Below are 214,153 nucleotides of genomic sequence, written 5' to 3'. Positions count from 1 at the left end.
TGAGCCGTTACCTCACCAACTAGCTAATGCGCCGCGGGCCCATCTGTAAGTGATAGCCGAAACCATCTTTCAGCATAGCCTCATGAGAGGCTGTGCATTATCCGGTATTAGCTCCGGTTTCCCGAAGTTATCCCAGTCTTACAGGCAGGTTGCCCACGTGTTACTCACCCGTCCGCCGCTGACTTCAGGGAGCAAGCTCCCATCCGTCCGCTCGACTTGCATGTATTAGGCACGCCGCCAGCGTTCGTCCTGAGCCAGGATCAAACTCTCCATATAAGAGTAAGATTTAGCTCTGATAAAAAATTAAGATTAACGTTGACGTTTTTGTTCGTTCAGTTTTCAAAGAACAATCTTTCAATAGCGCTCTTTTAGAGCAACTATATCATAATACCACCCAATCAATCTCTTGTCAACATAATTTCGTAGAAACGATTTATGATGAATTCATAGATTAATAAGCAGAAATTATGCCAGCAGTTAATGTCGATTGCTGTTCATTTATAATAACAGCACTTGAGAAGATGGTCAACAGGAAATCAGGTGGGAATTATTGGTTTTGCCAAAACAAGACAGGTGCCCTCTCTTGCTTGAGACGGTACCTGTCTATTGGCAGATCAGCAGTCCATATCCGGTATTTTTTATTTTTTCAGCGATGCGATTATAGCCGCTGTCATTGGGATGCACTCTGTCCATCGCCACTAGATCATTCTCATTCCCTTTAAATGCCTGATATATATTTACCGTTCGAAAGTGATGGCGGTCGCACAGCTGCTGCATCTGCTTATTGAACTTTCTGATCCATCGGTCCGCTGTTTCTTCTTTGGGAACGGGACTGTAAAGGTTTAGAAGATAAACCATATAAGGCCCGGCAGAGTCTGATTTTATTTCAGTAATATGATCAACGATGCCGCTTAGCTTTTCTGCAGATATATTCAGGCGCGAAGAAATATCCTTTTCATTTTTCGTCAGCTGATATGACCTTAACCCCTGAATAAGATCGTTGCCTCCTGCTGTGATCGTAATAAGTTCTGATTCAGCTAAAGCACTGGATACTAAAGGAGACCTGACAGCTTCCAGGATTTCACCCGAAAGCGCTCCGGGCCTGGCAAAAATTTTGTGGACGACTCTGCGGCCAAGCGATTCCTCGGCGAGTCTTGCAAATCGCGGCACAAACCCAGGAGAAAAGAACGAAGCACCCACACCGGCAGTAATCGAATCGCCAACTGCTGTATAGTTCAGCGGACTTTTTTTGACATCCAATCTAATCCCCCTCGTGATTACGAATTTAATTATTCATATTCATTCAGGGGCATTTCTGTTGATTGTACGATAAAAATTATTCACAGCAAAAGCGGTCTTCGGCAGGAATGTCAATGATAAACTGTGTTCCCTGCCCATCACTCTTTACATTCATCATGCCGCCGTGATTCTCAATAACCTTTTTGGAAACTGAGAGCCCAAGCCCTGTTCCTTCATCCTTCGTAGTAAAGAATGGGTCAAAGATATGGGGCAGAATAGAAGAAGGAATTCCTCTTCCATTATCCCGGAATTCAATTCTGAGAAAGGAGTCAACTCTTTTGGCAGCAATGATTATTTTAAGCGGTTCGCTTCCTTTAGCCTGGAACGCATTTCTGAAAAGGTTAATGAACACCTGCAGCAATTCGTCACGATCACCTCTAAAGAACGTATTATCTGTAATTTCTGTAAGTTGATATTCAATTTCGGCATTATACAGCAGCGCTTCACTATTTAGGAATTTTCCGGTATAGCCCAGGATAAACTCCTTTGCATTCAGCAGTTCGCTGGTCGTTTCCCCCGGTTTAGCAATCCGGAGAAAATCTGTGATGATTTTATTGGCCCTGTCAATTTCCGGGATCAGCAAGGAAGAAAAAAGCTCAGACACCTCTTGATCCGTTTTGCTTTGAAGAAGCTGGAGGTAGCCCCTTACCGTGGTAAGCGGGTTTCTGATTTCATGGGCTATGCCTGCTGCAATCCTCCCGGCCAGAGCCTGCTTTTCTGCTTCCTTTACTCCATTGAGGAACTGAAAAGCTCCCAAAACCCTTTTCACGTTTCCGTTTTCGTCTAGTATGATCCTTGTGTTATTGATTCCGTAATTTTTGTCAAGCACTTCCCTATTAACGATCGGCTTCTTCGTCCTGAGGGATTCTAGCAGATTAATCTGGTCATCAGGTATCCTCAGCAGCTCCCTGATATGGCGGCCCACTATGACCCTTCTGTCAGCATGAAGGTCCCTTGCAGCCTGGAGATTGCACAAAGTTATAAGTCCATTCCCATCTATAAAAACAATATGATGAGGAACCAGATCAAGTATAGGATTCAGGAAGCTCTCCAGTTGTTCAAAAGATACGCCATCATCCCCTTTATCCAAGCCGGGCCAGTAAGCCTGATTTTCTTCTGCCCTGTTTTTCAGCTGCAATATTTCTTTCCTTAATTCAGCATTTTCCTGTTTAAGCCGTTGAACTTCATCCATTAAAACTTACTCCTTAAAGAGTGCATTATTTCTTTTATTATAATGCAATTCGCCTGAAAGGACATTATACAGATTCACCTTTAATATCAGGAAAGAAATATACGGCCAGCTTGCCGATCAGAAAGCAGAATAATGTAATAAGCGCAGCTGAATATACTGAACTCCACAAATGGGAAATAGTCAGAACACCCGCCTGGATTAAAAGTTTTTCAAAAAGCCAGGCTCCCGCAAATAATCCTGCAAATACCGTCTTCCTGAATTCATAGATGACTATGACAGCTAAAATCAGGCTGTATATCAGCCAAATAAGCGTGCTGAAAGCCAGCTGATCACGGTCATGCGACTCAAAAAAACCGGCGTTGTAGGTATGAATCCGAAAGAAGATCACCGTATAAAAAACAGCTGCCTGAATGATTGTGGTAATTGCCATATATATCGTCACAAACCTTACAAAAGGCGAAGGTTTCCTTAATGAATCCCTCCATATGTCTGTAACAAACATAGCAGCAAAAAGTATTGCGCTCGTGTACCACGACCTCCACCAATGCTGTTCATATACGCCCTCTTTCAAGAAAAAGCTCTCTACCAAAAAAATACCCGCTATCACTGCAAGCCTCCACAGATAGCCGATCCGGTAAATGGAGACCGCTGTAAGTACTGCGGGAATGAAAAGTGCCTGTGAAATGCTTGCCCCAAATACCTCATCAAACCATTTTTCTTCAAATACAGTCGGTCTGTATGTGTATGCTTTTCCCAGAATAAATACTATGTATTCCAATATAAAAGACAACCCCATTACAAAGAAATAGAGCGGCAATGATACCCTGATTTCTTTCCTGAAGGAAATAATTATCAATATGATGCTGAAAAATACTAATGCTATAAAAAGGTGCATGCCGTTCACAGTTTCTTCACTTCCATCATAACTAAAGGTTTTTCCTTTAGTATGCCCGCAGCCTCCTGTTTCATTCTCCCGCTTTCAAGTACAGACAAATGAAACATAACTGCTCACAAAAAACGCCAATATCAACTTTTTACACTTACAAAGCCAAAAACATAAAAAAAACCAAATGGCGAGGCCATTTGGTTTCCTTATTTTGAGTAGATGCTATTATTAACAACAACTTGAAGCAGCTTAGTCGATTCCTTCATCTCACTGTTGCAAAGCGGGCAAGCCGGCTGATCACTGCTTTTAAAATTATCACGCAGCCATCCATTACAGCTGTCAGAAATACATTCCCAGACTTTCACTTCTTCCGTTTTTACTTCTTCGGTATTTTTTCTCCCGAATCCCATTGCCATAAAAGGCACCTCCTCAAAGAGCCGAAGCCCCCGAAAAATAAAAATCCACCCGTTATAAAATAAATGGACTGGATCCTTTATAACAAGTGAATCTGAAATTAGATGTTATTCCCTTAAATAAATACTTTATAAGTATACAGCATTTCCCTGTTTTTGTCAATGTATCAAATCAAAGTTTGTCAGCATAAATCTGTACCCCTTGAAGGATGGAATTCCTGGATTTGAAGAAGGATAAGAACAAAAGATTACGCATGCTTTCATAAAAGTGTATAATACGAGTGTCGATAAACTGAAACTATCCAGAGAGGATGATATAGATGGAAATTACAGGTCATTTGATTGAAGAAATCATTGATCCTACAGGGATACTGGAAGGACAGAGGTATGAGTTCCTGTTAGACATAGAAGTTCCGGAGGATGACGAACTTTACTCCGAGGATGGGCTGAGTCTGCGTGTACTTTTTTACAAAGATGAGAAAGGCTCAAAGATCCTCAATTATCACTTCTTTTTTTCAGACGAAAAGGCTCTCGATTTTGCACTGGATGAAGAAGAGGAAAAAATGGTGGAAAGCTACTGCCGGATGAATCTTCCTGCATAACAGCTGTCCTGGCAGGAATCATTAAAGAAAAAAAGAGCAGCGCGCTGCTCTTTTTTCTATTCCTCGATTTTTTGGCCTTCTTCAATGATATGATACATAAGATGTGCAAGATGATGGATAGGCCCGTACACTTCCTCTTCGTCTTCCCCTTCTTCCCCTGCTTCTTCACTGAATTCAAGATCGTTCAACTGAAGTGCGGCGAATTGGTAGAAATCCTTCAATTCAAATGAATAACAGGCACTTGGCTCTTCATTCTCTTCTTCATAATGCAGAACTAAATACGACTCGGTCCCATCATTGCTGATGGCATCAAAGTAAATAAAGAAGCCGACGTTAGTATCAAGCTCAAAAAGATGCCTGGTCCCGCCTTCAGTGGCAATATTGAAATCCTCTTCATTGAGCTTACTAACCTTCATTGCTTCTACTTGATCTTCTTTGTGAAATTCTACTGTAAAACTTTTCACTATCCAACACCTCCTGAATCATTACTCTACTTATAATAACCATTCCAGCTTAACTACACAATTAAATGCCGCTTATTGCATAATTCTGATGGTTTGCAATTTTGTATTCCCCTTCTCCATTCATCAAGCTAATATAGATATATACGAGATTGGGGAGGAACAGCGATGCTTACAGTAAGACAGCTGAAAGAAATCAAGGAGCTTCAGGATATTTGTGAAAATCATGAAGATTTCAGGTTAAAACTGAATTGGGATATGCTGAAATCCAGAAATAATGAAACAAAAACAGACTTCTTCACTTATCAGGACGGAAGATTAACTGGATTTTTGGCTTTGTATCCTTTTGGAGCTAAAGTGGAGGTATGCGGGATGGTTCATCCTGAGTATAGGAAGAAGGGACTCTTTACAGCCCTCTTAAAACAGGCTGAAAAACAATTGGCAAGCGCTTCGGAAGTCCTTTTAAATGCGCCAGCTGAATCCTATGCTGCCAAACAGCTTTTCCAATCGCTTCCTTGCAGATACTCTTTCACTGAGCACCAGATGAAGTACTTTCATTCAGATACTCTTTCTGAAAAAGAAGGGGTAGAAATAAGATCAGCCTCTGCCGGAGATGCCGGTCTTTGCATCCAGCTGGATATTGTTTGTTTCAGCCTTTCCGAAGAAGATGCCACTCTGTTTTACGGGCAAACGGCAGCCGAACAGGCACAGACTTTATTCATAATTGAATACAGGGGAGTCCCCGCGGGCAAGGTGAGGATACAGACAGACGGCAATGAGAGCTGGATTTATGGATTTGCCATCCTTCCTGAGTTTCAGAGGCGGGGGATTGGAAGAAGTGTTCTAAGCAGGATCATCAGGCAGGAAAGGAATCGAGGGAGGGATATTTTCCTGGAAGTGGCTGCAGAAAACAATAATGCCCTAAATCTTTATACGTCTTGCGGATTCGTCCCGCTTGAATCCCAGGATTATTATCAGCTGAAACTCAATTAGCAGGACGCACAGATGCGCCTGCTTTTCCCTCTTAAGATTCTTTATCAAAATAAACAATCTCTGCTGAGAGCTCTTCTTCCACCCTTATTACCGCAAAAGAAAAACGCGGCTGCCTCCTTTTATCAACAGGGGAACCCGGGTTTATAATGAGCGTCCCGTTTTCCTTTTTCAGGACGGGTATATGGGAATGGCCGTAGATCAGACAGTCCACCTTGTCGTCTGCAAAAGAAGCCAGCGCCCTTTTTTCCGTTGTCTTCCCTTTTCCATGCCCGTGCACGATACCTAATTTAAACCCATTTAAATTCAGGATGAGCTTATCCTTCAGCATTTCCTTAAGCTCGCCGCTATCCGTATTGCCAAATACCCCTTCGAGCCTCCCAAAGGATGAGAGTTCTTTATAAACAGACAAGTCCTGCCAGTCACCGGCATGAACGATGATATCAGAAATTTCCAGATATTCAACGAGAAGCTCGGGCAGATTCCTTCCTTTTTTTGGCATATGGGTATCTGAAATGGCAGTAATAAGCAAACCTCATTCCTCCTTTATAAAGCAAAGAAGAGCCCCGCTAGGAGACTCTTCATCATATGAAGTGAATATTATAGTTTCGTCACATTAACAGCCTGCGGTCCACGCTGGCCTTCTTCAATGTCAAATTCAACTTCTTGACCTTCATCAAGGCTTTTGAAGCCTTCAGACTGAATTGCAGAGAAATGGACGAATACGTCTTCTCCACCTTCAACTTCGATGAATCCGAAACCTTTTTCTGCATTGAACCATTTTACTTTACCTGTAGCCATTTACATTTCCTCCTAAATTTCAACAAAATCTTTGGGGCGATGCCCCGCTGTATTAATATGGGTAAGTTTTACAGATTTTATAATCATTTTTTTAAATTTTTTCAGGAAAGATATTCATCCTCTTATAAAACCCATAAACTTCCTTAATTATTTATTACCCCTTTGAATTAGGAGTAAAACCTGATTTTCCGCTTCTGCCTCTTCTGCGGTCTCGTCCGCCTCCACCGCTCCTGCTTCTGTCGGTGCGGCGGCTTCTGTCGCGGTCAAACTTCGGCTTCGGCTTTCTTGAGCGGATCGGCTCCACAGCAGTAAGCTTAACAGGTGTTATATCCGGCTCTTTTGTCAGCAGCTTGAGTGCAGCAGCAAGCAGGGTGACTGAATCTGTTTCCTCAAGAAGGTTTTCTGCCGATCTTTTATATTCGTTGAATTCTTCGTTTTCGATGACCTTCATCATTTTATTGATGGTTGCCTGCTGGCTGCCTGCGATAACATCCCTGAAGGTAGGAATCGGCATCTTCGCCATTTTTGTTTTTGTTACCCGCTCAATGAGCTTTAGATGATCGATTTCACGAGGGGAAACAAATGTTACAGCAAGCCCCTTCTTCCCGGCGCGGCCAGTCCGCCCGATGCGGTGTACATAGCTTTCAGGATCCTGCGGGATATCAAAGTTGTAAACATGGGAAACTCCGCTGATATCAAGTCCCCTTGCAGCTACATCTGTCGCTACCATAATATCGATTGTCTGTTCTTTAAAGCGGCGGATAACCTGATCACGCTTATTCTGCGGAACATCGCCATGGATGCCTTCAGCAGAATAGCCGCGTTTAATAAGCCCTTCCACCACTTCGTCCACACGCTTTTTGGTGCGGCCGAACACGATAGCAAGTTCCGGGGACTGGATGTCGAGCAGGCTGCAGAGCACATCAAACTTCTGCTTTTCATGCACTTCCATATAATGCTGTTCAATATTTTTCACAGTAAGTTCTTTAGCTTTAATCTGAACCATTTCCGGCTCTGTCATGAATCTCTCAGCCAAAGATTGAATGCGCCTTGGCATTGTTGCTGAAAACAGCAGGGTCTGGCGCTGTTCAGGAACTTCGCTGAGGATGCGCTCAATATCTTCGATAAAGCCCATATTCAGCATTTCATCAGCTTCGTCAAGCACGGCCAATTTAATCTTATTCAGGCGGATTGTCTTTCTTTCGATATGATCAATCAGCCTTCCCGGAGTAGCTGCAATGATATGCGGTCCACGATCCTTCTTCAAGGCGCGGATCTGTCTGGAAATGTCCTGTCCACCGTAGATCGGCAGAGTCCTGACGCCTTTCACCTGTCCAATCCGGTTCAGTTCTTCAGCCACCTGCACGGCAAGCTCGCGGGTGGGCGCCAGCACAAGGCCTTGAATCCCTTCATTTATGTCTATCTTTTCAAGAAGCGGAATGCCAAAAGCTGTGGTTTTCCCTGTCCCGGTCTGCGCCTGGCCAATCATATCCTTTCCGCTCAGTCCGATCGGGATCGCCTGCGCCTGGATAGGGGTCGGCTCTTCAAAGCCCATATTGGAAACTGCTTTTTCAAGCTCTTTGCTTAAATTAAAATCCGAAAAAGTTGTCAAAGTTTAAATCCTCCTTAATTTCTAACCAATTGTTTCTTATCAAAATGTATATAGGGTACAGCAGGTATATTTCTAGGCTAACCACTTTCTATCTCTTTTTTACATTTCCGATTCAAATAAGTTTAAACCCCGCCCAAGTGATTATATTTACAGCACAATCAAAGTCCGCCTCACGGGCGGTTCTCTAGGGGAATGGTGGAAGGATACGAAATGGAGTAAATGAAGGAAAGAAAAGCGTTATTCAGGAGCCTGCTTCTTCTTTTCATAAGTTGCCGTCCGATTCAATACACAAAAAGGCGATGCATGCTTTGCCATGCATCACCTCATCATTCATGCTATTAGCCTTTAACTACGTTAGAAGCTTGTGGTCCACGGTTGCCTTCAACGATTTCAAAAGTTACTGCTTCGCCTTCTTCTAAAGACTTGAAGCCTTCAGATTGGATAGCTGAAAAGTGAACGAAAACGTCCTGGCCTTCAGATGTTTCGATAAATCCAAAGCCTTTTTCTGCATTAAACCATTTTACTTTACCTGTGTTCATGTATAAAAACCTCCAAAAAGTGTTTCACTATAAGTTTGCGGTATAATATAAAAACAAAAAAACCGCAGCCTGCACGTGTTGAAGAAGATAAAATCGACTACAACCTGCGCAGCTACGACTACTTATCCAAATATAAAACGAATCTTAAAGTGTTAAGTTAATATTACTTCATTAAAAAGAACAAGTCAACCTTTTCTTCTTCAGGCGTTATTCCCAAGCGTCTTTTCTGCTGCTTCAACCGTATGCTTCAGCAGCATTGAAATCGTGACCGGGCCTACTCCCCCTGGTACAGGTGTTATGGCTGATGCCTTTTCGAGGCAGTTGTCATATTCTGCATCTCCGACATTCCCCTTATTATACCCTGCATCCAGAATAACAGCCCCAGGCTTGATCCATTCTCCTTTTATAAATTCCGGCTTTCCGACTGCTGCAATGACCAGGTCAGCCTGGCCTACATACCGGGAGAGATTTTCGGTATAGGAATGGCATGTTGTTACTGTCGCATTCCTGTTTAAAAGCAAAGCGGAAACAGGTTTTCCGAGTATCGGACTTCTCCCTACCACTACAGCATGCTTTCCTTCTACAGGAAGATGATAATAATCGATGATTGCCATAATTGCAGCAGGAGTGCATGATGGATATGTACCAAATCCCAGGGCAGTCTGCCCGTAGCCGTGGCTTGTCACGCCGTCAACATCCTTATCTATGCTGATGGTTTCAAATGCCTTCCGCTCATCTATATGTCCTGGAACAGGATGCTGAAGCAGGATGCCATGAACTTCTTTATTTTCGTTCAGTTCCTCAATCGTTTTTACCAGTTCTTCTGTTGTGGTTTCTTTCGGCATATGAATTCGTTCAGACCGGATGCCAAGCCGGGCACAGGCATTTCCTTTCATTCGGACATAGGTCTCGGAAGATGGGTCATCTCCGACCAGGATGGTGGCAAGGCAGGGAGTGATCCCTTTTTGCGTAAGGTTTTCCACCCTTGGCATCAGTCCTTCTTTAATATCAGCTGCCACCCGCTTACCATCAAGAATCAATTTTTCATTCATAGCAAACAACCTCCAGGTATAAGATTCAGGCCGCTTTACCAAAAAGGTTAAAGCAGACTGCTGGCTGCCCAGACGACCGGCTATATATGCACGCAGCTCCACTGTGGTTTCTTCCACTATCGTCGTCAGTCACTGCGCCTTTATAAATGTTATTCCTAGTCAATCATATCACAAAACACAGATGTTATGAATAGATTCATATGCAAATGTTCGTATTTATAGTAATATAGGCAGTATGAATATAGAATATACTGTTAGGCACAGAATTGAAAAAGGACAGCATGCAAGCAAGCTGTCCTTTTTGTCATATTTGAGGCTATATATAAAGTATATTAAATTTAATTTCAACCTAAAACAATGAAAGCCCTGCCTCTCTTCCATCCTTGCGGCTCCGAGACCGCGCCAGCGGGAATCAGGTAAACAATCGGGATAAGATAGCAGCTCTTTAAGATTCAGTCATTTAAAGACCGCATTATTGAATTGAAGCAATCCATGCGAAGAAATGTTTCGGGTTTATAGAAGATGTGCATTAAGAAGAAATCATACCATTCAGGGGGCATTCTGCTGTACAGCAGCCGCACCTGATCATCAAGCTGTCCACAAATTAATTCTTAAAGGTATAAACCTATTGTTGCTTAGCAGTAAAAATCTAAAGAGCATGATCTGCAAAATGGCGTTCCGCTCCATTCTGCCCGCAGATATCCTCAAATACGTGCTTTACTAGTATATCATAAAAGTAAAAGCTGTCAACTAATTGGAAATCAGCAGCCGAATTCCTCTCCGTCACCTGACTGGTCATGTTAAACGGCTGTGAAGTTCAACATAAACGTTTCAAGAAGCTTAGCTGTATCAATCTCCATTGCAATATAGTCCAAAGTATCCTCAGGCTGATCCTCAGGCTTAGGCCTGAAATCGGCATTCGTTTTACCTTGCGCTCCGCCAAACTGCTCAACCCTGACTCTCCGTTTAATGAATTTCGCTAAGTCCGGATTTGTCAGTATAATCAGCGGGACAGCATCATGAATGGGTGCGCCTCCTATGCCGGGCACGTTTTCTTTATAAGCCTGAAAATAGTACTCAAAGGCCGGCTTTATAAGATCTTTATAAGCCGACTCAGTATTGGCGGAAATGTAATCAATCATTTCAGGCGTTACAACAGCTTTGTTGGTGACATTGAGCGGAAAAAGGTAAACATTCCTCCCTTTTTCAAGAACGATGTCAGCAGCAAGGGGGTCAGAATAAAAATTAGCCTCCGCTTCAGCTGACACATTGCCGGGAACCAGAAAAGCACCGCCCATCATATAGATTGCATTAACATCTTTATAGGCATCCTCTCCATAAATAATAAGCGGGAGAGCTAAGTCTGTCTGCCTGCCTAAACCGACAAGGACAATATCATTTTTGTACTGATCTATAATGTCAATGATCTTATTAATATCATAAACCTTCAGCCCGGTAAAATCTTCAGGAGGCTGAATGGGTCCGAGTCCCTCTTCTCCATGTATCTCCGGATAAAATGTGGCAGGCTTGCCTGAGAGAGGCCCAGAAACACCGGCAATGATCGGAATATCCTCACGGCCGCCCAGTTTAAGGAGATAGGCTGTATTTCTGAGGGATTCTTCCTTGGTGATATTTCCATACCCGCTTACTACCCCGACTATATTCAATTCCGGATTTTGAACAGCGTACATCAAAGCAAGTGAGTCATCGATTCCAGAATCTACAAACAGAAGTATATTGATCATCATGATTCCCTCCCTTTCCCTATTGCTCATACTTTATGCAGGGAAAACTCTCTTTAAACATCATGAAGTTGAAGGCAAGCAAAAAAGCCCATATAAAAGCTTTATTGCTCTTTTTATTGGCCCCCATTCCATTGTCCCAAACCGCATTTACATTATTGCAGCAGAACCTTTTTACAGATTCCTCCGATATTCGTACAACCTGAAAATAATGATACAGGCTGCCAGCCAGGCTCCGCCGGCCAGGAAGCCGCCTATTACATCACTAGGATAATGCACCCCAAGATAAATTCTGCTTAAGCCGATCAATAGGATTATCATGACATTTGCGAGGACAGCCAAGACCTTTAAGCTCATTTTAGAAAACAAATGGACCAGTATATAGGCGGAAGCACCGTAAAATATAAAAGAACCCATGGAATGGCCGCTCGGGAAGCTGAATCCTGATTCAGTCAGAAGCGGGAGAATATCAGGGCGTTCTCTTTTAAAAATCCACTTAAGAAGCCAATTGAACAGCGCACCGCCGCCTGAACCTGCCAGCAGAAATACACCTAATGCCCGCTTTTTATAAATCATGAGAATAACTCCGCCTGCTGCGGCCAGAAATACAAGCCACTTAACAGAGCCCAGGAATGTAACCGAAAACATCAATGCAGTCAGCTGGTCATTGATAAAAGATTGTACAAAATTAATGATTGTATGATCAAAAGCCTCCAGTTCGTTTTCTTTCAGCTCATCTGCGATTTCGGCAAAAAGAAATGTAAAAACCCCAAGAAGAGCTGCAGCAGAAAGAATATACAAAAGTTTGATTCCTGTCAGTTTTTTCATATATGACTTCCTTCTCTTGTTTTTGTCCAATACCTTCTATATTGCCTATTCAGACAGCTTGTGAACATAAATCCAGCAAATCAATAAGAAAAACCGCACGGAGGCGGTTTTTCTTATGCTTCTTTCTTTTCCTTCGGCCGTGCAGCAGCCCTTTTCTTGCGCGCGGCCGGCTTTTTTGGCTTTTCGGGCTTCGTATTGTCGATTGAAGCCTGCAATGCGGCCATCAGATCTGTTACATTTGATTTTGTTTCTTTTTCTGCAGGAGTGACAACTTCTTTGCCTGTCCGCTTTGCTTCGATCAGATCCAGAAGGGCAGACCTGTATTCATCTGTATACTTATCAGGCTCAAATGCCGTTGTCAGCTGGTCGATGAGCATGATGGCAGTTTCCAGTTCTTTATTTGTCACTTTATCCTCAGAAGGAACATTCGGGACATCGCCGGCTTTCCTCACTTCATCTGGAAAGTGTATCGTTTCCATAATCAGAGTATTTTCAAATACCCTGACAACGGCCAGCTGCTCTTTTGACCGGATGATGATTTTGGCGAGCCCAACTTTTTCCGAATCTTCCAGTGCTTTTCTTAAGAGTGAATAAGCCTTTCCTCCCCCATCCCCTGGAGACATATAATAGCTGCGGTCATAATAGATGGGATCGATTTCAGCCATTTTAACAAAATCGATGATTTCAACTGCTTTATCTTCGTTAGCCTGCTTCAATTTCTTTAAATCCTCGTCTTCTAGTACAACAAATTTTCCCTTTGTATATTCATAAGCCTTCACAATATCTTCTGGCTTGACTTCTGTTTCACAGACCGGGCAGATTTTTTCATATTTAATTGGAGAATGACACTCCTTGTGTAGAGTCCTCAGCTTAATGTCCTTGTCCTCAATTGCTGCATGAAGCTTAATCGGTATATTTACAAGCCCGAAGCTGATGCTGCCTTTCCAGATTGTATGCATCCTGATTCTCCATTCTATAGTCTTTACCTTTAATGTGCGATGATTCATCCTGTGAAATGCAAGATAACTTCTGCCATTGGAGTAGGATTCCCCCCAGAATGGAATAATGGAGGATGAGCCGTTTAAATGGCCGTGAATTTCGAATCCTGCCGAGGAAAGGAGTGTCACAATGAAACCGATGCTTCCGAGCCTTACCTTTGATGCGCCGGATGCCAAAGGATGGTTTTATGAAGTAAAATACGATGGATTCCGGGCCATCCTTGAGTGGAATGAAAAGGGGCTTTCTCTGACAAGCAGAAATGGCAAACCGCTGCTTGAACTTTTTCCCGAAATCAGATCGTTCCTTGAAGATAACCTTCAGCTGTTTCATCCTTTCCTGCCTCTTCAATTGGATGGAGAGCTTGTTTATTTAGAAAATAAACATAAAGCCCATTTTGGTTCTATCCAAGTAAGGGGGAGAATGCGTTCAGAAATGAGGATTCTGGAAAAAGCCAGGCAATCCCCATGCCGCTTATTGATTTTTGATGCATTAAAGCTTAAAGGGAAGAGCTTATCAGCACTGGGCTACAGGGAGAGAAAGGCAGCATTGGAGAATTTCTTCACTTCAGCAAAGCTCCCGCTTGAACCTGACGAAAAAAGCACAAAGCTTCTCCAAATGATACCTGGAAATGATGATTTCAAAAATCTGTGGGAACAAGTAATCCTTCATGATGGCGAAGGAATTGTGGCGAAACAGGAGAAAAGCAAATGGGAGGAAGGCAAACGCTCAACTCTGTGGCAAAAGTATAAAAACTGGAAATATGTTTCGTGTTTTATCACAGCCTATGAAAAATCCAATGGTTATTTCTATGCAGGCGTGTATGATGGCGGAAGGATCCACCCGATCGGCCAATTTATATTCGGGCTAAAGCCTGATGAAAAAAAGGCCCTTATGGACACAATCAAAAACAACAAAAGGGAAGAAGATGACAGATTTGTTTATGTAAATCCAGGCATTTGTACAGAACTAAAGTACCTGGAGATATATGACGGACAGATGCGCGAGCCCCATTTCCACCAATTCCGCTTTGACCTGAAGCCTGAACAGTGCACCTACAGCCAGTTTGCCGAACAGCAGAAGAATCTGCCTGATGATGTAGACATCACACATCCTGACAAGCCCATCTGGGAAACACCCGCCCTTAAGAAGATAGACTTCATCCATTATCTGCGGGAAATTTCCCCATATATGCTTCCATTTTTAAAAGATCGACTTCTTACCGTCATCAGGTATCCGCACGGTATTTTCGGGGAACCATTTTACCAAAAAAACGCACCGGACTATACACCTGAGTTTGTTGAAACAAAAATGTCAGATGGAATTAATTATATTGTCTGCAATAACCTTAAGACATTTCTCTGGCTCGGCAATCAGCTTGCCTTTGAATTTCATATACCATTTCAGACCATCAAAAGCAAAGGACCGTCCGAAATCGTCTTCGATCTGGATCCGCCGTCCCGGGACGCGTTCACCCTTGCGATTAAGGCCGCCATTATGATAAAAGAAGTGCTCGATCATCTTAACCTCACATCATTTGTAAAAACATCCGGGAATAAAGGGATTCAGGTTTATATCCCGCTTCCTGACAATGCCTACACATATGATGATACACGCCTGTTCACTTCTTTCATTGCTGACTATCTGATATCCAAAGAACCGGACCTTTTCACAACTGAAAGAATGAAGAAAAACCGGGGCGGCAGACTTTATGTTGATTATATTCAGCATGCAGAGGGAAAGACGATCGTGGCACCATATTCAGCCAGAGGCAACCAGTATGCCGGTATCGCGGCACCGCTGTTTTGGGAAGAAGTCAATGACCGGCTCAGGATGGAAGAGTTCCGGGTAGATAATGTGGTAAAACGGGTCAACAAACTGGGAGACCCGCTGCAAGGCTATTTTGCCGCAAAAGATCTGCAGGCTTTTTCACCGGTGCTTGAATTTTTGAATGCAGAAAAAAAGACCTGAAGGCCTGCAGTATATTTCTTCAAAAAAAGAATGCTGCGGCCGCAGCATTCTTTTCTCTTATCATAGATATTCTTTTATTATTTCACTGGCATGTTCCTGCAGCTTCCTATACTGTTCTTCTTCTGACTCAAAATATTCCTTTTCACCCAATGTAAAAGCCTTAGGCTGAGCAGAATCCATATAGGCATTTACACGGTACATATACGTGGCGTTCCCGATCAGGTCGATTGTATAACCGCCATTTGATTCATGTGCGATACACTGGACCTTCCCGCCATTATTATACACATCCACCGGCCTTTCAAGCTTATTCATCCCTTGAAGGCAGGATACCAGGGTCGAAGCTGACATTGCAGTTCCGCAGGCATTCGTGAAGCCCACTCCGCGCTCAAAAGTCCTCACGTAAATGCTTTCCTCTTTAAGAGGCTTGATGAAGCTTACATTTACTCCATCAGGGAACAGCTCATTCGGGCCATTGACATGTTCACTGATATTTTTCTGAAGATCTGATTGGATATCATCTTTACTGCAAACCGCAATCAGATGCGGATTAGGCACAGCCAAAGCTGTGAAATGAAGTGAATCTGACAGCGAGTTTATTTTTTCATTCTTCAATGTCTCCTGATTCAGGATTAGCGGCAAATCACGAATCTGGAAGGAGACTGGTGATATTTCAACAAGATAGGTTGGAATCTCCGGGAAGATATCCGGCCGTTTTTCCACCTTCAAATCCGCTTTCATTGTTTCAATGATGGCTTCCTTTAAACCAAATAATTCACATACATAGCGGGCGACACAGCGCAGACCATTGCCGCACATTGAAGCTTCTGAGCCGTCGGCATTGAAAACCCTCATCCGGGCATCGGCTTTATCACTCTTCATTGTAAAAAGAATCCCGTCTGCCCCCAGTTCAGAATCCCGTCGGCAAAGAGCAATGGCAAGCTCCCGCCGCTGCTCTTCCGTAAACCCATAATCCTTAGATATTTCATCTATCAGCAAAAAGTCGTTGCCCGACCCATGGCATTTTAGAATTTCTATTTCCATTTCAAAACCCCCGCTTTCCCTTTAACCTGCTAAATCATCATAATAATAGATTGCCATAAATTCCTCTGAAGTTCAATAATCCTCTTATGGACATTATGAGTTAGAATACAATATGGCGGGTATTAACCCTATGTGAAGGCCGGAGGTGAGTCAAAGCGATGCAGGATTATAAGTTCAAATTTTTCATCAGCAGGGTTGAAGAGCTCGAATCAGCAAATGGGATAACAGAAAAAACAGCTTTTGTTGATACGAGGATCCTTTACGGTGAACAGGAAATATACAAAGGCTCTATCCGGGTACGCTTCAATGATCATGGTACATTTCCCAACCCTGCGGACATCATGGCTGCTGTATCCCAGAAATCTTTAAGGCAGCTTTTGGCCGCAGAAGCAAAGAGATATGTTAAACCGCAAAGACGGTGGCTCTAACGAAGAAAGCGCCGCAAACCGGCGCTTTTGAAGTATGCTGCAATTATATGTAAAGAGATTCCTCTGAAAGCAGACTATTGGTCCATGCTATAGAATCGGCATATATCCGAAAAAGAGCATTCTCTTCTATATCAAGGCACCTGCTTTTTTCACTGATCAGCTCCCAGTCAGCCTTCTCAACAGCAACCGCAAGATCCAGCACATCTTTCAGAGGGTTTTCGATGCCCCTCAGCGCATCCCCTATTTCATCCTGCAGCGGCAGATCAGTCAATATATCCTCCATTGATGCCCCCAGGATGCTGTCCATCATTGAAAACATTCCTGTCAAAAAATACTGCGCATTCAAAGCCCCCTTTTTCCTTAGAACGGCAACAGATTCAGCCATCTTCGCCCTTATTAGGCAAATCCTGATTGTTTCCTTCTGGACTGCCTTCTTTTCCAAGGTAGACTCCCTGACAGCAAGCACATATATCCACTTTTGGATTTCATTCAGCCCCAGCAGAACCGTTGCCTGCCTGATACTGTTTATCTTGTGCTTTGGCCTGAAAGCCGGTGAGTTGATCAGCCTAAGCAGCTTATAAGAAAGCGATAAATCTCTTTCAATCAGATTTGATATCAAATCTATGCTTGGATCAGCAGTTGAGAGATTATGAATCATTTCATAATAAGAATGAAAATAGGTCGGAACATCATAAGTTGATACAATTTCAGGCTTTTCAAAGAAGTAGCCTTGAAAATAATCATAGCCCCTTCTTCTCGCATCCTCAAACTCAGCTCTTGTTTCGACTTTTTCCGCAACCATTTTAAGCTTGAGCTTTTTGGCTTCCCGCTCAATCCTCTCCCTCATGCCGGCTGAAGAAGCGAGAAAATCCACTTTAATAATATCTGCATACTCTAGCAGCTGCTTTGAAAAAGGATTGTTTTCCTTGAAGGCGTAATCATCAAGCGCAATCTGATACCCCAGGCTTTTCAGTTCCCGGCAGATATCAATCAGATGGCTGCTGGGCTCTACCGTTTCCAGTATTTCCACAACAATTTCCCTTGGCCTGAAATAGGTCGGGAGCCGGAGTTTGAGCAGATTTTCTGTAAAATTAATAAAACAGGGTTTGCCTTCGGACAGCCTGTCGATTCCTATATTCAAGAAACTATTTATAATGACGTCGGCGGTCGCCTGGTCGCCGTTAATAAGGGGGAATTCGTTCACCTGGCTGCTTCTGTACAGCAATTCATAAGCGAATACTTCTTCCTTAGTGTTAAAAATCGGCTGCCTCGCAACAAAGACTTCCATTCTATAACCTCCGCTGTTATTCCAAATGTTAGGTTGTCTTTATTTTAAAACAATTTTTGCCAGTATGTCTGTCGAAGTTTGTAGAATGGTATATTTATTCGTTAAAAAAGACACCCTATTAGATGCCAAATATTAAAACTAGAAAATGTTTTACCTTTTAATCGGGCTGTTGTTTTCCGTTCCAGGCACTTCGCTTTCCGCGGGGCGGCGCTGAGCCTCCTCACGCTTCGCGCAGCGGGGTCTCAGCTCTGCCGCTAAAATCCCGCAGGAGTCTACGTGCCTTCCACTGCAAACAACAGGGTTTTCAAAGTTTTATTTAAACCTGTAACAAGATGGCAGGCAAAACAAAAATCTTTAAGCAGTGAGATTATGATCTTCTTTTAAATCGCCAGATTGTCATTCTTACTCTAAATATCTCAATATAGGCAAAAAAAAGGGTACGGAATGTGTTAATTCCGTACCCTTTTTTTTACATAGTGAACGCCAATGATAATGGCGCTTTTTTTAGAAATCAGCTGATGGCATGAAAAACGAAGTTTGCCAGGAATAGTCCTGCGATTACATACAGTGCGACGGAGACTTCCTTCGCCCTTCCGATCGCGATCTTGAGGATCGGATACAGGATGAACCCGACGGCTATTCCGTCTGCGATGCTGTAGGTAAAAGGAATCATCGCTATGATGAAGAACGCAGGAAAGCTTTCACTCATATCCTTCATATCAAGATTGCGGATATTTTGGAGCATCAATCCGCCGATGATGATGAGGATAGGGGCAATCGCACTGTTAGGAATCAGCTTGATTACCGGAATGAAGAAAGCTGAAAGCATGAACAGAAGCCCTGTAGCCACTGTCGTAAGCCCAGTCCTGCCTCCTGCAGCCATGCTGGCTGCACTTTCGACGGTCGAAACCGTCGGACTTGTTCCGAAAAGGCCGGAAAGCAGTGCAGATACGGAATTTGCCTGAAAAGCCCGCTTGAAACGTTCCGGCTTGCCGATGAACGAAACATGGCCGTGAACCAGGCCGATATTTTCAAACACCAGGACCATGGTCAGCGAGAATACTGCCACCCAGAACGTTATGGAAAAGAAGCTTTCAAAGGACATTGCCCCGAAAACATCCAGATAATCGCCAAAAGAAAAAGAAGATTCTTTTGCCTGCGATACATCAATATTTCCGAACAGCAAGGCAATGAGCGTCCCCGCAGCAACAGTGATCAGAAAATTTCCCGGGACATTCCGCATAAACAGAACTATTGCCAGCAGGAATGTAATGATCGTCGCCAGCACCTGCGGATCTCCCAGATTGCCTAAAGCAATGAGCGAGTTGGTGCCTTTTTCCACAATGCCGCCCTTTTCAAGCCCAATCAGCATCAGGAATAACCCAAGGCCTACAGTGATAGCTTCCTTAAGCGACTGCGGAATGGCTGCACTCAGGCTTCCTGCAAAACGCGAAAAAGCAACGAATGCAAATACCAGTCCGGAAACAAATACAACCGCCAGCGCTTCCTGCCATGAAAGCCCCATAGACTGCACGAGTGTGTAAGAAAACAGGGCATTGATTCCCATTCCAGGCACAAGAAGGATCGGTACATTCGCCCAGAATCCCATCAGGAAGCAGCCGACAACTGACGTGATGATGGTTGCCATGATGGCAGCTTCCAAAGGTATTCCGGCTTCCGAAAGGATGAGCGAATTGACGGCTATGATATACACAATGGTAAAAAAGCCGATAGCACCCGCCATCACTTCCTTCTTGAAGCTTGTTTCATTGGCATCAAGCTGGAATAATTGATTTAGCATTTTCATTAGTATTACCTATTCTGTTGTATAGCCCTCTCCCTACCCGCTCTCCCTGATAAACAGGTGAGCCACAAGGATATATTTTAGCAGACATTGAGTTCTCTGCCAATAGGAGACTCCTTAATTGGCCATTTCCCTGTAGAGATTCCCCATTTCTATCGCTCCTGCGGCAGCCTCCCAGCCTTTGTTTCCAGCTTTCGTTCCGGCACGTTCAATCGCCTGTTCAATCGTATCGACAGTCAGGACACCGAAGATGACAGGGATTCCGCTTGACATGCTGATTGAAGCCACTCCTTTTGATACTTCGCTGCTTACATAGTCGAAATGCGGTGTAGCTCCCCTGATGACAGTCCCTAGCGTTATGACGCTGTCATACTTTCCGGAATCGGCCATTTTCTTAGCCGCAAGAGGGATTTCAAAGGCTCCCGGCACCCACACGACCGTTACATCTTCCTCTGCAACACCGTGCCTTTTCAAGCTATCCTCTGCTCCAGACAGAAGCTTCCCGGTTATAAATTCATTGAACCTTGAAACAACAATAGCTATTTTAAGCCCAGTACCTACCAGATTTCCTTCAATCACTTTTTTCATCGTATTTTCCTCCATTAAAAAGTCAGCATATGACCTAATTTTGTTTTTTTGGTTTTCATATAGTTTTCATTATCTTTTTTAGACGGAAGCTGAAGCTGTACCCTTTCTGATACTTCCAGCCCATACCCTTCAAGGCCGGCGATTTTTCTGGGGTTATTCGTCAGGAGGCGCATCTTCCTTACGCCCAGGTCCCGGAGTATCTGTGCACCTATCCCGTAATCACGGAGATCATCCTTGAATCCGAGCATGTGGTTGGCCTCCACTGTGTCATAGCCTTCCTCCTGCAGCTTGTAAGCCTTCATTTTATTGATAAGGCCAATGCCCCTTCCCTCCTGGCGCATATACAGGAGAATACCTGACCCGGCTTCTTCTATTTGCTTGAGGGCTGCTTCAAGCTGAGGGCCGCAGTCACAGCGGTTCGAACCAAACACATCTCCGGTCAGGCATTCTGAATGCACCCTCAGAAGCACAGGCTCCTCTTCTGAAATTTCTCCCTTTACAAGGGCAATATGCTCTTTGCCATCCAGTTTATTTGTATAGCCAACCGCTTTGAATTGTCCATACTCAGTAGGAAGCGTTATCTCCGCCTCTCTTTTAACGAGAGAATCATGTTCAAGACGGTACTCTATCAGGTCTTTGATAGTAATCATCTTTAGATTGAATTTCTCGGCCATTTCTTTCAGGTCATCCACTAATGCCATGGAGCCATCGTCCTTCATGATTTCACAGATGACTCCTGCTGGCTTTGCCCCGGCCAGACGAGCCAGGTCAACTGCCGCCTCTGTATGGCCTGCCCTCCTTAGGACACCGCCTTCTTTGGAAATCAAAGGAAATACATGTCCAGGACGGGCAAAATCTTCAGGAACCGAGCTTTCATCGAGAAGTTTTTCGATGGTCTGTGCCCTTTCAAATGCGCTGATGCCTGTCTTCGTCTCCTTATAATCAACACTGACTGTGAAAGCTGTACCATGGCTGTCTGTATTAACATCAACCATGGGATGGAGGCCGAGCCTGACTGCAAGCTCCTCTGTTACTGGCATGCAAATCAGACCCCTCCCCTCCTTTGCCATGAAGTTAATGGTTTCCGGCCCGGCAAACTCAGCAAGAGCAACCAGATCGCCTTCGTTTTCCCGGTCTTCATCATCACTTACAATCACAGGCCGGCCTTTCTTTAGTTCTGCAATAGCGTCTTCGATTGTATTGAACATGGTTACAGCTCTCCTTTGGTTAAGGTCAGACTTTTCCCCATTCATTCCTGGGTGAAAGACATGCCTTCTTTTATTGCTTAAGCTAGTTATCACGCTGTCACAAAAAGCCGTTTTCCCTCAGAAGCGCCTCTGAAACAGTTTTCTTTTCCGGCTTGGCGGCAGCCTTATTCATAAAGCTGTAAATATATTTCCCAAGCATATCAAACTCAAGATTCACAGTTTCCCCTGCTTCCTTCCCTCCCAGGATCGTATGACCTGCGGTATGGGGAATAAGCGAGACTGTCAGGGAAGAAGCTCCCGCTTCAAAAATGGTCAGCGAAACACCATCTACAGCTATGGAACCTTTGTCCACTGGCAAATGGGACCATTCCTCCGGCACTTCGATTTCATAATAGATGGCATTTTCTTCATGCCTTTTTCTAATGATCCTGCCTCTGGCATCTATATGCCCTGATACCAAATGCCCCCCAAATCGGCCGCCAGCTTTCATGGCTCTTTCAAGATTTACAGGGCTATTGCGCTTCAATTCGGCAAGGCTGGTAGAATGGTATGTTTCAGGCATAACATCAGCGCTGAATTTTCTCTCGGTAAAATCAGTGATTGTCAGGCAAACGCCATTTACGGCAATGCTGTCGCCAATCCCCGCATCTTCAAGTATCCTGCCGGCGGATATGCTGAGCTTTAAAGTTTTACCCTGGTGGACAATCTGTTCAACCCTGCCGACTTCCTCAATTAATCCTGTGAACATGATGGCCCTCCTCCGGCTGCGGCACCGCAATAATTTTCAGGTCCGGACCGATGCGTTCGGCCGATTTAAATGCCAAAGGAGTGGATTGATCCATTGAAGAGATCCCTTCTCCCCCGATGAATGGGACAGCTTTTCTTCCCCCTATGATTTTGGGGGCTGCATACAGAATGATCTGCTGAAATAACCCTTCCTTAATGAAAGAAGCATGGATTTCAGAACCGCCTTCAACAAAGACAGAAAGAATCTGCCTTTTTCCTAATTCCTCAAGCACCTTGCCTGCTGGCACCTCTTCCTCAGGAAAATGTACAAGCTCCGTGCCCAGAGCTTTGATTTGCTCCGCCTTGCTGTTGTCATAATTGCTGCCGGTAAAAATGATGACCGGCGCTTTTTGATCATGCAGGATAGCTGCATCATCGGGGATCCTTAATGTGGAATCCAGTATTACTCTAATAGGGTTTTTTCCGCCTCGGGGCAGTCTGGCGGTAAGCTGGGGGTTGTCATGGATGACTGTGTTTACGCCCGTCAATATTGCGTCATGTTCATGTCTTAACCGGTGTACATCTTCCCTGGATTCTGGAGAGGTAATCCATTGGCTGTCACCAGTGTTCGCTGCTGTTTTGCCGTCGAATGATGCGGCGGCCTTTATCGTTACATATGGCCTGCTGGTCCTCATGAAATGAAAGAATGCGCTATTTATTTCTTCCGCTTCTTCCCGCCTGATTCCAACTTCCACTTCTATCCCTGCTGCTTCAAGCTTGGCAATCCCGCGGCCGGCGACAATCGGGTTGGGATCTATTGAGGCAATGACCACCCTCTTGATCCCCGATTCGATGATCAGGTCTGCACAGGGAGGAGTCTTTCCATGATGGCTGCATGGTTCGAGTGTTACGTAGATCTCTGCTCCCCTGGCAAGTCCATCCGCCATCCGGATGGCATGGACTTCAGCATGCTGGGTACCAGCCTTTAAATGAGCCCCCATCCCTGCAATCTGCCCATCTTTTACCACAACGGCGCCGACACATGGATTGGGACTGGTCTGCCCGATTGTTTTCCTGGCCAGGGACAGGGCCAGATCCATATAATCTTCATCTGTCATATGTACACCCTCTTTTCCTATCGTTCAATTTTTTCTCTCCAGAAAAAACAGCAGGCCCCGTACAGAATTAGTACGGGGCCAAATTAGACATGACGAAATAAGCGTTCAAAACACAATGTTAAAAACGCGGTTCATACATCCATTCCTTCTCCCATCCAGACTATAACTGTCGGCTTTGGAATTTCACCAAATCCACCGTCTTCACTAAGCGTAAAGCCGGGTCACGGACTAAGAGGCATGCCTCATCACCGCCGGTTGGGACTTTCACCCGCCCCCGAAGGAATATTATATTTATAATATTAAAGGCATCTTATCATGAATTATCTCTTACGACAATTCAGAGAACTTATGAGCCGCTAAAATTAATTAAAATAGTGCTTTTGCACCTGAAACCTTTGGATGGGGACAAACGTATTATGACTATTACAATCAGAAAGGAATATTACAACAATGCAGGAGACCAAACAAGAGCTGCAGTCTGAGTTGCAGAAATGCCAGGAATGGGAAGCTGATCAAAGCGGCCTATGGTTTTGGGAAAAAATCGGCAGGCTCCCATTTAAGGTGCTGGACAAGCTGACCCCGGCAATCATTCAAAAAAAGATGGGTGTTATGCTTGATGAGCTCGGCAGCTATATACAGACGGGCGGCAGCTATTTAAGCACCTCTAATTCCATTAAATCTTATTATCCGGGGCGGAATGTAAATACTCTTGAAGATACTGCTGTACTTTCAATCAAGGAGATGGACGGAGCAGCAGAAAAGCTGACAGGCTCCAGGAAGAAGCTTGCAGCCATTCAGGGGGCAGGGACAGGGTTTGGAGGATTGTTTACTTTAAGCCTTGATATTCCAGTTCTTCTCGGGATGCAGCTGAAGACCCTTCAGGATATTGCCATCTGCTATGGCTATGATCCGAAAAGCAAGAAAGAACGACTGTTCATCGTCAAGGCGCTGCAGTTTGTATCTGCTGACATCGTTGGCAAGCAGGCGATTCTCAGGCAGCTTTCCGATATCGATTCGCCGGAAGAGGATGTACAGCGGGAAATCGCATCAGAGATCCAGGGATGGCGTGAAGTTGTCTTTGCTTATCGTGATCAGTTTGGCTGGAAGAAGCTTTTTCAGATGGTGCCGATTGCAGGGCTTGTCTTCGGTGCATTCATCAACCGCTCAGCAGTCGGGGATATCGGGGAAGCCGGCATGATGCTTTACAGAAAGAGGAAGATCAAGGAACGCCTGCAGGCAGCATCATCTGATATTTTGCCGACAGATACAGAAGAAAGGCTTCCATGAACATCATGGAAGCCTTTTGCTTTCTTTCTCTATAAAATCCTTATCCACGGCGCCCATAACCCTGCTTCTGATAATTCCGTCAGAATCTATAAAAAAACTGGTCGGATAAGCCATAATCTCATACTCCCCCATGACCTGTCCCTTCACATCAAGCGGAATGGGAAAGGTAAGACCGTGGTCCTTTACAAAGTCCATTTCATCGCCTTTGTTCTTTTCAATAAATGTCATGTTGACAGCCAAGATTTCAAAATCCCCGATTGCTTTTTCTTCGTAAAGCTCCTGCATATCAGGCATTTCGGCCTTGCAGGGCGGGCACCAGCTTGCCCAAAAATTAAGAAAAACCCTCTTGCCTTTATAATCACTGAGGCTCACTGTTTTTCCCTCTATATCAGTCAGAGTAAAGTCCGGTGCTTTATTGCCCGGTTCAATCCCCACCGCTATTTCCTCCGGATTCTCCAGCCTTTCATATTTTTCAGCCGGCAGCACCTTGTTTACGACCCCTTTATCTTTTAAGACCGTCTTATCAATAACGAATAAAGCCAGCAAAATGATCCCTGCAACAAGAAGAAACTTTTTCATTCTACACCTCGGGCTATTATTAGCATTCTTATATGTCCTTAGCAGGCCTAAGCTGCATAGGCTTGAATATTCGTGCTAGAACACCATTTTAATATGCTATGTGATCTAAGTAAACAGGCGGCAATAAAAAAACCGGCACGCCGGCCGGATTGTGTTTGTCTATTTCGTGTCCCTTCAAGCAGCAAGCTTTCTGCATTCTTCTGCACAAATATAGCATTTTTCTGCAGAGTTCATGCAATGAGCTTGTTCAAACTGCTTGCATTGTTCTGCACATTGATCAACTATCCTTGAACAGAGCAGAGTATATTTTTTTATAAAATCGCTATCTGACTCAAGCGCCTTGATTGTCAGCGCGCAAATATCGGCACTGTCTCTGTACAGCCTGATTGCCTCAGACTTTTTCCCGGCATCTGCTTCTTTCAGGGTTTTCTTAAAGGAAACCTCGCATGCTTCCAGGCAATCCAGACACGCTTTGATGCAATTTTCATAGCTGTTATCCATCACTTTATCCTCCGCTCTTTTGCATTATACGATCTTAGTGATAGATTCCCATATATAAGCACTTCAAAACCTGACTGCTTGCGATCATCATCCGTCAGCAAACAGCTTAGCGATTGCTGCCAATGCCAAAATCCTCTCTTTCGGTCCGGCATTGTCATTAAATGCCATAACCTCCATATTAGGATTTTGAAATTTCTCAGCCCAGCTTACAGGCATCAGACCCTTTTTGTAGCTCATCAATTCTTTCCCGCCATCCCATCCAATCCTGCAATCCAGGAAAAACTTTTCCCTTCGAACGGAAAGCGTCTTCTGGCGGAATCGTATGACAGCCGATCCTCCTGGTTTATGAATAAATTGCATCGTCCCAATATAGCGGCGGTCAGCCCTGAAAATATCCACTTTATTCTTCCTCGACAGAAAAAGGATCATCAGGTTGCCTGATCGATTGTATAATCCGTATTCCCGCTGAAATGACCTGGAAAGAAAAGAGGGGCAAAGTTTCCCTAGTAAGGTCACGTACGAATCTCTCAGTTCTCCAGCGAGCTGGCCGTCAGGGGTAAATAAGAGCATTCTTAAAGAAGCAGAAGGAAGATGGGAAACCAGCAGATGATTTTCTTCCAATAGCTTCCCGTGATATTGGCAGCTGTCCAGCCTGTCCACCGCTCTTGACCTTGCCTGATGGAGCACACTCATCTGATAGCAGCCAAAGCTGTACAAAAGAAAAGGCACAGCTGCCAGCACCAGCTCCCTGCCCGGCAGCATAACCAGGCAGGCCGGAAGGATGAAAAATAGAGGCACTAGTGCTGCCAGGCTGCTGTTAAGAGATAGATCTGCTAATCGGCTGTAATGCTTTTGGATATTCATCAGCAAGTCTCCCGTGAAGAATTTGGTTGCGGTTCTGCTTTAAATTTTTGTTTCTCTTTAATTCTATTAATGGCGGGGGGAAATCATGCCAGGGAATGGGTAGGTATATAAAGGCATGTGGGGTCTGCGAGCCATGGAGAGCACTAGGACAACTATTTTGAGAAACAATAAAAATAGTAGTTCCTGCAAATCCTTCTGGAACCACTTTCTTGCCAAATATCAATTATAGTGGTCCCAGCAAACCTCTCTGGAACCACTATCTTGCCGAATATCAGTTATAGTGGTCCCAGCAAACCTCTCTGGCACCACTATTTCGCGAAAAATCTTTAATAACGGTTCCAACGAAACACCCTGCACCTCTATTTTAAAGAAAGATAGTTTAATAATATATTTTGCTTCTCCGGTTCCAATGCTGCAGGACGCTTACCCTCTCAAGACAAAAATCCCTGCCCAAAGCGGGCAGGGATCTGCTATAAACTGGTCTACAACTGGTATAGGTGCCTGTCACCAACATAAATGTCACCCAATAAAAGACTGAATCCGCCCAAATTGCTTCTTGGCATCGCTGTAGCCCTGGTTGTAGAGGTGTTCGAGCTTGGCTGGGTTTCTTTCCATCCTTCCCACTTCGAGCGGCTCTGATGGCTGGATGACAAGGGTGGTGCCCTTCTGTTCTTCCTCTGCCAGGTAGCCGAGTGTCTGGTTGTACTGCCGGTAGCGGTTTTCCATGGCCTTTTGGAGGCCTGTATAGGCTGGATATTTTCTTCTGACAAGGAAATGGAACTTTGAAGGTTTTTTCTGATAGCCTTTATTTCTTGTGAGTATGACTATATTTTTTTGGAATCCGTCCTGCTGGGCTTTTTTCAGCGGAATCGGGTCGCTGATTCCCCCATCCAGCAGCTTTCTGCTGTTGTAGTCTATCTCCGGAGCAATGAAAGGCAGTGAACTCGAAGCTTTCAGCACCTGCAGCACATCCTGCCCGTAGCCTTCCCTGTTAAAATAAACAGGTTCTCCTGTATGGCAGTCGGTTGTGCCAATGACGAACTCCGACTGGCTGTTATGGAACTTATCATAATCATAGGGGACAAGCTTGTTCGGGACCTCATCAAAAATGAAATCCATTCCAAAGAATTGCCGGTTCCTGAAATAATTGCGCCATGATATATAGCGGGGATCACTGACAAGATCCACATTGACGGTTTTATTCCGTCCTTTCTGCCCTGAGATATAGGAAGCAGCATTGCAGGCTCCCGCTGAAACTCCTATTATGTAGGGAAAATACAGATCCTGCTCCATAAAGTATTCCAGCACGCCTGCCGTATAGACGCCCCTCATCCCGCCGCCTTCGAGCACCAGGCCGGTTTCATTGAGCATGACAAAGACTCCTCTCTTTTTTTTGCCTATTATTGCTTGATAATGGATATATTCTAACAAAAAAAATCCGCATTTGTCACAGGCTCCGCCTGACTGCGGCACAAAAAAAGCTGCTGATCCCATTAAAAGGAATCAGCAGCTATGCTGTCTTATTTTATCAGACGAAAAACCAGCGGTATTCTGTATTCATTGCCTTCATAGGCTTTTACTGCCGCCACAATGGTAAAGACCAGGGCCAGAGCGCCGACGATCCAGATGGTGATGAAGCCGATAAGGACAATCATCAGGACGGTACTGATGATGCTGTACACACCATAAGAAATAAGAAAGTTAAAATACTCTTTTCCATGATAATTCACAAGCTCCGAGTCATCCTTCTTCAAAAGCCAGATGATCAGCGGCCCGAGAAAGGTCGTAAACAGGCTGGATATATAAATCAGGGATGCCATCAGCCTTTCATCACTGCTGGAGTTTTTTTGGTATTCCACTCATAATTCCTCCAATATTAAAAATGATTTCTTATAACTATTACTACGCCCCACATCTAAAAAGGTTTCATTCTTCCGCTTAAATTATTCTTTAACCGCATCTTTTTCTTTCCCTGTTCTTGTTTGGGACAACTTGAATACTAATTAGTGAGGGCATATATCGGCAAATACAACAATAAAGGAGCCTTCCTCAATACTCCAAAAAGATGTAAAGGGTGATCAGATGCTTTCTAAGATAGAAGCGCTAATTCTCGGCATGATCCAGGGCCTGACTGAATTTCTCCCGATTTCGAGTACCGGGCATTTATATCTCGGAAGGCACCTGTTCGGGCTTGATGAGGCTGGCCTGTTCCTTGATACCATGCTGCATGTCGGAACCTTGCTGGCAGTCCTTGTCGTTTACAAAGATGAGCTCCTCCAAATCGCCAGGAAACCTTTCGGGCGGCTTTCCCTGCTCCTTGCAGCCGGAACAGTTCCTGCCGTGATTGCAGGTCTCCTTCTCGGGGATCTTCTCGATTCATTGTCAAAGTCCGGCGTAACCATCGGGTGGGAATTTTTGCTTACCGGCTTTATCCTCTGGACTGCCGATGGAATAAAAAAAGGCAGGAAAAAGATGGACGATATCAGTATGGGGGATGCCATTTTCATTGGCACCTTCCAGGCAGCAGCCATCTTCCCCGCCCTCTCCCGCTCCGGATTGACGATTGCCGCAGGCCTCATCAGGAAACTGGATAGAGAAACGGCTGCCTATTTTTCTTTTCTTCTTTCCATTCCAGCGATAGCCGGAGGGATTGTGATGCAGGCAGGAGAAATGTATGCCGGCCATACCGAGGCCATCCCTTTTGGGAGCCTATTGATCGCCACACTCTCCTCAGCGCTGTTCGGCTATGCGGCTGTAGTCTGGATGATTTCATTTTTAAAAAGAAAATCCCTGAAGATTTTTGCTGTTTATGTATGGATTTTGGGCTTTGCTGTCCTCGCCCTTCAAATGACAGGTTTTTTTTAAGGGAGTGATGTATCAGTGAAGGAAGTGATCATTCAGTTATTTGAGTTCCTTTCAAGCCTCGGTTATCTGGGCATAGCCCTTGGATTGATGGCAGAAGTGATCCCCAGTGAAATTGTCCTGAGCTATGGAGGATACCTGGTTGCAAGCGGAGAGATCCATTTTGCAGGAGCTTTGCTCGCCGGGGTTGCCGGCGGCACCGCTGCCCAGCTTTTTCTTTATTGGCTCGGTTATTTTGGGGGCAGGCCCGTCCTTGAGAGATACGGCAAATTTCTGCTGATTAAAGGCAGTCATCTGGATGCTGCCGAGGACTGGTTTAACCGCTATGGAACCGGCGTCATCTTCACTGCCAGGTTCATACCTGTCGTACGGCATGCCATTTCCATACCGGCAGGAATAGCAAAGATGCCTCTCAGAACCTTTTTTCTGTATACTGTGGCGGCCATTATCCCCTGGACAGTGCTTTTTCTCCTGCTGGGAATGGAGCTTGGCGACCATTGGAATGAAGTAAAGGATTATGCAAAACCATATCTGGCACCGATCATCGTCACCGCTGCTGTCCTTCTTGCCGGATATATTGCTGTCAAGCAACGCAAAAAAGATTGATGCGTAAAAAAGGAGGCGTGATCATGCCAAGGATGCTGTTGAAAAATGCGCTTGTCTACCCGATTGTTTCAGCACCCTTCAGGGGTGACGTCCTTGTTTCAGATGGCAAGATAGAGAGGGCAAGCCCTTCAATTAAGGTGGATTCCGCCGTCAGGATCATTGACTGCGGCGGAAGGCATCTGCTCCCAGGCTTTATCGATGTGCATACACATATGGGACTTTATGATGAAGGGAACGGATGGGCCGGGAATGATGCCAATGAAACCATAGAGCCGCTCAGCCCGCATATCAGGGCCATGGATGGCGTATACCCGCTCGACCCTGCATTTTCTGATGCTGTGCGGCATGGTATCACGGCGGTCCATATCATGCCTGGCAGCGCCAATATCATCGGCGGAACCACTTCTGTCATCAAAACCGCCGGCAAAAATATTGAAAAGATGACGATCCAGAAAACGGCAGGCCTCAAAATCGCATTCGGGGAAAACCCCAAGCGGATTCACAGCCACGGCAATAAAGAGTCGATTACCAGGATGGGCATCATGGGAATGCTCCGGGAGGCTTTTTATGCCGCAAAAAACTCGGCATCACCGGAAGATCTCCGCACCGCACCGCTGCTGCTCGCCCTTAATCGTTCCATTCCTGTACGGATCCACGCACACAGGGCGGATGATATCATTTCTGCGGTAAGATTGGCAGATGAATTCAATCTGGATTTGAGGATTGAGCATTGCACAGAGGGTCACCTGGTAGCCGACGAGCTGTCTGGAAGGAGTTTAAAGGTGTCTGTGGGCCCGACATTGACCCGAAGATCGAAGGTAGAATTGAAAAATAAAACATGGAGGACATACAGCGAACTGACGAAAATGGGAATTGAAGTCTCGATAACGACAGACCATCCTTATACACCGATACAATATTTGAATGTCTGTGCTGCCATAGCCATGAGGGAAGGTCTTGCTGAACAGAAAGCACTCGAGGGAATCACGCTCATTCCGGCCAGGAACTTGAGAGCAGAAGACAGGCTCGGCTCAATTGAGCCTGGCAAGGATGCAGATTTGGCCCTTTGGAGCCTCCACCCTTTCCATTTTTTGTCCAAGCCGTCCTGGACGATGATTGACGGGGAATTCGTCTATTCTGAGTGATGGAATTTGTCAAAATCCGCTGCCGAATTTTGCTGTAAATTTTTCAAGAAATATTAACAATTTACCTATTTCTTTTTTTATTTTTTTTTAGTATGATACCTTAAGTGGCAAAGATTCTGCTGAATTTCTGCCTTTGAATAAACACATAATGGAATGCAATAGATATAGGGAAGGCAAATGGTGCGCCACCATCCAATCCAAGGATGGTTCTAGTGGGTTCGATTCCCACCCCGAAATTTTTTAGCAACATTACAAAAAATTTCGAGGGTGGGACCAGAGCTCTATTTGGCATGGAGCAGGACTACCTCGGGCTGGAGGGAACATACATGCTCAAGAAACGCGATCTTCAGGATTGCCATGCTTTGTACGAATTGATGACGCACCCGGAAGTCTTCCCTTTTGTGCGCCAAAAAGCCTATTCCTATGATGAATTTTTATTTATGACCAAGCAGACGATTGAAGCAGAGGAACGCGGTGAGCTTATTTCCCGCACTATCCTCGATGAATGGGGTGCTCCGATCGGGACCATCAATCTGTTCGATATTCAGGATCAGGCCGGGTTCCTCGGCACCTGGCTCGGCAAGCCCTATCATGGGAAAGGCTATAATAAGACAGCCAAGGATGCTTTTTTTGATGAGCTTTTTTATGAAGCCGGAATCGAAACGATCTTTATGAGGATCAGAAATGTCAATATCCGTTCTCAAAAAGCTGCTGAAAAGCTTCCGTATATTATCCAGGCCAATGAAACAAGGAAACATATATTTGAACAGCTGAACAAGCAGGAGCTTATCTACAATCTTTATGAAATCCCAAAGGACTTATATACACTTCATGTAATGCGGAGCGGAGTCCAGCCGGTTCAGGATGTCACCCAGCTAATGGAGGCTTAAGGGTGCACATACACGAGATTTAACCAAAAGCCAGTCATTCCCGACTGGCTTTTTTTCATATATAAAAACTCACCTTGCCTCCAGAAAAACTGCCCTCATAAATGCCTGTTCCAGCCTCTCCACAGGACAAACTGAGGCTAAGCCCTCCCTATCCCTCATCTTCATCAGAATTTTTGGAGGATATTCGAAACGGTTATCAGCATATCGGATGGCTGTTTCGGCTTGAATATGAATCGTTTGCTCTTGGCAGATTCTGTACTTCTGCCATCTCGCAGCCTGTTCAAGGAGTGAATGAAACCGGTTCAGCTCATAATCAGGTTTTTCAGGGTCGGATGCCGAGAAAGCCATGCAGATTCTTTTCCTTTTCATAACAGCCCTTTGCAGCTGCTGGCTTATAGCTTCAAAATCCCTGCCGGTAAAGCTCTTTAATGATTTAGGGAACATTATTAAGCTGATCTCATCCAATTCCCCTACCTGCAAGCCTGATGGAGGTGATCGAATCAGCTTAAGTTTATTGGGGGGGACTTCACTCAGGCCACTCCAGACTTCTTCGTCAATGCCGGTGTATGTAAAGCTGCCGATTTCCTTCTCGCATGCGGCGGCATAGAAGGCATCATATTCAATTGCACTTCCGCACTTAAAAGAGAACAGTTTCCATGGAGGCAAAATCCATTTGCTATCGAGAATCAGTCTGGACATCAAATAATATTCATGGAGCAGGACAGGATAGTGCCCGAGCAGATATATCTGCTGCCAGACTGTGTTCCCCCCGCTTACGGATTTCAGCGGGCAGTCAAAGCTGCTTTCCCCGATTTCCATCCAAATGGTGGCCAGCTTGTTTGCAATAAGAGATCTCACTATCCTCTGCCCCCTTTCTCCCTCATCATATGCTTCGCCGCTTTCCAACATGCCATTATGAAAAACGCATGCTCAGGTGCCGGGCATAGACTGCCGCACCGTTTGGCAAAACAAAGAGACTGCTTTCTATGCAGCCTCCCCATATGTTTATTTTCCCGGATTTTTCTTTAATTCTTCGATGTATAGCTTTCTGACAATATAGGTTTTGTATAATTCTATTTTCCTGCGGTCTATCGGATGTTTATTGATCCCCATTTCCTTCAGCTTCTGAATATACCAGCCTTTCGACCCCTGATATGCCACCCTTCATTCTCCTCTCCAAATCGCTTGTCCGTATACTATATGCTGAAAGAAGCAGCTGAAGACCTTCACGGCAAAAATTCAGCGGCTCAGCCAGCATCCTTATTCTTTAGAGCTTAAATCTGCGGGTTGAAAATGCATTTGCAAACCGAAAGCCAGGAACAGCCATGCTATATTCCAGACTCTGAAAAAAACGGTCTGTCCATTCCTGTACTTTCGCCTTTGATCTCCGCATAGGTATATATGGCAGACAGGCTTTTTCAAAATTGAGTGAAGAGACCCTCTTTTTTCCCCTTTTCAGGAGAGGTTTATTCAGCTAACAGGGCAGGAAAGGATAAAAAAACCAGGAAGTCTTATCCTCATTTGAGGGGCCAGCAAGCCTTAAAATAAGCGGAGAATTTCCGTTTTAACTGCTGAATCTGGCATGAGGGCATTAAATAAGCGGAAAATTTCCGGTTAAGTGCAGCAAAGTTGCCCATTTTTCTGTTTTTTAATCGATCGCCGGAATTTCTCCGACTATTGCAGCTGTTTTTAGAGTTTCTTTGAAATCAGGGGGAATTTCTCCGCTTATTTTTCAGCCTGTCCCCGATTCCCTCATTCAGGTCCTGTAAGGTCCGCTCTTTATGGCTGGTCGCGATTGTTCCTAAATAGATTTTCTTGAATGATCCAGAAATAGCGGTTTTTATACCTCACGTATAAAATTGACGTTGTATGACTTTAAATTCTGGCAAGCACCAGCAGCATTTCCCTTCCTGTAAATGTAATTTTTCCCCTCTTATAAGAATGGCAATAAAGCAACAATCAATGCGTAAAGAGCCTTATTAAAAGTTACGTCTTTCAACCTATTAAATTTTTCCGCAGTTAGTGGTAAAGTGTTCTAATGTTTATCACTGCTTAGTTTTACATCAAGGAGGAAAATGATGACTTACCTGTTAACCGATGATTTTTGGGCAAAGTTTGCCCTTTCTGCCGGAATCCTGATTTTATTTTTGCTGCTCCGAAAAGTGTTTACAAGATATATCTTCAAGCTGATTATTGATTATACTGATAAAAAAGGCATCACCACAGCCTCTTCCATCCTAAATTCGTTCCAAAAGCCTGTCAGATGGCTGTTTGTCGTTATCGGGCTTCAGCTGGCTTTGCAGTTTTTCCCATATGACCTGATCAGCGATACAGCAGAAAAAAAGCTGTTCCGGTCAGTTTTCGTTGTGCTTGCGGCCTGGGGCCTTTTCAATTTAAGCAGCATGACTACGGTGCTCTTCCCTAAACTGATGAGCAAACTCGACATTAATGTCGATAAGCTGGTCGTCCCTTTTGTTTCTAAGATGGCTAAGACTCTTGTCATTGTTCTTGGCGGAAGTATGATTGCTGAAGAATGGGGTTTCAATATCAACGGCTTCATTGCCGGGTTGGGTCTTGGAGGCCTGGCTTTTGCCCTGGCTGCGAAAGAAACTGTTTCCAACCTTTTTGGAGGGATAGTAATCGTAACCGAGAAGCCATTCACAATAGGCGATTGGATTAAGACTCCCAGCGTCGAGGGAACAGTAGAGGACATTACCTTTAGAAGCACGAAGATACGTACTTTTGCCCAGGCTCTTGTGACGGTTCCCAATTCGACCCTTGCCAACGAGCCGATCATTAACTGGTCTAAAATGGGAAAAAGGCAGATTGCCTTTCATCTGGGAGTTACGTATTCCACTTCAAGAGAAAAGCTCCAGGCAATCGCAAGGCGGATTGAGCTGATGCTCATTGAGCATGAGGAAATCCATAACGATACAATCATAGTTCGCTTTGACCGCTTCAATGATTCCAGCCTTGATCTTTACCTGTACTTTTTCACGAATGTGACGTCTTTTGCAGATTATCTTTCCATCAAAGAAGACATTAATTTCAGGATCTTGCTAATCCTGGAAGAGGAAGGAGTCAGCATGGCTTTCCCTACACGGACTCTGGTGGTCCAATCAGAGGGGGTACAGTCCGGAAGCGGAATTATTCAGGAAGAGAAGGCATTGCTGCGTTCATCATAAATTCTTTCATTATGCGGGAAGAATATGCGTGCATCAATAAAGCCGCACCAATCTGGTGCGGCCTTTGTCATGTATGAAGGACCTTAAGGGTTATTTATATAGCCCCTAGAGAACCTGAAAGATCAGGATGCCTCAGTCTGCACCATCTTTCTGGCCAGCTCAATAAAAGCGTCTGCCACCTGTGGATCCCACTGTGTGCCTTTTCCACTTTCAAGTATATGCAATGCTTTTTCCGGCGGCATCCCTTTGCGGTAAGGTCTGTCAGAAGTCATGGCATCATAAGAATCTGCTACGGCGATGATCCGGCCAAAATAAGGTATCTCTTCCCCCTGAAGTCCATCAGGATAGCCTTTTCCATCGATTCTTTCATGATGGGAACGGATCCCGGGGAGCAATGAAGCCACCTCGCCTGCCGGCTGTACCTGCTTTAAAATCGTTTCACCTATAACCGGATGGGCCTTTATGTACTCGAATTCTTCGTCAGTCAGCTTGCCTTCTTTTTGCAGAACACCATCCGGGACACCGATTTTTCCAATATCATGGAGAAGAGCAGTCTGATAAAGCTGCTTCAGTTCCTCATCATGAAGACCAAGTCTCTTCCCTATGTCGCGGGAGAATGATGCCACCCTCATTGAGTGGCCGGAAGTATATGGATCCCTCGCATCAAGTGCTGCAGACAGGACAGTCATGAAGCTTTCAAGCAGCTGCCGGTTCGTCTCTTCCCTTTGCTTCAGGGCCGCTATCATAATATTGAAACCTGTGAATACCTCAGAGAATTCGTCTGTATACACATTATCCTTCAAGTAGGCAAAGTTCTGATTTTCCGCCTCGGACATCAGCGTTTGAAGGCGTGAAATCGGCTCTTCAATATCCTCCGCCATATACTTCGCGGTCAGCATGGCATAGCAAACTGTAATGAAGATCACAACAGCCGCCCACTGCCAAAAAACGGCCGTTTCCATACCCATTCCTTCCAGCTTGATTTGGGCAGCTACCATGAAAATCAGGACAGGAAGGACACCGATCACAAGGACTGTTAAACGGAATTTCTTTTTGATAGGAATGGTGGACGGAGTTTCTTGAACAAGCCACCCGCTTTTATTGGCCGCCTTGAAATGGGCCAGCACCGGCTTGATCGCCCTAAGCGTCAAGTAGAATTCTATTAGGGCGTGCATGCTGGCAACAAGAAAAGCGGCAATGGCGGCATAAAGCACCATATAATAGGAGAGCTTGAGCTCTCCGGCTGAGATCAGATAAAGTGAAGCAGATGCTGCCGGTATCGTCAGTCCAAGCAGATGCGGCAGCATAATCCGCTTGACCGTTAGGACTGGAAACTGCTTCAGCCTCAGGATAGCTTTTCTGACAGACTCCGCATCCATTCCATCTGAAAGAAACACAGCTCGAATGGGCCTGATATGCTGCCTGAAGAAAAAGCCCTCCGTAAAAAACATGATGACCATTGACCCTGCCAGAATCAGCCATATTAGGGCTTTGTCATATCCCCTGGCATCAATGGTTGTAAAGATAAAGGTTGCACCGATTGCCAGCACTGCAATCAAAGAGCCGAATATGAAATTGATTAGAAGTTTTTTAAGAAACCTGTTATATATGTCCATATGCCACAGCACCTGCATCAAATTTATAGTTATTTCCTACTATTTTATCATCCTTCCACCTTCAAAACTATATGTACTCGTTTCTGCAGCAGGTTTTCTCAAACTTTCTCTTTTATTGGCACAAATATTGCAGCAAAAAGCACATTGCCTTCAGCAATGTGCCCTTCTTAGCCATCAAGCCTGTATGCTTTTCCCAGTATATCCTTTCCGCCTGTGACAGGAATAATGCTCCCATTTATAAAGGCGGAATTATCATCACTTAAAAACGAAATGACCCGTGCAATATCCTCTCCGGTTGCATCTCTTTCATTTTCGGGCAAATCTCCGATCAATTCTCTTGCCTGAATGATTTCCTTCTCTTTCCATTCACCTACGATATCACCTGGGCAGACCATATTGGCTGTAATCCCGTTCTCAGACTCTTCCAGGGCAAGAGTCCTTGTGAGGGATGCCGCCGCTGTTTTTGCTGCAGCAAAAGCTGATCTGTAAATCCACCCTGGCGCCGTTTCGACTCTATCAAATCCAATGGTAATGACTCTTCCCCAGCCTTTTTCTCTCATCGCCGGCAGAAGGAGCTTTGTCAGCCAAAAGACTGCGTTTACATTTCCATTCATCAGATAGCTCCAATCTTCAAGGGAATAATCAGCCATTCTTTTTCGTTCATGTATGTATGGCCCGGCATTATGGACAAGGATATCGATTGAGCCGAAATAATCCAGTGCCTTCTCAGCAATGCGCAGGCAGTCTTCTGCAGAAGCGATATCACCCTGGACAACAATATTTTGCGTCCCATATTTTTCAGTCAATTCTTCTGCGAGCAGCTCAGCTTTTTCCCGGCTGCTGCGGTAATTGATTGCAAGCGAAACCCCATTAGCTGCCAGTTCAATGGCTGTCCTTTTTCCGATGCCGGCCGCTCCGCCGGTTATTAAAGCCGTCTTTACATTCACCAAGATACATACCCCGCAATATTTTTTTCTGCTCTCTTAATCACTATACTATGAAGAACCCTTGAGATATGCAAATAAAAAGAGGCTGGCAGAAAATATATGCAATTGGACTGGCAGCTGGTTTGCTGTATGCGTGAAAATTAACGATTAGGCTGCTGCCTGCATATAATACATCAGCATATACCGAACATGGGGCATATACGCCTCACTAGGAAAGGATGTATCATATGTTTCCCTGGAACCTTTTCCCGTTTAACAAAGACATGAAAAAAACGATGCAGCAGCTCAAGCCTGACGAGATTGACAAATATGTTCAGAATATGATGGGCCAGCTTTTTCCCCAATCGACTCAGGGAATGGGAGGGCCACAGAATATGATGCAGGGATTCAGCCCATTTCAGCAGGGGAACCCTGATCCCTCTCCTCCCGGCTCTTCCAAACTCGATACCTCTGTCTACGAAACACATGATTATGTTTTTGTCAGGATCGGAATAAAAGATGAATCCTGGCTCAAACAGCTGAAGCTTTATCATACTTCAAACCAGATCATCCTGGAGCATATTCCTGAGTTTGAAAATAAGCATACGATTACCCTTCCTGCCATTGTAAAAAGGAAAGGCTCTTCTGCGAGCTTCAAAGACAGCATGCTGGAAGTCAGGATACCCAAGAATATTGATATGCAGTTTTCTGAGATTGAAGTAACTGAAATCCTTTAACCTTTTCCTTTTAGCTCTGAGCTCCCATTCATTAAAGGAGGTTACAAGCTATGTCTTTGGAACAATTCAGGCATCTTCTGGAATGGAGCACCCAGGTCCAGAATGATCCGCTGTTGGGCAGTCTGAGCAAAAAGAATCCGGAGGGGCAGATTATGCCATCCAATCCCGGCTCAGCATTTTTCGGCCAGCAGGGATCCGTGCCCCGATGTGATGTCTACAAATCCGGAAACACCATCATTGTTGAAGCAGAACTTCCAGGCATTGAAAGGGAGAATTTCAAGGTTCAACTGGCTAAGGGGGAAATCATGATTCAAGGTAAATATATGACTCTTCTCCCCAACCGGGAATATTTGATAAAAGAGCGCCCCAGCCTGAAGTTTGAGAAGAAATTATCCATTCCATATCAGGTCATACGGCAAGAGATCAAAACCTCTTTTGAAGAAGGTCTTCTTGTCATTATCATACCCTTACATGAAGATGAGGAAGCTGTAGATATTCCTTTCCAGATGGATACTTGAACTTCCGGCATGCTTAAAGAAGTTTGTCGTAGCAAAAGAACGGATGCTCCCTGTCCATATAGATTTCACCGGCTTTTTTGTATCCGTTTTTCTCAAACAGTCTTTGGGCCTTCTTGTTAAGTGAATATGTATCAGTTCTCATATATGGCACATTCTGCTGAACAGCATGCTGTTCAGCAAATGAAATGAGACGGCTGGCAATCCCGGCTCCCCTGATTTCAGGATCTACAACGAGGCGGTGGAACACATAGCATTCACCATCGGCCTTTTGCCAGGAAACCTGGCGGTATTGCTCTGCCTGGACCTGATCGCATGTTATAGCACCGGCGGGTTCTCCATCCATCACTGCTGTAAACATTGTTCCGTTCTTGATATCATTAAGGAAATCAGTTTCTGCAGGATATTCATCTGTCCATTGATCATTATTTTCCTGCCTCATAATTTCTACTGTTTTCTTTACGATTCCCATTATTTTGCTTATATCTTTTGGTTCTGCTTTTCTGATATCCATAGAAATCCCCTATCTATATTAACTCTAGGTTGTATTGTATCCTTTTTCGGAAAAATCATGAAGGAAAAGCACCCGCATTTACTGTTAAACCTTTCGGGCCGCAGCATGAGTGAGATTAAGACGTATAAGACAGTCATTCCCTAGGAAAGTCTAAAACTGTTCAAAAAAAAGAGACAGCAGGTGCTGTCTCCTTTTTTTGAATGCTATATTATTTTCCAATGAACATTTGAGTCCAATAGTTGCCTTCTGCCACATGGCCTACACCGATGTGTGTGAAGTTGGCGTTCATGATGTTCTTGCGGTGGCCTTCACTGTTCATCCATGCTTTTACTACTTCTTCAGGTGAACGCTGGCCCATTGCAATGTTCTCACCGGCTGTTCTGTAAGAGATGCCGAATTTCTTCATCATATCAAACGGAGAACCGTAAGTTGGGCTGTTATGGTCAAAGTAGCCTTTTGTTTTCATGTCATTAGACTTTTCGCGTGCAACCTTGCTGAGCTCTGTATCAAGCTTAAGGGCAGGCACACCATTTTTTGCGCGTTCCTGGTTAGTCAGTTCGACTACCTTTTGCTCAAACGCACTTACTTGTGATGCTGATGGTGCAGCTTTAGGCTGTTTTTCTGCTTGTGCAGGCTGTTTAGCTGGTGCAGGTGCAGGTGCTTCCTGCTTAGGCTGTTCTGCTTTTGCCGGTGCAGGAGTTTCCTGTTTTGGCTGTTCTGTTTTGGCTGGTGCAGGTGCTTCCTGTTTCGGCTGTTCTGCTTTGGCCGGCTGCTTGTTTACCTGTACGCTTTCCCAGTTAATATTGTATTGTTTCATATATTTTTGAAGCAGGCTGTTAATCTGCTCGTTATTCAGGTTTCCAGAGTAATTTACTTTCACTTGCTGTGGAGTCGGGCAATTAGATGCTGCATCTGCTTTATTCAATCCTGGTGATACAAGCAATGCTGCTGCCGCTGCTACTGAAAAGATCACTTTTTTATTCATGTATGAAATCCTCCCTGATAATCGTAGTTTGTTTTTTGTTGCTCTCTTGCTTGCAGTAATATCATAGCATACGATTTTTGTAATATTAGAGGGAGGATTTTACATATTAGCAGTTTGTAAGTGCATCCATAGGCTGCGCATACTGACTTTGGGACTAATTAAGCAGGAAAAGCCTGTTATATCAAGATATCTTAGGGTTAATGGCTGGAATATTATTGTATGGATAATAATTGGTAAAGTGGAAGTGAACATATCTTTTTTCCAAACATATGATAAAGAAGTCTTATTGACACATTTTCAGGGGTCATCCTTTGTTTACTTTTATTACACTGGAATGACAAATGTGAAAAGAAATTCGTATGATTTAAATTGAAAAAACCCGGAAATATCCCGGGTTTCCAATTTAATCCTTTAGCATTGGCAATTTTATGGTTACCGTTGTCCCTTCTCCTGGACTGCTCGCTATTGATATGGATCCATGATGCAGCTGGATGAGCTTTTCTGCAATGGCAAGGCCGAGTCCAGTGCCGCCATCATCCCGGGTTCGGGCTTTATTGACCCGGTAGAACCTCTGCTTGATACTTTCAAGATCTTCCGGCGGGATTCCGCTTCCTGTATCAATTATTGTAAGAATGCAGTCCCTATTGGAAGCTTTCAGGGTAATTTCAATGTAGCCTTTACCTGTATATCGGATGCTATTGTCCATGATATTCTGCACGATCTGCCCGATTCTTCCTTCATCACCCATTATAATGATGTCCGGATCAAGCATTGTCCGCAGCTCTACTTTCTTTTCCCTCAAAGCTGGGGTATACCGCACCAGGCTATCTTCAATGACCTGAGCAAGGGGAAGAGGCATTCTGAACAGCTGGTACTCATCGGTGTCCAGCCTCGATAAATCAAGCAGGTCTCCGACAAGCCTTTCCATCCGGACCGATTCTCTATTGATAAGATGAAGATACTTATCATCTTTATCCGCAATCCCTTTTAATATTGCATCACTATAGCCCTTAATATAGCTGATAGGTGTCCTGAGCTCATGAGAAATATCAGCCAGAAACTCCTTCTTTCTTTCATCTTCCTTCTGGATGGAGGATGACATCTGATTGAATGCCCTGGCAAGGCGCCCTATTTCGTCTTCGGATTGAATCTGGACCCTGCTTGAATAATCTCCTGAAGACACTCTTTCCGCTGCCTTTTTTATATCTGCAAGCGGGTGTGTCAGCTTACTGATTATTTTTGTCCCGAAGATGAAGGCAGCTCCAAGAAACAGCAAAGCAGCCGCTACCCACCAGTAGGCAAAATCCTTTGTGACTTCTGAGATATTTTCCACCGGGATATATAAGTATAAAATACCTTCAAGTCTGTTTTCGTCAAGCAAGGGAATAATAACTCCCATGATTCTTCTGCCGAACCGCTCCTCATACCCGGTTTTAAGGATATGGTCTCCTTTAAGAAGCCGTTCTCTTTCTTCAGGGCCGATCAGCGTGTCATAATCAATATCAAATGGGAGGCAGGCGCTCAGCTCCCTCGGATTGCTGACAGCAAACACTTCCGCATCAGATACCTGGTTATACCATTCCACTTTTTCTTTATATTGTTCGGTAATCGGGCCTGAACTGTACTGCGAGGCCAGGCGCCCGCCCTCTTGCAGCAGCTCTTCCTCAATATGTGAGACATAAAGGTTTTCATAAAACAAATAGGACAAAAAATATGAGTAAACGATGGTGATGACAATGGCGGCCATGATCGCCAGCCAGATTTTCCTTGCCAGGCTGCCTGAGAAGTATTTCATTCGAGGGGCACCTCAAACTTATAGCCGATTCCCCAGACCGTCTTTATATAATCTCCTGCACCAAGCTTCATTCTTAGTGTTTTAATGTGGGTATCCACCGTCCTTAAGCTCCCCAGATAATCCATTCCCCATATCTGCTCTAAAAGCTGTTCCCTGCTCAGCGCATGGGACTGGTGGCCGATAAAGAACATCAGCAGTTCATATTCTTTGAGTGTGAGCATGATATAGCTGCCTTCCACCTTCACGCTCCGCGCCTTTTTGTCTATCGTTATTTTTCCGGCGGAGGTTATATTTGAATCTGCGCCGCTGATGCTGCCGCTCCTCCTCAGGACTGCATGTATGCGGGCAGTCAGTTCCCCAGGGCTGAAAGGCTTGACGATATAATCATCTCCCCCGATCTGCAGTCCTTTGACCTTATCCCACTCTTCCCCTTTTGCAGATAAAAAAATGACAGGTACTTCATATTGGGCACGCACCCTCTCACACACTGAGAATCCATCTTCACCTGGCATCATGATATCCAAAAGAATGAGGTCAGGAAGATTTTTTTGTATTTCTTCCAGCGTTTCTTTTCCTCCTGCAGCATAACGGCAGCTGAAGCCGGCATTTTCCAAATACATCCCGATCAGGTGACGCATATCTTCTTCATCATCCACAATCAATATTTCTAAATCATTCATTTCCAACATCCCCCCGGAGTATGATCTGGAATGGCCCTTCTCCTGTTTTGATCGTCTTTATGACCTGAAGCGGCCCCGGATCAATCAGATGGACATCATTGCTGTCATAGCCCGCAATAATCAGATACTCTCCGAAAGGAAGCATTTCAAAAGGATTGGCTCCGACCTGGATGCTGCCTGCCTCCTTACCGCCGCCGTCCACCTTATAAAGTGTACTGGAGCCGTGGCTGAGAGCAAAAATAGATCCTTTCAGCTCTGCAAAGCCTACCGGCATCGTTGGGGCAGGAATCGTTTTTGCCAGCCTGCCTGTTTCCAGACTGTAAACATGGATGTCTTTCTCAGCTTCTGCCCCTTCTCCATGGCCGCCTATCCAAAGTTCTCCCTCTTCTTCCCTGATCAGGGCTCCTGCTGCAGAAGGATGGATTTTGAAAGATGATATCTTTCTGCCTTGATTTATATCTATGACAGTCATGATTTCCTGCTTGAAGCTTGAGACAAATAGTTTCCCTTTTTCCTTTTCTTCGAGGATGGTCAAGGGATCGGCTTCTGTCTTAACAGCTCCTGTTTCCTTGCCATTCAAATCATAGAACCTGACTTGATCTTTTTCCTGGTCTGCAAAAGCAATTTCCTGCCTGCCTGCAAGGAGCCTGCCATTGACTATCCCGGTACCTGCCGGCCATTCACCGATCTTTTCCCCTTTTTCTAATGAATATAAATCAACGGTGTCCAGCTGTTTGCCGTACAATAACAAGGAATCTCCATCAGGGAGGATTAAGCCGCCCGTATAAGGCTTCTGTAAATCCCATGTCGCCGCTTCATCCAATATATCCAAATCAATGAAGGTCAAAGACATATCTTTGATGTTGACGGTTGCCGCCACCATTTTGTCCTTTGCAATTGGCGGATATTGTTCAGAGCTGCAGGCTGCCAGCATCAGCAGCATGCACGCATATCCCAGCGTAAGTGCAATTGCCCTCATGATTGTTCCCCTTTTCTGCTATGTATAAGAAGATTATATCCTTGTACTGTGAAATATTTGTGAAAAGTTATTGATCATATTTTTAGATCATTCTCGACAGCAGGGCATATGCCGCTAAAAAACTTAAGATCTGATCTGTTCATACACCTGACAATGAATGTCTATCAGAAAAAGTTTATCTTCATTGGGCATATCAGAGTCAGTTAGCCTCTTAACTGCCAGGTAGAACTTTTCCGCCACCCGCTTTCTGGCACGCGGATGGGCATTTTCATCTTTCAGCTCTCTCCGGATTGCTTCCTTTAAGATATCCTCCGCTGAGCCGGTACCTTCAAGCCTGCGGTTGTTCCAAAGCTGCCTGTACTGGCCAAGCAAATAAGCATAATCATTATTCATCTTCTATCTCTCCTTGCCTTTGTCTTACCATCGTTTCTAGTATACCCCTACTATATATGCATAAAGAAGACTGCAATGGCAAAAAATACGTTCACCGGCAAATCTGCAGGAAGAATGAAAGGAGGATGTTCATGGGGACACCTTACCGCTGCCCGAACTGCAAAACCAATAGAAGCAGATTCAATATCATCAGGCAGGTAGCACAGCCAGTAAAGCTTGATCCCGGCTCGGGCATTGTCTTGGAAGAATACGCTGAAGAACAGCTGAGCCCTTTCCATATGGCTTATAAAGGGCCTGAAGTCAGGGTGCAGTGCGCAGCCTGCGGGCTGGTAGAGGATGAGAAGACATTTGCGAAGTTTGGAGAGATGAAATAAGAATGGGGGATGCCATAGCATCCCTTTTTGCTTTTATTGCTGCGGAAAGAGAAAACCGCTTATCTTTCGAATAGGCGGTTTTCTTCCAGGAATTTTTGCGCGTTTACTTTCCAGCCGTCGAAAGCTGACATTTTTATCATTTCGATTTTTCCTTTGTAATGCCTTTTTCCTTCATTTTTTATATACCAGACAACTTCAACGGAAACATCCACAAGCTGGTTCTGCTTTTCTTCCATGCTGAAGCCGCCGGAAGCACTTTCCAGCTGAACATTTTCAATAGCCGGGAGGATTTTTTTCCATGGCAGCTTTTGCAGAGAAAGCATGCCCGCAATATCTTCGTCCTGCTGCTTCAGACCTGCAATGAATGCTGAAGCTGCTTCTTCCGGTCCTGCATTTCCGGTGTATGCCTCCAGTTCGCCTGCAGACTTCAAAATCATCAATTTATGAGATAAGTCCATCTCATCTCTTCGATGAGTTGTGCTTCCGTTAAAATGAATGCAGAAGTGGCCGGGAAAATTATTGGCAAGTGCCCCGGCTCCATGGGGCATCCCATGCATTGAAGCCGCTATTCTCAATTTTCCGGATTTTACAATGATGGCTCTCCGCCTCCAGCTCCACTTTCCATCATAAATTTCCTTCATCACGGCTGTATCCTTCGCCGTCAAGGGCTGGACATCTGCGTGGCGGCTTCCTGCCCTTCGCTGCACTTTAAAATTCTTTCCCGTTTCAACATCCTCAACAGTAAATGTGCTGAATCTTGGAAGCAGCTCATTGACTTCTGACCAATCCAGTGGAGCTGGCCTGCCGGATGCATCAGCATAAAAAATGGATCCCTGAAGAAGAAAACTGGCGAGAATAAGGACTGCCGGCTGTTTTAAGAACTTCATCATCATCACTCGATTTCTCTCTTTGTAGGATGGGTCATGCGGCCCTCAATGAAAAGTGTCCCACACAAGCCTTCTTTTATGCGCGGCGCCGCATCCTGACAGTTTAAAATGAAACAAAAAAAGAGCCTGGCGGGCGCGCGCAGGGCTCATATAAATCATTACATAAGTTTTTGAAACAGCTTTACCAGCTGATCCAGCTCTTCTTCAGTAAAAGAGCGGAACTTTGCCTGCAAATAGGCAGATTTTTTTTCCTCCAGTTTTTCAACAAGTTCCTTGCCGGTTCCTGTAAGCACCAATTCCACCACTCTCCGGTCGTTTTCGGAACGGCTTCTGGTCATATAGCCTTTCCTGACAAGAGAATCAGTTACGCTCGTAATGTGGCTTGCCGATACATTCAGCTCTTTAGAAATGGCAGAAGCCATCTTAGGTCCGTCTGCTATTAGTTTCAGCACAGTGAATTCATTGCTGGTGACTTCATCGCCCATCAGCTTATTCACTTCCTGCCTTAAAGTCCGAAAAACAGTCCGGAATGCTCTTTCCAGTTCTGCTGCTTGTTTCAAAGAAAATCGTCCTTTCCCTATATGGGCTAAATGATCTTTCAGTGATATTATATCATTTACTCCATATCCTTTAATTTCCGGCTGATCTGCTCCCAGTCTATATTTTCGCCGATAAATACCATGTTTAGGGGCATATTCATATATTCCTTCATATATAAAGGCATTCCATAAGAAAATTGGAACAGGAAAGGATAGCCCTCAGCCGAAAACTTAATATATCCCTTTATTCTAAAGACCGAATCAGGCAGCTCTCTCAAAAAAGAATCGAATGCTTCCTGGCTGACCGGGCCCTTGAAGGTGTGAACATAGGATCCAAGGTTCAGATCCTTGAGGGAGGCTTTTTCAGCCCCGGTCTTCCGATTCGTCTTAAGCCCCCGTACCGCTTCGGCGGAGACCTTGGAATAGGTGGTGAGAATAGGCACCGCATGCTGGTTGAAAGACTGGATATCCATGACTGCAGAGGCTTGTTCTGAACTGCTCATTTCATCTGATTTATTCACCAGGATCAGGTCGGCATGCCGCACCTGCTCTATGAGCAGCTGCTGAACTTGCGGGCTCAGCGACTTCCGGGCAAGCCATCTCATCCCGTCAATCGCAGTCATGATGCCTTTAACCTGCAGTTTATCTGCGAACAGCGGCGACAGCACAGCATCAAGCACTTCCACAGGATGGGCAGCGCCGGTCGTTTCAATATAAATCACTTCAGGTTTCTCATCCAAAAGCAGCGACTGCAGCTGGGATTCCAGTTTATCCTGGATGCTGCAGCAGATGCATCCGCCAAGCAGTTCTTTCAACGGGACCTCCCCGTCAACAGCTTCCGAATCAATGGATACCTTTCCAAGCTCATTCATCATAACAGCTGTCTTCCGGCCATCCTTTTTTTCCTGCAGCAGCAGCCTCTTCAATAAAGTGGTCTTTCCGCTGCCAAGGAATCCCGATAATATATATACTTCTGTTTTATTTACCATTTCAGCATGTTCACTTCCTGACAAAATTGGTTAACGCTCCAATCATATGTTACCTAAACTTTGCCCTGTTTGAAAGCAAAAAAGCTGTTAAGGCTTATTTTAGCTTGCAGATTACCCAGGATATGTATAAAGGGCATGGCTCGTCTATTATCTTGCCCTTTATTGTTTTTCTCCAATAAACTGCTGGATTGCCTGTTTATTTTCTTCAAAATCCATTTCAAGCACTGCTCCTGCTTCATCGACAAGTTTATTTTCAAAGCTGTCACTGACTGGAATCCTCAATGTCTGAACATTCTCAGCGGAATTGAGCAGATAGGATACGGCCAAGGGGACTGCCTCATCGGCATCCATATCCGTTTCTATATACTGGGCTGCCTCAAGAACGACCGCCGGGAAATCAAGGACTCCCTCTATACTGCTGAATCTTTCAGTTAGCTTATTTTTAAGGGCAGCTAAGACCTCCTGCTGCCGCTCAACCCGGCCGAAATCACTTTCTCCGTCATGTCTGAAGCGGACATATGACAAAATTTCTTCTCCATGAAGGGTTTGCTTCCCCGGCTGCATATCCAGCTTCATATCCTCTGCCATTTCCTTTGAAACCTCAAGCTCCAGCCCTTCAGGAGCAATCAGATCTGCTGCAGCAATGAAGCCCTTGAAATCTATGATGGCAGTATAGTCGATTTCCAGCCCGAAATTCGCCTCAACTGTCTCTTTAAGCAATTCTTTCCCGCCTTCATAATAGGCATGATTAAGTTTGGTGCGCCTTCCGGTGCCCGGTATTTCCACATAGCTGTCCCTCATTAAAGAAATCAGCTTGATCTCCTTCTCTTTAGGCATATATCTTGCCGCTATGATTGCATCAGACCTTGAGTGTGCTTCTCCCCTGCTGTCTATTCCTATCAGGAGGAATGTAGTGTCTGTTGCACCTTGTCCGTATACTGTATCTTCTTTTCCGCTTGTCCCCGGTATGCCGGGGGCTGCCTTGTCGGCTCCATTGTCAAAGGGCAAGGAGCATGCAGTCAATTGGATGGTGACGCATATGATAAGCAATAGTTTTTTCATCACTGGCCTGCCTCCATTATTCGTTTACTTTCATTCTCGGGCATCGGAGGGCAGCCCTATACCTCCTGGTTAATATTTGTAAAATTCCGGCTCGTCTAAGGCAGCATGAAAAGGACCGGCCAGCAGGCCGGTCCTTTCCATTTAATATTTTACTGCAGTTCTTTCTTAAGCACTTCTACTGCTTTTTGAATCTGCGTATCGTTTTTAAGAAGCTTTTCTCTTAAGAGATCCATCATCTTTACGGTGGTATCTCCTGTAATTACACCCGTCTGCTCAAGTTTATGGGCTTTTTGAAGCTGGATGACTGCCTGCTTTGTTTTTTCATCAAAGAATCCGTCTGTCCTGCCCGGTTCAAAGCCAAGTGCCTTGAGCATTTCCTGTGCAGCCTTCACTTCAGCGGAAGAAGAAGACACCTTCAGTTCGCTTTCAGGATTGATAAACGGAAGCGATGCATAAGAAGGAAGCTCTGCTTTATAATCAGGCTCGATTCCTTTTTCGTGGATCCAGTTCGCTTCCGGCGTCAGCCATTTCTCCGTTGTGAATTTCATATTGGATCCATCCGTGAAATCTTCTGCACGCTGTACTGTGCCTTTTCCGAATGACTTCTCACCAACAAGAGGGACACCTGCAGACTCGTGCACAGCCGCTGCCAGTATTTCCGAAGCACTCGCACTGCCTTTGTCGATTACCACCACAAGCGGGATGTCAGGGCTGCCTTCAGAATTGGATTTTACCACTTCCCGATTGCCTTCCCTGTCTTCGATCTGGAATAATATTTCTCCTTCCGGCACAAACAGGCTGGAAATACTGATCGCCTGGTTCAGCAATCCGCCCGGATTCTGCCTTAAATCAAGGACAAGGCCTTTCATTCCCTGCTTCTGAAGATCGTTCAACACATCAATGAGTTCTTTGGATGTGTTCTCAGAGAAAGTGGTGATCTGGACTTTTGCAATACCGTCCTCCATCATTTCGCCATAAACGGTCTCAAGCGGGATTGTATCCCTGGTGATGCTTATTTTCGTAGCTTCATCAGCACCTGCGCGCTGGATTTCAAGCTCCACTTTGGTACCTTTCTTGCCGCGTATCAGTGTTACTGCTTCTGTTGAGCTCTTGCCCTGGAGGCTTTTCCCATCTACAGAAAGGACTTTGTCATTGGGCTTCAAGCCAGCCTTTTCTGCCGGGGAGCCTTTGAGCGGGGAAACAATGATGATCTGCCCGTTTTGCTCCTGAATCTCTGCACCTATGCCTTCAAATGAAGAAGAGATGCTCTGGTGGAAGCTTGCTGCTTCTTCTTCATTCATATAGTCTGAATAGGGATCTTCCAGGGACTCAACCATCCCGTTGATAGCCCCGTTTATGAGCGTATTCTGCTCCACATCTTTGTAGTAGCTGCCTTTCAATGTATCATAAGCAGAATACAGCTTATCAAATTCGTTTCGTTCATTGCCGATGCTGACAGCTTTTTCATCTCCGAATGCCAGCGCGAAGGTTGTAATCCCCGCTGCCAGGAACACTATGAAAAACAGCAGCATGACAAAGTGAAACTTCTTCATCCGGATGTATCCGGAATCAGGCTGCTTGTCTGAATTTTCCTGGTCTAAATGATTATTATCCAAGCTGTTCACCACTTTCGTCTCCATAAGGAAGTCCTTAGACCCTTAAAAATTAGAATAACATTTTATAAAGTAAATTAACAAAGAAATATGTACAAAAACGGAAAAATTTATGAATAAAAGATGGCTTTTTTGAACAGGCCAATTAAAAGGGGATGGCCTGCTTCCATGCCATCCCCAAAAACCAATCAGGCAATTCCATACCCTTCATTTTCAATTGCTTCCTTGATTAAAGATTCCGATGTCTGCTCAGGATTATAGTCGACCTCTACTGTTTTTCCCTGAAGTGCTATTGACACCCCGGCAACTCCGTCAAGTGAAAGGAGGGCGTTCTTTATGGATTCTTCACAATGATCGCATGTCATTTCAGGTACAGTCATCGTTGTTCTATTCATTATTTTCTTCCTCCCTCTGTCAGTACTGCAGTCATTCTATTCCCCAATCAGGGCAAGTAAAAACAGGGAGTGATGATCATATTTTCTTTACAATGCTGAAATACTCTTCGAGAGTGAGGTTTTTCTCATAAATCTCCTCCGCTGCCGGACCGACATAGCGGAAATGCCAAGGCTCGTACTGATAGCCTGTTATACTTTCCTTTCCTTTCGGATAACGCAGGATAAATCCGAATTTATGGGCGTTTTCAGCAAGCCACTTTCCTTCTGCAGTGTTGCCGAACGCTTCAGAGAGCTCCAATTTTGCGCTTCTGCTGGATATATCCATCGCCAGGCCGGATTGGTGTTCGCTGCTGCCGGGCATGGCTACAGCCTGGACAGCCTTTTCTTCCCCGGCCCGCTGGATTTCAGCATCCAATATCACTGCCTGCCTTTCATATGAACGGTAGCCGGAAACGGCAAACAATTCAATCCCGGATTGCTTTGCTGCAGCAAACATCTTTTCCATATGAGCTGCAGCATCCTTGCGGATATAGCTCTTTTCAATATCCTGTTCCCCGAAAGAAAATGGAACTTTTGGACGGACAAGATCTTCCGGAATATAGCTGCCGGGCAGCATAAACTCTTTATTTACAAGCGCCATGATATTGGCAGGATTTTGAATCACTTTTTTACCTTCTGTTTCGGTTATCTGATTGAAAAAGGCTGCTTCCAGAACAGGGCCGTCCGGGACAGACTTTTCTTCCTCCTCAGCTGCAGCCTGTCCATCATCCGTTGACGGTGCTGCCTCACTGGTTTCTTTGTTTTTATCAGAAGGGCTGTCCGCAGCCTGCCCGCCTTCAGGCCAAAAGGGAATCTTGCTGACAAAAGGCTCCATTCTGCTGCATCCCCCGAGGATAAAAACAGCTGCTGCGATGATCACTATTTTCTTCATTTCTTTCACCTGTCCTATTGTTGTACCAATGTTAGTATTTCACAATATGTTTATCTTAACACTTTTTGCACTGCATCCGAAAGCATAGATAGTATTGATATCAGCAAAAAAAGAAGATGCCCGGCATGGGGCATCGTATTTAACCATTATTTAATCGCAGCTTCCAGTGCAACCTCGATCATTTCGTTGAAAGTTGTCTGTCTTTCCTGTGAAGTAGTTTCTTCACCAGTAAGGATATGATCACTGACTGTAAGGACTGACAATGCCTTTCTGTCAAATTTTGCTGCAAGGGTATAGAGGGCAGCTGTCTCCATCTCTATTGCAAGAATTTGGTATTTCGCCCATTTTTCCAGCTCTGAATTGTCGTTATAGAACATATCTGCTGTGAAAACATTGCCAACCTTAAGGTTCAGGCCTTTTTTTTCACCTGCATCATAGGCTCTTTTTAAAAGGTCAAAATCAGCGGTTGGAGCATAATCCACGCCTCCAAAGGTAAGGCGGTTCATCTGTGAATCAGTTGAAGCGCTCATAGCCAGGATAACATCCCTTACTTTTACATCCTTCTGGATGGCGCCGCATGTACCTACCCTGATCAGGTTTTGGACATTATAGCTGTTCATCAGTTCATTAATATAAATGGATATGGAAGGAACCCCCATTCCGGTTCCCTGGACAGAAATCCTTTTTCCTTTATAAGTTCCGGTATATCCAAACATGTTCCGGACTTCATTGTAGCATTCAGCATCTTCAAGGAATGTTTCCGCTATATATTTTGCACGCAAAGGGTCTCCTGGCAGCAGAACCGTCTCTGCAATCTGATTTTCTTCTGCACCGATATGTACACTCATGTTTTGTACCTCCAATGTTTTTCTGAAGCATGGTTTGCAACTGCTTTCACATCACACTATACCATATTTCCGCTGATGCTGGAAAACCAAGTGATGCCAGCATGTTTTTTTCTGCCCCGGGCAACCTAATATTAGTCTTTCCTAAGGAGGGATAAACATGCCGCAAGAACCGATGAGCAAAAAGCTGAGACAGGCTGTCCAGCACGCGAATGAAACCAATCCATCTTCACGTTCGAATACTGAACCGCATACCTCCAAAACAGTCCGGAGGAAGCATAAACAATAGTTCATGTGATATCAGAGGAGGAGAAGCGCCAGTGGGAAAAAAACACCGCAGCCGCATCAATTCACCAAAGAAAAACAATCATATCCCGCCTGAAGCTATCGTGGCTGAACATGAGGCCCATGGCAAAGAGAATTCTGCCGAAAGACGAAAAAAATAAAAAGCAAAAGCAGCAGGGGACTTTCTCCTGCTGCTCATCCTTTTTTCTATCTGATATGCACCCGGTTCACCTGCGCCCAGCCGCCGGGTTTGAGCTGGTAGTAGAACTGACCCCTTCTGCCCTCATCAATAAAGACAATATCCCCTGTTGACAGAAATCGTCCGCTGAAGTCAGCCGGCATGCGATCGGGAACATTGAAACTCCTGAAAGCGTGATCAAGACACTCCTCATGTGACGCACCCTTTATAGGCAGCCTGTACACCTGCTTATACCCTTTCTTTTGCCGGAACTCCGGTGTCTGGAAAATCGTCACATCATAATCCTTCTGCTTTAACATCGGCAACGTTAATTCCTTCAGCATGAAGCAAGCCTCCTTTATTAATTCCCTATGCCAGACCCATCCTTTTCGTCAGCAGCTCTATATTTTCTACTTCTGTTATTACATTTTCGTCCTGTCGATTCCTTCAAAGAACATTTTCTTTTTTTATCGTTTTTCAGAAAATTCTGTCGCAAACCATTTCCGTACAAGCTTGCTTCCGCATATTATATATAAACCAGCCTGCCGAAGGGGGAAATGATATGAGGGGCCATATTGCAATGAAAACTGCCCTTCCAGGAAGAATCTGCTTCTGCTTCTCCCGATTCTGGAACTTTTTATTCATTATTTTCTTTCATCTGCCGGCATCAAGTGCCTTTGAACGGCTTTACCGCAAAGAGTTATGCTTCTATCCTTTTCGTAAAAAAAACACACTTGCAGGATCCCTGCTTCTCGGCATCCTTGTATCCTTCCTGAGCTTTGCATTCCAGCCGCTTGCCCCTTTTCAGTCCATTGCCCACCGGGGCGCTGTCCAAATTGCTCCTGAAAATACGATGGCAGCCTTTGAAAAAGCCTATGAACTAGGTTTTGATTTTATTGAGCTGGATGTATGGCTTAGCAGCGACCATCAGCCAGTGGTCATCCATGATGGAGATGTCGGCAGGACAACAGGAGGAGAAGGACTCGTAACACAGCTGTCTGCCAGCCAGCTGAAGGAGCTTGACGCAGGTTCCTGGTTCAGCGATCAGTATAAAGGTGAAAAAATCCCTCTGCTGAAAGAAGTGGTAAAGCGTTTCGGAGGGAAGATCGGTCTTCTTATCGAAATGAAGGGGGCAGGAAGTGAAGCAAACCTGGCAAAAGAGGTTGCTGTCTTGCTGAACCAAACACTTGAGGAAGGCGTCGATCCTGATCTCTTAATGGTGCAGTCTTTCAATATTGCTGATATCCGGACATTCAGCACCCTTTCCCCGAAAGTTAAGGCAGGAATACTGGTCAGCAAGCCGCTCGATATGTTCCAGCTTGCTTCATACAGAAGTTTTGCCGATTTCTTGTCTGTTCATCATGCATTCTTATCTAAGTCCTTTGTCACACAGGCAAAATCATTTGGGTACAAAGTCAATTCGTGGACGGTCACTCAGGAGCAGCAATTTGCAGCCATGCAGCGCCTGAAGGTCAACGGCATCATTTCTGACCTTTATCCAGACAGTTCCTTACAATACGCCAGCACTTTTGAACGGCTCTTTTCTTTTGTAGACCCATGAGCAGAATTGAAGGTTTTCCTGCATAAAAAAGACGATGGTTTTCCATCGTCAAATACTGCAGGAATATTGTTTAAGTTGCCATCTTTTTTTGATGTTAATAGGGCTGTTGATTTCCGTTCCAGGCACTTCGCTTTCCGCGGGGCGGCGCTGAGCCTCTCTTCGCTTCGCTCATGCGGGTTCTCAGCCCTGCGGCTGCTTCCCGCGGGAAGTTGAATCCTCTTCTCCGAATTGAACATCGAATGAAGAAAATGCACATGCATTTTATGAAGAGTCTGCGTGCCGTGCACTCCAATCAACTGGTTTTTAAACTTTGGTTGTACAAAAGGACTATTTTCGTTTCTAATACCTTTTCAATCTTTTTTTAACGGTATGACGTCAAAAATTCTGGTGACTCATTGTTTCCTTCAATACGGGATAACAGCTCTGATCCCTCTCAGCTCTTCTTCAGCAATACCGTACAATGGTACTTTCCAATTGCTGTCTGATGCCAGCGAGATCATAATCTGAAACTCTCAGCCTCACATTGGTTTCATCCATTTCCAGTGCTTCTGAAAGGAAACCTCCGAGCCCCCTTGCTTTCCTGTCAACCTGCAGCATCAGCTCCATCTGGCCGCCGCCGGCAGGACGGAATACCAGTTCAAGCTCATCAAGCTTGCCCCTGAAGGGCCCTGAAACCGGAACGAACTCAAATTCCTGTATGAATGGAAGCCTGCCGCGCAGCCTGCGTGGCGCTTCTTCACATTCTGCTTCCCGGAGCCTGAAGCCAAGATCGGAAACTGCCTGGAACACACCGTCCATGAGCCTGTTCGGCTTAATGGATATATAATCTTTGTCGCCGGGATCTACCGCATTTTTAATGTCCAGGCCAGTTGAAATCCATACCTTCGTTCTTCCCAATGTCAGAGGTGAATCCTCAGGGATTTGAATAGAGAAAGGAATTTCCCGCGTTTCATTCGGCTGGATCACCAGTGTCTCAGCAATCCTGTATTTATCGATCACACCTGCAGCTGTATATTTCTTATCATCTGCCTCTCTAATATAAGTTGTATTCAGAGCCAGGTAAATCTGGTCGATTTTCTGCTCTGTCTTCCCTCCCCTGATTTCAATAACACCCTTGGCCATTTCACCCGGATAAAAGGAGTCCCGCTCCAATTTCGTATCAACAGAAGCAGAACCTACACCTACACTTGCCAGCACTTTGTTAAAGAATGACATCTTATTTCCCCCTATTTCAATTAGACTGCTGAAGCTGCATACATGAAGCCGAAAGTACTTTAATACATTTAATATAACGATATGCGTTCATTTCAGCCTGATGATTTTTTAATACGTATGGCTGATCATAAAGTTTCATATCCGGGGAGGCAAAATGAAAATATTTGCTGAATTTTATCCTGCATGGCTGAGAAATATGTTGAATCGCCGCAGCGGGCCTGCCATTCCTGAGAAAACTTTGCTTAGCGGACGGGAGATGGCCAGCATTGAACAGGCACTAATCCGCCAGGCCAAAACAGATACGCCGATTTATATTTTGACAGAAAAAGAAAAGAAGGTTGCAGCGGCTATTTCTAGAGAAACGGAAAAATATAACCGCAATAATATTACGAGAACACAAGCCTATCTTTTGTTTTACAGGCGAAACCCCGATCTCCACTGGGCATTCCTTGCCCATATGGTATCAAGGAACGGCGGCTTTTATATGACAGACATAAAGAGCTCTTATCTGGACAGTTTTCTCACGGAAGAAGACCGGGAGCGTTACTTTCTTTTTCTTGAGCGCTGCAATGCTTATATTTTCCAGGATGCGTACCCGCAGCTGCTGCTTTTAGAATACAGCAGGAGAATGGGAATCCCTCTGTTTCACCTGCTCCCCAAATTTCATGTATCAGGCTGGATGAAGCCTTTTTGGGATCATTTTTATGAGCATGGCTCTTCTGCTGTGATTACAGCAGCGATGATCGTGAACGAACAAAAAATGCTGGAAGACAGGGTCATCAGGACTTCAGGTTCCAGCATACTGGATGATCTGCCTTTCCTTCTTCAGGAAAAACTCGGTTTCACAACAGTTGTATTCCCGCTGAAGAAGGCAAATACCTCTGCATTGCTCGGGGTCTCTGTAGTGGATTTCAGATCTGCTGATGCCCGCATAACCACAGGCAAATCTCTATACCAGATCCTTTTCCATAAAAAACACCACAGAAAGATAAAAGAATTCGCCCTGGGAACTCCCCATACTGCTTCACGGTCCGACTATTGGAGCAGCAGATATTCTGCCAGTAAAGAATCCGGAATGCTATACAGTCCTGCCCTGGATCAGGCATGGAAGGACAAGAAGCATTATTTCACCAGGAAAACAGACTGGTTTATAAAAGAGCAGGAAAGCTGCCTCTATCATTTGGATGCCTTGCCGGAAACCAAGGACTATGATTTAACGCGGAAGCTTCTAAAGCAGCATGCCTTACTTTCAGCTGCAGACTTGATTGCCCATCAAGTAATCCCTTAACACCTCTGGATATCGCTGCATAATAAAGAAAACTGGCGCTCTATCCGGCGCCAGCTTCCACTCTTATCGTCATCTATTATTCTTCAATTTCCTCATCAATGATGCACTTATCCAGCAAATACTCGAAGGTTATATCCGCCAGATCCTCAAGCTCCATCTCCTCAGGAACGTATCCCCTTTTAACAAGCTCATGAAAGAAAAACTCTGCTATTTCCTCCGTATCTATAAAAACTTCGATTTCTCTCACAGCAACGCCCCCTTTTTCAGAATGTATGATGCTTTTCCTACTTTCATGCACAATATGAGAAAAACTTTTATTCTATCACCTGTGAGCATATCTCCCAGGGACAAGCCATACAATGTTATATCAGAAAGTCGGGAGGCGGATGGCATGAATAGGCTCAGAACGTTTGTTGATGATGTAAAAGAAGATGTTAACCAGGAAAACAGCATGATTGTAAATCTCTTTGAAAAAATACTCTCATCTATGTTCCTGATCCTTCTGGCAGGAGGGCTTCCCTATCTTGCTTATTTATACCTCGCTTCCGGCTTGTAGTGCTAGGCATGCTTTTTTCCGTCAGCACCGGTCAGATGCTTAAGCTTCCGCAAGATCACCTGCATGATATGCCTGTATTCATCGTCGCCGAACAGCTGGAAGAGGATCCGGTAATCATTGTATATATCAAGCAGGCCATCAATCATTTGCTTTTTCTCTTTGCGGCTTTCCAGGAACTCTTTTTCCATCTGTTTCACAGAACCCTGCTGCTTCTTCAGATTAACAGGCTTCTGCTGCTTGTTGATTAGATAAAGGAGCCCAAGCTTCTGGATGAAAGTGTCGGCGCTTTCTGCATCCGCAAGCAGGGTCAGCTCTTCTTCCCCGGCCTCCAGCCATTCGCCGTCATTGATCCTGGAAAGCTCATAAATGACATCCTCCCAGGCATCCTCCTTATAGCGCCAGATTTCAGTCCGGAACCCCACCACCTTAAACAGGTCTGAACCATAGCCTTTCACCTGCACCAGATCGCCGAACAAAAATTTATATTCAATATCTATATGCTCTTTCTCCATTATATTTCCTTCATACTCAGAAAGCATCTGAAGGCTGGATTCCATAAACAGGCCCTCGCTTTTATTCACTTCATATACATGCATTCCGTCCAGCCATTTAACATCTGTTATTTTGCCGACTGTTCCATACATCGTGATCACGACTGTATCACCGATATTAAATCTTGGCTTTTTCTTCTTTTCCATATCCTCCATCCTCTCAATGATCGTCGTGAGTATTAATTACGATATCATATGCAGGAAGAAGATATTCGGTCCCAAAATTGCCCATATGCCGCCAAGTTCAAAAATAAGAAAAGGAGCCGCTTATCAAGCAGCCCCTTGCAGTAAGAATAAACTTATCTCTTTGTTTCGGACACCAGATAAAGCTCCCAGGCTTCATCAAAGATGGCCATGCTGTCCAGATAGTGGCCATTCATTTCCAGATAGCTGCTGAGTTCATCATAATCAAATGATGTCTTTGGGAAGCTATGGTCTTCAAACGCGGAATTGGCAAAAGAGCTGATGCTGTCCTTTGGCTCAGGATGACGGTATTTCATCAGGAAATGATAAAAGGATTTCGACATGGTACTCCCTTTCTTCTCTGGTATAATAAGCGCCGGCTGAACAGCCGCACGCAATTTCAACATTTATACCGTCTACTATAAAGGATGCCTGCCGGTTCGTCCACAAAGACAGACTTGCTTACAGGATAGATGTTGCCCAAGTGCCAAAAAGGCCGGGCCCCCGTAAGACAATCTCGCTATTCACTCCCATCTGCCCGCCTTTGCCATTTCAACCAGTGCAAAAATGATATTGAACATCAGGACAGCCACTGCTGCAGGTACGGCATGAAGCCAGCTTTTCCCGTACTTCACTTTTATGACTGCTGTGAAATAACCGCAAATGAAAAGGACAGACATGGAAGACACAAGCATAATCAGCAAAGCATAACGCATAAAAATCCCCCCGCTGAAAGTTTTTTCCATCTTTATTATAGGACCCTGAGGGGGAAACGACTGCCTTATTCATGTATGAATGGTGAATCTTTTCTATCTGTTAAGCAATGGAATAAACTCCTTCAGCTTCAGTAAGTAAGATTCTGCAAGTGAAGCCGGTCGTGGACGATGTGCAGGTGGATAGCTGTCTGCAGTCTTCGACGAAAGCTTAAACTGGACAGCTTCTTCACATAACAGCTGCTGGCTGTTTATACGGTTTTCGCCGCTTTTCCGGTCCACATAGCGATAACGGCCATCATGGTCCTGTTCCCTTGCTTTGCAATTATCTTTCAGCATAACCTCAAGTACACTATAAATCCTTGCTTTAAGCCGCTCCTCCAGAATGGGAAAAAGAATCTCAACACGGTTTTCCATATTACGGGTCATCCAGTCTGCCGAAGAAAGGTAAACCCTTTTAGCTTGCTGATGATTGAAATAAAAGATTCTGGTGTGTTCAAGGAATGTACCCACAATGCTAAGGACCTTGATGTTTTCACTGACACCCGCAATGCCGGGCCTTAAGCAGCAGACCCCCCTGATGATAAGATCTATCTTAACCCCGGCTATCGAGGCTTCATACAATTTTTTAATGATTTTCTTGTCAGTCAGAGAATTCATTTTTGCTATGATTCTTCCATTCTGATAGTTCCTGTGAAATTCTATCTCCTGATCAATGAGCCTGATGAAAGTATCTCTGATGCCGAAAGGTGAAACAGATAACTGTTGATAGGATGGCCTCTCCATATAGCCGCTCAGATAATTGAAAAAGTTAATAGCATCTTCTCCAAGCTGATGATTGCAAGTAAGCAGCCCCATGTCTGTATAAATCCTTGCGGTCGCATCATTATAGTTTCCTGTCCCCAAATGGACATATCTCTGGATATTTCCTTTTTCCCTTCGGATTACCAATGTAATTTTGCTGTGCGTTTTCAGAAGTGTCATGCCATAAATGACATGACAGCCTGCCTGTTCCAGCTCCTTTGCCCACTGGACATTATTTTCTTCGTCAAAGCGGGCCTTCAGCTCCACAAGCACCGTCACCTGCTTCCCATTTTCGGCCGCACGCTTCAGGCTTTCAATGATCGGTGAATCTCCGCTGACACGATAAAGAGTCTGCTTAATTGCCAGTACATCTTTATCATCTGCGGCTTCCCTCATGAAATCTACCACAGGTTCAAAAGATTCATAAGGATGATGCAGCAGAGCATCCCTTTTCCGGATTTTCTCAAATATTCCACCCTCACCCTCTAAATCCTGCGGAGGCTGGGGAATAAAGGACTGCGCCGCCAAATGCTCATGGCTTGCCTGGATTTTTTTACAAAATGAAAAAAGAAAAGTCAGATCCAGGGGGGCTTCGACAGGATAGATATCCTTCCCGTGTATTTCCAGCTCTTTCCTTAGGAATTCAATGACCTGACTGCTGTTTTCAGCCTGCTGATATTCCAGCCGGACCGCTGCACCTCTTTTCCGTTTCTTAAGCTCTTCTTCAATTTCCTGCAGCAGGTCTTCCGCTTCGTCTTCATGAATGGCGAGATCGGCATTGCGGGTAATTCTGAATGGAGTGGCAGAGCGCACTTTATATCCCGTAAACAGTTTGTGGATGCAATAAATAATAACCTCTTCCAAGAGCACAAACTTCCTGGCCTGCCCTTTCTGAGGCAGCTCCACCAGGCGGTCGATTACAGACGGTACCTGTACGATGACCAGATTTCCATCCAGGCTCAGATGCTTCTTTTTATCCGGCGATTTTTCTTCTATGATCACAGCTAAATTCAATGATTTGTTTAACAGCATCGGGAAAGGGCGGTAAGCATCTATCGCCATGGGAGTCAGAACAGGATAAACATATGCCTCAAAGAAGTTTTCAAGAAAAGCCAAGTCCTTTGATGGGACATCTTTAATTCTGGATATTTCTATCTGTTCTTTTGTTAAAAGGGGAGTAAGCTCATTACAATATATTTCATCTTGCTTTTTAACAAGGGTATGTGTTTTTTCAGAAATGGCGCTCAGCTGTTCTTTTGGGGTCAGCCCAGCTTTGTTTTCGGGTTTATTGAAACCGGCTTTTACCTGATCCAGCAGACCAGCTACCCTGACCATGAAAAACTCATCCAGATTTGAGCTGAATATAGAAAGGAATTTATATCGTTCCAATAACGCATTTTGATTATCTTCTGCTTCTTCCAGCACTCTATTATTAAAATCCAGCCAGCTCAGCTCGCGATTATTGTAATAGGAAGGATTATCCAAATTAGAAATATCAGGTTTCTCATGGTTTATGCACATGGTTCTACATCCCCTTCTGCAATCTTCGACAAGGATAAAATTAGCAAATAAGGATGTAAATAACTAGAGTGATAGTGTTAAGTTTTGTAAATTATACATTCATGCTTTCACATTTAATGTCTCAAGATAGGCTGCGTCTTAAATATCCTGGTTTTAAAGACTACACTCTGCCTTTTGCTGTTTAAGCTACTGCAGTACTGTATATTTACAATAGCTTTACATTCGACTTAAGTGTTTTCATATAAAATTGAATGTATAAAAGTCATCAAAGGAGTGTCCTTTTTTTGAACAACCAGACAATAGCCCTGATCGATTTAGGGTCCAATTCCATTCAAATGGCCATTTACAATGTCAATGAGGATCTTCGGATATTTCATGAAGTAGAGCGGGTCAAGGTCGCAGCAAGGCTTATCAATCATTTAAATGAGCAGGGCTTTTTGACAGAGGAAGGCATCCAGCTTATCATCACCATCTTTAAGGAATTCCAGAAGAGAGCTGAAAAATACGGGACAGGCCGCATCACCGGCTATGCTACTGCTGTTATCCGCAATTCACTTAATCAAGAAGAGATTCTGGCTGAAATCGCTGCCCGGACGGACATTGCCATTTCTGTGATAAGCGGATATGAAGAAGCCCGCTACGGCTATCTAGGTGTGGTTAATTCAATGAATGCGGTTGAGGGGATCACTCTTGATATCGGCGGCGGAAGCACGGAAATTACCCTTTTCAGAAACAGGGAAATGGTTCATTATCACAGTTTTCAGTTTGGTGCTGTCAATCTTCATGAAGCCTATACTAAGGGAAAAAGAGTGACTGAGAATCAATTAACTCAATTGCGCCGCTATATTTTGGACAGCATCCAGACCCTTCCCTGGCTGAAAAACGCCGGCCTCCCCATTATCGGAATCGGCGGAAGCGCAAAAAACCTGTCCAGAATACATAACGCGAAATTTGGAGGTGCTGAATTGAAGCTCCATGAAATCAGCAGCATCTTCTCTGAGCTTTCCTCCTTGAATGTAGATGAGCGTTCAAAAGTAAAGGGGTTGTCCAAAAAAAGAAGAGATATCATTCTCCCAGCCATTGGGATTGTAAGCCAGATGATGGAAACTGTCCGGTCTCCCCATTTCGTTTATTGCGATAAAACGGTCAGGGACGGGATCATGTACAAAATGCTTGAAGAAAAGCAATAAACAGCTGCAGGCATTTCAATAACAGCAAAGGCCACCGTTTCGCTGCTTTAACAAAAGCAATTCTAAAGTCCAAAAGGCCCGGTCATCCCGGGCCTTTTCCTCTCTTCTTAATCAAATTTGAAATAATTTCTTTTAAGAAACCTCGGTTTAGCCATCAATTCTTCAAAAGTAAGCGATTTTTCAAGCTTTTTAGTATCTATTAAAAAGAGCTGGTCCTCGATCTCCTCTATGATCTTTTCTTCGTGATATACCATTCCGCACCCACTGCAGACAATGCAGGGTGTTTCTCTTATCTCAATCCCTTTTGTTCCATCAGGCAGTTCCCAAAAGACCGAAGCTGTCTGCCTTGCCGTTTCATCAGATGAGCACCAATCACAATTCATGATGGTTCCTCTCCCTTCTCCTGCTGTCCCCACTTCTTCATCTGCGCTTCAAATTTCTTATCTTTTAATTCATCGCGCTTTTCCCGTTTATCCTTGAGGGAATGGTGCCCCGGATCCTGCTGGTACTCTTCCCTGCGGTCCAGCCTCCTCAGGCCTTCAGGAACAAGATTGAACTGTGAATCATTCATGAGTGCCGATATTCCTGTATGGCTATTCTTCTGGTCCATATCAGGATAAATTCTTTTAAAATAGTCCTCTGCTCTGCCCGGGACATAATTCTCGGGCTCAGGATAAGTGGTTATGACTCCCTCAAAATTGCGGAGCACTGTCTTTTCAGCGCTTTGGGATATCAAATAATTCGGCTGCAGTGCAATCTTCCCGCCGCCCCCAGGTGCATCGACCACAAAAGTAGGTACAGCATAGCCAGATGTATGCCCCCTCAGTCCTTCTATAATCTCCAGTCCTTTTGAAACAGGCGCCCTGAAATGGCCGATGCCTTCTGATAAATCGCACTGATAGATATAGTAAGGACGCACCCTGATCTTAACAAGGTCGTGCATCAGTTTTTTCATGATAGGGACACTGTCATTGATGCCCGCCAGAATGACTGCCTGGTTGCCGACAGGCACTCCCGCATCGGCGAGCATTTCGCAGGCCTTTTTAGCTTCTTCGGTAATTTCAATGCTCGTATTGAAGTGAGTGTTCAGCCAGATCGGATGGTATTTCTTTAAGATATTGCACAGATTCTCTGTTATTCTTTGGGGAAAAACGACCGGAGCCCTGGTACCGATCCTGATGATTTCCACATGATCGATTTCCCTCAGGTTTTTCAATATATATTCCAGGATTTTATCATTGATTAACAGTCCATCTCCTCCTGAGATGAGCACATCTCGGACTTCAGGTGTGTTCCTGATATAAGCTATCGCATCGTCCAGCTGCTTTTTAGGAACACCCATGCCGATCTGGCCGGAAAACCTTCGCCTTGTACAATAGCGGCAGTACATGGAGCATTGATTGGTGACAAGGAACAGCACCCGGTCAGGATAGCGGTGCGTCAATCCGGGCACAGGTGAATCTTCGTCTTCATGGAGGGGGTCTTCCAGGTCATATTTTGTTTTATGGATTTCCTGAGAAATCGGGACAGACTGCATCCTGACAGGACAGCGGGGATCATCCGGATTCATCAGGGATGCATAATATGGTGTAATATTCAATGGGATTGTTTTAGTGGAAATCTTTACGCCCTCTTCTTCCTCGGGCGTCAGATTGATGACTTTTTTCAAATCCTCCAGGTTTCTTATCGTGTTGGTGAGCTGCCAAAGCCAGTCATTCCATTGCTCTTCTGTTACATCCTTCCAAAGCTCTATATCCTTCCAATGGCGTTCTGCTTTATATAAGTCCAGCTTCATTTTCAATTCCTCCCAGCTAATGGTAAAGTTTGCAGCTTCCTTATACTGTATTACATGCAATTTCCATGCCAATTGTTAATCCTTATGCACAGCAGCACGAGCGGGAGAACAATAAAAAGAAATGCCGGTTATTCGGCATTTCCCAGTTGATGCTTATGAAGCTTATATTGAAGCGTCTGCCTCGGGATATTCAGGAGCCTGGCAGCCTGCAGGATATTCCCTCCTGTCCCGGCTATTGCAGCCTCAATGATCTCTTTTTCTGCTGCCTGCACACGCTCTTTTAAGGATAACGCCACTGTCCTGCTTCCGCTTTTGCTCCTCATCTGTTTCAGCATGGCCGGCAGATCCTCTTCAGTAAGCTCGCTTCCCTCAGAAACATTGACCATATACTCAATCGTATGCTTTAATTCTCTTACATTTCCCGGCCAGTGGTAGCTGCTGAAGAACTTTGCTGCTGTACTGCCGATCACTTTTACATTTTTCCCGAGCTTACGGTTAAAGGAATCAAGGAAATGGGACGCCAAAAGCCCGATATCTTCAGGCCTCTTTCGCAGAGGGATCAGTTCGAATGTAAACACATTGAGCCTGTAGTAAAGGTCATGCCGGAGGATCCCCTGCTCCATAGCCTCATGCGGGTGTATATTCATGGCCGCGATGATCCGGACATCAGTGGCTATGTTTCTGGATCCGCCGACACGCCGGACAGCACCGTCCTCAAGCACCCTCAAAAGCTTTGCCTGCAGCAGCGCCGGCATTGTATGGAGTTCATCGAGGAACAGCGTCCCCCCATCTGCCAGTTCAAACAGCCCGGGTCTTTCTACGGCTCCCGTATAACTCCCTTTCGCTGTACCGAAAAGGATTCCTTCAAGGAGCGTCTCAGGGATAGCAGCACAATTCTGTGCTATGAATGGTTTCTCCCTTCTGGCTGATGCATGGTGGATTCCCTGGACAAACAGCTCCTTGCCGCATCCGCTTTCCCCAAATACGAGGATGGGAGAAGAAGAGGCAGCAAGCTTTAAGGCTTCCATTTTCAGCTCTTTGAAGAGCCCATTTCCAGTCAGCAGATCATCCAGGGTATATACTGTGCTTCCTGCCGGCCGCAGGTTTTTTTCACTTGGCACGCTTGCTTTCTGAAGATCCAGGAGCCTTTCGGACAATATCTTCAGCCGGGAATAATCTTTAGCAATTTCTACAGCCCCTACTAGCTCTCCTTCCACAAAAATGGGAAGCGTGGTGTTCAGTGTTTCAATCCTCTTGCCATGGAGGTTGATATAGCTTTGGGACTGATCGTATATCGGCTGTTTTGTTTTCATTACCTGGAGCAGGGTGCTTGACTTCAAGCTCAGAGATGGAAAGCTTTCAAGCAGCGGCTTTCCAAGCACCTCATCCATACCCATGCCATCATGCAAAGCAGCAACTTCATTATAAAAAATAGTAATCCCGTTTATATCCACAGCATGAATGCCTTCGTCAATCCCCTTCAAAATCGCTGTAAGCACTTGTTCTTTCATACGTCCAACCCCCTTATTCATCTATATGAAAAGGTGCCGGAAAATTGTCAGTCTAGTGCCGGATTTTTGGCATCATGGCAAGATTTTTCACCCAGATATTCATATCCTCAAGCTTATCAAAGATAAAGCAATTATTGGCCAGCCTGCCCCTGTAGCTGTACCCAAGCTGATGAAGAGCTGCATTCATTCCATATGAAAGGCTTCTGGCGATGGAATAAGCGCAAAAGATGCCCTGGCAGGCCAGCTCTTCCTCAAGTTTGCCAATCAGTATTTTCATCAATCCATGCTTTCGGAAGTCAGGCAATGTGGCACAGTCTGTCAATTCTGCATTTCGGTAGAAAGAATTGATTTCTGCTGAGGCAGCGCTCACGATTTTCCCCTCGTGTTTCACTCCCATGAACATTGTGCCGTTTTCCATCGACTTTTCGATATACCGGGGGTCATCCATGGGAACGGGGTAAATTTGAAATACCGCCTTATACAGCTCAGCCAGTTCACGGGCATCTGCCGGCTTGAAGCGTACAAGCCGGCATGGAGGCTGAAGACTGGAATCATTCCCGGTTCTTTCGAGGCTGCGCACTTTCTCTGCGACCTCATCCTCATCAGCCCAGTGCGGATTGTTTCTCCTGCTGCTCTTATAATACTTGGACATGAAAAAAGCGTCAGAGCCTAAAAAATAGCCGTCGATCTTGCCTTCGGCCTGGAAGCCGTTCTCCAGATAAAAATCTGTCTCCTCTGCCCTGGCTTTAATTATCATTTTTTCTGCCTGGATCTCCTCTCTTAAACCGTATGCGAACGAAAGCGCACTTTTACGGTTTCCAAGGCAGTCATCCACTCTGATTCTCTTATTATACGGGTCAATGAAAACCTCGAGAGAAAAGTTGTCCTGCCTGATAATTCTTACTGATGACTGCTCCATAATCCTCCTCCTTTACAGAAAGGGGACCCTCTGACCGAGCGCCCCTTTTCTTAACAGCCGTACATGTTTGACGGTTATTCATATTTAATGCTGACAAGCTTAAGCTCTGTCATTTCTTCGACTGCATATTTAATTCCTTCCCGGCCGGTCCCGCTCAGTTTGACGCCGCCGTATGGCATATGATCCACACGGAAGGTTGGAAAATCATTGATCATCACGCCGCCGACTTCAAGCTCGCGTGCGGCCTTCAGCGCTGCATTGATATCCTTTGTGAAAATGCCTGCCTGGAGCCCATACTGGGAATCATTCACATAACCGATCGCTTCATCTATACCTGAGAAGCGGTTAATATGGACAACAGGGGCAAATGCCTCTTCACAGGAGATTTTCTGTTCTTTATCAACGTCCAGCAGAACTGTCGGCTGGAAAACAGAACCTTCCCCGCTTCCGCCGAGAGCTAGCTTTGCTCCCCCGTCCACAGCGGTTTTCACCCACGATTCTGCCCGTTCTGCATCATCGAGGGAGATCATGGCAGATACATCGGTCGTCTCATCAAGCGGGTCCCCTGCCTGGAGTCTGCCTGCTTCATGGACAAACCTTTCAGTAAATTCTTCAAAAATGGCCTCATGGACATAGATCCGCTGCACAGAAATGCAGACCTGGCCCTGAAAGGCATACGCTCCTGATACAATTCGCGGGACTGCCTTATCAAGGTCGGTATCTTTATCCACAATGACGGCTGAATTTGAACCCAGCTCGAGGGTCACCTTTTTCAGCCCGGCGTTTTCCCTGATATAAGTGCCTACTTCAGGGCTTCCCGTAAAAGTGATCATCTTGATCCTCTTGTCTGAGAGGAAGCTGTCGCCGATCGTTTTTCCGCTGCCGGAAATTACATTCAGTCCACCTGCAGGCAGCCCTGCACGATGGAAAATATCAGCAATCTTATAGGCGCTTAAAGGCGTCTGGCTCGCCGGCTTCAGGACAACTGTGTTGCCAGCCGCAATCGCCGGTCCGACTTTATGGGCAACGAGATTCATCGGGAAATTGAAGGGTGTAATCGCACCAATGACCCCCAGCGGCTCTTTTACCGTGTAGGCGAGCCTCCCCTCACCTCCAGGCGCCGCATCCATCGGGATGGTTTCACCGTACAGCCTTCTGGCTTCCTGTGCTGCAAATGCATATGTTGTGATAGTCCTTTCCACCTCTGTCCGTGCTGCTTTTATCGGCTTCGCGGCTTCACGCGAAATAATCCTTGCACACTCTTCTTTTTCATCCTTGAGTATTTGGACTGCATTCTCAAGAATTTCAGCCCTTTTATGCGCAGGCATTGCAGCCATCAATTTTGATGCTTTCTCTGCAGAAGCAATGGCTGCCTCTATTTCTTCGCTTCCAGCCGCCGCCACATCTGCCAGCTTCTCCTGATTATAAGGGCTTCTAAGCTCCCTGTATTCATTTCCGGGTTCAAAACTGCCATTGATCCATAAATCCTGCTTCATATCATTACCTCCTAAAGACAATGTAGCTTAAGTATAAATTCTTGAGCTGAAAAATCCCATCAATCGGCTTCCTCCGTAGACAAATGTCAGCTGCACCACTCCAAGATGCACTCGGCAATGATCTCCGCAGCATTGAACATATCATCCAGGGAGATGGATTCATCCGCATCATGGGCTGCCTCTGTAGTTCCCGGACCGAATACGATAACAGGCGTCCCGCCGGCCCCGGAAAGGATCCCGCCGTCTGTACCCCATGGAGATGCTTCTATTTTGGGCTTCTCCCCTGCCACTTTTTCAAAACTGGCTGACAGCACGTTCATCAGGGGATGGCCAATGTCCAGATTCCCAGGCTGCCATCTCCCACCAAACCACTCGACCTTGCAGGGATTTTCAATGAACCAGCCATCTTTTTCAGATAAGGAGTTTAATACCGTTTCCAGCTCTTTTTCTGCCATCTTCATATCTTCTTCAGGAGCAACCCCTATCCTTCCCTCAATGACGGCGGTATCCGGTACAGAGGATGGCCACTCCCCGCTCGTGATTTTTCCGATATTGATCGGAATCGGGATAGGTATTCCCTTGTATAAAGGATCTGCAACCCGCTCATTTCTCGTTTTCTCGAGTTCCTGGAGAGAAGCTATCACTGCTATGGCCTTTTCAATCGCACTGATACCCTCATAGCGGGTGCCGCCATGTGCAGCACGGCCCTTGACTGTAATCCTGAACCACATAGAGCCCTGCTGCTTTGGAAAAAGCTTCATATTTGTCGGTTCAGGGATGATCGCTCCATCTGCTTTATAACCCCTGATCACAGCGGCAAGCGTCCCGGCCCCTCCGCTTTCTTCTTCTATAACACTCTGAAAAATGACATCTCCCTTCAATTCCTTCCCCGCCGCTATCAAGTACTCAAGCGCCAGCAGCAGGGATACTGTTCCGCCCTTCATGTCGGTCGCCCCCCTGCCATAAAGCCTCCCATCCTTTATTTGTCCGCTGTAGGGGTCATATTTCCAATCATCCCTGCTGCCCTCAGGAACCACATCGATATGGCCATTCAAAATGATGCTCCTGCCTCCACCGGTCCCCTTCCAGACTCCCACTACATTCGGGTTGCCGCTGAAGTCCTTTCTGTCAGAACAGAATAGGGGATGTGCGGGCAGCTCATCTTTGCCGATTTCCCATATATCCAGCTCGAGCCCCATTTCCCGGCACTTCTCAATGATCACAGCCTGGGCACCGGCCTCATTTCCCCTAGTACTTGGTTCCTGGACAAGCCTTTGAAGAAGCCTGATTCCTTTGGACCTGTTTTTGCTCAGCCACTCTTTTACGCTTCCATCACTCTCACTCAATAAAACCGCCTCCCCCGCCTGCTAAACTATTATTCTCAAATCCTCTGCCACCTGCAGCCTGCAGCCTGTCTTGCTCTTCACTTCCTCTATTGAATAGGGAGCAAACAGCTCCTTCAGGACCATTCCTGTTCCCTTAATTTCAAACACGGCCATTTCAGTTATGACGAGCGATGCACAGGAAGGCGATGTCAGCGGGAGTGTACAATGCTCAAGGATTTTCGGCATGCCATTTTTATCCGTCTGATTCATGACAACAATGACTCTCTTCGCTTTCTGTGCAAGCTCCATCGCCCCTCCCATCCCAGGTACTTTCCTGCCGGGAACGATCCAGTTGGCCAGATCTCCCTTCCCGCTGACCTGCAGTGAGCCGAGAATAGTCAAATCAACCCTCCCGCGCCTGATCATCCCAAAAGCTATGGTACTGTCGCAATATGAAGCCCCCTTAACGCTGGTCACCGGAAAGCCGCCCGCATTGCAGAGATGGGGATCTTCCTGACCCTTAACAGGGCTTGGGCCCATCCCTGTTATGCCGTTTTCTGCATGAAACATAACACTTATGGATTCCGGCAGAAAATCAGGCACAAGGGAAGGAATACCGATTCCTAAATTGACAATCATTCCGTCTCTGATTTCTTCCGCTGCCCTCCTGGCCATTTTTTTGCGTTTATCTATTCCCATGCCCATTTCCAGTTCACTCCCTTTGAAGGAACAATATAATCCACAAATACTCCTGGCGTCATGACCTCATCCGGATCAATAGCGCCTAAAGGGACGATTTCCTCCACCTCGGCAATCGTCTTATTCCCTGCCATGGCTGCCAGGGGGTTTGTATTCCGTGCACTTTTGTCATATATAAGATTGCCGAACGGATCCGCCTTTTTTGCATACACAATTGAGACGTCAGCTGTGATTGCCGTTTCAATTAGATATTCTGTCCCGCTGATAGTATGAGTTGCCTTCCCTGCTGAAACCATCTCATTTGATATGCCGATATCTGTCAATATTCCGGCAATGCCGGCACCTCCAGCCCTGATCCTTTCAGCAAGCGTTCCCTGGGGTGAGAACTCCACTTCGAGCTTGCCTTCATTCATCAGGCGGCCAGCCTCCGGGTTGGAGCCTATATGCGAGGCAATCAATTTTTTGACCCTCCCCAATGTAACAAGCCTTCCTGCGCCTATGTGGGGAAATCCGGCATCATTGCAGATAAGGGTGATATTTTTTGTCCCTTTTTCTATCAATTCCTCTATGAGGGTCGGCGGCGTGCCAATTCCTCCGAATCCTCCTGCGATTATGGACATGCCATCATGAAAATCATTCATTGCCTTTGCTGCAGTCACAATTTTATTAAAGGAGCTGTTCATGAGCCCCCTCCCTTCAGACTTTCCTGTTCAATGATTCTGTGGAATTCAGACAAAGCCCTGTCTAGGAGTGCTGCCAATTCGTCCAGCTCCTCCATGGTGATGTTCAAAGGAGGTGCAATGATGACCGCATCCCCATGTATGCCATCTATCCCTGAACCGGCGGGGTACAGCAGGATGCCCTGCTCCTGGGCAGCACTGACCAGCTTTTGTCCTGCCATCAGGGACCGGCTGAATGGATCCTTTGACACTCTGTCCTTAACCAGTTCTACACCAAGAAGCAGTCCCTTCCCCCTGATGTCGCCAATGAAGCTGTACTTCTTCTCCAGTCTTCGGAGATGGTCACTCAGGTACTTACCCTTCCTGACCACCTCTGGGATGATTTGCTCTTTTTCCAGATATTCAAGCACTGCCAGAGAAACAGCGCAAGATTGCGGATTGGCGCTCAATGTATGTCCGCTCATGATTGACTTTGTTCCTGCCATAATAGGCTCCATTATTTTGTCGGAGACTACAGCAGCTGCTATCGGTGCATAGCCTGCTCCCATGCCTTTGCCAAAAGCCGCTATATCAGGCTGGATCCCCCAGCTCTCACAGGCGAGCATCGTACCGGTCCGTCCAAATCCTGTCATCACTTCATCGGCTATGAATAAAACATCATGTTTCTCGCAGATTTCTTTTATGACTTTATAGTAGCCGTCTGGAGGGGAAATTGCTCCTCCCGCTGCCCCGATGACCGGCTCTGCAATGAAAGCTGCAATCCGATCGGCTCCAATGCGTTTAATCGCCGTTTCGAGTTCTGCTGCGCACAGATGTCCGCATTGAGGCGCCTCCAGTCCATATGGACAGCGGTAGCAGTATGGCGGATGAACGGAAGGAAAATCCTCCAGGAGAGGGACAAATCTTGCCCTCCTCCCCGGATGGCCTGACATGGAAAGCGCTCCTAATGTGATGCCGTGATAGCTGACCCATCGGGATAAAATTTTTGTCTTTGTTCTTATCCCTTTTTCCTGCCAGTATTGGATGGCTATTTTCATCGCAGTTTCTGTGGCTTCTGAGCCGCTGTTCACAAAAAATGACCAATTCAGATCACCCGGCAAAGTTTCTGCTATTTTCCCGGCAAGGTTCTCAGCTGCTTCGCTGGTGAATTGGGATCTGTATACAAATGAAACCTTTTTAGCCTGTTCCATCATTGCCTGGATCACTTCTTCGTTTCCGTGACCGATGTTCGCTGTCACGGCTCCTGAACAGGCATCCAGATATTTCTTGCCTTCATTGTCATATAAGTAGATGCCTCTGCCCCGTTCAATCGTTGGATAATCGGCATCCAGCATAGGTTTTATCAAAAACGACGGCTGATTCAATGTCGCTTCCCCCATTCACTCACTGGTCTCGCGTGTGCTGCCCCGCTCGCTTCATTATATGAATGTCCACCGGGAATCTTTCTGAATAAATTCCCCGATCACCACTCTCATGCATCATTCCGGGCACCGGATGCCTGGCCAGTGCATATTGTTAACTGAACAGGAGGAGATGTAAAAATGCAGTATCATAGAAACATTCCTGCAGATGTAAATATGATGGGCACTCAGCAAATGCAGTCGCCCGCCCCCGTTTTTCATTTTGACCCTTATGTTTATCAGACGCTTCAAAGTGTATTGGGCAGGAATCTCGTTGTCGAAACGGTGAAAGATACATTGCGGGGAAGACTGATGGATGTAAAGCCGGATCATATAGCTGTTAAGTCTGGAGATGAAATCTTCTTTATCAGAATTGCACAGATTGTGACAATCATGCCCGATTGAGATGTAAACAGGAAGCCATGTTAAGTGCATGGCTTCTTTATTTATTTTTAATTTCAGGATGGACATGTCATTTAAATTCTCCATCGGGGGTAAGAATAGAAAAAGATTACAGTGTTCAGATACAAAGGAGGAATTGAAATGGGCCTGGAAAAAGTCATGATTGCAGCCAGTTTATTTCTATTCTTGATTGCGGGATGCGGAACACCTTCCTATTACACATATGAGGGGAAAAGCAAGAACTGGGACGGCGAGATGGAAATAAAGGCAGATGAAACAATCAGCGAGGCCACAATCACTCTTAAACTGATGTATGACGGTAAAGAAATCCAGGAAGAAAAAGAGCTTGTCTTTTGGGTTTCACTTCCCGGCCATTCTAAAGCAGCCTATCAAACCGATTTTTCAAGCAAAGAAGAATCATCTGTAGAACATGTTTTTGAACACGTCAAATTCCCTGCTGACATTGAAGAGAATTTTACCGTTCTGATCAATCTGGATGGCAAACAAGAAAGACTTCAGCTCACTATGAAATAACAGAAAAAAACCTGCTGCAGATTTTTTTCTGAATTTCGCTAATTTTTGCAGAGTCCCCCTCTAAAACCTGCTATAATTTTCTATATTGGCAGTCTTTTGATCTATGAGCCTGAAAAGGTCTTTTTACCTAGAGGGGAGCGTTCATCATGAAAAAAGTGATTTCATATTTTAAAACGATCAGAGGGAAGGTCAATCTATCCTTTGGAATATTGCTGGTCGTCATTGCTGCGCTATCTGCAGGGTCTATTTTGAGCATTCACAATCTGAAAAAAGAAACGAATTATATCATCGGGCATGATATGGAATTCCACAAACAGCTCCAGCAAATGTCAAAAGCCTACTCAGATATTGAAACAGGGGAACGCGGTTTTGTTATCACAGGCTCGGAGTCGTTTCTTGCTTCATATGGAAATGGCAAAAATATGGTTGATAACAATCTGAAGACGCTCAAGGAATTGAGTGCCGGCAGCAAAGCAAGAATGAAAAAGATCACTGAAATTGAAAATACATACAAAGAATGGCTCGTCTGGATTGATACTGTGATTGAAACACGCAGGGATTTTTCAAAAGAAGAGGCTTCCCAGCTTGTTGAATCAGCAAAGGGCAAAGAAACAATGGATAAGCTGAAGAGCCAGATTCAGTCTTTTGAGGAAGATGAGCTGAAGGCTTCTGAAGAAAGGATTGCTCATCTGAACAGCCAGGTGTCAGCTGCACAGACTGGCACCATGGTACTTGCCGTTGCGGCACTTCTGCTTTCGGCACTGTTTGGATTTACTTTATCCAGAAATATTAAACGGAGCTCAAGTGCAATCAGCTTATCCATGATTGAGATCGCCCAGGCTGGCGGAGATCTGACGAAAAGGATCGAGGTAAAGTCCAAAGATGAGCTGGCAAAGCTGGCTTCTGATGCCAATATGCTGATAGAAGGAATTGCGGGGCTGGTAAGGGAAGTATCCTCCCTGGCCGACAATGTTTCATCCAGCAGCCAGGAGCTGTATGCTTCCAGCGAGGAAACATCCAAAACAATTTCACAGATCGCTGCCAGTGCAGGCCAGATAGCCAGCGGTTCAGAAGAAACCAATAGTAAAATGTATGCTTCCCTTATTGCAATGGAAAAGCTCAATCAGGCATCAGCATCCCTCCAGGAGAGTGCGGATTCGGTCAGCTCAGCTTCTCAATCCATGCAGATGGCTGCAGACGAGGGGCAGCAGAATGTCCAGCTCGCTTCTGACAAAATCAGATTGATTGAAAAGAGGATGCAGCAGAATACAGTGCTGATCGAAGCACTTGGAAGAAAATCGGCTGATATCAATTCCATTATCAGCACAATTTCAGATATCGCCGATCAGACAGGCCTCCTTTCACTTAATGCAGCCATTGAAGCTGCCCGGGCCGGAGAATCAGGCAAAGGATTTGCTGTGGTAGCCGATGAAGTCAGGAAGCTGGCCGAGCAGTCCCAGCAGGCGGGCAAGCAAGTGACGCTTATCGTCGGCTCCATCCAGGAGGAAATCGCAAAGATCATTGCCGGAAATCAGCAAGGTGCAGAGGAAGTAAAACAGGGCGTCATCATTTCCGAGTCAACGAATACTTCGCTTAAGAAAATCAGGGTCAAGGCTGAGGAAACAGCCGGACATATTGAAAAGATGGCTTCTGAGATAACTGCTTCCCGAAGCCTGGCAGAAGAAGTCACAGCCGCATTTGATTCAGTTTCAGCGATTGCCAGGGAAACAGCAGCCAGCACTGACTCTTCCGCTGCTGCAGCTGAGGAAGGTTCTGCTGCAATGTCCCAGATAGCCGGCTCCTCGGAACAGCTGTCAAGGCAGGCAGAGCAGCTGAGGGCTTTGGTCTCAAAATTCAAAATCTGAATATGCGAAAAGAAAAGGATTGCCTCAGAGGCAATCCTTTCCTTTTTACCATTTACCGTAGCAGCTTGCGCCGATGATAATCAACAGAATGAACAGAACAACTATTAACGCAAACCCTGCATAGCCGCCTTGCGCGCCTGCAACCGGATATGCCGGATATCCATATCCTCCGCTATAGCATGGATCGCACCCGTAGCCTGAGTACCCATAATTCATTTCGAATCACTCCTCGTTTTCTCTGTTTCTCTTTCCATACACCATATGTATTAGGTACTTGACCCGTATGTGCATTCGCCCATATTATTCATAAAACTAACTCTCCATGCCCAAACCTGCTTAAAAACTCTTTTAAGATAACATTCATTGAGTTATTATAAAAAGAAAAGTGGAGGCGACTGTTCAGGTGCGAAAAGCATAAGACGCAAAAGAATAAAAGGCGTTCTTTGCCTTTAATTCTTTTGTGGCTTATGACTCGAGCACCTAGGAGCCGGAACTGGACAAAAAGAAAAGTGGAGGGCGCTTGCTCACGTATAAGCATAGGACACACGGGGCCAGCCGGAGCAGGATAGTATGAAAAAGTAAAATCGACCATCAGGGGGAACTTGAGACACCGATGAAGAAGAAAAGAAGATTAATGGCTGTTATCTCACTGATTTTGGCGGCAGTCTCTCTTTGGAGTCTGCAGATTTTCTCAAGGGCGGACGAAGCAGAGGCGACAGTCTATGAAAAATTGGCACAAAATGAAGATATCCGTTATATGATCATCGGAGACAGCATCGGCAGGGGCTCAGGAGCCGAAAAGAAGGAGCTTACCTGGTTTGCCCAGCTTGAGGAGCTGCTAAAGGCAAAGTTCCACAATGATTATAAAAGAGTTTCAGTCGTCCAAAGCGGTGCAACTGCTTTTGAAGGTATATACAAGCTGCAGCATACAGAACATCAGGGAAGCATCGACCTGATTTTTCTTGTATTCGGGGAAAATGACCGCAAGTATATGACAGAACAGGATTTTTCCTATTTTTATGAAATGCTTCTCAGAAAAGCGAAAACGAAATATCCCGCAAGCGAAATAATTACCATTACGGAAAGCCCGCTGGACAACGAACTTTTTACGAATGAAATCGAGAGAATATCGGACCATTATCACGCAAAAAATGTGAATATGAGAGATGTATTTAAAAAGTCAGGTCTCGCAGATGAACAATTGACCAAAGATCTGATCCATCCAAATGGAATAGGCTATAAATTTTATGCTGAAGAGCTTTTTACTGTCATCAGCTCACTTACAGAAGCCAACCCTGCTATTGCTTCACTGGTATCACCCATCCACGATGCTGCCGATTTTTCCATGGACAGAAAAAGCTATGCCCGAAAGATGGAAGGGGATTTCCGGTATCAAAACGGATTTCTGAAAAGCTCAGCGAAGGGCAGTTTCCTGGAATATGAATTTAAAGGCACCTTTGTGGGTGTAAATGTATTGAGGAGTAACGAAGGCGGCATGCTGGATGTCTTTATAGACGGCCAGTATTATACCACCCTTTCCACCTGGTGGCCATTTGAGAGAAAAAGGGCGCTATATGCAGCAAGCGGGCTGCCTGACGGACCGCATACCATTAGATTTGTCGTGAAGGGCGAACAGAGCCTCCAGAGTCTATTGACCTACTCGTCTGTCAGCATATCCTCGATAATCGTGCCGGAAAAACAATAAAGAGCACTGGGCTGCCATGCGGCAGTTTTTTTTGCGGAGGAAACAATTGTAAAGGAGAAAATAAAATGAAAAGCCTTCTGAAAAATTTTATTAATGGTATTCTGACAATTGTACCAATCATTCTGGTGATATTCGTCATATACAAATTATTCATGTTCCTGGATAATCTTCTGGGCAGCACCCTGAAGCCCTATTTGAAGGAAGATTATATTCCCGGTGTGGGACTGCTGGCTACAGCTGCAGCCATTACGATATTGGGCTGGCTGTCAACCAAATTCATTACCGGCAGCGTGATCAGGTTCATTGACAGGATACTGGATCGGATTCCGCTGGTTAAGACCATCTACTCTGTCATTAAAGATACAATCAATTCTTTTCTAGGTGAAAAGCGTGCCTTTTCCAAAGTGGCTATTGTCACCATACCAGGCACCGGCATGAAAAGCATCGGTTTCATAACAGCAGAAAATCTGGAACATTTCTATGAGCCTTTGAAAAATGATATTGCTGTCTATATCCCGCAGACATTTCAAGTGGCAGGCTTCACATTCCTGATTCCAAAGGACAAGGTAGAGATCATTGATGTAAAGCCGGAGGATGCGATGAAATTCATCTTATCCGGAGGCATGGCCACCCATAAGGGAAATGCTTCTGAATAGAAAAAAGCCGTCTTCCAACGGCTTCTTTTTCATTATTTAATAACAGTGATAACAGGAGTCTCCCCGCGATTTACGGCTCCTAAAGGTTTCTTTTCAATGGAAGAAAGAGCATCTCCATTGGTAATGATTACAGGAGTGACCGTGCTTTTAGCCTTTTCTTTAACCAGATCAATATCAAAGCTTACTAGCTTGTCCCCGGTTTTCACTTTTGAGCCTTCGGAAATGTGGGTTTCAAAGCCTTCCCCTTTCATTGATACCGTTTCAAGACCGATATGGATCAGAATTTCCGCTCCATTTTCAGCTCTTAAACCGATCGCATGCTTTGTCGGGAACACTTGTACAACCTCCCCATCCACAGGTGAAACGACAATGCCTTCAGAAGGTTCAATTGCCAGTCCGTCTCCCATCATTTTTTCTGAGAATACAGGATCCGGCACTTCGGCCAAATCAACCGCCTTCCCTGTCAATGGCGCCTTCAGCACTACCTCGGTAATTTCTTCTTTTTTGCCAAATAATTTCTTGAACATTCAAACACCGCCAATTATTTTTTCTCGTCCTCGCCAAAAAGCTTTTCATACTCTTTATATCCTTCTTCTGCGAGCTTTTCCTTCGGGATGAACCGCATCGCAGCAGAATTGATGCAATAGCGGAGCCCATTTGGCCCGGGGCCGTCATCAAATACATGGCCAAGATGGGAATCAGCTTCCTTGCTCCGCACTTCCGTCCGGACCATGAAATGGCTCATATCCGCTTTTTCAATGATTTCTTCATCCTGAATCGGTTTGGTGAAGCTCGGCCAGCCGCACCCTGCATCATATTTATCTCTTGAGCTGAACAGCGGCTTGCCGGAAACGATGTCCACATAGATACCGTCATTAAATTCGTTCCAGTATTCATTCCGGAACGGCGGTTCTGTGCCATTGTTCTGCGTCACTTCATACTGCATCGGAGTCAGATTCTTTTCAAGGTTTTGTTTATTCTTCATTTTATGTCCCTCCAGTTGTTGCGGATGAACGCATCTCGTCCCGAGCCGACGCGATATGATTCGTATCTGTCCGGGTTCTTCTTATAATAGTCCTGATGATAGTCCTCAGCAGGGTAGAATTCCTTGCCAGGCAGTATCTTTGTCGCAATCGGCTTATTGAACCGGCCGCTCTCCTGAAGCTGCTTCTTTGAATCCTCTGCAAGCTCCTTCTGTTCATCATTATAATAGAAGATGGCAGTCTGGTAGGACTGGCCTCTGTCAAAGAACTGGCCGCCAGGGTCGGTTGGATCAATCTGCTGCCAGTAGACATCAAGCAGTCTGCTGTAAGAGTAGACCTCAGGATCGTAAGTGATTTCAACAGCTTCATAGTGCCCTGTCGTTTCGGAGCAAACTTCCCTGTAGGTTGGGTTTTCCACCGTACCTCCTGTATATCCGGAAACTACTTTTTCAATTCCGGGCTCCTGGTCAAATGGTTTGACCATGCACCAGAAACAGCCTCCGGCAAAAACAGCCTTTTCGAATTTCTTCTCATTCACTTGAAGACACCTCTTTCCAGCGTTACATTCACCTTACTCTTATTCCCTTTAAAACAGGGTTTTAAAGCTATCCTCCCTAGATTATCCGATTATGCCGGGTGAGTGCAAGCGCTTTGCACTGATCTGGCGACAGGCAGCTGTTTTGCTCTAATTTAAACATTAAGCCGCAATTGGAAAAAGCCACCTGAACTCAGGAGGCTTTCAATATCGGGTATATGCAGCTGACCGGAATAGCATCGGCCATTCTAAGTTAATGCCTGGTTCTATGCTTTACTTGCTTATGGATGCTCTTCCATTTTTTCTTTTCATCCGACTGGGCTTTTTTATCCATCCTTCTGTCGAGGTATGCCAGCTCACGCTGAAGCTTTTTATAGCTGGCAAGCCTGCTTTCTTCCATTGCTCCATCCTGTATGCTGCCCAGGACAGCGCAGCCTGGCTCATCCTCATGTGAACAGTCCCTGAACCGGCAGGAATCCGCGAGTGCTTCAATATCAGTAAAACTTTCGGACAGCCCATTTTCACTATTCCAGAGCTGAAGCTCCCTCATGCCCGGTGTATCGATAAGTACACCTCCGTCAGGAAGAAGGAACAGCTCCCTATGTGTTGTCGTATGTTTTCCTTTATCATCATCCATGCGTATCTCCTGCACCTTTTGCACTTCTTTTCCCATGAGATAGTTGGTAAGTGTTGATTTGCCTACACCAGAAGAGCCAAGCAGGGCAACTGTTGATCCATGGCCGATATAGGGACGGAGCTCTGCAATCCCCGATTCAGACATAACACTGACCGGAATCACAGGCACTCCCATGCTGACTGATTCAACGAGCGACTTTTTCTCCTCCGCATCTTGACACAGATCTGCTTTGGTTAGGATGATGACGGGATTTGCACCTGACTCCCATGCCAGAAGCAAATAACGTTCGATCCTCCGGAGGTTCAGGTCGTCATTCAGCGAATTGACAAGAAAGATGGTTGAAACATTGGCTGCCACAATTTGCTCTTCAGTTGTATTTCCAGCCATTTTACGGGAAAACTTGCCTATCCGCGGCAATAGGGCCTGTATGGTCCCTTTTTGCTCTCCTATTCTTGGCTTCACAGCCACCCAATCACCGACTGCGGGGTAATCTTCCCTGCTGCCTGCAGCAAAGGCATATTTGCCTGAAACCTCGCAAAGCAGCTCTCCTTCTTCAGTCCATACACGATACATCCTTTTATGCTCAAGAGCCACCCTGCCGGGAATAAGCCCTTCCGTTGCGAGATTATGAAACTCTGTTTCAAAATGTGCATCAAAGCCGATTTGTTTTAAGTTTGTATTCATTATTTCCTCCATGCTGACCGTTTTATTTGTTTTTTGACATAATAAAAAACCATTGGCACACAGCCCATGGTTTTAGTCAGCATAAAAAAAGAATAGAACTATTCTCAGGTTTATACAGCTACTCTCCGGGCCGTGCTCATTGAAAATACAATCTCATTTCTTGCAAATAATAATTTTCCCATAGCACTTCACCCGCTTTCGCTTGTATTTGTTACCATTATATTCTTTTTATCATCGGCTGTAAACACCTTTCTGAAAATTCCGCTAGGCACACACCTATCCTTGGAGGCATATCATACTCTGAGAATATTTGAGGATAGGAGCGGAAAGGTATGTCTTTTAACAGAGATCATCATGATGATTTTGCCAAGGCAAGTAAATACGATCTTCTTGCCAAGTATTATAAGTACAGTGATCCTGCTTTGCATGTTGCCTATTATTATCAGCATCTGAAATATATTAGAAGGGCCGTACAAAGCATGCGAATGGAAGCCTCCCAGCCTTATGGAAGCATGCGGCAGCCAGCTATGGTCCGGGTTGTGCATGCTTCCCCTGATGCACCCAACGTCGATATTTATGTAAATGGCAACAGGATATTGAAGGATTTCCCTTACAAAGATGTCAGCGGCTATTTATCCCTTCCGGCCGGAAAATACCAGATAGATATCTATCCTGCCGGTGATATGGTTTCAACCGTTCTCAGTAAAAAAGTCACTGTGGAAGGCGGAAAATCCTACACGCTGGCAGCAGCAGGACCGGCTGCCAAATTGAAGCTGCTGGCATTCGAAGATCAGCCTTCTGTACCGGCCGGCGAAACAAAAGCCAGATTCATTCACCTTTCACCGGACGCACCGGCTGTCGATATTGCCGTCAAAAAAGGAGATGTCATTTTCCCGAACATCTCTTTCAGGCAGGCGACTCAATATTTAGGGCTGACTCCGATGACAGTCGATCTCGAAGTCAGGGTTGCAGGTTCCAGCAATACAGTCCTTTCCCTTCCCGGTGTCAAGCTGCAGCCGAATAAAGTGTATACCATCCTCGCAGTGGGTACAGCAGCCGGGGAACCGCCGCTTGAAGCCCTTATTATTGAGGGATGACCAAAACCCATGTCCTGCCATTATTGAAACCCTGCCGGCCATTGCCAGCACGGTTATATTGCCTTGCAGCTATCAATCTCTTATTGGAACGAAAAAACTGGCTGAAAAATCAGCCAGTTTTTTTATTTAGTAGGAACATATAAGGTAACGCGGATATCATCCTTTTTTAAGTCAAACTCATCCACCTTAACTTTCAGATCACTCTTCAGTTTCATATCCTGAAGGGAGACATATATCTGCTCTTTATCTGGCTGGATGACAACTCCTTCTGGCAGCTGATATCTGTCGCGGACAAATTTCAGCACATAAGATACCGGAAGGTTCAGCTGGCCGACAGCAATGGATTTCTGGCTAAGGACAACATCGCCGTTGTCCAGTGCTTCAGGCTCGAAAGTCAGTTTCATTTCCAGGTTTTGACTGAAAACCGGGAGATTCCCATAAAGCTCAACCTCATCATCAAGAATCACTTCATAGTCAATGGGGCCGTCCAGCCCCTCCTTGGCAATATAGTGGGCAATGATTCTGTTGAGGTCTCTTTTATTAGTCTGAAGGTGAAATGGAACATACCCGTCTTCATCCACCTCTGTGGTATTAATCGCTTCATCTTTTGCCGGTAGATTAATCATAACGAAAAACAGGGCTATGAAGGCAATCACAATCCCCAATAAGAGGAAAAACAGGACCTTCCATTTGTTTTTTTTGTTCAAGTCAATTCTCCTCATTCCTAACTGTATATTTCTGCTGCTCAGCAATCACCTCGAGCGCCTCCCGGCCAATCTGCCTGTAGACTCTGTCAGCAATAAGCTCATACCCTTTGTCGTTCGGATGGAAATAATCTGTGTACAGCAAATCCTCTGCCTTATTTTCAAATATATCCTTTATATCAACAAAATAAGTATAATCATAGCGGGAAAGAATCTCCCTGCTGGCTTCATTCCAGTTGTCCATAATATCAGATATTTCCGTTATATCCGAAAACCATTTATAAAATGGATTGTATAGTCCAATCAGTGCAATCTGGGTTTCGGAATTCTCACTCCGTACTGTATCGATGATTTCCTTAAGATTTTTTTCATACTGGGCTTTCTGGCCCGTAAAATCGCTGACATTCAAATTGGAGAAATTCTGCCTTACAACTTTCATGACATCATTTCCGCCGATCGTGATAATGACCAGGTCTGCTTCCGAAATGGCAGATCGGACTTCCGATGATTTGAGCTTTTTCAGCAATTGGTCTGTCCGGTTTCCTTTAACTCCAAAATTAAGGAATTCAGTCTGCGAGACTCCTTTTTCCTGTTCCAGCTGTTCTTCGAGGTAAGGCAGATAGCCTCCCCTTCCAGTGCTGTCGCCAACACCCTCTGTCAGCGAATCCCCAACTGAGACCACATGAATATCACGGGGAATAAAGTCATTGGGCACCATTTCCTTTTCAACAATGCTAATATCCTTCATTCCCAGATTTTTAGGGGATGAGTTTCCTGCCCCGCTGCAGGAGGAAAGAAGGAGAGCGGCCAAAACAAGTAAGGTGAATGTCTTTTTCATCTAATCACCTGCCTTTTCTAGTATAATTATTATAACACGTTTGCTTTCAATCGAAACCAATCAGGGCTGGAAGCTTCACCGGGACAGAAAAAGAGGCAGCAGGGGCCGCCTCTTCGCTTATTGAATCGATTTAATATCCTTAATGATTTCCTCATAAGGTATATCCTTCAGCCCTGTATAAGATTTAAGGACTTTGCCTTCCTGGTTTATCAGATAAAATTCGGTCCCATGGATGACCTGGTCATCCGATTCCGGTTTCACGACAAGCGTCTTAAAGCTTTCCTTCGCAAAATCCTCGATTTCCTGCTGTCCATAGCCCGTCAGAAAGCTCCAATTGTCATAGTCTGCTTCAAAATTGTCCCCATATGCCTTCAAGGTTTCCGGCGTATCAACGGCAGGATCGACACTGAAGGAAACAAACTGAAGATTTTCAATGCCCTCTTCCTTTGCCTTATCCTGAAGCTTCGACATATTGAAGGTCATTGGAAGGCAGACATCCTCACAGCTTGTAAAAATAAAATCTGCAATCCATACCTTTCCCTTCAAGTCAGCAAGTCCTGTCTGTTCCCCAGCCTGGTTGGTGTATGTAAAGTCTTGAACCGTCCAATTATAAGGATTTTCGATACCCTTCTGGCCACAGGCTGAAAGAATGATCAGCAGCATCAGACCGAGGGTGAATATCGACACCCGCTTTTTTTTCATATATGATCACCTGCTCTTCATCAGATAGCCATAATTCTAGCAGACGAATTAGAAAGAAGAAAGAAAAAGATTTGACAAATCAGTGAACTCATTTTGCAGCTCCTGCTCAATCGATAACGCCGGTCCTGATGATTGTGTTCTCCACATTGACTTCAAATTCTGCCTTTTTGTATAGGTTCCGCCATTCACCTTTTGTCATACGCTTTTCACGTTGAAGATGGGCACTGTAAATATTTCCGAAGCCGATGGGATCGGACTCCATGTTTTGGAGCCTTTTCAGCATCGATTCCATCTCCTGCTTGATTTTAACTGCTGTTTCCTTTTCCAGCGCCTTGATTACCTGGGGATTGCCCAGATCCATATCGCTTGACACCTCAAGTATCCGGGAATCCAGCTTTACATCAATGGCAAATGTAACATCTTCCATGTCCTTCAGACGTATTTTCTTTGACGATCTGATATCATCGATCGTAATGAACAGCGGGTCGTCTTTTTGTTCTTCCGTTTCGCTGCTTAAAGGAATAATATACTCCTTTAGTTTCTCCTTCGGAATCTCAAGCTCAAGATTCCCTGACTCATAGTTGTCTTCTAATGTCTTCAGGTAGAATAACTTTTCAATATCAATCTCTCCTGCCATCCGATCATCTTTAAAGGCAGCCATCCCTGAAATGATCACTTTATCTTCCTCCAGCTTCAAGATAGGGAGGACAGGGTCCTTTCCCGGGTCAAAAAAGCTGTGATTAAATTCATGGAGCGTTGGCGAGATGATTAACTCGTCTTTTATGTTCTGTTTGATTAAATTATACAGATAGGTGCCAAGATTGGTCTTCTCTTTTTCCCCTGCCTTTTTCAGCAGGTTTTTTGCTGTCCCTTTGCTGACCGTCAAGTAAACCAGGTTTCCGATTGTGGCATCGCGATTCAATGTGTCCACGAGCTGGATGAGCCCTTTTCCCGCTGTTTCCTCACTGTACACCGCAACCCTCAGCTGTCCTGATACAAGATTGTGTGAGGTTTTAATATTTTGCTTCTGCCGAATGCCCTTGCTTGTGTTGCCGGAAGCTGAATTGATCTGCGTGACATTTTCCTCCTTGGACTCAAAGGTATGCAGCACCACGGTCCCTTCAATAATATCCCCCTTATCGTCATAGCCAACTGCTGTGATGAGCCCAAGTCTTTCAAGCTGCTTTGTCTTCACGCACCCGGCAATTGGCAGGAGGAGGGCAGCTGCTATCAGGAGACTACGCACCATTTTCATTTTGCTTCCTCCTCCCTGTCAGTTTCTTTTTGAGCAGAACAAGCATCGAGAGCAATGCGGGATAGCAGATCCCTATATAAAATCCAGCCATGCCTATATAATCGGATACAATATTCATCTGGTATCTCGCCTTAACAAGGAAACTGCAGCTCCACACCAGGATTGCGATCAGGACAATAAAGGTTTTTTGTTTCATACCGGGAAATACCCTTTTCATCCCTCTTGAAGCTGCCCAGAGATATAAACAGATATTGGGAAGTATGATCAGCATCCAAAAGGAAACAGCGATGAATTCAAAACGTTCAAGATTGGGGAGACGGACGATTTTGAACATGGAGAGCACCGGCCAAATTGTCTTTTCAAGCCCTTTTTCCCCAAAGAAGCCAATGGAAATGACTGTAACAAGGACAAATAGCAGTGTTGTATACAAGCCGCCAAGCTGTGTATACAAATGGGCCTTTTTTTTATTCTTAATAAAAGGATACAGAAAAAGGATCATCTCAAATCCTACAATGGAAAGAGATGTTTTGTAGACCCCTTTTAAAATCTCTGCATAGCCCTTATTCAGGATGGGCAATAAGTGGGTATAATCGAAATCTCTCGCTGGTATGATGATAATCAGTACAATCCAGAACGTGAGCAGGAATGACATGAAGGAAAAGCCGACAGCAATGCGGACCCCGCCCATCACTGCATACATGGACAAAAGCAAAAGAATCATCGCCAGGAACCAGGTGGACAGATCAGGAAAAACCCATGCCTGGACTATTTCAACATAATTCATGACGATAACATAGATGCCCGAAATAAGATAAAAGGTATAGAGGATATTAACAAGCCTTCCTAAAAAGATGCCAAATACATCGTAATGTATCCCGAACAGATCTGCGCTTTCATACTGCTTCAGCATCATGACAGAAAGAAAGATGACCGCTGAGACAAGCAGGCCGGCTATTATGATGGATATCCAGCCATCATGACCGGCAGCAAGATAGACAATCCTTGGAAGCCCTGCAATCCCTACCCCTGTTTGGATGGTATGGATAAGGAAAAACATAAAAAAAGCGTCAAATAGGAGATTTTCTTTTGGGTTTATATTGACCTCGGGCTTCACCTTCACACCTCCCTACTCATCCACATCTTTTGTTTTCGATGCTTTGCGCGACGGATATCTTGATTGATCTTCAGTCATATTCATCTCTGGCCTTTTTGACAAATACTGAAGCGGGAAGCGAACCATGCTGTAGCGGACATCTTTCCATCTCAGCGGGTAAATGGGCGCCAGATACGGCCTGCCGATAGCCGATAATTTCAAGAGATGAATCAGCAGGAAGCAGAAAGAAATCATAATCCCGATTCCGCCCCATAAGCCGGCCATGATGATAATGGGGAAGCGGATGATCCTGATGGCTGTTCCCATTGAATAACTTGGGACTGTAAAGGATCCAAGGGCACTTAGGGCAATGATGATAATCAATATATTGCTTGTAAAACCCGCTTCAACCGCAGCCTGCCCGATGACAATACCTCCTACGATACCCATAGTCTGGCCGACCTTCGTCGGCAGCCTAGCACCGGCTTCCCTTAAGAGCTCAATGATAAACTCAAGAAGCAGGGCCTCAAATACAGGAGGAAATGGTACGTTTGACCTTGACTGTCCCAAAGAAACAAGCAATGGCGAAGGAATGACCTCATAATGGTAAGTCAATACAGCCACATAAGCCGGTGTCAAAAGGACTGAAAGAAAGATGGACAAAAAGCGCAGCAGGCGCAGGAACGTCCCCATATTCCAGCGCATATAAAGATCCTCGGTCGTTTCAAAAAAGCTGAAAAAAGTGGTCGGCCCATATAAGGCGCTCGGGCTCCGGTCAAGAAGGACTCCCACCTGTCCCTTGATGAGCGAAATGCAGAATCTGTCAGGCAGTTCCGTTGTCAGAATCTGGGGGAAGACCGACCAGCTGTTATCCTCAATATACTGGGCAAGAACAGTAGTATCCGGAACATAGTCGGACTCCAAGTCACTGATACGCTGCCGGAAGGTCCGTACATTGTCTTCGTCTGCTATATCCTTGATATAGAAGAGCTTTGCTTTGAGCTTGCTCCTCCCGCCCACATTTAAATCCTCAATGCATAGATTTGCACCATTCAGATTCCGCCTGATGATATTGACATTCGATTCAAGTGATTCCGTAAAAGAGATCTTCGGGCCATAGACAAGAGATTCTGTCTCGGCCTTCTCAATTGATCTTTCTGCCGTCTTGCCGGTGCCAGCAAGGCTTCCAAATGGCTGGCCTTCTATATAGATATAGGTATTGCCGTTCAATAAAGCCGCTGAGATTTCTTTCAGTAGGTTTGCGGAGCTCAGCTCCCCTATCGGGAGAAGGTTGGATATATCCTCAGGGTCTAAAGGACCTTTTGCTTTTTGAAGCGGCAAAAGGATCCTTTCATCTAAAATTAATGGATCTGTCAGCGATTTTATAAATATCACTGCTATTTTCTGCTCTTCCTTCCGCAGCATGCGGACATGCAAATCAGGGCTTTCATTCAGTTCCCGGCTGAGTTCATTTTGCAGCTCATCGATTGTCAATGAATGAGAGCGGATCTGTTTCTGATCTTTTATAATGTTTTTTCCTCGTCTGCTTCTGAACATAATGAACACCTTTTTTATTTTTTTATAGCATTTCCCAATAAAGGTAAAATATCAGCATGACATTGAAAGCTGTTCCAGCCAAACAGGAAAAGGGCCTGAAATAGAAAAAAAGCCGGCCCTATAGAATAGAGGCTGGCTTTGTAAACTGCTATATTTCTATGATTGCGGCTGATCGCTATAGTGATTTTTCATCGTCGTGTAGAAGCTGGTGATGAATCTTGCATAATCAAAGGAAATGGCAACTTTGTGCACAGGGTATTCTGCTTTTTCTATATATTTGCGGAAATCTCCAATGCTCTGCCCCTGGCCTTCACCTTGATCAACCTGGATGATGACAGGCAAATCCTTATACTCTATCACAGCGCCGTCAGTCAGTGCCCAAAGCGTAAAAACATCATGAAGCGGGCTTCCGCTTAATTCAGGGTCTCTTTTTTTATAAAATTCATAATAATAGTCAACCATCGGCTTTACAAGCAATCCCGGCTTGCTGTTTATCTCCTGGTAGTATTCATCCAGCCGGTCTATAAGCATAGGAGTCACGATAGCTGACATGGTCACATCAAGCGGAAATATATGAATCTGCTTAGGGGCCTGCCTGATAACAATATTGGCTGCATAAGGATCACCGTAGAAATTGGCTTCTGCCACCGGGCTGACATTACCGGGAACATTAAAGGCCCCGCCCATAATATAGAAGTCCTTCACCCTGGACATGTAAGAGGGATATAAAATAAATGCGGTAGCAAGGGAAGAAAGCCTTCCCACATTCACTATGATAATGTCGTCCTCGTACTTGGCTATTATTTCTTTAATGCCATCAAAGTTCTCAAAAAATTCCCCTTTCACTTCATATTCAGGCAGCGTAATCGGGCCGAGGCCTTCCAGTCCATGGACATCAGGATAATAGACAGGGTTCTCTCCTGTCAGCGGCAGCTCTGCACCGCTGAACACAGGAATATCAGCAATGCCGGTGACCTCACGCAGATAAGCTGCATTTCTCAGCGCATCAAGTCTGGAGATATTGCCATAGTCTGCAACAATTCCAACGATATTGACTTCCTCAGAAAACAGTGCATAAATAGCTGCCACAAAATCATCTATTCCAAAGTCACTGAAAAACAGGACATTTTTATTTTTGGCCATTGCATCTCCCCCCTATCTAAGATATTGCAGCCACCTGTCTATAATGGCATTTTTTTGAAGGGTTTATTAAAAGAGTATGCTGAAGTGCTGTCCAAAATAGAAAAAAAGCTGGAGATATCCAGCTTTTCTTCAGTCATAATAATACATAAAGCCAATTGCACCCGGACCTGTATGCGTGCTGATAATTGGGGTCGTTTCCTCTATTTCGACATTTTCATAGCCTGTCAATTCAACGAGCCCCTCTTTGACCTTCATTGCAAGGTCAAGGCCTTCTGCATGGCAGATGCCTACCCCTTTTATTGTCCTGCCTTTAACATCTTCAGCAAATTGCTTTACAAGATATTTAGCTACCTGTGTATAGCTTCTTACCTTCGTTACAGGTGTATAAACTCCACCTTCCAGCGATGCGATCGGTTTGATATTCAGCAGGGAGCCAATGAGCGCTTTACCTTTGCCTATTCTCCCGCCCTTAACAAGATTTTCAAGAGTATCCACGACAACATATAAATGAGTTTTCTCTCTTATCTTTGCAATCTTGCCTATTATTTCTTCCAGACCAAGCCCTTCGCCGGCCATCTTTGCAGCCTCTGTTACCTGAAAAGAAAGTGCTTTTGAAATGAATCGGGAATCAATTACTGTTACCTTTGCGGAAGACATCTTTGCAGCACTTTCTGCTGATTGAACAGTGCCGCTCATCCCGCCTGTCATATGTATCGACAATACTTCATAGCCTTCTGCCCCAAAACGGTCATAAAGCTCAACGAACTTTCCCGGAGGCGGCTGCGAACTTTTTGGCAGTTCTGCACAAGTTTTCATTTTTTTCATAAATTCAGAAGGGGTTATATCAATCCTGTCCAGATAGGTTTCGCCATCTATAGTAATCGACAGGGGCACCACTTCAATGCCAAGCTCGGCTGCAAGTGCTGCCGGCAGGTCTGCTGTTGAATCTGTCACTATCTTTACCTTTGCCAAAATATCACTTCCCAACAATGCACTTATGAATGTTATTATACATGGATTTGGACAGCAAATAAAATAGAAAGCGGTTAAAATGCCAGCTGAAGTTTCTTTGATGCAGTGATTCGGGCAAAATAAAAACGCCGGAAAAACCGGCGCAAGGAATTAAGCATTATTTTTTAATTCAACTACATTAAACAGGTGTTCATAATCCTTCCATTTCAGGACTCTTTTCAAATACTCCCTGAATGAGTACACACTTCTCCTGCTGGTGTCTTTGTGAACGGCCGAGATGAATGTTTTTAAACGGAATTGGATCATAAAGAAATTTGGGCTATCTTCCTCCAATACTGGAATTTCAATGACCTTAACCTTCTGTCCAACAGCATTTTTGAACTCTAGGCTTTTGAATAGCAAAATATCAATCCTCTTTTTCACCCGTTTGTTATATTATACCTCATCATGGTCCCGAAGTGTGTCTAAATATGCGCTGTTCCTGATATTTTTCAAAAAGGGCAGCAGGTTCCTCATCATATATGGCTTGCTATCCAATATAAGTGGAGAAGGCATACAGCGGTATATAAAAAAGAAGAGAGCAGCAGCAGGTTTTTCAGTAATTTCGTTTCAGGCAAATATTTCATATAAGCAAAGCAGCCCAGCAGCGCGCTGAATGATATTTTGACCAGGAGGAAGAGAAGCGGCCCTTTTTCATACAATCCCCCCATCACCGGATTTGCTTCCTCTATCAGCCCTGCATTCAGCCCCAGGCAGGTGGCCAGTGCATCCAGCGCGTTCAATATCCCTAAATAGATGTATATACCCCTCATGGACTCACCGCTTCCTATCCTTCTTGATTTATTATCATAATCTCCCATTCTCCAAAAGAAGAAACTTCCAAACTTTTCCGATAACAAAATTGTACTTTATAAAGAACGTTTCTGCAAATTTAAAAACCCCGCAGTGCACGGGGTCTGCATTTAAATCAGCAGGTGGAAAAGATTGCTGTCTTTATTGATTTCTGTAAATGCGAAGGCTTTTTTGTTCATCCTTTTTATCAGGCCGGCATAGTCTTCTTTATCCTTTAGTTCAATGCCGACCAGTGCCGGCCCGTTTTCTTTATTGTTTTTCTTTGTGTACTCAAATCTTGTAATATCATCGGAAGGCCCGAGGACCTCATCGAGGAATTCCCGCAGTGCACCAGCCCGCTGGGGGAAATTTACGATAAAATAGCACAGAAGCCCTTCATATAGAAGGGATCTTTCCTTGATCTCCTGCATCCGCCCGATATCATTATTTCCGCCGCTTACAACACATACAACTGTCTTGCCGGCTATCTCCTCACGATACAGATCAAGGGCGGCAATCGGCATGGCGCCTGCAGGCTCTGCTACGATTGCATGCTCATTATACAGCTCCAAAATCGAGGTGCAGACCTTACCTTCAGGGACCAATACAATATCTTCCACCAGCTCGCTGCAAATATCAAAGGTTTTTTCCCCGACACTTTTAACTGCTGCACCGTCAATAAATTTATCGATATCAGCAAGCGGGGTCACAGAGCCGTAAAGGCAGGACTCCTTCATGGAAGCTGCTCCGGCAGGCTCAACCCCGATCATCTTTGTCAGGGGCGAGACGCTGTTGAAATATGTACTGAGGCCGGCCATCAATCCGCCGCCGCCTATGCTGGCAAAAACAAAATCGATCGGCTCTTCACAGTCATTCAGTATCTCAACAGCAGCAGTGCCTTGTCCGGCAATGATCTTCTCATCATCAAAGGGATGGACGAAAGCCATCTGCTCATCCTCTGCGCATTTTACGGCCTCTTTATAAGAGTCATCAAAAGTATCCCCTGTCAAAATGATATCCACATGGCCCCTTCCAAACAATTCAACCTGGCTCACCTTTTGCCGGGGAGTTGTAGCCGGCATAAAAATTTTCCCTTTGATCCCAAGCTGCCTGCAGGAAAAAGCGACACCCTGGGCGTGATTGCCCGCACTCGCACAAACAACCCCTTTAGCAAGCTTCTCTTCTCCCAGTGATTTCATGCTGTAGTAGGCACCCCGCAGTTTGAAGCTTCTTACATGCTGGAGATCTTCCCTTTTTAAATACACATTGCAATTATATTTTTCTGACAGCCGGTCATTTTTCTGCAGCGGCGTATGGGCAACGATATCCTTAAGCTGCTGGTATGCAATCAGTATATCCTCCAGCTGCACCCATTTTTTCTTCATTAATTTCTGTTCCATATCCTACCCTCATTTCTGCCGTTATAATTTGTACATTATACCACGGCAGAATCATTAATCAACAGAATAGTCAAAAAATTTACCTTTTTTATATTTCAAAAAAAAGAGTCGGCGTCCTTATTATGCATATACTATTGAAAAGATTGCCGAGCTGGTCATTATTTCTTGATTAAGGGAATATAGAATTAAAAAGCCAAAGGAGGGCGGACACAATGGAATTTTCGCTCTGCAGCTTTGACAGCAGGCTGCCTGTGGAAGTAACGGCCGATGAAGATAATGGCCGCTATATGATCAGGAAGGCCGATACAAGCGGTGAAGTTTTCAATAATAGAGCAGACTTGCTTCAATGGGTGAAAAACAATTTCCGCGAAGAGGATTTCTGTGATCCAAGCCAATTCCGCAGCATGCTGGAACAGCTGGAAGAAATCTAAAGAAAAGAACAGCCTTATGGCTGTTCTTTTCTTGTGTAAACCAAAAATTCGTAGTCGTAGGGATTCTTTTCATCGCTCTTCCCATTTTCCCGGCTCTCCAATTGCCATTCCTTCCAATCAACTTCCGGAAAGAAAGTATCAGCTTCAAACTTTTGATGGATCATTGTCAGATAAAGCCTGTCGGCAGATGGAAGGGCCATTTTGAAAATTTCTGCCCCTCCAATGATGAAAATTTCCTGATCGTTTTTTTGGCTGCATTCTGCAAGAAAATCATCAAAAGAATAGAAAACGGTGCAGCCCTCGCAGGTGAACCCACGATCCCGCGTCAGCACGATGTTTTCCCGGCCAGGCAAAGGGCGGCCTATCGAATCCCAGGTTTTCCTTCCCATGGCAATCGAGTGGCCCATCGTAACACGTTTGAAGTATTTCAGGTCCTCCGGCAGGCGCCAGGGCAGATCATTATTTTTCCCGATGGCCGAATTTTCGTCCATGGCCCATAGCAGTGAAATCAAACACTGACAACTCCTTTAATATGAGGATGTGATTCATAGCCTTCCAGGATAAAATCTTCATATTTAAAGCTGAAGATATCCTCAACCTTGCGGGCGAACTTCAGCTGGGGCAGCTTGAACGGCTCTCTTGAAAGCTGCAGATTCACCTGTTCCAGATGATTACGGTAAATATGGACATCCCCGAACGAATGGATGAATTCACCCGGCTCCAGATCACACACATGGGCGACCATATGTGTCAGGAGGGCATAAGATGCTATATTAAACGGCACCCCCAGGAACACATCAGCAGACCGCTGATAAAGCTGGCAGGACAGCTTGCCGTCCGCTACATAGAACTGGAAAAGGCAATGACAGGGAGGCAGCGCCATATTGCCAATTTCAGACACATTCCACGCATTGACAATCAGCCTTCTAGAATCAGGATTACTCTTGATTGAGCTGATCAGCTCACTGATCTGGTCAACCGTTTTACCATCCGCACCGGTCCATGATCTCCATTGATGGCCATATACAGGTCCGAGATTCCCTTCCTCATCGGCCCACTCATTCCAGATCCTGACCCCGTTTTCCTGAAGATATTTCACATTGGTGTCTCCATTCAGAAACCAAAGAAGCTCATGGATGATAGACCTGAGATGCAGCTTCTTTGTGGTGACCAATGGGAAGCCTTCCTTCAGATCGAATCGCATCTGATACCCGAAAGTGCTGATTGTGCCGGTTCCCGTCCTGTCTTCTTTGATTGTACCCTTTTCCAGGACATGCCTGCAAAGCTGTAAATACTGCTCCATTCCATTGACCTCCTCATATGAATCTATTAATTAAGTGTACTGAAAAATTGCCAGGTGAGCGGAGCTTTTTCTTTTAAGCGCAGGCGCTCTTCTCCTCCCATATAATACATGGCGAACGTTTCAGCAAAATATTCTTCAGGGAATGTAAGGAAGTAAGGCTGGCCTGGAAACAGCTTTGCCTTCTCCTCTTTCCATATACCCTGGAACTTTCTATTAAAGCGGATCTCGCTCAAGACAAAGCGGTCAACCGAATGTGCCAGCTCATGAAGCTCCAGGTTGACCGATCCATGCCCCATGCCTTTGCCGCTATAGCCAATCTTTACAAGCACAGTCCGTCCCCCGCCTATTCCGGGTACATCATCCCAGGTCGTTTCTTTATTCTGATAACCCCTGGGTGTCAAGCCTGCCAGATGGCTTGCTGTGGGATTATCTGTGAGCTGCCCTGTAAAAAGCTTAAGCGAGATGCCTTCCTGCCTGATTTTAGACAGCAATGATAAGGGGAGATGATCCAGTCTTTCTATCATCCTTGCAGCCTCCTTCTGATCGAACTCCTCTAAAGGAAGAATAATAATCCTGCCCAGATCTTGTCCCGAATGCAGTGACAGGGACTTGACAAGCTCTGAGTTGCCAGGGAAATCTTTCAGTTTTATACCTCCCATTGCCGCCTGGGAATTGCCCATAAGCGCCAGGGAAGCTACTACAATAAGCAGAAAAAAAAGCCTGATTCTCATGCTATCACCTTCTGTCCATTCTCAGACGCTTCCAGCCCCGTTTGCTGCCTGCTATCTATGTATATATGAAAATATTATAGCATATCATATCGGGTAAAAAGGCCGCGATTCATGGGCAATTTCAGGAAGTTTTAAAGTTGTGCGGCAGGAAGGGTATTTTCAGGGCTTTCAGCTTAGCTGAATGAATGCGCCATTAATTTTTTCTCAACTTCATCTGAGACTTTTTAAAAAAGGGGCCTGGAAGACCCCGTCTTACCTCTTACTTACCTCCTGGTCTGTCTTCATCCCTAAACCTGTCGAGCAGTTCCTGCAGGTGTAATACTCCCAGGTTTCCTGCCCCTTTTTTCCTCAAGGCAGCTCCTCCCTGCTCTATTTCCTTCTCACCGATGATGATCATATAAGGAACCTTCTGAAGCTCGGCTTCCCTGATTTTGAGGCCGAGCTTCTCTGCCCTGCTGTCAATGTCAATCCGGCAGCCAGCCTCCTCAAGTCGGGCTTTGACTTCAAGTGCATAGCCGATATGTGCTTCAGAAACCGGAAGCACCATGGCCTGGACCGGTGAAAGCCAGAAAGGAAAATCCCCTGCATAATGCTCGATTAAAATGGCCAGGAACCTTTCAATCGAACCGTAGATGGCACGGTGGATCATGATTGGCCTGTGAGCCAGATTGTCTTCGCCGATATACTGGCAGCCGAATTGCTCCGGCATTTGAAAATCAAGCTGGACAGTGCCGCATTGCCAGCTTCTTCCCAGTGAATCAGTAATATGGAAGTCAATTTTCGGCCCATAAAATGCTCCGTCCCCGGAATTGATTTCAAAAGGAATGCCCCTTTCCTGCAGGACCGATTCCAAAGAGGCTTCTGCCAGGTTCCAAGTTTCTTCCGAACCCATGAATTCTTCCGGCCTAGTAGACAGCTCGACCTTATATTCAAAGCCGAACAGCGAATAAAATTCGTGTACCAGCTCCAGCACCTTTGCGGCTTCTTCTTTTATTTGATCTTCCCTTACAAACAGGTGTGCATCATCCTGTGTAAAGGAACGCACCCGCAAAAGCCCGTTTAAGGATCCCGAGAGCTCATGGCGGTGAACAAGACCAAGTTCTGCATAGCGGAGCGGCAGTTCACGGTAGCTCCTTCTCTTGCTGCTGTAAATCAATACAGCACCTGGACAGCTCATTGGCTTAATCGCATAATCATATTCATCAACTTTTGAAAAATACATATTCTCATGATAGTGGTCCCAGTGCCCTGACTGCTCCCATAATGCCTGCTTCATCATGATTGGTGTCTTGACCTCATGATAGCCAGCTTTATGGTGCTTTTGTTTCCAAAGGTCTTCCAGTATATTTCTTACCTGCATTCCCTTTGGAAGATAAAACGGCATCCCTGGTGCTTCTTCCCTGAACATGAATAATTCTAGCTCAGCCCCCAGCTTTCTGTGATTTCTCTTTTCTGCTTCTGCTTTAATTGACATTTTAATTCCTCCCAAAAATTTTTTGAATAAAAAAAGCCGCAATTCTCCCTGTACCAAGGGACAATTGCGGCTGTGGTTCCACCCTAATTCCGCCTCCTGCATAACATTCGGCGCTCAAACAAGATAACGGTTTCCCGATCATGGTTAGCTGACACACAGCTTTTCCCCATGATTGCTCCAAGGCGGTAAATTCATCTCTTTCTCCTAAGGGCTTTCAGCCGGCGGCCCTTTTCTCTGTCAGAAGCAGCGGAAATGATTCATGTCCTTTTCTTCGCAATATTATATTTGTTTATAACACAAAAAGCCGCAATCCTCCCTGTACAAGGGACAATTGCGGCTGTGGTTCCACCCTAATTCCGCCTCATGCATCGCATGCGGCGCTCAAAAAGATAACGGTCTCCCGACCATGGTTAGCTGACATCCAGCCTTTCCCCATGATAGCTCCGAGGCGGTAAATTCATTTCTTTCTCCTAAGGGCTTTCAGCCGGCGGCCCTTTTCTCTGTCAGAAGCAGCGGAAATGATTCATGTCCTTTTCCCAGCTTAATGGATTCATAAAAATGATTAAATGAATTATATTCCAGTACCTTTTATATTGTCAATGCAATTCTTTCATTTCTAGAGAAAAGAGCTTTCTGCTCACTAATGCCGTTACGCCGCCTAAAGCGTCACGCCGGCTGATGATAAGCAGCGCCCTTTTCTTCATAAGAAAATCATAAAGCATGAAACCAGTTTCATAACAAGCGTTATTTCTCAATTTTTCCAAAAGTAAAAGCCCGGCAGTATGCCGGGCTTTCGGGTATATAGAATTAAACGGCAAGGCCGAAATTTTTGCACAGTGCAGCCAGCCCGCCCGAAAATCCGCTTCCGACAGCATTGAATTTCCATTCGCCTCCATGCCTGTACAGCTCACAGATGACAACGGCCGTTTCAACGGAGAAATCCTCTCCCAGATCAAAACGGAGCACTTCCTGGTTTGTGTCTTCATTCACTACACGGGCAAAAGAATTGGATACCTGGCCAAAATTCTGGCTGCGGCTCTCCGCATCATGGATTGTGACAGTGATGGCAATGCGGTGGACATGGGCCGGGACCTTGCTGAAGTCGATTTTGATCTGCTCATCATCGCCCTCGCCTTCCCCTGTCCGGTTGTCCCCTGTATGCTCCACAGAGCCGCTTGGATGGACAAGATTGTTATAAAAAATAAAATCATGGTCCTGGACGACTTTCCCGTTTTCATCTGCCAGGAATGCAGACGCATCAAGGTCAAAGTCGCCGCCCCCGGAATAGCGGTTTGTGTCCCAGCCAAGCCCGATGATTACTTTTGTCAAACCCGGATTGCTTTTAGTCAAATCAATGCGCTGTCCCTTAGAAAGGTTGATGCTCATATTTTCTTCACCTCTGTTAAAAGTTTTCTATTATAACAAACCATCCAGCTTATTAAGTATAAGAACGAACCACATCAGACAGCCCTGGTGCATTGGTGCCTGTTCCGACTGCGGCAAATTTCCAATCAGTTCCATGCCTGTATAATTCTCCGACTACCAGGCTTGTCTTGCCGCTGTAATCGTCAGTAAGGTTATAATGGATGAGCTCTTCCCTGCCCATTGGATTCACAATGCGGATATACGCATTGCGGATCATGCCGAAATGCTGCTTGCGTTTAACCGCATCATAGATATTCACTACAAAAACAAGCTTCTGCACGTGGGAAGGGACACGGCTAAGATCCACATTGATCTGCTCATCATCTCCATCTCCTTCTCCAGTCAGATTATCGCCGGTATGCTGTACGCTGCCATCTGAACTCTTCAGGTTACCGAAATAGATGACATCGCTGTTATTCCTTAATTTATCATTCTCCCCAAGCATGATGACTGAAGCATCACAGTCGACATTGGCGCCTCCGCCGCCGCCGAAAAGAGAGCCGAGAAGTCCGCCTCCCCCTTTGCTTTCAACAGGATCCCACCCGAGGCCGACCATAATTTTCGATAATCCCGGATTTCCTTTTGTCAGATCTACTCTTTGTCCTTTTTGCAAATTAATCGCCATTCATTTCACCTCATAAATTTACTTTTCTGTATTATTTATATTTAACAGCCCTGTGTCAGGCTGAAAAAAGCGCCATCAGCCTTGATTTTTCATATTTTTGAAGTTTTCCTGGAGCTGTTCGAGCCTCTTGGTCCCTTCTTCCCTCAGTCGCCTGTTTTCATCTTCAATCGATTTCGTTTCCTGCATCCCCTTCATGATGATGTTCCACGATTCTTCAATCGTTTCAATCTTGATGCTCGGACCTCCGGCAAGCCTGGCTATTTCTGCACTTTGATTTGAAATATTCTGGGCATTGCGGACGAGCATCTCATTGGTTCTGCGGTCAAGTTCGCTCATGGAATCGGCAACCAGCTTCTGGCGCTTTGCCGCAACCGCCTGGATCAGACCATTTTTAAATATCGGTATGGTTGTAACGAACGCTGAATTGATTTTCCCGATCAGCTTGGTGTTCCCTCTTTGGAGAAGGCGGATCTGGGGAGCTGTCTGCAGGGCCACCATCTTTGCCATTTCCAGGTCATAGACACGCTGCTCTAGCAGATCGATGCTATTGCGGAGCGTATCTGCCTGCATGGAGGCAATCTGGTCCCCGGATGCTGCTTTTGACTCCAGCTGCGGAAGCTGTGTGCTTTTAAGCTCCTCTGCCTTCATCTCGCCTGCAACTGCATATTTTTCAAGTGTGAGATAGTATTGATAGTTTTGATCATACATCTGCTCAAGCATATTGGTGGAGTCCACCATTTCACTCTGATACTTGGAGATCTCGACATACACCTTGTCAATCTCTTTGCCCATTGTCTGATATTTCCCAAAGAGCTTTTCAATCATTTTTTCCCCGCGCTTGAACAGCTTTCCGAACAATCCGCCTGAAGTCTGTTCAAAATCCTTCTTGTCGAACCTGTCCATTATCTTCCCCAGCTGCTTCAGGAGGACACCGGAGTCTTCCACCTTGGTAGCCCTCATATTGCCGAGAATCTGGTCAGAGAAACGGGAGATCTGCTGCGCTGGTTCTTTCCCGAATTCCAGTATTTGAATCTGATCGCGTTCATCGATCGATCTGGCGAGGTTCTGCACTTCCGCTTCCTGCCTCAGCGCCAGTTTTATTTCCGGCACCTTCGTTTCTGTAAGCATATCAGCGGGATCCTGGGTAACCAGTCCTGCACTAGCTTGTTGCGGATCATTCATGGTTCAGTCTCCTTTCAAATTTTTCAGCAGCCCTTGCAGAAACACTTTCTTGATCAGTGAAGGCTCTTTATAGTCCTGGTCAAAGACCACTTCTTCCAGCCAGTGCGAATCAAAGACATCTTCATTGACATAGTTTTCAAGGTCATTGTGTCCCGGAGGATTATACACGATGATATCAACTCCAAATTGGTTCAGGAGGAGCAGGAGGGCTACATCGCTCCTTGTCATCGTACCATTCATTTCATTGTTATAGAGGATCAGCTTGGGCACATCCTGAGAGTAGTCAAACTTCTGCAGAAGCTTCAGGATGCTGGCCGGCATCTGCATTGCCTGTGTAAATAAATAGATGCTGATTTCTTCCTGACTCTCATTATGGCTCGGCTTTAACTCCGGCTTTGCGCAAAGATTTCTGATTGCATGGGAAATCCCTTTCTGGAGGCCCCCAGGAAGATGGCCGTATTTCCAGTAGTGCGAGCCCATGACAATGTCAGGATCCAGCTTCCCGTCTTTTCCAAGCGCATTTCTGTAATGAAAGCGGAAGTCGCTTGTCAGGGGGTTTGAAAAAGGGAACTGCCTGATCAGAAAGCTGCAGTCATTCTCGGCAAGAGCATGCAAGCGGTCCCAATATTCCTTCCGGCTTTTGCTCACTCCGTTGATTTTCGAAAAGATGGAAGGGATCTTCACTTCTCCGCCGCTGACTTCAAAATTCGGCCTGATCATCGCCTTTTCTTTGGCAAGGATGAACAGTTCATCATAAGTTGTTTTGAGCGTTACAGCAGAAGGTTTGTAATCCCTCAGCTGCCATGGCTTATAAAGGCCAGAGCCTTCGTGGTTAAGAATGGTTTCGATTTCTCTTGAGGCTTTATAAGCCACCGTTGACTTCCTTCTCCTTTTCTCCACGGGAAAAGGTTCAGCTGCCTTCTGTTCAGGATACTGCTGAACAAATGTTTCTTCTTTCCCCGGATCTGCGAGCGCAAGGACATCCTGGCCGTCCGGGCTGAAAGCCGCGAGATCGCAGCCGAGAAAAAAGATGAATGACAGGAAATATTGCTGGCTCTTACTTGCTTCTCCATACCAAAGAAATTTCGGCATGCTTTCTTCCGGATTGCTGCTGCTTAGAGGCTGGGAGAGATGGTTAAAAGACCATTTCACAATATCTACAAGCACCCTTCGGAAATCAGGGCTTTCAAGGCCTTCTTTTTCCCCCCCGGCAAACGTCTCAATGACTTTAGTGAATGCCTCCCTTACCTTTCTGTGGACAAGGGGATTATCAGGCTTCAGGAGCAGCTGCTCACCATCAAGGAAGGCGATGAAGCGGTTGATTGAAAGCTTCTGCTCCCTGTTGATGTTCAATACCTTTTGAATGGCCTGAAAATGCTGGTTGTCGATCGTTTTATCAAGAGTATCGCTGCTTAAAAGGATAAGTCCATTATCTGGTGAGTGTATATAATCATAAAGCTGATTATAGTATTCATCTTCATCCGCAGGAATGCCCAGAAACCTTGCAGCAACCTGGCTGATCTGGATAATGCCGTCGCCTGCCTGGTACTGCGGGCGGTCTGAGCTGCGCTTTTTAATGGCAGACAGCCAATTGTCCGCAGACACAGGCAGCAGATTGACCTTTAATCTATTATAAGTTGGATACATGATTATCCCTTCCCTCTAGGAGCGAAAGATTTAGCCCTAATGGCTTATGTAAATTTCTTTCATCATATCATATCAGGTGCATGTTTTAACAACGATAGCCTTCAGCACTGGCTTTTAGCTCTATTAGAATATACGGATCAGGCTGAAAAAAGTTTCAATATTAATATGATTAAAACAAGTTATATTCACTCTTCCCCTGCACAATCACCAACGGGCTTATCCCTGCATATAGTTGAGTACAAATAATTAAAGAAGGTGATCCCTTGCGCTTCCTGATTAAAAGGCCCTCCTATGAAAGCTGCAGGAATGAACTGGAAGCTGTCCGCCAGATCATGACTTCCGGCGCTTACCAATTCATTGACCTCCTGCTCTGGTCAGCCGTGCTCGCCATCATGACATACCCGCTTCATCACTCACCGTCTTATGCGCTTGCGGTTTTTCTTGCTTTTTATGCATTTGGGAGCCTGCTCCTGTTATTGCTTCATTTCTTTATAAAAGGGCAGTCCGGCCGGAGGCAGGATTACCGCTGAAGGCAGCTTCCCGGCCAAGAAGCAGCCTGAATGCCTTCAGGAGGATTTCTTCTCCGGCAAGTATTCCCCTGTTCTCCGAAAAATTGCAGGTGAATCCATGAGGCATCTCCATAGAAAGCTCTCCATGATCCGGGACAAAAGCATGATGGCATACCTTCAGGAAATCATAATCGAGAAGGGAATCTCCCGCACCGGCAAGAATATCTGCTCCCTCTCTTTTGCTGATGAATTTAACCGCCTCTCCCTTGCAGACAGGAATAGGAATAAAGTAAAGCTTCCTGCCTTGCAGGGATATACGCCACCCGAGACGGCGGACATCCTCTTCGAGTTTTTTCTTTTCCTGAAGGCTGATGCGCTCCTGGAGGATATAGTAAAAGAAAGAATCCCCTGCTTTTTTCAAAGTTCCGGGAAATCTGCATCCTTCAGCAAACTCAGCCATTTCCTCCTGAAGCGCGCACTCTTCCTTAAGGCGCTTATATACCAGCTCAGTCCACTCAGCCAGAAGTTTCCCCTTATAATGGATTTGGGCTCCATTTGAAGTGACCTCATAAGAGACAGGGATATCTTTTCCAAATATCCCTACTCTTTTATACTGTTCATATGTCCTGGTTGTAACAGGCACAACAAGTGCTTCTTCTGCAAGTTCCCTTAACAGGTTAAGCGACCTTGAAGTCATGAATGCCGCAGGCTGCCCTTCCTTCATCTCGGCAGCTGACAGTTGGAGATCCTCCTCTAAGCCAAGCTCTTCAAGCGCTCTGTTTGAATAAATCATTGTTCTGTCAAGATCTGTTGCAAACATATTCATGACTTGCCGCCAACCTTTTTGATCAGTCCGCAGCATGTATAGCTCATGTCAGGGTACCGGACGATCTCCACCCCGCGTTCTTCTGCCAAGAGTTTAATATGCCTGACATAAGGGCTTTCCGGGTCCCTCATCAGAATTTTCCAGGGGACTCTCCTTAACAGTACACGTGTTGTTTCACCAACGCCGGGCTTAACAAAATTCGTGCTTTCAATAGCATATTCTTCTTTGATTGCCATTACTTCCTCCATCCCCCTGAAATCAGGTTCGGATTCAGCTTCAGCAGAATAGCCATCACAGATTTTTTTCGCCTCTTCCATAACGGAATCAAATTGTTCCTCTATTATGCTGATATATTCATTGGAAACATCCGCCTCTGCAAGGCTGCGGTAATATTTGGCACCGTGGAAATCTTCAGGCCCGATTAAGTCATTGAGCACTGTCCTGCTGACAAGTCCGGAAACAGTTGAATTCAGGCAGGCGCTTGGAATCAGGAAGTCCTCCCTTGTCCCATACAGGCTGGTGCAATAGCCTGGATCTGCGAGGACGGCAAGGGTGTCATCAAGATTCCAGCCATATTTTTCATTCATGCTGCTGCATGCTTTCGTCAATTCAATTGAGATAGCTCCTTTGCCTGTCCACCCATCGACAAACTGGATCTTGCAGCCAGGATGCTTTTCTATTATGTATTTCAGGGCATTCTCATCAATGCCCCTGTCACGGATGATGGAAATGCTGTAATGGGGAAGGGTTGTCCCGTATATCTGCTTTATATACCGCTTCATCAGGATCCCGACCGGGGTGCCGGCCCTTGCAAGTGAAACAAGGACAATCTTGTCCCCTCTTCTGCTGAGCAGCTTTTCCGATGTCACCGCAGTGCAAAGCGCCACCTTCTCCTTATAGTCTTCAAGTGTTTTCCAGAACAGCTCTAAATAGTGGGCTGGAGGGATGTATTCAATCGGAAGCGTTTCACTGTAATGCTGGCCTGACTGAATCTTTTTTTCCCTGTTTTCAGTTGCCCCTTCCAGTTCATATGCACTGAGGTCCTTCAGCAGAAAGATGACATCTTCCGTGCTGTAGGAGCCAAAAGTTTCTGCTGCTGTTTCAGCCATTGTTGTTCCCTCCATTAAAATAAACGATTTTTATATCCTTGATCCCTGTTTTCTTCAATTCTTCCAGCAATGGGACAAGCGCTTCCCGATTCGGTTCCCGTTCAAAGAGGATAAAGAGGTCATCATAAACTCCGGGAGTGATATTATAGACAAATTGCCTGATATCAGCATCCTCAGGATTGGGAAATGACAATCCTTCCCTTGCCCCGTACCCTTCCCGGTCCAGAACATGGACAGGGCTTCGTGTGGTGGACTGAAAAAAGACCCCTTCCCCCATTTGCGATGCCACTTTCATAGGGATATACATGAACTCTCCTGTTCCCAGGACAAGTGTATGATCTCCTTTTCTGCTCTTAGCCAGGAGTGCGGCTGCAGCCTCCAGGTCCCTTTCAGGCTCTTCTGCTCCCTTTTGGAGCCCGAATCTGCCTGTTCCTTTGAGATAGGGGATATTGCAGATCCCGCCTCCAAGCGTGATTGAAGGACTCCCGGCTTTTTCAAAAGAAAGCCCCGATTCACTAAGATTGATGAAGCTTATGCTGGAGCCGCCTGCATCCCGTTTTCTGTCTTCTATATTCGTTTGGATGACAGGTTCTCCTGCAGCCTGCATTTCCCCTTTTAAGAGGCTTACACTGTTGATCGTGATTCCGAGTTCTTTTTCAAGCATCTGGAATGCTGCCTGATTTTCCTGTGAACGCCAATCCAATATGGAAGCGACAGTATATTCACTGCGGGGGAATTCTGCCTGGATGGATCTGATGATATTGACTGCCGTTTTGCCTGTGGTCATTTCATCATCAACCAGGATGACTTCACGCTGATTGTCAAGAAGCTCCCTGTCCGCGTAGCAGCGATGGGAGGTTGCATGAGAATGCTCTTCCTCGAAGTCTATTATGGAAACCGCTTCAGGAAGTGTTTCTCTTGTAGTATGAAAATACCCTGCTGCCTTGAAAGCATTATAAAAGCTGTGGCCAAGCGCGGTTGCAGTCTCTGCAAAGCCGATGATCACCGGATTGTACTTTTTATCAACAAAGGGAATGGACGGCCTGCTTACTCCCGGATCCAGCAAAAAGGCCTGCAGAAGCTCTTCGGTTTCCGGCAGCGGCAAGCCTTCCTTTAATTCTGCATAACGTGCGGCCAGCAGCTCTCCCGTGATCAGCCCTTTTTCCGGATGGATGGGGAGATGCTTCCCCAGCAATTTGCTCACAAAAAGGAATGACCTTTTCTTGTTGATGCGGGCTGCCATTGTAAAAAAATGATCAACAGGTATGTTATATGGATTTTCAGTTATGTCAAGTTCAACGTTCAGCCCCTCAATAACTGGAAGCAAATACTTCTTTTTCGAGCAGGTCAATGTATGAGTATTCTTCATGAAGCACCCCGTATATTTCAGATTTTAAAAGAATTTTCTGCGCCCAATATAAATGCGGCTTGATTTCATTCATTTTGTTAGAGTAGGCGCTTTTCATGACGCCAATGCTGCCTTCTGCACTGGCAGCAATATTCCTGGCATCCTCGTACTCTTCAAGGGTAACGGCATTCAAAGCCTGCACCGGCCTTATATGGGTAGGGTGGATGATCGTCTTTCCTGTCAGGCCATTGGCAATATCCATCATAATTTCACGGATCAGGCCATCCATATGCTTATCGATCAGTCCGGTCCTCATCCTGATGCCTGCTTCCCCGTACTTCTCCAGGAAGGGCGTCTGCCTCAGCTGGGGCTTTAGCATTCTATCTTTTGAGGAGAAATATTCCCAGACCGGCCCTGATACTGTGAACTGGCTGCCGGCACGCACAAAAACATTTATAATATCAGCAATGCAGTCCCGTATGACCGCAATATCATATACCGTGTTATCCGAATTTCTCCTGATGCCGTATAGACCGGAAAAATCGGTCGCCCCTATCCTGACATTAAGAATAATATCCCTATATTGTTCAAGAAGCGCTTTTATGTCCAGAAGCTCTCCGACTCTTGTTTCTTTCTGGATGATTTTCTTTGTTTCCAGAATCGGCATTGCATATAGAACGTGGCCTTCTCTATTCCTGCGGCTGATTTCTGCCAGTGATTCTGCTCCTTCGACAGGGTCAAATTTAGGAATGACGACTCCTGTCAGCATGCTTATTTCCTGTCCCATCCTGGAAAACAGCCGCTCCAGCTGTCCATGGCTGCGGATCCTTATAAAAATAAGCGGCAGATCATCCTCCTGGAAATATCCCTTCCCCAGCTCTTGATGAAGGAGCTTAAGTTCAGCCAGCAGGCTTTCTTCAGCCTGCTCCACTTCTGAATCGCCAATGGCATCCTCCAGGCAGATCACCATGGAAGTAAGGCCAGAATGCTTCTTTGAGAGCAGATCCTGATGAATATTAGGCCTTGTTGCAGGCATATAGAGCGTTGCGCCTAAGCAATAGGACAACAGCTCTTTCGGGGAACGTTTAGAGAAGGACCCCGGCTTTTTATAAAAGAGCCTGTCAATTTCCCTGTCTTCCAAATCAGCAAATAATTTCATTTTAATTCTCCTATTCATGCATAGTAAAAGAGGGGAATGCTTGTCTTAAAGGATTATTCAAGCATCCCCCTAAGCATATTTGTCCAATCTAAGAAGCTTTCAAACTGCCAAAAAAGGATAAAAAGAAAAGGAGCGGACAATTGTCAGTTCCCTTTCCTTGTTTCTATACGTCTGTCAGTTGCTTTTCTGGCCCTGCTCAGCCTTCTTTTTATTCATAAAGTGGACGATGAAAGTCGCTCCGAAGACTACTATCAGCAGAAGGAAGAAATAGATATGATCAATGTGGATATGGAATACTCCAAGGAGCATCTTCACAGCAATGAGCAAAATCAGCACATATGCGCTTGTTTCCAGCTCAGGCACTTTATCGATCAGCTTAAGGAATACTCCTGCTACACCACGCATCATCAGGACCCCAAGCATTCCGCCGAGAAGAAGTACCCAGATTTGATCACTGACTCCAAATGCCGCCAGGACGCTGTCAACTGAGAAAGCTATATCCATAAGTTCTACCGCTGCTACTGTTCCCCAGAAGGTACCAAACAGGCGGATCAGCAAACCGCTTTGATTGAGGCCTTCAAGCTCCTCATCATCGCCGACGCCTTTCTTCTTATCAATGAAATATTTAATAGCAAGCCATGCCAGGTAGCCGGCTCCCAAAATCTTTACCCACCACAGCTTAATCAGGAATACCCCAATTCCGATTGCAATGAAACGGAAGAGGTATGCCCCAAGCAATCCGTAGAATAGAGCCTTTTTCCGCTGCTCCGGCGGAAGGTGTTTTACCATAACAGCCAGTACAAGTGCATTGTCGGCTGAAAGCAGTCCTTCCAGGATTACGAGTGTTCCGATAAGTCCCCAGCTAACAGGGTCGCTTAGAACTTCCGCCCACATCTGCCAGTCAAAGAATGCGGCATATGTATCTATAAAACCTTGAAAAATTGTCATCTCTTGAAGTTCCTCCATTACCTTATATAAGTGCTAACGAAAGACCCGGCAGAGCCGAGTCTCAAAGATCAATAATAAAAAAGGGATTATCCAATCTGCAGGCCAAAGTCAGTTGCAAGTGCACCAAGGCCGCCCTGATAGCCGGACCCGATCGCGCTGAATTTCCACTCTCCGCCGTGCCTGTACAGTTCGCCTACAACAAGTGCTGTCTCGATGGAGAAGTCTTCTCCAAGGTCATAGCGGATCAGCTCTTCATTTGTTTCGCCGTTAAGGATGCGGACATAAGAATTGGAAACCTGCCCGAAGTTCTGGCTGCGCGCCTCGCCATCATGGATTGTGATAGTGAATGTAATGCGCTGGACATTTGCCGGTACAGCACCGAGCTCAACCTTTACCTGCTCATCATCGCCTTCTCCTTCGCCTGTCCGGTTATCTCCGGTATGTACGACAGAGCCGTTTCCGCCTGTTGTGTTATTATAGAAAACGAAATCCGCCTCAGAAGTAACCTTGCCGTTTTCCCCAAGAAGGAAAACCGAGGAATCAAGGTCAAAGTCTGCTCCTCCGTCATACTTATTTACATCCCAGCCTACCCCTACGATTACATTTGTGAGGCCCGGATTGGATTTTGTCAAATCTACCTTCTGTCCTTTTGATAAACTAACTGCCATTTTTTCTACCTCCAATTATTGTGATAGTATGCTTACGTTTCAATCTTTAAAAAGTTTCAAAACTACAAGCATATTTTTTCATATTTTTGCTTACATTTCAAATCTCAGCTCAGCCATTTTGGCGGAGTATTTTTATTCCAGTAGATGGAACCCAGCTCATGATGCTTTTGGAAGGCATCCTCAGAGGTATGGTAGTGGAAGTTGAACCAGTATCCCTCCTGGGGCGGATGGTCCCTCCTGACATGAAAACGAAGGACATCTTCATTGGATTGCCGGTTGACAATATGGAAGATTTTTTCCGAGTTGCCCCCGCCTGGCCATTCGGTAATTTCCAGATTGCCCAGGTCGCTCCCTGGTATCCTTGCAGCTGTTTCCTCCACTGCTTTTTCAATATTCGGCAGGATGACTTCACGGAACTCATCTTCTATGACGGGTTTGATCTTTCCCCCGAACTTAATATAAGACTGGTTCTCCGCCTCCTGGACAGCAGTCTGAATGAACCTTTGCCTGATCGATTCCTCATCCTCCTCAGGTGCAGCAAGGTCCAGTCCTTCTGCCTGTGCCTCCAGGACGTCGCGCTTAGGGGACCTGTCCTGGTTTGCATTATCATACAAAAATGCCTGTGATGGCGTAACCAGCCCAAAGGTAAGGATGGTTACCATCACCACAAACGATTTGCGCAGCCACTTAGGCATTTTTATCCCTCCTCATAAAAGGCTATTTTCATGCGGTAGATTTCTTTTTTAATATGCCGGAAGAGCTTATTTTCCGAGCGGCCTGCCGGAGCCTGCCTTCAGGCTGAACGAGTGCAATCCGTACGAATCCCTCGCCGGCCGCACCGAACGCGCTTCCCGGTGTAACAGCCACTCCAGCTTCCTCCAGCATGCGGATGCTGAACTCCCTGGAGCTGGTGCCGTTTGGAATTTCTGCCCATAGGAACATCGAACCTTTCGGGCTGTCGACATCCCAGCCTGCCTCCCGAAGGCTTTCTACTAGGGCATCCCTGCGTTTCCTGTAGACCTCTCTTGATTCGGCCAGGAAATCCGACTGATCCTCAAGAGCCCTGGCAGCCGCGGTCTGGATGGGATGGAATACACCATAGTCCAGATGGGATTTCAGGTCTGAGATCATGCGGATTATGTCTTCATTCCCAGCTGCATAGGCAATCCGGCAGCCTGCCATGTTGAAGCTCTTAGAAAGGGAATTCATTTCTATCCCTGTTTCAAATGCGCCTTCGACAGCTAAAAAGCTTACCGGTTTTTCTTCGAAATAGAGCTCAGAGTATGCAAAATCATGCAATATCACAATCTCGTATTTTTTGGCAAACTCTATTGCCTCCCTGAAAAATGCTTCAGTCGCAAGGCCTGGCACAGGATTGCCGGGAAAGTTCAAGATCATCATCCTCGCCTTTGTCCTTATTTCTTCCGGTATTTCTGAGAAATCCGGGAGAAATTGCTTTTCTTTCATGAGAGGCATTGAATATATCTTTGCCCCTGCCAGGGCGGCACCCGCTGCATATGCGGTATATCCTGGATCGGGCATCAGTATATAATCGCCCGGGCTGCACAAAGCAAGCGGCAGATGGACGAGACCATCCTGGGAGCCCATAAGGAGGGAGCATTGTTCCTTGGGATCTATGTATACACCGTGATTATTCTGGTAATAAGAGCTGACTGCATTGCAGAAGCTTTCTGTCCCCGCAAGGGAGTAGCCGTACTGGGTGCTGTCCAGCGCTCCCTCAGCGATCGCCTCCCTGATAAATAACGGAGGGGGCAGGTCAGGGCTGCCGATGCTCAGATCGATCACATCTTCACCTGCTGAGATCTTCGCTTTCTTCATACGGGACAGTTCTGCAAATACACTTTCCCCAAATGCTTCCATTCTCTCTGCCATGGATATCTTCATACTAGTACCCTCCAGCATTCTTAAAAGCCTGATGCTTACTTAGAAAATATTATACTCTTTTTTTAGGAAAAAAGAAAAATTGGGGAGAAAAATTTTTGAAAAAAAAGAAAGTTTCCTAGAAAAATGAGATTAAAGGGAGAAAATATTGGGGATAATATAAGACTAATGGTAAATGAATACATAGTCCGAGGAGGATAATAATGGAGTGGGAAATTGTTTTTGTTGCTGTAAGCCTGCTGATGCTGGGATATTTTGTATTCCTGTCGATTACGGATTAAAATGCAAGCAAAATAAAAACCAAGGCGCAGGGGAATCCCTGCGCCTTGGTTTTTATTTTGCTTGCTTATTTTTTTCTTTCCAGAACTCCAAAGTGAAAGCGGGAAGATTTCCGCCGGTAAACCTCAAAGCCGAAGGTGCTGAATCTTTCGCTCCGGAAATGGTCTTTCAGGACGACCCTCTTCCGCGAAACCCTTTTGGCTTCTTCTATCAGCTCCCCGGACAGCCCATACACAGCAAACTTAGCCAGTTCCTTGATTCCGTCGGAGTCCAACAGTTTTTCCTCGAACATGGGGTCAAAGTATACAATATCTGCGGACTGGTCCTGCCTGCCCTTCAAGTAGTCAAGGGAGAGAGCACTGATGACCTCGACCCTCTCCATCGCCTCATCCATTTGCGGAACTCCGGATTTCCAGGTTTTAAGCCCCTTCTCTGCGAGATAAGCAAGGAAGGGATTACCTTCCACACCGGTCACTTTACCGGAAGGACCGGCTGCATAGCTTGCGATGATGCTGTCTGAAGCAAGGCCGAGCGTGCAGTCCGCCACTGTGTCCCCGGGCTCGATTTTCGCTGCTTCCAAAAAAGGGTCAGACTCGCCTCTCATCAGCCTTTTTATCCTGAATGCTGCGGAATTCGGATGAAAGAAGTACGGTGAGCTTTTTCCATATGAAAATAATTCGAGCCTGTTTTTGCCATATACGATGCAATCATCCTTCCACTGCTCCTGCAGTGAAGAGACAGAATGGCTCTTTCGGGGATGAAAGGCGACGCCAAGTTCAGCTGCCGCTTCTTTTGCCGCCTGGATCATGCCAGGGCTTGTCCTGCCCGCTGTAGTTACAAACATCTTTTCTACCTTCCTGACTGAATAGTAATAATCTCTTTTTGTCACCAAGATATTTCTCTTTTGAGAAAAGGCAAAAAATGCGAAAGGATGCCTTTTACGGCATCCTTTCTGTGTTGTTCAGCAGTTTTCCTCAAATGCAGCCAGAAGATTTTCCATGATGGTCTCCATCGGGAAGCCTTCAATATCATGGCGCGGGATAAAGTGTACAACTTCCTTTCCCTTCATTAAAGCCATGCTTGGTGAAGAAGGCTCAATCCCATCGAAATATTCACGCATCTTTGCTGTCGCTTCTTTATCCTGCCCGGCAAATACAGTGACAAGGTGATCAGGCTTCTTTTCAGCATGCATAACAGCCTGGGTCGCAGCAGGGCGCGCCAGTCCGGCCGCACATCCGCAGACAGAGTTAACAACCACGAGCGTTGTCCCTTCTGTACTTTCCATAAACTGTTCAACCTCATCTTCTGTTGTTAGCTCATTGAAGCCTGCGCGTGTAAGCTCTGCACGCATCGGCTTTACCATCTGCCTCATATATTCTTCATATGCCATAGACATGTTTGATTGCCTCCTTTAAACGTTTGCAATGATAGCATACTATAACATCAGCTCTGATTGCAATTGGAGGGCACTCTACACTTTAAGCGGCCTGGCAGCAGGCTCTTCCTCAAAATGGTCAGTGACAGCCCCCCTTGAAGCGGAGGAAACGAGCCTTGTATACTTAGCCAGGGCTCCGCGGGTTAAAAGCGGCGGCGGATCCCAGGATTTCTTCCTCTCTTCCAGTTCAGCAGGAGAGACATCCACTTCAAGTGTCTGTTCGGTGCTGTCAATAGTAATCCTGTCACCTGTCTGTATTAGGGCAATCGGTCCGCCGACCTGTGCTTCCGGAGCGATATGTCCTACCACAAGGCCATGGGTACCTCCCGAGAAACGCCCGTCTGTCAGCAGGGCCACACTTTCGCCAAGACCTTTTCCTACGAGGATGCCCGAAATAGAAAGCATTTCCGGCATGCCAGGCCCGCCTTTTGGCCCTTCGTACCTGATGACCAGTACATCACCAGCCTGAATGTCACCCTTCAGGACAGCATCTGTAGCAGACTCCTCATCATCAAACACCTTGGCAGGCCCGGTGTGCCTGGTGACCTTCAGGCCGGATACCTTCGCTACGGCGCCTTCCGGGGCAAGATTGCCTTTCAGGACTACAAGCGGCCCGTTTTCCCGAAGAGGGGCATTAAGCGGGTAGATGACCTTTTGGCCAGCTTTCAGATCTTCTGCTTCTTCCAGATTTTCAGCGAGCGTCTTGCCCGTCACAGTCAGACAATCGCCGTGAAGCAGCCCTTCCCTCAGCAGCATTTTCATAACTGCACTGACTCCTCCTGCTTCATGGAGATTCTGCATGACATATTTTCCGCTCGGCTTTAAATCGGCTATATGGGGGACCGTTTTCTGAAGGCGGTTGAAGTCCTCAAGTGACAGATCCACTTCAGCAGAATGGGCGATGGCCATCAAATGGAGGATGGCATTTGTCGAACCGCCCAAAGCCATCACGACAGTAATTGCATTCTCAAACGCTTCCTTCGTAAGAATATCCCTTGGCCTGATATCCTGCTCCAAAAGGCGGTAGACTGCCTTTCCTGCTTCATGGCAATCCTGCCGCTTTTCATCTGTTTCTGCCGGATTGGAGGAACTGCCCGGAAGGCTCATTCCCAGCGCCTCGATAGCGCTCGCCATCGTATTGGCTGTGTACATTCCGCCGCAGGAGCCGGCCCCCGGACATGCATGGCATTCGATCTCATTGAGTCCAGCTTTATCAATGGCCCCGCCATTGAACTGTCCTACCCCTTCAAATACTGACACAATATCGATATCCTGTCCCTGCAGCTTGCCAGGCTTGATTGTGCCCCCATACACAAAAACAGCAGGCAGGTTCATCCTTGCGATGGCCATCAGGCAGCCGGGCATATTTTTATCGCAGCCTCCAATGGCAACAAAGCCGTCCAGGCTTTCACCCCCAACGACCGTTTCAATGGAATCAGCAATCAGGTCGCGGCTCGGAAGGGAATACCTCATCCCCTCTGTTCCCATGGAGATTCCGTCAGAAACAGTAATCGTATTGAATACAAGCGGAGCTCCCCCGGCTTCCCTGGCACCGTCCTTCGCCTTGAATGCAAGTTCATTGATATGTATATTGCACGGAGTCACTTCGCTCCATGTGCTTGCAATGCCGATCATCGGCTTTTTGAAATCTTCATCCGTGAACCCTACTGCCCGCAGCATCGCCCGGTTTGGTGCGCGCCTTTCATCCTCGCTGATTACATGGCTTTTTATTCTAAGATCTCTTCCCAATTATGAGCCCTCCTGAAAGATTTTCTTTTCAATATAGAGGACTTTTTCAGCAATTGCAATAATTTTCACAAAATTTAATGATTTTTTATTGCTAAAAAGCAGATTAGCACTAAAGCAACACAGTACAACTCAGGAAATAAGGAAGAAGGATCCTGAACGTTTTGTCCAGGACCCTTCATCTTATCTATTAAAGTATGTTTAAAGATCAGCTGTTTTGGTTCCTGGCTTCGGTCATTTGCTTCCACACAGAACCCTTGGCCTCTTCACCCTGTTCAATCCGCTCAATGGCCATCTTGATCTGCATGCTGACTTCAAATTCAGGATCTTCTTCAGCATCCTTTAATGCCGGGAGCGACTTTTCAGTACCTTCTTCATACAGGAACATGGCTGCACGCCAGCGGACAAGCTTGCTCGGATCCTGGAGGGCATCCATCATTGCTTCCTCTGCTTCAGGAAAACCAAGATCTGATAAGCAGTCACCCGCCGTTCTCCTTACAGTTACACTTTTATCCTTCAAAGCTTTATATAGATATGGAAGAACACTTTTGTCTTCGATCATCCCGAGATAAACGGCTGCCAGCCTGCGGATTGAAGCCTTTTCGTCTTCAAGCGCCCTTTCGAGGACAGGATAATCCTCCACCCCCGGATCTTCCATCTGTTCCATCAGCTGATAGCGTATCCGCCAATCACTGCTGTCAAGATCCTCAGGCGACAGCTTCCTTTTTGTCCTAGCAGGCCTGCTGTCTGCAGCTGCGCCATGCTTGCCTTGCTCGATAAGGCTCTTCAGCCTGCTTTCAGGGTAGGCTGCCAGCAATTCTTCAAGAATATCCTGCCCGACCTGGTCCATATCCCCGTACCTGACACCAAATTCCTTCCACTTTCTGCTCATAACAACATTATCATCAGGCTGCTGAACTTCACGCACTGCCTGCACGTAAGCTTCCGGCAGTCCAAAGCGCTTCTCTTCAGTTCCATCAGTCAGTTTGATCTGCATCGGGATATCTTTGTACATCTGCACCTGGACTTTTACCTCGCCATAATGCTCATTCAAGGCTGCCTCGCCGCCTGATTCTTCTGCTTCCTCTCCGAATGCCTTACGGACTTGAGGGAGAAGCTCTTTCCAGTCAAATTTTGCATTTCGTTCAACCGCGAGGAAATCTGCTACATGATATACCCCTTTGATTCCTTCTATCTGAAGGATATCCAAAACAACCTTTGGCGCTCCATCTGTCTTGTCCTTTTTATAATTATTGCTTTTGCCCATAGGCAATTCTTCGTCAAGGATGATTTTCATCGTATTCGGGCTTGGTGTAGGCTCAATTGATTTTATTTTCAATGATGGTTCCTCCTCATGATTCGATAGAATTTGTTTCATCTTAACATATGGGACCAGCCCATTGCCGGCCCTCTGCTTGCTCTCAGCCCTCTGCGAGCTCGGCCAGATAGCTCCATCTTTCAATAAGCTCTTCAAGCTGCTCATTTAAACTTGCTTCTTCCTCGAGAAGTTCATTTGCCTTCATAAAATCGCTGCCCGTTTCTGCCATCTCACCGGCAATTTCCTCAAGGCGCTTTTCTGCCGCGGCAATCTTTCCGTCGATGCTGTCCCACTCTCTTTGCTCATTGTAGGACATGCGCTTTTTCTTCGGCTTTGCCTCCTGCTTTGGTTTAGGTTCCTGCTTCACGCTCTTTGGCTTTGCCTGCTGCGGCTGGCTCTCAATATACTCTGTATAGTTTCCATAGTAAGAGCCGACTCTGCCTCCTCCTTCAAGGATGAGCAGCTGCTCTGCCACTTTATCAAGAAAATAGCGGTCATGAGAAACAGTTATGACCACCCCTGCAAAATCGTCGAGATAGTCTTCAAGCACGGTCAGTGTCTGTGTATCCAGATCATTTGTCGGCTCATCCAGCAAAAGGACATTCGGCTCCGACAAAAGGATTTTCAAAAGATAAAGCCTTCTCTTTTCCCCGCCGGAAAGCTTCCTGATCGGTGTTCCATGGGTGCTTGACGGGAAAAGGAACCGCTCTAGCATCTGCGCTGCCGAAATCGTTTTGCCATCAGAGGTATGCACGACCTCGGCTGTCTCCTTCAAATACTCGATCATTCTCTTATTTTCGTCCATGTCCTCGCTTTCCTGCGTATAATAGGCAACTTTTACTGTCTGGCCGATGATCCGATCCCCTGAATCCAGGGGGATTTTGCCGGCTAGTATATTTAGGAGCGTGGACTTTCCTGTCCCGTTTCTGCCGATAATCCCGATTCTGTCGCCCGGCTTGACCAGTAAGCTGAAATCATCAAGCACAACCGTGCCGCCAAGCGCTTTGAAAGCATCCTTCAGCTCAAAGACCTGCTTTCCGAGCCTGCTTCCGGATAAAGCCATATCGAGCTTTTCTGATGCTTTGACAGCAGACAGGGTGTCCTCCAGCTGATCAAAGCGCTGAATCCTTGCTTTTTGCTTGGTGGTCCTGGCTTTTGCACCTCTTCTGATCCATTCAAGTTCCCTGCGGAATAGATTTTTCTGCTTTTCTATCGTAGCAGCCTCGTTTTCCTCCCTGACGGCCTTCGCTTCAAGGAAAGCGGCATAATTGCCCTTATAGCTGTAAAGACTTCCTCCATCCAGTTCAAACATTCTGTTTGTGACCCGGTCGAGAAAATAACGGTCATGCGTGACCAGCAGGAGCGCGCCATTGAATCGGCTAAGATATTCTTCCAGCCACTTGACGGTTTCATAATCAAGATGGTTGGTCGGCTCATCAAGAATTAGAAGATCCGGAGACTGGATCAGCACCTGTGCAAGGGCAACCCTCTTCTTCTGCCCTCCGGAAAGCTCCCCGATTTTCCTGCTGTATTCCTCGATGCCGAGCCTGCTTAAGATTGCCTTCGCGCTGGCATCCGCTTCCCAGCCATCCAGCTCATCCATCCTTTTCTGAAGAGCAAAAAGCTTATCCTGGAGACCGGTATCCTCAGGCGAAGCTCCGAGTCCCGCCATAACCTGTTCATATTCCCTCAAAAGGCGGAATATCGGCGCATCCCCTTCAAATACCTGCTCAAGCACTGTCAGTCGGGGATCCAGCTCAGGCTTCTGTTCTGAGTAAGACACTTTATAATCTTTCGGGCATACAATCTCCCCTGAATCCGGTACATCCACTCCAGCCACGATCTTCAGCAAAGAAGACTTTCCAGTTCCGTTGACGCCGATCAGTCCTACTCTTTCTTTTTCAGCTATCGTGAAAGAAACATCCCGGAAGAGCTGCTTTTCCCCATAAGATTTTGATAAGTTTTCAATTGAAATCATCTTCATGACTGACCATTCCATTCCCTGTAAAATTCATTTAAGTATAATTGCATAAATTCATGGCGCTGTTTTGCCATCTCTTTAGCTGTATCCGTATTCAGAAGATCGCGGAGCTTCAGCAGTTTTTCATAAAAATGATGGATGGAGGAGGTTTGCCCATTCCTATATTCCTCCTGTGTCATTTCTTCCCTGGCTGAAAGTGCCGGGTCATAAAGGGCATGGCCTTTCATCCCGCCATAGGCAAATGCCCGGGCAATCCCGATTGCACCAATGGCATCCAGCCTGTCTGCATCCTGGACAATCCTTGCCTCATGAGATTCTGCCTTTATGCCGGAGCCCCCTTTGAAGGAAACAGAGGCGATAACCTCTTCCAGCTGCCTTTGCAGTCCAGTTTCAATCCCTGCCTCCCTAAAAAAGCTGCGGAGCCTGTCCCATCCTTTTTCCTCATCGGCATTCAGCTTAGCATCGGGTATATCATGTAAAAGGGCTGCCATTTCAATAATGAAAGCATCTCCCCGTTTCTCCTGCCTCTGTATATATAACGCATTTTTCCTGACTCTATCTATGTGATGCCAGTCATGCCCTGAAGCATCCCGGCCAAGCTCAGCGCGGACATACCGCTCTGCCTGCGAGATTATTTTTTCCATTAACACGCACCTCTTTCCTGCTGATGCTTATTTTATCATGAAAAGGAGGAGGATGTTTCTTCTCAGCTATATCTGCCTTTTATGTGAGCAAAACATCAAAAGAAAAAACCTTGCTGCTGTGCAAGGCTTTCCGCTTACTGATTTATTTCAGCCCGTTGAACCAGCTGAATCCAATGGTATTTTCCCCGGCATGAACCCCGATGGTGGCTCCAAGAGGGAAGGCGCTGAACTCGATTTCCTGAAAGCTGGCCCTTAGATCTGCCATCCACTCTTTTGCCTCTCTGTCATATAGGCCATAAAGAATGAAAACCTCCCGGAAACCATGCTGTTCATACGCTTCCTTGAGCAAGGCCTTCATCCGTTCCCTGGCCTTCCTGATGCTCCTTGCCTTTTCTTTTATGCTTAGTGCCCCGCCGCTAATGGCAATGATCGGCTTAATGCTCAATAGGCTGCCAAAATAGAATTGCAGCCCGGACATCCTTCCGCTGCGATGAAGCTGTTCGAGGCTCCCGACAAGGACTAACGTCTCCGATGTGGATCCGATTTCCTCGATCCTGCGGGCTGCTTCGCTGCTCTCGATCCCTGATTCTGTCAGAAGCATCCCTTCCTTTATCAGCCTCGTCAAAGGATAAGATAAGATACCCGAATCGACTGTATAGACAGGTATGTTCACCAGCTGTGCTGCCTGCTGGCTGGATGAAACAGTCCCGCTGAGCTTCGCAGATACAAGGACAGCCACAATGGAATCATAGCTTTCTTCAAGCTCTTCAAAAAGAGCCTGAAAAGAGCCCACAGAAGGCTGTGAAGTCTTTGGAGGCGAAGAAAGTGTCTTCAGCCGCCTGAACAGGTCTTCAGCGCTTATGGTCCTCCCCTCTATATACTCCTGGCCATCCATGATGATTGTCATCGGTACAACATAGACATCCGGGTGCGCCGCTAATTCCTCATCCAGGCATGCTGTGCTGTCGGTAACCCATGCCACTTTTCCCATCAGGTTTCCTCCTTACGGTAATTATGTATTTCTATATTTTTTTATAAACGGCTATCCCAGGAAAAAGGATAGCCGCACACTGTTATTCTTCCGGCAGAAAAGCCGCGATCCTCGGAAATAGTTTCAAGGCATTGTAGTAAAATACCTTTTCATGATGCTCTTCAGGGATAAGATCCTTGATAAACTCAATATATGGAGCTATAGGGATCAAGGGCCAGTCGGTCCCAAAGATCAATTTATCATATGAATCTGCAAACTCAATCGCGTGGCGAAGGTGGTCAAGGAACCGCCCTCCGCTCCTTTTCTTCAGTTCTTCTTCCGTACCCACTATCAGCCCTGAGAGATCAGCGTATACGTTCGGATTCTTATAGATGATTTCAGCCCCCGTCAGGGTCCAGGGGTCGCCGAAATGAGCCATCATGAAATTGACATTCCGGTGCCTGACAGCCACTTCATCGATGGCAAGAGGATGGGAGTACTTCAGCAGCCCTCTTTCTGAATAAGTGTCGCCAGTATGAAAGACAACCGGCACACTGTATTTCTCAGCAAGTTTATAGACTGGTTCATATACTTCGTCATAAGCGTAAAAAGGATAATAGCCCAGGTAGATTTTAAATCCGACAGTCCCGGGGCGCTGAATCACGTCTTCCAGCCTTACAAGCGCCTCAGAATCCATATTGAATGGATTTATGCCGGCGCAGGCCACTATTATATCCGGCTGGGATTCAGCCAGGTCCAGCATCATCGGCGTCCTTGCATCATGGTCCGGAAAACCCATCCCGTTTGTTTCCTCAAGGCCCATGCCGATTCCGAGCAGGACACCTGCATCCCGGTACTCAGCAGAAATCCCTTTATAGGAATAATCAACAAACGAAAGGTCTCTTGCTGTTTCATGAAAAGATTTAATTTGTGAAAAATGCATATGTGCGTCTATTATTTTCATTCTGTCTCATCATTGATGAAACTGATTTTCTGCAGCCTATCCAGCAGCTTCCCGGATAAATCCCTTCTGTCAAACAGCATGAATACCGGTTTCGTCTGGCTATCCCGCCCTCCGGAGCTGAATGGCTGCCTTGATATAAGCTGGCATGCCTCTTTGTTCATATATGCCTCATTATGGTCAGCCATGCTGTTTGCTACCATATAAAGCTTTTCGTCTGCATGTGTGCTGCAGACGGATGAGCCATTCCCCAAAAAGAGAACATTCTCGCCCTTTCCTGCTGTATAAAAGCCATTCTCATCTGCTCCGTCCGGCCTGATCGAAAGGTCTTCAAGCTTTCCGCCCATCAGGAAAGCATCCGTGACAGTGTACTCACCGGCAAGGAGCTTGCCGCCCGCTTCCTCTATTCTGAGAAATGACCCGATCAATGGTACACCTGGGAGCATGAGATAATATTGTGCAAATGTAAGTCCCTGCCATACAGGATGCTCTCCAAGCCTTGTTGTAACCTTGAGTCCCTGCCACAATTCCCCTGAATTATCCCGGACCGCAGCTGCCCCCGCCTCTGTCTGGCCTTTGAGGATAGAGAAAACATTCAGTTTTGAAGGAATTGTCTTCATTCCACCGCCCCAGGGATTCCACCAGCCTTTTGCCTGCAGTGAAGGGAAAGAGTGGTCCAGCCATTTTCTTCCGTTAACAGAGATGGAGAACAGTCCAGGATAGAAGCCTGGAGCCGATTTGATTTCCACTGGCCCGTTTACTGCTTTTGCCACTTTTAATCCGGCTTTCTCTTCCCATGATATTTGCACTTCTCCTCCAGGCATCAGAACGATGCTATCGATTTTTTCGCAGCTGCTGCCTTCCTCAAGAACTGCAGACACAATGCTGATTCCTGCTTTTTCCCCCAATGCAACGCTGGTTTTATAATCTTTTCCTCCCTCAAGCCTAATCTCTTCAGCTGCCTTGACCCTGCCGTCAGCCGAAATGGAGAGCTTCCCTTCAATTGGCTGTAGCCTGTGATTGATTAAAGTCAGGTCTGCCGCATATTTTTCATCAAGGCCGCATACTGAAGTGATGATCATCTCCTTCTCAGGGGCTGTACTTTTTTTATCAGCTAAAGGGGAGCTGGTTGCAAATGCTGCGAATTCTTCCCAGGACTGGAAGGCCCCAATTGATAGATAAACAGGTTCGAGGACCGCCTTTTCTTTCGCCTGGATCTCACCGGTCTGGAATTCAATTGAAAGCTGCCAATTATCCGGCACCGCCTTGGCGCTTTCCGGCCAGGCAAGCCCTACCGGTTCCCCTCCTTGTCCTGCGAAATACCAATTCCCTGACAGAGAGCTGAAGTTGACATCTCCATACAGAAGCTCCTTCATATCTGAAAACGCAACTGCTTCCCCGTCCAGCGGAAACACCATCTCCCTGCCTTCATGGTACATCGACTGAGAGATATACAGCTGTTCAACAGGCTCTTCCCTGCCATTTTCACATTCCATCCACCTCTTTACAAGTCCTTCAGCATATAGGGATGTAAAGATGCTAAGCTTGATTCCAGGCAAATTCTCCGAAAGAAATGCAAGCTTATGGGTTACAGCTGCCCCATCTTTATACCACTCTGCAGATACAGGCTTCTTTTTGGTGAATTCTGAGGTATATGGCTTCCCCAGTTTCGGCTGGAAGAACGCAAATGGCTGATCCATTTTCTCGCTTCGGCCGGCTTTCACAGTATAGTCACGCTTTCTGATATTCACCTGGCTGTTGCCATTGAAGATATGCCAGTATTCCTCTGTCTCGCCGCCAAATTGGCTGCCAAAACCCTTCAGTGCAATGCCGGCTTTCTTTTCAAACTGGAACTGGCCGCCTTTAGAACCAGTTAGAGCCACCTGCAGCAGGTGCTCAGAAAAACCATGCTTCTTTACCTCAGCTGGAAGGAAGATGCTTTTCCGCTCTTTCGGTTTCAAATCAAGAATAATTTCTTTATATTCAGGAATGAGATTCTCTGTTTCCGGAATCCGGATTTCCACGTTTACATCTTCCGGCAGATTATTTTTAACCTCGAAAGCAACCTCTGCCTGTTTTCCCTGGTAGCTTAAATGTCCAAGAAGCGAGGCAGTAACATCGGCCGGCTTTTTAGGATGGAGGCCCAGCTTCAGTGAACAGCTCCTTCCATTTATAGACAATTCCACTTCTGCAGATGGGTGTGTCTTCCAGGAGTCAGGCGCTTCCCCTTCTCTGATGTCCAGCACTCCTGCGATGACCTCTTCGCCAGAGACCACTAGGGACGCTGTTAAGCTGCATTTCACGCGCCCGCTGTCCTTCCCGGCTGCTTCAACCGCAAGCGGATTTCCGGATTTATTGACAATCCTTAAGGAAATGGACTCTTTCCGCCCCTCAATCAGCTGGTGCCTGTTTAAAACAAGTTCAGCCAGGAATTCATCTGTCTCAATCAGGCGCATGCCCCTTCCTGAACGTTCAAATTGGACTCTTGCATGAGTTCCTTCATCTTCCCACTCATAGTCATAATAAGTGAAGCCATTTTCGTTTTTTCCATCAGGCTTCACTTCAATTTTCCTCGAGCTTGAACTGTACCAGTCCAGCTTTTCAAAAACAGGCTTAAAAAGCGGCGTATTCAGAACAGCGGGAATAAAGTTCATCAAGTGAGTGGAGTCGTCTCTGTCTTCCCAAAAGAATCCGCATTTTTTATACAATGGCACAGCCTTCGTATTGCCTGGCCAAGTATACAGGTCCAGACGCGGCCACCCGAGCTCCACAGTCTTTCCAAGTGCCTCAAGAACAAGGAGCTTGCCGATTTTTCTGCCATGATAATCAGGCCGCACATTCAGGAGAGGAATATAAAGCGCACCTTCATCTTCCTTATATTCTGAAAGTCCGCAATAGCCTACGACCTCTTCCCCATCCAGGGCGATATACAGTTCGATATTATCCGAGTTTTCCTCTTTCGTCTTCACTTGCTCCCCTGTCATCACCCGGTTGTCGCCGCCCCAGCTATCGCGGCTCATATTCCACATTTTTGCAACTGCATCCGCCAATCCAGGCTGGTAGGGGACCACCTGTATCTTATTCATCACTTTTTCCATGTCTCTTCCTCCTCGATTCTTAACTACGTGCCTTCCATCTTATCGGTGCATTGAATTTGTATTTTTCCTGCTTTGTCCATCTTTATTTCCTCCTTCGATCAGGGCAGTTATTTGCCTTGTTCCCCCTTGGTGGAACATTTTGGCACGCCCATTCTTATCGTATTAGGTTAAAGAATCAAAGTAAAGACAATTCTAAATTTTTAAAACAGAAAAAATGGCAGGCAAAAAGGCCCTGCCAAAGCAGAGCCTTTTGTACATCCCGTTTAGGACCGGATGCATTATCTTGCCAATTCTTCTTTAATATCGCCGAGGATTTCTTTGGGATTTGTATTGGGAGAATACCGCTTGACGACTTCTCCTTTTTTGTTCACAAGGAATTTGGTGAAATTCCATTTGACAGCCTTCATGCCAAGCATGCCAGGCGCTTCTTCTGTTAAATATTGAAAAATAGGGTCGGCATTTTTCCCGTTCACATCCACCTTCGCGAACATCGGGAAGGACACCCCATAGTTCAGCTGGCAGAACTGCTGGATTTCTTCGTTGCTGCCCGGATCCTGATTCATGAATTGATTGCAGGGGAATCCGAGAATTTCAAGACCTTCCCTGTGGAGCTGTTCATAGATTTCCTGCAGCTCCTTGAACTGTGGTGTAAAGCCGCATTTGCTGGCTGTATTGACAATGAGGAGCACATCCCCCTCAAACTCCCTCAGCGGGACATCCGAGCCATCTGCTTTCATTGCATTAAATTGATATATAGACATCATCGCACCTCCTGCTATTATCGTAATCACGATCAGTCTATAATGCCAGTTTAAACTCTTGGTTAAAAAAGCACATCCTCAAGCTTCCTCAGGCATTCGGCCATATGATCGGACAGAAGGGCAAGATCATCAATCTGGTCTTCATAAATGAGTCTGCCAAAAGTGATTTCCGTTATATTCTGCACAGTGTCCGGCTTGCGTAATGGATCATAGGAAACTGTTTGGGTGATGCTTCTATTTTCTCCCCAAATGGCCTTCATGAGCCTGTCGATCCCGGCTGTCTGTTCCGGCTCATTCTTTTGGCTGAAGGAAAATCGGATGCTGATCATGCAGCCTGAGAGCTTTTCAGACAGGAGGGCGGGATGCAGCTCAGCCGCCAGATTTTCGAGCGCCGCTTGCATGATGAAGGTGCATGAAGCTTTGACAGATTCCCTGTCCTGAAAAGTGATTTCAAATGTCCTCGAAAGCTTGGCGGTATTAATCAGCTCGTTGCGGTCAATTATGCTGATTTGACCGGCAAGGTCCTTATCATACAGAAGGCCTTCCATGACGATCTTCATATTTTCATACGCAGTAGGGTCAAACAAGCTGAACACCCCTTTTAAAATAGACCAACAGCATTTCCGTTCTCATCCACATCCATTTTCAAAGCAGCAGGCGATTTCGGAAGCCCCGGCATTGTCATGACATCTCCTGTAAGGGCTACGATGAAACCTGCCCCGATGGAAGGCTTCAGCTCGCGGACTGTCACAGTGAATCCTTCAGGCCTGCCCAGCTTTGCAGGGTCATCTGACAGCGAATACTGGGTTTTGGCCATGCACACCGGAAGGCTTCCCCAGCCAAAGGTCTCAAAATCAGCAAGCTGCTTTTTAGCTTTGCCCGCAAATTCTACATCGGCTCCCCCGTATACTTTCTGGACGATAGTCCTGATTTTCTCTTCAAGCGGATCTGACAGGCTGTATAACGGAGCAAAACTGCTTTCCTTTTTATCAATAAGCTTCAGGACAGTTTCTGCCAATGCAAGTCCGCCTTCCCCGCCTTTTTCCCATACTTCTGTAAGGGCAGCAGGGAAGCCTTCTTTCTCGCAGAGTCCAAGCAGTGTGCTCACTTCCAGATCTGTATCAGTTATAAATTTATTTATGGCAACAGTGAACGGAAGGCCAAAGCTCTTAATCGTTTCAGCGTGCTTCTTCAGATTGGCGAATCCTTCTGCCAATGCAGCGGCATTTTCCTCTGCAAGGTCTGTTTTCTTTACTCCGCCATGCATCTTAAGCGCCCTGATTGTGGCCACGATCACCACTGCTTCAGGCTGGATGTCAGCATTTCTTGTTTTAATATGAAGGAATTTCTCTGCTCCAAGATCTGCACCGAACCCGGCCTCTGTAACCACATAATCGGCCAGCTTTGAGGCAGCTGTTGTCGCGGCAGCGCTGTTGCAGCCATGGGCGATATTGGCAAATGGCCCTCCATGCACCAAAGCTGGTGTATGTTCAATCGTCTGGACCAGATTCGGCTTAATAGCATCCTTTAAAAGCAGGGCAAGCGCGCCTTCTGCACCTAAATCTCCGGCTGTTACAGGTTCCTTTTGATCATTATAGGCGATGACCATCCTGGAAAGCCTCAGCTTCAAATCTGCCAGATCGGATGCCAGACATAAAACGGCCATGATTTCCGAGGCCACCGTAATATCAAACCCATCTTCCCTTGGCACTCCCTGCATCGGGCCGCCAAGACCGACGATCACCTTTCTCAAGGCCCGGTCATTCAGATCGACTGCCCGCTTCCAGACAATCCTCCGCTGGTCGATACCCAGTTCATTTCCCTGCTGCAGATGGTTATCAATCAAGGCAGAGAGCGCATTATTTGCTGAAGTAATAGCATGCAGGTCCCCCGTGAAATGAAGATTGATATCCTCCATAGGCAGTACCTGTGCATATCCGCCGCCGGTGGCGCCCCCTTTGATTCCCATCGTTGGGCCAAGTGAAGGTTCACGCATCGCTATCACGGTTTTCTTCCCGAGTCTTGTCAGGGCATCACCAAGACCGACAGTCACTGTAGACTTCCCTTCCCCTGCAGGAGTTGGATTGATGGCTGTAACCAGAATGACTTTTCCAGACTCTTTTGTCTGCAGCTTTTTCATGGCCTCATATGAGAGCTTGGCCTTGTGCTTGCCGTAAAGCTCTAAATCATCTTCTTCCAGCCCGATTCCGGCTGCAATTTCTTTGATCGGTTTCAGTTCTGATTCCTGTGCGATTTCGATATCTGACTTTACCTTTGGTTTCACGTTCATTCTTGTCCCCCCGAAATATGCAAAGTTTCCTTCTATATTGTACCACCGCGTCCAATAATAAGTGATAGAATTTTAAATAATGAATCTTTTGCCCGGCATTGCCTGATCATGCCGTTTGCTTTTATAATTAGATAATTGAATATTCCCACAAGGAGGAAGGCCCGTGCCCATTTGTATTCCGCCTCTGCTGCCTGCCCGTGAGATCCTGGAGAAAGAAAATATCTTTGTCATGGATGACAGCCGGGCAAGGCAGCAGGACATCCGTCCGCTTAATATCATCATCCTGAATCTCATGCCTGAAAAAGAAAAAACAGAAGCACAGCTTTTGAGGCTTCTTGGCAACACACCGCTCCAGGTAAATATTTCGTTCCTTAAAACAGCGACACATGAATCAAAAAATACAAGTGAACTGCATCTTGAGCAGTTTTATACCACTTTTCAAGAGATCAGGCATCATAAATTCGATGGGATGATCATAACCGGGGCTCCGATTGAAATGCTGGATTTCGAGGAAGTCGATTATTGGGAAGAACTGACTGGGATCATGGATTGGGCGAAAGAGAATGTGACCTCCAGCATGCATATTTGCTGGGGCGCACAGGCTGCGCTTTATCATTATTATGGGATCGGCAAGGAGATCCTTTCGCGGAAATGCTCCGGGGTATACGCCCATACCGTTTGCGATCCTTCCATAAAGCTGCTGAGAGGATTTGATGACCATTTCCTTGCTCCTCATTCAAGGAACACAGACGTTTCGATTGCAAAAATAAACGAGCATCCTTCCCTGAAGCTTCTGTCTGTATCAGAAGAGGCCGGCGCATTCATCATCAGTTCAAAGGACGGCAGAAGAATTATGGTCACCGGCCATCTGGAATATGAGGCACTCACACTGGCTGATGAGTATGAAAGGGACAAAGCAAGGGGGCTTGTGCCAGACCTGCCATTGCACTATTTCCCTGAAGACAACCCTATGCTGCCTCCAAAGAACAGATGGAGGTCTCACGCGCATCTGCTTTTTTCAAACTGGCTGAACTATTATGTATACCAGGAAACTCCATATGAATGGTAACGCCCTGTCTTCTGAAAGAATGGCAAAATGGCTGCACTCTTAGAGGCAGCCATTTCATTTCATCCATTCAATCAGCTTTGCTGGCTATAGTAGACTTCCTCAAACGGCTGCACTACAACAAACCCGTTGCCCGAGAATTTCATTTGGATTGATTCCCCGCTTCCTCTTCCAAGGAAGGTCTTAAAGGATATATCAGTCACAAACTCCGGCTGAAGGCTGCCTGACCAGGCTACTGTAGCATTTGGATCTGTGTACACTGGATTATCCGGTGTGACCAGCAGTGTCAGCGGCTCATAATGGGAAGTGATGGCGACCATGCCGCGCCCTTCAAGGCGGACATTGAAGAGCCCGCCTGCCATCATGCCGGCGATCCTTTTCATCAGCTTGATATCCCAGCTGATGCCGGGTTCGAATGCCAGCAAGTCATTTCCGTTCACAAAAATCGCTTCACCGCCAAGGTTAAGGATTGATATCTTTTTCCCCTGGTCTGCCAGATAGAGTTTGCCATTCCCTGTCGCTTTCATCAGAGACGTCCCTTCCCCTGTCAGCGCCTTTTTGAACATTTTCCCGAGACCGTGCTCCAGGATCCCTTCTCTTTCAAACTTTATGTTTCCCCTGTAGGAAACCATGGCACCAGTTTTTGCCCAGATCTGATTTGTCAGGTTGATCTCAAGCATCCTTGGTGTTTCAAGCTCAAACAGGCCTTCTCCTTTATCCTGCTGTTTTGTCTGGCTGACGAATTCTTCGATTGAATATCTGCTCATCCCTACTACTCTCCTCTTATTTATCATTTTTGATCATGAATACCCACATAAACGATAATGCCTGCTGCAATTCTTCTGTTAAGGAGCCTTTGGAAATCAGTTCTGCACTCCTTTTATAAACACCGAACCCGGCTGTCCTGCTCCATCCGTTTTCAGCAGCTAGCCTTTCGAACTCCCATGGCATCATTGTATTGCAGACAGCTTTCTTGCCGTAAAGCCTTTCATAGCTGTTTTCCCGCGGCTTCGCAGTGGGGCCTAAAATGCCGACGCATCCAAATCCTCCCGGCCTGACCACCCTCTGCATTTCCCTGAGGACTGCAAGTGGGCTCTCAGTCCACTCAAGGGAATTGATCGCAAGCACTGCATCAAAGGCATGATCAGGAACATCCAAAGATGCAATATCAGATTTAATAAATCTTGCATCATTTCCTTCATTCACCTTAATGGCTTTATGTATCATTTCCTCTGAAACATCTGCCCCTGTTACTTTATAGCCGGCATTTGCGAGTTTCAGTGTGCCAAAGCCATCTCCGCATCCAAGGTCACAGACTGCAGAACCTGCAGGGACATGCTGATTGAAGAAGCCTGCAATTTCCTTCCGGCTGCCTGATTCCCACATTTCCCTGCTCTGCCGGCTCCATGAGCCGGATTTCTCATCCCAAAGCCTTTCTGCTTCAGAGGCCCAATTAAATTCCATCCTGATGATCCCTCACTTTTATTACGGATATATTCTAAAAAAGTTTCATTCTTGTATTTCTATAAGGGCAGCTGGTAATCCTTTGTACTAAGGAAATTAAAGGAGGGGCTTTACATGCAGCCGGAAAAATTAATTGCTGTCCAAAGAAACCACCTGGGAGAGATTATGTCTTTCCAGACCTCGGGAGGGCGGATCATATCGTTCAGAAAAGCAATGATGGAAGCAGAAGAAGGACTCATCGAGCTTGCAGAGGCGGAACACAGCCTGATGGAAAACAATGTTAACACGGTGAATCTGTTAGAGGATTTTCCGAGCTTTGGGTAAGGGTATAAACGAGGCTTAATAACCGTTAAGGTAAAATTAAGAAATATTCGTATTCATCTATGCCTTTGGCAAAAGAAATAAGAAAGTTTCATGAAGTATGCCTTTCAAATGTAGTCTGTTGATTTGCGTTCCAGGCACTTCGCTTTCCGCGGGGCGGCGCTGAGCCTCCTCGTCGTACCTCCTGCGGGGTCTCAGCTCTGCCGCTGCAATCCCGCAGGAGGGGCGGCGCTGAGCCTCCTCGTCGTACCTCCTGCGGGGTCTCAGCTCTGCCGCTGCAATCCCGCAGGAGTCTACGTGCCTTCCACTCCAATCAACAGGGCTCAAATAATTAAATGGCAGTTCTTTATTACCACCACCCCTTCGATCCCTTTTAAAAATGTGATAATAAATAGCGGCAAGGCATCCTTTAACGCCTTACCGCTTTTTATTCTGTCTTCATCCTTCAGTCTGCTCATTTTTCCTGGCGATTTCGCGGAGAGAATCCACTCTCCCCTGATCTTCTTCAAAGAACTGGACTAGGTCACCCACCCGGTCAATCGCATCCCAGCTTAAATGATGCTCTATGCCTTCCACATCTTCATAAATATTCTCTTCCTTCACGCCGATGATCCTTAACAGCTGTTCGAGAAGTTCATGGCGGTATACAAGCCTTTTGCCGATCTTTTTGCCTTTTGGAGTCAGGATCAGCCCTCTGTATTTTTCATAAACAAGATATTCGTCTTTATCCAGCTTCTGCACCATCTTAGTAACTGAAGAAGGATGGACTGACAAAGCTTCGGCGATATCGGATACACGTGCATAACCTTTATCTTCTATCAGTATGTATATTTGTTCTATATAATCTTCCATGCTTGGAGTAGGCATCCGATAACCTCCTAAGTATTAAAACCAGCTTCTTGCCGGACAGAAATACACATCCGGTTTCAGCTTTACTGCTGTGTCCTGTTAAATAATCGTCACCGGCCCATTGCTTTCCTGCAAACAGAAAGCTCCACCATGCAGCCCCGTAAAAATTGTCCAATAAAAATTTTACTATAGATGGGGAGGACAAACAAGTCAGGCAAGCGAAACACCAGGGAGAAGCTTGTGCCCCTCCCCTGCATTTATTGCTGCTTTATGCTGTTTTCAAAGACGAAGTTAAGCCTGCCTTCTCCCCATTCTAGCCTGGCCTGAAATTCCTTTTCGCCTTTTTTGAACCCTTTGATAAGATCTGTCTGCCCATCTTTCAAAAGCTTGCGGACATTTGCCTGGCTTATGGTCTTCCCAAGCACTTTTTTGGATATGGTGAAACGGCAGTCAGAGGCTTTATAATTCGCACAGCCATAAAAAGTCCCTTTGTCAACAACATCGCCGCCGCACAGCTTACATTTGCCGACCTTCGTGCCCGCGCCGCCCCTTTTGCCTTTTTTCCCCGGCCTTCTATCCTTGAATTCCTCCAGGTCATATCCATCAAAGCTCCACCGGGAACTCTGTTCTGTCGCATCATTGATTAATTTGATTGACAGCTTCTTCGCCTGCTCCATAAATTCTTTTGGCGATGCTGCCCCCTCACCGATTTCATTCAGGCGCTGCTCCCATTTGGCGGTCATTTCAGGGGATCCAAGCACACTTTCGCCGATTGAATCGATCAAAAGCTTTCCCTTGTTCGTCGCATACACCTGGTTCTTGCGGACATCAATATACATCCGGTCCTTAAGAATGCCAATGATCCCGGCACGCGTAGCTTCAGTGCCAAGCCCTTCAGTCTGATTCATCACTTTGACCAGATCAGAATCCTCCAAATGCTTCCCGGCAGTTTTCATCAGGGTGATAAGCTGCCCCTCGGTATACCGCTTAGGCGGCTGCGTCTTGCTCTCTTTAACCTCTGTATCCTGTACAATCCCTCTTTCGCCGGATTCGAGGGACGGGAGATCCTGCTCATCTTCATCTTTAGCAGCACTCTTCTTGTTGCTGAACAGGACCTTCCTCCAGCCTTCCTGAATCATTTCCTTCCCTTTTGACAGGAAAGCAGCTCTCTCATCCGCCAATGTATGGATGGTTGTATAATCGAAGATGGCTTTTTCATAATGGGCGGCAATCAGCCTTTTTACAATCAGCTCATAAATCCTTGCTTCATCGGCACCCATTTTAGCCGGGTCGGCTGCCTGTTCTGTAGGAATGATGGCATAGTGGTCTGTCACTTTCTTTTCATTCACAAATCTTTTATTATCCAGTATGGATGAAACAGGAAGCGGGAAAAAAGCTTTAAAAGCATCCATTTTCGAAAGCTTTTCCAGTGTTTCAGGAAATGCCGCCGCCTCCTCTTTCGTGACAAAGCTTGAGTCAGAGCGAGGGTACGAAATAATTCCTTTCACATAAAGCTTTTGGGCGATTTCCAATGTTTTTTGCGGGGAATATTTGTAAAGTTTGTTTGCTTCAGCCTGCAGGGACGAGAGATTGAATAAATAAGGAGGCAGGAATTCCTTCCTGTCTTTATCGATTGATTCAATCCTGGCGTTCTTTCCTTCTGCAAACTGCTGGATTTTCCTGGCCATCCCTTCATTATCGAGACGGGAATTCCCATCTTTATGCCATTTCCCTTTATATGTCTTTCCTTCCATATTGAAAGTAGCCATGACTTCCCAGAAAGGCTCTGACTTAAAATTCTCGATTTCTTTTTCTCTTTTTACAATCAGTGCAAGGGTCGGGGTCTGGACCCTTCCGGTAGAAAACACATCCTGGATCCCTTTTTGCTGGAGCAGCAGGGTGTATGCCCTCGAAGCATTCATACCGACAAGCCAGTCGGCACATGCCCTGCTGAGCGCCTCATAATAAATATTTCTTGTCTTAGACTCATCAAGGAGATTGGCAAAGCCATTTGTTACAGATTTGGCGGTGAGCGATGAAATCCATAGCCGCTTCATCGGCTTTCTGCTGCCGCACTGAGTCAGAATGACTCGGATAATGGCTTCCCCTTCTCTTTCTGCATCACCGGCAATGATGATTTCATTGACTTCTTTATGGTGGACCAGTTCTTTGATGACTTTGAATTGCTTCCACTTTGACTTGGATACACGGTGCTTAAATTGCTCCGGAAGTATCGGCAGAGTGCTCAGTGACCACTTTTTCCATTTAGAATCATATTCCTCGGGAGGAACCAGTTCACATAAATGGCCAATGGCCCAAGTCATGAAAGCACCATCAGGGAACAGTTGGTTCGGAGCGATTTCCAGATAGCCTTCTTTTTTCTTGAATGAAAATGGGGCGGCAAGCTTCATTCCCTGATCAGGCTTCTCTGCAATAATCAGTTTCATATTCATTCTCCTTGCTCGGGACTGCGCAAGTCCGACTTGATTATTTTACTGCTAACCTCAATGGCAGCAGGGCCCGAAAAAAAGATTATACATGATTCCAGGCTGTTCAGGCACCCTTTAGCTCCTGTCAGATTGGGATCATGCACTTTTTTCAGAATTGAATAAATGGGGGGTTCTATGGGAGATGGATGGCTTGAGGGTAGCTGCTGATGTACATATGGCTTGAGGCAGCAGAAAAAAGCGCCATTCCCGGCGCTTCTTCTATTATACTATTAAACTTTCTCTCTTTAAAGCTCCCTGCAAACCAAAAGACTAGAGAGTATGATCATTCTGCTGTACGGACCCGCATGCTGTTCCGTTTTTTCATTATATACCCTTTAGTAGGCGAAAACAGGAAAACAAGGGCAAATAGTATTCCATTGGCAGCTGCCATGCTTCCGGATATCGAGGCATTCAGCCAGCTTGCAGCGAAATATCCGCCGACAGCGGCAGCCGCTCCGATCAATGCACTATAGATAAGCATGGTCCCAAGCCTGTCTGTCAGCAGGTATGCTGATGCTCCCGGTGCAATCAGCATAGCAACGACAAGGACTGCCCCGACGCTGTCAAAAGAAGCTACAGTTGTAATCGAAACCATTCCCATGAGCAGGTAATGGATGAACAGAACCGGAATCCCTATCGCTGCTGCCATCTGGGGATCAAAAGATGTAATTTTGAATTCCTTGTAGAATAATCCAATCAGCAGCAGATTAAACAGCAGGACACCCCCAAGCATCAGAAAGGCTTTCGGGACTTCTGGAAGCATTCCAATCCGGACGACATCCCAAGGGACAAAAGCAATCTCCCCCATCAATGCATGGTCGACATCCAGGTGGACATTTTCAGCAAAAAGCGAGACCAGGATTACTCCTACAGCAAACAGGAAGGTGAACACTACGCCGATTGAAGCATCCTCCTGAACGCCGCTGCTGTTAAAGGTCTGGACAAGGAAGGCCGTTGCCAGACCTGTTGCTGCTGCTCCAAGGAGCATGTAAAATCCGTTCATGCTCTGGCTGATCAGAAAAGCAAGGACGATTCCAAGGAGCACGGTATGGCTGATGGCATCGGCAAGCATGGAAAGCTTCCGCAATATCAGGAAGCATCCGGTGATGGCACAGGTAATTCCGGCCAGTGATCCTACTGCCAAAATCCATAATTCATAGCTCATAGATTCTCTCTCCTTTCTGGAAGGGGAAAAGGTGAAAGGACCGGCATCATATTATATTGCCAGAGCAGTTTCTCCGCTCTTTTGGCAAGCGGATCTGACGGTTTTACCATCAGCTTTTCAGCCAGCGCTTCCCTCTGGTCCTCATTAAATTCTTCACTGTGCATCAGGCAAAGTTCATTTATGCGTCCTTTCAGCGTCAGGATATAACCTTCGAGAACGCCTTTGTCCGTGAGCATCCATCCTCCTGGATCTTTTGCAATTAAATGCTCCTTGTACAGGTCGCTCATCAGCCTCATGGTATGTGATTTTGAGAAAGCGAGCTCATCGGAGATCCTGCTTTCAGCTATGATCATTTGTTCCTTCCCTGTCTCCCTGTAAGCAGATTCTGTCAGTTTGTACATTGCCCTAAGCACCTGGCTCCTCTTCGTCTTCCTGTTAAAGACGATTCTTTTGGCCAGCTTTGTCAGCAGTCCTCTCTGCGGGGCAGCCAGGACAGAGAACAGAAATAAGCCAGTAGCCGTAACAACAATGAACGGCCCAGTTGCAAGCCCCTGCCCCAGCGTGCTCAGAAGGGTTCCGGCCATTCCTGATAAGGCCCCGAATCCTCCTGAAATGATGACCATTTTCCCAAGTGACTCTGTCCAATACCTCGCAGCAACGCTTGGTGTGATCAGCATTGCAGCCATAAGGATTACGCCTACCGCCTGGATACCGATGACAACAGTGCCAGCCAGAAGGGTAAGAAACATAAAGTTCAGCCAGCCGGCAGGAAGTCCGAGCCCCCTCGCAAAATCAGGATCGAAGGTCAGGACCTTCAGCTCTTTAAAGAACAGCAAAGTCACCACGATGAGAACGGCAGAGGCACCTGCCATCAGCTTTACATCGCTCCCTACCATGGAAGCAGCCTGCCCGAAAATAAAGTCATCCAGCCCGCTCTTGTTGCCTGCAGGCGATTGGGATATCTTTGTCAGCAGGACAATCCCGAATCCGAAAAATACAGACAATACCAGGCAAATCGCGCTATCCTCTTTTAGAATTGAGCTGGAAGTGATGAATTGGATACAATAGGCGGCAAGCAGACCGGTAATTGCTGCTCCGATAAGGAGGGCAGGCAGAGATTTTTCACCTGTGAGCATAAAAGCAATGCATATCCCCGGCAATGCTGCATGTGCAACAGCATCCCCGATCAGGCTTTGCTTTCTCAGAAGGGCTATGCTTCCAAGCACTCCGCTTGCTGCACCCAGCAGCATTGTTCCAAACAGGACCCACTGTGTATTCGCGTTGCCCAGCATTTGCAATAGTTCATTCATATAAGACACCTCACTTTTGCTCGACCATCACTTGGCCCTTTTCCAGGAAGGCCAGCTTGCCGCCATATGTCTTGTGCAGGTTTTCCATTGTAAATGTTTTATCTGCCGGACCGTGGGCTATGGTTCTCATATTGAGCAGGATGACAGAATCAAAATATTCTTTTACAGTCTGCAGGTCGTGATGCACAACCAGCACCGTTTTCCCCTGGGCCTTCAATTCATTCAGCAGGCTGATGATTGCCCTTTCTGTAGCGGCATCCACCCCGACAAATGGTTCATCCATGAAATAGACGCTTGCATCCTGTGCAAGTGCCCTTGCAAGGAAGACCCTCTGCTGCTGTCCTCCTGACAGCTGGCTGATCTGCCTGTGCTGAAAAGCTTCCATGCCTACTTTGCGCAGGCATTCCCTTGCTGCTTCCACATCGGCTCTTTTGGGACGCTTGAACCAGCCGACATGGCCGTATCGCCCCATAAGGACAACATCAAGCGCATTCGTCGGGAAATCCCAGTCTACAGTACCCCTTTGCGGCACATACCCAACGAGCCTGTCTTTGGGCCGGTATTCTCTGCCGTATACCTTTATCTCCCCCGAAGCTCTCGGAATCAGCCCCAGTATGGCTTTAATAAGCGTAGATTTTCCGGCTCCATTCGGCCCGATTATTCCTACCAGGCTTCCTTCCCCGACCGAAAAGCTTACATCGCTCAGGACCGGCTTCTTCTGATATGCGACTGTCAGGTTTTTTATTTCTACTGGATTCATGGCCTTTCCTCCTATTTCAGCGCTTTCGCGATGGTATCGACATTATGCCTATACATCCCAAGATAAGTTCCTTCCTCTGTCCCTTCCTCTCCCATTGCGTCAGAGAACAGCTCTCCTCCGATAGAAACGGTATGGCCTTTTTCCTTTGCTCCTTCTATGACCGCGTTGATGGATCTTTCCGAGATGCTCGATTCAACGAAAACTGCCTTTATATTACGCGTGACCAGTGTATCGACAAGGGCCTGAACATCGCCGAGTCCGTATTCGGCATCAGTGCTCAATCCCTGAAGGCCCATCACTTCCATATCGTATGCTCTTCCGAAATAGCCAAAAGCATCATGGGCTGTAACCAGCACACGCTGTTCTTCCGGAATCCCTGCCATTTCCTTTTCCGCAAATCGTTTTAATTCATCCATTTCTGCAAAATAGGCATCTGCATTTTCCCGGTAGTATTGTTCATTATCAGGATCTGCCTTAATCAGTCCTTCTTCTGCCTTTTTGAGAGCGGTTTTCCATAGATCGATATCGAACCATACGTGGGGATCATAGGCTTTGCTGCCGTCTGCAGCCAAAAGCTTCTCTGGTTCTATAGATTCAGCTATGGCGTATGTGGGTTTCTGTTCATTCATTTTCTCAAAGATATCAAGCATCTTTCCCTCCAGGTGCAGACCGCTGTAAAAAATGATATCCGCTTCCTGAAGCTTCTCCATATCACCCTGTGTTGCTTTATAAAGATGGGGGTCTGTGCCCGGCCCCATCAAACTGTGCACTTCCGCCTTATCCCCCGCTATTATTTTCACAGCATCGGCTATCTGCCCGATCGTTGTGGTGATATAAAGCTTCTTTCCATCCCCTTCACTTTCAGCGGTCTTCCCGGAGCATCCCCCCAGCACAATCAGACTAAAAGCAAAAGCTAACATCATCCATTTTTTCAATCCCGACACCTCTTCCTTCTGTTTTTCTTCATCCTCAGTCCTAAATTGTATGCACCTCTTTTAGCGATGTGCACACTTTTTAAACAGGACTATAAATTTTTAACTAAAACATAAAAGTTTCCCTTGGTAAACATTTTAACCTCAGTGTAAGATATGTCAATCTATTTAATAAAAAAAAATAAACCGGCTGCGCCGGTTTAGGGTTGATATGGCTTTATAGACAGATTGCACTGGGTATACCATCTTTCTTTTGGAATCACATGTGATACAGTAAGGATCAGGGACGGAATTTTCTCGAGAGTAAAAATGATCATGCCGATTTGTTCATCTATGATAGAAAAGGAATCGCCGTGAGAACTTTGCACAAAAGTTTTGCCCAGCTGTATGAGCGAACTGAAGATAGCCTGTTTGATTTCAGGATCCAGCTCGATATTCGGGGAAAATCTTAATATCCATTCCTCATTCCCTATCAAGAACCTGAACATCTTCTCACCTTTTTCTTTGTTTTTCAGCAGGCTGCACTTTATTCAGGATGCAGCCGGCTGTTTTATAATTTATGAGAAAAAGGGCTGAAAATGACAAGCAATCTCTCCTATTCATAATATCCGTTCGATTTGCAGCCCCCTGCTGTATCTTAAGTCAATGAGGCGGTCTTCTGTCTGCACAAGTGCGGATAAAGGATCATATGGGTGAATCATCAGGATCCTGCCCTCTGACTGGTCTGTCATCCTGACCCTAGAACCGGCCAGGCTGTTCATCAGGTTTTGGATAAAAATAAGCATAAAACCAGGTTCAAATGAACCGAAAGCGCCATCCTTCATCTTGCGCATGACCTGGTAAAATGGCAGGGCCTCATGGTAAATGCGGGCAGACGACATGGCATGAAAAACGTCTGCAATGGCTGTAATTTTTGCTAAATGCTCTATTTCCCTTCCTTTCAGGCCCAGCGGATATCCCCTTCCGTCTTCTCTTTCATGATGCTGCAGAACAATAAGGGCTGCTTTCGGGCTTACAGCATCCAAATCCCTGACCATTTCATATCCATAAACAGAATGAAGTTTCATTTCTTCATATTCTGATAGAGTAAGTTTTCCGGGTTTTGATAGAATTTCATCCGGAATCTTAATTTTACCGATATCGTGAAGGATGGATCCAAGAAGCAAATCCTCCATCAGTGCTCCGCCAATGCCAAGCCAGCGTCCGATCATCCCGGCTATCATACTGACACATACGGCATGGCTCGAGGTATATCTGTCTTTTCGGTCGAGCTGATGGAAAACATGGGACACTCCGGGAATATCCGCAAGTGTCCGGATGGCAGGCAATATATCTTTTTTGATTGCAGTTATTCCAACACCCTTCCCTAGTCTTGCTCCAGCGAATATATCCTCCACCTGCCCCACCGCATGATCGATCAGCCCGGCAGTATCCTTCCCGCCTCCTCCATCGCTTATGGAGCCTGAAGCAAACGCAGGAGGTCCTGGCCTGTCTCTTTTCAGCTGGAAAAGGAGCCGATCGATTTCTGCTGAAGATAAAGGCTTCTCCCTGCCGGGTTCCTTAAAGGTTTTCACCATCTCACCCTGCCTCCAGAATTATTTTATAGCTTTAATTTTAACAAAAACAGGAAACGCCACCTATCATTTTTTGTCCTTTTTTTCATAAATACAAAAGATTCAAAAAATTTAAGAGATTTTTGTAAAAATTCTGCATTATTCCTTGACTGGAAATTTTCCTTCGTGTATATTATAGACATCATTTAACAGAATAATTTTTGAGTTTTCCAGAACTAGTTAATTATTCTGCTAGTGATAATATTTATTTCGACACAATCTGTGTCTTGAAAGGCTTAGGAGGAAAAGTTCACATGCAAAACGGCAAAGTTAAATGGTTCAATAACGAAAAAGGTTTTGGTTTTATTGAAGTTGAAGGCGGAGACGATGTGTTCGTTCACTTCACTGCTATCCAAGGCGACGGCTTCAAATCTTTGGAAGAAGGCCAGGAAGTTTCTTTTGAAATCGTTGAAGGAAACCGCGGACCTCAAGCAGCTAATGTTGTAAAACTTTAATCAGCACTTATAGATATTGGCCCATTGGAGACCAATTAAAAAAGGCTGGCATTTTGCCAGCCTTTTTTACATAGGTAAATGAAAGCGGCAGAAGACTGTTTCTAAGACAGTCTGCTGCCGCATTTTTTTATTTTTTCCCCGATTGTGCATTGAGTAATGCAAAATCGGTGAGCGAACCTCTTCCCTTTTTCTTCTTTGTGATACTTGTGGAGAAAGCAGCCTTTGCAGTACTGTTCCATAAGCTCTTCTGTTTCTTTATAGATATCCTTTCGTTCCAACTCTGTCCTTCCTTTCCTCTTCAGAAAACAATATTCCAGCTTTTATATAATCTGCATTCTGCTGTTGATCAGCTTTCCTTCCAGCGCCTGGCTGGCCAGCTTATCCGCTTCTTTATTCTCGGACCTCGGTATAGGCTCATATTTCGGCTCAAGGCCAAGTTTTTTTATTTTCTCTTCTATCCGGTCAAGCCATCTGTTCAAACTCTCTTCATAACAGGGCCATTCTCCTTCAAGCTGCTTAAGCACGACCTGTGAATCACCCAGGAAGCGGCATGTCATATGATGAGCTCCCATTTCTTCCAGCAGTGTAACAGCATAATGCATGGCAGCATATTCCGCTTCGTTATTGGTTTCCATTTCGCTGATTCTTTCATTTGCCCGGATGCGGAACTTCTTTTTTCCCTGCTTATAATAAATGACTGCTCCCAGTCCTGCCTGATAGGTATCTTTATTGAATCCGCCGTCAAAGTACACGGTTATGTCATGAGGCTCGGCTTCCACTTCGGCCAGCAGCTTCCTCATTTCCTTCAGTGACCAGCCGGTACCCATCTCATCGAAAAACTCAAGATCCAGGGCCTTTCCTCCCTTTTCGAGATCTCCGCCGAGTTCAAGCGCAGTTTCCCCGTCCATCCAGTCTGAGGTGAACCGGATTCCGTCTGTTCCTTTCAGCCTGTAAAGCCACTCTAACTTGTATTTCATAGTATCCGCCTTTCGCTTCAGTATCAAGTATTTGTTTAACCTATTCCAGTTCGTGCACAAGTATCACAAAATTGCTAAAACTTTCACTTCTCCTGAGATGTGTCTTTCCTTCTATATTCACGCTATAATGGTCAAGGACAATTAAATATATGGCGGTTCGCAACTTCCCGCACTATCAAAACTAGGAGGATCTTATGTTTAACGAATGGTTTGGCCTCATTTTTGCTTTAGTTAATTTTGCTTTTGTCCTATTATTTTACCGCATTTTCGGCAAAACCGGACTTTTTGTCTGGATTGGCCTTTCTACTGTACTTGCCAATCTGCAGGTTATAAAAACAATTGAAATATTCGGTATGACCGCCACACTTGGAAATGCCATGTATGGCACCGCCTTCCTTGTTACGGACATCCTGAACGAAAAGTACGGTAAAGAAGAAGCGAAAAAGGCGGTCTGGCTTGGATTTTTGACACTTCTGTCCATGACAGTGATCATGCAGATGGTGCTGCTTTTCAAACCGCATGAAATTGATATGGCACAAGGTGCATTAAGCACGATTTTCTCGTTTCTTCCGCAAATAGCGCTGGGAAGCCTTGCTGCTTATCTTGCAAGCCAATTCCTGGATGTTTATATTTTTCAGTTCCTGAAAAGGAAATTCCCCAAAGACAATCAGTTTTGGATCAGGAATAACGGAAGTACGATCATCAGCCAGTTTATTGATACACTTGTTTTTACCGGGATTGCTTTTGCAGGGGTCTTTCCCTTCAATGAATGGATCCAGATATTCATTACAACTTACCTGCTGAAGTTCTTTGTTGCCATCCTGGATACGCCTTTTGGCTATCTTGCCAAGAAAATGCATAAAACAAATAAGGCGAATACATCCATCGACCAATAGAATGAAGAGAGTGCCTCGGCACTCTTTTTTTGCATTCACGGTGATAAGAAAGAACCGTTTCTGTGATAAACTTACATATAGTGTTACCCGTTCTCATGCGGGATAAGCAAGTTTCATTCTTTTAAATGGAGGATTTGCGATGATCGAAGTATATATTGACGGTGCAAGCGCCGGCAACCCTGGACCAAGCGGCGCCGGAATTTTCATCAAGGCTGGAGGCACTGTTGAACGCCATAGCATACCGCTCGGTGAAATGAGCAATCATGAGGCAGAATATCACGCTTTTATCCACGCACTGGAGATTTGCCTGCAAAGTGGCTACAGGACCGTTTCTTTTCGGACAGATTCCCAGCTTGTGAATGCAGCAGTCGAGAAGGAATTCGTCAAGAACCCTCTTTACAGCAGTCTGCTGGAAAAAGCTCTGGGCCTCTCCAGGCAGTTCGACCTTTTCTTTATGAAATGGATTCCAAGCAGTGAGAATAAAACAGCGGATGAACTGGCCAGGAAAGCGGTCCGCGACAATGGGAAAGAAGGGACCGCTGAATGACACAGTCCCGATCCTTGGCAGATATCTGCCTTCTTCTGGTAGCACTCGTGTGGGGTGCGACCTTTGTGCTGGTCCAGAATGCCATTTCTTTTCTGGAGCCATTCACTTTCAATGCGGTGCGTTTTTTTATCGCCGGAATGCTCCTTGCCATGTGGCTCTTTATTTTTAAACGGGAACAGCTGGCCCGCCTCAATTGGAAGCTGGTATCCTCAGGCATCTTCATAGGCCTTTGGCTGTTTGCAGGATATGCCTTCCAGACAGCCGGCCTTCTTTATACCACTTCTTCAAAAGCAGGCTTTATTACGGGCTTAAGTGTCGTAATGGTCCCTTTATTGGCCTTTGCTCTGCTGAAAATTAAGCCAGGCGCCAACAGCGTCATCGGAGTGGCTGCTGCTGCGGCCGGCCTCTATCTGCTCGCCATGACAGATGCATCTTCCCTGAACAAAGGGGATATGCTGACATTTGTCTGTGCTGCAGGATTTGCCCTTCATATCATTTTCACCGGCAAATTCAGCAAACACCATCCGGCCCTGCTTTTGACGGTTGTTCAAATATTGACTGTGTCAGGTCTTGCAAGTGTTTCTGCTCTTTTATTCGAGGATTGGCAGTCAGCCCTGAATCCTGATATTCTCCTCGAAGGAAATGTTGTTACGGCTTTGCTGGTGACTTCCATATTTGCTACCGCTCTCGCCTTTTTGGCGCAGACTGCTTTCCAGAAATTCACCACTCCCACAAGAGTGGCGCTTATCTTTGCAATGGAGCCTGTCTTTGCAGCGGCAGCCGGCTATCTCTGGGCAGGGGACCGCCTTACGATTTCGGCCCTTGCTGGATGCGGGCTGATTTTTGCGGGAATGGTCTATGCAGAGCTGCCTTCAAGGAAGGAAAAAAGGGAAGTGGCGCGCGAGCAAAAATCCGCTTAATATAGAAAACAGCAGAAAGCACGGCTGAATGCTGTGTAAAGAGACGATAAGGCCCTGGCACTTGCCAGGGCCTATATTTCTTTTTCAGCTGCACCAATTCAAACTGCAGGATAAAAAAGAGGAGAGGCACGGGCCTCCCCTCTGGCTTATATAGCCAAAAGCTCTTTTTGTTTGATGAAATGGAGCGCTTCTTTGCGGGTAGTGATCCCATTGGCCATCAGCATTTCCAGCAGGGATACATAAAAGCTCCCGTCAAAGGCTTTTTGTGCTTTTAGTGTTATTTCGATAGCGGCATTTGCCAGTTCATCCGATGCATTCGTATATTGCTTGCCAAAGTATACAAATCCTTTTGCGTCTTCACGGAATTGAAAGCCTTTGCTTTCAAGGTGAGTCAAATATTCTTCAACGGTTTTCAATATGCTGCAGCTCCCTGAATCTTGTCATCCTATCTTCTAAATTTTACCTTAAATTTCGACAATTTTCTATCTTTTTTTGAGAGCAGATAGCCTGCCGAACCGGTAAGGATTCCAAGCAGGGCGCCACCAAGCACTTCCTGTGGCTGATGCCCGAGCATTTCTTTAAGCTTTTTCGGTTTTTCTTCACTGAATTCCACTGCTTCATCTTTGTGGACTTTGTCCATCAGCTCTTCCATAGAGTTAACCTTCAAGGTCAGCTCGCCCGTTTGCCTCCTAATTCCCTGCGCATCATACATGACAATCAGGCCGAATACAAGAGACAGAGCAAAATCAATTGTCGGCAGCCCGCGTTTCAGGGCGATAAATGTAGTCAGGGAGGACACGCCTGCTGAATGGGAGCTCGGCATCCCGCCTGTCTGGAAAAACAAACCCGGCTTCCATTCCCTTTTCTTTAAAAAGTGGAGAGGTATTTTCATGCCCTGGGCAATGATGATGCTTAGCAGCGCTACAATGACTCCTTTATTCAATGGCCATCACCTCATTTTATATTGTGAAGATGAGGGGGTTTAAATATTCGTTTGGCAAATACTAAAGCTGCAGGTGCAATAATCAGCAGCTGCATCACTTTTCCGGAGGTGAATGCACGTGAGTAAAAACGCCCATGCCAACAGGGGGAAAAAAGCCCCTGGCGTCAATCCCCAAGGCTACGGACAGGATGCCGAGTTTGCTGAAGAGCCAAAAAGCAAGCTTGAGAATGCTGCAAAAAAGAAAAATACGAAATAACAGCAAAAGGAGCTGCAGCTGTGGCAGCTCCTCCAATCTTATATCTGCAGAACTCAGGCAAGGCTCTTGCTTTCCTCAAGCTTTTCGAGATGCCTGTACAGCCCCCTTAATTCCAGTTCACTGAACTTTTCCATCGCCTTTTGCTGATTGATTTTATAAACAGCATCATCCAGGACACATTGGACTGGAACATCGCATTTAATCTCTGCCAGTTGCCTGCTTAGATGGAGCATTTCAAGCCCCTCTTCAATTTTAGCTTTTTGCGCTTTTGTGAGCTTGTCCAGATTCTCGATAACGCCATCCACATGTTCGAACTGCTGCAAAAGCTTTAATGCTGTTTTTTCGCCGATTCCTTTTACCCCAGGATAGTTATCGCTTGGATCTCCCATAAAAGCTTTGAGGTCGATCATCTGCCTTGGCGTAATCCCTTTTTCTTCATAAAAGGTATCTGCTGTATGGACAAGATAATTGCCAAACCCTTTTTTAAGCAGGATGACCGAAATATCTTTGTCAAGGAGCTGCAGAATATCCTGGTCGCCCGTCAGGATAGAAACCCTGGCCTCCGGCTGAAGGTTTCTCGCAATCGTGCCGATGCAGTCATCAGCTTCAAACCCGGCCAGCCCGATATTGGGAATATCCATAGCTTCTACAGCTTCTTTGACCAGATCAAACTGAGGAAGCAATTCGATTGGCGCTTCTGAGCGGTTTGCTTTATAGCCGCTGAACATTTCAGTCCTGAAGGTTTTGCTGCCCATATCCCAGCAAACAGCCACATGTGTTGGCTTAAAGGATGATACGGCTGTGAAAAAATGCTTCAGAAATCCCTGAATCGCATTAGTCGGAACCCCTTTTGAATTGATTATAAACTGGCCGGTGACAGCAGTTGCAAAGAACGCCCTGAATAACAGTGCCATGCCATCAACAAGCAGCAGGGAAGGTTTATTTTCATTCATCATGTACAGCCCCTTTTCTCTTCATATTTCACTATTATAACATGGATGAAGACACGGCTTCCCTGTAAAGATTTAGGTTCCTTTAACGGGAAAAAGGCCTTGTAAAGGCCTTTCTGTTTATAGGTCCATCACTCTGCCTGCGGGTCTTTTTTAATGACTTCTATTCCTTTTTCTTTGAGTACATACTGCATGGCAACCCTTGCTTTGACTACATTGTTATTCAGCACCATGGAATATTTCTTTCCATCCTTAAAGGTCACAATGAATTTGTCATCAGTTGCTATTCCTCCTGATAGTTTGGCTGTCTGCTCCGCAGCTGCCACTTCATCCCATGTGTATGTTTTTTCCTTCAGCGAAAAAATAGGATCGATTGTAATGCCCTTCTGGTCTGCATAATGATACCCGTCTGTACTAAGCAGGATGAGCAGCACACCAATAATAGCACTGCCTGCCAATAACCCTTTCAATCCTGCTGTCATTCTCTGCTTGCTGAGCAGTACAGCTGCAGTTATGCATATGGCTGCCAGCAGCAGCAGGCCGGCAATGAAAACGCCATAAGCAGCCCTTAAGGGTTCAAAGAACCATTCGCCTGATGGTGAAAACAGGATCTCCTGCAGTGGTATCAGAATGAAAATCGGCACAAAACATGACGACAAAATCAAGATGATCGCACATGAAACAAAGATTTGGCTCTTTTCCGTTTTTCTCTTTTTTGTAATGGTATAGCCTGTGCTCATGAAAAAAGATCCCCCTATTAAAATTTCAGAACCTTCTCAATTATACAACAGAAGAAAAAGTAAAAAAATCCCTTTTTGAGGGATTTTCTTTTTATTTGCCAGCTGCCTGAGCTACTGGATTCTCCGGATAGGAAATCCAGTCGCTGAAGCTGCCGACATACAGCTTTACATTTTCATAGCCTGCTTCCTTTAAAGCAATGAAATTCGGGGCGGCCGTGACGCCTGAACCGCAATAAACAATGACAGGATCTTCCAGTCTGATGCTGCTGAATCTTTTCCTTTGTTCTTCCGCATTCCTGTATTTTCCGCTAGCGAATCCGTCTGTCCATGGATAATTGACTGCTCCGGGAATATGGCCAGCTTTTTTATCAATAGGCTCCTCTATTCCCAGATAGCGTTTTGCCTCCCGTGAATCTATTAAGGTTTTCTTGCTTTCTGCCTCGGAAACCTTTGTTGCCTCTTCTGTATCAGCCAGTATCTCAGCATTTAGGCTTAAGGCATATTCACTCCTCACAATGTGGGGAATTTCTTTTGTCACAGGCTGTCCTTCCTTCTTCCATTCTTTGAAGCCGCCATTCAGGACATAGACGTTTTCGTGGCCGGCATATTTGAGCAGCCACCATAATCTTGCAGCAAACGCCCCTTCTCCGCCGTCATAAGCAATGACAGTTGAATGATTGGAGATTCCCGCCTGTTCAAGTTTTCCCTTGAAATCATCCATATCCGGGAGGGGGTGCCTTCCGCCATGCTTTGACACTTGTCCGGAAAGGTCCTTTTCCAAATGAAAATAAACAGCGCCCGGGATATGTTCTTCAAGATAGGCCTTTTCCCCTTTTTCCGGCTCCCCCAGACTGAACCGGCAATCACAAAACCTGACGTCTTCGCTGCCGAGCCCTTCTATCACCTCATTCAGTTCTTTCACCCATTTCATTTTCTTTTCCCCCTTCCCTTTTCTCCATCAGTTTCCTGACATTTTCCTTTGGATCCCAGCAATTGAACTGGTAATATGGCAATGTGTCAAAGCCGAGCCGCCTGCACCGGTACTCCATTTTTCCCCCGGCCCTTTCTGCCTGGAAATGGATGCAGGTAGCACAAGCATGAAATGATTTCCCCATCATTTCCCCCTAAATATTGAGAAGTTCCCAAAGCCATTGGTTCAGCTTCCCCCTGGTATTTTCCCTTTTGCCAGCCTCCCCCGCCGGAATGTCCAGCTGGTTTGTCTGCCGGTATAAAAGGATCTCCAATTCTGCTCTTTCACTTTCCTTTATCAGTCTGCCGCTCGCCTTTGATTCTCCAAGGATATGATAGTATGGCAGTATTTGGGCAAAGTCCTGTCCTTCAGGAGCACAGGCAAAGAGATCGGACCAAGGCACAGCTTTCATTTTTTTTGACAGCATTCCTGCCAGCAGGCCGGATCTTGCAGCGTGAATCAGCTGTTTCTGCCTCCTTGGCGTCAATTCCCTGCCCGAGATTTCTTTTAAGTTCCGAACCATCAGTCCCTGATAATGCTTTGCAAGCTTAAAAGAAGAATATTCTTCACTGATGAAGTTCCGGAGACGGCTGGCAAAATCCTGCCTGTCAATATAGACGATTGGCGAATACGCCCATTCATAAAGGCTCGGATTCGATTTTTCCAGCAGGCTGAAAGCCTTGAACAAATCCCAGCCTGCCGAGTCTGCCGGCGAGGCATGGACAATTGTCTGCTGTTCAGGCTTTAACGCTAAATAGCTGCGTACCTCATTGTATTTGTAAATAAAACGAACATCGTAATCCGATTGTTCGGAAGCCGTTCCCCAGGCGCGGCTTCCTGCTTCACATGCATAATATATGGTGATGTTATGCTTCTTTTCCAGATCCTGAAGCCATTCCTTCACGTGATCACCCTTTACTGCCAGATGTGAACTGGACGAGTGAGCGTTCCAGTTCAATCAATTTATCAAGAGGAATTTCATCACTCAGCGCTGCGGAAATCCCTTCATAGTATTCTGCTGCCTGATCTGCCATTTCGGCAGTCAGCTTTCGGTATTCTTCTTCCAGAATGCGTGCATAATAGTCTTTCAGCCTGCTGCTCTCGGAAGCCAGATAATTGTCAGCCGGTCCATCCAGCACTTTGTGCAGTTCCTCGCCCAGCTGTTTTCTGCCATTCTGTTCAAAGAATGTCTTAGGGCTTTTAAAATAGCTTAAAGCCTTTTTGAACAGTCCGGGCTCCAGGTCCGAAAAAGCGGATGTGAAATCAAGCCCTGGATGGCTGGAGACTTCAAATTCTGTAAAAGTAATGTCTCCGCTGATTTTGCTGATGGAAGATACCAGGGAGGCCTGGGCTTCCTTTGCCAGCTTGCCGGCAAATACCTCAAGTCTCAGCGAGGTCGCCCTCATCTCCTGGGCAAAATCAAATCCGAAAGAGCTGAGGAAGTCTGCCAGGGCATCCTGGAGCGCTTTCTTCATATTCCTTCCATCATCTTTCAGGACAGAAGGATTAAAGGCTTCTTTGATAAAATCGCCAAACCTGAAAAATACCCGCTGCTTAATGTAAAAGATGAGCTCATCCGCTTCCTGCTCAAGTCTTTTCTTCAGCATCAGGGAAGAGCCTTTTTCAAGAATATCCCGGACTCCAGCCTTCTCCCCTGCTATCTTCTCGCGTTTCATCTGCTTTGCCGACTCATCTACCCGGGAAGAGCGGATAAAACTCCTGAGCTGACCGATGGCTCGTTCCCATTCATTTTCAGCCGAGTTTACGGCAATGGCAGAGAGCTCGCTGGAAATGAACGAATAAAACCGTTCCTCGAACTCTGCCAAATAAGATTTGCCGGCTGCCTCTCCCAGCTTCTCCTGAAGTCCAAGCAGACTTGAGACCGGATTCAGATGCGGCCGGCGAATGCCGTACTGAGTCAGCTGATCTTCCACATAGCGGAGCACAGACTCCATCTCCTCCTCACTTGAGGCGAGATCTACTGCATTGACGGCAAAGAACATTTTGTCGAGTTCAAAAGACTCCTTCACCCTTCCAAGCTGGATGAGGAATTCCCTGTCAGCCCTTGAAAATGCATGATTATAATAGGTGACAAAAAGGATGGCATCTGAATTTTTTATATAATCGAATGCAACACCTGTATGGCGGGCATTGATGGAATCGGCTCCAGGAGTGTCGACAAGGGTGATGCCCTGCCTCGTCAATGGGCAGTCATAAAACACCTCAATCAGCTCCACCAGACAGGATTTCTCTTCATCTGCCACAAAGGCCCCGAATTCTGCCAGACTCACTGTCATCGTATCTCCCAGCTTGGCACGGTAATCTGGATAACCTTTCGAAAAGGCATTCAGGAAAGCCAGATGGGTTTTTTCACTGCTGTTCAGATCCCCTGCTTCACTCAGCTTTCCTATTTTTCGCAGGGCATCTTCAAGATCTGTTGCCTGTTCATTGAAAGCCTTAAGGGAACGATTGACATCTCCGTAAAGGACCTCGGCTGTTTTAAAATGCACCAGGCTTGTGCCATGGGTATGATCATGATCGACAGGCCTGATCTTGTTGATTGCTGCTGTAGTCGGATTTGGCGAAACCGGCAGCAGCCTTTCGCCAATCAGCGCATTTGCGAACGATGACTTGCCGGCACTGAAGGCTCCGAATAATGCAACCGTATAGTCCTTGTCCTTCAGCCGCGCTGCTTTTCTGGCCAATTCGGCAGCCGTCTTGGAAAAGCCGGGAACGCCCTTCAATTTCTCAGCTGTAAATAATAGCTTTTTGATTATGTCATCCGGATCTGCGCTTCGCCCGGCAAATTGAATCTCTTCTTCTTCCATCTCAGCTTTATCGTTCACCTTATCCAAAAAGTCTTCTTCTTCATCCGGCGCCACTTCGGCTGTTTCTGTGTCTGCTGTCAGCTCGATTGCGCTGGCACTGAGCTGATCAGAAGGATAGTCTTCATGGATTACCTGCTCCAGCCTCATTTTTGCAGCCAGCTGTTTTTCTTTCATTTCATTCAGGCTGATCCACGCCTCTGCAAGACCTTTGACTTCCCTGTATTCCGCTTCTGATTTTTCAATTGCTTCGGAAGAATTTTCTGCCGCTTTTTGGATCATGATGTTTTTGATTTGTTCGAAATGATCCTTAGCCGTTTTTTTGACCGCTGAGGCAACATCCTCTGTATAGTTAAGCACATATTCACCTGTCAGCATGGCTCCGCTTTTCACAGTCTGTTCGATCATTTGTGCTGTAAACGGGATGGAGAAGCTTTGCACCGCTTCCAGCAGTTCCGGATCAAGCAGCTCTTTTTCTTTTATCGTTCTTGAAAACACTTCCTTTATATGCCAGACCAGCTCCGACCTTACCCGGTCATGAAGGTCCTGATAAAAGGCATCAAGGCGGCGGGCTGATTCCTCCCCGGTTTTCTGGCGTGAGAAAAACAGGCCGACTTTAAATCCCGGCTGACGGGATTCGAGATACTTTTCTGCAAGCTCCCTTGTCTGGTAAGGCATCAGGTAAGCATTCTTTAAGACCTTTTCCAGCTCCTTTCCAAGGTGTTCCTGGAAAGAATCCCTTTCTGCCTTTCTCTTATTGAGCTTATCCGCCAAAGCAGCAGCGTCCTTTTCTAGAGTCTCTCTCCGCTGTCCCGGAAGCCCTTCCAATATTCCGTTCAAACGCTGTTCTTCTGACTCATCGAGCGCCTCCAGGAATCGGATATGCTCATCAGCGAGCCTTTTTATAGCTTCCTCTGCTGCCCGGGGAAGCAATTCCCTGCTTAAAGCCATCTTTTCATGGATGAATTGGCGCAGCTTTCCGAACTCATTATGAGGATGTTCCTCTTGCTTTAGTGAGGTATAGAAAATATGTTCAGGCTGAACCCCCCAGGAAGAAAATGACTCTCTCACACTGGCTTTGAACTTTGCCATGCTTATTTCTTCTTCACGGTGTTTATCAATCTGATTGATGATCAGATAAATCTCTTTTCCAGCAGCAGCAAGCTCTTTTGTAAACAGAAAATTAAGCTCTGACTGGACATGATTATAATCCATCACGTAAAAAATGAGGTCGGAAAGGTGAAGGGCAGATTCTGTTGAAATTCTGTGGGCATCATCTGCCGAATCGATTCCCGGTGTATCCATGACTGCGATATTCTCCGGGAGGATTGTTCCCGGCTTGCTGATTTCGATCGAGTGGATCTGGCCGCCATCCCGGCAATACTGCTTTACACGCTCATAATCATATGGAGCAGGATAGAGGCGGGGATTACCTTCTTTAAAATAGACCTTGGCATAATCCTCCCCCGCTTTAATTTTCACTAAATTGGCGCTGGTAGGGATCGGGCTCGACGGCAAGAGGTCTTCACCGATGATTTTATTGACCATGCTTGATTTTCCGGCTGAGAAATGGCCGCAAAAAGCAATAGTAAACTCATCCCGGCTGATTTTTCTGGCAAGCTGGCCCGCCTTTTCTGCTGTTTGGGCATCTTTCTGTTCTGCTAAATAATCATGAAAGGCAGCGGCTTTGTTGAGCTTCTCTGCTGTCCGCTGTTCAGGCAATGTGAATGACATCCGATACTTCTCCTTGCTTTTATGAATTTACTATCATTTTAAACGATAATTCGCTCTTTTCATATATTTATAACTATGCAGCTGCCAGGCCGTGCGGAAGGAGCTCTTATAAGCTAAAAAAACTAAACAAAAAACCCTTTCCTTAAAGGGAAAGGGCCTGGAATATTTTATTTCACTGTCTGCGGCTTAGCAACATGGCTTAAGACGTGCTTCATTACAAACGAGTATACAGCGATCACACCAATAATAAAAACAGATACCATATGTAACACCGTCCTTGGTTGAATTATTTTTTCAATTGAGAATAATATTCAGCCTCATTTAGAAGTTTATCATCAATGATAATCATTTTCAACTGCTTTCTTCAGAAATTCGTTTTCTTCCAGGAAGAAAACGGTTACGCCGCAATTTTTGCCGGTATTCAGTCAGGCCGCTGAGAGCCTGTTCTTCCGCAGGTATCCTGACTGAGAGGATGGCTAGATTAAGAATTGAAAATACGGCCAATGTCCAATACGCCTGGAACATCAGAGGAAAAGCGAGGAATTCCAAGGTTACAATTACATAGTTCGGATGCCGGATGAACCGGTAAGGCCCTCTCATGACCACATTGGCATGGGGTATAACCAGGATTTTTGTATTCCAGTACTTCCCCAGGGAAAGCAGTGCCCAGAGCCGGCCAGCCTGAGTGATTATGATCACTGTCAAAATTGCTGGCCACAAGGACGAAAGGGTCCTGCTCCCCCACGAAACCTCAAAACTGTAAAAAAGAAAGAAAGAAGCATGAATCATGACCATTATACTGTAGTGCCCCTTGCCAAACTCAAGGGCTCCCCGGCTTTTCATCCATTTTTCATTGCTTCTGGCTACTGCCAGTTCCCCGACCCTTTGGAGCATGATGATCAAAATAAAAACAGTGAACCAACCCATATCATTCCCACCTCAGCAATAGCAGTTCAGAGCTGAAGCCCGGCCCCAGTGCTGCCGCAATCCCAAGCTCGCCTGCCTTCCCTTTTTCCATGAATCTTCTCAGTACATACAAGATTGTAGCTGAAGACATATTGCCGAACTCCTTCAGCACCTGAAGGGATATATCTGTCATGTGGGGAGAAAACTGCAGGCTGGTGACATAGGCATCCAGCACCTTTTTCCCGCCGGGATGAGCAACAAAATGATCTATTTCGTCCAGTCTGGTGTCCATCCTTTTCAGAAAGCTTTCTACATTGGGCTTGAGCCAGTTTTCAATAATGGAGGGAATATCCTTGGAAAACACTACATAGAGACCCTCGTTCCTCACATCCCATCCCATTACGTCAAGGGAATCAGGCATGGTTGTCGAAGCTGTGCCTATTATCCTTGGAATGGCGTGAGAACGCTCCATATTAACCAATTCCGCTTGATCACCGGCCATTAAGACACATGCAGCACCGTCTGCAAATAAAGAAGTGCCGATCAGATTGCTTTTGCTCCGATCATTTTTCTGGAAGGTCAGGCTGCAAAGCTCGACTGCCAGGACAATCACTTTCGCCTTTGGATAAGCAAGGCAGTACTCATAAGCCCTTGATAACCCTGACGCTCCTCCGGCACAGCCGAGCCCCCATAAAGGGATCCTTTTTGTATGCTGTGAAAAAGGCAGGACGTTCATGATTCTTGCGTCCAGGCTTGGAGTGGAAATTCCGGTGCTTGTCACCATGAATATGGCATCAATCTCCGAATAATCTATTTTTCGTCCCAGGAACTGTCTGTCATGGAGGCAATTCCGGATGGCTTCTGCCCCAAGCTCTACCGCACACTCAATAAAAGCCTCATTTTTTTCTTCAAAAGAATGTTCTCTCCTGTACCAGTCCATTCCTTTGGCAAAATGCCTCTTATGTATCTGGCCATTATGGAAGGCTTTTAAAAGCCTTTCAACATCCTTGAAGGACTCCGAAAACAAGTCCCTTGCAAACTCCATTACTTGTCCCTGCTCCAGCCTGTGGGCAGGAATGGCTTCGGCAGCCGAGATGATAGCTGGCATTTTTATACGCTCCTCGCTCTATAAACAATTCCTTGTTAATTTTTCCAAACAAAGAAGGATTATACACAGTTTCTCATCTGGCACGGCTTTCGGGATGCAGCAGGAACAGCGGGAGCACGGACAAAAAAAAGCTTCCCCGCCTGGAGGAAGCTTCACGTTTTGAAGGAGTTGCTGTGCTCTTTTATTATATATTGTTTTACTGGGGCATTCATTATTTAATCTTTTCCAATTAATATCCACCAGAAGCGATACTTTCAGCCCAGAGACTTTTGACCCACAGCCTTTGGGAAATAATAAGATACGTTTTTGCAAAAAACTTACTACCAGCAGCGGGAAATTATGTTAATATTAATGTTAGCTGGTTGCTGGAGGGATCATTCATGTCATTGACAAAAAATGTTGAAGATATCATTAGTGGGACTATTGAATCAATTAAAAGTGTTTTTCCTTTTGAATCTTCAGTTGAGGAGCCGGCGCAATTTTCACAGCCCTTTACACAGCATAGCATTGGTGTGCTGATTGGAATGACGGGCGATTTGCGGGGCAGAGTCATTATAGATGGAGAAGAGCAGGCTTTCAGCAAAATCGGCGAAGCTATGTTTGGAATGCTGCTGGAAGGTGAAATGCTGGAATCTTTCGCGGGTGAACTCGGAAATATGATTGCCGGCAATCTATCTATTAACTTATCAGGGCAGGGCCTTCAGATTGATATCACTCCCCCTACGGTCCTTGTAGGCGAGACGAAGGTCTATGGGTTTGAGAAGGCCTACAGCCTGCCTGTAAAGCTTTCAGGCGCAGGTGAGCTGATGGTCGTCCTGATGCTTGAATAGCCGCAGCGGACGCCTATTAGCTGGATAAAAGGAATAGACATCCCCCGGCACATCGCCGGGGGATTTGACTATTCTGTCTAAAATCCTTTAATCGTCATGCCGCCGTCAACAAATAGTGTCTGGCCGGTCACATAGCTGCCGGCAGCACTCGCCAGGAATACTGTCGGACCAACCAGCTCCTCCAGCTCGCCGACCCGGTTCAGCGGCGTCACATCCAATATTTCCTGCAGATATTCCGGATCTGCAAGGAGCTTTTCTGTAAGCGGCGTTTTAAAATACCACGGACCTATTGCATTGACGTTGATGTTGTAAGGGCCCCATTCCATGGCAAGTACTTTAGTCATCTGGATTAATGCGGCTTTTGTTGCTGCATACACAACTCCCGTCCTTAAAGCAACATGTCCGGCAACTGAGGCAATCGTAATGATCCTGCCCGGTGTCCCGCTGTCCTTCATAACCCTTCCGGCCTCCTGGGAGACCATGAATGCGGATTTGAGATTAGTATCCATGATTGTCTGCCATTCTTCATCTGTTACATCAAGCGCTTTTGAACGGATATTCATGCCTGCATTATTGACGGCAATATCCAGTCTTCCCCAATGTTCTGCAGCGGTTTTGACTGCATTATGTACATCTTCCCTTTTGGCTGCATCAGCCTGGATGACAATGGCCTCCCTGCCAGTCTTCCTCACTTCTGCGGCGGTTTCCTCCAGATCGGCCTTCGTTCTTGCCATCAGGGCTACATCTGCACCCGCTTCTGCCAGCCCAATTGCAAGGGCCCGTCCTATTCCCCGCCCCGCACCGGTCACTAATGCCTTTTTCCCTTCTACCCTGAAATCAGGCAAATACATATCCATCACCCTTTTTAGAAAATTCATATAAATTTTAACATACAGCATGCCAGGACACCTAACTCTCTGCCTCATGCAGGAAAAAGGGCACGCTGCCGGCCCCCTTCCAGCCTATTCCTTGGATTTATCAGATGAAAGCTCCTGTGCCTGGACGTTTATGATAATTTTCTTGCCTGCAGCAGAACCGCATACTTTACAGCTTCCCTCTTCATTGTAAAGGAGCCTGCAATGCTCGCAATAGAACTTTTCCACTTCTTCACCCTCATTCTGTATTGCTGCAATTATATTTTATTTATTAAAAAACAAAATGTTCCTCTGCTAAGCTTCCATGGAAAAAAAACAGGAAATTTAATCCCTTTTCAGAAAATAATCACCTATAATAAGTTTTAGGCTGTATGGCCGCATCTGCTTTCATAGGAGGAAACCATGAAAATATTCCGCGATTGGACGATATTTGAAATAAGCTGGCTTCTTGTTTTTACACTTATTAATGTGTATTTGTTTATTGCCTGGCAGGATTCCCTTCTTGGCCTTATTTCTTCTTTGGCCGGGATGCTTTGTGTTGTCCTCGTAGCAAAGGGAAAAATCGCAAACTATTATTTCGGCATTATCCAGACAGGGACATATGCTTATATTTCCTATACCTACGGGCTGTATGGGGAAGCCATGCTCAATGGCCTGTTCTATTTTCCCATTCAGTTTATCGGCATTTATCTCTGGAGAAAGAATATGACAAAGGACAGCATAAAAGGGGAAGATGTGAAGGTTAAGACGCTTGATTCCAAGGGATGGTCCCTTCTCGGAATTACTGTGCTGGTGTCCATTTTTCTATATGCCCTCCTCCTTGACTATCTGGGGGGGAGATCTGTTTATATTGACTCTGCCACAAATGTCCTTTCCGTAACAGCACAGATATTGATGCTGAGAAGATTCGCCGAGCAGTGGCTTCTATGGATCCTTGTCAATGTCCTGTCGGTCATCCTCTGGTTTAATGCTCTGATTTCAACAGGGGGCAATGATATATCTATGCTCGTCATGTGGACGGCATTCTTGTTTAACAGCATTTATGGGTATATAAATTGGACGAAACTTTATAAAAAACAGGGAGCTGCAGCGGTTTGAAGAAAAAAACAATTGGTATGTACGGGGGAAAGTTCCTGCCTTTCCCCCATCTTGGCCATGTATACAGCATGACGGCGGCAGCTGCAACAGCTGACGAGCTTCATGTCATCATCTCACACGACAGCGACTATGAAAGAAAGCTTTTTGAAGGCGGCTGTGCAGAGCATGTCAGCTTTACACTGCGGCTCCGCTGGTGGAAACAGCTGACCAGGGAGCTGCCGCATGTACATGTCCATGAAATTTATGATGAACAGACCGGCTCTTTCTCCGATTGGGAAAATGGCGCAAAAAAGATCCGTGCCGCAATCGGCAGTCCGATCGATTTTGTGTTCAGCTCAGAGCCGGATTACGGCCCGATTTTTTCCCGTCTTTACCCGGAAGCTGAGCATATCCTCATAGATCCGGAGAGAAAAAGGTATCCGGTATCAGGTACGATGTTCAGGAAAGATGGTGTGCTGAAGCATTGGGATATGGTGCCTAAATGTGTCCGGCCGCATTTCGTCAAAAAAGTGGTGATTGCCGGGACTGAAAGCTGCGGAAAATCCACGCTGACAGCCAATATGGCCCAGATTTATAATACTTCTTTTGTGAAGGAGTATGGCCGGACCTTTTATGAAGAACTTGGAGGATGCGAGGGAATAACAGTACCGGAAGACTACCCCCATATTGCATATGCCCATAAGCTGGAGGAATGGAAGCAGCTGAAGCTGGCAGACAAAATCCTTTTTGTTGATACTGAGGCAATCACCACCCAGTTTTTCTCTCACGCCTATCTGAATAAAAGACAGCCTGTGCTCGATGAAATGGCCAGACTGCAGGAGTATGATTTATGGCTTTTATTGGAGCCGGATGTAGATTGGGTCGATGACGGAACAAGAAGCTTCGGGCATCAGGATTTGCGCTGGAAGAATCATCTCCTTCTGAAATCTCTTCTTGATGAACATCATGTGTGCTATAAAATAATCAACGGCAGCTACCGGGAGAGGCTGGAAAAGAGCATTAAATTTACGGAAGAGCTGCTGGAAGGAAAATGACAAGTTAAAAGGGCATCATGGCGATGCCCTTTTATCAGTTAATTCATCAGCCCTTCAATCCGGTTCAGCAGGGCAGATGCATCATTTATTGTTTTAATCATTTCTGAGTTTTCCAATTGATCAAGGGCCAGATTGCCGCCATCTAAAGCCAGATTGATTTCTTCCAGCAGCTCTTCATTTTTGGCAGCCAGCTCCTCATGAATGGCCTCAGCGGGAGCAGGTATATCCTGAAGCTGAATAAAGTTCTCAATATCCTCTTTAAGAATAATCAGCCTTTCCTCAAGCTGGTGCCGGATTTCTGAATCCCCGGCAGCTACTTCAATCATCCCCGGGGCATCCTCGGCAAATGCATTCAGCTTTTCAATATGCTCTGCAGCTTTATTGGCATACTCTGCAGTGCCGGCAGCCTCTTCCAGAAAGGAGCAGCCTGCAAGCGAAAGGACTGTCACTGCAAACATGAACAGCCGGAAGATTATCTTCAATACTCTCATTCCTCCTTTAAGTTTCATATTATTCAATACGTTTATCATGAGAATATGTTTCACAAAAAAACCATCCCCATTAAAAGCGGGATGGCTGGCTATTATTATGCTGCCTTCTCTTCAAGCTTAGAGGCCGCGTTCTTTGCTTTGGAGGTTTTTACATTGAATACAAGATTGAGTGCAATAGCCGTCAAACTTCCCGCTACAATGCCGTTATCTGTCAGGATCCTGATGCTCTCAGGCATTTCAGCGAACAGGCCTGGAACTGCTGTGACTCCAAGCCCCATTCCGACAGAGCAGGCGATGATCAGCAGATTTTCCTGTGAAGAAAAGTCCACCTGGCTGAGCATTTTGATTCCATAGGCGATGACCATCCCAAACATGGCAATCATTGCGCCGCCCAATACAGCTGATGGAATGACTGTAGTCATGGCGCCGATTTTTGGAACCAGGCCAAGGAGGACAAGGAATACGCCCGCTGTGTAAATGACATTCTTGGTTTTCACACCTGACAGCTGGAGAAGGCCGACATTCTGAGAATACGTTGTATATGGAAATGCATTGAACAGCCCGCCAAGGACAATCGCAAGCCCTTCTGCCCTGTAGCCGTTTGCCAGGTCTTTCTTATCCAGCTTCTTGCCGCAAATATCCCCCAGGGCGAAATAAACGCCTGTTGATTCAACCAGGCTGACCATCGCGATAATGATCATTGTCAGGATTGCTGCCGGTTCAAATGTCGGCATCCCGAAATAGAAAGGCTGGACCATATGGAACCATGAAGCCTCACCCACTGCCGAGAAATCTGATTTCCCCATCAGGAATGCAGCGGCTGTTCCAGCAAATAGTCCTAGCAGGATTGAAACAGAGCGGATAAATCCGGTAAACAAGCGATACAAAATAATGATGAAGAATAAAGTTCCAAATGCAAGGGCCAGATTGGAAAGCGAACCATAATCGGCACTGCCTTCGCCGCCAGCCATATTATTCATGGCAACCGGGATAAGTGTGATACCAATGATGGTAACAACCGAGCCTGTTACAACCGGAGGGAAGAAACGCACAAGATTTCCGAAATATTTTCCTACCAGTATAACAAAAAGGCCCGAAACCAAAATAGATCCATAAATAGCTGTAATGCCATATTGCCCGCCAATCGCAATCATCGGGCTGACTGCGGTAAACGTACAGCCAAGCACAACCGGAAGGCCGATGCCGAAGAATTGATTGCGCCATACCTGGAGGATCGTCGCCACTCCGCACATTAAGATATCAATGGAAACAAGATATGTCAGCTCTTCTCCTGACAGCCCCAGGGCCCCCCCCACTATAAGGGGTACAATGACAGCACCTGCATACATGGCTAAAACATGCTGGATTCCCAATGAAGCTATTTTAAATGGTGAGTTTTTCATCGTGTTGATGCCTCCCTGCTATTTTCCAAGAATGTGATGCTTCCATTCCCAAGCGACTGGATCCGTGCAAGGGAAACCACTTTGACAGCTTTCTCTTCCAGCAGGCTGCGTCCTTCCTGGAAGGACTTTTCAATAACGATTCCAACGCCCGCAACTGAAGCCCCGGCCTGTCCGGCAAGTTCGATGAGCCCCAAAGCAGCCTGGCCATTGGCCAGGAAGTCGTCAATGATAAGGACCCTGTCATCAGCGCCAAGATATTTGGAAGATGCTGAAATCTCGTTGGACTCCTGCTTTGTGAAAGAATAGACACTGGCGGAAAGCAGCCCTTCTGAGAGAGTCAATGATTTTCTTTTTCTCGCGAACAGCACGGGCACCCCAAGCTCGATCCCAGCCATGACAGACGGAGCAATCCCTGACGATTCCAGCGTAAGAATCTTCGTAATAGCCTCCCCTGCAAAACGTGCTGCAAACTCTTTGCCTATTTCCTTCATCAGGAAAGGGTCGATCTGATGGTTGAGAAACGAGTCTACCTTAAGGACACTGTCAGACAGCACCCGTCCTTCTCTTTTGATTGTTTCTTCTAGTAGTTTCATCATTATCCTCCCTATGAATAGAAAAATAAAAAAGCCTGAAGGAAATCACTCACTGCAAAAAAATGAGTGAAGCAATCCCTTCAGGCTTTTATAAGGCAGGGGCAACAGCAAAAGATCCCAATGCCTCCCATTGCTCACCCATAGTCAGACTGTTAACGGCAGTCCGGTAGAAACTTGCAGGCCATATTCCCGCGATTATATGAGTGTATCGTTATGAAATTATGTTTCATTATAACACCCCAGCAAGATATTTCAATAGTTTAATAAGAGAAAAAGTCGAATTATTTGTTTTTATTCCACTTGCATTGTTCGCTTTTAGTGATAATATGGTGCTTTTTGGCTCTTGAGAAGCACTTATACAGTCCATTTCTGAATAATCCTAAAATAGTGAATATAATCCCCCGGGGAGAGTCATTCCATTTCTCAGCCTGGGCTTATTTACTTAATGACGCATTGAGTATTTCTCCTTTTCACATAAATTTCACATTTCTATATAAGAATCCCGGTCCTTCCGGCCTGCTGCAGCAATTTTACACTATTGGCATAGTGCCAACAGAATGAATGAACACTTTGTGAAACAGGTGAAGACTGGTAGAATCCGGAGAAATTCCTTGTATGATGAACATGTAATCATTATTTATTCATCCATATTGAAAGGAGAAAAAAGCCATGGCAAACACGGAACTTGGCAGGAAAAATAAAACAAAGATCGAGGATGCTTCATCTTTAAAGGGAACCTTGGCCTCTGTGTTTATTCTGGGTTTATTTTTAATCGGAGTATGGGCAGGCGTCTATTTTTTATTTACAGATCGATTTTAATCATCAAGCATGCTATCCATTATGATTGAAATGCCTGAAGGGAGAAGAAAGCTATGCATATGCATAAATTTGAAAAAGCCTGGCTCGGGTTCGGAATCGGCTCACTGATCGTTTTCTTGACGGTTCTTGGCATCAGCGCATTCTATCTTGGCAACCAGCCCCCGAGCTGCCTGGCAACCATCAATCCGGAGAAGGTGGACCAGACGGCGCCTTTCAATGAGCCCGGCCTAAAAAAAGTGGAGGGAAAGGATTGGGATTATGAGCTGGTATTCGTTGCCTCCGCCTTTTCCTATAATCCTGGCGAAATTGAAATACCTCTTGGGGCGAAGGTGAAGATCATGGCAACGACAAAGGACGTTATCCACGGCTTTGAGGTCGCCGGCTCGAATATCAATATGATGCTGGAGCCCGGATATATCAGTGAGCATACAGCAACTTTTGATAAAGCTGGAGAGTATCTTATCTTGTGCAATGAGTACTGCGGTGCAGGACATCATATGATGACGTCAAAATTAAAGGTGGTTGAAGCATCATGAAGCAAAATCAGAATAAAAAGGTTGACAGACAGGACGGGAAGCTAGCCATGGCTCATTTCTATGTAGCCTTCACAGCGCTCGCAATCGGCGGCCTTGCCGGCTTACTGCAGGTGCTCGTCCGCTCCGGCAAGTTCCAGCTGCCGGCTGGAATCGGCTATTATCAGATTCTCACTGTCCATGGAGTCGTATTGGGACTGGTACTGACAACGTTCTTCATTATGGGCTTCCAGCTTGCAGCAGTCAGCAAAACAGCCGGGACCTTGACGAAAAAGCAGCGGACGATGGGCTGGATCGGTTTTTGGCTCATGACAGCCGGAACCATGATGGCAGCCGTCATGATACTGCTGAATGAAGCAAGCGTTTTGTATACCTTTTATGCCCCGTTGCAGGCACATGCCATTTATTATCTTGGACTGACTTTCGTAGTAGTCGGCAGCTGGTTTGATGGCGCTGCGATTATCATGAAGTATGCAGAGTGGCGCAGGAATAATCCCAGGCAGCCGAGTCCCCTGCTTACATTCATGAGCCTGGTAAATACCATCATGTGGATCGTCGCTACCATTGGAGTGGCCGCAACGGTGCTGATACAGCTGCTGCCATGGTCGCTTGGCCTGGTCGAGACCGTCAATGTCGGAGTCAGCCGGACGCTTTTCTGGTATTTCGGACATCCGCTCGTCTATTTTTGGCTCCTTCCTGCTTATATGGGCTGGTATGTTGTCATTCCGAAAGTAATTGGCGCAAAAATTTTTTCTGATTCACTGGCCCGGATGTCATTCATTCTATTTCTGCTATTTTCCATACCGGTCGGATTCCACCATCAGCTGATGGAGCCGGGTATCGACGCGGCATGGAAATTCCTGCAGGTAATCCTGACATTCCTGGTTGTTATCCCTTCTTTAATGACTGCCTTTTCACTGTTTGCTACATTTGAGGGATTTGGAAGATCCAAAGGGGCAACAGGCTTATTCGGCTGGCTCAAAAAACTGCCATGGGGGGATGCCCGCTTTACAGTTCCATTCATCGGGATGGTTGCCTTCATCCCTGCAGGTGCAGGAGGCATTGTTAACGCATCACACCAGATGAACCAGGTAGTCCACAACACAATCTGGGTAACCGGCCACTTCCATTTGACCGTTGCAACTGCTGTGGTCCTGACATTCTTCGGCATTTCTTACTGGCTGGTGCCGCATTTGACTGGCAGAGTCCTTACGAAAGCGATGAACCGCCTCGCCATTACACAAGGAGTGCTTTGGGCAATCGGCATGACATTCATGTCCGGGGCCATGCATGCTGCAGGATTATTGGGCGCCCCCCGCCGCTCTTCTTTTTCTGAGTACGGCGGAGCGGCACAGGCAGCTGAATGGATTCCCTATCAGGTCGCACAGGCAATTGGAGGATCCATCCTGTTCCTTGCTATCATCCTGATGCTGTATATCTTTGTAAATCTCGCATTCATGGCCCCTAAAGGCTCTGAAGAATTCCCGGTAGGCGAAACAGCGGAAAATGCCGAAAAAACGCCGCTTGTCTTTGAAAACTGGAAGCTCTGGCTCGGCATCACCGCTGCCCTCATCCTGTTTGCCTACACCATCCCGTTCATCGACCTGATCCAAAACGCACCGCCGGGATCTAAAGGGTATAAACTATGGTAATCATCTTGCCAGGAGTAAGGAACGCAGGCAAAAAACGCCGCGTCCTGCGGGCCAGCTTAAGACAAGCCAAAATAATTTTCCAGACTGAAAGAAAACACTCCAGCAGCTGCTGGAGTGTTTCTTTATGCACTATTCCCTGTCTCAAGGGGTGTTCTCCCCTTTCTTTCCGGGAGGTTCACGAGGATGACGCACAGAAGGATTATGATAGAGCCGGACAGCTGCATGTAACCCAGTGATTCTGAATATAAAGCAACACCCATAAAGATGGCTACGACAGGCTCAATTGTAGCCATGACCGCTGCTTTGCTGCTTTCTGTCTTTTCTAAACCCCAGGTGTAAAGAAAATAGGCCAGGACGGTCGGCAGCAGGCCTAGGCCAAGGCCCAGGAACAGAACCTCCGGCTGTAAAAACAGAGAAGCTTTTTCCCATAGCCTGGTAATCGGCAGCAGAACAGCAGAGGCAGTCACGAAGGTATACAGCGTGACAGTAAACGGCTCATACTTTTGGAGCGCAAACTTCCCAAATATGCTGTAAAGCGCATAGCCAAGACCTGCTCCCAGTCCAGTTACCACCCCAATCACACTCAAACCGGAACCGCCCCCCACCCCTGCAATCAGGATGCAGCCGGCAACAGTCCCGCAAACGGCAATGATTTTCCGCCCGGTTATTTTCTCTTTCAGGAAAATATAGGACAACACTGCGACAAAAGCGGGAGAAGTATACAGCAGTATGACTGCAATCGAAATATCCATCAAATTAATGCTCGTAAAATAACACCAATTAAAAAATACAATGCTGCAAATTCCGGTGCCGGCAAACAGGCCAATATCAGAAGTCCTTTTTAAAGCCAGCCGGCCCGGGCCCAGAAAAAGCCCTATCAGCAGCAAAGCCGCAGCTGCAGTTACTGCCCGGATCCCGACGATTTCCATTGAGGAAAAGCCGAACCCGGACAAGCCCCTGATAAAATAGGCAATCAGGCCCCATAAAGATGCACCGGCAGAGATTGCAAAATACGGCATCAGCTTCTTCATTGCCTCACCCTGCAGAAAAAGAGCGGCTGCACCCCGCTCTTTTTCCCTTTCTTTATTTTTTCAAATTAACGGGAGGACTCTTTTAAACGGTAAACCTTCCCGTATTTCTCATAAAGATACTCTGACAGGCAGCTGGCATTCAGCCCTTCGCCAGTAACATCTTCAAGAATCTCAAGCGGCTTTTTCAGCTTGCCGTACTGATGGACATTTTTCGTGAACCATTCCTTGACTGGCGCAAGATCCCCCTTTTCCAGAAGCTGGTCGTAATCAGGAAGATCCTTCAGCAGCGCCTGCTTTAGCTGTGCCGCGTACATATATCCGAGTGCATAGGAAGGGAAATACCCAAAGCTGCCCCCGGCCCAATGGACATCCTGAAGAACTCCTTCTGCATCATTGGATGGTCGCACTCCCAGGTATTCTTCGTATTTGCTGTTCCAGATTTCCGGAAGGTCCTTCACTTCAATTTCATCATTGAACAGTCCTTTTTCGATTTCATAGCGGACAATAACATGAAGCGGATAGGTCAGTTCGTCTGCTTCAATCCTGATCAGCGACGGTTTTGACTCATTGATGGCACGATAGAAATCTTCCAGCTCCACCCCATCAAACTGGCCATCAGCGTACTGCTTGAGCAGTCCGTAATTTTTCTTCCAGAATGACTCACTGCGCCCTACAAAATTCTCATAAAAGAGAGACTGTGATTCATGGATTCCCATTGATGTCCCTGTGCACAGCGGAGTGCCTATAAGGTCTTTGGAAATATTCTGTTCATACAGCGCATGGCCGCCTTCATGGATTGTACCGAATACAGCAGTGCGGAAGTCCTTCTCATCATATTTCGTTGTCACCCTGACATCCCCTGGATTCAAGCCGGTCGCAAATGGATGTACCGTTTCATCAAGTCTTCCTGCATCAAAGTTATAGCCCATCTGCTTCAGGATTTCCAAGCTGAAATCACGCTGCTTCTCCTTTGGGAAATTTTCATACAAAAAGCTGGTATCCGGCTTTGAATCTGATTCGGATATGCTCTTGACGAGAGGCACGATTTTGCTTCTGAGCTCGCCAAAGACTTCATCCAGCACATCGACTGTCACACCCGGCTCATACAAATCCAGGAGTGTGTTGTATTTATTGCCTTCATAGCCCCAATACTGGATAAAGCGCTTATTGGCTTCCACAAGCTTTTCCAGATACGGCTGGAAAAGCGTGAAATCCGATTTGTCTTTAGCCTCTTCCCATACACTTTCAGCCTTTGACTGCAGGATAACGTATTCCTTATACTCCTCAGCCGGAATCTTCTTATTCCGGTCATATTCTTTCTTGCTTTCTTCAAGAACCTTCACAGTAATTGCATCAAGTGATGCAGCCGCTTCTTCTCCTGAAAGCTTTGCTATGTATGCAGCCATTTCCTCGGAAGTGGACATCTTGAACACTTCTGAAGAAAGCATGCCAATTACTTCAGTGCGCTGGTCTACCCCCTGCTTGGGAGCGCCCGTACGGAGATCCCAGTATATTAATGACAGAGCCTCATTATAAGCGCCCATCTTTTTAACAAAATCAAGAAAGTCTTTTTCAGTTTTTTTCAATGCTTCGTTCATGCTGGCATCCCCCTAAAAATCATTTGCAACATATATTTTATCACATTTTTCTGAATAAAACGCTAGAATAGAACTGCAAATCACCTAAAAACAGGAGGAAGAATGATGAGGGAACCTGCCGGAACCTGCGTACAATGCGGGAAAACGATTTATTGCCTGGACGGATTTTTCAACGGAATCATAACGGATGACAAGAAAACGATCTGCTTTGAATGCAGTGAAGAAGGCTAAAGGAATAGATCTCTCTTTATGGTTGTGCCGTTAGTTTGCATGCTGACCCCTGCTTGAAAAACGGGAATACAAACCGGCAGCGAATGAGGACCAAAGTAAAATTTATTCTCCCTGTCCGTCCCCTTCAATGGATGCAAAAAGCCCCTCCCTCTGCCAAGGGGGGGCAATCAAAACCTTATTTAACAGGTGTGACAGGCAGCACAGCTTCAACAGACTCAAGCACAGAAACATCTTCTTCTCTGCTGGTCAGGATGTGTACTGTTCCTCTGTCCTCATGGCTCCTGATAAGCCTGCCGATTCCCTGGCGGAGCCTGAGGAGCATGTATGGCATGTCGATTTCCCGGAACGAATCTTCCGCGCTTTCACGCTTGGCATCAAACACCGGATCATGCGGAGGGAACGGGAGTGAGAAAATGATTACATTTTCGAGTGATCTGCCAGGTATATCTAAGCCCTCCCAAAGATTTGTAGAGCAAAGGACCGCTTCTTCTTCGTTCTGGAATTTTGAGACGAGCGTACTGATTTCAGCCTCTCCTTCAAAATAGACAGGGAATTCCGTCTTGCCCTGTGCATAGTCCCTAAAGAGGTTCAGTTCTCTCTGATCTGTAAAGAGCACAAGGCCTCTGCCTCCAGATTTCTTAAGCTGTTCCAGAGTATATTCCATTTTGCCGGTGATATCCTCTTCACTGTATTCAGGCATATGAATGGCCATTTTCTCTTCATAGCTGAAAGGTGATGCTACAGTGAATGATAAATAGTCGTCGATGCCAAGGCTCGTGGCCATATAATCAAAGGAGCCTTTTTCCGATAATGTGGCGGAAGAAAAGATAAATGGCTTCTTTTGGGAAAACACCTCATCCCTCATGATTTCCTCTACCATTCTAGGCATGATGACAAGGGTCCGTTCACCATTATGTTCTTCAAACCAATTGATTCCTCCCTTATCTTTCATGAAAAGGGAGAGCGAGAATGATATTTGCTCAAGATATTCTTCAACAACCTTGAGGTCATATTCATTTATAACATACATTTCGCTTTCAAAGACAAGCTCCTCTTCCAGCGAGCCAATCATTTCAAGCAGGAGCTTTCCTTCTTTCAGAACAGCCGGCCCTTTGGCAATCTGCTGTTTCTCAGAGTCCGTCCGGCTGCCGGCAGCAGCTGAAAGGGCATGGAAGAAGGTCTCATTCTGGACGATGGTGTCTTCAATCAGATTCAAAGTTTTTTCCCTTACGTCATTTGCCATCAGGCGGGTAAGGAGCGATTCAAGAATCTGCTCGGTCAGCCTGTATGTCAAGGCTTTCTGGCTGGCATACTCAAGCAGATGCCCTTCATCGAATACAACCGTGCAGGATTCAGGCAGCAGGGGCAGCTGGCCTTCCCTTTTGCGGGATTCTTTTGTCCAGATATGCTCCATATAGAAGTCATGCGAGCAGATGATCAGGTCCTGGCTGTTCCGGTAATAATCCCTGTGAAGTGTCTGGCCGCACCGGTGCCTTTTCTCACATGTAAAGCAATCCTGAAGGGAATCCCATGATACACCGGTCCATTCGCTGTCTGTCAGCTCAGGATAATCTTTCCTGTCTCCGTATCTTTCGAAATTCTGCAGCGATCCTCCGCTGTGGGTAAAGGACGGAAGCTGGTCATAAATGTTTCCATATGCCTCATAGTCCTGTTCCGCTACAGCCTTGTCCAGCTTGTTCAAGCAAAGATATTGATCCCTTGACTTAGCCAGGCGTACATCAATATTCAATCCAAGCGCCTTTTCCAGCTTCGCAATATCACCTTCTTTTTTAACAAGCTGCTCGATGAGAGTTTCATCGGCACAGGCGATGATGGCCGGCTTATTCGTATATCTCGCGTAGCAGATGGAATACAGGAGATAGACAAGCGTTTTTCCTGTTCCGACACCAGCTTCAGCAAAGATTGTCTTTTTCTCCTTGAAGGCATTTTCCAGCTGGAAAGCCATATAGATTTGTTCGTCTCTTAATTCAAAACCGGCTTCAGGGAGCAGGTCATAGAAAACATCCCCGATCCAGTCGCCAAGCTTTTCAAAAAATGATTCTGTTTTTGCTACTGCAAAGGGCAATTGGTTTTGCATGTAATCCTCCTATATCCAGAAGCGTCCCGGGGGCTTCCTGTATCTTTGGAAAATGGCGGGGGACCGGACATCGGCCTGTGTGCCTCGTCCGCCTATAAAGGAAAAACTCCTGAACATGCAGGAGTTCCTGCGATTTCTCAGCATAAAAAAGTATAACCGCCTGTCAGAGGCGGTGATTTTCAATATTATTTATGGCCATGGAAGCACGGCCCTTCACTTTTTATATACAAGCTGCCATATGCAGCATCTTCGAACTCCAAACCAGGAGGCCAAGAATCATTTTATACTATTTTTTCAACTAGTCAAGCTCAAGGGGCCGGGAGCACTATGGGATGAATCAGGAATTCGTCAGTACAGGCTGTACATTTATCATCTTGAACGGCAAAAAACCGGCGCTCCCTTCGAGGAGGCCAGCCTTGTGCCTGGTTATTGCCGGACACCGGGCAGGGTTTACTGCTGCCTGCCGGAAAGGGAAAAGGACAGGGCCTGCCGGAGCTCATGCTGGGCACTTTTCAGTTCATCCAGCACCTGATCGGCAGGCGTTTCTTTTACCAGCATTTCCATCGAGTAGTCAAGCGCCTGAGAAATTCTATTGAAATCAAGAGTCCTGTAATCCATTGGCTCTCCTCCTGTAAATAAAACTAGCCCATCTAATCCAAAACCGATAGAGTATTGCTAGTTTATTCAATAAGAGAACCCTTTATTCCTCTTTCTGCCTGTTTTCTCTTGGCGGACGCTTGCCCCAGTATTGATAGAGGTCTGTTCGGATGAAACCGTTGAACAGCTTCCTTTTCTTGGTTGCCTGGCGCCCGAAATGCTGTTCAAAGTCCTCATCGGAAGTAAGCATATAAATCGACCATGTATCCAGCCCTGAGAGCGCTTCTCCCATTTCACGGTACATTTTCTGTACAGCCCCTTTTTCCCCAAGCCTCTCGCCATATGGAGGGTTGCCGACAATCACACCATATTCTTTATTGGAGGTAAAGTCCCTCACCTGCATCTGCTTGAATTGGATCATGTCCCCCAGGCCTGCTTCAAATGCATTTTCCCGGGCAATTTTCACCATCCTGTGATCAATATCAGATCCAGTGATATCTAATGGCTGATCATAGTCTGCCAAATCCTCAGCTTCATTTCTGGCTTCATCCCATACCTTTTCCGGCATCCAGCCCCACTTCTCAGAGGTAAATTCCCGGTTAAAGCCCGGGGCAATATTCTGCCCGATCAAGGCCGCCTCGATCGGGATGGTCCCTGATCCGCAGAAAGGATCTGCAAATGGCTTGTCCGGTGTCCAGTTCGTCAGCTGGACGAGCGCAGCAGCCAGGGTTTCCTTTAGCGGAGCTTCTCCCTGTCCTGCCCGGTATCCCCGTTTATGAAGGCCGCTTCCGCTGGCATCCAGAGTCAGGGTTGCTGTATCTTTCAGCATAGAGATTTCAATGCGGCATAATGGACCCGTTTCATCAAACCAGCCTGTTTTTTTATACTTTGTCCTCAGCTTCTCGACAATCGCCTTTTTGACGATTGCCTGGCAGTCGGAAACACTGAACAGCTTTGATTTGACAGACTTGCCGATTACCGGAAACTCAGCATCTTCTGCAATATACTGTTCCCATGGAAGGCTTTTTGTTTTTTCAAACAGCTCATCGAAAGTATAAGCTTTAAATTCGCCGATTTTGATTTTGATCCGGTCTGCCGTTCTCAGCCATAAATTGCTTCTCGCTATAGCTGTCTCATCCCCTGTGTATTCAACTCTTCCGTTTTCCACCTGGCATTCATAGCCAAGTGCCCGCACTTCCTTTGCAACGAGCGCTTCAAGCCCCATTGCCGCTGTTGCGATGATTTGGTATTTTCCCATGTAAGACATCCTTTCCAGTAGATCTTCCCTTCATTATTGCCGGCCAGCGGTCCGCTTCATCCATGATAGCCTGAAGAAGTTTCCGCGTGCAAGTGTTCCCCATGAGGGTTTTGGTATGTATTAAAAAAGCCCTCCTGCAAAAGGAGAGCTTTACCATTTCAAAAATCATCTCACTAATAACGTTCTGTAAGCCATGTTTTGTTCCTTTGTACTGCAATCGACCTGAGTCTCGTACTAAGGCGGCAATCATCTATCTACAGATATAAAATCTGTCCTTCTCCTTGTTCATTTCCTCAGAGAAAGTGCCCCTACCATTATTTGGGTTTCTCGCTCGCGGGGTTTACCTCGTTCCACCCTTCCCATTTCTGGAAAGGCTCCGTCACTGTGGCACTTTCAAGGTATTCATGCCATATCCCGAAGGACTTAGGCATTTTCCCTGCCGTCAGCCGCGCAATCGCCCGGCTGCCCTGGCTTATGACTTCGCCAGGCACGAACACTACGGACATCTCAGTCCGTGCGAGCATGGACTTTCCTCTGCAGCAGCAAGCTGCCGCAGCGATTACCCGAACGTTATTAATGACTACAAATGATATTATATGCAATCTGGCTTCCAATAGCAATGGTTTTAAAAAGGAAAATCAGTTAAAAGCTGTTATTCATAAAGTTTGCTGCCAAACACATGCTTTTCCAGGTTGGAAAGGCGCTTTAAGATATCAAAGTTCGTTGTTCCGGCAGTCTGGGTGCTTGCAGGCCTTCTAGAGGCTTCATCAAGCTGTTTCTTCAGGCGCAGGTTTTCCTGCTGCAGATCTTCAATTTCCTGGTGGAAGGTTTCATAATCCTTGATGATCAGATCCAGGAACTTATCGACATCTTCAGGCTTGTACCCCCGCATCCCTGCCTTGAATTCTTTTTCCAAAATGTCTTTTGCTGTTAACTTAACTTTATCGGATAGCATCACATTCACCTCAGTCTATCGCTGAATAATCTTAATATATTTTTTCAAAAATATGTACTTTTGTCAATTTATCTTTGGAACTAAATTAAAATTCCTGGTTCTTCAGCTGCTCTTCTTCAACAATCAGCTGAAGATCATAAAAGGAAATCATCCTGATTTCATAAGGATTCTTTTCCTGATAGCTTTTAGCTGTTTCATAAATGAATTTTGGCGTTCCTTCCTTTTCCGTATCGTAGACAAGAAGAAGCACATCGCTTTTTTCGATAAGGAATTGATTCTTCAGCCTGAACTGCCAGGGCTTTTCGTAAGGCTTCCTTGTTACTGAATCTACAAAATCGGCCTGGGAAATCACAGATTCATACCACTCTTTATTGGAATCGCTCCAGTTCTGCTCCTGGTCAAGGAAAGGTGTGATGACGGCCAGCTTAAGATCAGGATATTCATCGAGCTGCAGCTGAAAGACCTCCTCAGCAGCCCATAACTCTGCGCCCGGCTGCCCGCTGATGATCACCCATTCAAGCCCTTCGTCAAGCATACCGAGCAGGCTCTTCCTGATAGCAGCCCTTATGAAAGCTGCTGCAGGGTCATTTCGTTTGAAAATTCCCAACTCGTGGGGTTTATAGCCTGAGACAACCGCTGTTTTCATTTGGGCTGCTCCTTTCTATGTAAAAATAATATGCGATTTATGGAAAAAATTGAGCAGGGGCCTGTATACAGGCCCCTGCCTTGGTAATGCACCTTAATATGGCAGGTTATTATCTTCTGAAGCCAGGGCCGCCAAAGCCTGGGCCTCCGAACCCAGGTCCGCCGAAGCCGCCTGCTCCAGGGCCGCCGAAGCCAGGTCCTCCAAATCCAGGGGCCGGTCCAGGGCCTGCGACAAACTGCTGGTTTGTCACTTCATTTACAACTGATTGTGTTTGTGGGAAGTAATGCTGATGCTGAAAATTAATGTGGTTGACTGTCGTAGTGTGTGTAGGATGGATATGAGGCACCACATTATTCTGGAAAGTATGATTTACACAGCATTTTGTCGGATGGACAACTGCCGGGCAAATATTCGGTCTTGGTCCGCAATGCATAATTAAGATCTCCTTTCATTCTGTTATATTTACACTAACAAGTTATGATGAAAGGGGGAATCTTGTACTAAGGAAAACACCTAATTTTATGCATTTGCCGGGTTTTTTTCGCTACAGCATAACATAAAAACTGTCCTTCATGCTGGAAAAAATAATGACTGTCAGACAGATGACAACAAAAAACAGGAACAATATCGCTTTATACATCCAAACCAGCCTCACTCTTTTTATTCACTGTATGTAGCATACAACATTCAATTTTACAGCTTCAATGAGGTACAGACAACTAATAAATAATGGTTTTTACACATAGAAATATTAAAGTTTTGTTACAGCGGGCAAAGCGGATTTTCTGGGTACAAAAAAACGCAGCCAGGGTGTTATTTTCCTGATGCTGCGCTTTTTATACCGGCAGAAGCGGTATCATTCCGGGACTGTTCTTTTTCCAGCTTAGCATAGAGTCTCCGGATCCTCTTATCTGTTTCCGGTTTGAGCTTATCTGAGGTACCTGGTGCAGGAACGGCTTCCAGCGCCTTTCTCGCTTTTTCAGCATAATGGACTGCGCGCGCAAGGTCTTTGCTGCGATGCTCAAAATATTTTGCCAGTTCAATGGAGGATTCAGCCGTAATTTTCGGATCTGCCTCCGAATCGGCGCATTCCTGCCACAGGGCTGCCGCCTGTTCCCAGTCCTTCAGTTTCTTGTGTTCAAAGGCGAGTGCATTCCTGGCCTTCACTGACTCTTCATTCTCTGTCTGTGCTGCCTGCACAAAGGCTGCTTTTGCAGAAGAAGTGTTGCCGAGAGAAGAAAACCACCGCCCTACTTCATAGGTTTCCGCAGCGGTCCGGCTGCCGTCCAGCCCAAGGAGCTGATAGGAAAGATGTGTGTACAGCGTTATGAGCGACAGGATATCGATTTCATTATGCTTCAGGATTCCGAGCATGCCTTCGGGGTTCTTTGTCTGCACGTAATCAAAATAGATCATCGGTGCAAGGAAGCCTGGTATATCATCTTTCCGCTCAACGCCAAGCACTTCCTTCTCGACGATGGAAAGCTTCAGCCTCTCAAGCCTGTGCTTCCAGATCCTTCGGGATGCGTGGTAAAGATCGAAATGCCCGAAAGGCGGAAGCTTGGGCACCTGTTCCCTGATAAGGGTATGCCTTGTCTTCACCTGCGGCCAGTCAAAAGCTTTGCCATTATAGGTGACCATGGTTGTATAATCCACGCTGTCCAGGAAGCTCTTATAAAGCGGCACCTCTGCACCGGGATGGGGAAGGATATGCTGTTTGAGCTTCACACCATCACGCGTCACACTGGCATGCCCCAGCAGGAAAATCGTGTTTCCGGTGCCGCCGCCAAGACCCGTTGTTTCTGTATCAAAGAAGAACAGCTCATCAGGCTGATGCCCGGCAGAGGAAAGCGGATGGGATACATCCCCGCTGTTCCAGGCATTCACTGCAGCCGCAAAATCAGAGAACCGGTAATTACCATGCTTCCAGTCTAGCGGATATTCCTTTTCCCTGACGAGGCAGAAGCTGTCCTCAAAATGGAATGGAAAAACCCCGTTTTCCTTCCATAGGTCATGAAGCATAAATTCCTGAGTAGCTTCTTTTGCCCTGACAGGCTTAGCCGGTTCACTCCCCTGTTCTTTTGAGAGATGAGGCTTTAATCGGTTCAGCTTATTTTTGAGGCTCATACCGCTCCCCCTCCATAGCCGTTTTTCTGAATAATGCCAAAAGCTTCAAGACATCGCTTTTGGCCGTATTCATAGCTGAATCAGTGCCAATGCACGATGGACAGCCGTTCTCGCAGGAGCAGCCAGCTACCATGCCTTCAGCCTTCTGTATGACCGTTTCAATCCCATCATAGAGCTTTTCGCTCAGACCTATGCCTCCCGGGTAGCGGTCATAAAAGAAGATGGTCGGCTTCTCATTATGCGCAGCCTTTACCTGCGGTACAACGAAAATATCCTGCGGATCGCACATGACAAACAGCGGGGCAATATGCTTGAGTGCATGTGCGGTCCCGATCAATCCTTCTTCAATCCGGTCTTCATCAAATTGGATCTGCTCCTTGCCGATGGATATCCACGCCGAGCTTGTATGCAGCTCTTCCTGCGGCAGGTGGATCGGCCCGGAACCGATGTTTTCATGTGTTTCAAACTTGATCTTCTTGAATATCGTTGTCATGGCCAGCACGCTCACATCGCCATATCCGATTTCCATTTCACCGCGTGACCTGTTTTTATCTTCTTCAAGCACTTTCAGCTCAACGGCAAGATTGGCATCTGTGAAATAATCCACATCAACCTCCCTCACATACGCTTTCTTTTCATCCCAATCCAAATACTCAACCTGGAACTGGGTGCCCTGATGGAGGTAAATGGCTTCATCATGCAGGAGCGTCATCGCAGAGAAACGGTCCATTTCACCTATCACCTTCACGTTTGCAATGTCGGACTGGTCAATGATGATGACATTTTCCTGTGATGCAGACCGGAGGCTGATATTGTGGGCAGGAAAAGAATCGTTCATCCAATGCCATTTATCGCCGTTTTGGTAAAGCACCCTTTCTTCTGTCAGATATTCAAGAAGTTCCTCCGTATCGGCAGTACCGAATTTCTCTCCATACTTAAATGGCAGCTCATAGGCGGCACACTTCATATGGTCGATTAAAATGATGAGGTTGTCAGGATTGATCCTGGCCGTTTCCGGGCTTTTATTGAAAAAATAGTCCGGGTTCTGAATGACGTACTGGTCCAGGGGGCTGGAGCTGGCAACAAGGATGACGAGAGACTCGCCATGCCTCCGACCTGCCCGTCCCGCCTGCTGCCACGAGCTTGCGATTGATCCCGGATAACCCGTCATGATGCATACCTGAAGCTGGCCGATATCCACGCCAAGCTCCAATGCATTTGTACTGACGACCCCGTAGATTTCACCCGCACGCAAACCCTTTTCAATCGCCCTTCTCTCTGTCGGCAGATAGCCTCCCCGGTAGCCTCTGATGGCTTTCGGCCCCAGCTGATGCTTGACCAGCTCCTGGAGGTAGGTGAGCAGGATTTCGACTCTGACACGGCTCCTGGCAAATACAATAGTCTGGATGCGGTTTTTCAAAAGCCTCCCGGCCAGCTTCCTTGCTTCAAGCGTGGCGCTTCGCCGAATATTCATCGGTATATTGACAATCGGCGGGTTATAGAACAAGAAGTGCTTCCTTCCGCTTGGCGCCCCGTTATTGTCTATCAGCTCCATTTTCTTTTCCGTCAGGTTTTCAGCAAGCTCAAGCGGATTGGCAATGGTTGCCGATGTGCAGATGAAGAGCGGGTCGCTCCCGTAGAAACGGCAGATGCGCCTGAGGCGGCGGATCACGTTTGCCACATGGCTGCCGAAGACGCCTCTGTAAATATGAACCTCGTCAATGACAACATATTTGAGATTTTCAAAAAGAGAAACCCATTTGGTATGATGGGGAAGGATCGCCGAATGCAGCATATCAGGGTTCGTTATGACAACATGGCCTGCCTTCCTAACCTTTTCCCTAATATTAGCCGGAGTGTCGCCATCATACGTGTAGCTGTTGACAGGGAGCTCCGCTTCCTGGATCAATTCATTTATTTCACTCTTCTGGTCCTGGGCCAGTGCTTTGGTAGGGAATATATACAACGCCCTCGCCTTCGGATCGCTGATGGCCGTCTGGAGGACGGGAAGATTGTAGCATAGTGTTTTTCCAGATGCAGTTGGAGTAACAGCCACAAGGCTTTTTCCTTCAGAAGCAGCCGCATAGGCAGACCTCTGGTGTGTATAAAGACGGCTGATGCCCCGCTTTTCCAAAGCATTTCTCAAGGATGGATGTATATCCTCCGGCAGATCCTCTGTTTTTGCTTCTTTTTCTTCAATTGTATGCCAATGGACAATATTATCCTTGAACTCTTCGGTCATCTTTAAATCTTTTAATATCTCCTGGAGATTTTTCCTGAGCTTCATTTTCCGTTCACCTCATACACCCATTCTACCGAATAAACGTTCGTTCAAAAAGGATTTTCTTTTGTTTTCCTGTTGGATTTATCTGGAACGGAACCAAACAGCCCGAATTTAAGATTACCAGATTTTTCCAAAAGTAAATTGACTGAAGGTATAAAATTTGCGACAATTCAGATATATTTTTTTGAAAGCGGCTCTTTGGCCGCGGTTAACCTATTTTAACAGATATATAGAAGAATGGGGGTCAATCGTTTTATGCTGTTACTTAAAAAACTGTTCATTTTTCTCCTTGTGCTGGCGAGCTTTCTATTGATTCTGCTGCTGCCAAGAGAACCGGTCATCCATCAGCCTTCCGCATTTCACATTGAAATGGATTATCCTTTCAGTGCAGAAGCCTACAAAAATAAGATTCAATCCTTCTTTCAATTTATCCAGAAGGAAAACGGATTTGGCGAGAGCCGGACTGGAAGGAAGGTGTCCGAAGAAACCATCCTTTATATGAAAAGAAGCCTCGGAATCATTCTTCCTGCTTTCTTTATCAGCATGGCAGCTGGAATACTGGCAGGAATTGCAAAGTTTTCGATGCGCCTCCGTATGCGGGGTAAAATTCAGGAAGCCTTGTCCTGGCTGTTTTCATCGGTTCCGGATTTTTTTCTGTATATGAGCCTGCAGTATATATTGATCAAGCTGATTCAATGGGGATTTCCGCAGATTACACTATACGGCCATGAGCATTGGTACAGTTTTCTTCTCCCAATGATCTCACTGACACTTTTCCCTTTCATTCATATGGTCAATTTTACCGCTGCTGCGATGGACAAGGAAAGCGGGGAAGATTATATCCGGACAGCCTACTCAAAAGGGCTGGGAAAGAAAAAGATTTATCTGCATATCCTTTTTAACTGTGCCGGGACACTTCTCAATCAGGCGCAGTTCATTATGCTGTATATCTTATCGAGCCTGCCGATCGTGGAGAAGTTATCCGGCTACGAGGGAGCAGGAAACAATCTGCTTAAAAGCATCCTGAATTATAATGATGTTTCTTCTTTTGCGCTGATGCTTCCATTCCTGGTGCTGATGTTTTTAACCATACTGGCCTCTCAATCAGCTAAATATCTCTTTATGCCAAAAAGGCAGGGGGAAGTGAACTGATATGAACAGAAAATTTCAGTGGAAAAAATATAGTGTATTTATTATAAGCCTGGTTTGTCTCGGGATCCTGGCATTTATTGCTTTCATCGGCCCTTTCCTCCCTTTTATAGACCGGGAGCTGTCCACAATCACTTATATTATGGATGAGAACCGCAAGCCTGTCATCCCGCCATACGGGCCAAATGAAGACTTCCCGCTCGGAACGGACAAATCGGGCAGGGATCTGCTGAGCATCATTGTGCTTGGCGCCAAGGAAACGCTTCTCCTTGTGATTGTCATTACAGCCCTCAGATATGCATTGGCGATTCCCTTTGCTTTCCTGGCGCATAAAAAGGTGCTGGCGGCCGATTCTGTCCTGAAATGGCTGAATGGCTTCCTATCTTATATCCCGACCATCATCATTGTCATACTGGTCGTTAATCTGCCGCCTTTATTGTTTGCAAAAGACCGGCCTTTCTGGCTGATCCTTGTGGTTGCCCTTTCTGAAGCAGCCAGGGCTGCCGACATGATCAAATTGGAATTCGATGAAGTATCATCAAAAGAGTTCATTACAGGGGGAATAGCAGCGGGAACCACTCCCTTTGCCATGTTCAAACGATATTATATGCCTTTTCTGTATGGGAAAATCCTGGTCTATATGATCTCAGATCTGGGAAAAGTAATGTTCCTCCTGGGACAGCTAGGCTTTGTCGGCATCTTCATTTCCCAGCAGTTTGTCCAGACGCCAACAGGGCTATGGGAATTTGTCAACACATCCATCTCCTGGCCGATGCTTCTAAAAGATGCGTTTATCGACATCCGGGGCCCGATCTGGATTCCATTCTTTGCAGCCTTGTTCATGACTTTTTCTATATTCACCTTCAATCTCCTTTCCCAGGGGATCAAAAATATTTTTGCGCGGAAAATCAGGTATCTATAAGTAAGAGGGTGAGTCTTTCTCAAAGGGACCAATCGGGCGCTGATTGCATAATATATCCCAAGATTCTGTTTTGGGAGGAGATGCATGGATGTCTTCACAGCTGCCTGATGGCCCAAAAAAGAAAGAGAAAAATGAGCCATTCAGCGATATCATGAAATCGATGAACACATTCTTTCAGGAAAAACCCGTCAAAGGGTTCTTGCAGAGCATTGATGATTTCTTTAAAACTCCGTTTCCGCAGAGTGCCTTTTCTGTCCGGGTATCTGAAACCGATAAAGAGCATCATATTACAGCAGAGCTGCCGGGGATAAAAAGGGAGCAGATCCATATTGATGTACTGGATAATTATATTACCATTTCAGTCAGCCACGCGGAAACCTTACTCCAGGAAGATGATAAGCACAGGACCTTCAGCCGGAAGCAGACGATGCAGCAATCATCCAGGACCATCCCGCTTCCGCAGACTATCAATGAAAAAAAGGTCAGGGCTTCTTACCAGGACGGCCTGCTGATCATCCGGATACCTAAGCAGTCAGGCAAGAAAATCATCATTGATGAAAATAATTAATGCCTATTGAGCTCACCTGCCAAAGGCAGCCAAAGTTCCTCTTTACAGGCCGAAAAGCTCCCTTGCAATTGCAGCAAGGGAGCTTTTTACATGCGGCATTCCAGACGGCAGAATATTATTCAAGCGTCAGCCAGTCGGTAAAATAGCCTTTCGGGACAAGAAAGTAGTCTGCGGCAAAATCCGCAAACATTTTCGAATCCACTTCTTTGAATTTAAACTTTTCGTAGTACGCTGAGAGGAACTCCATCCCCACAATACGCGGGTCATTGCCTTTGACCATGAAACGGTTATTGACTAATTCGAGCAGCTTCACTGCCGGCTGGCCATACACATATCCGTTATGCGACACTTCATCCAGCGGCACATTTGAATGCTGTCGTTTAACTGATTCTTCTTCTATGCTCTTCATCCGGTTAAGAGGAAGAGAAAAAGCCTTAATTTCCCCCTCGCCTTTTCCCGCATAGAAATACATGCTGGTTGCAAACTCGGTAATCCCCTCATCCACCCATGCTTCATAATAAGGATCATTAGAAACGGTTCCGTAGAAGTACTGATGGGCGATCTCATGAACGATGGAAACCTGGTAGAAATACGAATCCTCAATATACGGATTGATCGTAACGATGCCGGGATATTCCATAAACTGACCTTCATCCAGGACGACATCAAGCGTTTCATGAGGATATTCCCCTATTTTATCCTGGTAGAAGGAAAGAGCCTTTTTGGCAAGATCAAGCGACTGTTCAGGATCTTTGTTATGATCATCCTCCGTAAAGAGCCTTACCTTAACCCCCTCTTTTGCTTCTGCTTCATATACCTTTGTATCTTTAAGGATACTGATGAAAAAGTCCCTGACCTTTTCAGCCTTCAAAGTTCCCCTGGTTTCAGAGGCTGGCGGGTCTTCATCTGCTGTTGAGGCAATCGTGTAGCCTTTTGGTATATCATAGGAAACCTTGTAATCTGAAAAATCGGTATGGTAGGTTTCCAGCCCTTCGGAATACTTCTCCTTATTCCATTTATGCTCACGGAAGGTTGCCAGCATCGGGTACCATTGGGCAAGGTAATAATTTTTATCCACTTTCGAGAAACGATTTCCTTTTTCAGGAAGGGTGAACTCATAGTTTATCTCAACTTTGCCTTTATCGCCTTTATCCATTTTTTCTGAAAGGAAGACGCTTAAGGTATCATCCTTCAGTTCATAATCCGCTTCCTTCCCGTCCACCTTGATGTGATTCAGAGTGACGGAGGCGTAGCCTTCCACGCTTTGAAACGAATGGCCTTCCTTGAATACATTCGGTATAAAATAGAACACCAGCTTATCCCATTCATCCTCTGACTCATTCTTCACTTCAATATTGGCTGTCGATGAGAATTCTCCTTGCTTGTTCATCTTAAGGCTCAGGTCATATTCAGCCTGGCTGAAGTTTTTCACCCCTATATCCTGATCCTTTGTGGCATACACATAAGTGCCGGCACTGATAAAGAGGATCAAAAGGATTATAAGCGCCATCGGTTCAGGCGACAGCAGCTTCCTTCCTTTTTGGGCTATATAATTTTTCCTTACTGGCTTCAGCTTTGGCTCCTGTCCGGTTTTGATCCAAGGTGTTCTCTGGTAATTGGACTGGAATCGGTTTTTCATGCCATTGGCCAGAAGGCTGAATGAAATGGTCGTGATCAATAAGACTGCAAGGGGCACCATTAAAATATGAAGGTTCCCATAAATATTTCCCCTTGCCTGGCCGACCAGCCCTGCCAGCTCTTTCGTTATGGAGTGAAACAGGAGCGGATCATAGGTGACCCTTGTACCGCCGACAAAGATCTCCAGCAGGCCAAGCTGCCCCATGATCGTGATCACATAGACAATCTCAAGAATGAACATGACAAGAAATGTTTCTTTGAGCTGAGGGAAAATATGTTTCCAGATCAGCCTGTGCCTCCCTGCCCCCAATGCCCTGGCAGCTTCAATGTATACAGATTTGTTCAGCTCTGCCGTTTTCTGCCGGACAGATGAGACAATGCTTGGAATGCTGACAAGGGAAGTGATCAGGATGAACAGCATGATAAGCTTCCATGTCGGAATGAATGACAGCGTGTTGATTCCCCTGAAGAAAAAGTAAACGATCAGAAACAGCGGGACAAAGCTCCACGCATTTTCAAACGCCAGCAGCCATCCCGGTGTCCGCTTCCAGGTCCCCACATACAAACCGATAATGGTACCCAGCACCATCTTGATAAAAGTTACGGCAATCGCGATGAAAACTGTGTATTTCAGGCCATTTAGAATCATGGATGCAATATCATAGCCCCATCTGTCAGTCCCCAATGGATATTCGCCAGATTCAAACGGCTGGATCGGCGGTGCGAGCACCTTTCCATCCCGATACTGTGTCTCCAGCGCTTCAGATAATTGATGGGGCGCCAAATACGGCCCGAAAACAGCAAAGAAAAGCAGAACACTGACTAGAAATACGCCAATATATAATGAGTAATTCACTCTGAGCAGCTTATTCATGGATCAGCACCCGCTTAAATAAGTAAAATAATAATCTGATAGAAAGATAAACGATCAGCGACATCAAAAGCATTGCGAACAAGCCGATCGCAATGGGCTGGAATCCATTAGCCTGGAAAATGAATTTCGTGATTCCTGAAACGTTCATTATGTATTCAACGATAAATAAATTTCCTATCCCAAGCGAAATCACCTTTGTCATTTCCGCCAGGATAAAAGGCTCGATGTTTTTAAAAACATGCTGAAGATTGATATAATCCAGCCGCATCCCTTTAGCCACCGCGGTCCTGATATAATCTTCGCCGCTCAGCTGATAGTATTTCACTGCCACCAGCTTAAACAGATACAATGTGGGGGCTATCGCCACAAGCACTGTCGGAAACCACGTGTTCAGCGCACCGGAATCCGGCCTCAGGGAAATGATCCTGATCCCCGTCATTTTATAAAATTTCACGGCAAGGATCATGCTGGCAACAATAATGATGAAATCCGGAATGGATGCCAGAATGTTAAGGATATAATTGAATCCCCTGGCTGCCCGGAACCTGCTGATAAAGACACCGAAAACCAGGCTGAGCACGACCGCTGCCAGGATCCCCGCTTCCATGATTTTCAGGCTTGTGATAAAGAACCGCCCGATATCCTCCCCGATGGACCGTGTCCTCGTCCCCTGCTGATATGTACCTAAATCCCCGTCTGCTATTTGTGTGAAAAATTCGCCGTATACCTGCGGCAGCGCACCCGGATCAAAGCTCAGCGATTGTGTTTCCGGATCTGCGGTTACCATTAACGGCAGTGAGGCAATGAGCAGGATAAGCAATACCACGATGATAAGCTGCTGTATTTGCCTAAGCATATTGACCACCCCTTTTTATATGACCTACAGTCAATGTTTCCATTTTCCAATCCCTTCACAATTTTGTCAATAATATTCCATGAATTCCGAAATTTTCGGTTTTATATTGGTGAAAGCCACATAGAAAAGAACAGCCTCCCTCAGCTGTTCTTTATACTTTGAATATGCCTCCCAGCCCTTTGACCATAGATGAGACCTGATTAACTGCGCTCATCATTTGGCCGGCTGTATTCATCATTTTGTTGAAATCAAGGGATCCATCCTGGCCTTTAAAGGAATTCATGATCGACTGGACTCCCGAAGGCTGCTTTGCCATGAAAGACTGCTTGGGGTATGGATTCATATAAGGGTAAGGATTATGGGGCTGCTGGCTTTGCGGCTGCTGATATGCTTCCTCCTGCTGCAGCGGATTTTGAAAAAGCCCCTGGCTTACAGGCTGCTGGGCCTGCGGCTGGACTTGAGGCTGAATGGGCGGCTGCATTTGATGCTGATAGCCCTGGAAATAGGGCGGCGGATTATGTGCCTGCTGGAAAGGAATGAAGTATGCTGATTGACTGCCGGCAAAAGCCTGGGGCTGATATTGGGCCTGGGGGCTTCCTTGCATTGGAAATGCGGAATAGTATCTGTGCCGGCCGTATATGCCGCTGCCCCCTGGCTGCTGCACTCGTGCCGGAAATCTTCTGTTTTTTTGAAACATGGGCAGACATCCTCCTAATACTGATCGCTACTTTAAATTATGATGCATCTGCCCAATTTGTGCATTGCAGGTAAGATTATCCGGTTTTGTCTGCTTATGATGAATTTTGTCGGAAGTTTCAATTTTTTAAAAACGGAGAAACTTTTTTGTTTCATGATACGATATGGGAAAAGGCGGAGGAGGAACATTAATGAACATTCACGAACTGAGACTGAAATTTTTGCAGCTGAAAGATTATAGCCCCGAGAGCGTCAATGAATTATTGGATTTCGCCAAGAAAGCCTATATCCACAATGAGATCACCATTAATGAATACCGCAACCTTATTCGTGAGCTTGAAGCACAGGGAGCCGTAGCTGACTGTTCCTTCACCGCAGCAGCAAATCTGCAGAATTGATCCCCGGAGGGTATAGCGGGACACGGGCCGCATAACTTTAATCAAAAAAAGCTTAGCCTGCGGACAATTGTCCTGCAGGCTTTATTTTTTTTCGTCTAAATGGCCAAGGAGGACATTGAGGACATATTTGGTGGAGTTATAGTAATTAATGAAACGGGTCCGGCTTGTTTCCGGGAAGAAGCATTGGACAGTAATCAGTTCTATATGCTCCGCTGCCGAACTGATCTGATTTTCATGCAGGTTCTTGGGCCTGTTTTCCGCGATCCAGCCGGCAGCCTGATAGGCCCACTCGTCCAGCAGCTGTTTGCTATGATCGGCAAAAGGCTTTACTTCCGCATAGAAATCAGGCTTGGTTCCCCTTTCCCGCGCCTGGCGGTAATGGCCTGCCGCTTCCTCCGTGCATTCCAGCAGCTCTCTAGTCAGCCTGTCTAAATGTTTTACCTCGTCCATATATTTCATCTCCAGTTGGATATTTGTCCAAAAAAATAAAAGTAGCGTGGGTATCCAGCTACTAAAGATCATTCTTTATTTTAGACAACCTAATAGCCCAATTCAAGCTTAATGCTGTCATTACCGCCTGTCATCTTTCGGTCCCTGCCGTCCTTTTTCCCGATTTCCTGAAGCCGATTTTCAGCATTGGCCAGCCTTGATTCGCAATATATCATCTTTTGCTGATGTTCCTCCGCCATTTCTCCCCTGAATTTTGAAAGGCTTGTCTCAAGTGCTGCATCCAATTCTTCCAGCTGGTCATATATCTCATTCAGCATATGGAGCAATTCTTCTTTCTGTGAAGTGTGTTTCATCATATAACCTCCCTTTTTCATATATCTCCGACTGTACGGCTTTTTGCTATTCACTGTATTCGCCTTCTCTTTTCACTTCCCTTCACCCCTGACAAAACTAGAAGCGATTCGCCAAAGATAGTTATATTTTTCAATGGAACAAAGAGCGTTTCGACACATCTTGAATGGATGAAATATTGGTGATTGAACACACTAAAGGATGGAGGTGTTGAAAGATGGCAAACAAGGAAAAACAAAATAAGGTTCAGCCAAAAAAGCAGGAAGAAACGAAAACTGGATTCGGCAGCAAAAAGCTGGAAGGCCCGGACAGACCTTCCACCTGATGAAAGCAAGGGGGATCCCTTGCTTTTTTTTGTATTGATGGCTGAGCAGATTATGAATTGGTTTTAGTAAAACCAAGGTTCCTTAATCCAGGAACTTCATTCAATAGGATAGAGGAAGATTAGAGTCTGTAATTTGGACCTGGGTTATTATATTTTGAACTTGTCAGCATTGCGGTTCCGGCTGGTGTTCTAGAACCGTTATTTTTCGGTTTTGCCGGAATAGTGGTTCCAGCCTGGATTCTAGAACCGTTATTTTTCGTTTATAGCAGAATAGTGGTTTCAGCCTCATGTTCTAGAACCGCTGTTTTTCGGTTTTTCTTTAAAAAGCAGCGCCAGCTGGTGAACTATATCCCGCTCCAGCTGATCCGCAATGCCGGACTGCGTTTACCTTTTAAACCAAATAAACTTCTTTAATCCCGCTGCCCGTTCCAGCTGCCTCTGCTTATGCAGGAACCATTCTGTCATCAGGACAGGCTCTTCTGTCTCCCCTTCTTCTGCAAACCACTCCGGGCTGACTCCTCTCTCCTTTGACCAATCATGCTTTTCATGTATGTGATGGCTGATAACGGGGTAAGTATCTTTTAAGGTTTGCAAAGCCCGCTTTGTCCCGCCATTGAGGAATTGTTCGTAATCCAACCTTGATCCCGTGTGAGGCACTTTTCCTGCAAACTTCAGGAACTCCGGAAAATGAGCGGGTGAGAACAGAATCCCTGCAAGCCTTTTTCCGAGCATGATTCTTTCGTCCGTTTTCCTGAACTTCTTTACACTTGCTCCATAAAGCTGGCCGCTGCAGGTTGGAAACAGGACCGAGCTGAAATGCATCCAGTCCTGGATGGAAAAAAACAGTGAATGGAACACCCTCCTTTTATACACCGGATGTTCAATCACAGGGCGCTGGATCAGGTTTTGTTCATTTATTATCAGGGCAATCATTAATCTTTCCCGGTCCCCCTCCTGCCAATAGCGGTTCCATTCTTTTTCCATAAATGAAGACACATGAAAGAATGGCAGGAGATGAAACATTGGCGAGTTTTTTTTCGTCGAATATTCATAGAGAAGCAGCTGTGGAAAGGCATCTGAGAAAATGAGCCAATTGGCACGCTCATATGTAAGGAAAAGCCGCTCCCTGATTTCCGGTCCAAGGAGGCAGGACAATGACGCCTCTTCCAGATCGCACATATTCCAGCCTGCATTTCTGGAAACCATACTCGCCAGGAAAGCCCATTGGATGTCCGGGTTGGATTGATAATAGTCGAGATATGCATGGGTTCTGCTGATATTATCTTTGTTATAATGATCCGCAATCGAACGGATTTCCTCTGCGAGCATCCGTTCGGAGCTGTCAAATGTGAAATTGGCTGTTTTTCTCAAAGCAAACCTCCTTGCTCACTGTTGTTATCGTTCACTTTTTGGTGCTTTTTATTCAACATTCCAGCCGGCACTTTTGGTATGATGAGTAGTGAGCGATTGCCGGCATAGCGGCACAATGAAAACAGGCAGGTGAATGCAATTGAATTTCCACTACCCAAACGGACGAAAGTATTTGCCGCAAAAGGCGGCTGCTGCGCCTGTGAAAAAGGAGAAAAAATGGACATATTCCAACAGGGGGATGACACTAGAGGATGATATAAATGAAACAAATGCTTTTTACCTGGAAAGGGGGCTGGCTGTAATCCATAAAAAGCCCACGCCAGTCCAGATTGTGAATGTTGACTATCCTAAAAGAAGTGCTGCGGTTATTAAGGAGGCTTATTTCAAGCAAGCCTCAACCACAGATTATAATGGCCTTTATAAAGGAAGATATATTGATTTTGAAGCAAAGGAAACGAAGAATAGCACTTCTTTTCCTCTTAAGAACTTCCATGCCCACCAGATATCCCATATGCGCAGGATAGTTGCCCAGGGGGGGATCTGCTTTGTACTGCTCCGTTTCTCAGAGAGCGAAGAAATCTTCCTTTTAGAAGCCCGCTCCCTTTTCCCTTTTTGGGAGAGGATGGAGAATGGCGGGCGCAAATCCATTGCGAAAACGGAAATAGAAGAAAATGGCCATAGGATCCAGCTTGGCTTCCAGCCCAGGATTGACTATATTAAAGTAATAGATTATCTTTATAATCTTACATGATTTTATGCAGATGTAAGAAAGGATGAATATATATATGGCAGAAAACTACAACTCAAGGGAGGAACGCCGGAAGCAGCAGTCTGCCGGCACCAAGAAAAAAACTCCCAAAAAGAAAAAAGGCGGTATCTTCAAAAAGATATTTCTGGTGCTGATCGCACTCGGGCTTGCCGGCATCATCATCGGAGCCGGTGCATTTGCATACATGGTCAAAGATACGCCAAAGCTTGATGAAGAGAAGCTGAAATCCGCTATCGCATCTGAAATTTATGATATGAACGGGGAGCAGATTGCAACCATCGGTTCCGAAAACAGGGATTATGTCGAGTATGAGGACATACCAAAGATCGTTGAGGAAGCAGTCATTGCAACAGAAGACTCCCGCTTTTATAAACATCATGGCATTGATCCGATCCGCCTCGGCGGTGCAGTCCTTGCCAACATCACAGAAGGCTTTGGTGCAGAAGGAGCGAGCACCATCACCCAGCAGGTAGCCAAAAACTATTTCCTCGAGTTTGATAAAAAGCTTTCCCGTAAAGCTCAGGAAGCATGGCTGGCCATCCAGCTGGAACGTAAATATACAAAGCATGAAATATTAGAGCTTTATATGAACAAAGTGAATATGTCGCAATACTCTTACGGGTTCGCGACTGCTTCAGAAACATACTTCGGCAAGCCGCTGAAGGATCTGGAGCTTCACGAAGCAGCACTGCTTGCAGGACTGCCGCAAAGCCCGAACAATTACAATCCCTTCAACCACCCTGACAAGGCGGAAAAAAGGCGGAATATTGTACTGACGCTGATGAATAAGCATGGATACATCACAAAAGAACAAATGGAAGCGGCCAAGAAGATTCCGGTCACATCCTCCCTGGTCGCCGAAGAGAATCGAAAAATCAATGGAGACATACCTTATGATTCCTTCATCGGGCAGGCCATTGCTGAAATCAACGAAAAATATGGAACGATTAATGTCTTTACAGACGGACTCAAAATATACACAACACTGGACAAAGATGCACAGGAATATGTGGAAACAATGCTTAACGGCAATGAAATTGTAGAATTTCCAAATGAAGAATTCCAGGCAGGCATAACACTCCTGGATACAAAGACAGGGGAAATCCGGGCCCTTGGCGGAAACCGAAATCCTGAAGTAGAGTTTGGCTTCAACTATGCCACTGACCAAAAGCGCCAGCCAGGTTCTACCATTAAACCTGTGCTCGACTATGGTCCCGCTATTGAACATTTAAAATGGGGCACTTACTATACTCTGGATGATAAACCTTATACGTATTCCGACGGCACCAAATTCAACAACTGGGACGGCAGGCATATGGGGCCGATGAGCATGAGAGAAGCACTCGCCCGTTCACGGAATGTCCCTGCGGTCATGGCTCTTCAGGAAGTAGGACTTGATCGGGCTAAGGATTTTGCAGTCGATCTCGGCATACCTCTGGACGAAATATTCGAATCTTATGCCATAGGAGGGCTTGGAAAAGGGGTTTCTTCCATGCAGATGGCCGGAGCCTACAGTGCCTTTGGAAACAACGGCATATACAATACTCCTCATACAGTCAAAAGCGTAGAGCTTAGAGACGGCACAAAGCTCGATTTGGCTCCGGAATCCAAGGTTGTCATGAAGGACTATACAGCCTTTATGATCACAGATATGCTCAAGAGCGTTGTAAAGGATTCTTATGGCACCGGCCAGCAGGCTAACGTGCAAGGCCTGCCGATCGCCGGGAAGACAGGAACAACCAATTATAGCAATGAAGAATTATCCAAGTACAATGTTCCTGACGGGGCGGTTCCAGATGCCTGGTTTGCCGGATATACAACGAATTATACAGCGGCCGTATGGACTGGCTATAAAGACAGGAAGAATTATCTTCCTTCAAACGGTAGAGACCAGAAAATAGCTCAAAATCTATTTAAAAACCTGATGGCCCATGTGTCTGAAGGCAAAGAAACACCTGACTTCAAAATGCCGAAAAGCGTAGAAGTCGTAAAGATTGAAAAAGGCACTTCAAAGCTCGCAAGCGCCTATACGCCAAGCGACCAGATCCTTACTGAATATGCAGTTAAAGGAGAAGCTCCTACACAGGTTTCAAAGAAATACGACAAACTTGATGCGCCGCAAGGCTTATCTGCAGTATTTGATCCAGAAGCCAATGAAGTCGTGGTTGGCTGGGAATATGGTTCAGAAGAAGGCGTGCAATTCGAGGTGAATGCTTCGGTTGACGGCAGCGGCCAGCAGCCTACGGTAACGGCTGAAAAAGGCTTAAGGTTTACTGCTCCTTCCCCTGGAAGCACATACACTTTCAGCGTTACAGCATTTAGAGATGATATGCGCAGCGATCCTGCTTCTGTTTCTGTCACCATCCCGGGAGCTCCTGAGGATGATGGACAGGAAGAACCTGAAGATGGGGAAGACGGCAGTCAGGATGACGATGCTAACCAGAATGATGAGGAAAATGAGGAAGACAATCAGAATCCTGGCAACGGCAATGGCAATGGCAATGGCAACGGCAATGGCAACGGCAACGGCAATGGCAACGGCAATGGCAACGGAGGAAATGAAGAAGATGACGGAGAAGGTGACGACAGCGGTTCTGAGGGTGAATCCGGCTCCGGCGGTGAGTCCGGGCAAACCGGCCAGAATGGAGGACAGTCCGGATCAGGCAGCGGAACCGGCTCCGGTTCTGGAGGGTCCGGCACAGGATCTGGAGGTTCTGGCTCCGGGAGCGGATCCGGATCAGGCAGCGGCTCCGGGTCTGACGGAAGCAATTAATCCGGCGCATCTTTCAAAAGTCTAAATGTAAAAAGCGTTTAAGCTTTATGCTTAAACGCTTTTTCTATGCTTGCTTTCTTTTGGCGCTGCTTTTCTAGTTCAGCCTGCAGCTCACATAATTGAATGAACGAATGATAAAGAAGCGGACTGGACAAAACAAATTCCAGCCGTTCATTTAAGTTAGCTGGCTTAACATTCAATAGCATAAACTCTTTAGGAGTATCCAGCCTGGCCGGCTGTCCGTTGGTCCAGAACAGCATTTGAACGAAGATGCCTATAGCAGACCTCATCAATTCCGCCAATCCCAACCTCTCCCGTTTCCCATGCAAAGCAGCAATGGAGGATTTTACCTCCTCCCACTGTTCAATCCTTGCGGGAAAGAACTCTTCCGCCTTCTCCCATGGCCTGAGCGCTTCAATCCCATTATAAAAAGCAATCTCATAGATGAAGATCGCATCTGCCTGAAACTCATCTGCCCAAGCTGGCTCCCAGGCTTCCTCCTCTCCCACCAGAAATGGATGGTAGACTTCAGGAGACACCTGCAGCATGATTTTTTCGCTATCCGCCATTATTTCCTCTTCATCCTTTTCCGGCCTTCCCTGCAAAGGTCAAGGAGCGGGCAGATTTCGCACTGGGGGTTTTGCGCCTTGCAGTGATATCGGCCAAAAAAGATCATCCGATGGTGCGTAACTGACCATTCTTCTTCAGGCACCTTTTTCATCAGTGTTTTCTCTACTTCAAGAACAGAATCCTTCCACCTGCAGAACCCGAGGCGTTTGCTGACCCTTTCCACATGGGTATCTACAGCGATTGCAGGCACATCGTAAGCCACAGAAACGACGACATTTGCCGTTTTCCTTCCTACCCCGGGCAGCTTTGTCAATTCGTCCCTGTCATGCGGGACAATCCCATTATACTCGTCGATGAGGAGCCTGCAGAGCTTGTGGATGTTCTTTGCTTTGTTCCTGAACAGGCCGATCGACCTGATGTCGTTTTGCAGCTCATCAAGGGAAACAGCTAAATAATCCTCTGGCGTTTTATATTTTTGAAACAGGTTTTTGGTAACCTTGTTGACCAGCGCATCTGTACATTGAGCAGAAAGGGCCACTGCAATAACAAGTTCAAAAGGGTTTTCATGATGAAGCTCGCAATGGGCATCAGGGAACATTTCGCCCATAACATCCAGGCAATGCCTGATTTGTGTTTTATTCAGCATTTGTATCACCACTCTGTATTTAAATATGTTTTCATTATCTTAACCTTTTCTCTATATCCTGTCCTTCCAAACGCTCTTCAAGCACCTGGAGGGAGCATTCAGGAAATCATACAAAAAGGGCGGGAGAAGTCCCCCGCCATTAACATTATTGCTCAAGCCAGTTGTAAAAAGGAATTGATTTTTGCTGAACAGGACGTTCATCCGTTTTTTGCCTTGAAGACTGCGGCTGGTTTTGACGGAATTTGCGTCCAAAGCTCTTCGCCTGTTCAATTGTCTTAATCCCATTTTTCTTCCATTCGAATAAAATACGGTCGATATAACGGAAATTAAGCTTACCGGATATAACTGCCTCCCGCAATGCCGCTTTAATGATGACAGGGTCATGGTGGTCATCATCCATCCACATTGCCAGCGTTTCACATTCAAAAGGCGAAAGCGGCCTTCCGAATTCTTTTTCAAAGCATGTATACAGATCCATCTCTTCCTGCTGATGGGATTTAAGATCCTTTTGTTTGTCTTCGAGGAGGAATTGGTCAACCACCCTTTCCCAAAGGGGTTCAAGCGTATACTTTTCAAAGCGTATTCCCTCATCCGAAAAGCCGTCAAGAATTTCAATAAATCCTTTCTGGATCAGTTTCCGGATCATATCGGTGCATGCTGTATCAGAAATCGTCATTCGGGACGAAATTTCATTCGGGGTAGGAAAGTCTCTGCCTTTTTCAATAAAGGACGATATATGCAAAAGCAGGACGAGTTCCTGTTCAGTTATATTCATTTTATGATAGCGGGCCAAGAGGGCACCTGGTATGGACAGGCTCCCTTCCTGGAGCCACTTGATAATATTGTCTTTCATCCTGGACACCTCCTTTAAAGTATATCATGAACATTCAGGGCCAGTAAGGAGAATAACAGGCAACGCTGCCAGAAATTAGGTCTGAAACAGCACAGGGCATGAGTGCATATGAATAAAAAAATCCGCGTAAGCGGATCTCTTTATTTCCCTTTTATGCTGTAAGCGGAAAAGAGCATTGGCCATTCATGAGGCGCGAAAACGTCTCGCCTGCTGTTATGCCATTTAGATCACTGGGCCTTTTCTGCCACAAACCTGCGTATACGTTCAACAGCCTCTTCCAAAGATTCAAGCGAAGTTGCGTAGGAAAGGCGGATATTGTCCGGAGCACCGAATCCAGAACCGGGAATGACCGCTACCAGGGCTTCCTCAAGAAGCGCTTCGGCGAATGCATCTACATCTTTATAGCCCGTCATTTCGGCTGCCTGCCTGGCATTCGGGAATAAATAAAATGCGCCCTGCGGCTTAATGCAGGTGAATCCCGGTATAGACACAAGCTTTCCGTAAATCTCTTCCAGCCTGCCTTCAAATGCCTGCCTCATTTCCTCGACCGGATCCTGTGTGCCGGCATAAGCGGCAATGGCGCCGTACTGGGAAGCAGTGGCCGGATTTGAAGTGCTGTGGCTAGCCAGATCGGTCATTGCCTTGATGATCCTGCTGCCGCCAGCTGCATAGCCGATTCTCCAGCCTGTCATCGAATGCGATTTAGAAACACCATTCACGATGATGGTCTGCTCTTTTAATTCAGGTGACAGCTGTGCTATGGACACATGGCGGTTATTGCTGTATACAAGTTTCTCGTATATTTCATCCGATACGATCAGGATGCCTTTCTCAAGGCACACTTCCCCAAGCGCCTTCAGCTCTTCCTCCGTATAAAGCATTCCGGTCGGGTTGCTTGGAGAGTTGATGATGACTGCTTTGGTTTTCTCTGTAGCCGCATCCTTCAGCTGCTGCGGAGTGATTTTAAACCCATTTTCCTCAGAGCCTTCTGCATAAACAGGGATCCCGCCAGCCAGCTTTACCTGCTCAGGATAGCTGACCCAGTACGGCGTAGGGATGATGACCTCATCTCCTTCATCAAGAAGCACCTGGAACAGGGTGTACAGCACATGCTTTGCTCCGCTTCCGACAAAGGTTTCATTGATTTTGTAGTCAAGCCCCTGGTCTTTTTTAAGCTTTGCAGCTATTTCGGCTCTCAGCGCAGGAAGACCTGCAGATGGAGTATATTTCGTGTTCCCCTCATTCATTGAAGCCAATGCAGCATCTATGATATGCTGCGGCGTGTTGAAGTCCGGCTCTCCTGCCCCCAGCCCAATTACATCGCGGCCCTGTGCTTTCAGTTCCTTTGCTTTAGCTGTTATCGCCAGCGTGGAAGAAGGCGTCAGCGCCTCCACCCTGCCTGCTAGCTTTATTTTCATAGCTTGCGCCTCCATTTCATCCTCATCATAAATTTTCAATCCGCTTGAGCATTTCCCCAGTTTCGAAATGAATATAATAATAATTGATCAGACCGCCATTAGAGCGGTAATACACTTCCCAGAGAGGAAAGCCCTTTTCCATCCCCAGCTTTGCAGAAATGATCTCTTTTGGCTGCTTTTCCCTTTTAACTATATCAATCGCTTCTTGTTTAGATATGCCGTCTTTTGCATTTTTGACAACCGGCTTCCCTTTTTTCTCAGGAACCCAGACAATGAGTTCTGTTCCTGCTTTATCCTGTCCCTGCAGGACGTAGAAGGTTTCCTGTCCGTGATAAAGGGTAAAACTGTCCATTCTCTCGAGTGCAGTCTCTTCTTTTGCCCTCTCAAACGCTTTTTCTGAAGCTGCTTTGACCGGTTCTGTTGAAGCAATATACACTTTAGCAGCTATCCCGATCAGAATGGCTGCCGCAATGATGCTGATGATGATCCATTTTTTCATATTATCACTCTGCTTTATGTACGATAAATGGTGAATACCGCTTTATTTTGATCTTCCTGGTCAAGTGCCAGGCCGAACATTAAATCTTTCTCCTTTAATGTTCTATTCAATGAATCGACGATTTTATACAAATCGGGGCTGTTGGTGATTTTTACAGTCGACAGCACTTCTATTTTGCTTTCCATTGTTCTGCTCCTCTCTCCGGACCTTTGACAAATATTGCAGCTGATAATACAGCCCGGACAGCTTATACTATCCATATAACAGGTCTTTGCCAATATTATAACAGGTGATGTTATCATCCGTTAACCAAAGATGCATGATTCACCAAAAATTTTCTTCTAGTCCACAACGTCTTTTAGCTGCGCAATCATGCGCAGCTTTTTTGTATATTCCTGTGTGCCTGCGCGTCCTATATGACATACAGGCTATCCTGCCTCACCCGGGGAAATTGTGATCACCTCATAATTCAAATCAGTGAACTTTATTGTGACCGTTCCATGGACCCCGGTGTAATACACATCGATCCATGCTTCATGCAGCATTTTAAAAAGATCTTCATCAGGCTTTACTTTCCTTGACTGGAAGATGACGGCGATCTGAGGATCAAGATGTTTAATCAGCTGCCCTGAGACCGAATTGCCCTCCCCGAAGCCTGGCATTTTCACTATATTTACATCCGAAAGATTTTTTTTGAGAAGGGCCTTTTCTGCATCGAGGCTGCTGGAATTGAGCAGCAGCACCTTATGCTTCATAAGTGTAAGCTCAAGGTCCATACCTTCTTTCGGGTTTTCATTTTCGAACAGGACCTCTGCCTTCAAATTATGGAAAAGCTGCAGCTTTGTGCCCGCGCTCCATATATGGATATTCACCTCATCGAACTCTTCAAGCTCTTCCATCCTTTTCCGGGCCAGCCCCTGGCCTGCAACGAGCTGCTTAACACCGAATTCCCTTATGATGCTTCCGGCGTTCACCATGGAGTTCACATCTTCTTCTGTCATGATAATAGTCGATATTTGTTCCACATTATATAGTCCAAGCAGCCTTGACAGCTCTTCTCCAGAGCCTTCACCGCCTGTATTAATAAGAATATTCTCCCCATCCGGATGCTGAATTAAGGCAGATTCTCCTTCCTGCAGGGAAAAAAACGTGATTGCCAGCTCATTCCGTTTTAGCTTTAAATCAATGCTTTTTACTTCTGCGGGCAGGGATGGAGATTCAACCGGGACATAGTACCAGCTTGTGAACAACATAAGAAAGGCGAATAGCATATTCATCCAGAATTCCTCCAATGCTATCCTTTAGAGTGTGTCATCCGAAAATTTTTATCCTCTTATCCCGGCATATTTTACCTTATTGCAGCCAATCTTCCACAAGGTCAACAATAGCGTCCAGGGGGCTTACCTTAACTGGTATGCTTGGGATGGAATCAAGGAATGCCCTGCCATATGACGCTGTGACGATCCTCCGGTCGAATACAATAATTATTCCGCGGTCATTCTTTGTTCTGATCAGCCTCCCGACTCCCTGTTTGAAGCGAAGGACCGCTTCGGGGAGTGCGTGCTCGGAGAAAGGCCGGCCTCCCCTGCTCTGAATCGCTTCCTTCCTTGCTTCCCCCAAAGGCTCATCAGGAGGAGAGAACGGCAGCCTGACCATCACCAGGCAGGAAAGATCTTCACCGGGAATGTCCACACCTTCCCAAAAGCTGCTTGTCCCAAAAAGAATGCTCTTGTCAAACCGCTGAAAGTTCCTTGTAAGCCTTGTCCTGCTTCCAGACGTGATTCCCTGGGCTATTAGGACATATTCCTCGAGAAAGCCGCTTTCCTTCACGAGCTCATAGGTCCTGCGGAGCATATCATGTGAGGTGAACAGAATCAGCATCCTCCCCTTCGCCGCTTCAGCCAGAGAGATGATATGCTCTGTGATCGCCGAAACATATTCGTCCTGAGGAACGGAATTGATTTCAGGCAAATCCGATGGTACGGCAAGCCTGACTTGTGAAGCATAGTCGAATGGGGACTCTATCAGTTCTGTCTGGCAGCTGAACCGGTCAAGGCCCAGTTCATCCATAATATAATCGAAAGACTGGCCGACAGAAAGAGTTGCAGATGTAATAACAGCACTTTTCTTCTGATTGAAGAAGCCGTCCCTCAGATTTCCTGCGACAGTAATCGGCTGAGAGTAAACAGTCGTGGCGTTCTGCATTGCTCTGCCGTCCAGCTCAACCCAGACAGCACAGGCTGTTTGCCCGGCAAATATGGTTTTCCTGATGCTTTCACGTACATCCCTCAGTTCGCCGATGCAGGCTGAGATCTCCTCCAGCAGCGCCTGATCACCCGGTGCCAGTTCGCCGGTTAAAGGCACAAGCAGCTGAAGCCTGTCCTCCAGCGCTGAGATAAGGTCCAGAACCAAGAAAGAAAAGCGCTCTGCAGAAGCCTCCACCGCTTTGAAATCCCGCGGGGTTATATCTGTTAGCCTGAAGCTTATTTTGCTGGATGCATATTTCCTTGCTTTTAATTTCCTCTTTCCATAAATCCCTACCAGCTTAAAAAACTCATCCATCTCATACTGAAGATCAGCAACCAGCCTGTTAAGCTCAAAAGGATGAGCAGCACCGTCCATAGCGGCCCTGCCTTCAAGCAGCCGCTCGAGCTTATAGAGGAGCTGCTTTTGATCATAGAGCCCGATTTTTCCAAGCAGGAGACGGAGAGATAAATAATCGATTGAGAAGCCAAAATGCTTTCCGGCGGCCTTGCTGAACTGATGCCCTTCATCTATGACTGCATAATCATATGAAGGGAAGATCTGATTTTCGCCTGAAAGACTGTTCAAAAGCATAGCATGATTGGTAATGATCAGATCTGCATTTTCTGCGCTCTTCCTTGCTCTGTTATAGAAATCCCTTGATTTCCAGCCTGATTCGCTGATGAATTTGCTGTCCCCGTTTTGTATCTTATTCCAGAAAACAGCACCGCCGCTGGAAAGGTTCAGTTCGTCCACATCGCCTGTAGCTGTTTCAGTCAGCCAGACCAGTATTTGCATTTTTGTAAGTGTAGTATCGTAATTATCATCCGCTTCATTCAATGACTGCTCAAATCGGGCAAGGCTTAAATAATGCTTTCTGCCTTTTAAGAGCACAGCATTGGCAGGGAAGCCCAGAAGTTTTTCAAGCAGGGGCAGGTCTTTTGAAAGCAGCTGCTCCTGAAGCTGGACAGTATAAGTGCTGATCAGCACCCTGGCTCCTTCCTGCCTGGCAAAAATGATTGCCGGAAGCAGATAGCCAAGGGTTTTCCCTGTGCCGGTGCCTGCTTCGACCAGTGTATGCTCGTTATTTAAAAAGGATTGATAGACAGCATCCATCATGGCAAGCTGGCCGGGGCGCAGTTCATAATCCGGAAATGCCTTCTTAAGCATATCCTCTTTTTCCCGGCTTCCTGCGGGATAAACAGGAGCCGGCAGGCGGCTTGATGCTGCTTCCAGAACCCCGCCTGCCTTAATGGCGATTCCGTTATGTATTTCTATCCCTTCAGGAAGTCTCTCCGCCGTCCCTTGCTTTTTAAGGAGGATATCCTCCAAAATGAGATCAAGGTCGCTTTTCAGCCCTCCTGAAAGCTTCAGAAGCTGTTTGATCGTTGTCAGAGGCAATTCCTCAAGGCGTTCCAGGAAGATGTGCAGCAGTTTTGCAGTGGCATAGGCATCGCTGTCCGCCTGGTGAGGCCTGTCATGCACGATCCCTTCTTTTGCAGACAGGTCTGACAATTTATAGCTGTCAGAACAGGGGAGCACCGTCCGTGCCAGCTCAACCGTATCGATGACCGGCCCATAAAAGCCCGGGAAGCCTGCATCCAGAAGCTCTTCCTGCAGAAAGGAGAGGTCGAACAGAACATTATGCGCCACAAAATAGGCATCCTCCAATAGCTCCATCACTTTAGGTGCTATTTCTGCAAATACAGGAGCATCAGAGACCATGCTGTCATTAAGCCCGGTCAGCTCCTCGATGAAGGCCGGAATCTCCTTCCCGGGATTGAGCAGGCTGGAATATTGATCGATGATCTTTCCGCCTTCCATGACTACCGCAGCGAATTGAATGATTTTATCGCCCTTTTTGGCGCTATTACCTGTAGTTTCCAAGTCAACTACTACATATTTATTACTCATCGGTTACACCTCAAACATTCAGTCATTCAAACGGTATCACAAAAGCGGAAAATAAAAAAGGCAAACAGCCTTCCCCATCATTATTTTTCTTCCCATCAGCACGGGGTTTATTCAGGATTCTATCCCAGGGACAGGAAAATGCCGCCTTCAAAAAGGGCTGCATTGCCGTTTTGCAATGCAGCCCTTTTTCTTTATAGTGAAATGATCATTCTTAAAGTATGGTTGAAGCCGGCTCAGCATGGAGCAGACCGGTTATGCTATTGCCTTCTCCCATAATGACTACCTTAGGTTTATGGGAATCTACTTTTTCCTCAGGGACAAGGGCATAAGATATGATGATGACTGTATCGCCGACCTGGACAAGCCTTGCAGCCGCCCCGTTCAGGCAGACTACGCCGCTTCCCCGTTCTCCCGGGATGATATATGTTTCGAATCTTGCACCGTTATTGTTATTGACAATCTGGACTTTCTCATTATCAGCCATTCCGGCCGCATCCAGCAGGTCTTTATCAATTGTAATGCTGCCCACATAATTAAGATTAGCTTCTGTCACCTTTGCGCGGTGGATCTTTCCATTCATCATGGTGCGGAACATGTCTTTTCCTCCGATCAGTTGTTAGACTGCAATGATTATATTATCTATCAGGCGTGCATGTTTGAATTTAACGGCAAGAGCGATGATGATTGTGCCTTCAGCTCTATCTGTTTCTTTTAATTCCGGCCAGGAAAGAATCTCAGCATAATCAATGCTCCCCGAGCTCTCTGCTTTTATCCTGCCGCGTATGAGCGCTTTAAGCTGCTCTGTGTCCTTTGTTCCTTCCGCAATCAATCGTGCTGCTTCTGAGAGGCTCTCGTATAAAACCGGTGCTTCCTTCCGCTCTTCCGGAAGCAGCCTGACATTCCGGGAGCTTTTTGCAAGGCCGTCCGGCTCCCTTACCGTTTCTCCCCCTATTATCTTGACAGGGAAATTCAGATCATGTGCAAGGCTCTCTATCACTGCCAGCTGCTGTGCATCTTTTTTGCCGAAATAAGCTTTATCCGGGGAAACGATATGAAATAATTTAGAGACAACCGTTGCTACACCAGCAAAATGGCCTGGCCTGGATTTGCCGCATAATACATCGGTCTTTCGGTTTACAATGACTGAAACAGAAGGGACTCCGCCAGGGTACATGTCTTCAGGTGCAGGGCTGAAAAGGTAATCGGCCCCTTCGGCTTCTGCTAGACGGGAATCCCGCTCAAAGTCCCGTGGATAAGAATCCAGATCCTCTGCCGGGCCAAATTGAAGCGGATTCACAAAGATGCTCAGAACCATTACATCATTTTCTTCTCCCGCCCGCTTCAGAAGGGAGAGATGCCCTTCATGCAGATATCCCATAGTAGGCACAAACCCGATTGTACGGCCTGCCTTTTTTTCATCCAGCATGAGCTGCTGCATTTCTCCTGGTGATGTAATGATCTTCATGATTTTCCTCCATAAAGTCCTGCCAGCTCTTCCTCTTTCATCGTATAGCTGTGCTCTCCGGCCGGGAAGATTCCTGCCTTCACTTCAGTGATATAGGCTTTCAGGCCCTTTTCCGCTTCTTCATCCATGTTTGCATACCGTTTGACGAACTTCGCAATTCTTTCTGTCCCGTACGACAGCAGATCATGATAGACAAGGACCTGCCCATCAGTCCCTGCTCCCGCCCCGATTCCGATGACTGGAATCGTCAGGATAGAGGAGATATCTTCAGCAAGCTGTTTTGGCACACATTCTAGCACAAGCGCAAAAGCACCCGCCTCTTCACACCTTTTAGCCTCGCAGATCAGCTTCCTGGCTGCTTCAGCATCTTTCCCCTGGACTTTATACCCTCCAAGAACCCCCACTGACTGGGGAGTAAGGCCAAGGTGGGCGCATACAGGGATGCCTGCTTTCGTTATGCTTCTTATCTTGTCAGCGACCTCTTCCCCGCCTTCAAGCTTCACTGCCATCGCTCCTGTTTCCTGAATCAGCCTGGCTGCATTCAGGAGGGTATCACGTTCAGGGAGATGATAGCTCATAAAGGGCATATCAATGACAATAAAAGTATTGGCCGCCCCTCTTTTTACCGCTTTCCCATGGTGAATCATATCTTCCATCGTCACCGGGATGGTCGATTCATATCCCAATACGGTCATGCCAAGCGAATCTCCGACAAGGATCATATCGATTCCGGCTTTTTCTGCCTGCCTGGCTGCCGGATAATCATAGGCAGTCAGCATCGCGATTTTTTCATTCTTTTCCTTCATCTTTGAAAAATCTGTAGTTTGCTTCATCCTTCTTCCTCCCATTCGCAAGTACAGGCCTGAAAAGACCTGCCTTAAGACTCAGAGGAGACAAAACAAGTGAACAAAAAGCCGGATATAAAAAGGATCCTTCAAAAAATGCAGAAGGATCCCGTCGCGTCTTGGCTTCATTATTCGTTTCATCCCTCTGTCCCGGTCCATATGCTGGATCTAGGCAGAAACTATTCAATATAAAAAGATAGAAAGGTGCAGTTCATTATGATACTGCCCAGTTGAATTATATCAAAAATAAAAAATATTGGCTAATAAAATCATGAGTCCAGTTCAATATCAGCAGAGTAGACATGGTGTATCTCTCCTGCCTCATCTTCTATTCTCAGCACGCCTTCCTCGGTGATGCCCAGTGCTTTCCCGCTGATGCTGCCTGATATCGTCCTGGCAGTGATCTGCTTCCCAATGCTGACAGCATAGCTTTCCCAAAGGAGGCGGATCGGGTAGAAGCCTTTTTCCATATAAAGCTTGTACAAATTCTCCAATTTCTGCAGGACAACCCTGACCAGCTCTGCCCTCGAGAGGTTCCCGCCCTTTTCTATCGCCAGGGAAGTGGCTGTGCCCCTCAGCTCCTCCGGATAATCCTCAAGCTGCTGGTTCACATTGATGCCGATCCCGATAATGATCGAAAAAATGCGGTCGGCTTCCGCCTGCAATTCTGTCAGGATGCCAGTGACCTTCTTGCCTCCAATGAGAATATCATTGGGCCATTTGATCTGCGGGGAAAGGGCCGTGCATTCCTCAATGGACTGGACGACGGCAACTGCTGCAAGTAGAGTCAGCTGCGGAGCTCGCGGGAGCGGGATTTCCGGCCGGAGGATGACACTCATCCATATTCCTGTATATTTCGGGGAATGCCATTTCCTGTCCATCCTTCCCCTGCCGTTAAGCTGTTCTTCCGCCACTACGATCGTGCCCTCGGGTGCGTCATCATAGGCGAGCCTGTGGGCGATTTTCTGTGTCGAATCCACACTTTCTTCATAATGGATTTCGGTACCGAGCAAGCTGGTTTTCAGACCAAGGCGGATTTCATCGGCAGTCACCTTCTCTGTTGTCTTCACAATCCGGTAGCCTTTCCTTCTTACGGCTTCAAGCTCAAATCCATCGCGCCTCAACTCTTCGATATGCTTCCAGACGGCCGTCCTGGAGCAGCCGATCAGGTCTGCCAGATATTGGCCGGACAAATATTCCCCATTGCTCTCCGTAAAGGCGGCAAGCAATTTTTTCCTCAGCTCTGATTGCACTTCAGCCACCCCCTTATTTCCTCTTTTTTATTTGCCAGATGACCGGAGATAATGCTGTTTTCAACCTGGCCCAGCAATTCCTTCACCCAGGGTCCGCCCGGCTTATTGAACCATTGGATCAAGTCATTCCCGGTAACATCCAGCTCCTTTGTACTCCGTATCGGAAGTGAAGCATATAAACGGACAGGAACTTCCTCATCCGCACTGTCATCCCCGGTGGCCGCCAGAACTCTCTCTGCATTCCGGGCAGCCTCTGCCCCCGCCTTATAAACCGATTCAAGTGTCCAGTTCTGTACTGAGCGGTATTGAAGCCAATAAAGGATTTTGCCAATTTGCCTAATCTTTTTGACAGGCATTTTCCAGCTTCTCAAAAAGGATTCCGCGGTCTTAAAGTCATGGCCAAGACCTGCTGACAGCAGAGCCCATCGTTCCTCGGATAAAAGCCCGCTGCCCAGCCTTCCGGCAAATGATATCAACTCCTGCTTTTTCCCTGCCAGGCCTGGGAGATGCTGTGAGAGGCCAGTGTCTGCCATGATTTTCAGCGCCATAAAGCTATTTTCGCCCGCAAGCAGCTTTTCAAATTCTGCCAGCTTTCTTTCAACCGCAATCTTCTCAAGAAGATAAGCTTCAGAAACCAGCGCCTCATAAGTCTCTCCATCTATTTGGAATGAAAGCTGGCTGGCAAAACGCACGGCTCTCATCATCCTTAAAGCATCTTCGTAAAATCGCTCCAGCGGATTTCCAACGGTGGCAATCCTTTTGCTGCGGATATCCTCCTGTCCCCCGAAAGGATCAATGATGCGGCCGTCCTTTGACATCGCCATGCTGTTCATTCTGAAGTCCCTGCGTTTAAGATCCTCATCGAGGGAACGGATAAAGTCCACTTTAGACGGCCTGCGGAAATCTTCATAATCCGACTCAGACCGGAAAGTGGTGACTTCATAGCTATCCCCATCATAAAGAACTATGACCGTACCATGCTCTATACCGACATCCGCTGTTATGGAAAAAATGCCTTTGATTTCCATCGGAGTGGCCGAAGTGGCTATGTCCACGTCGGAAATATCCTTGCCGAGCAGATAATCCCTGACAGATCCGCCTACAAAGTAAGCCTCATACCCGGCAGTTTCGATCTTTTCCAATACAGGTGCCGCTTTTAAAAAAACCGGATTCATATTATCCCTCATTTAACATATCAAAATAAAGCCTCTCATACTCGCTGACTATTTGTTCGGCGCTGAACTTTTCTCTCGCAGTCTGTACTGCACGATGTGAGAAGCTTGTGTGCTTATCAGCATCAGCCAGCAGGCCTGCCGCTTTTTCCGCCATGCTCCCTATATCCCCAAGCTTGCAGATATATCCTGTCTCGCCGTCAGAAATCACTTCCGGGATCCCGCCGATATTGGTCCCTATGCAGGGAACACCGCACGCCATGGCCTCAAGCGCAACCAGGCCGAAGCTTTCTTTTTCAGAAAGGAGGAGCATCAGGTCGCTGATGGAATAAAGCTCTTCCACTTTATCCTGCTTCCCCAGAAACAGTACCTTCTCCTTCAGCCCGAGCTCTTTGACCAGCTTGCATACATTGGACATTTCCGGGCCGTCGCCGACGAGGAGAAGCTTTGCAGGCATCTCCGACTCTATCCTGGCAAACACCTTTACAACATCCTGCACCCTTTTGACCGCACGGAAATTGGAAACATGGATGACCGTTTTTTCATCCTCGGTGATCCCATATTCTTTTTTCAGATGATCAGAGCCAGTTTTCTGATATACTCTATGGTCTATGAAATTATAGACCGCCTGAATTTCTTTTTCAGGGTGTATCAATTCATTTGTTTGTGATATAAGAGATTTGGAAACAGCTGTCACCCTGTCAGACTTCTCGATTCCAAAGCGGATGCTGTCTTTCAATGACGGCTCATAACCAAGGACGGTGATATCTGTTCCATGAAGGGTAGTGGCAATCTTCACATCGCGCCCGCTCATCTGCTTGGCAAGGATTGCACATACGGCATGGGGAACAGCATAGTGTACATGCATGAGATCAAGCTTTTCTCTGTTAATCACCTCAGCCATTTTGCTGGCGAGGGCAATATCATAAGGCGGATACTGGAAAACAGAATACTGGCTCACTTCCACCTGGTGATAAAATATATTATGATACATCCGATTCAGCCTGAAAGGGAGGCTGGAAGAAATAAAATGTATTTCGTGCCCTCTTTCGGCGAGGAGCTTTCCAAGCTCTGTAGCGACGACCCCTGATCCACCGACTGTCGGATAACAGGTGATCCCGATTTTTAGTTTTCTTGTCATGCTTCTCCACCCAATAAATCTTTATGTATTAGTACCGGCTTTTTAGACATGAAGCCTTCAGCGTATTTGACTCCCGCTTCTCTCCCATAAAGCCTTTCCCTTGCTTCTACATTTTCGATATAGCCATTTACAAGCGGAGTGTCTGCTGAATCCTCCGTCCTGACAAACTGGCTCTCATACGCCCTCAGGCCCGCAAGCTTTTTGTCCATATAATCTGACACATCAATGATAAAATCAGGCTGATGGAAGCCGTTGATCATATAGAAATGAAGCCCGTTTACTTTGTGCGGGGCTAATCCGCTTTCAGGGTCCGCCCTGCGGATGCCTGCTGAAAATGCGGCTTCTTCTACAATTTTTGCACAGTTGCCGTGATCCGGATGCCTGTCTTCAAAATGTGGCGCAAAGATGACTGATGGCCTGTATGTCCTGATCATCCTCGCGACAGCGGTAATAGCCTGTTCATTCAGCAGCAGCCCCCGGTCAGGCAGTCCAAGGTTTTCCCTGACTGAAACACCCAGGATACCTGCTGCCCTCTCTGCCTCTTTTTTCCTTGTTTCTACAGTTCCGTTGGAGGAAAGCTCCGCACCAGTAAGGTCGCAGATGCCAATCTTTTTTCCTTCAGCTGCATACTTGGCAAGCGTACCTCCCATCCCGATTTCAACATCATCGGAATGGGCGCCAAAGGCCAGGATATCCAATTTTTCTCCTATCATAGAACCTCACCGTCTTCGCTCTTCACTATTTTCCTCCAGTCGAGGTCGCCTCTTTCCAGGCCCTTTACAAGCAGCTCAGCAGTGCCCATATTGGTGGCCAGCGGAATTGAATATACATCGCACAGGCGGACCAAAGCGGATACATCCGGCTCATGCGGCTGCACAGTCAGCGGATCCCTGAAAAAGAAGACGAGGTCCATTTTCTTATTGGCAATCAGTGCCCCGATTTCCTGGTCCCCGCCGAGCGGTCCTGATTGAAAGCGGGTGATTGTAAGGCCTGTTGATTCCATGATCCTTGAGCCGGTCGTCCCTGTCGCAAAAAGGGAGTGTCCCGCCAGAATATCTTTATAGGCTGTTGCAAAGCGGATGATGTCGTCTTTCTTTTTATCGTGGGCTATCAAAGCGATGTTCATCATTTCCCCTCCCTTTATTCCATAATATTTTCAAGTCCGTAGACAAACAGGTCTGCTTTCATTACTGTCTCTACAGCCAGCTTCACACCGGACATGAATGAGGCCCGGTTATAAGAGTCATGCCGGATTGACAGAGTCTGGCCATCTGAGCCGAACATCACCTGCTGATGGGCAATCAGGCCGGGAAGGCGGACTGAATGGATGCGCATCCCTTCGTAGTCAGCACCCCTGGCCCCTGCCAGAGTTTCTTTTTCGTCTGGATGCCCCTGCTCTTTGGCTTCTCTTGCTTCAGCCATCATTTCTGCTGTTTTCACAGCTGTGCCTGACGGAGCATCAAGCTTCTGGTCATGATGCAGCTCGATGATCTCCACATCACTGAAATAGCGGGCTGCCATCTGTGAAAACTTCATCATAAGGACAGCACCAAGGGCGAAGTTTGGGGCGATGATGCATCCCAATTCTTTTTCCCGGCATGTTACTTCCAGCTCTTTCAGGTCCTCTTTGCTAAAGCCGGTTGTCCCGACTACCGGCCTTACTCCATATGAAAGGGCAGTCCGTGCATGATGCATGCCTGCCTCCGGTGTCGTAAGATCGATCAGAACATCAGCTTCTGTCTGCTCCAGACAATTGGCCAGGTCTGTATATATCGGCACATCTGCCCCTGTAAATCCATCAAGGTCGCTGAGCATTTTCCCTTCGAATTTATGGTCTACAACCGCCTGAAGGGCAAAATGGCCGGTATTCAGCACAAGCTGAACCGCTTCCCTGCCCATTCGGCCGCGCGGCCCCGCAATAACAATCTTTATCTTATCCATCAGAATCTCTCCTACTCTTCAATTCTTGTCCAGCGGTCTTTATCCCGCGTATTAAATTTATCCATTACCCTGTCATGGGCTTCCTGCAAGTCAATATTCAGTGAGTTGGCAAAGCAGATAAGCACAAAAAGCATATCCCCCAGCTCATTTTCAATGGTATTCTCTTCTTCGGTCGATTTCTTTGGCTTTTCCCCGTAATGGTGATTTACTTCCCTGGACAGTTCACCCAGCTCTTCCGTCATCCGTGCCAGCATGGCAAGAGGGCTGAAATATCCTTCTTTAAATTGGCTTATGTATTGATCAACCTCAGCCTGGAGGTCTTTCATCGTTTTATGATTGGATTCCATCTCGATTAGCCACCTCAACTTCCGCCTTCCTGAGCCTTTTGCATAAAGCAGCAAATTAGGCTTATCTTATAGAGAATAGATGCTTTTTCTATATCATGTTAGCCTAACGGAACAGCTTTTTACAAATATTTTTAACCGCCCGGCAGCTGCTATTCTGTCCGGCTCATTATTGCTCTGTCATCTTTTATTTTATATAATCTTATGGTGATAAAAACAGGAAAAGAGGGAAAAAACGTGCAAAACGGATTAAAATTCAAGAATATATTGTTCATCCTGCTCGGTTCAGCAATCTTTTCTTTTGGAATTGTTCATTTCAATATGCAGAATAACTTGGCCGAAGGCGGTTTCACCGGCATCACCCTGCTCCTTTTTTTCCTATTTAAATGGGATCCCTCCTATACGAACTTATTGTTAAATATACCATTATTCTTTATAGGCTGGAAATTGCTCGGCAGGAATTCCTTTTATTACACCATGATCGGCACCTTCAGTGTTTCCCTGTTCCTGTGGATTTTTCAGCGCTATCAGATTGACATGCCGCTGAAGGAAGACCTTACTCTTGCGGCTCTTTTTGCAGGTGTTTTCATCGGCATTGGCCTCGGCATCATTTTCCGTTTCGGCGGAACAACCGGCGGAGTCGATATCATAGCGAGGCTGGCCCATAAATATATCGGCTGGAGCATGGGAAAAACAATGTTCCTTTTCGATGCCTGTGTCATTACATTATCGCTCATTTTCTATCTGACCTACCAGGAAGCCATGTACACCCTTGTTGCCGTGTTCGTAGGTGCCCGGGTGATCGATTTTATGCAGGAAGGCGCCTACGCCGCAAGAGGTGCGATGATCATTTCCGACCAGAACGAAGCCATCGCCGGCAGGATTCTGAAGGAAATGGACCGCGGGGTGACGGTGCTGAAAGGGCACGGCTCCTTCACCAAACAGGATCGGGAAGTCCTTTACTGCGTAGTCGGCAAAAATGAAATCGTGCGGCTGAAAAGCGTCATCACCTCCGTCGATCCGCATGCCTTTGTCACAGTCAGTGTCGTTCACGATGTGCTCGGCGAAGGATTCACCCTGGATGAAAATAAGAAGCCGATTGAGCACTAAAAATGCAAATGGCGCTTGTTCACTATAAGAAATAAAGAAAACCAGCCCAAATGGCTGGTTTCTTCATTTCTTAATCCTGCCTCTGCATGCCTGTGAAGATCATGATCAGGCGCAATAGCTCCAGAACCGCAACAGCTGCGGCAGCTACATAGGTCAGGGCAGCAGCGTTAAGGACTTTCTTCGTTTCCCTTTCCTCATCATTGCGGATAACACCAAGTGAGACGACCTGATCCATTGCTCTGTTTGAAGCATTGAACTCGACCGGGAGGGTAACCACCTGGAAGAGGACGGCCACGGCCATGAAAATGATTCCCAAAAGGAGAAGGCCGCTCAGCTCAGCAAAAATCCCTACCATGATCAGCACCCAGGAAAAATTAGAACCAATGCTCGCGATCGGCACCAGCGAATGTCGGACCCGGAGGAATGCATAATCCTGCTGATCCTGCATGGCATGGCCGACCTCATGGGCAGCTATTGCTGCTGCAGCGACGGAATGGCCATGGAAATTCTGCGAGGACAGCCTTACCGTTTTTGAACGGGGATCATAATGGTCTGTCAGATGCCCCCTCGTTTCCTCAACATTGACATTGTACAATCCATTGGAATCCAGGATCCTTCTGGCAACCTCGGCACCTCTCATATGTGAAGAGGCTGGTACCCTGGAATATTTGTTATAGGTGCCTTTCACCTTGAATTGCGCCCAGATCGGCACGAGGATGATGATCGCAAAGTATATCAGGAAATCCATGTTATTCCTCCCATTCATCTTTGCTGTAATTTAATCTATTGTATTTTTTCTGGTGAATGGTGTCAATTTTTCAGCTCTCTTTTTCTGCTCTTCTCTTTGTCCTGATCTCCCTTATATTTTCTCCAGCCGACATAAGATAATGTAAGGATGATGATGCTTCCTGTAGAAATAATGACCCACCAAAGCGAAGGATCGGCCTCATCGTCAGTCATTTCATCAAAAAGCGAGGATAAATCTGCCTCGAGGGCATCCAATTCCTGCTGGCTCGAGGTCTGGCTCACCACCTGAGGCCTGTAATGGTCTATGAAATTGACCCTGGTATCCAGCTGCTGAAGCCTGTCTGCCTTGAGGTCCACTTTAAGGGCAGGGTAAATGACGCTGTATAAGGTCAAAAAGGAATTCAGGCTTGAATGGAAAGCCTCACTGTCGCCTGCATGGGCAGCCTCCTTCATCCCCCCGAACACATCCATGATCGGATCCTCCATTTCCGTCCACAAAGGCTGCCTGCTGGAGGTGATTGCATCAATAACCAGCCTGAATCTTGTTACCCTGTTCATCCGCTCTTTATGGTTCATATCGATGCTGGCCGCTGCTTCCACTGCTTCATCATGCGCATTGGAAACGATTCTCAGCTCATCCATATTGAACGGCCTTGCCTGTACATCCCCCGAAAGAAACTGATCCGAAAAATAATCCAGAATCTTTTTTGCCTCTTCATATTTTTGTATTTTGACCATCTGAAGAGCTTCATCAGAGAGCAGATCAAGTTTGTCCATCGAAGAGGAAGGCTGCTCTGCATATGCATATATGGAAAAAGGCATTAAAAGATAGATCAAAAACATGGATACAGCAATTTTTGCTTTCAATATTGTCCCCCCCTGCAATTACTATTAAAAATGTATGAGAGGTTGGACAAGGTTAGACCAAAAGTTCGCTCGGCTGGGATCAATTTTAGAGATAAGCTGTATTAACATCAATGTTGGTTTTGGGCTCATTCAGCCGGATATTCATCCAAGCCGAAAGGAGTATAAAACTAAGTCCCCCCCTGATCCAAAAATCAGCATGAGATACTGCCAAGAAAAAAAGGCTTCCAATATGGAAGCCTACTCAATCGCCAGCTTTGTGCGGCCGGGCATGATAGAGAACCAGTACACAAGGAAAAGGGAGAATATACTCAGCCAAAAAGTAAAATAGCCTATCTCCGGTGTATATAAGTTCAGCACAGGATAGCGCGGCAGCATGAAGAATACATAATCGATTACATCATTATGGAGTGTCCATACAGCAGCAATGAGCAAATGAATCCACTTGATCCGGTAAAAGGGTGAATATAAGATCCCCTGGACTGCCATAGCAGCGTGGGATCCGATCAGCATCAACGCAATAGGATCAAGTTCGCCTGTCACTTTATAAACAAGCAGATTCATAACGACTGCCCAGACACCGTATTTAAAAAGCGTCACGGCCGCCAGAGCCTCTAAAAGGGGCCAGTTCCTCCGCATCAGGAAGGCAGCAAGGACAAAACAAAAAAACAGGCTGGCCGTCGGACTATCAGGAACAAACGCCAGAAAGTGCGGGGGCGTATCCTTCAGCTGCCACCCGTACCAGTAATACCCATACACCGTTCCGGCAATATTGACCACAAGCAGCAGCCATAATACCGAGCGGTTCCCCAAAATAGGATAAATCCACTTCATACCATACCCTCTTCTCTCTATCATTATGGCTATATTTTATCATAGAGGAAATTAAAGGGGGAACTTTCCGCTATAATATGCTGGAGCTGGCTTGGAGATTGCCCTTGGTTAATACCCGAGGAAAAGTGTTCAGGAAGATGTATACCCCCTAAACTGCAGGTTAACGGAAAAAGGCTATTATTATCTAAATTACTGGTTATATTGCACAAAAAAAGAAGCCGGCAATTCGCCGGCTTCTCTTCTTTTATTTACTTTCAATGCTTGAAATGAATTCAGAAAGCTTTTGAAGCTCTTCGTCAGTTCCTTTAAAGATTCCGGCAGGCATGGCACCTTGACCTTCTTTAGCGATTTTCGCCACTTCTTCAGGAGAAAGTCCTGTATCGATCAGGGCCGGAGCACCAGCTCCTCCTGCCAATTCACCGCCGTGGCAGCTGATGCAGCCTTGCGCTTCATAAATTTTATAGCCTTCTGCTTCTTTATCAATCTCCGCTTCAGCTACGATTTTACCTTGCTGCTCTGCAGCTTCCCAGTCGTGGTTGGCTACAGATTCCCAAGTTAGATAGAAGATGCCGGCAATCGCAAGCAGCATGAAACCAGTTGCGAGAGGGCGCTTAGATGGGCGCCTTTCAGGGCCGCGGTCGATGAATGGAGCAAGCATCAGCGCTCCGAAAGCCAGTCCGGGAATGATAAACGCCCCGATGACGTTATATGGGCCTGAAGCATATGTGTACTTTAATAGTTGGTATAAGAACAAGAAATACCAGTCTGGAAGCGGAATATATGCTGTATCGCTCGGATCTGCTATTTTTTCAAGCGGAGACGGGTGAGCGATGGTCAAACATAGATATCCGATCAGGAAAACGGCGCCGACCATCCATTCCTTCAATAGGAAGTTGGGCCAGAATGCTTCCGTTTTGCCAGGGTACTCCGAGTAGTCTTTCGGAATATTCGGTTTACGGTTTACAGGGACACGGGAGTCGCCTACAAACTTCATACCTTTTCCACGATGCATTGAGCATTCCCCTCCTTTTCAGTTAGCAGTAGTGAAGTTGAATTTTACAACGGTCCAGAAATACCCTGCTTACGGATCATCAGGAAGTGGGCACCCATCAGTCCAAGGAGAGCTCCAGGCAGGAAGAATACATGGATCGCAAAGAATCGTGTGATCGTCTGGGCTCCGACTATGTCAGTGCTTCCAGCCATCAGCGCTTTCAGCTGCTGACCGATCAACGGTGTTGATTCAACAATTTGAATGGTAACTTTTGTTGCAAATAACGCTTTCATATCCCAAGGAAGAAGATAGCCTGTCAGGCCGAGCGCCAGCATAACGAAGAAAATAAGCACTCCGACAACCCAGTTCAGCTCGCGAGGCTTCTTGTAGGCCCCTTGGAAGAAAACACGTAACGTATGTAGGAACATCATTACGATGACCAGGCTCGCACCCCAGTGGTGCATACCGCGGACAATCTGCCCGAAAGCAACCTGATTTTGCAGATAATAGACAGATTCCCAGGCATTCTTAATATCCGGCACATAATACATTGTAAGGAACATACCGGATAAAATCTGGATCACTGTGATGAAGAAGGTCAATCCGCCAAAGCAGTAAACGAAAGCCGAAAAGTGATGGGCAGGGTTTACATGCTCAGGTACTTCATGGTCTGCAATATCCCGCCACAAAGGCGTAATATCCAAACGCTCGTCGACCCAGTCATAAATTTTGTTTAACACTTATTACGCCCCCTTTCGCGGTTCTGCTTTTCCTAATAATAGGAAACCATCTTTTTCTTTTGTAGGATACACATCCAGCGGTGCAGCAGGAGGTGTTCCAGGCACGTTTGTTCCATCCTTCGTATAAAGCCCGCCATGGCATGGGCAGTAGAAGTGGTCTGGATTCGCCTTGTCTTTGTTCCAGTCAACAACGCAGCCTAAATGCTTACAGATAGGAGATAAGGCAACGATCTCCCCGTTTTCATCCTTATAAACCCACGCGGTGTTCGATACCTCTGAAGTATACCAGGCATCCTGCTGTTCGAATTTAAAGTCGACCCGAGTAGGTTCAGCAGTGATTTCGCTTACTTTTTGCGGTGTCGGAATGAAGTCTCCTCCCTCGCTGGCTTTCAGTATAGGATCCACGGCAAAACGGACCATCGGCATCAGCATGCCGGCCGCCATGAAACCGCCTACACCAGTAAGTGTATAGTTCAGGAATTGACGTCTTGAAACACGATGTTTGCTCATACATTTCCCCCCTCTATCATGAAATCAAGTCCAACGGACAAAATTCAACACAATATAAAACTAGGACATAACAATGATATATCAATCTTTAGGCAAGGTCAATAAAATCTGTAGGCAAACCGGCTGTTCAAAGCGGTTTTTCAGGAATTATTCACCAGCCTGCCATTTTTGTACAAATAAATTCAGCAGCTGCTTGACCTGGTCCTCCAAAACAGAGTTTCTGTACGTTTCGTCCATATGCTCCAACGGCAGGGATGGCAGCCAGAGCAATGATCCCCCAAGCTCCCCTTCAGCCATTTTCCACCCGCTGTCCGAGGTCAGATAGAACACATGCCTGAAGCCGCTTTCCAGGATAGCGGACTCCCATTTCTTCAGCTCTTCGAGATGCTCATCATGGGCTGTGTCAGATTTAAGGTAGGAAAAGCCCGGCAGCATCAAAAGCCTTCCTTTGAACTGCCTTTCCATCTGATAAGAAAGCAATGTGACAAATTCAGCCATTGAGGCAGCCTGCTTCATATCCCCTGTGAATGTGACGGGCAAAAGGGGGATGACAGCTGTGTCGACATATTCTTTTGATTTTAAATACATTTCAATATCCTGCGGAATCCACTTCATTATCACCACTCCAAATCGTATAGCTTGCCTCATTATTTTACCATAACTTCCTGCTGCTGCCGAAAGCAATGCTGAAGGGGCATCCGCCCGGATGCCCCTTCACCAGTCCAGCTATTCTATTTATGCTTTCACCATAATCATTTTCAGCTTTTCAGTGAGCTGCTTGAATGTTTCTTTATCGCCTTTATCCAGTGATTCATCAATCATCTGCATCAATTTTTCCCTCTGGAATTTAGCCAGGCTTTCGGAAAGGAAGCGTTCTGCGATCAGCCGGTCCTTCTCGCTTACCTGAAGGGTCTTCGGCATGAACGGATTTTCCTCCAGGACGGCTGCATACTGATGGGCCTTATTGGAAGCATGGAAATTAAGCTGGATGAAGATATCTTCTTCCCTGTTCAGCCTTATATCATGGAATGATTTCTCGGCATCAGTTGTCATGACATTCTCTTTGTAAAAACGGAAAGGAACTTCATCAACGCAATGAGTTGACATCACGAGGCCTCTTGGGCAATATTGTGCTTGCTCCACAAAATGCACCCGTTCCATAAGCTGGTCATGGCTCATCAAATAATTTAAAATCCAAACGCATTCGCGCCGTTTCAATTGATAATGGTTTAAGAACCAGCGGATAAAATCTTTTTTCTCGCTGACAGATACAGGGGTCGCCACCATTTGTTCCCTCCTCTGCTTGCAACTGAATTTTTGTTAGTGCCTTTTCTTACATCAGATCGCCGCTAAGCCTCTGGACGATATCGAGATATTCTTCGTTGCTCGGATCCTGCCCAAGCAGTTTCTTAAAAATTTCGGCAGCCTCTGCCCATTTTCCTTCCTCCATCAGAAAATATCCATAGTCTGACAGAAAGTCTGACTGTTCTTTAAAATAAGTATATGCTTGCTGGTATTTGTTTAATGCCAGGGAATATTCTTCTAGCTCCTGAAGGGCAGAAGCCGCATCCCAAAGGAATTGGGGCTCTTCTTCCTCCTGCGCTTCCATCGTATCCACAATGTCAAGGACATCACGGTACCGTTCCTGCTTGATGAAAAGCTTGTTCAGTGTCAAAGCCGCCTCGGTGAACTCAGGGTCCAGCACGAGTGCCATACGCAGCATGTCCTCTGCCTCGTTTTCGCGTGCAAGCTTTAAAGCAAGCCTTCCGCCATAGAAAAACAGATCCTTATTGAACTCATCATGCTTGATTCCTTCCTGGACAGCCTCAAAGCTGTTTTCGAGCTCTTCTTCACGCTCATAGGCGCGTGCGAGATGCAGATACAGGGAATGGTATTCAGGATCAAGCTCCTTCACTTCTTTGAACTTTTCAATAGCAGTCCTGTTGATCCCAGCCTGAAGGGCAGTGAATGCGTAGCTGAAAAGGGTATTGATCTCAAGACGGGCTTCGAGTGCCTTTTCATAGAATGGGATCGCTTCCTCAAATGCCCCGCCGGCACTTAGTGCCTCGGCCATCCTCTGATTCACATTTGTTCCGGCGATTTCCTGGCTCGTTTCAAGAACCTTTTCATAAGACTTGATTGCTTCTATAAATTTCCCTTGCTCCAAATATAATTCACCAAGGGCAAAATCAATGATGACCTCTTCGTCCAGAATGGACTTAGCTTTTAAAAGCTTCTGCTCGCTCACCTCATACAAGCCTTCCATCTGGTACAGATCCGCTAAAAGGAGCAGTGCCTGCGGATAGCTTGGATCCTTCTCTGAAATCCTCTCGAGAACCAGCATCGCTTCCTCTTCATTGGCCAGATCAATATGAAGCTCAGCCAGGAGGACAAGCAGTTCGCCTTCATCCGGGTAAGATTCCAGCAGCCTTTCAATCAAAGCCTTGGATTCCTCAAGCAATCCCAGCTGGAACAATTCCTCCGCCAGCACAAATCTCTCCTCATGTGAACCCTTGTCCAGGATCTGTGCATAGTCCCTCAGTGCTTCTTCATGCTGTCCATTTTCTAATAGCGATATGATTTTATTAACTTTGTCCATTGTTATATCCTTTCATGACTAAAGATGGTTGCAGATATCATTTAAAAACGGGCTGGGTTCAAATCGCGGCCGATCCCGCTTGTTATCATAATCCTGCAGCCCGGCTGACAGGCTGACCCAGTCCGTTATACTGTAAAAAAAGCCGGAATCTTTATTATAACACGCTCTCCATAGCCCGGACAGAATCTGAAATATCCGCCTGCCCTGATGATCGTTCCTTTGTGGGCCGTTATGGCAAGTCTATGACTATAATAATGAAAGAGCTCCGATTCTTCAATGTTTCTGTCTCCGCCATCCTTAACATATAAATTATAGCTTGCTTCCCCTCCTTGCCTGATGTCTCCTTTATGGGGCCAGATGCCCATCATGGCCAGGTGCTCTCTGGCGACCGGCTCTCTTTCCTGCAGTTCTTCCCCGATGTGTGCCAGTTTTTCTTTTAGCATCAGCTGCTTCCAAAAATGCTGAAGCGCTTTCTTTTCTTTTTCATCCGCTGTTTTGAAAATAGGCACAAGCGGGCAATTGTATGGAAAAACAGCTTCCCTTATCCATCCCCAGGGAACCGCCGACAGCTCTTCTTTGCTTCCAGCTTCCACAAAGACGGCCGGTATTTTTTCTGTCCGGCATTTCCTGATGAAAGAAGGTGACAAGAGCCTGGCAGGAACTTTGACAGCAATCACATAATCGGCCGGAGAGCTGATCAAACTTGACTTTACGGTTTTTATTCGGGAAAACAGCCGGGATTCCTGCCGCACTTCTGCAAAAGTTAAAAAAGAAGTCATCCCTTTCATAAGCATTTCGTTAATAAAATAGCTTTTCTGCTCTGAAAAGGGTCTGTCCAGCGGAGGTGCAGGATCATACATGACCTGAGCAGGCGCCATAATATAATCTTCTGCATTCATTTTCATGAACGAATAGCGGGGGAAAGAGTCCCGGATGCCAGTTATTTTCCCTTTTTCCACCAGCAGTGAAGCCTTCTGAAATGTCTGCTGCTTGAGAATATTGGCATTCTCAATAATATATGCCATAATACCACCCTTTTAAATGGTCTTATGACAAGCTATGAAATAATCTTAGATTTATGTTTGAAAGTTTTTAAGCCAGAGATGGTTTATTGAGAAGGATGTTCTGTTGAGCTGGACTGTGGAAAAACTCAGTCAGCGAAACGGAGCAGAAATGGTTGTGGAATACATCAAAAGCAAGGAGTTATTCACAAAAAAAGGGCCCGGCCATCCCGAACCCCACATGTATGAAACTTCCTCCCCTTAGCCGATCAGTGACTCCAGATGCTCAAAAAATGCCGGATAGGAAACTGAAATGGCTTCAGCGCCAGAGAGAGATACTTCCCCGGTGCAGATGGCAGCCCCGATGGCGAGCATCATGCCGATCCTGTGGTCGCCATGGCTTGAAACACTCCCGCCTTTCAGCTGAGTCCGTCCATTGATGACCATCCCGTCAGCTGTTGCTTCAATATCCGCTCCAAGCTTTTTCAGCTCGTTGACGACTGTATCTATGCGATTGGTTTCCTTGACTTTCAATTCTTCAGCATCTTTAATGACCGTTTTCCCTTCCGCCTGGGTTGCCAGAAGCGCAATAATCGGAATTTCGTCGATCAGTCTTGGAATGATATCTCCTTCAATGACGGTTCCCTTTAATTGCGAGAATCGTATGGTGATATCTCCTGCAGGTTCTGCACTCTCATTATTGTACGGAAGAATGGTCATGTCAGCTCCCATACGCTGAAGAACTTCCAGGATGCCTGTCCTTGTCGGATTCAAGCCGACATTTCGGAGGACTATTTCACTGCCGGGAATGATTGCGCCAGCAGACAGGAAAAAGGCTGCAGAAGAAATATCCCCGGGAACATGAACCTTTGCCGCTTTCAGCTTCTGCCCGCCCTGCAAACGGACTTCTGTCCCCTCTGAAACAATCTCTCCGCCGAATTGGCGGATCATCCTCTCAGTATGATCGCGCGTCTTTGCAGGTTCAATAAGGACGGTTTCCCCGCTTGCCTGAAGACCGGCAAACAAGAGGGAAGATTTCACCTGGGCGCTGGCAACCGGCAACTCATACCTGATGCCCTTAACCTCGCCTCCCTGTATGGAAAGAGGGGTAAATTCCCCGCCTTTTCTTCCTCTTATTTGTGCACCCATTTCTGATAAGGGAACAGAAACACGTGTCATCGGCCTCTTGGCAATTGACTCGTCGCCCGCCAAAACGGCATGGAACGGGAGACCTGCAAGAATGCCCAGCAAAAGCCTTATTGTAGTGCCGGAGTTCCCGACATCCAGGACTTCATTAGGCTCATTCAGCCCTTCAAAGCCCCTTCCATCGATGATCATTTTGTCTCCCTCGTTTGTGATCGAAACACCAAGCTTGCGGAAGCAGGATACAGTGCTTAAGCAATCTTCCCCCATCAGGAAGTTGGTTACTTCCGTCCTGCCTTCTGCAATAGCTCCAAACATGATGGAACGGTGGGAAACAGATTTATCACCCGGAATATCAATCTCGCCCCTGAGGCTGCCTGTATTTGTTTTCAAAATAACTGATTCCATTCTTCATCACCTTTCTTCGATAGCATATTATGGCCCGGCTGAGGTTTCATAGGCGGTATAATGATGAATGCATGCTGCCGCCCGGTCCCTGTCCTCTTCCGTCTGAAAACTGATCACAAGCACCCCGTATATTTCTTCCCTTGTCTCAAGGATTCTGATATTGGTTATGCTGATCTCCGCTTTGGCCAGATAGCCGGTGATTTCAGAAATGACCCCGGGATAGTCGGGAACATCAACGAATAAATCATAGAACGCAGGAATGGCACCCTTCTGCTTCTGGGGCAGGTCATCCCTGAATTGCTTGGCGCCCGCAAAATACTGCTGGATATCCTCTGAACTTTGATTTGCCAGCATCACTGCCACCCGCTCCATTTCCGCCTGCCAGCTTCCCAGAAGCTTCAGGAGTACTTCCTTGTTAGCAAGAAGGATATCTCTCCACATTTCGGGGCTGCTTGAGGCGATTCTTGTAATATCACGGAATCCCCCTGCAGCAAGCCGGGGGACCAGCTCATGGGAGCGGCTTTCCTTTTCAGCCTGGTGAACGAGCGAGGCCGCTATGATATGGGGGAAATGGCTGATGATGCCTGTTAGATAATCATGCTCTTCCGGTGACACCTGGATGAATTTTGCTTTTGTCCCTGCAAGCCATTCCTTTAGCGCCATAATGTCCTTCTCCTTAACATGTGGCTCTGGAGTAAGCAGATAGAATGCGTTCTCGAATAAAATTTCCTTCGCTGCGATCACACCGCTTTTATGGGAGCCTGCCATAGGATGGCCTCCGATGAATATGATTCCCTTTTCTTTAAGGCCTGCAGCACTTTTGACGACCTCTGCCTTTGTACTTCCTGCATCAGAAATAATGACGCCTTTTTTCAGCTGCATTCTGCCCAGTCTGGC

The 214,153-nt window shown here is 46.1% G+C and carries 224 protein-coding genes, 1 rRNA gene, 1 other RNA gene, 1 pseudogene and 3 riboswitches (1 of these 230 cut by a window edge); of the genes and pseudogenes, 49 read left to right on the top strand and 178 right to left on the bottom strand.

The annotated features are described in order from the left end of the window. From RBB45_RS03445 to RBB45_RS03425, 5 genes are all read right to left on the bottom strand, one after another. A 16S ribosomal RNA gene (locus tag RBB45_RS03445) occupies positions 1-276 on the bottom strand; the annotation flags it as partial. A gap of 327 nt (positions 277-603) precedes the next feature. Continuing rightward, the gene (locus RBB45_RS03440) at positions 604-1,260 is read right to left on the bottom strand and encodes a GDSL-type esterase/lipase family protein (protein WP_009795539.1); all 657 of its coding nucleotides are present in this window, start codon (positions 1,258-1,260) and stop codon (positions 604-606) included. A gap of 76 nt (positions 1,261-1,336) precedes the next feature. After that, the gene (locus RBB45_RS03435; RefSeq protein WP_101549726.1) at positions 1,337-2,491 is read right to left on the bottom strand and encodes a two-component system sensor histidine kinase NtrB; all 1,155 of its coding nucleotides are present in this window, start codon (positions 2,489-2,491) and stop codon (positions 1,337-1,339) included. A gap of 64 nt (positions 2,492-2,555) precedes the next feature. Continuing rightward, positions 2,556-3,269 carry a hypothetical protein gene (locus RBB45_RS03430; protein WP_129611934.1) on the bottom strand — a complete coding sequence of 238 codons (714 nt, stop codon included), beginning with the start codon at positions 3,267-3,269 and terminating at the stop codon, positions 2,556-2,558. A gap of 314 nt (positions 3,270-3,583) precedes the next feature. Next, positions 3,584-3,793 (bottom strand): cold-shock protein, encoded by a 210-nt coding sequence (locus RBB45_RS03425; RefSeq protein ID WP_009795535.1) that lies wholly within the window; start codon positions 3,791-3,793, stop codon positions 3,584-3,586. A 317-nt stretch (positions 3,794-4,110) separates the two neighbouring features. Between RBB45_RS03425 and RBB45_RS03420 the strand changes: the two genes are divergently transcribed. Next, entirely contained in the window at positions 4,111-4,392 is a 282-nt protein-coding gene (locus RBB45_RS03420) for a DUF6509 family protein (RefSeq protein ID WP_009795534.1), read from the top strand. A gap of 56 nt (positions 4,393-4,448) precedes the next feature. On the opposite strand, the gene RBB45_RS03415 is transcribed toward RBB45_RS03420, so the two are convergent. Further along, complete coding sequence (locus tag RBB45_RS03415) at positions 4,449-4,856, bottom strand: hypothetical protein (protein WP_009795533.1); 408 nt, start codon at positions 4,854-4,856, stop codon at positions 4,449-4,451. Positions 4,857-5,021: 165 nt separating this feature from the next. Here RBB45_RS03415 and RBB45_RS03410 point away from each other — a divergent pair, with 165 nt between their 5' ends. After that, a complete protein-coding gene (locus tag RBB45_RS03410) occupies positions 5,022-5,846 on the top strand; it encodes a GNAT family N-acetyltransferase (protein WP_009795532.1) in 825 nt (274 codons plus the stop codon). Between the two features lie 31 nt (positions 5,847-5,877). On the opposite strand, the gene RBB45_RS03405 is transcribed toward RBB45_RS03410, so the two are convergent. From RBB45_RS03405 to ku, 8 genes are all read right to left on the bottom strand, one after another. Next, on the bottom strand, positions 5,878-6,375 hold the full coding sequence (locus RBB45_RS03405) for a metallophosphoesterase family protein (RefSeq protein ID WP_009795531.1): 498 nt from the start codon (positions 6,373-6,375) through the stop codon (positions 5,878-5,880). 68 nt (positions 6,376-6,443) lie between these two features. Next, positions 6,444-6,644 carry a cold-shock protein gene (locus RBB45_RS03400; RefSeq protein WP_009795530.1) on the bottom strand — a complete coding sequence of 67 codons (201 nt, stop codon included), beginning with the start codon at positions 6,642-6,644 and terminating at the stop codon, positions 6,444-6,446. Between the two features lie 154 nt (positions 6,645-6,798). Further along, complete coding sequence (gene cshA / locus RBB45_RS03395; RefSeq protein WP_101549729.1) at positions 6,799-8,256, bottom strand: degradosome RNA helicase CshA; 1,458 nt, start codon at positions 8,254-8,256, stop codon at positions 6,799-6,801. Between the two features lie 338 nt (positions 8,257-8,594). Then, on the bottom strand, positions 8,595-8,795 hold the full coding sequence (locus RBB45_RS03390) for a cold-shock protein (RefSeq protein WP_009795528.1): 201 nt from the start codon (positions 8,793-8,795) through the stop codon (positions 8,595-8,597). A gap of 200 nt (positions 8,796-8,995) precedes the next feature. Further along, the gene (locus RBB45_RS03385; protein WP_094769962.1) at positions 8,996-9,847 is read right to left on the bottom strand and encodes a bifunctional 5,10-methylenetetrahydrofolate dehydrogenase/5,10-methenyltetrahydrofolate cyclohydrolase; all 852 of its coding nucleotides are present in this window, start codon (positions 9,845-9,847) and stop codon (positions 8,996-8,998) included. Positions 9,848-9,906: 59 nt separating this feature from the next. Beyond that, positions 9,907-9,990, bottom strand: a riboswitch (ZMP/ZTP riboswitch). A 657-nt stretch (positions 9,991-10,647) separates the two neighbouring features. Continuing rightward, positions 10,648-11,595 carry a nucleoside hydrolase gene (locus tag RBB45_RS03380; protein WP_224951987.1) on the bottom strand — a complete coding sequence of 316 codons (948 nt, stop codon included), beginning with the start codon at positions 11,593-11,595 and terminating at the stop codon, positions 10,648-10,650. Positions 11,596-11,763: 168 nt separating this feature from the next. Next, complete coding sequence (locus tag RBB45_RS03375; protein WP_094769958.1) at positions 11,764-12,417, bottom strand: phosphatase PAP2 family protein; 654 nt, start codon at positions 12,415-12,417, stop codon at positions 11,764-11,766. Positions 12,418-12,530: 113 nt separating this feature from the next. Continuing rightward, positions 12,531-13,376, bottom strand: coding sequence for a non-homologous end joining protein Ku (ku, locus tag RBB45_RS03370; protein ID WP_094769957.1), 846 nt, complete (start codon positions 13,374-13,376; stop codon positions 12,531-12,533). A gap of 169 nt (positions 13,377-13,545) precedes the next feature. On the opposite strand from ku, the gene RBB45_RS03365 reads away from it, so the two are divergent. Then, positions 13,546-15,384: a DNA ligase D gene (locus RBB45_RS03365; protein WP_009795521.1), complete on the top strand. Its 1,839-nt coding sequence runs from the start codon at positions 13,546-13,548 to the stop codon at positions 15,382-15,384. Positions 15,385-15,444: 60 nt separating this feature from the next. On the opposite strand, the gene dapF is transcribed toward RBB45_RS03365, so the two are convergent. Continuing rightward, positions 15,445-16,428, bottom strand: a complete 984-nt coding sequence (gene dapF / locus RBB45_RS03360; protein WP_009795520.1) for a diaminopimelate epimerase — start codon at positions 16,426-16,428, stop codon at positions 15,445-15,447. Between the two features lie 158 nt (positions 16,429-16,586). Between dapF and RBB45_RS03355 the strand changes: the two genes are divergently transcribed. Continuing rightward, positions 16,587-16,856 carry an RNA-binding protein gene (locus tag RBB45_RS03355; RefSeq protein ID WP_009795519.1) on the top strand — a complete coding sequence of 90 codons (270 nt, stop codon included), beginning with the start codon at positions 16,587-16,589 and terminating at the stop codon, positions 16,854-16,856. A 43-nt stretch (positions 16,857-16,899) separates the two neighbouring features. Here RBB45_RS03355 and RBB45_RS03350 read toward each other — a convergent pair whose 3' ends face one another. The 6 genes from RBB45_RS03350 to ribD form a co-directional block, all read right to left on the bottom strand. Next, complete coding sequence (locus RBB45_RS03350; RefSeq protein WP_009795518.1) at positions 16,900-18,144, bottom strand: EAL and HDOD domain-containing protein; 1,245 nt, start codon at positions 18,142-18,144, stop codon at positions 16,900-16,902. Positions 18,145-18,655: 511 nt separating this feature from the next. Beyond that, positions 18,656-19,951, bottom strand: coding sequence for an NCS2 family permease (locus RBB45_RS03345; RefSeq protein ID WP_306009097.1), 1,296 nt, complete (start codon positions 19,949-19,951; stop codon positions 18,656-18,658). Positions 19,952-20,065: 114 nt separating this feature from the next. Next, on the bottom strand, positions 20,066-20,536 hold the full coding sequence (gene ribH, locus RBB45_RS03340) for a 6,7-dimethyl-8-ribityllumazine synthase (protein WP_022544069.1): 471 nt from the start codon (positions 20,534-20,536) through the stop codon (positions 20,066-20,068). A 14-nt stretch (positions 20,537-20,550) separates the two neighbouring features. Then, complete coding sequence (locus tag RBB45_RS03335) at positions 20,551-21,744, bottom strand: bifunctional 3,4-dihydroxy-2-butanone-4-phosphate synthase/GTP cyclohydrolase II (protein ID WP_306009096.1); 1,194 nt, start codon at positions 21,742-21,744, stop codon at positions 20,551-20,553. Positions 21,745-21,841: 97 nt separating this feature from the next. Beyond that, positions 21,842-22,492: a riboflavin synthase gene (ribE, locus tag RBB45_RS03330; protein WP_009795514.1), complete on the bottom strand. Its 651-nt coding sequence runs from the start codon at positions 22,490-22,492 to the stop codon at positions 21,842-21,844. Continuing rightward, entirely contained in the window at positions 22,473-23,588 is a 1,116-nt protein-coding gene (gene ribD / locus RBB45_RS03325; RefSeq protein WP_224951991.1) for a bifunctional diaminohydroxyphosphoribosylaminopyrimidine deaminase/5-amino-6-(5-phosphoribosylamino)uracil reductase RibD, read from the bottom strand. The genes ribE and ribD overlap by 20 nt, the downstream gene beginning before the upstream one ends. Positions 23,589-23,727: 139 nt before the next feature. Next, positions 23,728-23,874, bottom strand: a riboswitch (FMN riboswitch). 164 nt (positions 23,875-24,038) lie between these two features. Here ribD and RBB45_RS03320 point away from each other — a divergent pair. Further along, on the top strand, positions 24,039-24,875 hold the full coding sequence (locus tag RBB45_RS03320; RefSeq protein ID WP_009795512.1) for an EcsC family protein: 837 nt from the start codon (positions 24,039-24,041) through the stop codon (positions 24,873-24,875). A gap of 3 nt (positions 24,876-24,878) precedes the next feature. On the opposite strand, the gene RBB45_RS03315 is transcribed toward RBB45_RS03320, so the two are convergent. From RBB45_RS03315 to RBB45_RS03295, 5 genes are all read right to left on the bottom strand, one after another. Beyond that, positions 24,879-25,454, bottom strand: coding sequence for a TlpA disulfide reductase family protein (locus RBB45_RS03315; protein WP_306009095.1), 576 nt, complete (start codon positions 25,452-25,454; stop codon positions 24,879-24,881). 174 nt (positions 25,455-25,628) lie between these two features. Next, entirely contained in the window at positions 25,629-25,955 is a 327-nt protein-coding gene (locus RBB45_RS03310; protein WP_306009094.1) for a four-helix bundle copper-binding protein, read from the bottom strand. Between the two features lie 87 nt (positions 25,956-26,042). Further along, a complete protein-coding gene (locus RBB45_RS03305) occupies positions 26,043-26,819 on the bottom strand; it encodes a hypothetical protein (RefSeq protein ID WP_306009093.1) in 777 nt (258 codons plus the stop codon). A 519-nt stretch (positions 26,820-27,338) separates the two neighbouring features. Next, positions 27,339-28,190, bottom strand: coding sequence for a patatin-like phospholipase family protein (locus RBB45_RS03300; RefSeq protein ID WP_009795507.1), 852 nt, complete (start codon positions 28,188-28,190; stop codon positions 27,339-27,341). Positions 28,191-28,339: 149 nt separating this feature from the next. Next, positions 28,340-28,639, bottom strand: a complete 300-nt coding sequence (locus tag RBB45_RS03295) for a DUF4870 domain-containing protein (RefSeq protein WP_050767316.1) — start codon at positions 28,637-28,639, stop codon at positions 28,340-28,342. 262 nt (positions 28,640-28,901) lie between these two features. On the opposite strand from RBB45_RS03295, the gene RBB45_RS03290 reads away from it, so the two are divergent. From RBB45_RS03290 to RBB45_RS03275, 4 genes are all read left to right on the top strand, one after another. After that, on the top strand, positions 28,902-29,684 hold the full coding sequence (locus RBB45_RS03290) for an undecaprenyl-diphosphate phosphatase (protein ID WP_094767238.1): 783 nt from the start codon (positions 28,902-28,904) through the stop codon (positions 29,682-29,684). A gap of 15 nt (positions 29,685-29,699) precedes the next feature. Then, a complete protein-coding gene (uptA, locus tag RBB45_RS03285) occupies positions 29,700-30,287 on the top strand; it encodes an undecaprenyl phosphate transporter UptA (protein WP_101549732.1) in 588 nt (195 codons plus the stop codon). Positions 30,288-30,310: 23 nt separating this feature from the next. Further along, positions 30,311-31,432, top strand: a complete 1,122-nt coding sequence (locus RBB45_RS03280) for an amidohydrolase (protein WP_306009092.1) — start codon at positions 30,311-30,313, stop codon at positions 31,430-31,432. 326 nt (positions 31,433-31,758) lie between these two features. Then, positions 31,759-32,322, top strand: a complete 564-nt coding sequence (locus tag RBB45_RS03275; protein WP_009795501.1) for a GNAT family N-acetyltransferase — start codon at positions 31,759-31,761, stop codon at positions 32,320-32,322. A 69-nt stretch (positions 32,323-32,391) separates the two neighbouring features. Here RBB45_RS03275 and RBB45_RS03270 read toward each other — a convergent pair whose 3' ends face one another. Together RBB45_RS03270 and RBB45_RS03265 are read right to left on the bottom strand one after the other, a co-directional pair. Beyond that, a complete protein-coding gene (locus RBB45_RS03270) occupies positions 32,392-33,180 on the bottom strand; it encodes a hypothetical protein (RefSeq protein ID WP_022544073.1) in 789 nt (262 codons plus the stop codon). 147 nt (positions 33,181-33,327) lie between these two features. Further along, a complete protein-coding gene (locus RBB45_RS03265; protein ID WP_022544074.1) occupies positions 33,328-33,483 on the bottom strand; it encodes a YflJ family protein in 156 nt (51 codons plus the stop codon). Positions 33,484-34,397: 914 nt separating this feature from the next. Between RBB45_RS03265 and RBB45_RS03260 the strand changes: the two genes are divergently transcribed. After that, complete coding sequence (locus RBB45_RS03260; protein ID WP_129611940.1) at positions 34,398-35,507, top strand: mechanosensitive ion channel family protein; 1,110 nt, start codon at positions 34,398-34,400, stop codon at positions 35,505-35,507. A 122-nt stretch (positions 35,508-35,629) separates the two neighbouring features. On the opposite strand, the gene RBB45_RS03255 is transcribed toward RBB45_RS03260, so the two are convergent. Both RBB45_RS03255 and RBB45_RS03250 read right to left on the bottom strand, forming a co-directional pair. Further along, positions 35,630-37,123, bottom strand: a complete 1,494-nt coding sequence (locus tag RBB45_RS03255) for an HD-GYP domain-containing protein (RefSeq protein ID WP_306009091.1) — start codon at positions 37,121-37,123, stop codon at positions 35,630-35,632. Positions 37,124-37,290: 167 nt separating this feature from the next. After that, positions 37,291-38,070: an SDR family oxidoreductase gene (locus tag RBB45_RS03250; RefSeq protein ID WP_094767263.1), complete on the bottom strand. Its 780-nt coding sequence runs from the start codon at positions 38,068-38,070 to the stop codon at positions 37,291-37,293. 227 nt (positions 38,071-38,297) lie between these two features. Between RBB45_RS03250 and RBB45_RS03245 the strand changes: the two genes are divergently transcribed. After that, positions 38,298-38,786: an Hsp20/alpha crystallin family protein gene (locus RBB45_RS03245; protein ID WP_022544076.1), complete on the top strand. Its 489-nt coding sequence runs from the start codon at positions 38,298-38,300 to the stop codon at positions 38,784-38,786. 50 nt (positions 38,787-38,836) lie between these two features. Then, positions 38,837-39,304, top strand: coding sequence for an Hsp20/alpha crystallin family protein (locus RBB45_RS03240; protein WP_129611942.1), 468 nt, complete (start codon positions 38,837-38,839; stop codon positions 39,302-39,304). A gap of 13 nt (positions 39,305-39,317) precedes the next feature. Here RBB45_RS03240 and RBB45_RS03235 read toward each other — a convergent pair whose 3' ends face one another. The 6 genes from RBB45_RS03235 to RBB45_RS03210 all read right to left on the bottom strand — a co-directional run bounded on the left by RBB45_RS03235 (position 39,318) and on the right by RBB45_RS03210 (position 44,647). Next, positions 39,318-39,815 (bottom strand): GNAT family N-acetyltransferase, encoded by a 498-nt coding sequence (locus RBB45_RS03235; protein WP_009795492.1) that lies wholly within the window; start codon positions 39,813-39,815, stop codon positions 39,318-39,320. Positions 39,816-40,023: 208 nt separating this feature from the next. Continuing rightward, the gene (locus RBB45_RS03230) at positions 40,024-40,800 is read right to left on the bottom strand and encodes a CAP domain-containing protein (protein WP_009795491.1); all 777 of its coding nucleotides are present in this window, start codon (positions 40,798-40,800) and stop codon (positions 40,024-40,026) included. A gap of 403 nt (positions 40,801-41,203) precedes the next feature. Continuing rightward, on the bottom strand, positions 41,204-42,595 hold the full coding sequence (locus RBB45_RS03225) for a sensor histidine kinase (protein ID WP_094767229.1): 1,392 nt from the start codon (positions 42,593-42,595) through the stop codon (positions 41,204-41,206). Then, positions 42,592-43,275 (bottom strand): response regulator transcription factor, encoded by a 684-nt coding sequence (locus RBB45_RS03220; RefSeq protein ID WP_022544077.1) that lies wholly within the window; start codon positions 43,273-43,275, stop codon positions 42,592-42,594. The genes RBB45_RS03225 and RBB45_RS03220 overlap by 4 nt, the downstream gene beginning before the upstream one ends. Then, entirely contained in the window at positions 43,268-44,254 is a 987-nt protein-coding gene (locus RBB45_RS03215; RefSeq protein WP_224952002.1) for a YncE family protein, read from the bottom strand. The genes RBB45_RS03220 and RBB45_RS03215 overlap by 8 nt, the downstream gene beginning before the upstream one ends. A 123-nt stretch (positions 44,255-44,377) precedes the next feature. Then, positions 44,378-44,647 (bottom strand): NUDIX hydrolase, encoded by a 270-nt coding sequence (locus tag RBB45_RS03210; protein ID WP_224952003.1) that lies wholly within the window; start codon positions 44,645-44,647, stop codon positions 44,378-44,380. A 131-nt stretch (positions 44,648-44,778) separates the two neighbouring features. On the opposite strand from RBB45_RS03210, the gene RBB45_RS03205 reads away from it, so the two are divergent. After that, positions 44,779-45,021: a hypothetical protein gene (locus RBB45_RS03205; protein ID WP_022544079.1), complete on the top strand. Its 243-nt coding sequence runs from the start codon at positions 44,779-44,781 to the stop codon at positions 45,019-45,021. 59 nt (positions 45,022-45,080) lie between these two features. Here the strand turns inward: RBB45_RS03205 and RBB45_RS03200 are convergent, their stop codons facing one another. The 8 genes from RBB45_RS03200 to deoD all read right to left on the bottom strand — a co-directional run bounded on the left by RBB45_RS03200 (position 45,081) and on the right by deoD (position 52,285). Further along, positions 45,081-45,914: a hypothetical protein gene (locus RBB45_RS03200; RefSeq protein WP_180827364.1), complete on the bottom strand. Its 834-nt coding sequence runs from the start codon at positions 45,912-45,914 to the stop codon at positions 45,081-45,083. A 152-nt stretch (positions 45,915-46,066) separates the two neighbouring features. Next, a complete protein-coding gene (locus RBB45_RS03195) occupies positions 46,067-46,468 on the bottom strand; it encodes a MarR family winged helix-turn-helix transcriptional regulator (protein WP_094767227.1) in 402 nt (133 codons plus the stop codon). 56 nt (positions 46,469-46,524) lie between these two features. After that, the gene (locus RBB45_RS03190; RefSeq protein WP_035403367.1) at positions 46,525-47,436 is read right to left on the bottom strand and encodes a CobW family GTP-binding protein; all 912 of its coding nucleotides are present in this window, start codon (positions 47,434-47,436) and stop codon (positions 46,525-46,527) included. Positions 47,437-47,595: 159 nt separating this feature from the next. Beyond that, a complete protein-coding gene (locus tag RBB45_RS03185) occupies positions 47,596-48,498 on the bottom strand; it encodes an LCP family protein (RefSeq protein ID WP_094767226.1) in 903 nt (300 codons plus the stop codon). 149 nt (positions 48,499-48,647) lie between these two features. Continuing rightward, a complete protein-coding gene (locus RBB45_RS03180; protein WP_212590935.1) occupies positions 48,648-50,051 on the bottom strand; it encodes a lmo1851 family serine protease in 1,404 nt (467 codons plus the stop codon). Between the two features lie 248 nt (positions 50,052-50,299). Then, entirely contained in the window at positions 50,300-50,506 is a 207-nt protein-coding gene (locus tag RBB45_RS03175) for a heavy-metal-associated domain-containing protein (protein WP_022544082.1), read from the bottom strand. A gap of 76 nt (positions 50,507-50,582) precedes the next feature. After that, positions 50,583-51,437, bottom strand: a complete 855-nt coding sequence (locus tag RBB45_RS03170; RefSeq protein ID WP_022544083.1) for a M15 family metallopeptidase — start codon at positions 51,435-51,437, stop codon at positions 50,583-50,585. Positions 51,438-51,583: 146 nt separating this feature from the next. After that, positions 51,584-52,285, bottom strand: a complete 702-nt coding sequence (gene deoD, locus RBB45_RS03165; protein ID WP_009795475.1) for a purine-nucleoside phosphorylase — start codon at positions 52,283-52,285, stop codon at positions 51,584-51,586. 157 nt (positions 52,286-52,442) lie between these two features. On the opposite strand from deoD, the gene RBB45_RS03160 reads away from it, so the two are divergent. After that, positions 52,443-52,571 carry a hypothetical protein gene (locus RBB45_RS03160; protein WP_009795474.1) on the top strand — a complete coding sequence of 43 codons (129 nt, stop codon included), beginning with the start codon at positions 52,443-52,445 and terminating at the stop codon, positions 52,569-52,571. A 31-nt stretch (positions 52,572-52,602) separates the two neighbouring features. Continuing rightward, complete coding sequence (locus RBB45_RS03155) at positions 52,603-52,728, top strand: hypothetical protein (RefSeq protein ID WP_009795473.1); 126 nt, start codon at positions 52,603-52,605, stop codon at positions 52,726-52,728. Between the two features lie 46 nt (positions 52,729-52,774). On the opposite strand, the gene RBB45_RS03150 is transcribed toward RBB45_RS03155, so the two are convergent. Further along, complete coding sequence (locus tag RBB45_RS03150) at positions 52,775-53,089, bottom strand: YodL domain-containing protein (protein ID WP_009795472.1); 315 nt, start codon at positions 53,087-53,089, stop codon at positions 52,775-52,777. Between the two features lie 218 nt (positions 53,090-53,307). Here RBB45_RS03150 and RBB45_RS03145 point away from each other — a divergent pair, with 218 nt between their 5' ends. Further along, positions 53,308-54,306 carry a glycerophosphodiester phosphodiesterase gene (locus RBB45_RS03145; protein ID WP_094767224.1) on the top strand — a complete coding sequence of 333 codons (999 nt, stop codon included), beginning with the start codon at positions 53,308-53,310 and terminating at the stop codon, positions 54,304-54,306. 444 nt (positions 54,307-54,750) lie between these two features. On the opposite strand, the gene RBB45_RS03140 is transcribed toward RBB45_RS03145, so the two are convergent. Beyond that, entirely contained in the window at positions 54,751-55,521 is a 771-nt protein-coding gene (locus RBB45_RS03140; protein ID WP_094767222.1) for a sporulation protein, read from the bottom strand. A 154-nt stretch (positions 55,522-55,675) separates the two neighbouring features. On the opposite strand from RBB45_RS03140, the gene RBB45_RS03135 reads away from it, so the two are divergent. Next, a complete protein-coding gene (locus tag RBB45_RS03135) occupies positions 55,676-56,809 on the top strand; it encodes a DUF2515 domain-containing protein (RefSeq protein WP_094767221.1) in 1,134 nt (377 codons plus the stop codon). A gap of 76 nt (positions 56,810-56,885) precedes the next feature. On the opposite strand, the gene RBB45_RS03130 is transcribed toward RBB45_RS03135, so the two are convergent. Next, entirely contained in the window at positions 56,886-57,056 is a 171-nt protein-coding gene (locus tag RBB45_RS03130) for a YozD family protein (protein WP_009795467.1), read from the bottom strand. A 144-nt stretch (positions 57,057-57,200) separates the two neighbouring features. Between RBB45_RS03130 and RBB45_RS03125 the strand changes: the two genes are divergently transcribed. Then, positions 57,201-57,365 carry a hypothetical protein gene (locus tag RBB45_RS03125; protein ID WP_022544085.1) on the top strand — a complete coding sequence of 55 codons (165 nt, stop codon included), beginning with the start codon at positions 57,201-57,203 and terminating at the stop codon, positions 57,363-57,365. A 2-nt stretch (positions 57,366-57,367) separates the two neighbouring features. Here RBB45_RS03125 and RBB45_RS03120 read toward each other — a convergent pair whose 3' ends face one another. From RBB45_RS03120 to RBB45_RS03105, 4 genes are all read right to left on the bottom strand, one after another. Further along, positions 57,368-58,063, bottom strand: a complete 696-nt coding sequence (locus RBB45_RS03120; RefSeq protein ID WP_022544086.1) for a hypothetical protein — start codon at positions 58,061-58,063, stop codon at positions 57,368-57,370. A gap of 152 nt (positions 58,064-58,215) precedes the next feature. Next, a complete protein-coding gene (locus RBB45_RS03115; RefSeq protein WP_022544087.1) occupies positions 58,216-58,443 on the bottom strand; it encodes a YozE family protein in 228 nt (75 codons plus the stop codon). Positions 58,444-58,623: 180 nt separating this feature from the next. After that, positions 58,624-58,815 (bottom strand): hypothetical protein, encoded by a 192-nt coding sequence (locus RBB45_RS03110; protein ID WP_035403356.1) that lies wholly within the window; start codon positions 58,813-58,815, stop codon positions 58,624-58,626. Positions 58,816-58,908: 93 nt separating this feature from the next. Next, the gene (locus RBB45_RS03105; protein WP_276319929.1) at positions 58,909-61,137 is read right to left on the bottom strand and encodes an RNA degradosome polyphosphate kinase; all 2,229 of its coding nucleotides are present in this window, start codon (positions 61,135-61,137) and stop codon (positions 58,909-58,911) included. A 284-nt stretch (positions 61,138-61,421) separates the two neighbouring features. Here RBB45_RS03105 and RBB45_RS03100 point away from each other — a divergent pair, with 284 nt between their 5' ends. Then, positions 61,422-62,327 carry a Ppx/GppA phosphatase family protein gene (locus RBB45_RS03100; protein WP_022544088.1) on the top strand — a complete coding sequence of 302 codons (906 nt, stop codon included), beginning with the start codon at positions 61,422-61,424 and terminating at the stop codon, positions 62,325-62,327. Positions 62,328-62,434: 107 nt separating this feature from the next. Here the strand turns inward: RBB45_RS03100 and RBB45_RS03095 are convergent, their stop codons facing one another. The 9 genes from RBB45_RS03095 to RBB45_RS03055 all read right to left on the bottom strand — a co-directional run bounded on the left by RBB45_RS03095 (position 62,435) and on the right by RBB45_RS03055 (position 72,131). Continuing rightward, complete coding sequence (locus RBB45_RS03095; RefSeq protein ID WP_009795460.1) at positions 62,435-62,710, bottom strand: YokU family protein; 276 nt, start codon at positions 62,708-62,710, stop codon at positions 62,435-62,437. Then, positions 62,707-64,122, bottom strand: a complete 1,416-nt coding sequence (gene kamA / locus RBB45_RS03090) for a lysine 2,3-aminomutase (protein WP_022544089.1) — start codon at positions 64,120-64,122, stop codon at positions 62,707-62,709. The genes RBB45_RS03095 and kamA overlap by 4 nt, the downstream gene beginning before the upstream one ends. A 128-nt stretch (positions 64,123-64,250) precedes the next feature. Continuing rightward, the gene (locus tag RBB45_RS03085; protein WP_009795458.1) at positions 64,251-65,633 is read right to left on the bottom strand and encodes a sigma-54 interaction domain-containing protein; all 1,383 of its coding nucleotides are present in this window, start codon (positions 65,631-65,633) and stop codon (positions 64,251-64,253) included. A gap of 52 nt (positions 65,634-65,685) precedes the next feature. Further along, positions 65,686-66,552, bottom strand: coding sequence for a putative beta-lysine N-acetyltransferase (ablB, locus tag RBB45_RS03080; protein WP_094767220.1), 867 nt, complete (start codon positions 66,550-66,552; stop codon positions 65,686-65,688). A 74-nt stretch (positions 66,553-66,626) separates the two neighbouring features. Further along, on the bottom strand, positions 66,627-68,048 hold the full coding sequence (locus RBB45_RS03075) for an aldehyde dehydrogenase family protein (protein WP_009795456.1): 1,422 nt from the start codon (positions 68,046-68,048) through the stop codon (positions 66,627-66,629). Between the two features lie 86 nt (positions 68,049-68,134). Next, a complete protein-coding gene (locus tag RBB45_RS03070; RefSeq protein ID WP_009795455.1) occupies positions 68,135-69,394 on the bottom strand; it encodes a peptidase in 1,260 nt (419 codons plus the stop codon). A 21-nt stretch (positions 69,395-69,415) separates the two neighbouring features. Continuing rightward, entirely contained in the window at positions 69,416-70,078 is a 663-nt protein-coding gene (locus RBB45_RS03065; protein ID WP_009795454.1) for a 3-oxoacid CoA-transferase subunit B, read from the bottom strand. After that, a complete protein-coding gene (locus RBB45_RS03060) occupies positions 70,063-70,755 on the bottom strand; it encodes a CoA transferase subunit A (RefSeq protein ID WP_009795453.1) in 693 nt (230 codons plus the stop codon). Before RBB45_RS03060 ends, RBB45_RS03065 begins: the two co-directional genes overlap by 16 nt. Continuing rightward, positions 70,752-72,131, bottom strand: a complete 1,380-nt coding sequence (locus tag RBB45_RS03055; protein ID WP_009795452.1) for an aspartate aminotransferase family protein — start codon at positions 72,129-72,131, stop codon at positions 70,752-70,754. Before RBB45_RS03055 ends, RBB45_RS03060 begins: the two co-directional genes overlap by 4 nt. Before the next feature lie 162 nt (positions 72,132-72,293). On the opposite strand from RBB45_RS03055, the gene RBB45_RS03050 reads away from it, so the two are divergent. From RBB45_RS03050 to RBB45_RS26235, 4 genes and pseudogenes are all read left to right on the top strand, one after another. After that, entirely contained in the window at positions 72,294-72,557 is a 264-nt protein-coding gene (locus RBB45_RS03050; RefSeq protein WP_009795451.1) for a YuzF family protein, read from the top strand. Positions 72,558-72,695: 138 nt separating this feature from the next. Further along, complete coding sequence (locus tag RBB45_RS03045; RefSeq protein ID WP_022544091.1) at positions 72,696-73,088, top strand: hypothetical protein; 393 nt, start codon at positions 72,696-72,698, stop codon at positions 73,086-73,088. Between the two features lie 146 nt (positions 73,089-73,234). Then, a pseudogene (locus RBB45_RS26240) lies at positions 73,235-73,978 on the top strand (CHASE3 domain-containing protein); the annotation flags it as partial. A gap of 24 nt (positions 73,979-74,002) precedes the next feature. Then, complete coding sequence (locus RBB45_RS26235; protein WP_371931547.1) at positions 74,003-74,953, top strand: methyl-accepting chemotaxis protein; 951 nt, start codon at positions 74,003-74,005, stop codon at positions 74,951-74,953. A 45-nt stretch (positions 74,954-74,998) separates the two neighbouring features. Here the strand turns inward: RBB45_RS26235 and RBB45_RS03035 are convergent, their stop codons facing one another. Next, positions 74,999-75,169, bottom strand: a complete 171-nt coding sequence (locus RBB45_RS03035; RefSeq protein WP_009795448.1) for a YjcZ family sporulation protein — start codon at positions 75,167-75,169, stop codon at positions 74,999-75,001. A gap of 397 nt (positions 75,170-75,566) precedes the next feature. On the opposite strand from RBB45_RS03035, the gene RBB45_RS03030 reads away from it, so the two are divergent. Together RBB45_RS03030 and RBB45_RS03025 are read left to right on the top strand one after the other, a co-directional pair. After that, entirely contained in the window at positions 75,567-76,658 is a 1,092-nt protein-coding gene (locus RBB45_RS03030; RefSeq protein ID WP_022544092.1) for an SGNH/GDSL hydrolase family protein, read from the top strand. A gap of 65 nt (positions 76,659-76,723) precedes the next feature. Beyond that, on the top strand, positions 76,724-77,314 hold the full coding sequence (locus tag RBB45_RS03025) for a DUF502 domain-containing protein (protein WP_009795665.1): 591 nt from the start codon (positions 76,724-76,726) through the stop codon (positions 77,312-77,314). A gap of 32 nt (positions 77,315-77,346) precedes the next feature. Here RBB45_RS03025 and RBB45_RS03020 read toward each other — a convergent pair whose 3' ends face one another. From RBB45_RS03020 to rsgA, 4 genes are all read right to left on the bottom strand, one after another. Beyond that, entirely contained in the window at positions 77,347-77,841 is a 495-nt protein-coding gene (locus RBB45_RS03020; protein WP_009795664.1) for a PTS sugar transporter subunit IIA, read from the bottom strand. 14 nt (positions 77,842-77,855) lie between these two features. Continuing rightward, entirely contained in the window at positions 77,856-78,299 is a 444-nt protein-coding gene (gene msrB / locus RBB45_RS03015; protein ID WP_101549769.1) for a peptide-methionine (R)-S-oxide reductase MsrB, read from the bottom strand. Further along, positions 78,296-78,835, bottom strand: coding sequence for a peptide-methionine (S)-S-oxide reductase MsrA (gene msrA / locus RBB45_RS03010; RefSeq protein ID WP_009795662.1), 540 nt, complete (start codon positions 78,833-78,835; stop codon positions 78,296-78,298). Before msrA ends, msrB begins: the two co-directional genes overlap by 4 nt. Before the next feature lie 250 nt (positions 78,836-79,085). Then, complete coding sequence (gene rsgA, locus RBB45_RS03005; RefSeq protein ID WP_306009089.1) at positions 79,086-80,165, bottom strand: ribosome small subunit-dependent GTPase A; 1,080 nt, start codon at positions 80,163-80,165, stop codon at positions 79,086-79,088. Between the two features lie 320 nt (positions 80,166-80,485). Here rsgA and RBB45_RS03000 point away from each other — a divergent pair, with 320 nt between their 5' ends. Then, a complete protein-coding gene (locus tag RBB45_RS03000) occupies positions 80,486-81,250 on the top strand; it encodes a DUF4397 domain-containing protein (protein WP_306009088.1) in 765 nt (254 codons plus the stop codon). Between the two features lie 122 nt (positions 81,251-81,372). Here the strand turns inward: RBB45_RS03000 and RBB45_RS02995 are convergent, their stop codons facing one another. The 11 genes from RBB45_RS02995 to ilvA form a co-directional block, all read right to left on the bottom strand. Next, complete coding sequence (locus RBB45_RS02995) at positions 81,373-81,957, bottom strand: YpmS family protein (RefSeq protein WP_022544094.1); 585 nt, start codon at positions 81,955-81,957, stop codon at positions 81,373-81,375. A gap of 1 nt (position 81,958) precedes the next feature. Next, a complete protein-coding gene (locus RBB45_RS02990) occupies positions 81,959-82,792 on the bottom strand; it encodes an SGNH/GDSL hydrolase family protein (protein WP_009795657.1) in 834 nt (277 codons plus the stop codon). A 117-nt stretch (positions 82,793-82,909) separates the two neighbouring features. Next, the gene (locus RBB45_RS02985) at positions 82,910-83,494 is read right to left on the bottom strand and encodes an SCO family protein (protein WP_094767213.1); all 585 of its coding nucleotides are present in this window, start codon (positions 83,492-83,494) and stop codon (positions 82,910-82,912) included. A 106-nt stretch (positions 83,495-83,600) separates the two neighbouring features. Further along, positions 83,601-84,749: a Ger(x)C family spore germination protein gene (locus tag RBB45_RS02980; RefSeq protein WP_306009087.1), complete on the bottom strand. Its 1,149-nt coding sequence runs from the start codon at positions 84,747-84,749 to the stop codon at positions 83,601-83,603. Further along, on the bottom strand, positions 84,733-85,863 hold the full coding sequence (locus RBB45_RS02975) for a GerAB/ArcD/ProY family transporter (protein WP_306009086.1): 1,131 nt from the start codon (positions 85,861-85,863) through the stop codon (positions 84,733-84,735). Before RBB45_RS02975 ends, RBB45_RS02980 begins: the two co-directional genes overlap by 17 nt. A gap of 12 nt (positions 85,864-85,875) precedes the next feature. Beyond that, entirely contained in the window at positions 85,876-87,399 is a 1,524-nt protein-coding gene (locus tag RBB45_RS02970) for a spore germination protein (protein ID WP_009795652.1), read from the bottom strand. A gap of 156 nt (positions 87,400-87,555) precedes the next feature. After that, positions 87,556-88,542 (bottom strand): nucleoside hydrolase, encoded by a 987-nt coding sequence (locus RBB45_RS02965; RefSeq protein WP_009795651.1) that lies wholly within the window; start codon positions 88,540-88,542, stop codon positions 87,556-87,558. 129 nt (positions 88,543-88,671) lie between these two features. Then, complete coding sequence (locus RBB45_RS02960) at positions 88,672-89,514, bottom strand: DegV family protein (RefSeq protein ID WP_306009085.1); 843 nt, start codon at positions 89,512-89,514, stop codon at positions 88,672-88,674. Between the two features lie 150 nt (positions 89,515-89,664). Further along, positions 89,665-89,916: a YpmP family protein gene (locus RBB45_RS02955; protein WP_022544097.1), complete on the bottom strand. Its 252-nt coding sequence runs from the start codon at positions 89,914-89,916 to the stop codon at positions 89,665-89,667. Positions 89,917-90,029: 113 nt separating this feature from the next. Further along, positions 90,030-90,326 (bottom strand): DUF5658 family protein, encoded by a 297-nt coding sequence (locus RBB45_RS02950; RefSeq protein WP_035403341.1) that lies wholly within the window; start codon positions 90,324-90,326, stop codon positions 90,030-90,032. Positions 90,327-90,476: 150 nt separating this feature from the next. Next, positions 90,477-91,745 (bottom strand): threonine ammonia-lyase IlvA, encoded by a 1,269-nt coding sequence (ilvA, locus tag RBB45_RS02945; protein WP_009795646.1) that lies wholly within the window; start codon positions 91,743-91,745, stop codon positions 90,477-90,479. A 212-nt stretch (positions 91,746-91,957) separates the two neighbouring features. Between ilvA and RBB45_RS02940 the strand changes: the two genes are divergently transcribed. Continuing rightward, positions 91,958-92,176: a hypothetical protein gene (locus RBB45_RS02940; RefSeq protein WP_009795645.1), complete on the top strand. Its 219-nt coding sequence runs from the start codon at positions 91,958-91,960 to the stop codon at positions 92,174-92,176. 14 nt (positions 92,177-92,190) lie between these two features. Here RBB45_RS02940 and RBB45_RS02935 read toward each other — a convergent pair whose 3' ends face one another. The 8 genes from RBB45_RS02935 to RBB45_RS02900 form a co-directional block, all read right to left on the bottom strand. Beyond that, entirely contained in the window at positions 92,191-92,667 is a 477-nt protein-coding gene (locus RBB45_RS02935) for a dihydrofolate reductase (protein WP_069358527.1), read from the bottom strand. A gap of 17 nt (positions 92,668-92,684) precedes the next feature. Beyond that, entirely contained in the window at positions 92,685-93,479 is a 795-nt protein-coding gene (locus tag RBB45_RS02930) for a thymidylate synthase (protein WP_101549778.1), read from the bottom strand. Between the two features lie 26 nt (positions 93,480-93,505). After that, a complete protein-coding gene (locus RBB45_RS02925) occupies positions 93,506-94,210 on the bottom strand; it encodes an anthrax toxin lethal factor-related metalloendopeptidase (RefSeq protein WP_101549780.1) in 705 nt (234 codons plus the stop codon). 259 nt (positions 94,211-94,469) lie between these two features. Then, the gene (thrS, locus tag RBB45_RS02920) at positions 94,470-95,684 is read right to left on the bottom strand and encodes a threonine--tRNA ligase (protein ID WP_094767211.1); all 1,215 of its coding nucleotides are present in this window, start codon (positions 95,682-95,684) and stop codon (positions 94,470-94,472) included. Positions 95,685-96,491: 807 nt separating this feature from the next. After that, positions 96,492-97,070, bottom strand: coding sequence for a TerD family protein (locus tag RBB45_RS02915; RefSeq protein WP_009795639.1), 579 nt, complete (start codon positions 97,068-97,070; stop codon positions 96,492-96,494). A gap of 52 nt (positions 97,071-97,122) precedes the next feature. After that, positions 97,123-97,734: a TerD family protein gene (locus RBB45_RS02910; RefSeq protein ID WP_009795638.1), complete on the bottom strand. Its 612-nt coding sequence runs from the start codon at positions 97,732-97,734 to the stop codon at positions 97,123-97,125. 75 nt (positions 97,735-97,809) lie between these two features. Next, a complete protein-coding gene (locus RBB45_RS02905) occupies positions 97,810-98,862 on the bottom strand; it encodes a toxic anion resistance protein (protein WP_371931546.1) in 1,053 nt (350 codons plus the stop codon). Positions 98,863-98,919: 57 nt separating this feature from the next. After that, entirely contained in the window at positions 98,920-100,563 is a 1,644-nt protein-coding gene (locus RBB45_RS02900) for a YceG family protein (protein WP_306009084.1), read from the bottom strand. A 263-nt stretch (positions 100,564-100,826) separates the two neighbouring features. On the opposite strand from RBB45_RS02900, the gene RBB45_RS02895 reads away from it, so the two are divergent. Beyond that, a complete protein-coding gene (locus RBB45_RS02895) occupies positions 100,827-101,093 on the top strand; it encodes a hypothetical protein (protein WP_094767208.1) in 267 nt (88 codons plus the stop codon). On the opposite strand, the gene RBB45_RS02890 is transcribed toward RBB45_RS02895, so the two are convergent. From RBB45_RS02890 to RBB45_RS02795, 20 genes are all read right to left on the bottom strand, one after another. After that, positions 101,053-101,898, bottom strand: a complete 846-nt coding sequence (locus RBB45_RS02890; protein WP_148949169.1) for an HAD family hydrolase — start codon at positions 101,896-101,898, stop codon at positions 101,053-101,055. The two genes, RBB45_RS02895 and RBB45_RS02890, sit on opposite strands and share 41 nt — an antisense overlap. After that, positions 101,895-103,007, bottom strand: a complete 1,113-nt coding sequence (locus RBB45_RS02885) for a cysteine protease StiP family protein (protein ID WP_306009083.1) — start codon at positions 103,005-103,007, stop codon at positions 101,895-101,897. The genes RBB45_RS02890 and RBB45_RS02885 overlap by 4 nt, the downstream gene beginning before the upstream one ends. Beyond that, entirely contained in the window at positions 103,000-104,376 is a 1,377-nt protein-coding gene (locus RBB45_RS02880; protein WP_306009082.1) for a phosphoribosyltransferase family protein, read from the bottom strand. The genes RBB45_RS02885 and RBB45_RS02880 overlap by 8 nt, the downstream gene beginning before the upstream one ends. Further along, the gene (locus RBB45_RS02875; protein ID WP_009795631.1) at positions 104,318-105,514 is read right to left on the bottom strand and encodes an HpcH/HpaI aldolase/citrate lyase family protein; all 1,197 of its coding nucleotides are present in this window, start codon (positions 105,512-105,514) and stop codon (positions 104,318-104,320) included. Before RBB45_RS02875 ends, RBB45_RS02880 begins: the two co-directional genes overlap by 59 nt. A 174-nt stretch (positions 105,515-105,688) precedes the next feature. Beyond that, positions 105,689-106,462 (bottom strand): TerC family protein, encoded by a 774-nt coding sequence (locus RBB45_RS02870; protein ID WP_022544100.1) that lies wholly within the window; start codon positions 106,460-106,462, stop codon positions 105,689-105,691. Between the two features lie 86 nt (positions 106,463-106,548). Further along, positions 106,549-107,130, bottom strand: coding sequence for a TerD family protein (locus RBB45_RS02865; RefSeq protein ID WP_009795629.1), 582 nt, complete (start codon positions 107,128-107,130; stop codon positions 106,549-106,551). Between the two features lie 104 nt (positions 107,131-107,234). After that, entirely contained in the window at positions 107,235-107,825 is a 591-nt protein-coding gene (locus RBB45_RS02860) for a YpjP family protein (RefSeq protein ID WP_094767205.1), read from the bottom strand. A 28-nt stretch (positions 107,826-107,853) separates the two neighbouring features. Next, complete coding sequence (locus tag RBB45_RS02855; protein ID WP_148949167.1) at positions 107,854-109,035, bottom strand: LL-diaminopimelate aminotransferase; 1,182 nt, start codon at positions 109,033-109,035, stop codon at positions 107,854-107,856. Positions 109,036-109,378: 343 nt separating this feature from the next. Further along, positions 109,379-110,155, bottom strand: coding sequence for a class I SAM-dependent methyltransferase (locus tag RBB45_RS02850; protein ID WP_035403329.1), 777 nt, complete (start codon positions 110,153-110,155; stop codon positions 109,379-109,381). A 117-nt stretch (positions 110,156-110,272) separates the two neighbouring features. Next, positions 110,273-110,707, bottom strand: coding sequence for a BrxA/BrxB family bacilliredoxin (locus tag RBB45_RS02845; protein WP_022544102.1), 435 nt, complete (start codon positions 110,705-110,707; stop codon positions 110,273-110,275). Positions 110,708-110,782: 75 nt separating this feature from the next. Next, entirely contained in the window at positions 110,783-112,495 is a 1,713-nt protein-coding gene (gene ilvD, locus RBB45_RS02840) for a dihydroxy-acid dehydratase (protein WP_009795674.1), read from the bottom strand. Positions 112,496-112,700: 205 nt separating this feature from the next. Beyond that, positions 112,701-113,831, bottom strand: coding sequence for a conserved virulence factor C family protein (locus tag RBB45_RS02835; RefSeq protein ID WP_022544103.1), 1,131 nt, complete (start codon positions 113,829-113,831; stop codon positions 112,701-112,703). 82 nt (positions 113,832-113,913) lie between these two features. Then, positions 113,914-115,794: a ribosomal protection-like ABC-F family protein gene (gene abc-f, locus RBB45_RS02830; protein ID WP_101549787.1), complete on the bottom strand. Its 1,881-nt coding sequence runs from the start codon at positions 115,792-115,794 to the stop codon at positions 113,914-113,916. Then, entirely contained in the window at positions 115,791-116,435 is a 645-nt protein-coding gene (locus RBB45_RS02825) for an HD domain-containing protein (RefSeq protein WP_009795670.1), read from the bottom strand. The genes abc-f and RBB45_RS02825 overlap by 4 nt, the downstream gene beginning before the upstream one ends. Positions 116,436-116,577: 142 nt before the next feature. Then, on the bottom strand, positions 116,578-117,426 hold the full coding sequence (locus tag RBB45_RS02820) for a DegV family protein (protein WP_306009081.1): 849 nt from the start codon (positions 117,424-117,426) through the stop codon (positions 116,578-116,580). A gap of 82 nt (positions 117,427-117,508) precedes the next feature. Further along, positions 117,509-118,369 carry an amidohydrolase family protein gene (locus RBB45_RS02815; protein WP_009795668.1) on the bottom strand — a complete coding sequence of 287 codons (861 nt, stop codon included), beginning with the start codon at positions 118,367-118,369 and terminating at the stop codon, positions 117,509-117,511. Further along, positions 118,366-121,464 (bottom strand): GNAT family N-acetyltransferase, encoded by a 3,099-nt coding sequence (locus RBB45_RS02810; RefSeq protein ID WP_306009080.1) that lies wholly within the window; start codon positions 121,462-121,464, stop codon positions 118,366-118,368. Before RBB45_RS02810 ends, RBB45_RS02815 begins: the two co-directional genes overlap by 4 nt. A 278-nt stretch (positions 121,465-121,742) precedes the next feature. Then, a complete protein-coding gene (locus RBB45_RS02805) occupies positions 121,743-122,225 on the bottom strand; it encodes a glutathione peroxidase (RefSeq protein WP_022544104.1) in 483 nt (160 codons plus the stop codon). Positions 122,226-122,287: 62 nt separating this feature from the next. Then, complete coding sequence (locus RBB45_RS02800; RefSeq protein WP_022544105.1) at positions 122,288-122,812, bottom strand: hypothetical protein; 525 nt, start codon at positions 122,810-122,812, stop codon at positions 122,288-122,290. 14 nt (positions 122,813-122,826) lie between these two features. Beyond that, positions 122,827-124,515: a formate--tetrahydrofolate ligase gene (locus tag RBB45_RS02795; protein WP_306009079.1), complete on the bottom strand. Its 1,689-nt coding sequence runs from the start codon at positions 124,513-124,515 to the stop codon at positions 122,827-122,829. A gap of 163 nt (positions 124,516-124,678) precedes the next feature. Here RBB45_RS02795 and metA point away from each other — a divergent pair, with 163 nt between their 5' ends. Beyond that, positions 124,679-125,584 (top strand): homoserine O-acetyltransferase MetA, encoded by a 906-nt coding sequence (metA, locus tag RBB45_RS02790; protein WP_306009078.1) that lies wholly within the window; start codon positions 124,679-124,681, stop codon positions 125,582-125,584. A 71-nt stretch (positions 125,585-125,655) separates the two neighbouring features. Here the strand turns inward: metA and RBB45_RS02785 are convergent, their stop codons facing one another. Then, the gene (locus RBB45_RS02785) at positions 125,656-126,348 is read right to left on the bottom strand and encodes an AIM24 family protein (RefSeq protein WP_009791608.1); all 693 of its coding nucleotides are present in this window, start codon (positions 126,346-126,348) and stop codon (positions 125,656-125,658) included. 16 nt (positions 126,349-126,364) lie between these two features. Continuing rightward, the gene (locus RBB45_RS02780; protein WP_009791609.1) at positions 126,365-127,045 is read right to left on the bottom strand and encodes a class I SAM-dependent methyltransferase; all 681 of its coding nucleotides are present in this window, start codon (positions 127,043-127,045) and stop codon (positions 126,365-126,367) included. A 114-nt stretch (positions 127,046-127,159) separates the two neighbouring features. Here RBB45_RS02780 and RBB45_RS02775 point away from each other — a divergent pair, with 114 nt between their 5' ends. Continuing rightward, the gene (locus RBB45_RS02775) at positions 127,160-127,369 is read left to right on the top strand and encodes a manganese transport transcriptional regulator (protein ID WP_009791610.1); all 210 of its coding nucleotides are present in this window, start codon (positions 127,160-127,162) and stop codon (positions 127,367-127,369) included. Positions 127,370-127,804: 435 nt separating this feature from the next. Here RBB45_RS02775 and mntR read toward each other — a convergent pair whose 3' ends face one another. The 8 genes from mntR to RBB45_RS02735 all read right to left on the bottom strand — a co-directional run bounded on the left by mntR (position 127,805) and on the right by RBB45_RS02735 (position 136,448). Next, a complete protein-coding gene (mntR, locus tag RBB45_RS02770) occupies positions 127,805-128,233 on the bottom strand; it encodes a transcriptional regulator MntR (RefSeq protein ID WP_009791612.1) in 429 nt (142 codons plus the stop codon). A gap of 239 nt (positions 128,234-128,472) precedes the next feature. Beyond that, the gene (locus RBB45_RS02765; RefSeq protein ID WP_101550131.1) at positions 128,473-130,662 is read right to left on the bottom strand and encodes a DNA topoisomerase III; all 2,190 of its coding nucleotides are present in this window, start codon (positions 130,660-130,662) and stop codon (positions 128,473-128,475) included. A gap of 325 nt (positions 130,663-130,987) precedes the next feature. Next, on the bottom strand, positions 130,988-131,869 hold the full coding sequence (locus tag RBB45_RS02760; protein ID WP_101550132.1) for a metal ABC transporter permease: 882 nt from the start codon (positions 131,867-131,869) through the stop codon (positions 130,988-130,990). Next, positions 131,866-133,179, bottom strand: coding sequence for a metal ABC transporter permease (locus RBB45_RS02755; protein ID WP_022544107.1), 1,314 nt, complete (start codon positions 133,177-133,179; stop codon positions 131,866-131,868). Before RBB45_RS02755 ends, RBB45_RS02760 begins: the two co-directional genes overlap by 4 nt. A gap of 10 nt (positions 133,180-133,189) precedes the next feature. Continuing rightward, positions 133,190-133,939 (bottom strand): metal ABC transporter ATP-binding protein, encoded by a 750-nt coding sequence (locus RBB45_RS02750; protein ID WP_009791617.1) that lies wholly within the window; start codon positions 133,937-133,939, stop codon positions 133,190-133,192. 11 nt (positions 133,940-133,950) lie between these two features. Next, entirely contained in the window at positions 133,951-134,874 is a 924-nt protein-coding gene (locus tag RBB45_RS02745) for a metal ABC transporter solute-binding protein, Zn/Mn family (RefSeq protein WP_101550133.1), read from the bottom strand. Positions 134,875-135,071: 197 nt separating this feature from the next. Next, positions 135,072-135,359, bottom strand: coding sequence for a hypothetical protein (locus tag RBB45_RS02740; protein WP_009791745.1), 288 nt, complete (start codon positions 135,357-135,359; stop codon positions 135,072-135,074). Between the two features lie 111 nt (positions 135,360-135,470). Then, positions 135,471-136,448, bottom strand: a complete 978-nt coding sequence (locus tag RBB45_RS02735; RefSeq protein ID WP_101550134.1) for an HD-GYP domain-containing protein — start codon at positions 136,446-136,448, stop codon at positions 135,471-135,473. A gap of 290 nt (positions 136,449-136,738) precedes the next feature. Here RBB45_RS02735 and cspD point away from each other — a divergent pair, with 290 nt between their 5' ends. After that, on the top strand, positions 136,739-136,939 hold the full coding sequence (gene cspD / locus RBB45_RS02730) for a cold-shock protein CspD (RefSeq protein ID WP_009791749.1): 201 nt from the start codon (positions 136,739-136,741) through the stop codon (positions 136,937-136,939). 101 nt (positions 136,940-137,040) lie between these two features. Here cspD and RBB45_RS02725 read toward each other — a convergent pair whose 3' ends face one another. After that, complete coding sequence (locus RBB45_RS02725) at positions 137,041-137,217, bottom strand: zinc-finger domain-containing protein (protein ID WP_009791750.1); 177 nt, start codon at positions 137,215-137,217, stop codon at positions 137,041-137,043. Between the two features lie 42 nt (positions 137,218-137,259). Continuing rightward, positions 137,260-137,916 (bottom strand): ribonuclease H family protein, encoded by a 657-nt coding sequence (locus RBB45_RS02720; protein ID WP_022544110.1) that lies wholly within the window; start codon positions 137,914-137,916, stop codon positions 137,260-137,262. Between the two features lie 194 nt (positions 137,917-138,110). On the opposite strand from RBB45_RS02720, the gene RBB45_RS02715 reads away from it, so the two are divergent. The 3 genes from RBB45_RS02715 to RBB45_RS02705 all read left to right on the top strand — a co-directional run bounded on the left by RBB45_RS02715 (position 138,111) and on the right by RBB45_RS02705 (position 140,279). Beyond that, a complete protein-coding gene (locus RBB45_RS02715) occupies positions 138,111-138,812 on the top strand; it encodes a queuosine precursor transporter (RefSeq protein WP_101550135.1) in 702 nt (233 codons plus the stop codon). Between the two features lie 139 nt (positions 138,813-138,951). Further along, the gene (locus RBB45_RS02710) at positions 138,952-139,359 is read left to right on the top strand and encodes a reverse transcriptase-like protein (RefSeq protein WP_094767189.1); all 408 of its coding nucleotides are present in this window, start codon (positions 138,952-138,954) and stop codon (positions 139,357-139,359) included. Continuing rightward, positions 139,356-140,279, top strand: a complete 924-nt coding sequence (locus RBB45_RS02705; protein WP_101550136.1) for a DMT family transporter — start codon at positions 139,356-139,358, stop codon at positions 140,277-140,279. The genes RBB45_RS02710 and RBB45_RS02705 overlap by 4 nt, the downstream gene beginning before the upstream one ends. Before the next feature lie 146 nt (positions 140,280-140,425). On the opposite strand, the gene RBB45_RS02700 is transcribed toward RBB45_RS02705, so the two are convergent. Both RBB45_RS02700 and RBB45_RS02695 read right to left on the bottom strand, forming a co-directional pair. Further along, entirely contained in the window at positions 140,426-140,695 is a 270-nt protein-coding gene (locus RBB45_RS02700) for a DUF6123 family protein (protein ID WP_009791199.1), read from the bottom strand. A 29-nt stretch (positions 140,696-140,724) separates the two neighbouring features. Continuing rightward, positions 140,725-141,222 carry a divergent PAP2 family protein gene (locus RBB45_RS02695; RefSeq protein WP_009791200.1) on the bottom strand — a complete coding sequence of 166 codons (498 nt, stop codon included), beginning with the start codon at positions 141,220-141,222 and terminating at the stop codon, positions 140,725-140,727. Positions 141,223-141,334: 112 nt separating this feature from the next. Between RBB45_RS02695 and sspL the strand changes: the two genes are divergently transcribed. Continuing rightward, complete coding sequence (gene sspL / locus RBB45_RS02690) at positions 141,335-141,478, top strand: small, acid-soluble spore protein L (RefSeq protein WP_371931545.1); 144 nt, start codon at positions 141,335-141,337, stop codon at positions 141,476-141,478. A gap of 53 nt (positions 141,479-141,531) precedes the next feature. Here sspL and RBB45_RS02685 read toward each other — a convergent pair whose 3' ends face one another. From RBB45_RS02685 to RBB45_RS02650, 8 genes are all read right to left on the bottom strand, one after another. Beyond that, complete coding sequence (locus RBB45_RS02685; RefSeq protein ID WP_306009098.1) at positions 141,532-142,431, bottom strand: 5'-3' exonuclease; 900 nt, start codon at positions 142,429-142,431, stop codon at positions 141,532-141,534. A 128-nt stretch (positions 142,432-142,559) separates the two neighbouring features. Further along, positions 142,560-143,168 (bottom strand): hypothetical protein, encoded by a 609-nt coding sequence (locus RBB45_RS02680; protein WP_129611968.1) that lies wholly within the window; start codon positions 143,166-143,168, stop codon positions 142,560-142,562. A 91-nt stretch (positions 143,169-143,259) separates the two neighbouring features. Then, the gene (locus tag RBB45_RS02675) at positions 143,260-144,099 is read right to left on the bottom strand and encodes a sulfurtransferase (RefSeq protein WP_009791204.1); all 840 of its coding nucleotides are present in this window, start codon (positions 144,097-144,099) and stop codon (positions 143,260-143,262) included. Then, entirely contained in the window at positions 144,074-144,286 is a 213-nt protein-coding gene (locus RBB45_RS02670; protein ID WP_009791205.1) for a hypothetical protein, read from the bottom strand. Before RBB45_RS02670 ends, RBB45_RS02675 begins: the two co-directional genes overlap by 26 nt. Positions 144,287-144,292: 6 nt before the next feature. Beyond that, the gene (locus RBB45_RS02665) at positions 144,293-145,042 is read right to left on the bottom strand and encodes a nucleotidyltransferase domain-containing protein (RefSeq protein WP_306009076.1); all 750 of its coding nucleotides are present in this window, start codon (positions 145,040-145,042) and stop codon (positions 144,293-144,295) included. Positions 145,043-145,046: 4 nt separating this feature from the next. Further along, positions 145,047-148,697: a dynamin family protein gene (locus tag RBB45_RS02660; protein ID WP_224952025.1), complete on the bottom strand. Its 3,651-nt coding sequence runs from the start codon at positions 148,695-148,697 to the stop codon at positions 145,047-145,049. 351 nt (positions 148,698-149,048) lie between these two features. After that, positions 149,049-149,624, bottom strand: a complete 576-nt coding sequence (locus RBB45_RS02655) for an isoprenylcysteine carboxyl methyltransferase family protein (protein WP_306009075.1) — start codon at positions 149,622-149,624, stop codon at positions 149,049-149,051. 1 nt (position 149,625) lies between these two features. Beyond that, a complete protein-coding gene (locus tag RBB45_RS02650) occupies positions 149,626-150,711 on the bottom strand; it encodes a type III polyketide synthase (protein WP_306009074.1) in 1,086 nt (361 codons plus the stop codon). A 380-nt stretch (positions 150,712-151,091) separates the two neighbouring features. On the opposite strand from RBB45_RS02650, the gene RBB45_RS02645 reads away from it, so the two are divergent. Beyond that, complete coding sequence (locus RBB45_RS02645; RefSeq protein ID WP_022544113.1) at positions 151,092-151,541, top strand: chemotaxis protein CheX; 450 nt, start codon at positions 151,092-151,094, stop codon at positions 151,539-151,541. 77 nt (positions 151,542-151,618) lie between these two features. Here RBB45_RS02645 and RBB45_RS02640 read toward each other — a convergent pair whose 3' ends face one another. Then, positions 151,619-152,392 carry an SDR family NAD(P)-dependent oxidoreductase gene (locus RBB45_RS02640; protein WP_101550581.1) on the bottom strand — a complete coding sequence of 258 codons (774 nt, stop codon included), beginning with the start codon at positions 152,390-152,392 and terminating at the stop codon, positions 151,619-151,621. Between the two features lie 111 nt (positions 152,393-152,503). Next, positions 152,504-152,644, bottom strand: coding sequence for a hypothetical protein (locus tag RBB45_RS02635; RefSeq protein ID WP_009791213.1), 141 nt, complete (start codon positions 152,642-152,644; stop codon positions 152,504-152,506). Positions 152,645-152,818: 174 nt separating this feature from the next. Here RBB45_RS02635 and pnuC point away from each other — a divergent pair, with 174 nt between their 5' ends. Both pnuC and nadR read left to right on the top strand, forming a co-directional pair. Beyond that, positions 152,819-153,514, top strand: a complete 696-nt coding sequence (gene pnuC, locus RBB45_RS02630; RefSeq protein WP_101550143.1) for a nicotinamide riboside transporter PnuC — start codon at positions 152,819-152,821, stop codon at positions 153,512-153,514. Next, positions 153,511-154,548 (top strand): multifunctional transcriptional regulator/nicotinamide-nucleotide adenylyltransferase/ribosylnicotinamide kinase NadR, encoded by a 1,038-nt coding sequence (gene nadR / locus RBB45_RS02625; protein WP_306009073.1) that lies wholly within the window; start codon positions 153,511-153,513, stop codon positions 154,546-154,548. Before pnuC ends, nadR begins: the two co-directional genes overlap by 4 nt. A 38-nt stretch (positions 154,549-154,586) precedes the next feature. Here nadR and RBB45_RS02620 read toward each other — a convergent pair whose 3' ends face one another. From RBB45_RS02620 to RBB45_RS02610, 3 genes are all read right to left on the bottom strand, one after another. Beyond that, on the bottom strand, positions 154,587-155,039 hold the full coding sequence (locus RBB45_RS02620) for a DUF6376 family protein (RefSeq protein ID WP_306009072.1): 453 nt from the start codon (positions 155,037-155,039) through the stop codon (positions 154,587-154,589). Between the two features lie 95 nt (positions 155,040-155,134). Then, entirely contained in the window at positions 155,135-156,442 is a 1,308-nt protein-coding gene (locus RBB45_RS02615; protein ID WP_306009071.1) for a nucleobase:cation symporter-2 family protein, read from the bottom strand. Then, positions 156,439-157,035 carry a xanthine phosphoribosyltransferase gene (locus RBB45_RS02610; protein ID WP_101550145.1) on the bottom strand — a complete coding sequence of 199 codons (597 nt, stop codon included), beginning with the start codon at positions 157,033-157,035 and terminating at the stop codon, positions 156,439-156,441. The genes RBB45_RS02615 and RBB45_RS02610 overlap by 4 nt, the downstream gene beginning before the upstream one ends. A gap of 121 nt (positions 157,036-157,156) precedes the next feature. Beyond that, a riboswitch (purine riboswitch) is annotated at positions 157,157-157,258 on the bottom strand. Between the two features lie 446 nt (positions 157,259-157,704). On the opposite strand from RBB45_RS02610, the gene RBB45_RS02605 reads away from it, so the two are divergent. From RBB45_RS02605 to RBB45_RS02595, 3 genes are read left to right on the top strand one after another with little or no spacing between them, the layout of a single operon-like run. After that, positions 157,705-157,854 (top strand): hypothetical protein, encoded by a 150-nt coding sequence (locus tag RBB45_RS02605; protein ID WP_009791219.1) that lies wholly within the window; start codon positions 157,705-157,707, stop codon positions 157,852-157,854. A gap of 53 nt (positions 157,855-157,907) precedes the next feature. Continuing rightward, positions 157,908-158,390, top strand: a complete 483-nt coding sequence (locus RBB45_RS02600) for a cytochrome c oxidase subunit II (RefSeq protein WP_306009070.1) — start codon at positions 157,908-157,910, stop codon at positions 158,388-158,390. After that, positions 158,387-160,039 (top strand): b(o/a)3-type cytochrome-c oxidase subunit 1, encoded by a 1,653-nt coding sequence (locus RBB45_RS02595; RefSeq protein ID WP_306009069.1) that lies wholly within the window; start codon positions 158,387-158,389, stop codon positions 160,037-160,039. The genes RBB45_RS02600 and RBB45_RS02595 overlap by 4 nt, the downstream gene beginning before the upstream one ends. Positions 160,040-160,161: 122 nt before the next feature. Here the strand turns inward: RBB45_RS02595 and RBB45_RS02590 are convergent, their stop codons facing one another. Continuing rightward, the gene (locus tag RBB45_RS02590) at positions 160,162-161,070 is read right to left on the bottom strand and encodes a DMT family transporter (protein ID WP_306009068.1); all 909 of its coding nucleotides are present in this window, start codon (positions 161,068-161,070) and stop codon (positions 160,162-160,164) included. Positions 161,071-161,135: 65 nt separating this feature from the next. Further along, positions 161,136-162,668, bottom strand: a complete 1,533-nt coding sequence (locus RBB45_RS02585) for a carboxypeptidase M32 (RefSeq protein WP_094767179.1) — start codon at positions 162,666-162,668, stop codon at positions 161,136-161,138. A gap of 102 nt (positions 162,669-162,770) precedes the next feature. Between RBB45_RS02585 and RBB45_RS02580 the strand changes: the two genes are divergently transcribed. Next, entirely contained in the window at positions 162,771-162,899 is a 129-nt protein-coding gene (locus tag RBB45_RS02580) for a hypothetical protein (protein ID WP_257964231.1), read from the top strand. Between the two features lie 175 nt (positions 162,900-163,074). Here the strand turns inward: RBB45_RS02580 and RBB45_RS02575 are convergent, their stop codons facing one another. The 9 genes from RBB45_RS02575 to RBB45_RS02535 all read right to left on the bottom strand — a co-directional run bounded on the left by RBB45_RS02575 (position 163,075) and on the right by RBB45_RS02535 (position 172,867). After that, positions 163,075-164,997, bottom strand: coding sequence for an ATP-dependent DNA helicase (locus RBB45_RS02575; RefSeq protein WP_094767178.1), 1,923 nt, complete (start codon positions 164,995-164,997; stop codon positions 163,075-163,077). Between the two features lie 450 nt (positions 164,998-165,447). After that, a complete protein-coding gene (locus RBB45_RS02570) occupies positions 165,448-165,615 on the bottom strand; it encodes a hypothetical protein (RefSeq protein WP_009791228.1) in 168 nt (55 codons plus the stop codon). A gap of 82 nt (positions 165,616-165,697) precedes the next feature. Continuing rightward, positions 165,698-166,852, bottom strand: coding sequence for a THUMP domain-containing class I SAM-dependent RNA methyltransferase (locus tag RBB45_RS02565; protein WP_306009067.1), 1,155 nt, complete (start codon positions 166,850-166,852; stop codon positions 165,698-165,700). A 182-nt stretch (positions 166,853-167,034) separates the two neighbouring features. Continuing rightward, positions 167,035-167,423: RNase P RNA component class B (gene rnpB / locus RBB45_RS02560), an RNA gene on the bottom strand. Between the two features lie 81 nt (positions 167,424-167,504). Next, positions 167,505-167,807, bottom strand: coding sequence for a cell division regulator GpsB (gpsB, locus tag RBB45_RS02555; RefSeq protein ID WP_009791232.1), 303 nt, complete (start codon positions 167,805-167,807; stop codon positions 167,505-167,507). Between the two features lie 85 nt (positions 167,808-167,892). Then, positions 167,893-168,453 (bottom strand): SLOG family protein, encoded by a 561-nt coding sequence (locus RBB45_RS02550; RefSeq protein ID WP_009791233.1) that lies wholly within the window; start codon positions 168,451-168,453, stop codon positions 167,893-167,895. A 109-nt stretch (positions 168,454-168,562) separates the two neighbouring features. After that, entirely contained in the window at positions 168,563-168,886 is a 324-nt protein-coding gene (locus RBB45_RS02545; protein ID WP_306009066.1) for a CotD family spore coat protein, read from the bottom strand. Between the two features lie 380 nt (positions 168,887-169,266). Next, positions 169,267-170,580 carry a ribonuclease H-like domain-containing protein gene (locus RBB45_RS02540; RefSeq protein WP_306009065.1) on the bottom strand — a complete coding sequence of 438 codons (1,314 nt, stop codon included), beginning with the start codon at positions 170,578-170,580 and terminating at the stop codon, positions 169,267-169,269. After that, positions 170,564-172,867 (bottom strand): DEAD/DEAH box helicase, encoded by a 2,304-nt coding sequence (locus RBB45_RS02535; RefSeq protein ID WP_306009064.1) that lies wholly within the window; start codon positions 172,865-172,867, stop codon positions 170,564-170,566. The genes RBB45_RS02540 and RBB45_RS02535 overlap by 17 nt, the downstream gene beginning before the upstream one ends. A gap of 252 nt (positions 172,868-173,119) precedes the next feature. On the opposite strand from RBB45_RS02535, the gene RBB45_RS02530 reads away from it, so the two are divergent. The 3 genes from RBB45_RS02530 to RBB45_RS02520 all read left to right on the top strand — a co-directional run bounded on the left by RBB45_RS02530 (position 173,120) and on the right by RBB45_RS02520 (position 175,503). Beyond that, entirely contained in the window at positions 173,120-174,016 is an 897-nt protein-coding gene (locus RBB45_RS02530; protein ID WP_306009063.1) for an ABC transporter permease subunit, read from the top strand. Between the two features lies 1 nt (position 174,017). Then, positions 174,018-174,935 (top strand): peptide ABC transporter permease, encoded by a 918-nt coding sequence (locus tag RBB45_RS02525; protein WP_094767173.1) that lies wholly within the window; start codon positions 174,018-174,020, stop codon positions 174,933-174,935. A gap of 88 nt (positions 174,936-175,023) precedes the next feature. Beyond that, positions 175,024-175,503: an Hsp20/alpha crystallin family protein gene (locus RBB45_RS02520; protein WP_224952031.1), complete on the top strand. Its 480-nt coding sequence runs from the start codon at positions 175,024-175,026 to the stop codon at positions 175,501-175,503. 115 nt (positions 175,504-175,618) lie between these two features. Here RBB45_RS02520 and RBB45_RS02515 read toward each other — a convergent pair whose 3' ends face one another. The 3 genes from RBB45_RS02515 to RBB45_RS02505 form a co-directional block, all read right to left on the bottom strand. Continuing rightward, on the bottom strand, positions 175,619-178,015 hold the full coding sequence (locus RBB45_RS02515; protein ID WP_009791243.1) for an ABC transporter permease subunit: 2,397 nt from the start codon (positions 178,013-178,015) through the stop codon (positions 175,619-175,621). Further along, on the bottom strand, positions 178,008-178,871 hold the full coding sequence (locus RBB45_RS02510) for an ABC transporter permease subunit (protein ID WP_009791244.1): 864 nt from the start codon (positions 178,869-178,871) through the stop codon (positions 178,008-178,010). The genes RBB45_RS02515 and RBB45_RS02510 overlap by 8 nt, the downstream gene beginning before the upstream one ends. 151 nt (positions 178,872-179,022) lie before the next feature. Further along, a complete protein-coding gene (locus tag RBB45_RS02505; protein WP_009791245.1) occupies positions 179,023-179,568 on the bottom strand; it encodes a YppG family protein in 546 nt (181 codons plus the stop codon). A 190-nt stretch (positions 179,569-179,758) separates the two neighbouring features. Between RBB45_RS02505 and RBB45_RS02500 the strand changes: the two genes are divergently transcribed. After that, complete coding sequence (locus RBB45_RS02500) at positions 179,759-179,965, top strand: YppF family protein (RefSeq protein ID WP_022544120.1); 207 nt, start codon at positions 179,759-179,761, stop codon at positions 179,963-179,965. Positions 179,966-180,046: 81 nt separating this feature from the next. Here RBB45_RS02500 and RBB45_RS02495 read toward each other — a convergent pair whose 3' ends face one another. From RBB45_RS02495 to RBB45_RS02485, 3 genes are all read right to left on the bottom strand, one after another. Beyond that, complete coding sequence (locus tag RBB45_RS02495; protein ID WP_240683980.1) at positions 180,047-180,415, bottom strand: YppE family protein; 369 nt, start codon at positions 180,413-180,415, stop codon at positions 180,047-180,049. Positions 180,416-180,504: 89 nt separating this feature from the next. Further along, entirely contained in the window at positions 180,505-180,771 is a 267-nt protein-coding gene (locus tag RBB45_RS02490) for an exodeoxyribonuclease VII small subunit (protein ID WP_129611976.1), read from the bottom strand. A 704-nt stretch (positions 180,772-181,475) separates the two neighbouring features. Continuing rightward, on the bottom strand, positions 181,476-182,462 hold the full coding sequence (locus tag RBB45_RS02485; RefSeq protein WP_129611977.1) for a DUF2515 domain-containing protein: 987 nt from the start codon (positions 182,460-182,462) through the stop codon (positions 181,476-181,478). Between the two features lie 139 nt (positions 182,463-182,601). Between RBB45_RS02485 and recU the strand changes: the two genes are divergently transcribed. Beyond that, a complete protein-coding gene (recU, locus tag RBB45_RS02480; RefSeq protein ID WP_022544123.1) occupies positions 182,602-183,213 on the top strand; it encodes a Holliday junction resolvase RecU in 612 nt (203 codons plus the stop codon). A 34-nt stretch (positions 183,214-183,247) separates the two neighbouring features. Then, a complete protein-coding gene (locus RBB45_RS02475) occupies positions 183,248-186,004 on the top strand; it encodes a PBP1A family penicillin-binding protein (protein WP_306009062.1) in 2,757 nt (918 codons plus the stop codon). 38 nt (positions 186,005-186,042) lie between these two features. Here RBB45_RS02475 and RBB45_RS02470 read toward each other — a convergent pair whose 3' ends face one another. The 18 genes from RBB45_RS02470 to RBB45_RS02385 form a co-directional block, all read right to left on the bottom strand. Beyond that, positions 186,043-186,573, bottom strand: a complete 531-nt coding sequence (locus tag RBB45_RS02470; protein ID WP_022544125.1) for a YpoC family protein — start codon at positions 186,571-186,573, stop codon at positions 186,043-186,045. Beyond that, positions 186,573-187,220: an endonuclease III gene (gene nth, locus RBB45_RS02465; RefSeq protein WP_009791255.1), complete on the bottom strand. Its 648-nt coding sequence runs from the start codon at positions 187,218-187,220 to the stop codon at positions 186,573-186,575. Before nth ends, RBB45_RS02470 begins: the two co-directional genes overlap by 1 nt. Positions 187,221-187,365: 145 nt before the next feature. Beyond that, positions 187,366-188,073, bottom strand: a complete 708-nt coding sequence (locus tag RBB45_RS02460) for a DnaD domain-containing protein (protein ID WP_306009061.1) — start codon at positions 188,071-188,073, stop codon at positions 187,366-187,368. 227 nt (positions 188,074-188,300) lie between these two features. Further along, on the bottom strand, positions 188,301-189,485 hold the full coding sequence (locus tag RBB45_RS02455) for a pyridoxal phosphate-dependent aminotransferase (RefSeq protein WP_035401134.1): 1,185 nt from the start codon (positions 189,483-189,485) through the stop codon (positions 188,301-188,303). 31 nt (positions 189,486-189,516) lie between these two features. Next, on the bottom strand, positions 189,517-189,990 hold the full coding sequence (locus tag RBB45_RS02450) for a cell wall elongation regulator TseB-like domain-containing protein (RefSeq protein ID WP_094767165.1): 474 nt from the start codon (positions 189,988-189,990) through the stop codon (positions 189,517-189,519). Positions 189,991-190,004: 14 nt separating this feature from the next. Continuing rightward, positions 190,005-190,175, bottom strand: coding sequence for a YpmA family protein (locus RBB45_RS02445; protein ID WP_009791259.1), 171 nt, complete (start codon positions 190,173-190,175; stop codon positions 190,005-190,007). A 243-nt stretch (positions 190,176-190,418) separates the two neighbouring features. Further along, positions 190,419-191,267 carry a ComEC/Rec2 family competence protein gene (locus RBB45_RS02440; RefSeq protein ID WP_306009060.1) on the bottom strand — a complete coding sequence of 283 codons (849 nt, stop codon included), beginning with the start codon at positions 191,265-191,267 and terminating at the stop codon, positions 190,419-190,421. A 76-nt stretch (positions 191,268-191,343) separates the two neighbouring features. Continuing rightward, positions 191,344-194,148, bottom strand: a complete 2,805-nt coding sequence (gene dinG / locus RBB45_RS02435; RefSeq protein WP_306009059.1) for an ATP-dependent DNA helicase DinG — start codon at positions 194,146-194,148, stop codon at positions 191,344-191,346. A gap of 211 nt (positions 194,149-194,359) precedes the next feature. Beyond that, a complete protein-coding gene (gene panD, locus RBB45_RS02430) occupies positions 194,360-194,743 on the bottom strand; it encodes an aspartate 1-decarboxylase (RefSeq protein ID WP_009791263.1) in 384 nt (127 codons plus the stop codon). 21 nt (positions 194,744-194,764) lie between these two features. Beyond that, positions 194,765-195,613 carry a pantoate--beta-alanine ligase gene (gene panC, locus RBB45_RS02425; protein WP_224952040.1) on the bottom strand — a complete coding sequence of 283 codons (849 nt, stop codon included), beginning with the start codon at positions 195,611-195,613 and terminating at the stop codon, positions 194,765-194,767. Then, a complete protein-coding gene (gene panB / locus RBB45_RS02420; protein ID WP_009791265.1) occupies positions 195,610-196,446 on the bottom strand; it encodes a 3-methyl-2-oxobutanoate hydroxymethyltransferase in 837 nt (278 codons plus the stop codon). The genes panC and panB overlap by 4 nt, the downstream gene beginning before the upstream one ends. 281 nt (positions 196,447-196,727) lie before the next feature. Further along, complete coding sequence (locus tag RBB45_RS02415; protein WP_009791267.1) at positions 196,728-197,711, bottom strand: biotin--[acetyl-CoA-carboxylase] ligase; 984 nt, start codon at positions 197,709-197,711, stop codon at positions 196,728-196,730. After that, positions 197,696-198,886: a CCA tRNA nucleotidyltransferase gene (locus RBB45_RS02410; protein WP_306009058.1), complete on the bottom strand. Its 1,191-nt coding sequence runs from the start codon at positions 198,884-198,886 to the stop codon at positions 197,696-197,698. The genes RBB45_RS02415 and RBB45_RS02410 overlap by 16 nt, the downstream gene beginning before the upstream one ends. 1 nt (position 198,887) lies before the next feature. Beyond that, positions 198,888-200,024: an N-acetyl-alpha-D-glucosaminyl L-malate synthase BshA gene (gene bshA / locus RBB45_RS02405; RefSeq protein WP_009791269.1), complete on the bottom strand. Its 1,137-nt coding sequence runs from the start codon at positions 200,022-200,024 to the stop codon at positions 198,888-198,890. After that, on the bottom strand, positions 200,021-200,737 hold the full coding sequence (bshB1, locus tag RBB45_RS02400) for a bacillithiol biosynthesis deacetylase BshB1 (protein WP_306009057.1): 717 nt from the start codon (positions 200,735-200,737) through the stop codon (positions 200,021-200,023). The genes bshA and bshB1 overlap by 4 nt, the downstream gene beginning before the upstream one ends. After that, positions 200,734-201,150: a methylglyoxal synthase gene (mgsA, locus tag RBB45_RS02395; RefSeq protein ID WP_022544131.1), complete on the bottom strand. Its 417-nt coding sequence runs from the start codon at positions 201,148-201,150 to the stop codon at positions 200,734-200,736. The genes bshB1 and mgsA overlap by 4 nt, the downstream gene beginning before the upstream one ends. Before the next feature lie 14 nt (positions 201,151-201,164). Continuing rightward, positions 201,165-201,965, bottom strand: coding sequence for a 4-hydroxy-tetrahydrodipicolinate reductase (gene dapB, locus RBB45_RS02390; RefSeq protein ID WP_101550178.1), 801 nt, complete (start codon positions 201,963-201,965; stop codon positions 201,165-201,167). An 11-nt stretch (positions 201,966-201,976) separates the two neighbouring features. Next, positions 201,977-202,312, bottom strand: coding sequence for a nucleotide pyrophosphohydrolase (locus RBB45_RS02385; protein ID WP_022544132.1), 336 nt, complete (start codon positions 202,310-202,312; stop codon positions 201,977-201,979). A 201-nt stretch (positions 202,313-202,513) separates the two neighbouring features. Between RBB45_RS02385 and RBB45_RS02380 the strand changes: the two genes are divergently transcribed. Beyond that, positions 202,514-203,419, top strand: a complete 906-nt coding sequence (locus RBB45_RS02380; RefSeq protein WP_009791274.1) for a YitT family protein — start codon at positions 202,514-202,516, stop codon at positions 203,417-203,419. A 70-nt stretch (positions 203,420-203,489) separates the two neighbouring features. On the opposite strand, the gene RBB45_RS02375 is transcribed toward RBB45_RS02380, so the two are convergent. The 12 genes from RBB45_RS02375 to RBB45_RS02320 all read right to left on the bottom strand — a co-directional run. Further along, positions 203,490-204,167, bottom strand: a complete 678-nt coding sequence (locus RBB45_RS02375; protein ID WP_094767156.1) for a zinc metallopeptidase — start codon at positions 204,165-204,167, stop codon at positions 203,490-203,492. Between the two features lie 62 nt (positions 204,168-204,229). After that, positions 204,230-205,033, bottom strand: a complete 804-nt coding sequence (ypjB, locus tag RBB45_RS02370) for a sporulation protein YpjB (protein ID WP_022544135.1) — start codon at positions 205,031-205,033, stop codon at positions 204,230-204,232. A gap of 237 nt (positions 205,034-205,270) precedes the next feature. Then, entirely contained in the window at positions 205,271-205,864 is a 594-nt protein-coding gene (gene lhaT, locus RBB45_RS02365; RefSeq protein ID WP_306009056.1) for a lipoprotein heptaprenylglyceryl N-acetyltransferase LhaT, read from the bottom strand. A gap of 244 nt (positions 205,865-206,108) precedes the next feature. Then, positions 206,109-206,876 (bottom strand): menaquinol-cytochrome c reductase cytochrome b/c subunit, encoded by a 768-nt coding sequence (locus RBB45_RS02360; RefSeq protein ID WP_009791279.1) that lies wholly within the window; start codon positions 206,874-206,876, stop codon positions 206,109-206,111. Between the two features lie 44 nt (positions 206,877-206,920). Next, positions 206,921-207,595, bottom strand: coding sequence for a menaquinol-cytochrome c reductase cytochrome b subunit (gene qcrB, locus RBB45_RS02355; RefSeq protein WP_009791280.1), 675 nt, complete (start codon positions 207,593-207,595; stop codon positions 206,921-206,923). Positions 207,596-207,598: 3 nt separating this feature from the next. Continuing rightward, positions 207,599-208,105, bottom strand: a complete 507-nt coding sequence (locus tag RBB45_RS02350; RefSeq protein ID WP_022544136.1) for a QcrA and Rieske domain-containing protein — start codon at positions 208,103-208,105, stop codon at positions 207,599-207,601. Positions 208,106-208,252: 147 nt separating this feature from the next. Next, entirely contained in the window at positions 208,253-208,720 is a 468-nt protein-coding gene (locus tag RBB45_RS02345; RefSeq protein ID WP_009791282.1) for a YpiF family protein, read from the bottom strand. 120 nt (positions 208,721-208,840) lie between these two features. After that, the gene (locus RBB45_RS02340) at positions 208,841-209,389 is read right to left on the bottom strand and encodes a ReoY family proteolytic degradation factor (protein WP_035401136.1); all 549 of its coding nucleotides are present in this window, start codon (positions 209,387-209,389) and stop codon (positions 208,841-208,843) included. Between the two features lie 49 nt (positions 209,390-209,438). Further along, on the bottom strand, positions 209,439-210,704 hold the full coding sequence (locus tag RBB45_RS02335) for a tetratricopeptide repeat protein (protein WP_022544137.1): 1,266 nt from the start codon (positions 210,702-210,704) through the stop codon (positions 209,439-209,441). Between the two features lie 125 nt (positions 210,705-210,829). Continuing rightward, entirely contained in the window at positions 210,830-211,729 is a 900-nt protein-coding gene (locus RBB45_RS02330; RefSeq protein ID WP_009794855.1) for a hypothetical protein, read from the bottom strand. 237 nt (positions 211,730-211,966) lie between these two features. Further along, on the bottom strand, positions 211,967-213,256 hold the full coding sequence (aroA, locus tag RBB45_RS02325; RefSeq protein ID WP_306009055.1) for a 3-phosphoshikimate 1-carboxyvinyltransferase: 1,290 nt from the start codon (positions 213,254-213,256) through the stop codon (positions 211,967-211,969). A 27-nt stretch (positions 213,257-213,283) separates the two neighbouring features. Continuing rightward, positions 213,284-214,153, bottom strand: partial view of a prephenate dehydrogenase gene (locus tag RBB45_RS02320; protein ID WP_094767153.1) — the 3' portion only. It continues 237 nt past the right edge of the window; 870 of the gene's 1,107 nt are visible here — the last part of the coding sequence; its start codon lies off the right edge, out of view — the gene reads right to left on this strand; the stop codon is at positions 213,284-213,286.

This window comes from Bacillus sp. MMSF_3328, from assembly GCF_030733525.1.
Lineage (GTDB): Bacteria > Bacillota > Bacilli > Bacillales > Cytobacillaceae > Bacillus_AB > Bacillus_AB infantis.
Note: the sequence above shows the minus strand (reverse complement) of the source record. Positions and strands in the feature narration are given on the sequence as shown.

Bases quoted from the DNA above. Each gene is read 5' to 3' on its own strand.
- RBB45_RS02650 (WP_306009074.1), bottom strand. From the start codon at position 150,711: ATGCCAGCTATCATCTCGGCTGCCGAAGCCATTCCTGCCCACAGGCTG.
- RBB45_RS03105 (WP_276319929.1), bottom strand. From the start codon at position 61,137: ATGTGCATAAACCATGAGAAACCTGATATTTCTAATTTGGATAATCCT.
- bshB1 (WP_306009057.1), bottom strand. From the start codon at position 200,737: ATGATAGGAGAAAAATTGGATATCCTGGCCTTTGGCGCCCATTCCGAT.
- RBB45_RS02965 (WP_009795651.1), bottom strand. From the start codon at position 88,542: ATGGCCAAAAATAAAAATGTCCTGTTTTTCAGTGACTTTGGAATAGAT.
- dapF (WP_009795520.1), bottom strand. From the start codon at position 16,428: ATGGAAATAGAAATTCTAAAATGCCATGGGTCGGGCAACGACTTTTTG.
- RBB45_RS02620 (WP_306009072.1), bottom strand. From the start codon at position 155,039: ATGAGAGTATTGAAGATAATCTTCCGGCTGTTCATGTTTGCAGTGACA.
- RBB45_RS03200 (WP_180827364.1), bottom strand. From the start codon at position 45,914: ATGATGATGAAGTTCTTAAAACAGCCGGCAGTCCTTATTCTCGCCAGT.
- panC (WP_224952040.1), bottom strand. From the start codon at position 195,613: ATGAAGATCATTACATCACCAGGAGAAATGCAGCAGCTCATGCTGGAT.
- RBB45_RS02590 (WP_306009068.1), bottom strand. From the start codon at position 161,070: ATGAAGAAGCTGATGCCGTATTTTGCAATCTCTGCCGGTGCATCTTTA.
- RBB45_RS03310 (WP_306009094.1), bottom strand. From the start codon at position 25,955: ATGGATAACAGCTATGAAAATTGCATCAAAGCGTGTCTGGATTGCCTG.
- bshA (WP_009791269.1), bottom strand. From the start codon at position 200,024: ATGACAAGAAAACTAAAAATCGGGATCACCTGTTATCCGACAGTCGGT.
- RBB45_RS03320 (WP_009795512.1), top strand. From the start codon at position 24,039: ATGCAGGAGACCAAACAAGAGCTGCAGTCTGAGTTGCAGAAATGCCAG.
- RBB45_RS02930 (WP_101549778.1), bottom strand. From the start codon at position 93,479: ATGGAGCAGTATTTACAGCTTTGCAGGCATGTCCTGGAAAAGGGTACA.
- RBB45_RS02580 (WP_257964231.1), top strand. From the start codon at position 162,771: ATGATGAGGGAACCTGCCGGAACCTGCGTACAATGCGGGAAAACGATT.
- RBB45_RS02685 (WP_306009098.1), bottom strand. From the start codon at position 142,431: ATGAATGAAAATAAACCTTCCCTGCTGCTTGTTGATGGCATGGCACTG.
- RBB45_RS02525 (WP_094767173.1), top strand. From the start codon at position 174,018: ATGAACAGAAAATTTCAGTGGAAAAAATATAGTGTATTTATTATAAGC.
- RBB45_RS03385 (WP_094769962.1), bottom strand. From the start codon at position 9,847: ATGAATGAAAAATTGATTCTTGATGGTAAGCGGGTGGCAGCTGATATT.
- RBB45_RS03300 (WP_009795507.1), bottom strand. From the start codon at position 28,190: ATGCTCAATGAAACCGGCCTGGTGCTCGAAGGCGGCGGGATGAGGGGC.
- RBB45_RS02540 (WP_306009065.1), bottom strand. From the start codon at position 170,580: ATGAGCCTCAAAAATAAGCTGAACCGATTAAAGCCTCATCTCTCAAAA.
- RBB45_RS03400 (WP_009795530.1), bottom strand. From the start codon at position 6,644: ATGGCTACAGGTAAAGTAAAATGGTTCAATGCAGAAAAAGGTTTCGGA.
- aroA (WP_306009055.1), bottom strand. From the start codon at position 213,256: ATGGAATCAGTTATTTTGAAAACAAATACAGGCAGCCTCAGGGGCGAG.
- ribE (WP_009795514.1), bottom strand. From the start codon at position 22,492: ATGTTCACAGGATTAATTGAGGAAGTCGGCAGGGTTGAACAGATTGTC.
- RBB45_RS02655 (WP_306009075.1), bottom strand. From the start codon at position 149,624: ATGGGTTGGTTCACTGTTTTTATTTTGATCATCATGCTCCAAAGGGTC.
- RBB45_RS02710 (WP_094767189.1), top strand. From the start codon at position 138,952: ATGATCGAAGTATATATTGACGGTGCAAGCGCCGGCAACCCTGGACCA.
- RBB45_RS03345 (WP_306009097.1), bottom strand. From the start codon at position 19,951: ATGAAAATGCTAAATCAATTATTCCAGCTTGATGCCAATGAAACAAGC.
- RBB45_RS03095 (WP_009795460.1), bottom strand. From the start codon at position 62,710: ATGAATTGTGATTGGTGCTCATCTGATGAAACGGCAAGGCAGACAGCT.
- RBB45_RS02740 (WP_009791745.1), bottom strand. From the start codon at position 135,359: ATGTTCAGGTTCTTGATAGGGAATGAGGAATGGATATTAAGATTTTCC.
- RBB45_RS02660 (WP_224952025.1), bottom strand. From the start codon at position 148,697: ATGTCATTCACATTGCCTGAACAGCGGACAGCAGAGAAGCTCAACAAA.
- RBB45_RS02335 (WP_022544137.1), bottom strand. From the start codon at position 210,704: ATGGACAAAGTTAATAAAATCATATCGCTATTAGAAAATGGACAGCAT.
- sspL (WP_371931545.1), top strand. From the start codon at position 141,335: ATGCACGTGAGTAAAAACGCCCATGCCAACAGGGGGAAAAAAGCCCCT.
- RBB45_RS03205 (WP_022544079.1), top strand. From the start codon at position 44,779: ATGGGGACACCTTACCGCTGCCCGAACTGCAAAACCAATAGAAGCAGA.
- panB (WP_009791265.1), bottom strand. From the start codon at position 196,446: ATGAAGCAAACTACAGATTTTTCAAAGATGAAGGAAAAGAATGAAAAA.
- RBB45_RS02520 (WP_224952031.1), top strand. From the start codon at position 175,024: ATGTCTTCACAGCTGCCTGATGGCCCAAAAAAGAAAGAGAAAAATGAG.
- RBB45_RS02670 (WP_009791205.1), bottom strand. From the start codon at position 144,286: ATGATGGGGAAATCATTTCATGCTTGTGCTACCTGCATCCATTTCCAG.
- RBB45_RS02910 (WP_009795638.1), bottom strand. From the start codon at position 97,734: ATGGCGATTAATTTGCAAAAAGGACAAAGAGTAGATCTGACAAAAGGA.
- RBB45_RS03135 (WP_094767221.1), top strand. From the start codon at position 55,676: ATGAAAATATTTGCTGAATTTTATCCTGCATGGCTGAGAAATATGTTG.
- RBB45_RS03295 (WP_050767316.1), bottom strand. From the start codon at position 28,639: ATGGCATCCCTGATTTATATATCCAGCCTGTTTACGACCTTTCTCGGG.
- RBB45_RS03045 (WP_022544091.1), top strand. From the start codon at position 72,696: ATGGGCCTGGAAAAAGTCATGATTGCAGCCAGTTTATTTCTATTCTTG.
- RBB45_RS03085 (WP_009795458.1), bottom strand. From the start codon at position 65,633: ATGAAAGAACAAGTGCTTACAGCGATTTTGAAGGGGATTGACGAAGGC.
- RBB45_RS02500 (WP_022544120.1), top strand. From the start codon at position 179,759: ATGAACATTCACGAACTGAGACTGAAATTTTTGCAGCTGAAAGATTAT.
- RBB45_RS03335 (WP_306009096.1), bottom strand. From the start codon at position 21,744: ATGTTCAATACAATCGAAGACGCTATTGCAGAACTAAAGAAAGGCCGG.
- RBB45_RS02570 (WP_009791228.1), bottom strand. From the start codon at position 165,615: ATGGATTACAGGACTCTTGATTTCAATAGAATTTCTCAGGCGCTTGAC.
- RBB45_RS02375 (WP_094767156.1), bottom strand. From the start codon at position 204,167: ATGGATTTCCTGATATACTTTGCGATCATCATCCTCGTGCCGATCTGG.
- RBB45_RS02845 (WP_022544102.1), bottom strand. From the start codon at position 110,707: ATGTCTATGGCATATGAAGAATATATGAGGCAGATGGTAAAGCCGATG.
- RBB45_RS03115 (WP_022544087.1), bottom strand. From the start codon at position 58,443: ATGTCGAAATCCTTTTATCATTTCCTGATGAAATACCGTCATCCTGAG.
- RBB45_RS02595 (WP_306009069.1), top strand. From the start codon at position 158,387: ATGAAGCAAAATCAGAATAAAAAGGTTGACAGACAGGACGGGAAGCTA.
- RBB45_RS02640 (WP_101550581.1), bottom strand. From the start codon at position 152,392: ATGTATTTGCCTGATTTCAGGGTAGAAGGGAAAAAGGCATTAGTGACC.
- lhaT (WP_306009056.1), bottom strand. From the start codon at position 205,864: ATGAAGTGGATTTATCCTATTTTGGGGAACCGCTCGGTATTATGGCTG.
- RBB45_RS02510 (WP_009791244.1), bottom strand. From the start codon at position 178,871: ATGCTTAGGCAAATACAGCAGCTTATCATCGTGGTATTGCTTATCCTG.
- panD (WP_009791263.1), bottom strand. From the start codon at position 194,743: ATGTTCCGCACCATGATGAATGGAAAGATCCACCGCGCAAAGGTGACA.
- ribD (WP_224951991.1), bottom strand. From the start codon at position 23,588: ATGACAGATGAAGATTATATGGATCTGGCCCTGTCCCTGGCCAGGAAA.
- RBB45_RS03260 (WP_129611940.1), top strand. From the start codon at position 34,398: ATGATGACTTACCTGTTAACCGATGATTTTTGGGCAAAGTTTGCCCTT.
- RBB45_RS03375 (WP_094769958.1), bottom strand. From the start codon at position 12,417: ATGAAAAAACTGACAGGAATCAAACTTTTGTATATTCTTTCTGCTGCA.
- RBB45_RS03420 (WP_009795534.1), top strand. From the start codon at position 4,111: ATGGAAATTACAGGTCATTTGATTGAAGAAATCATTGATCCTACAGGG.
- cspD (WP_009791749.1), top strand. From the start codon at position 136,739: ATGCAAAACGGCAAAGTTAAATGGTTCAATAACGAAAAAGGTTTTGGT.
- RBB45_RS03305 (WP_306009093.1), bottom strand. From the start codon at position 26,819: ATGAATATCCAAAAGCATTACAGCCGATTAGCAGATCTATCTCTTAAC.
- RBB45_RS03255 (WP_306009091.1), bottom strand. From the start codon at position 37,123: ATGGACATATATAACAGGTTTCTTAAAAAACTTCTAATCAATTTCATA.
- RBB45_RS02780 (WP_009791609.1), bottom strand. From the start codon at position 127,045: ATGGAATTTAATTGGGCCTCTGAAGCAGAAAGGCTTTGGGATGAGAAA.
- RBB45_RS02935 (WP_069358527.1), bottom strand. From the start codon at position 92,667: ATGGACGAAAATTCGGCCATCGGGAAAAATAATGATCTGCCCTGGCGC.
- RBB45_RS02925 (WP_101549780.1), bottom strand. From the start codon at position 94,210: ATGAGAATCAGGCTTTTTTTTCTGCTTATTGTAGTAGCTTCCCTGGCG.
- RBB45_RS03435 (WP_101549726.1), bottom strand. From the start codon at position 2,491: ATGGATGAAGTTCAACGGCTTAAACAGGAAAATGCTGAATTAAGGAAA.
- ribH (WP_022544069.1), bottom strand. From the start codon at position 20,536: ATGAAAAAAGTGATTGAAGGAAATCTGGTAGGTACTGGGCTTAAAATA.
- RBB45_RS02470 (WP_022544125.1), bottom strand. From the start codon at position 186,573: ATGGCGGATAGCGAAAAAATCATGCTGCAGGTGTCTCCTGAAGTCTAC.
- RBB45_RS02865 (WP_009795629.1), bottom strand. From the start codon at position 107,130: ATGGCAGTTAGTTTATCAAAAGGACAGAAGGTAGATTTGACAAAATCC.
- kamA (WP_022544089.1), bottom strand. From the start codon at position 64,122: ATGAAGCTGGACTTATATAAAGCAGAACGCCATTGGAAGGATATAGAG.
- RBB45_RS02475 (WP_306009062.1), top strand. From the start codon at position 183,248: ATGGCAGAAAACTACAACTCAAGGGAGGAACGCCGGAAGCAGCAGTCT.
- RBB45_RS02860 (WP_094767205.1), bottom strand. From the start codon at position 107,825: ATGCCTAAGTGGCTGCGCAAATCGTTTGTGGTGATGGTAACCATCCTT.
- RBB45_RS03065 (WP_009795454.1), bottom strand. From the start codon at position 70,078: ATGGGCATGGGAATAGATAAACGCAAAAAAATGGCCAGGAGGGCAGCG.
- RBB45_RS02385 (WP_022544132.1), bottom strand. From the start codon at position 202,312: ATGGAATCCAATCATAAAACGATGAAAGACCTCCAGGCTGAGGTTGAT.
- RBB45_RS02495 (WP_240683980.1), bottom strand. From the start codon at position 180,415: ATGGACGAGGTAAAACATTTAGACAGGCTGACTAGAGAGCTGCTGGAA.
- RBB45_RS03280 (WP_306009092.1), top strand. From the start codon at position 30,311: ATGCCAAGGATGCTGTTGAAAAATGCGCTTGTCTACCCGATTGTTTCA.
- RBB45_RS02600 (WP_306009070.1), top strand. From the start codon at position 157,908: ATGCATATGCATAAATTTGAAAAAGCCTGGCTCGGGTTCGGAATCGGC.
- dapB (WP_101550178.1), bottom strand. From the start codon at position 201,965: ATGGATAAGATAAAGATTGTTATTGCGGGGCCGCGCGGCCGAATGGGC.
- RBB45_RS02605 (WP_009791219.1), top strand. From the start codon at position 157,705: ATGGCAAACACGGAACTTGGCAGGAAAAATAAAACAAAGATCGAGGAT.
- RBB45_RS02610 (WP_101550145.1), bottom strand. From the start codon at position 157,035: ATGAAACTACTAGAAGAAACAATCAAAAGAGAAGGACGGGTGCTGTCT.
- RBB45_RS02675 (WP_009791204.1), bottom strand. From the start codon at position 144,099: ATGAAATGGGTGAAAGAACTGAATGAGGTGATAGAAGGGCTCGGCAGC.
- RBB45_RS02615 (WP_306009071.1), bottom strand. From the start codon at position 156,442: ATGAAAAACTCACCATTTAAAATAGCTTCATTGGGAATCCAGCATGTT.
- deoD (WP_009795475.1), bottom strand. From the start codon at position 52,285: ATGAGTGTACATATCGGTGCAGAAGAAAATCAGATTGCAGAGACGGTT.
- RBB45_RS26235 (WP_371931547.1), top strand. From the start codon at position 74,003: ATGCTGATAGAAGGAATTGCGGGGCTGGTAAGGGAAGTATCCTCCCTG.
- RBB45_RS03220 (WP_022544077.1), bottom strand. From the start codon at position 43,275: ATGAATGATTTAGAAATATTGATTGTGGATGATGAAGAAGATATGCGT.
- RBB45_RS02805 (WP_022544104.1), bottom strand. From the start codon at position 122,225: ATGTCTATATATCAATTTAATGCAATGAAAGCAGATGGCTCGGATGTC.
- RBB45_RS02460 (WP_306009061.1), bottom strand. From the start codon at position 188,073: ATGAAAGACAATATTATCAAGTGGCTCCAGGAAGGGAGCCTGTCCATA.
- nth (WP_009791255.1), bottom strand. From the start codon at position 187,220: ATGCTGAATAAAACACAAATCAGGCATTGCCTGGATGTTATGGGCGAA.
- RBB45_RS02980 (WP_306009087.1), bottom strand. From the start codon at position 84,749: ATGAAAATGGTGCGTAGTCTCCTGATAGCAGCTGCCCTCCTCCTGCCA.
- RBB45_RS03055 (WP_009795452.1), bottom strand. From the start codon at position 72,131: ATGGGGGAAGCGACATTGAATCAGCCGTCGTTTTTGATAAAACCTATG.
- RBB45_RS02850 (WP_035403329.1), bottom strand. From the start codon at position 110,155: ATGTTTGTAACTACAGCGGGCAGGACAAGCCCTGGCATGATCCAGGCG.
- ku (WP_094769957.1), bottom strand. From the start codon at position 13,376: ATGCATACAATCTGGAAAGGCAGCATCAGCTTCGGGCTTGTAAATATA.
- RBB45_RS03050 (WP_009795451.1), top strand. From the start codon at position 72,294: ATGCAGTATCATAGAAACATTCCTGCAGATGTAAATATGATGGGCACT.
- msrB (WP_101549769.1), bottom strand. From the start codon at position 78,299: ATGAAGAATAAACAAAACCTTGAAAAGAATCTGACTCCGATGCAGTAT.
- RBB45_RS03210 (WP_224952003.1), bottom strand. From the start codon at position 44,647: ATGAATAATGATTATGCTTATTTGCTTGGCCAGTACAGGCAGCTTTGG.
- RBB45_RS02550 (WP_009791233.1), bottom strand. From the start codon at position 168,453: ATGAAAACAGCGGTTGTCTCAGGCTATAAACCCCACGAGTTGGGAATT.
- RBB45_RS02970 (WP_009795652.1), bottom strand. From the start codon at position 87,399: ATGTTCAGAAGCAGACGAGGAAAAAACATTATAAAAGATCAGAAACAG.
- RBB45_RS03020 (WP_009795664.1), bottom strand. From the start codon at position 77,841: ATGTTCAAGAAATTATTTGGCAAAAAAGAAGAAATTACCGAGGTAGTG.
- RBB45_RS02535 (WP_306009064.1), bottom strand. From the start codon at position 172,867: ATGAAGCTCAGGAAAAATCTCCAGGAGATATTAAAAGATTTAAAGATG.
- RBB45_RS03425 (WP_009795535.1), bottom strand. From the start codon at position 3,793: ATGGCAATGGGATTCGGGAGAAAAAATACCGAAGAAGTAAAAACGGAA.
- RBB45_RS03380 (WP_224951987.1), bottom strand. From the start codon at position 11,595: ATGATGATCAATATACTTCTGTTTGTAGATTCTGGAATCGATGACTCA.
- gpsB (WP_009791232.1), bottom strand. From the start codon at position 167,807: ATGCTATCCGATAAAGTTAAGTTAACAGCAAAAGACATTTTGGAAAAA.
- RBB45_RS03185 (WP_094767226.1), bottom strand. From the start codon at position 48,498: ATGAAAAAACTATTGCTTATCATATGCGTCACCATCCAATTGACTGCA.
- RBB45_RS03075 (WP_009795456.1), bottom strand. From the start codon at position 68,048: ATGAAGCAGGATTTATGGATCAATGGCAGTTTTGAACCCGGAAATGAA.
- ablB (WP_094767220.1), bottom strand. From the start codon at position 66,552: ATGGAGCAGTCATCAGTAAGAATTATCAGGCAGGACAACTTTTCTCTC.
- RBB45_RS02795 (WP_306009079.1), bottom strand. From the start codon at position 124,515: ATGAACGTGAAACCAAAGGTAAAGTCAGATATCGAAATCGCACAGGAA.
- RBB45_RS02715 (WP_101550135.1), top strand. From the start codon at position 138,111: ATGTTTAACGAATGGTTTGGCCTCATTTTTGCTTTAGTTAATTTTGCT.
- RBB45_RS03025 (WP_009795665.1), top strand. From the start codon at position 76,724: ATGAAAAGCCTTCTGAAAAATTTTATTAATGGTATTCTGACAATTGTA.
- thrS (WP_094767211.1), bottom strand. From the start codon at position 95,684: ATGTCAATTAAAGCAGAAGCAGAAAAGAGAAATCACAGAAAGCTGGGG.
- RBB45_RS02775 (WP_009791610.1), top strand. From the start codon at position 127,160: ATGCAGCCGGAAAAATTAATTGCTGTCCAAAGAAACCACCTGGGAGAG.
- RBB45_RS03175 (WP_022544082.1), bottom strand. From the start codon at position 50,506: ATGAATAGAACAACGATGACTGTACCTGAAATGACATGCGATCATTGT.
- RBB45_RS02530 (WP_306009063.1), top strand. From the start codon at position 173,120: ATGCTGTTACTTAAAAAACTGTTCATTTTTCTCCTTGTGCTGGCGAGC.
- RBB45_RS02765 (WP_101550131.1), bottom strand. From the start codon at position 130,662: ATGAAACTGATTATTGCAGAGAAGCCTGATCAGGGAATGAAGCTTGCC.
- RBB45_RS03355 (WP_009795519.1), top strand. From the start codon at position 16,587: ATGCAGGATTATAAGTTCAAATTTTTCATCAGCAGGGTTGAAGAGCTC.
- RBB45_RS02450 (WP_094767165.1), bottom strand. From the start codon at position 189,990: ATGAAAAAATGGATCATCATCAGCATCATTGCGGCAGCCATTCTGATC.
- RBB45_RS02950 (WP_035403341.1), bottom strand. From the start codon at position 90,326: ATGAGGGGTATATACATCTATTTAGGGATATTGAACGCGCTGGATGCA.
- RBB45_RS02720 (WP_022544110.1), bottom strand. From the start codon at position 137,916: ATGAAATACAAGTTAGAGTGGCTTTACAGGCTGAAAGGAACAGACGGA.
- RBB45_RS03035 (WP_009795448.1), bottom strand. From the start codon at position 75,169: ATGAATTATGGGTACTCAGGCTACGGGTGCGATCCATGCTATAGCGGA.
- RBB45_RS02410 (WP_306009058.1), bottom strand. From the start codon at position 198,886: ATGAATCCGGTTTTTTTAAAAGCGGCACCTGTATTGGAAAAGATCGAA.
- ilvA (WP_009795646.1), bottom strand. From the start codon at position 91,745: ATGGAACAGAAATTAATGAAGAAAAAATGGGTGCAGCTGGAGGATATA.
- RBB45_RS03150 (WP_009795472.1), bottom strand. From the start codon at position 53,089: ATGCTGAAGGAATTAACGTTGCCGATGTTAAAGCAGAAGGATTATGAT.
- RBB45_RS02360 (WP_009791279.1), bottom strand. From the start codon at position 206,876: ATGCATCGTGGAAAAGGTATGAAGTTTGTAGGCGACTCCCGTGTCCCT.
- RBB45_RS02855 (WP_148949167.1), bottom strand. From the start codon at position 109,035: ATGAAGATATCCATGGCAGAGAGAATGGAAGCATTTGGGGAAAGTGTA.
- RBB45_RS02905 (WP_371931546.1), bottom strand. From the start codon at position 98,862: ATGCTTACAGAAACGAAGGTGCCGGAAATAAAACTGGCGCTGAGGCAG.
- RBB45_RS02505 (WP_009791245.1), bottom strand. From the start codon at position 179,568: ATGTTTCAAAAAAACAGAAGATTTCCGGCACGAGTGCAGCAGCCAGGG.
- RBB45_RS03290 (WP_094767238.1), top strand. From the start codon at position 28,902: ATGCTTTCTAAGATAGAAGCGCTAATTCTCGGCATGATCCAGGGCCTG.
- RBB45_RS03390 (WP_009795528.1), bottom strand. From the start codon at position 8,795: ATGAACACAGGTAAAGTAAAATGGTTTAATGCAGAAAAAGGCTTTGGA.
- RBB45_RS02440 (WP_306009060.1), bottom strand. From the start codon at position 191,267: ATGAATATGCTATTCGCCTTTCTTATGTTGTTCACAAGCTGGTACTAT.
- RBB45_RS03365 (WP_009795521.1), top strand. From the start codon at position 13,546: ATGAAACCGATGCTTCCGAGCCTTACCTTTGATGCGCCGGATGCCAAA.
- RBB45_RS02825 (WP_009795670.1), bottom strand. From the start codon at position 116,435: ATGGAAAAAATAATCTCGCAGGCAGAGCGGTATGTCCGCGCTGAGCTT.
- RBB45_RS03225 (WP_094767229.1), bottom strand. From the start codon at position 42,595: ATGAAATACTTCTCAGGCAGCCTGGCAAGGAAAATCTGGCTGGCGATC.
- RBB45_RS02755 (WP_022544107.1), bottom strand. From the start codon at position 133,179: ATGAATGAACTATTGCAAATGCTGGGCAACGCGAATACACAGTGGGTC.
- RBB45_RS03000 (WP_306009088.1), top strand. From the start codon at position 80,486: ATGTCTTTTAACAGAGATCATCATGATGATTTTGCCAAGGCAAGTAAA.
- RBB45_RS02705 (WP_101550136.1), top strand. From the start codon at position 139,356: ATGACACAGTCCCGATCCTTGGCAGATATCTGCCTTCTTCTGGTAGCA.
- RBB45_RS03235 (WP_009795492.1), bottom strand. From the start codon at position 39,815: ATGGATATCAGAAAAGCAGAACCAAAAGATATAAGCAAAATAATGGGA.
- pnuC (WP_101550143.1), top strand. From the start codon at position 152,819: ATGAAAATATTCCGCGATTGGACGATATTTGAAATAAGCTGGCTTCTT.
- RBB45_RS02820 (WP_306009081.1), bottom strand. From the start codon at position 117,426: ATGGGAAAAGTGGCATGGGTTACCGACAGCACAGCATGCCTGGATGAG.
- RBB45_RS03060 (WP_009795453.1), bottom strand. From the start codon at position 70,755: ATGAACAGCTCCTTTAATAAAATTGTGACTGCAGCAAAGGCAATGAAT.
- RBB45_RS02735 (WP_101550134.1), bottom strand. From the start codon at position 136,448: ATGGTGAAAACCTTTAAGGAACCCGGCAGGGAGAAGCCTTTATCTTCA.
- RBB45_RS02915 (WP_009795639.1), bottom strand. From the start codon at position 97,070: ATGAGCATCAACCTTTCTAAGGGACAGCGCATTGATTTGACTAAAAGC.
- RBB45_RS03245 (WP_022544076.1), top strand. From the start codon at position 38,298: ATGTTTCCCTGGAACCTTTTCCCGTTTAACAAAGACATGAAAAAAACG.
- RBB45_RS02545 (WP_306009066.1), bottom strand. From the start codon at position 168,886: ATGCATTGCGGACCAAGACCGAATATTTGCCCGGCAGTTGTCCATCCG.
- RBB45_RS02490 (WP_129611976.1), bottom strand. From the start codon at position 180,771: ATGATGAAACACACTTCACAGAAAGAAGAATTGCTCCATATGCTGAAT.
- RBB45_RS02990 (WP_009795657.1), bottom strand. From the start codon at position 82,792: ATGAAAAAGACATTCACCTTACTTGTTTTGGCCGCTCTCCTTCTTTCC.
- RBB45_RS03125 (WP_022544085.1), top strand. From the start codon at position 57,201: ATGAATAGGCTCAGAACGTTTGTTGATGATGTAAAAGAAGATGTTAAC.
- RBB45_RS02890 (WP_148949169.1), bottom strand. From the start codon at position 101,898: ATGAATATGTTTGCAACAGATCTTGACAGAACAATGATTTATTCAAAC.
- RBB45_RS02380 (WP_009791274.1), top strand. From the start codon at position 202,514: ATGGTGATAAAAACAGGAAAAGAGGGAAAAAACGTGCAAAACGGATTA.
- RBB45_RS02750 (WP_009791617.1), bottom strand. From the start codon at position 133,939: ATGAATCCAGTAGAAATAAAAAACCTGACAGTCGCATATCAGAAGAAG.
- RBB45_RS03145 (WP_094767224.1), top strand. From the start codon at position 53,308: ATGAGGGGCCATATTGCAATGAAAACTGCCCTTCCAGGAAGAATCTGC.
- RBB45_RS02585 (WP_094767179.1), bottom strand. From the start codon at position 162,668: ATGAACGAAGCATTGAAAAAAACTGAAAAAGACTTTCTTGATTTTGTT.
- RBB45_RS02345 (WP_009791282.1), bottom strand. From the start codon at position 208,720: ATGAAGTGGATTCCGCAGGATATTGAAATGTATTTAAAATCAAAAGAA.
- RBB45_RS03240 (WP_129611942.1), top strand. From the start codon at position 38,837: ATGTCTTTGGAACAATTCAGGCATCTTCTGGAATGGAGCACCCAGGTC.
- mgsA (WP_022544131.1), bottom strand. From the start codon at position 201,150: ATGAACATCGCTTTGATAGCCCACGATAAAAAGAAAGACGACATCATC.
- rsgA (WP_306009089.1), bottom strand. From the start codon at position 80,165: ATGGAGGAAATAATGAATACAAACTTAAAACAAATCGGCTTTGATGCA.
- RBB45_RS03350 (WP_009795518.1), bottom strand. From the start codon at position 18,144: ATGGAAGTCTTTGTTGCGAGGCAGCCGATTTTTAACACTAAGGAAGAA.
- RBB45_RS02885 (WP_306009083.1), bottom strand. From the start codon at position 103,007: ATGGCTGAAACAGCAGCAGAAACTTTTGGCTCCTACAGCACGGAAGAT.
- RBB45_RS03160 (WP_009795474.1), top strand. From the start codon at position 52,443: ATGCCGCAAGAACCGATGAGCAAAAAGCTGAGACAGGCTGTCCAGCAC.
- RBB45_RS02565 (WP_306009067.1), bottom strand. From the start codon at position 166,852: ATGGGAAAATACCAAATCATCGCAACAGCGGCAATGGGGCTTGAAGCG.
- RBB45_RS03140 (WP_094767222.1), bottom strand. From the start codon at position 55,521: ATGTCATTCTTTAACAAAGTGCTGGCAAGTGTAGGTGTAGGTTCTGCT.
- RBB45_RS03190 (WP_035403367.1), bottom strand. From the start codon at position 47,436: ATGGTAAATAAAACAGAAGTATATATATTATCGGGATTCCTTGGCAGC.
- RBB45_RS03180 (WP_212590935.1), bottom strand. From the start codon at position 50,051: ATGAAGAAGTTTCACTTTGTCATGCTGCTGTTTTTCATAGTGTTCCTG.
- RBB45_RS03120 (WP_022544086.1), bottom strand. From the start codon at position 58,063: ATGGAAAAGAAGAAAAAGCCAAGATTTAATATCGGTGATACAGTCGTG.
- RBB45_RS02870 (WP_022544100.1), bottom strand. From the start codon at position 106,462: ATGACAATTTTTCAAGGTTTTATAGATACATATGCCGCATTCTTTGAC.
- RBB45_RS02940 (WP_009795645.1), top strand. From the start codon at position 91,958: ATGGAATTTTCGCTCTGCAGCTTTGACAGCAGGCTGCCTGTGGAAGTA.
- abc-f (WP_101549787.1), bottom strand. From the start codon at position 115,794: ATGAAGATGATTTCAATTGAAAACTTATCAAAATCTTATGGGGAAAAG.
- RBB45_RS02810 (WP_306009080.1), bottom strand. From the start codon at position 121,464: ATGGAAAAAGTGATGAATAAGATACAGGTGGTCCCCTACCAGCCTGGA.
- RBB45_RS03170 (WP_022544083.1), bottom strand. From the start codon at position 51,437: ATGAAGAAAATAGTGATCATCGCAGCAGCTGTTTTTATCCTCGGGGGA.
- RBB45_RS03030 (WP_022544092.1), top strand. From the start codon at position 75,567: ATGAAGAAGAAAAGAAGATTAATGGCTGTTATCTCACTGATTTTGGCG.
- RBB45_RS02350 (WP_022544136.1), bottom strand. From the start codon at position 208,105: ATGAGCAAACATCGTGTTTCAAGACGTCAATTCCTGAACTATACACTT.
- RBB45_RS02900 (WP_306009084.1), bottom strand. From the start codon at position 100,563: ATGTATCCAACTTATAATAGATTAAAGGTCAATCTGCTGCCTGTGTCT.
- RBB45_RS02760 (WP_101550132.1), bottom strand. From the start codon at position 131,869: ATGAGCTATGAATTATGGATTTTGGCAGTAGGATCACTGGCCGGAATT.
- RBB45_RS03215 (WP_224952002.1), bottom strand. From the start codon at position 44,254: ATGAGGGCAATTGCACTTACGCTGGGATATGCGTGCATGCTGCTGATG.
- RBB45_RS02645 (WP_022544113.1), top strand. From the start codon at position 151,092: ATGTCATTGACAAAAAATGTTGAAGATATCATTAGTGGGACTATTGAA.
- RBB45_RS02445 (WP_009791259.1), bottom strand. From the start codon at position 190,175: ATGGAAAGCAAAATAGAAGTGCTGTCGACTGTAAAAATCACCAACAGC.
- RBB45_RS03230 (WP_009795491.1), bottom strand. From the start codon at position 40,800: ATGAATAAAAAAGTGATCTTTTCAGTAGCAGCGGCAGCAGCATTGCTT.
- RBB45_RS02815 (WP_009795668.1), bottom strand. From the start codon at position 118,369: ATGAAAATAATAGACGCACATATGCATTTTTCACAAATTAAATCTTTT.
- RBB45_RS02680 (WP_129611968.1), bottom strand. From the start codon at position 143,168: ATGAGCACAGGCTATACCATTACAAAAAAGAGAAAAACGGAAAAGAGC.
- RBB45_RS02330 (WP_009794855.1), bottom strand. From the start codon at position 211,729: ATGGCATATATTATTGAGAATGCCAATATTCTCAAGCAGCAGACATTT.
- RBB45_RS03315 (WP_306009095.1), bottom strand. From the start codon at position 25,454: ATGAAAAAGTTTCTTCTTGTTGCAGGGATCATTTTGCTGGCTTTATTC.
- RBB45_RS02785 (WP_009791608.1), bottom strand. From the start codon at position 126,348: ATGAGCAGATATTCAATCGAAGAATTCGTCAGCCAGACAAAACAGCAG.
- RBB45_RS03275 (WP_009795501.1), top strand. From the start codon at position 31,759: ATGCTCAAGAAACGCGATCTTCAGGATTGCCATGCTTTGTACGAATTG.
- RBB45_RS02575 (WP_094767178.1), bottom strand. From the start codon at position 164,997: ATGCAAAACCAATTGCCCTTTGCAGTAGCAAAAACAGAATCATTTTTT.
- RBB45_RS02880 (WP_306009082.1), bottom strand. From the start codon at position 104,376: ATGAAGAATACTCATACATTGACCTGCTCGAAAAAGAAGTATTTGCTT.
- RBB45_RS03410 (WP_009795532.1), top strand. From the start codon at position 5,022: ATGCTTACAGTAAGACAGCTGAAAGAAATCAAGGAGCTTCAGGATATT.
- dinG (WP_306009059.1), bottom strand. From the start codon at position 194,148: ATGAGTAATAAATATGTAGTAGTTGACTTGGAAACTACAGGTAATAGC.
- RBB45_RS02875 (WP_009795631.1), bottom strand. From the start codon at position 105,514: ATGAAATTATTTGCTGATTTGGAAGACAGGGAAATTGACAGGCTCTTT.
- mntR (WP_009791612.1), bottom strand. From the start codon at position 128,233: ATGCCTACTCCAAGCATGGAAGATTATATAGAACAAATATACATACTG.
- RBB45_RS02515 (WP_009791243.1), bottom strand. From the start codon at position 178,015: ATGAATAAGCTGCTCAGAGTGAATTACTCATTATATATTGGCGTATTT.
- RBB45_RS03110 (WP_035403356.1), bottom strand. From the start codon at position 58,815: ATGCGTTATGCTTTGCTGATTATGCTTGTGTCTTCCATGTCTGTCCTT.
- RBB45_RS02985 (WP_094767213.1), bottom strand. From the start codon at position 83,494: ATGAAAAAAAAGCGGGTGTCGATATTCACCCTCGGTCTGATGCTGCTG.